Genomic DNA, 163,656 nt, shown 5'->3' with positions numbered 1-163,656 from the left:
CGGGGCCTGGCCCACAACCCGTTTCCGGGCGTCGGCGCTGCCCCTCACCTGCCTGCCGGCATCCTCTCCCCGTATAGAGACGGGGAGAGGGGCGCTAGTATCGCCGATTTCGCCAATCGTCATTGTTTCAAGAAGGGTGCCGGAGTTGGGGACAGCCCCCTTCTCCCCGTCCCTATACGGGGAGAAGGTGCCGGCAGGCGGATGAGGGGCGGCGCCGACCTTCGCGGTAGGCTCTATGCACCGCACGTTAGCGGATTGCGCTCACTGCGCCGGCACCTTGTCGAGGAAGCCGGTAACGCTCTTCAGCCGACCGTTCTCGATGACGCCGACATCGGTGCCCTCGATGACGGAGTCCGTGCCTTCGGGTCCAAGGTTCCAGGAAAAGCGGATCTTGTCGGCGAAGCCGTCCGGCGTGCCCTTCAGCGAGAAACGGAAGCCGGCAAAACGATGCTGCACCCCGTCGATCAGGGCCGCGACGCCTTCATGGCCGTCGCCCTGCATGATCGGATCGCGATAGCTGACGTCCTCGGTGAGGGTCGCCTTGAGCAATTCGGCGCGGCGGCCGGCGTCGCTTTCGTTCCAGGCGGTGATGTAGCCCTCGGCGATCTTGTTGAGGTCGGTCATGGTCTGTCTCCTTTGTTTGACGGTTTTGACCCGAGCCTTTTCGACCACCCCAGGACCGAAACCAATTACGCCTGAGGTAATCAGGGCGAACTATTCGAGAGAGGACAGGAATCATGAGCAGCGGATTTTTCGGCGACATCCAGAAGATCAAATATGAAGGACCGGATTCGACCAATCCGCTGGCCTACCGGTTCTACAACCCGGACGAAATGGTGGCCGGCAAGCGGCTGGAAGACCATCTGCGCTTCGCCGTCGCTTACTGGCATTCCTTCGCCTGGCCCGGCGGCGATCCGTTCGGCGGCCAGACCTTCGACCGCCCCTGGTTCCCCAAGGCCGGCGGGATCGACACGATGGAACTGGCGAAACTGAAAGCGGATGTCGCCTTCGAGATGTTCTCGCTGCTCGGCACCCCCTATTTCTGTTTCCACGACGCCGACGTGCGGCCGGAGGGCAAGGATTTTTCCGAGAGTGCCGCACGGCTCGATGAAATCGCTGACTATTTCGCTATCAAGATGAAGCAGACCGGCGTCAAGCTGCTCTGGGGCACGGCGAACCTCTTCTCGCATCGCCGTTTCATGTCCGGCGCCGCCACCAATCCCGATCCGGATGTCTTTGCCTACGCGGCGGCGACGGTGAAAAGCTGCATCGACGTCACCAAGCGGCTGAAGGGCGAGAATTATGTCCTGTGGGGCGGCCGCGAAGGCTATGAGACGCTGCTCAACACCGACCTTGCCCGCGAGCAGGAGCAGGCCGGCCGCTTCCTCAACCTCGTCGTCGAGTACAAGCACAAAATTGGCTTCAAGGGCACCATCCTGATCGAGCCGAAGCCGCAGGAGCCGACAAAACATCAGTATGATTACGACGTCGCGACCGTCTATGGCTTCCTCAAGCGCTTCGGCCTCGAGAAGGAGGTCAAGGTGAACATCGAGCAGGGCCATGCCATCCTCGCCGGCCATTCCTTCGAGCACGAACTGGCGCTGGCCAACGCGCTCGGCATCTTCGGTTCGATCGACATGAACCGCAACGACTACCAGTCGGGCTGGGACACCGACCAGTTCCCCAACAACGTGCCGGAGATGGCGCTTGCCTATTACCAGGTTCTGCAAGGCGGCGGCTTCAAGACCGGCGGCACCAATTTCGACGCCAAGCTGCGTCGCCAGTCGCTCGATCCGCAGGACCTGCTGATCGCTCATATCGGCGGCATGGACGCCTGCGCGCGCGGCCTCAAGGCGGCGGCGCGGATGGTCGAGGACAAGGCATTGTCGGGACCGCTGGCCGAACGCTACGCCGGCTGGAACAGCGCCGAGGCCAAGGCGATGCTGTCGGGCAAGCGTACGCTGGAAGAGATCGCCGAACGTGTGGTGAAGAAGAAGATCGAGCCGCAGCCGCGCTCCGGCCGCCAGGAGCTGCTGGAGAACATCGTCAACCGCTACGTCTGAGACGTTTGCCGGCCAGCAATCCAGGCCGGCAACCGGTCCGTTCGAAAAGTTGGCGCGCGGAACCTTCTGCGCGCCATGTCGAAATCAGGGACAATCTTTTGCCCCGCACCGCCCCTTAATCGCCCCGCTCCTGCCTTCAAATGGTCGTCACGAATCTCGTATAAGAGTGGCTCGTGGCGGGAAGGAAAGGAGGCGAAACGATATGCAGCACGAACGTGAAATCGACGCCCTACTCTCACCTGGCGAGGCTGGTTCGATCATCGATCGGCTGATGGCGCTGCCGCATTCGAAAGACAGCGCCCGCAAGACAAATGAATGGGATCGCGCGGTCGCCGCGCGGCTCGAAACGGCACTGGCCAAGAGCATGCGCTCGCGCATCGTCGGCGATGGCCGCGACGCCGCCTGATTCTTCCGTGATTTCAGTGGTCTGATTCTTCCGCGGTTTGACGAATGGAGACGCTTTCTCCATCCTGCATCGATGATACGCGCGGTGCTCCTGGATCTTCTGGGTGTCGTCTACGATGGCGACACCCAGATCGCGGGCGCCGTGGCCGCCGTCGAACACCTGCGCAAGGCTGGCCTGCCGCTTCGCTTCGTCAGCAACACGACACGTTCGCCGCGCGACAGAATCCTCGCACAGCTTGCCGCTCTGGGCGTCCGCGTGAAGGACGAGGAACTGCTGACGCCGGCGCGTGCCGCGGTCGAATGGTTGCGCAGGCACGGCCGCCAGCCTCATCTGCTCGTCCATCCAGACCTCAAGGCCGAGTTTTCAGGCCTGGACGGCGGCAATGGCCGCGCTGTCGTCGTCGGTGACGCCGGCGATGCCTTCGACCATGCAAGCCTCAACCGGGTGTTTCGCGAACTCGTTGCCGGTGCCGATTTTCTCGCGCTTGCCACCAATCGCACCTTCAAGGATGCCGACGGCCTGCTCAGCCTCGACGCCGGGGCCTTCGTCGCGGCCCTCGAATTCGCCAGCGGGCGAAGTCCCGTCGTGCTCGGCAAACCGTCGCCCGATTTCTTCCTCTCGGCGCTTGCCGGCTTGAATTGCCCGGCCGCCGATGCGGTCATGGTTGGCGACGATGCGGAGAGTGACGTCGCCGGCGCCCTGCGCGCGGGGCTTGGCGCGGCGCTGCTCGTGCGAACGGGCAAGTACCGCCCTGGCGACGAAACGCGCTTCGACCCGGCGCCCACGGCGCTGGTCGACGACCTCGCCGCCGCGACAGACTGGATACTCAGCCGCGCCGCAGCCTGACCGGCGCTTCACCGAAAGCCCTGGAAAACGCCCTGGAAAATGCGGCTGCGGACGAAAAGCCGGTCCGCCCGGCAATGTCCGCCATCGCGATCCGCGTGTCGACCACCAGCCGTCGTGCGGCACCCAGGCGCAGCCTGAGATAGTAAGCGCCCGGCGTCTCGCCGATCGACTTGCGAAAGATGCTTTCCAGTGTCCGTGCGGTCACGCCGGCGCGCTTGGCGACCGCCTCTATGGTCAGCGGCTGGTCGACATGCGCTTCCATCAGCCGGATGGCTTGCGCCAGACGGGGATCGTAGCCGTCGAGCCGGCCGAGCGAGACCAGCGGTTGCGCATCCGTGGCGGCGCGCGCCTGGTCGTAGATGAAGACGCTGGCGACATCGAGCGCCACGGCCATGCCGAGACGCGTGCGAATGAGATGCAGCATCAGATCGAAGGTCGGCGAGGCGCCGCCCGAGGTGAAGACCGGTCCGTCGATGACATAGCGGTCCGGACGGACATCGACGCCGGGGAAAGCCGATGAAAAATCTTCCATGTCCTCCCAATGGGTGGTGGCGCTTCGCCCTTCCAGCAGGCCGGCACGCGCCACCAGCCATGTGCCGGCCTCGACACCGCCGCAGGCGCGCGCCGTCCGTGCCGCGCGGCGCAAGCCTGCGAGCAGCGCCGATGTCGCGTAGTTCTGGGTGCCGAAACCAGCCACGACGACAAGAACGTCGGTTGATTCGTTTGCGTCGAAGCGGCCGCTGACCGCCACCGGCAGGCCGCAAGTGGTGACCGGAGCCTCGCCGGTCACCGAGACCAGCTTGAAGTCGAACAATGTCTCGCCTGAGATGCGGTTTGCGGCGCGCAGCGGATCGACAGCCGACGCCACGCACATGATGGACGAGCCGGAAAACACCAGCAGCGTCACCTTGAGCGGCGAGCGTTCGGCACGAAAGATATCGGTTTTTTCGCTTTTGATCATGGAAGCTTCGTAAAACGCAAAACAGTTTCCGGCAAGTCGGTCATTGTTGCGGTCTGTTTCTATGGGAGGAGAAATTCCATGCCGCTCGCGATGAACCGTGAGGTCTTCATTACCTGTGCCGTGACCGGGTCCGGCGGTTCGCAGGATCGCAGCCCGCATGTGCCGCGTTCGCCCAAGCAGATCGCCGATTCGGCGATCGACGCGGCCAAGGCGGGTGCTGCCATCGTCCATTGCCATGTCCGCGATCCCGAAACCGGCAAGCCCAGGCGCGATGTGCATCTCTATCGTGAGGTCACCGAGCGCATCCGCGAGGCCAATGTCGACGTGGTGCTGAACCTCACCGCCGGAATGGGCGGCGACATGGTGTTCGGCTCGCCGGAAGCGCCGCTGCCGCTCAACGAAAAGGGTACCGACATGGGCGGCGCCACCAACCGCATGGAACATGTGCGCCAGTGCCTGCCTGAGATCTGCACGCTCGACTGCGGCACCATGAATTTCGCCGAGGCCGACTATGTCATGACCAACACGCCCGGCATGCTGCGCGCCATGGGCGGCATGATGACGGCACTCGGCGTCAAGCCCGAGATCGAGGCCTTCGACACCGGCCATCTCTGGTTCGCCAAGCAGCTGGTGGAGGAAAGGGTGCTGAACCCCGACGCGCTGGTGCAGCTCTGCATGGGCGTGCCGTGGGGCGCGCCCGACGACCTCAACACCTTCATGGCCATGGTCAACAACGTGCCGTCGACCTGGACCTGGTCGGCCTTTTCCATCGGCCGCAACCAGATGGCTTATGCCGCCGCCGCCGTGCTGGCCGGCGGCAACGTCCGCGTCGGGCTGGAGGACAATCTGTGGCTCGACAAGGGCGTGCTGGCGACCAACGCGCAGCTGGTCGAGCGCGCCGCCAGCATCGTCACCAATCTCGGCGCCACGATCCTCGGGCCCGAGGAAGTGCGCAAGAAGCTCAACCTTACCAAGCGGGCGCCGATCGCGGCGTGAGCCAGAGCCTGATCCCGAAAAGCCGTAGCCGGCTTTCGGAAAGATCATGCGCTCAACCCGGGAGACGCAGATGACGACCGTTAAATTCACCGCGATGAAGGATGGCGACAGGGACGACTACGAGTTCCTGACCGCGCATGAAATCGACTATGCGGCCAAGACCGGCGAGCGATTGCTCGACGCGCTGGTGCAACTCGACGAGGGCCTTTCGGGCTACAAGATCACCAGGCTCGGCCATTCGCTGCAGGCGGCGACACGCGCCTGGCGCGACGGCGCCGATACCGACTGGATCGCCTGTGCATTGCTGCACGACATCGGCGACATCTACGCGCCCTACAACCATGACGAATATGCCGCGTCGATCCTGAAACCTTTCGTGCGCGAGCAATGCACCTGGGTGGTGGAAAAGCACGGCGATTTCCAGCGGCTCTATTACGCCCATCACCTTGGCGGCAATCGCCATGCCCGCGACCGCTTCGCCGGCCATGCCTATTTCGACGATTGCGACCAGTTCTGCGAGCGCTGGGACCAGTCGAGCTTCGATCCCGACTACGAGACATTGCCGATCGACTTCTTTCGGCCCTTCGTGCTCGAAGTCTTCACCCGAAGGGCCTACGACCCCCAGGTGACACGCGCCGGCGAGCGCGTGCCGCTCATCGATCCCCAAATAGCCAATAAGAGAACCGGAGCCTCCCTATGAGCATCATCAACAAGGCAGCCGCCATCGGTGGCGGTGTCATCGGCGCCGGCTGGGTCGCGCGCCTGCTGCTCAACGGCATCGACGTGGCGATCTTCGATCCCGATCCCGAGGCGTCGCGCAAGGTCAGCGAAGTGATGAAGGGCGCGCGCCGCGCCTATAAGCAGATGGTGCCCGGTGGCCTGCCGAAAGAAGGCAAGCTGACCTTCGCCAAGACCATCGCCGAGGCGGTGGCAGACGCCGATTTCATCCAGGAAAGCGTCCCGGAACGGCTCGACCTCAAGCACAAGGTGCTGGCCGAGATCGACACCCATGCGCCGGCCAACGCCATTGTCGGCTCCTCCACCTCCGGCATCAAGCCGACGGACATGCAGGTGGCGATGAAGAAGCATCCGGAACGGCTGGTCGTCGGCCACCCGTTCAACCCGGTCTACCTCCTGCCGCTGGTCGAGATCGTCGGCGGCGATCAGACTTTTCCCGAAGCGATCGAGGTCGCCAAGGAGATCTATGCCTCGATCGGCATGAAGCCTGTCGTCATCCGCAAGGAGATCGAAGCATTTGTCGGCGACCGCCTGCTTGAAGCCGCCTGGCGCGAGGCACTGTGGCTAATCAAGGACGGCATCTGCACCGTCGAGGAACTCGACGACATCATGCGCTACGGCTTCGGCCTGCGCTGGGCGCAGATGGGCATGTTTCAGGTCTACCGTGTCGCCGGTGGCGAAGCCGGCATGCGCCACTTCATGGCCCAGTTCGGACCCTGCCTGAAATGGCCATGGACCAAGCTGATGGACGTGCCGGAGTTCAACGACGAGCTGGTGGATCTGATCGCCACCCAGTCGGACGACCAGGCGCATGGCCTGTCGATCCGCGAGCTGGAAAAGATCCGCGACGACAATCTGGTCGCCATCATGGATGCGCTGTCGAAGCAGAACAAGGGCAAGGGCTGGGGCGCCGGCGCCTTGCACAAGGACTATACGACGCAGCTGGCCAAGCTGGCGGCGAAGAAGCCGACCGCTTCAAAGGCGGCCGAGAAGGCCAAGGCCTCCAAGCCGGTGAAGAAGGCGGATAAGCCGAAGAACAAGAGGAAGGGCTGAGGCCATGGATTTCGGTCTTTCGGAAGAGCAGAAGCTCATCGTCGAGACGACGCGCGCCTTCGTCGAGAACGAGCTCTACCCGCATGAGCGTGAGGTGGAGCGCACCGGCGTGCTGCGCCGCGAGCTCATCGAGGAGTTGAAGGCCAAGGCGATCGAGGCCGGGCTCTATGCCGCCAACATGCCGGCCGATGTCGGCGGCGCGGGGCTCGATACGGTGACCTGGCTGCTCTACGAGAAAGAGCTCGGCCGCGCCAATTACGCGCTGCACTGGACCTGCGTGGCGCGCCCCTCCAACATCCTGCTCGCCGGCACCCCCGAACAGCGCGAAAAATATCTCTTCCCCTGCATCCGTGGCGAGAAATGGGACTGTCTGGCGATGACCGAGCCGGGCGCCGGCTCGGACTTGCGCGGCATGAAGGCGACTGCGGTGCAGGATGGCGACGACTGGGTGCTGAACGGCACCAAGCACTTTATCTCCCACGCCGATCTTGCCGATTTCGCTATCGTCTTCATGGCCTCGGGCGAAGAGGACTCACCGCGCGGCAAGCGCAAGAAGATCACCGCCTTCTTCGTCGACAAGGGCACCAAGGGATTCACGGTGCGCGACGGCTACCGCAACGTCTCGCATCGCGGCTACACCAACGCAATCCTTGAATTCGACGATTGCCGGCTGCCGGCGAGCCAGGTGCTGGGAGAGGTGCATAAAGGCTTCGACGTCGCCAACTCCTGGCTTGGCGCCACGCGTTTGCAGGTCGGTGCCACCTGTCTTGGCCGCGCCGAGCGGGCGCTTGGCCATGCGGTCGAGTACGCCGCGCAGCGCCAGCAGTTCGGCCAGCAGATCGGCAAGTTCCAGGGCGTCTCGTTCAAGCTCGCCGACATGGCGACTGAACTGAAGGCCGCCGACCTTATGGTGTTCGAGGCCGGCTGGAAGTACGATCAAGGCACTGTCACCGATCAGGACATGGCCATGGCCAAGCTTAAGGCTACAGAGATGCTGGCCTATGTCGCCGACGAGGCGATCCAGATCCATGGTGGCATGGGGCTGATGGACGATTTGCCGCTGGAGCGCATCTGGCGCGATGCCCGCGTCGAGCGCATCTGGGAAGGCACGTCGGAGATTCAGCGACATATTATTTCGCGGGCGCTGCTGCGTCCGTTCGGGGCTTAGAGCATGATCGCCCAAAGCCGGGATTCGGTTTTGCAGGACAAACGTGATCGTTTGTCCTGGGATCGCGCTCAAATGAAAAGATGACCATGCATAAACTCGAACGTCTCCTGCGCCCGAAATCGATCGCCGTGTTCGGCGGCGTGCAGGCCGCCGCCGTCGTGGCGCAATCGATCAAGATGGGTTTTGCCGGCGAAATCTGGCCGGTGCACCCGACCAAGGATGAGGTCGCCGGTCGCAAGGCATATCGTTCGGTGGCGGACCTGCCCGGCGCGCCGGATGCCGCCTTTGTCGGCGTCAACCGGCACCTGACCATCGAGGTGGTCAAGGCACTGGCCGAGCGCGGCGCTGGCGGCGCCGTCTGCTTTGCCGCCGGCTTCCTCGAAACCGAGGCCTATGACGAGGACGGCGAGCGGCTGCAGGCCGAACTGGTCGCGGCAGCAGGCCATATGCCGATCATCGGCCCGAATTGCTACGGCCTGATCAATTATGCCGACGGCGCACTGCTGTGGCCCGACCAGCATGGCGGCATCAGGCTGGCCGAGGGCGGCAAAGGCGTCGCCATCATCACACAATCGTCCAACATCGCCATCAACATGACGATGCAGAAGCGCGGCCTGCCCATCGCCTTCCTGATGACAGCCGGCAACCAGGCGCAGACAGGCCTGTCGGAAATGGCGCTCGGCCTGATCGAGGACGAGCGCGTCACCTCGCTCGGCCTGCACATCGAGGCTTTCGATTCGGTGGCCGGCTTCGAGAAGCTGGCCGCCCGGGCGCGGGAATTGAAAAAACCGATCATCGCCATGAAGGTCGGCCGCTCCGAGCAGGCGCGGCAGGCGACGGTGTCGCACACGGCTTCGCTTGCCGGCTCGGATGCGGCATCCGGCGCCTTCCTGAGGCGACTGGGCATCGCCCGCGTCGATTCCATCCCCGCCTTCATCGAGGCGCTGAAGCTGCTGCACATCACCGGTCCGCTGCCCGGCTATCGTCTGTCGTCGATGAGCTGTTCGGGCGGCGAGGCGTCGGTCATGGCCGACAGCGCCGAAGGGCGCTGGGTCAACTTTCCGGTTCTGACGGAGCAGCACCGGGCCCATGTCAAATCAACGCTCGGGCCGTTGGTCGCGGTCGCCAATCCGTTGGACTATCACACCTTCATCTGGAACAACGAGCCGGCGATGACCGCCACCTTCACCGCCATGGTGTCGGGCGGTTTCGACTTGAACATGCTGGTGCTCGATTTCCCGCGCCCCGACCGCTGCTCGGTCACGGACTGGTGGGCGACGCTGCGTGCCTTCGAATCGGCGCTGAAGACCAACAAGGCACACGGTGCGATCGTTTCATCGCTGCCGGAGAACCTGCCCGAGGAATACACCGCCGAGCTGATGGCGCGCGGCATGGTGCCGCTGTTCGGCATTTCCGAAGCCATGGATGCCGCCCAGGCGGCGGCCTTCATTGGCTGGGCCTGGCGCGAGCCGCAGGCGCAGCCGGTCGATACATCGGCCGCAGGCGCTTCGGAGGGCGAGCATGTCACGCCGGACGAGGCTGTGGCGAAGGCGCGGCTGATCAAGGCCGGGCTTCCAGTGCCCAAGGGCGAGCGCGCCGGTAATGCGGTCGAGGCGGTGATCTCGTCGATGGCGCTTGGTTTCCCCGTGGCGCTGAAGGCGCTGGGCGTCACCCACAAATCCGAGGTCGGCGCCGTCAGGCTCAACCTTAAGGATGCCGAATCCGTCAGCACGGCGGCGCATGACCTGCTGCCGCTCGGCACCGGGCTTTATGTCGAGCGCATGGTGCGCGACGGTGTTGCCGAACTGATCGTCGGTTTCACCCGCGATCCGATGTTCGGCGCGGTGATGACGCTGGGCACCGGTGGCGTGCTGGTCGAATTGCTGCGCGACAGCGTCACGCTGATGCTGCCCGCGACCCGCGACGACATCGAGGCGGCATTGCGCGGCCTGAAGCTCTATCCGCTGCTCGAAGGCTATCGCGGCCGGCCGAAAGCCGACGTCGCGGCTGCCATCGATGCCATCGCGGGCATCGCCGACTTCGTGCAGAAGAATGCCGGCGAGATCGAGGAACTCGATATCAACCCGCTGATCGTCTGCGTCGAGGGCAAGGGCGCCTGGATCGCCGACGCGCTGCTGGTACTGGGAGAGAACAGGAATGTCTGACGTCATTTCAACCCGCCGCGAAGGCTCGATCCTCGAGGTCACGCTTGACCGGCCCAAGGCCAACGCCATCGACCTGAAGACCTCGCGGCTGATGGGCGAGACCTTCAAGGCGTTCCGCGACGATGCCGGCTTGCGCGTCGCCATCGTCAAGACCGCCGGCGACAAGTTCTTCAGCGCCGGCTGGGACTTGAAGGCGGCTGCCGGCGGCGATGCGGTCGACGGCGATTATGGCGTCGGCGGCTTTGCCGGGCTGCAGGAATTGCGCGGCCTCAACAAGCCGGTCATCGCCTGCGTCAACGGCATGGCGGTCGGCGGCGGCTTCGAACTGGCGCTGTCCTGCGACCTCATCTATGCCTCCGACCACTCCTCCTTCGCGCTGCCAGAAATCCGCGCCGGCACGCTGGCCGACGCGGCGACGATCAAGCTGCCGAAGCGCATCCCCTATCATGTCGCCATGGACCTGCTGCTCACCGGTCGCTGGATGGACGTCGCCGAGGCGCATCGCTGGGGCCTGGTCAACGAGGTCCTCCCCAAGGAGAAGCTCGAGGATCGCGTCTGGGAAATCGCCCGGCTGCTGGCCAGCGGCCCGCCGCTGGTCTTCGCCGCGATCAAGGAGACCGCGCGGGTGGCCGAAGCGCTTACCTTCCAGGACGCCATGAACCGGGTGACGCGCCGGCAATTGGCGACGGTCGATGCGCTTTATGGTTCCGAAGACAATATGGAAGGTTTCCGCGCTTTTGCCGAGAAGCGGGAGCCGGTGTGGAAGGGAAAGTGACTCGGAGATGATGGCATTCCGTCCCACCCCCCTCTGGCCTGCCGGGCATCTCCCCCGCAAAGGGGGAGATCGGATGCCATCTCAGCTTTCGCCAATCTTCGACGTTCAAAAGAATGCGCCGCCAGCGGAACTGGCAATCTCCCCCCTTGCGGGGGAGATGTCCGGCAGGACAGAGGGGGGTGCCTGGGCTCAGCTTTGGCAATCCGCCCCATGACCGATTACAAAGCCCTCATCGACGCCGAGACCTGGGCCTTCATCGAGCGGACCAATTCCTACTATCCGCCCGATACGATCGACTACACGATCGCGCAGCAGCGCGAGATCTATGATCGCATGTGCCGGGAATTCTTTGCCGGCTATCCAGAGGGCGTCACGGCCGAAACATCGGCCATTGCGACGCCCGAGCACAAGATCCCGATCCGTATCTATCGCAATGGAGTGCCTGACAAGGCAGCGACGGTGCTCTACATCCATGGCGGCGGCTTCATCCTCGGCGGCCTGGACAGCCATGACGATGTCTGCGCCGAGCTTTGCGCCCGCACCGGCTACGAGGTTGTCTCCGTCGATTACCGGCTGGCGCCGGAGCACCTGCATCCGGCTGCCTTCGACGACGCCATGAGTGCCTTCGAATGGGCTGCCGCCACCTACGACAGCCCTATCCTGCTTTGCGGCGACAGCGCCGGCGGCAATCTCTGCGCCGCGGTCAGCCATGCCACGCGCGGCCACGCGAAAAGGCCGATCGGCCAGGTACTGATCTATCCCGGGCTCGGCGGCGACCGCTCGAACGGTTCCTATGTCACGCACGCCGAGGCGCCGATGCTGACCATGCGCGATCTCGAATTTTACAAGCATATCCGTACCGGCGGCGCGGACCAGACCGGCGACATAACGCTATCGCCGCTCGCCGACGCCGATTTCGCCAACCTGCCGCCGTCAGTGCTGATTACCGCCGAGTGCGATCCGCTCTCGTCGGACGGCGAGGCCTATCGCGACCGGGTCGTCGCGGCGGGCGGACGGGCCGTCTGGATCGAGGAAAAGGGTCTGGTGCACGGCTATCTCAGGGCCCGGCACACGGTGGGGCGCGCCCGCGCCAGCTTCACGCGCATTGTCGACGCGGCAGCTGCGCTTGGGAGGGGCGCCTGGCCCTGGTAAGCGATTTTCTTCAGCCGCGGCATTGTCCGGCAAATTTCGCGACCCATTCGCACGCCACGTAATGCAGGCGCAATGCCGGACGGGCAGATCCACCCCCATGGGTGGCCAACGGCAAGGAAACAGCAGCTATCATGACCAGGTTCGGAAGCGCCTTGGCGCTCCTTCTTTGCGCCGCGACGCTCAGCGCATGTGTCGCCACGGACGATTATCGCGACCGCCCCTGGCGCGACCACCATTGGCGCGATCGCGACCACAGACCCGACAGGCCTTGGAGACCGTATAGACCATGGCGCCCCGACAGGCCCGATCGCCCGGACCGACCCGACAGGCCAGACTGGCCAAACAGGCCCGAGCGTCCGGACAGACCGGATCGGCCCGACAGGCCGGATCGTCCGGATCGGCCCGATTGCGTCGGCGGGCCGGCAATCGATTGTGCGCCGCGGCCTGACATCCAGCCCGGCGAGCCGGATTGCCGTGGCGGCCCGGCGACGGCGCCGTCATCCGATTGTATCGAGCCGCGCCGACCGCGCCGGAATCCCTGATCGAGTGCCGGCAGGGCATATGCGCCAGGCTGCACTGGCCCGGCCTACGCCACCGAACGCCCCGCCGCCCGGCCGGCGCTGCGGCCGGAAAAGATGCAGCCGCCGAGGAACGTGCCTTCGAGCGCCGCATAGCCATGCATGCCGCCGCCGCCGAAGCCGGCGGCCTCGCCCACGGCATAAAGTCCCGCAACTGGCTGGGCGTCGGCGCCAAGCACCCGGCTGTCGAGATCGGTCTGCAGGCCGCCCAGCGTCTTGCGGGTCAGGATATTGAGACGCACCGCGATCAACGGGCCATTCGCGGGGTCGAGCATCTTGTGCGGCTTGGCGGTGCGGATCAGCCGGTCGCCGAGATAGGCGCGTGCGCCCCGCAGCGCGGTGACCTGCATGTCCTTGGAGAACGGGTTGTCGAGCTGACGGTCGCGGGCGCGGATCTCGCGCTCGACTTGCGCAACGTCCAGCAGCGGCTCGCCGCCGGTAAGCGCATTCATGCGCGCCACCAGCTTGGGCAATTCGGCCTCGACGATGAAATCCTCGCCCTTCTCCATGAAGGCTTTCACCGGACCGGGAATGCCCGATGTGGCGCGGCCAAGCACCTGACGCCAACTTTTTCCGGTCAGGTCCGGGTTCTGTTCGGAACCCGACAGCGCGAATTCCTTCTGGATGATCTTCCTGGTCAGGATGAACCAGGAGTAGTCGAAGCCGGTGCCCATGATATGGCTGAGCGTGCCCAGCGTGTCGAAGCCGGGATAGAGCGGCACGGGCAGGCGCTTGCCGCGCGCATCAAGCCAGAGCGAGGACGGGCCGGGCAGGATGCGGATCGCATGATCGGTCCAGATCGGCGCCCAGTTTTTTATACCTTCGACATAGTGCCACATGCGGTCGCGGTTGATGATCGAGCCGCCGGCCTGTTCCGTGATCGCCAGCATGCGGCCATCGACATGGTCTGGCACGCCGGTGATCATGCGCTTCGGCGCCATGCCGAGGCGCTTGGGCCAGTTTTCCCGCACCAGCTGATGGTTGCCACCGATGCCGCCCGAAGCGACGATGACCGCTTGCGCGTGAAGCTCGAAATCGCCTGATATGTCGCGCGAACTCTTGTGACCGCGCTCGACACTGCTCGGATCGAGGATGTCGCCGCGCACACCGGTGACGGCAGCACCCGTGCGTGTCAGTTCGTTGACCCGGTGACGGAACTTGAAGCTGACCAGCCCGCTTTTCTGCGCCTCGCCCACGCGCTGCACGAAGGGTTCGAGCACGCCGGGGCCGGTGCCCCAGGTGATGTGAAAGCGCGGCACCGAATTGCCGTGGCCGATGGCGTTGCCGCCGCCGCGCTCAGCCCAGCCAACCACGGGAAAAAACTTCAGGCCGCGCTCAATCAGCCAGGAGCGCTTTTCGCCGGCGGCGAAGTCGACATAGGCCTCCGCCCATTTGCGCGGCCAGAAATCTTCAGGCCGGTCGAAAGCGGCGGTGCCCATCCAGTCCTCGAGCGCCAGGTCAAAGGAATCACGGATGCGCATGCGCCGCTGTTCGGGTGAATCGACCAGGAAAAGCCCGCCGAAAGACCAGAATGCCTGGCCGCCAAGCGACTGCTCCGGCTCCTGGTCGACGATGATGACTTTCTTGCCGGCCTCGGCAAGCTCGGCGGCGGCAACCAGCCCGGCAAGGCCGGCGCCGACAATGATCACGTCCGCGTCGTCAGCCATTTTCCCTCCCGGAACTAGCCGGCTAACGCAATTCCAGGAAAAGTGTAAGCGGTTTTCCGTCCGGAATTGCGTCAAACAAAGAGTCAGACGGCCTCCCAGCCGTCCTTGCCGCCGGCGCGGAAGATGGCGTCGATGACTTTCTGGTTGAGCACGGATTCTTCCAGCGTGAAGACGCGTTCCTCGCCGCCAAGTGCTGCGCGCGCGAAGGTCTCGACCTCCAGCCTGTACTGCTGCGTGCCGGGGAAGCGGAACACCTGTGCCTCGGTGTGGTTCTGGTTGTGCAGCTCGACGCGGTGATGGTCGTAGAGGCCGGCATTGAAGGGCGAGAACACCTCGATGAAACCCTTTTCGCCGTGAAACACCATCACCTGGCGTGCCGCCATCTGCGTCGACAGGTAGAAGGACAGCTCGAAGTCACCGAAATCGGCGCGGATCGAGGAATAGATGTCGGTGCCGAATTTCTTGTCGCGCTCGATCGTCGCCTGCACGCGCAGCGGCTCCTTGCCGGTCGAAAAGCGCGTCGATACGGTCGGATAGACGCCGATATCGGGCAGCGCGCCGCCGCCGAGGTCGAGCTGGTTGCGCATGTTGTTGGGGTCGATATTGTAATAGGAAAACGCGCCCTGAACGTGGCGCAGCCGGCCGATGGCACCGCCGGCGATGAGATCGCGCACCTTGATCCATTGCGGATGATAGATGACCATGAAGGCCTCGCAGACCAGCACCTTCTTCTGGTCGCGCAGTTTGATCAGCGGCAGGATGTCCTTGGCGTCGAGTGCCAGCGGCTTTTCGACCAGCACATGCTTGCCGGCTTCGATGGCCTTGGCCGTCCATTCGACATGCTGCGATGTCGGCAGCGGGATGTAGACGCCGTCGACCTCATTGGAGGCGAGCAGTTCCTCGTAAGAGCCAAACGCATGCCGCGCGCCGAAACGCTCGCCCAATGCCTTTGCCTTCGACAGGTCGCGACTGGCAATCGCCGACAGCACGCCATTCTCCGCCTCGACGATTGCCGGCAACAACTGCTCGCGGCCGATCTTGGCCGTCGACAACACACCCCATCGGAACATCGCGCTTCTCCATGTCGGTTACATCGATGGAGGTGTGCCCCAATTCCGGAGAAAAGCCAATCGCAGACGCGGGTCACAAAGCGCCTTCGTCATCCTCGAGCTTGACCGGGGATCCATTCCGTGACCTATGACGTAAAGTGCGACGGTGCAGAATTCCGTAACCGTTGCAAGGCCTTAGCGTCACGGAATGGATCCTGGGGTCTGCGCCGCGTCGCTTCGCTCCTTGCTTCGCCCTAGGATGACGAACCCGAGCAGGCGCGGCTTAGAACTAGCCCCTCTTGCCCGTCAGCGTCATGTTGAAATCCACGACGTTGGAGTAGAGCGGCGTGCCGACATCCATGCCATAGCGCGACCTCAGCACCTTGCCGGTGACATGGAATTTTATCGTGCCGGCCTTCAACCCATCGAGTTCGGCGGTGAACTTTTCCGGAAACGTCTTGCCGCGCGCCGTCAGCCTGCCGGTGACAAGGGCTGATGTGTCGCCGGTGCGGATAACGCTGGTCGAGTGGAACTGGATCTCCGGGCTGTTGGCCGCATCGAACACCGCGTCGGAGCGCAGGAAGGCATCGATGCGGCCCTGGCCGGTGCCGACGCTTTCCGGATAGATGGTGAGGTCGACCTTCGAGCGCCCGACGTCACCATTGTCGATGCGGATCGTGCCTTTGAAGCGGGCGAAGGCGCCATCGAAGCCGCCGCCACCGGCCTTGCCTATGGTGAAGCGGATGCTGGAGCGTGCCGGACTGATCGTGTAGCTGCCCGCAGCGTCGCTCAGCGCCACCGCGGCAGTGGCGGGCACGGCTAGGCATGCGGCAAAAGCCGCGAATCCAAGGATGCGCGCATGCATGGGATTGTTCCTTTCCTGGAGGTAACGCGTTTCGCGTCCTCACCCCCACAAACGCGCGAACCGCCCGCACTATTCCCTGCCTGACGAAGGTGTGATCATGCGAGCGAGCACGCTGTCGCGCAGCAGGAAGTGGTGGCGCAGGGCGGCGGCGGCATGCAGCGCCACCAGCGCGATGCCGGCATAGGCGAGATACCAGTGCGTTGCCGCCCAGAAGCTCTCCGCGGCGTCGGACTCCGCCAAAGGCAGGTCGGGCATCACGAACAGGTTGAACGGCATGGTCGGGATTTCCAGCGTCGAGACCGAAACCAGCGCCCAGCCTGACAGGGGCAAAGCGGTCTGGAAGGCATAGAGCGCCAGATGCGCGAGCGGCGCCGTGCGCCGCTCCAGGGCGCCGACCGAAGGCGGCAAGTGCGGTGCCGCATTGCCGAGCCGCCAGCCGATACGCAGGATGACGAGGCCCAGCAGCAGGAAGCCCAGGGATTTGTGCAACTGGATGAGTTCGAAGGCCGTTCGCTGGCTCTGGATCCTCACCATCATGAAGCCGAGCACGAACTGGCCGATAAACATGATCCCGATCAGCCAGTGGAGGATGATCATGGCCCAGCCATACCGGGTCGCGCTGTTGGTGATTGAAAACTGCATGGGACAGGAACGAATAGCAGGGTGCGTTTCTTCCAGCACGCCCTTCACTCTCCCCACAAGGGGGAGGGTGGTCACCACGGCACCACCTCAATCTCCGGCCACATCTCCCGCGCCCGTTTGCCCTTAGCCTCATGCGTTCGCTGGTTGTCCATCACCTTGTTCGGTGTGATGCGGAACGAGAAGATGTCGTCGAGACCGAATGGCGCCACAAGATCGAGCTGCCCATCGGCGTCAAAGCGCACGCCCACTGCATGCGTCTTTGAGGCGAAATAACTGACCGATTCACTGGAGCTCAGGTAGCGCGGGCAAGGCCGTCCGAATTTTTGTGGATACCACAGATGCACCCGCGCCTGATTGCGCACCTCCACCGGCAGCGCCAGCCCTTCGAAATGCTTGGCTGCCCGGCGAATGACCGCGTCCTCGGCCCCGTAGGATAGGTCGCTGTCCTCGAAATAGAACAGGTCGACATCCCTGATGCCGTAGCCGGACGGCATGCCGGTCAGATGGTTCCAGACGCTGTTGTAGAGCGCCCCTGAAACCACCAGCCAGTCCGGCAGCGCAAGCGTGCGCACCCGCTCCAGCGTTTCGGCCAGCAGCGGATCAGCCGCTACGATGGCGAAAAAAGCCGCGCGTTGTTTCTCGAACGAGAGCCCGGAATAGCGGAGATGGTCCATCGCTCTTTGGAGGGCGATTCGACGTGCAACTGCAACCCGTCAACTCATTTGTTCGTTGGGCTCTGACCAGAAGATAGGTTCTTCGACCGAAGGCCACTCTTCGCCATAAGCGAAGCCTTCGATCGCATCGAGCATTCCTGTAACCTCATCGAAGAACAGAACCATGCCGCAAGGAAGTCGGTCGGGTCCGACATGCGCTACTCTGGCTGAACTGAACACTCGACCATCAAAACGCAATTCCTCGGCAACCGACGAAGGAATGATCGTGGTCATGAATCCCACAGGATTGCGGCTGCGCTCCTTAACTTTCAACACGCTCACCAAGTCAGGAGAAATGCGCGCGGAACGGCAAAACTCCTGAACAAAAAATATTTCGAGTGGGGTCACGTGAATATAGCTCAGCCTCGCAGCACGCCGCCCGTCTGCTTGCCGACATTCTCGACGATACGCTTGGCCAAGGCCTCGAAATCCTCGTCGGTCAGCGTCTTTTCGACCGGCTGGATCGACACTTCGATGGCGATCGACTTCTTGCCCTCGCCGAGCGACGCGCCCTCGAAGATATCGAAAACCGAAACGGCCGTGATCAGCTTCTTGTCGGCGGCAAGGGCCGCGCGCACCAGCGTGCCGGCCTCGACTCCTCTGTCGACGACGAAGGCGAAGTCGCGCTTCACCGTTTGGAAGGCGGAAAGCTCGAGCTTCGGCTTGGTTTTCGTCGGCTTGGCCTTCGGCTCGGGCACGGCGTCGACGAACACTTCGAAGCCGCAGAGCGGCCCGGAGACATCGAGCCCTTCCATTGTCTTGGGATGGAACTCGCCGAATGTGCCGAGTACGGTCTTCGGGCCGAGCTTGATCGTGCCGGAACGGCCAGGATGATACCAGGCCGGACCGCCGGGCTCGATCTGCAGCCGCTCGACCGGCGCGCCGCAGGCCTCCAATGCCGCGATCGCATCGGCCTTGGCGTCGAACACGCCGACCGGGCCGGAATTGCCGGCCCAGTTGCGGCCCGAGCCGTCGAGCTTGGCGGTGCCGCGCCGCACGCCGGCGGCCACGCGCCGCTGCTGGTCGGCGCCGTCGCCCTCATAGGTGCCCGACACTTCGAACAACGCCACGTCGCCGATGCCCCTGTCGGCATTGCGCTGCGCGGCCGTGATCAGCCCCGGCAGCAGCGATGGCCGCATGTCCGACATATCGGCGGCGATCGGATTCGCGAGCTTCAGCGCCGCCTGGCCGCCACCGAACAGCTCGGCATGCTTGGCCGGAATGAACGACCAGGTGACGGCTTCCATCATGCCGCGCACGGCAAGCGCCCGCTTGGCCGTGCGGGTGCGGATCTGCAGTGTGGTCAGGATCTTTGCGTTGACCGCGTCATGCGCGCCGAGCGGCTGCGGCGCGATGTTGTCGACGCCGTGGATGCGCATCACTTCCTCGACAAGGTCGGCCTTGCCGTCGACATCCGGCCGCCAGGACGGCACTTTGACCTTGACGACGTCGCCCGAGCCCTGCGGCTGGAAACCAAGGCGGGTCAGGATGTCGAGGCTTTCCGCCTTCGGCACCTCGATGCCCGTCAGCCGCTTCACTTCCGACAGCGGGAACGACACGATCTTCGGCTTGCGCCCGGCATAGCCGGCCACTTCCATTTCGGTAGGCGTGCCGCCGCAGAAATCGAGCACCAGTCTGGTCGCGAGCTCGATGCCGGGCACCATGAATTCGGGATCGACGCCGCGCTCGAAGCGGTAGCGGGCGTCTGAGATGATGCCGAGCGTGCGGCCGGTGCGGGCGGTGGCGATCGGGTCCCAGAGCGCGGACTCGACCAGCACGTCGGTGGTGTTCTCGTCGCAGCCGGAATGCTCGCCGCCCATGATGCCGGCGATCGATTCGACGCCATTGTCGTCAGCGATCACGCACATCTCCGGCGTGAGCGTGTATTCGCGGCCGTCTAGCGCCAGCAGCTTTTCGCCGTCCTTCGCCCGGCGCACAACGAGATTTCCAGCAACCTTCGCCGCGTCGAACACATGCAGCGGCCGGCCGCGGTCGAAAGTGACATAGTTGGTGATATCGACCAGCGCGCTGATGGGCCTGAGGCCAATGGCGATCAGGCGCTGCTGCAGCCATTTCGGCGACGGGCCGTTCTTGACGCCCCTTACCATCGTCAGCGCGAAGCCGGGGCAGAGTTCCGGCGCCTCGATCGTCACCTTCACCGGGCACAGGCCCTCGCCGACATGTGGCATGATCGCGCCACCCACGAGCCGTCCGAGCCCGCTCGCGGCGAGATCGCGCGCGATGCCGTAGACGCTGGTGGCGTCCGGCCGGTTCGGCGTCAGATTGATCTCGATGACCGGATCGTCGAGATGCGCATAGGCGGCGAAGCTGGTGCCGACCGGCGCATCCCCGGGGAGGTCGATGATGCCGTTGTGCTCGTCGGACAGTTCCAGTTCGCGCTCGGAACACATCATGCCGTGGCTTTCGACGCCCCTGATCTTGCCGACGGTCAGCGTCACGTCGATGCCGGGCACATAGGTGCCGGGCGCGGCAAAGGCGCCGATCAGGCCCGCCCTCGCGTTGGGTGCGCCACAGACCACTTGCACAGGGGCCTTGCCATCCCCCGTATCGACGGTCAGCACCCGCAGCCGGTCGGCGTCGGGATGCTGCACCGCCGTCAGCACCTTGGCGATGACGAACGGCTTCAGGCTGGACTTGTCGTCGACATGCTCGACTTCGAGGCCGATCGACGTCAGCCGCTCGACGATCTCGTTGAGCGAGGCGTCGGTCTCGAGGTGATCCTTGAGCCAGGAGAGAGTGAATTTCATTGTACTGTTCCGTAAGCTTTGGCAGCAGGGATTTCTTGGCTCGTCACGGGCTCAGGCCCCCGAACAGCGTCGGCATGTCGAGCGGACGGAAGCCGTAATGCGACAGCCAGCGCACGTCGGCGTCGAAGAAGGCGCGCAGGTCCGGCATGCCGTATTTCAGCATGGCGATGCGGTCGATGCCCATGCCCCAGGCAAAGCCCTGGTATTCGTCCGGATCGAGCCCGCCGGCCTTGAGCACGTTGGGGTGCACCATGCCGCAGCCGAGGATCTCCATCCAGTCGGAGCCTTCGCCGAAGCGCACTTCGCCGGGCCGCGAGCGGTCGCACTGGATGTCGACCTCGAGGCTCGGTTCGGTGAACGGGAAGAAGGACGGCCGGAAGCGCATCTTCACGCTCGGCACCTCGAAGAAGGCCTTGCAGAACTCTTCCAGCACCCACTTCATGTTGGCGACGTTGGCCGACTTGTCGATCACCAGGCCCTCGACCTGGTGGAACATCGGCGAGTGGGTGGCGTCGGAATCCTGGCGATAGGTCTTGCCCGGAATGACGATGCGGATCGGTGGCTTCTGCCGCTCCATGGTGCGGATCTGCACGGGTGAGGTGTGCGTGCGCAAAAGCTTGCGCTCGCCCTTCTCGTCCGGCTGGAAGAAGAAGGTGTCGTGCATCTCGCGCGCCGGATGGCCTTCGGGGAAATTCAGCGCGGTGAAATTGTAGTAGTCGGTCTCGATATCGGGACCTTCGGCGATGGCGAAGCCGAGATCGCCGAAGATCGCCGCGATCTCGTCGATCACCTGGCTGATCGGATGGATGCGGCCGCGCTCGGCCGGCGACTGCCGCACCGGCAGCGTCACGTCGACCTTTTCGGCGGCGAGGCGGGCGGCGATCGTTACATCCCTGAGTTCGGCCTTGCGAGCCGTCAGCGCCTCCGTGATGCGGTTCTTCAGGCCATTGATTGCTGGACCCTTCACCTGCCGTTCCTCGGCGCTCATCGCGCCGAGTGTCTTCAGCATTTCGGAGACCGAGCCCTTCTTGCCGAGGGCCGAGACACGCACGGCCTCGATCGCCGGCTCGTCGGCAGCCGAGGCGATGTCGGCCATCAAGGAAGCTTCAAGGGTTTCAAGATTTCCAGCGGTGGCGTTCACGGCGAAATTCTTTCTATTCGGTGGCAGGCCTTAGCGTGCGTTACGATTTTGGTTACGCGGGTGCCATTTTGGTTACATCAGGGGCCAAAAAAGAACCCGCGCCAGCCGTGCCAGCGCGGGTTCCCCAAAATCAGTACTAAGAATGCTTGGGAAGCGCTGGTCTTAAGCGACAGCGCTTTCAAAAGCGTTCGGCGTGGTGTTCTTCAGATATTCGAGCGCCACCTTGGCCTTGGCGACCAGGGCTGCGAACGCCTGCGGTTCATGGATGGCCATGTCCGACAGGATCTTGCGATCGATCTCGATGCCGGCCTTGTTGAGGCCGTCGATGAAGCGGCCATAGGTCAAGCCGTGCTCATGCGTCGCCGCGTTGATGCGCTGGATCCACAGCGCGCGGAACGAGCGCTTGCGGTTCTTGCGGTCGCGGTAGGCGTACTGCAGCGACTTTTCCACCGCCTGCTTGGCGATGCGGATGGTGTTCTTGCGGCGGCCGTAGAAGCCCTTGGCGGCTTTCAGGACCTTCTTGTGCTTGGCGTGCGAGGTGACGCCTCTCTTTACGCGTGCCATGTCATGATCTCCTTAAACGCTGTCCAGACCGAATGCCTTAGAGGCCGTTCGGCAGAAAATTCTTGATGACCTTCTTGCCATCCGGTTCAGCCAGAACCATCGTGCCGCGGGCATTTCGAATGAACTTGTTGGAACGCTTGATCATGCCGTGACGCTTGCCGGCCGCAGCCGACAGGACTTTACCCGTACCTGTGATCTTGAACCGCTTCTTGGCGGCCGACTTGGTCTTCATCTTGGGCATTTTGCTACTCCGTTTCTATGAGGTCCCTGTCGTGCCTCCGGCACTCCACGCCTCTTGTTTTGTTCGCTTCGGGCCGACCAAAGCCCGAAAAGCAAATGAAACCGCCACGGCATGCCCTGCCGGGCGGTTTTCTTGAACGGCGGTCCTATACGTCAAAGAAGGCCCGTGCGCAACACCCGACACATTCACTCGCCAAAGCCATCGCTTCAGTTTCTCTTCCGAGTGTTGGCGCTGCCCCTCATTGCCCTGCCGGGCATTTCTCCCCGTATAGTGACGGGGAGAAAGGGCTGGCCACACCCCTTGGCGCTATTCCTGACAACGCCGGCGATTGGCGAAACCATCGATGAGAGCCCCCTCTCCCCGTCACTATACGGGGGAGAGGATGCCGGCAGGCAGGTGAGGGGCAGCGCCGACATCGGTGACAGTAGTCCCGGGTCGTGACAATTCTGCTCGCTGACCGCGACAGAGACCGAACTGCCCTACAGATCAGGGAAGCGTGAACCACACCGGCAGCATGCCCGACTGCTGGGCACCGTCGATCAGTTCGAAGGCCGGCAGTGCGACCAGGAACACCAGCCCATCCAGCAGCGTGGTGAGCAGCAGACGCGGCTTGAAGCTGCCTGTTTCGCCTTCCTGGTAGAGCGAAAGCTTCGGGAAGAAGCGCGGCACCCTCTCCAGATAGGCCTGGTACGGTGCGCCGAGCGCCTCCTTCAGAAACTTCTCCTCGCGCAGGATGACGATATGGAAGGCACCCGCGCACAGAACCGCGAACAGGATGACGCCGGAGAACGAGCCGATCTGCGCACCGACACCGGCCGCAGCCACGGTCGAGAACACATAGAGCGGATTGCGGGTGATCGAATAGGGCCCGCCCGTGACCACCTCGGAAGATTTGCGTCCGCCTATATACAGCGTCGCCCAGAGGCGACCGACGATGCCGAGGAAAATCAGGAGCACGCCGAACATTTCGATCGATTCATGCACCGGCGTGTCGGGCGGGAAGGTCGACTGACCAAACAGCAGCGCCAGAAACAGCACCACCACCAGCACGGCAAGCACCAGCCTGCGCATCTGCTGGTAGTTGCCCAGCCCGTATTTCGGTTCATTGTCCAAGGGAGGTATCCGATCGTCGAGGAGCCTATCGCCTGCCGCCCAAAAAATGAACTCGGTTTTGGGAGAACGACAGGCATAAAAACAAAGCCGGCGATCGCGGCTGTGGCCAAGAAACAGGCGTCCCGCCGATCGTCGGGACGCCTGTAGCACAATTCAGGCGAATTGGGAGCGCGACGGCCACGCCTAACCTTAACGTGATCTGAGCCGGGTTCCGCAAAGTGTTGCATGGTGCGGTGAGGACCTGCGACAACCAAAGAAACCTGAGCAGACGACGCCCGGCGAAGCGAACGGAGTCTGCTTAGCGCGGCGCCAGCACCATCATCATCTGGCGGCCTTCGAGCTTCGGTTCCGCCTCGACCTTGGCGATGGTCGCGACTTCCTCGCGCACCTTGTTCAGAAGCTGCATGCCGAGTTCCATGTGCGCCATCTCGCGGCCGCGGAAGCGCAGCGTCAGCTTGACCTTGTCGCCTTCCTCGAAGAAGCGGCGAACCGCCTTCATCTTGGTCTCGTAATCATGGCTGTCGATGTTCGGGCGCATCTTGATCTCCTTGATCTCGATGACCTTCTGATTCTTGCGGGCCTCGGCAGCCTTCTTCTGGTTGGCGTATTTCAACTTGCCGAGATCGAGAATCTTTACGACGGGCGGCTGTGCGTTGGGCGATATTTCGACGAGATCGAGCCCTGCCTCTTCGGCGAGCAGCAATGCGTCGTTGATGGAAACGTCGCCACGGTTCTGGCCTTCGGCGTCGATAAGCTGGACCCGGGGAACCCGGATGTCACGGTTGGAGCGCGGGCCATCCTTGGTGGGCGCCGCTGCTTTGAAAGGTCTGCGAATGGTCGTGGTCTCCTTGGCCGTTTCGTTCAGGGTTCGTACAAAACTGTATGTGGACGCGCCAATGTGGGAAGCGCGCGGGCGGAGTCAATAGCACAGCGTTCTCAGGAAATCACCTGATCAAGAGCCTGTACCAAGCAAAGAAGCATCGCGAGCACTTTCCGCCTCGCCTCTGGCTGTGCCAAAAGACCGGAGCCCAGACACCGGGCCAGTCAACCAGGACCGATCGATAGCCCATGACCGCCACCGCCCCCACTTTTCTGGACGTCGATGGATCGCGCATCGCGGTCCGCCATACATCCGGCGCCACACCGGGCATCGTCTGGCTCGGCGGCTATAAGTCCGACATGCTGGGCACGAAGGCCGAGATGCTGGCCGACTGGACGGCGAGGGAAGGCCGCGCGTTCTTGCGCCATGACTATTCGGGCCATGGCGAATCCGGCGGCGCCTTTGTCGACGGCACGATTTCGAAATGGCTGTCGCAAAGCCTTGCCGTGTTCCGGCATTTCACCAAGGGCAACCAGATTCTGGTCGGCTCGTCGATCGGCGCCTGGATCGCGCTGCGCATGGTGCAGGAACTGCGCAAGGCCGGCGACACAAATGTCGTCGGCCTGGTGCTCTTGGCGCCGGCGCCGGATTTTACCAGTGAGCTGGTCGAGCCGGTGCTGACCAAGGCGCAGAAACGCGACCTCGCCGAAAAAGGTTTTTTCGCCGAGCCGTCGGACTATTCCACGGAGGCCTACATCTACACCAGGGCCCTGATCGAGGACGGGCGCGACAACCGGGTTATGACCGGGCCGATCGACACGCATTGCCCGGTCCATATCCTGCAGGGCCTTGCCGATCCCGACGTGCCGTCGAGCCATGCGTTGAGACTGGTCGGGCTGCTGCCGGCCGACGATGTCACGCTGTCGCTCATTCCCGACGGCGACCACCGCCTGTCGCGGCCGCAGGACCTCGACATGCTGGTCCGGGCGGTGGGTGACATAGCCAGACGAGGCAAATGACGATGCGCCTTTCCATCCCGGTCTCCGCCTTCGTCGCGGCAATCGTCGGCTTCGGCGGCACACTGGCCATCGTCATTGCCGCCGCCAAGGCGGTCGGCGCGACGCAGGTTCAGACGGCGAGCTGGGTGACGACCATTTGCCTCGCCATGGCGATCGAAAGCCTGTGGCTGTCGTGGCGCACGAAAATGCCTGTGATCACCGCATGGTCGACGCCAGGCCTGGCGCTGATGGCGGCATCGAGCGGCTTTTCGATCGGCGAGGCCGTCGCCGCCTTCATCGTCACCGGCATCCTGTTGATCGCCACCGGCCTGTTCCGGCCGTTGACGCAGCTGATCTCCAGGATACCGCCCTCGGTCGCTTCCGGAATGCTGGCTGGCATCGTCGTCACCTTCGCCCTCAACGCGGTCAAGACTGTTCCTGCCGATCCGTGGCTGATCCTGCCGTTGATCGCGGCCTTTTTTATCATCCGCCTGTTCAACCCGGCGCTATCGGTATTGGCGGTGCTGATCGGCGGCGGGCTCGCTGCTTTTCTCACTGGCCGTGTCGGCGGCCTGCCCACCCCCGAATTGTCGACGCTGACGCTGATCGCGCCTGATTTCACCGTCAAGGCGATGATAGGTCTGGCACTGCCGCTCTACCTTGTCACCATGGCCTCGCAGAACCTGTCGGGTCTCGCTGTGCTGCGCGCCGCCGGCTACCATCCCGAGCCCGGACCGCTGATCGGCGTCACCGGGTTGCTTTCGCTGCTATCGGCGCCGTTCGGCGGTTCGACCAGCAATCTGGCCGCGATCTCGGCGGCGATCTGCACCGGGCCGGATGTTCATCCCGACCCCGCTGAGCGCTGGAAGACCGGCCCGTTCTACGCGCTTGCCTATCTCATCTTCGCGATCTTCGGCGCGTCGCTGGTGGCGATCTTCGCCGTCCTGCCGCAAAGCCTGATCGTGTTGGTGGCGGGACTTGCGCTGATGGCCTCGCTTGCCAACGCGCTGGCGATCGCGCTCAAGGATGAGAGCGAGCGCATGGCCGCCACCGTCACCTTTGCCGTCACCGCTTCCGGGCTGACATTGTTTGGCGTCGGTGCTGCTTTCTGGGGGCTGATCGCGGGGCTGGCCGTGCTTTTCCTCGACATTCTCAAAAAGCGACAATCATTTCAGAAGCTTGTCCGGTTTTAGCGGACATTATCTTGAATCGCCGTTTTTGCCTTCCCATTTCGATTCCACGCAGCCGGTCCTGGCTGTCTCCAACCGAAGGAATGGGAGAAAATGAACACATCTGCATTGATCCGCCCGGCCTGGACGCCGGCAACCATCGCGTTGATGGTGATCGGCTTCATGGTGTTCTGGCCGCTCGGCTTAGCCATGCTCGCCTACATCATCTGGGGCGACCGGCTTGAAGGCTTCAAGCGTGACGTCAACCGCGCGACCGACGGTATCTTCGCCGGTTGCCGCCGCGGCTCCGACAAGGCCGCGCGCTGGGGCAATGGCTCCGCCCGCACCGGCAATGTCGCCTTCGACGACTGGCGCGAAAAGGAGCTTGAGCGCCTCGCCGAGGAACGCCGCAAACTCGACGACATGCTGACCGAGTTCGACGATTATGCCCGCGAATTGCGTCGTGCCAAGGATCAGGACGAGTTCGATCGCTTCATGGCGAACCGCAACAAGTCGACTGCTCCGACCAAGGCCGACCCGAGCGCCGGAACGTCGACCGCCAAGCGTGGCAGGGGCTCGAACCTGCTCGACGACTGAAGCCGCGCGACAGGCTGAGGTATGATGACGGCGTCGCGCAAGCGGCGCCGTTTCTTTTTTGTTCTATTCGTTTTTCCCGAATCGCGTATCGTCCCGCCATGACCCTCGGATTCTTTCGCAATCTGACAAAGCCTAAGCCCACGCCCGTCGTCGAGCGTGAATATTGCGTCGCCGGCCGCACATTGCCGCTCAAGATCGTCGAGAGTGCCAGGGCGCGGCGTCTGACGCTGCGCATCGATTCCGGTGGCCAGGGCCTGCGCATCACCGTGCCGCCTGGCCTGCGCCGTGGCGAGGTGGAGCGGTTCCTCGATCGCCATCAGGACTGGCTGGAGCAGCGGCTGGCCAAGGTGCCGACGCGGCCTCAGGTACGGCCCGGCATCAAGCTCCCAGTTCGGGGCGTGCCACACCGCATCGTCCATGAACCGTCAAAGCGCGGCACCGTCACCGTGTCGCGCGACGAGCGCGGCCCGCTGCTGATCGTGCATGGCGAGCGTGTGCACCTGCCGCGCCGCATCGCCGATTTCCTGAAGCGCGAGGCCAAGAAAGATATCGAGAAGCTGGTGGTCAGGCACACCGAGGCGCTTGGCAAGCGCGCCAAGGCGATCCGCTATAAGGATACGTCAAGCCGCTGGGGTTCCTGCACCTCGGAAGGCAATCTGTCTTTCTCCTGGCGTATCATGATGGCACCGCCACCGGTCATAAACTACCTCGTCGCGCATGAGGTGGCGCATCTGAAAGAGATGAACCACGGCCCGAAATTCTGGAAACTGTGCGAAAAACTTTGCCCCGACACTGACCGTTGCAAGGATTGGCTGAAGCGCAACGGCGGAGCCCTGCAGGCGATCGTGTTCGAGTAGGCGAGGCCAAGGCGACATCCGATCTCCACCTTCGGGGAAGATGGCCGGCAGGCCAGAAGGGGGTGCTGTCCCGTCAGCCTTGTTCGCGTGTTTACTCTATTCTGGCACCTCAATCATCATTCGCCGCATTGAGTTCCTCCGGCCTCAGCCCCTCATTCCCATGATGCGGCCAGGGCAAAAAGTTCCGATCGAAGGCGTCGCTGCCGAAATACTCCAGAGCGCGATGTGCTTCGGCGCCGTTGAAGGCGGCCTTGTCCATGAGATGTGCGATGACGTCACGCGCCTGTGCGATCTTCTGCTTCAGTTCGGCAACGGTTGGGTCGGTTGTATCGGTCATGGTCGTTCTCCCGCCCGGCATGCTGTTCATCAACGTGCCCTCCATCAATAGGTAGCGCCTTTGGCCTTGCCGGCAAACAGCATGCTTTTTCTCGACTCTTATCGCTTTTCGTGCCAATTCCCGCGCCATGGCGCTCGACATCAAGATCTGCGGTTTGAAGACCGACCAGGCTATGGCCGCGGCCCTGGCCGGCGGCGCCAGCCATGTCGGTTTTATTTTCTTCGCTAAAAGCCCTCGCTATGTCGAGCCGGCTGAGGCCGGTCGCCTGCGCGAAGCGGCGCGCGGCAAGGCTTTGGCGGTCGCCGTCACGGTCGATGCCAGCGACGCCTTCCTGGACGAGATCGTCACGGCGATGCAGCCCGATATGCTGCAGTTGCACGGCTCGGAAACACCCGGACGGGTGGCCGAACTGAAGGCCCGCCATGGCCTGCCCGTGATGAAGGCGCTGCCGCTCAGCGAGGCTGCCGACCTCGACCGGATCAAGCCGCTCATCGGCGTTGCCGACCGCTTCCTGTTCGACGCCAAGCCGCCTAGGGGCTCCGAGCTGCCGGGCGGCAATGGTGTGGCCTTCGACTGGCGCATTCTCGCCGGCCTTGACGCCGGCGTCGATTACATGCTTTCCGGTGGGCTTAACGCCGCCAATATCGGCGATGCCCTTCGGCTTGCAAACCCGCCCGGAATAGACATTTCCTCGGGCGTGGAAAGCGCGCCGGGTGTCAAGGATCCGGGGCTGATCGAACAGTTTTTCCGGGCCGTCCGGGCAGCACGCGACGACCGCGCCGCCTGACCGGCTCAAACCAGAGCATGTTCCGGAAAAGTGGAACCGGTTTTCCGACAAGGACATGCTCAACAAGTCAAGAAGCCAGGAGATCGGCGATGAACAAGCCGGCGACACCCAATTCCTTCCGCACCGGACCCGACGAGCAGGGCATGTTCGGCATTTTCGGCGGCCGTTTCGTCGCCGAAACGCTGATGCCTCTGATCCTCGATCTGGAAAAGAACTGGAACGAGGTCAGGAACGATCCGGATTTCAGGGCTGAGCTGACCGATCTTTCGACCCACTATGCCGGGCGGCCGTCGAAGCTTTATTTCGCTGAGGGGCTGACGAAACATCTTCGTGAGGTTTCCTCGGCGAAGGGGCTCGGGGGCGGCGCCAAAGTCTATTTCAAGCGTGAGGACCTGAACCACACCGGCTCGCACAAGATCAACAACTGCCTCGGCCAGATCCTGCTCGCCAAGCGCATGGGCAAGAAGCGCATCATCGCCGAGACCGGTGCCGGCCAGCATGGCGTGGCGTCCGCCACCGTCGCGGCCCGCTTCGGCTTTCCCTGCGTGGTCTATATGGGCGCTACCGACGTCGCCCGCCAAAGCCCCAATGTCTTCCGCATGAAGCTGCTTGGCGCCGAAGTGCGGCCGGTCACCGCTGGCCACGGCACGCTGAAGGACGCCATGAACGAAGCCCTGCGCGACTGGGTGACCAATGTCGAGGACACCTATTACCTGATCGGCACCGCGGCGGGCCCGCATCCCTATCCGGAGCTGGTGCGCGACTTCCAGTCGGTGATCGGTTCGGAAGCGCGCGCGCAAATCCTCGAACAGGAAGGCCGGCTGCCGGACACCATCATAGCCGCTGTCGGCGGTGGCTCCAACGCCATCGGCCTGTTCCACCCCTTCCTAGATGACAAGGATGTGCGCATCATCGGCATCGAGGCCGGCGGGCGCGGTCTCGACGGCATCGAGCATTGCGCCTCGATGAATGCCGGCTCGCCCGGCGTGCTGCACGGCAACCGCACCTATCTCCTGCAGAATGCCGACGGCCAGATCATGGACGGCCATTCGATCTCGGCCGGTCTCGATTATCCCGGTGTCGGCCCTGAGCATTCCTGGCTGCGCGACTCCGGCCGCGTCGAATATGTGCCGATCCTCGATGACGAGGCGCTGGAAGCCTTCAAGTTGACCACGCGCGTCGAAGGCATCATTCCGGCGCTGGAATCCGCGCACGCCATCGCGCATGCGGTGAAGATCGTTCCCGCCATGGACAAGGACCAGATCGTCATCGTCAACCTTTCGGGCCGTGGCGACAAGGACGTGCACACGGTGGCCTCGATGCTGGGCATGGAGATCTGATCATGACGACCCGCATCGACCGCCGCATGGCGAAGCTGAAGACCGAAGGCCGCCCGGCGCTCGTCACCTATTTCATGGGCGGCGACCCGGACTACGACACCTCGCTGTCGATCATGAAGGCGCTGCCCGCGGCCGGCTCCGACATTATCGAGCTCGGCATGCCTTTTTCCGATCCGATGGCCGACGGCCCGGCGATCCAGGCGGCGGGCCTGCGCGCGCTGAAAGGCGGCCAGACGCTGGTCAAGACGCTGAAGATGGCGGCGGAGTTCCGCGCAGGCGACAATGAAACGCCGATCCTGCTGATGGGTTACTACAACCCGATCTACATTTACGGCGTCGACCGTTTCCTGAAAGACGCGCTGGCCAGCGGCATCGACGGACTGATCGTCGTCGACCTGCCTCCCGAGATGGACGAGGAGCTTTGCATTCCGGCGCTGAAGGCGGGCATCAACTTCATCCGCCTGGCGACGCCGACCACCGACGACAAGCGGCTGCCCAAGGTGCTGCAGAACACGTCCGGCTTCGTCTACTATGTGTCCATGACCGGCATCACCGGCTCGGCGCTGGCCGACACCGGCAAGGTGGCGTCAGCGGTGAAGCGCATCAAGAGCCATACCGACCTGCCGGTTTGCGTCGGCTTCGGCGTCAAGACCGCCGAGCAGGCGCGCGTGATCGGCGCCAATGCCGATGGCGTCGTCGTCGGCACCGCGATCGTCAGTGCGGTGGCCAATGTGCTGGGGCCGAAGGGTGAAAAAACCGCCGATCCGGCCGAGGCCGTCGCCACGCTGGTCAGCGGCCTTGCACAAGGCGTGCGTTCGGCCCGCCTTGCTGCCGCCGAATAGTTCTCCTACCTCTGGTTTTGTGCATGCCGATATCCCAAAGGGCGGCATGCATTAACAACTCTTCGTCAGGACAGGAGCCGAAGCGATGAACTGGATCACCAATTACGTTCGCCCGAAGATCAATTCGATGCTTGGCCGGCGCACCGACATGCCCGAGAATCTCTGGATCAAGGATCCCGAGACCGGCGAGATGGTGTTCCACAAGGATCTGGAATCCAACCAGTTCGTAATTCCGTCCTCCGGCCATCATATGAAGATCTCGGCCAAGGAGCGGCTGAAATACTTCCTCGACGACGGCAAGTACGAGCAGCTCGAGAACCCGAAGGTCGTGCAGGATCCGCTGAAGTTCCGCGACGAGAAGCGCTACACCGACCGGCTTAAGGACGCCAAGGCCAAGACCGGCCTGGAAGATGCGATCGTCAACGCGCTCGGCACCATCGACGGCCTGCCGGTGGTGGTGACGGTGCAGGATTTCGCCTTCATGGGCGGCTCGCTCGGCATGGCGGCGGGCGATGCCATCGTGCACGCTTTCGAGGTCGCCCTGCAGCGCAGGCGGCCGCTGATCCTGTTCGCTGCTTCGGGCGGCGCCCGTATGCAGGAAGGCATCCTGTCGCTGATGCAATTGCCGCGCACAACGGTCGGCGTCGACCGGCTGAAGGAAGCCGGCCTGCCCTATATCGTCGTGCTGACCAATCCGACCACCGGCGGCGTCACCGCCTCCTACGCCATGCTGGGCGATGTGCACATCGCCGAGCCCGGCGCGCTGATCGGCTTTGCCGGGCCGCGCGTCATCGAACAGACCATCCGTGAAAAACTGCCGGACGGCTTCCAGCGCTCCGAATATCTGATGGAGCACGGCATGGTCGACATGGTGGTGTCGCGGCTTGAGCTGCGCGAGACGATCGCCCGCCTGCTCAAGATGCTGCTCAAGATGCCGGAGGCGGAAAAGCCGCTGGAACCGGAAATCTTGCCGCCAGCCGTGGTTGCCGGCGAATCCAGGCCGCAGGCCTGACGCGACACCAGCCGCCGCGAACAACGATTGCGCCGTGTCCATGGCGCGCTGTAGCCTTTTGATTGCCGTGGTCATTGCGGGAGCGATTCTGGCTCTCGGGCCATGCGCAGGGATTCTGACATGACGACGCTCGCCGCCGACCGCGAAATCGAAGCCCTGATGGCGCTTCACCCGAAAGGCTTCGACCTTTCGCTCGACCGCATCACACGGCTTTTGGAGCGGCTGGGCAATCCGCAGGACTTGCTGCCGCCGGTCATCCATATCGCCGGCACCAACGGCAAGGGTTCGTGCGCGGCCTTCTCGCGGGCGCTTCTGGAAGCGTCCGGACGCCTTGTGCACGTGCACACGTCGCCGCATCTAGTCAGTTGGCACGAGCGCTATCGGCTTGCCGCCGAAGGCGGTGGCAGGCTGGTCGACGATGATGTCTTCGCCGAGGCCATTGCCCGCGTCGCCAAGGCCAATGAAGGCCAGAAAATCACCGTCTTCGAAATCCTCACCGCCGTCACCTTCATCCTGTTTTCGGAGCATCCCGCCGAAGCCGCCATCATCGAGGTCGGTCTCGGCGGCCGCTTCGATGCCACCAATGTCATCGGCAGGCCGGCCGTGTCGGTGATCATGCCGGTGTCTATGGACCACGAGGCCTATCTCGGCGACCGTGTCGAACTGATCGCGGCTGAAAAGGCCGGCATCATGAAACGCGGCTGCCCCGTGGTGATCGGTGCGCAGGAAAGCGAAACGGCGCTGCAGGTGTTGATCGAAACCGCCGAGCGGCTGGAATGCCCGACCTTCGTCTACGGCCAGGATTTCCTGGCCTTCGAGGAAAACGGCCGCATGGTCTACCAGGACGAGGACGGACTGATGGACCTGCCGCCGCCGCGGCTGCCAGGTCGTCACCAGTTCGCCAATGCGGCCGCGGCGATCGCCGCGGTCAAGGCCGCCGGCTTCGAGATCGGCCACCGCGCCGCCGAGAAGGCGATGACCAATGTAGCCTGGCCCGGCCGCATGCAGAAACTTGTGCAGGGTCGCCTGACCGAGCTAGCGCCCAAGGGCGCCGACATCTGGCTCGACGGCGGCCACAATCCGGGCGCCGGCGTGGTCGTCGCCGAAGCCTTGGCCGAGCAGGAAGAAAAGAACCCGCGCTCGCTCTTCCTCATCTCGGGCATGATCAACACCAAGGACCAGAGCGGCTATTTCCGCGCCTTCAAAGGCCTGGTCCGGCATGTCTACACCGTGCCGGTGAGCATGAGCGACGCCGGCGTGCCGAACGACGAACTGGCGATCCGCGCCACGGAAGCCGGGTTGTCGGCAGAGCCGGTCAGTTCCGTCGCCAGCGCGCTGATGCTGCTGCGCGACACCTGGGACGGCCCGCCGCCGCGCATCCTGATCGGCGGCTCGCTTTACCTCGCCGGTGCGGTGCTGGCCGAAAACGGCACGCCGCCGACCTGAGGTGGCGCCTCTCACGGTTCGGCACGCTTGGCGGCAGGCCGCTCAGAAATCCCACGGTGAGATCAAATCAAGGCTCGTGGCACCGAAGTCGTTGAGATTGCGCGTTGCCAACCGACCACCGTTTACGCGCGCGATTGCTGCAATCATTCCGTCGGGAGCCGACATGCCGCGGCCTTTCCTCCTGGCCGTTTCCATGATCTCGCCATAAGCCAAGGCAGCCTCCTCGGTCAGTCCAAAAATGCGATCCGCAAATCGATGGCGCCATTGAGAAAGGCCATGCTCCAACCGATCGGCACGCTCATCAGGTCGTATTTTTTGGATGCCGAACGCGATTTCGGCAATCGTCACCGTGGGAAGGGCCAGTTCCGCATCATGGCGGACAAGCCAAGCCAGTACGGCTTCGTCTGGTGCCTCCGAAATCACGTCAATATCGAGGAAAACCAAAGCTCGGGCCCTGTATGAACCTGGCGGCCTTCGCGGATGACTTCCTCCAGATCAATGTCGGCGCCGCTGCTTGCAGTCAGACGAGCATAGAAGGCGGACGCGGGTTCTCGGCCCGCTTCCCGTATCTCGTAGGATTCAAGCGCGCGTTCGACCACATCGGCTATCGAGCGGTTCTCCCGGCGAGCAAGGCGATGAGCCAGATCGCGTGCTTTTGCACTGCGCACTGACAGTTGTGGTTCAGCCATTTCAAACTCCCGTTTGAAAGATATATACACCAATCCGTCGAGACGCCGGTTACTTCAGCTCGATCTCGATAAAGGCGTATTCGCCCTCATTGGCGTTGATGACGTCGTGCTCGACACCCTCCTTGCGGAAATAGGGCGCGCCCTTCTTCATCTCGGCGAAGGATTCGCCGTCCTTGGTCAATAGTTTCACCTTGCCGTCCATCAGCGGCACGACGACATAGTCGTGGCCATGGCGGTGCCAACCGGTATTGTCGCCCGGCTGGAAGCGGTATTCGGTGACGATGACGCGCTCATTGTCGATGAAGACGGTGGCCTTGGCGGATCCGGTCATTTTTCTCTCCCTGCTTCTGCTTACAACAGAAGACATGGAAAGCCCTTGTGTGAGGGCCAGAGCAGTTCACCGATGACGCCAACAAAAAGCCCGGCGCGAGGCCGGGCTTATCAATCCGATTTTTAGGAAACTCAGGCGAGATTGCCGTTGATCCAGTGCGACAGCGCGGTCTTGGGCGCGGCACCGACCTTCATGTCAGCCACTTCGCCGCCCTTGAAGATCATCAGTGTCGGGATCGAGCGCACGCCGAATTGCGCGGCAAGCTCGGGATTCTCGTCAATGTTCAGCTTGGCGACCTTCACTTTCGCCCCGAGTTCAGTGGCGATGTCTTCGAGCGCCGGCGCGATCATCTTGCACGGGCCGCACCATTCCGCCCAGAAATCGACCACGACCGGCTCCTTGGCGTTGAGCACATCGGCCTGGAAATTGTTCTTGTCGACCTTGACGGTGGCACCCATGCGGAAAAATCCTTTCGAGAGTTCTTTGTCGCACCCAAATGTGGTGGTTGTCGCGCCCTTCTTCAAGCAGGTCTTGTGTCACGCTCCCGTGAGTCGGGCAAGGGCGTCATCCATGGCCCGGGCCGGCAGTTCGATCAGCCTTGGCGCCTCGGTAAACAGCAGAGCCGCCTTGACCTCCCGCCCGGGATAAAGCGGCTGCAGCAGGGCGCGATAGAGCGCAAGCTGCAGCACATAGGCCGGCGGGACTTCGGCGAGAGAGGCGGGTGCGGGCCGGTTGGTCTTGTAGTCGACGATCGAGACCGTGTCCGCGGTGACCGCCAAACGGTCGATCTTGCCCGAAATGGAGCGCTTTTTCCCCCTTACCTCCAGGCTGCCCATGATTGCGACCTCGGCACGGGAGGATGGCGCGAACAACTGGCCGAGGCGAGGGTCGGCAAGTATGGCAATGACCGATGCCAAGGCTTTTTGCTGCTCTGACGGCGGCCAGCCTGCCCCGACGCGCGCCAGGTAGCGCTCGGCCGCGCCCTCACGTGCATCCTCGGCCATGCCAGGCAACATCTGGAGCAGCTTGTGCAGCGTGAGCCCGCGCAGCACGGCAAAGCCGGGCTCCGCATCGGCGTCCAGCACCGGTGAAGCCTTGTCGACCACCGCCTCCTTGCCTTCATCGATCAGCGCCGACGCGCCGGATGGCGACAGCGGGCGCGGCAGGTCCTCGAAGGGCGGCAAGGGCCGGAACAAGGTCGCCGGCGACGGGCCGAAAGCATCGGCCTGCCGCGCCTGCTCACCGGAGCTCGGCGCGACCGGTGGCAGATTGGTGACATGAAAACGATGCACCGGCTCGCCGGTGGCGGTATGCGCGCGCTGTTCGCTCTCGGGCGCGCCGATCAGCGCGCGGCTGACGATCGAATGCCAGGTGCCGGCATTCGGTGCCCGCTTGCCGTGATAGCCACAGACGATCAGCCGGTCCTCGGCGCGGGTCATGCCGACATAGAGCAGCCGGCGATACTCGTCGTCGGCGAGTTCCCTTGCTCGCGCCGCAGCCGTTTTCGAAAAGCCGTTGGCGACATCGCTGGCCGAACGCCAGAGATAACCCTTGCCGTTCCAGTGCATGCCGGAGCCGTCGAAAGGCATCAGGCGTGGCAAATGCTGGTCGCTGAACGGGGCGGAGCCGCCATCGACCAGGAACACAACGGGTGCTTCCAGACCCTTGGCGGCGTGCACGGTCATGACGCGGACCTCGTCGCGGGTCTGGTCCATCTCACGCTTGATCTCGGGGCCGGCATTTTCCAGCGTCGACAGGAAGGCTTCCAGCCCAGGCAGGCCGGTCCGCTCCTCGGCAAGGCAGAAACTCAGGAATTCATCGAGAATATCGCCGGCTTCCGGCCCGAGCCGGGCGATCATCTTCCGGCGCACGCCATCGCGTGCCAGCAGGCCGGCATAGAACTCGAACACCGGCTTGAAGGCGGCTTCGCTGGCCCAGCCATCGAGTTGGGCGACGACCGCTGCCAAGGGCTCGCTTTGTTCGGCTTGCTGGCGCAGCGACGCCGCCAGCGACAGGCCGGGCGGCCTCTTCGCGGCGAGCGTGAAAAGCGCCTCCTCCGGCAGGTCGAAGATCGGACTGCGCAGGATTGCGGCCAGCGACAAATCGTCCTGCGGCTGGATCAGGAGATGGCCGAGCGCGATCAGGTCCTTGACCGCGATATGTCCGGGCAGGCTCAGCCGGTCGGCGCCAGCAACCGGAATGTCGCGGCGTTTGAGCGCTCGCGTCAGTGCGTGGACGAAACTGTCGCGCTTGCGCACCAGCACCAGCACGTCGCCCGGCCGCAGCCGCTTGCCGCGGCCTTCGATGATCTCGCCGCTGCCGATCCAGCCGGCAATGGTGGCCGCGACATTCTCGGCAACGCGTACCGCCGGCGCATGGGCATGGTCGATGGCCTGCGTCCAGTCGTCGGGCTCGTCGACGATATCGGCGCCGATCGACGGCCACACCTCGACATAGCCCGGCGCATCGGTGCGGATGGCCTTGTGGTTCAGCGGATCGGGATCGTGGCTGATGCCGCGCCGAACGACAGGATCGGCAAAGACGCGGTCGACGGCGGCCAGCACGTCATCGGTCGAACGGAACGACCAGGTCAGCTTGAGGTCGGCGAACGACGCCTCCGCATCGCGCACGCGGCCGGCGAACAACAACCGGCTATCGGCGAAGGAGTCGGGCGCCGCCCCCTGGAAGGAATAGATCGACTGTTTCTCGTCGCCGACGGCAAAGACCGTGCGGTGGATTCTGTCGCGTGCGCCGAAGCCGGCAAAGAATTCCTCGGCCAGCCGCTTCACCACCTCCCACTGATCCGGACTGGTGTCCTGCGCCTCGTCGAGCAGGATGTGGTCGATGCCCTGATCGAGCTTGTACTGCACCCAGGGGCCTGCATCGGGCCGTGCCAACAGGTTGACCGTCCGGGTGATCAGGTCGTTGAAGTCGAGAAAGCCGCGCCCACGCTTCAGCACTTCATAGCGGGCGATCAGCCAATCGGCGATGGTGAGTGCCGCGCGCGTGCCTTCCAGCATCCGGAACAGCGCCAGCCGGTCGACGGTTTCGATAATGGCGCCCGATGCCGAGCGATAGCGCTCGGCCAGGTCCGGCAATCGGTCGGTCAGCGCTTTCTTGAAGGCATTTGCCGGATCGTAGGGGGCGCCATCGGTCTTGAGGAAGGCTCTGGCAAGCAATTGCAGCCTGCGAACGGGATCGCCCTCCGCGAAGGCTTGGCGTGCATAGGGAAGGATGTTGTTCAGCACCGATCGGGCGTCGGTGGATTCGGCGGCCTGGACAAAGCCGGCAAAATAGTCGGGCAGGAAGCCCGGCAGCGGCCACACCGAGGCCGCTATGCCCTCGGCGGTCTGGCCGGGGCGGAAATGGAATTCATCGAACAAGGGCTGGAAGCCGTCAAGCCCGACCGCATCGAGGAAAAGCCGCAGCCCGTCCCGCTTGCGCACGATCTCGCCGAGCAGGGCATCTAGGCCGGCTTCACCGCCACGTTCCAGCACGGTGGCGAAGGCGTTGGCCAGGTCCCTGTCGCCGGCGGCCGAAATCATCTCGCGGCGCGCGGTGGCGAAGAGCGATGCCTCCATCTGGCTGTCGAGCATTTCGAAATGGGCCGGGATGTTGGCTTCCAGTGGAAACTGGTGGAGCACGGATTCGCAGAAAGCGTGGATGGTCTGGATCTTCAGTCCGCCGGGCGTCTCCAGCGCTTCGGCGAACAGGCGGCGCGCGCGGCGCATGGTGTCGCGGTCGGGCCGGCGCCCCTCCAGCGCCTCGATCTTCACGGCCAGTTCGGCGTCGCCGAGCGCCGTCCAGTCCGACAGCGTGGAAAAGACCCGGTTCGACATGTTGGCGGCGGCTGCGCGCGTATAGGTCAGGCACAGGATCTTCGACGGGTCGGTGCCGTTGAGCAGCAGCCGTATGACGCGCTGGGCCAGAACATGGGTCTTGCCCGAGCCGGCATTGGCCGACACCCAGGCGGAATTACCGGGATCGGCGGCGCGGGATTGGCTTGAAGCGGTGTCGCTCGGGACGGGATAGGCCTTCTTCATGCCTCCCCTCCCTCGTCACCGGCATCGCCGCCGGCCGACCATTCGAGCACGCGGGCGAGATGGTCGTAGTCGCCATCCGTCTCGCCTTCGCGAAACGGCAGCGCGCGCGATAGATAGCCGGTCTCCGGCTTGGCATAATGGATCAGCAGCTTCTCCAGCCGCGCCCAGGCCTCTTCGGCGAGATCGGTCGCGGTCCGCGGCTGGCGGTTGTGCTCGAGGATGGACTCCTCGAACACCTCGCCATTCGGCTTCAGCCGCACGAAGGCCAGCTGCGAGGGCTCGCGCGCGCCCAAATCCTTGAAGGCGCCGCGCTTGAGCAGTGCGCCCTCCAGCGCCAGTTGCGGGGCCAGCAGCGTGTGCGCCTGCGCCTTGGATGGTGAGGAGCCGGTCTTGTAATCCAGTATGTCGGCCATGCCGCCGGCCAGCAGATCGACACGGTCGGCGTAGCCGGACAGCGTCACGCCGGACTGGCCGACGACGGTCTTGCCGGCTCGCTCCTCGGCATGACGCCGGACCACCGCATCGGCGCGCGTGCGCTCCCACTCGATGATGTTGGCGGCGAGCTTCTCGAAGCGCGGCCACCACACCGCCTCGACATCGGCTGGAAGCGCTGCCTCGGCAAAGCACGCGCGGCCGGCGGCGATGAGGCTGGCGAGCGCGTCGGACGCGCGCGGATCGGCCACGCGCGACGAGAAGAGATGCAGGATGGCGTGGAACAGTGTGCCGCGCTCGGCCGCACCGGGATCGCGGATGAGCGGATCGAGCGGCATCAGGCCGAGGATCCGCCTTGCATAGACGGCGTAAGGATCGCGGCGCAGGGTTTCGATCTCGGTGACCGAGAAATGGCTTGGGCGCACCGGCAGCGGCGGCTTCGGCTGTGGTCGCGGCGCGAAATCCAGCTTCGGGCCGGTATCGAGCGCGCGCGCCCAGGCGAGCAATTCGTCGCCACGCCGGCGCAGTGCTGCTGCGTGCTCGTTGCCGATGAAGGTCAGCAGCCGCTGCAGCCAGCGCGATGGCACGGCGGGCGCGTCGCCGGCGCGGGCCGAGCGCGCCAGCACCACTTTCTTAGCGCCCATGGCCATCTGGAAATCATGCGCGGCGAGGCCGATGCGCCGTTCCGGCGGTTCGAGATCGATGCCGGTTTTCATCAGCCGCGACATGAAGCGGTCGCTCTCGGGTTTGCGGGGCCAAACGCCTTCGTTGAGGCCGCCGATGACCATCGTGTCGATATCCTGCAGCCGCGCCTCCAGCGCGCCCCAGATGGCGATGTTCCTGTCGGTACCCTGCGCCGGCTTGACCGTCTCGGGCGCGATCAGCGCGTCCATGACATCGGGCCATTCGCTGGCGGCAAAGGCCAGCGATGCCGACGCCGACACAAGCCCGCGCAGCAGTTCAGCGAGCTTGTCGCCGGCATCGCCGGCGTAGAGGTCACCAAGGCCGCCATCGGCGGTGCGGCCGAGATTTTCCAGAGTCTCGACGCTCGCCCGGACCAGCGCGGCAAGATCGGCATCCGGCTGACCACGAAACACCGAAAGCGGTGCCAGCGCTTCTGCCAGCCGTGCGAGGAGGGTTCGCGCATTCTCGATGGAGCGGACGGTGAGACGGGCAAACCAGAAGGGCGGGCGGCTATCATCGCCGAGTCCCGTGAGGCGGGCCTCGAACAGCTCCGGCAGCGAGGCAATGTCGGGGCGGCCGGTGCCGCCGCGCAGTGCCACCAGTTCGACCAGTTCCGCCGCATGCCGCACATTGGCGCGTTCGAGCCCGAGGCCGAGCAGCGGGTGCTTGAGCAGCGACAGCAGGCCGACCGGGTCGCCAGGCCGGAACACTGCCTCGAGCATCAGCCGGAGCAGGCTGGCCGCGGGCGTGTTGGCAAGCGGGGTGCCGCCGGAATCGTCGGCGACGACGCCGAAGCGTTTGAGCTCGACCGAGACGCGCCGCGCCAGCGCACGGTCGCCGGTGACGAGAGCCGCCCTTTGGCCCGGTACCTCGACCGCCTGCTTGAGCGCGACGGCGATGGCGATAGCTTCGTCGCGTTCGCTGGCCGCTTCGAGCAGCGTCACGTCGGCAAAGGCGCCGGCAATATCGGCTGCCGAAAACCCGTTGCGGGTCTCGGCCCACAATTCGGTGGTCTCGGCCGGCCGCAGTGCCTCGCCGACGAGGGCGGCGCGAAGCGCAAGCTGCGGCTCGGCCGTGCCGATCTCCTCGACATCCGAGCGCAGCACGCCGATCTTGCCGATCAGCCTGGCCAGGCCATATTGCGGATGGCCAAGCACGGCCGGGCGCGCGCCAGGGGCGACAAGCGCCTGGAAGGACGCTTCGTCCAGCGTCCGGTCGAGCCCGGGCAGCACGATGGCGCCGCCCGGCAAGCCAGCAATCGCGGCAAGCAATTCGGCCGTGGCAGGTATCGAGCCGGTGGACCCAGCGGCGATGACCGGCCCGACCGGCGGATTGCGCCGCAGCCGCGCCGCCTCGGTGCGGATCAGCGCGCTGCGGTGCGCGGCCGGATTGGAGCGGTCGCTCTCTCTAAGAAACCTCGGCCAGGCATCGGTGACGATGCCGAGAAATTCGAGCGTCACCTGCCACCATCCGGCAAGGTTGCCGGTCACCAGGTCGGCGAGCTTGCTCCAGTCGGTGCCTTCCGTCTCGATCTCGTCCATCAATGCAGCGAGATCGCGCGCCAGCCAGATCGCATCGGCGGTCGAGGCCGGGATGACGATTTCCTCGGCGAAGAGGGCGGCGACGTGAGCGGGCAGCCTGCGTTTCCATGCCCGCACCAGCGGCGTCAGCAGCAACAGGCGCTCGGTCGCGGCGATCGGTGGCGCAAGATCGATTGCCGCCGACGGCTCGGCGTCGAACGCGGCCTCGTCCTCGTCGAACTCGCCGAGCGGACGAATGACCGGCAGGATCGCCGAACCGCCACCGCCGCGTGCTTTCAAGCTGTCGACGAAGACCCCACGCAGAGCCCGCGCGGCGCGGCGCGTCGGCACATAGATGGTGACATCGGCCAAGGCGAGCGGATCGCCATCGAAACGGAACCCCGGAACCAGCCGGCCGGCAAGCAGCGCCTCGGCCAGCGTCGGCAGAAACGGCGCTCCAGGGGGGATCGAGAAAACGCGGCTTGGGCCGCTCATTGCGGCTCGGTTAGCGCGCTGGCGACCGCTGCTTCGGCAAGCGGGATGGCATCGGGTATGCCGACGGTGATCCAATGGCCCTGCATCGGCATGCCGTACAGGCGGTCGGCGGCAATGGCCTTGTCGAAATAGGCGTTGAGCGAATGCGGTTCGGTCGGCGCGTCCTTGAACAGGCGCGGATGGATGATCGCGGCGCCGGCATAGATCAGGCCTGCCGGATCGCCTTTTGAACGCCGCAACGCACCGTCCGGCGCCACCAGGAAATCGGTGCTGCCACAATGTCCTGTCGCCTGATGGAGGTCCGCCAGCATCAGCAGAATATCCATTTTCGCCGCGTCCCATGCAAGGGCGAGGCGGCCGAGATTGAGCGGGCCGTGGTCGATCCAGAATGTGTCGGCGTTGAGGAGGTAGAAGGGTTCTCCACCCAACTCTGGCAGCGCCTTGACGATGCCGCCGGCGGAATCGAGCAGCCGTTCGCTCTCGTCGGAAATGATGATCCGCGGCGCGCGGCGCGCGGCGACATGGGCGACGATCTGTTCGGGAAAATAATGGACGTTGACCACGGCCTTGACGACGCCGGCGGCGGCCAGGCTGTCGAGGCCCCAGTCAAGCAGCGTCTTGCCGGCGATCGTGACCAGCGGCTTGGGGATCGTGTCGGTGATCGGCCGCATGCGCTTGCCGAGCCCGGCGGCAAGTACGATGGCGGTGTCCGGTCTTGCTGTCACAGCGTTCGTTCCTCAAGCAGCCCATGCGTGTCGTAGAAATCCCGCAGGCTGGCGAGCGCGGGATGCGACAGCGCCCTGCGCAGATAGTCGCGGATGCGCGGCAGGTGCCTGAGATAATAGGGTTTGCCGTCCCGCTTTTCGAGGCGCACGAAAATGCCGAGGATCTTGGAATTGCGCTGCGCGGCCATGATTGCATAGGCCTCCAGGAAACTCTCTTCGTCGAAGACACCCGCTGCACGGCGCGCTGCCACATAGGCATCGAGCGTCTGCTTCTCGATCTCCGGCGAAATGGTGACGCGGGCGTCCATGGCGAGCGAGGCGACGTCATAGGCCGAAGGTCCGATCAACGCGTCCTGGAAATCGACGATGCCCAGCCGGTCATGGCCGGAGCGGTGGCCGCGCCAGATGATGTTGGGCGAATGGAAGTCGCGCAGCATCAGCGTGTATTCGCTGCCCTGCAACCGGTCGAAAAGCGCGTTCCATTCCCTGGTGTAACCCGTCCGCAGGTCGTCGCTGGCCGGGCCGCCCGATATCGCCGGCACATACCAGTCGACCAGCAGGTCGGCTTCGATCATCATGGCGTCACGGTCGAACGGCGGCACGTCGTGGAAGCGGTTCGGTGCCGCTTCAAGACGCCGCGGCCAGCTCTTGCCATGCATCATGGCCAGCAGTTCGGCCGCCGCTGCGTAGCGCGCGGCAACAGGCTCGCCCTCCTTGCCGAGAAAACCTTGCGTACCGAGATGTTCGAGCAGGAGGAAGCCCTGGTCCAGGTCCTCTGCAAGGATTTCGGGGACACTGACACCGCCGGCTTTCAAGGCGCGGTCGATGGCGACGAAAGCGGAGACCGACTGGGCGGTGTGGGCAATCACCGCATAGGGTTTGCCGTCACGCACCGGCGGGCCGAGCACCAGCCGTGGCGAATTCATCAGCACCTGTTCCCGACCGGCAAGTGTCACGATCTCATAGGAGCGGGCCGAGGCATCGCCGATGAAATGGCGGCGGTGGGCTTCGCCCCAGCCGGCGCTTTCCAGGAAACCGCGCATGGCCAGCGATCGCGCCGCGCGGTCGAAAGCCGCCCCTTGCCCCGACAGACGCGCCAGGCGGCCTTCGCCATGCTGGACGAGTTCGATCAGGACGGTCGTTTTCGGCAGTTCGCCTTCGGCCCGTTCCGGCCATTCGAGAAGGGCGGCACCTTGCGTCAGGGCTTCCTCGAAACCGAGTTCGTCGAGCTCGCGCGCCGACGACAGGCGGTAGAGGTCGAAATGATGGACCGGAATGCGCGTGTCGTAGCTCTGCACCAGCGTAAAGGTCGGGCTCGGCACGTCGAGGCCGGCATCGTCCGCCAACGTCCGGATCAGCGCCCGCGCCAGCGTTGACTTGCCGGCGCCGAGATCGCCCTTGAGCGCCAGCACGTCGCCCACGCGCAGTGCCAGCGCCAGATCCTCGCCCAGCCGCGCCGTCTGTATCTCGTCGGCGAGCAGACGCTCGAGCACCGGTTCCGTCATCGAACGCGCTACTCGGCCGCGGCGCGCATGCCCGGCATGTCGGGGAAGGTGCAGATGACGGTCGTGCCCTTGTCCTTGCCGGTTTCGATGCGGACGCCGCCGCCGTGCAATTCTACGAAGCTCTTGACGATCGACAGGCCGAGGCCCGCGCCGCGCCGACGTCCGCCATTGGCGCGCGGTTCGAAGCGGCGAAACACCGAATCGAGCACATCCGGCGGCATGCCGGGGCCATCGTCATGAACCGAGAATTCCACCCCGTCCGCAAGCTGGCGGCAGGCGAGCCGGATGGTGCTGGCCTCCGGGGCGTAATTGGCGGCGTTGCTGAGCAAATTATAGAGGATCTGCCGGATGCGGGTTTCGTCGCCGTGGAACGTCTTCGGCGCCTCGGCGGCATTGACCTCGAGACGGATCGAATGCTCCTGCAACCGATCGGCGATCAGTTCGGCGGCAGCCGCGATGGTGCGGTCGACATGAACCTCGGAGATGTCGAGCTGCATGATGCCGGCATCGACGGTCGCGAGATCGAGTATGTCGTTGACGATGGTCAGCAGCACCGAGGAGGACGAGCCGACATGCTCGACATATTCGCGCTGTTTCTGGTTGAGCGGGCCGGTCGTCGGCAAGGACAGAAGTTCGGTGAAGCCGATGATGTTGGTCAGCGGCGAACGCAATTCGTAGGACACGTGCTGGACGAAGTCGTTCTTGAGCTGGTCCGATTTTTCCAGGGCCTCGTTCTTGTCCTTCAGCGCGCGTTCGACATGGACGCTGTCGGTGACGTCGACGAAGGTCATCATCACCTGGCCGTTGGGCAAGGGGATCACGGCGTAACGCAGCACGGTGCCGTTGTTGAGCTCGGTCTGGCCATGGCGGTCGCGGCGCTCGTCGTCGAACCCGGTGATGGCGGCGACGAAACCGGGCCAGGGGCTGTCCGCCGTCTGCCGGTCGCAAAGGTCGCGTATGGTCGAGACGTGCACATTGGGCTTGGCGGCGTCCGCCCCAAGTCCCCACAGCGCGGCGAAGGCCGGGTTCGATAGCCGCAGCCTGCCATCCGGGCCGAACACGGCAACGCCCTCGGCGAGGTTGTCCAGCGTTTCGCCCTGGACCCGCACCGCGGTGCGGTAGCGGCTCTCCAGGTCCATCTTCTCGGTCAGGTTCTCGAACACCCAGGTGACGCCGCCCTTGGGCTGCGGATTGGCGACGACGCGGATGGTCTTGCCGTCGGGCAGATGCCACCAGTGCTCCTGCGATTCCACCGCGCGGTAGGCGCCGAGCAGGCCTTCCTTCCAGCGGCGCCATTCGGGCTGTTCGGCGATCTTGCCCTCGCTGCGCAGCCGGTCGAGCAGCAGCGCATTGTCTGGCGCGCTATGCAGGAAGCCGCTGTCGAGCCCCCACAGTTTCTGGAACGCCTGATTGAAGAAGCGCAGCTTCTCGTCGGTGTCGAAGATGGCGACCGCGGTGTTGAGCTGGTCGAGCGTGTCGGCGTGGCTGCGCACCGTGCGCTCATATTCGCCGCGAATGGTCTCAATGGCGCTGGTGTCGCAGGCAAGGCCGGCCGAGCCGTCGGCGCCGGCGAAGTCGGTCACCGCGAACACGCGGCGGTCGCCCTCGATCACCGTCGAAAGCGACTGCTCGAAAACCGGGTGCGATTTGTGCTGCGCGGCGATTGTCTCACGTGCCTGGCCGCCGAGGAACTCCTTGGCATCACGGACGGCGGCTTCCGCGCTCTCGGCTTCGACGGCGTCGGCATAGGCCCGGTTGACCCATTTCAGCCGCCCGTGCTCGTCGCGCAGCCATGCCGGCATCTTCAGCGCCTCGAGCAGACCGATCAGCGTGTCATGATCGGCGGCCAGCCGCTGGTTGTCGATCTTCAGCCGGGCCTGGCTTCGCTGTGTCTCGGAAAGCGAGACAAACCGCACCAGTATGTGCGCCGCGCTCTTGCGGCCATGCACTTCGAGCGGAGCGCCGGCTTGGGATTCGATGATGAGGTCGAAGGGCCTCGCCTTTTCGCGCAAGCCCGCGACGGCATGCTCGAGCGCCGCCGCCGAGCGCGGCATCAACCAGCGGCCGAAGGCCAGGAAAGCCGCCCGCTCCTCAGGCGCGCCGCTTTCGACCGGCAAGGTGCCGATGAGTTCGGGCTTCTTGTTCTCGGCAGCCCAGACGACCACACGCTGGTCGCGCAGATTGAGCAACGCTTCCGAACGGCGCAGCGCCGCGTTGACGTCGGCGATGCGGCTTCTCAGTTCGACATTTTCCGCCGAGGTGCGGGCCCGTTCGCGGATGAGAACGATGGCCGACAGAAAGGCCGCGCCCGTCACGCCGACGAACACGGCAAGCTGCATCACCTCGATCGTGCTGATTGATAGACCGGCTGCCGGTACGCCAGCGCCCTGGGCACGTGCCACCGCGCCAAGCAAGGGACTGGCAAGCGTGGAGCCGGCAAGCAACAGTCCAGCGCGGCCACGCCATGAAAGACGCCCGCGCCGTGTTGGGGAGCCTGTGGTCCCCGAATCGTCATGGCCGCCGGAAACGGCCCGTCCCGCTCCGTGCGGGTATTGCCCCGGCATGTCTTGGTCCTCTCCGCCGCCTGAATGCAAGACCGCCCTGAAACGCGCCTCTCTGATCCCCTCTCGGGCCGGAAGCGTCGCGAATCACCTGACAATAAACCCTCGCCGAATCGCCGTGAAGGCTGGTCGCGCGCAAAAATAAAGCCGGGCGAAAAGTCAATCGCTCGGCCTCAATATCTGGTAGGAAATTTAGCTTTGGTTAATAGCGGTAGTGTTCCGGCTTGAACGGACCCTGCGGCGTAACGCCGATATAGGCGGCCTGCTCACCCGACAGCTCGGTCAGGCGGGCGCCGAGCTTATCGAGATGCAGGCGGGCGACCTTTTCGTCGAGATGCTTGGGCAGGACATAGACCTGGTTCTGGTACTGCTCGCCCTTGGTGAACAGCTCGATCTGGGCCAGCACCTGGTTGGTGAAGGAAGCCGACATGACGAAGCTTGGATGGCCGGTCGCGTTGCCGAGATTGAGCAGGCGGCCTTCCGACAAGAGGATCATCCGCTTGCCGTCCGGGAAGGTGATCATGTCGACCTGCGGCTTGACGTTGGTCCATTTCAAATTGCGCAGCGACGCCACCTGGATCTCGTTGTCGAAGTGACCGATGTTGCCGACGATCACCATGTCCTTCATCGACCGCATATGGTCGAGGGTGACGACATCCTTGTTGCCGGTGGTGGTGATGACGATGTCGGCTGTCGGAGCCGCGTCTTCCAGCGTGACCACTTCAAAGCCGTCCATCGCCGCCTGCAGGGCGCAGATCGGGTCGACCTCGGTGACCTTGACGCGGGCGCCGGCGCCCTTGAGCGAGGCCGACGAACCCTTGCCGACGTCGCCATAGCCGCAGACGACCGCGACCTTGCCGGCCATCATCGTGTCGGTGCCGCGGCGGATGCCGTCGACCAGCGATTCCTTGCAGCCGTACTTGTTGTCGAACTTCGACTTGGTGACCGAGTCGTTGACGTTGATGGCCGGGAAGGGCAGCAGGCCCTTCTTCTGCAGCTGATACAGCCGGTTGACGCCGGTCGTCGTCTCTTCGGTGACGCCACGGATCGCTTCCCTCTGCTTGGTGAAGAAGCCGGGCGAGGCCTTCAGGCGCTTCTTGACCTGGGCGTAGAAATATTCCTCTTCCTCGCTCTGCGGATTGGACAGCACGTCCTCCCCGGCTTCGGCGCGGGCGCCGATCAGGATGTACATGGTGGCGTCGCCGCCATCATCGAGGATCATGTTGGAGAGGCCGCCATCGGCCCACTGGAAGATCCGGTCGGTGTAGTCCCAGTACTGTTCGAGGCTCTCGCCCTTGACGGCGAAGACCGGAATGCCGGCCTCGGCGATAGCTGCCGCGGCGTGATCCTGGGTCGAGAAGATGTTGCAGGAAGCCCAGCGGATATCGGCGCCGAGCGCCTTCAGCGTTTCGATCAGAACCGCGGTCTGGATGGTCATGTGCAGGGAGCCGGTGATGCGCGCACCCTTGAGCGGCTGCTTGGCGCCGAATTCCTCGCGGCAGGCCATCAGGCCCGGCATTTCGGTTTCGGCGATATCGAGTTCCTTGCGGCCCCAGCCGGCAAGCGAGATGTCGGCGACCACATAATCCTTGCTACCCGTCATGGCAGTACTCCGATGCGAATTGTTATGCTTGCGAATTGGTTGCGGATGCGCCCGCGCTGGCAGGCGCATCGAAGGGCGCGAATTGCCGGCCTGACTAGCAGATCGGCATCCAGACGACAATGGGATATAAAGAAATCTTTATCCCTGCATGTCTCTCGGACATGCCTTGGCGGTGCACGGGATCAGCATTCCTCGCCGAAGCGGGAGGCAACGAGTTGTTCCAATGCGTCCATGACCTCGAGCGCCTCCGGCCCACTGGCGGTGACGCGGATCGACAATCCAGGGCTTGCGGCCAGCATCATCAGACCCATGATCGAGGTGCCGCCGACCTTGACGCCGTCTTTCTCGACATGGACGGATGCGTTGAAGCCGCTGGCGAGCTGGACGAATTTCGCGGAGGCACGTGCGTGCAGGCCGCGCTGGTTGACGATCGGAAAATCGCGGACGATCTGGTCCTTTTCCGATGAAACCATGCTCATTTGCTGCTCAGGAGTTGGCTGGCGACGTTGATGTATTTGCGGCCCGCGGCCTGCGCCTCGTCGAGCGCGGCGGCCATGTTGTCGCCCTTGCGGATCGAGGACAGCTTGATCAGCATCGGCAGGTTCATGCCGGCGATCACCTCGGTGCGGCCGGACTCCATCACCGAGATCGCGAGGTTCGATGGCGTGCCGCCGAACATGTCGGTCAGCACGATGACGCCGGCGCCGGTATCGACCCGGGCCACGGCGTCGACGATGTCGCGGCGACGCTGTTCCATATCGTCGTCGGCACCGATCGCCACGGTTTCGAAATTGTCTTGTGGCCCGACGACATGTTCGACGGCATGTCGGAACTCGGTGGCCAGTTGACCGTGCGTTACAAGCACGAGTCCGATCATTCTTTGGTGGCTCCCGTCATCGCCGCTTCACAGGCGCATTTTATGCTCGCCAGCCATTCCGGGCGGCGGGAGCGCTATCTTGTCGACGCGCGGCCCGTTGACAAGCCCCAAATTGCGACGGCCCATGCCATTTTGACGCATTGCAGCAAAAAAACCCGGACGGATCATAAAAAAGGCGAGATCGACAACCGCGCCATCACGGCAGGCAGGGCCGCTGCGACATTGCGCTCGGCGACATCGATCCGCGGCACCGCGCAGCCGGCGATGTTGGTGCTGGCGTCCACCTGGAAACGCGCGATTTCATCAGCCGGCAGCAGGCGCAGGTGCAGGTCGACGACGCAGGCCGGTTCGAACGTCAGGGGCCGCGGACCCAGCCGCGGCACCTCGGCCAGGCCTGCTATGGTCGCGGGCGCGCGGCACACCAGCCGCCCCGCATGCGCCGCGACGAAAAGCTGATCGTCGCTGACCAGCCGCGAAAACATTCCGCGCTGCCGGCAATGGTCGATGAGCGCCAGCGCCAGCGTCGTTTTGCCCGAACCGGAAGCGCCGCCGATGAGCACGCCACGCTCGCCGATCAGGACCGCCGTTGCGTGGATGTTTTCAGGTTTCACGAATTGAATCTTCGGTCGGCGTCACGCTTCGGCCGGCAGCGTCACGACGAAGCGCGCGCCCTTGATCTCGCCCGGCTTGGTGCCGGGGATGTTCTCGGCGGTCAGCGTGCCGCCATGGGCCTCGACGATCTGCCTCGAGATGGACAGACCAAGGCCCGAATTCTGGCCGAACGCCTCGCCGGCCGGCCGGTCGGTGTAAAAGCGCTCGAAGATGCGGTCGATGTTGTCGGCGCGAATGCCGGGCCCGTTGTCGTCGACGGTCAGGATATTGAACTTGCCGGCGCGCGCCAGCGACAGGATGATATGGCCGTGGTCCTCGGGAACGAAGGAGCGCGCATTCTCGATCAGGTTGGTGATGACCTGGCCGATGCGCAGGTCGTGGCCGACGACGAAATAGCCTTTGACGCCCTGCGGCAGCTTGGCGATCCTGAGCTCGATCTCGACAACCTTCTTGTTGCGGGTGGCCTCACGCGACACGGCGACGAGGTCGGTGACGAATTTTTTCAGGTCCACGGTTCCGGCGTCTTCGCGCGCGAGTTCGGCGTCGAGGCGGGAAGCGTCGGAAATGTCGGTGATGAGGCGATCCAGCCGTTTGACGTCATGCTGTATGATCTCCATCAGCCGCGCGCGTGAAGTATCGTTTTTCGCCAAGGGCAATGTTTCCACCGCACTGCGCAGCGAGGTCAGCGGGTTCTTCAGCTCATGTGAAACATCGGCGGCGAAGCTTTCGATCGCCTCGATACGCGCATAGAGCGCGTTGGTCATGTCGCGCACCGCGACCGAAAGGTTGCCGATCTCGTCCTGTCGGTCGGAAAAGTCCGGGATCTCCTCACGGCTCTTCACGCCGCGCCGCACCCGCACCGCCGCCGCCGACAGCCGCCTCAGCGGGTTGGCGATGGTCGAGGCCAGAAGCATCGACAGGATGGCGGTGACCAGCGCCGCGATGCCGAACACGCGCAGGATCGCCTTGCGTTCGGCGGCGACGATCTTGTCGATGTCGCCGCCCTCGGTCGACAGCATCAGCACGCCGAGTACGGCGCGGAAGCGCTGGATCGGAACGGCCACCGACACGATCTGCTCGCCCTGTTCGCTGACACGCACGATGGTCGAGGGGCTGCCGGTCAGCGCCTTGATCACTTCCGGGTAGGCGGCGCCATTGCCGCCCGGCTGCTCGTGGTAAACGGGCAGATCGGTGTTGCGGAAGAAGTCGAAGATGAATTTCTGGATGCGCTCGACAAGGTCGGGCTCTTCCTCGTCGACCGGCGGCAGGTCGTAGCGCAGGATCTGGCCGCGCGAATAGAGGTGGCGCGAATCCAGCAGCAGGTTGGCATCACGGTCATAGATGCGGGCGCGTGTGCGGGTCGGCGAGATCAACCGGCGCAGCACCGGGGCGACGCGTTCCGGATTGATCGGAAAGTCCAGATTGTCGAGCTGGTCGGAGCCCGGCCCCAGGCTTTCGCCCGCCTGCAGCTCAAGCAGTTTTTCCGGATCGATGCTGATCGAGTCGGTCTCGACTGTCGCCGATGCGGCGATCGCGCCGGCAATGATCTCACCCTGAGTCATCAGGCTTTCGACGCGGGCGTCGATCAGCCCGTCGCGGAAGGTGTTGAGATAGAGGATGCCGGTAACAAGGACGGCGAGACCGGCGAGGTTGAGGAAGAGGATGCGCCGCGTCAGGCTGGAAAAGATGTGATGGCCGAGGAAGCGGCGCATCGGCACCGTGATCCTCGAAACGAAGGACGGCATGATACGCGACGGCCGCCTGGTGGCGCCCGCCGGTCTGCTTCGTTGTGCTTCAACTGCCATCGAATAGCAGTTCCCTGCTTAATTAGTGAGTAGGCAGTAGGCAGTAGGGAATAGAAAAATGGCTGGCTGACCGGCTATGGATGAGTGGCCGCTAGCACCATTCAAAACTGACTACCGACTATTCCCTACTGCCTACTCACTACTGCCTATTCATGCCTCGCGGAACCGGTATCCGACTCCATAAAGGGTCTCGATCATTTCGAAGTCGTCGTCGACGGCCTTGAACTTCTTGCGCAGCCGCTTGATGTGGCTGTCGATGGTGCGGTCGTCGACATAGACCTGTTCATCATAAGCCGAATCCATCAGCGCATCACGGCTTTTTACCACACCGGGACGCTGCGCCAGTGAATGCAGGATCAGGAATTCGGTGACGGTGAGGGTCACCGGCTCGCCCTTCCAGGTGCAGGTGTGGCGCTCCTGGTCCATGACGAGTTGGCCGCGCTCGAGCGAGCGAGCTTGCTGGCTGGGCGCCTTGGCCGCAGCCTCGCGGGCACTGGCGCGGCGCAGCACGGCGCGCACCCGCTCGACCAGCAGGCGCTGCGAGAACGGTTTGCGGATGAAGTCGTCGGCGCCCATCTTGAGGCCGAACAACTCATCGATCTCGTCGTCCTTGGAGGTCAGGAAGATCACCGGCAGGTCGGATTTCTGGCGCATCCGGCGCAGAAGCTCCATGCCGTCCATGCGCGGCATCTTGATATCGAGGATGGCAAGATTCGGCGGCCGAGCCGCCAGGCCTTCCAGCGCGGACGCACCATCCGTATAGGTCTCGACGCGATACCCCTCGGATTCGAGGGCGATCGACACCGACGTCAGAATGTTGCGGTCGTCATCGACAAGCGCGATTGTTGCCATTTCAAGCGGCTCCCTCATGAGCTGTCCCTTCTTTCGCAGAGAAGGGGCTTTTGCAGGACAAATTAGGTACAAAATGTGGCATAGGCCTTGTCCGCTGTCACGGGCGGCGTCCGGCGGCCACAATCCTACCTCGACATGGATTGGACGAACGAACACGGCCAATCCTTTGGGCAACCACGAAACTTTTTGCACATATAAACGATTTAAACAACTTTCAAATTTTTTAAATCGATTAATGATTTGATATCATTTGGCTTTTCTGGTTTTGCCATCTTTGCCCGGACAGCGGGCATGCTGGAATACGTCAGCAAAGACGCGGCAAATCGGAGAAGGGTCACCAATGTCGGAAGTCGGCAAACGCAATCCTGCCTGTGCGATCGATCGTATCGGTCTCAAAACCTCCGGCGTGGTGCGCTACAATTTCGGCGCGGCCGCTCTTTATGAGGAATCGATCAGGCGCAACGAGGCCCGGCTGACCGCCCATGGCGCGCTGGTCGCCGAAACCGGACAGCACACCGGCCGCTCGCCCAAGGACAAGTTCGTCGTCCGTGACGACGCCACCGAACCGCATGTCTGGTGGGACAACAACAAGGCGCTTTCGCCGTCTCAGTTCGAGACGCTGCTCGCCGATTTCCGCGCCCATGCCGCGGACAAGGACCTCTACGTGCAGGACCTGGTCGGCGGCGCCGATACGGAGCTGAAGCTGCCCACCCGCGTGATCACCGAATTCGCCTGGCACTCGCTGTTCATCCGCAATCTGCTCATACGCCCGGATAACGCCGAACTCGAGCAGTTCGTAGCCGAGATGACGATCATCGACCTGCCGTCCTTCCGCGCCGACCCTGCTCGCCATGGCAGCCGCACCGAAACTGTGATCGCGGTCGATCTCACCCGCAAGATCGTGCTGATCGGCGGCACGTCCTATGCCGGCGAGATGAAGAAGTCGGTGTTCACCATGCTCAACTACCTGTTGCCGGAAAAGGGCGTGATGCCGATGCACTGCTCGGCCAATGAGGGCCCCGCCGGCGACGCCGCGATCTTCTTTGGCCTGTCGGGCACCGGAAAGACGACGCTGTCGGCCGATCCGTCGCGCACGCTGATCGGCGACGACGAGCATGGCTGGGGTCCGCACGGCATCTTCAATTTCGAAGGCGGCTGCTACGCCAAGACGATCAAGCTGTCGGCGGAAGCCGAGCCGGAGATCTTCGCCACCACGCAGCGCTTTGGCACGGTGCTGGAAAATGTCGTGCTCGACGCCGATGCCGTGCCGGACTTCAACGACGGCCGGCTCACCGAAAACACCCGTTGCGCCTACCCGCTCGACTTCATCCCCAACGCCTCGAAGACCGGGCGCGCCAGTCATCCCAGGAACATCATCATGCTGACCGCTGACGCTTTCGGCGTCATGCCACCGATCGCGCGCCTGACCCCGGCGCAGGCGATGTACCATTTCCTCTCCGGCTATACGGCCAAGGTCGCAGGCACCGAAAAGGGCGTAACCGAACCCGAGGCGACGTTCTCGACCTGTTTCGGCGCACCGTTCATGCCGCGCCATCCATCGGAATACGGCAATCTGCTGCGCGAGCTGATCGCCCGCCATGGCGCTGATTGCTGGCTGGTCAACACCGGCTGGACCGGCGGCGCCTACGGCACCGGCAAGCGCATGCCGATTAAGGCGACGCGCGCTCTGCTTGCCGCGGCACTCGACGGCTCGCTGAAGACAGGCGTGTTCCGCACCGACGCCAATTTCGGCTTCGAGGTGCCGGTGGCGGTGCCCGGCGTCGACAGCGCCATCCTCGATCCGATGATTCTGGACCCCCGGGCGACCTGGGCCGACAAGGCTGCCTATGACCGGCAGGCGGCAAAGCTGGTCGGCATGTTCGCCGTCAATTTCGAGAAATTCGAACCGCATGTCGATGCAACCATCATGGGGGCAGCGCCCCGCATGCAGGAAGCGGCGGAGTAACCGCCCGAATCGCTGAGCATCATTGTCGCTCGGCACCATTGAAGGCCCGGTTTCGATCGGGCCTTTTCTTTTTCGGTCCGCCGCGCCATGACTGCGGCATGCCGACCGACGACCACATCATCATATCAGGCGAAGCGGTGATCCATCCGGGCGACCTGCACGAGGATTTCATCCGCTCGTCCGGCCCCGGCGGCCAGAACGTCAACAAGGTGGCGACGGCGGTACAGCTGCGCTTCGACGCGGCCAACGCCGCCGGCCTGTCGGAGCGGGTACGCGCGCGGACAATCAAGCTTGCCGGCCAGCGCGCCACCAAGGACGGCGTCATCGTCATCGAGGCCGGGCGCTTCCGAACCCAGGAGCAGAACCGGGCGGATGCAAGGGCAAGGCTCACGGCGCTGGTCGCCAAGGCGGCGGAACCGCCGCCGCCGCCACGCAAGAAGACGCGGCCCTCGAAAGGCGCGGTCGAGCGGCGGCTGAAGAGCAAGGCCGGACGCGGCACGATCAAGAAGCTGCGCGGCCGGGTGGAGAACGATTAGGCACCACACCAAGGTAGCGTCGTTTCGAAGCGGTGAAATCGAAGGCGCCTGGCTGTTGGTTGCCGTGCCGATGCCTCTTCCGCTTATCCCCTGCAAGTGTCTATCCCCGCGCCTGCATTCGAATTGTTGCCGAAATACCCGCAGCCCGTCACGTGACGCTTTCGGGTCGCCGTTCGCGTTTGATAGTGGCATGTTGTGGCGATCCACCACCGCCATGCGAGGCAACCCATGCTCGTTCTGCCCAAGGGCGTCCGCCACATGCCGGCCTATCTGCCGCGCACCGCCCAGGAGGCGCTGGTCGAGGATGTCAGACGCATCGTCCAGCAGGCGCCGTTGTTCGTGCCGGCCATGCCGCGCACCGGCAAGGAAATGAGCGTGCGCATGACCAATTGCGGCCCGCTCGGCTGGGTCACCGACAAGGAACGCGGCTACCGCTACCAGCCGACGCATCCGGTGACCGGACAGCCGTGGCCGCCGATCCCCGAAGGTCTGCTTGGTCTCTGGCGGCAGGTATCGGGTTATCCCAATCCGCCGGAGGCTTGTCTGGTGAATTTCTATGCACCGGACGCCAACATGGGCCTGCATCAGGACCGCGACGAGGCTGATTTCTCAGCACCCGTCGTCTCCGTCTCGCTGGGTGACGACTGCCTGTTCAGGGTCGGCCAGACGACGCGCGACGGCGCCACCAAATCGTTCAGGCTGAAGAGCGGCGACGTCGTCGTGCTTGGCGGCGAGGGCCGCCTCGCCTTCCACGGCGTCGACCGCATCTATCCTTCAACCTCGGCTCTGCTCAAAAACGGCGGCAGGATCAATCTGACGCTGCGCCGGGTGACGAAGCCGGAAGGGGGCGCCGCCCATATATAAGCCGATCTTAACCCCCGGGCATTATTCGGGCATTATTAAGGCAGCCAAGGTCGTGGATGCACGGAATATGATCGCAATGGCACCGGTCAATCAGACTGCCCCCAACCGGTCCGATGCCCGTTTCGCGGCACTTGTGTTGTGCGCCGGGATACTGATCGGGCTGCGCTATCATGTGGGATTGTGGACGTCAGACGAGCGTGGCCTGTCCGTGGTCAGCCACGGGATGCCCTATTGGGACTTTACAAACCTGTGGGCGGGTGGACGCATGGCGCTTGATGGGCATGTCGCGTTGCTGTTCGACATGGACAGCTATCGCGCAAGTCTGCGGCAGTTGTTTTCGCCCGACCTTCCAAATCAGGAGTGGAGCTATCCGCCCAGCATCCTGATTTTCGGCGCGCCGCTTGCTCTGCTGCCGATCTTTTCAGCCTACTTCGTCTGGACGTTCGGCACCCTCTTTTGCCTCTGGCTGGCCGTACGGCCGCTGAAACTTGGCGCGCTTGCCGAAGTGGCCCTCCTTGTCTGTCCGGCCGTGCTGATCAATGCGGCCTTCGGCCAAAACGGCGCCTTGACGACGGCCTTGCTCGTTGGCGGATTGGCGGCGGCGCCGAAGCGGCCGATCCTGGCCGGGCTGCTGTTCGGGTTGCTGACGGTCAAGCCGCATCTTGGCCTTCTGGTCCCGTTCTGTCTGTTGGCCAGCGGCAGTTGGCGCGCCATCGGTGCTGCCGTACTGTCATCGGCGGCGCTGTTCCTGTTCACCGGAGCCTCGCTCGGATTCGATGTCTGGCGACTGTTCTGGACCGAAACCCGCCCCTTGATGACGGCGATACTGGAAGCGCCTTATCCGCAGCCCTATCAGTCCAATGCGGCAACCATGTTCTTCCTGGCTCGTGCATCTGGTTTGGGACTGGCCGCGGCTTATGCTTTGCAAGCCATTGCCACGGTTGCGGCGATCGCAGCAGCCATCTGGGTCTGGTTGCCGTGGCGGCAGGTCGAGCATCGCGAACGGGTCGTGCTCACCGCCGTGCTGGCGACGCTGGCGACGCCTTACGGCTACAGCTACGACACGATCGGTCTGGCCGTTGCCGTCGCCTATATATTCGCGACGCGCAACACCATGCCCAGGATTTTTCTGGCGCTGATCTGGCTCTATCCGGGCATCGCCCATCTGATAAACAATGCCGGGCTTGGCATCGGCGTGATGGTGCCGTTGTCACTGTCGGCATGGATGCTTGCCAACATCGTTGCCCGCGAGCACAGAGCCCCGGTTGCGGCTACCGACATGCCGTCGCCGGAAGCTTGATTGTGTCTATTGGCGCGCTTTGATGTCGGCGCGGATGAGCACGGTCACCGATCCGTTCTGAAGCAGCGCGCGGTAACCCTCCAGCGCCTTGGCGATCGTGACATTGTCCCTCAAGGGCGTTGGCGCACGCGGCTCTGCCGTTCCGTCGTCTACCACGATGTCCGGTCGCTTGGCAGCAAGTTCGCGGGCAATCGCCAGAATATATTCCTGACGCAGGGTCTCCAGATCCAACCGCTGGGCAGGATCCTGCGCCAACTGGATAAGGATCCCGGCATCATTGACCATCCAGGCGGAAGGATTGCGTGCCACGACACGGGCGCCGACCATCCGGGCGAGCGGGTTGCCAGCCTGCAGCTGCGAACCGATTGACATGAAAGTTGGATGATCAGTGACGCGGCTGACGGCGACCGCCGCTGCGTCAAGATCACTGCGTGGCTGGGCAAACGCCAGACTTTGTTGCGCCACGATCAACTTGACGATCGAAAACAAGCCAAGCAAGGCGCCAGTCTTGGCTAGTGCAGGCAGGCTTTGCAGCGGTTTCAACCGGATAGACTGAAGCATCAGTGCCAGGACGCCGAATGTCAGGAACGGCAGCGCCTGATAGGTCCACCCTTTGCCCATGATGACGAAGGCGGGGACGTAGGCCGCTCCGGCCAGAAGCAGTATTTTCGCATCGCGATGGAGACGACCGGGATAGACCATGACCAGCGTTGCCGCCGCCATGGCCGCGAACATCGTGACAGGCCATAGCATCAGCATGCCGAGCACCGGCATGCGCAACGGCAGATAGACCTGGCGCAGCAAGGGCAGCACTTCTGTAAAGAAGGGCTGCATGAAAACGGCGAGCGCAATCAGGTAGACGACGGTCAAAGTGCCGCCGACCATATTTTCCGTCGTCAAAAGCGGGTGGAGTGAGCGTCGCTGCAGCGCAATGACCATGGCCGGCACAGCCAGCGAGAGCACACTGTAGGGTGGTTTGATCATGACGAAGATACCGGCGCCCACACCGGCTCCGAACCGCTCGGCGACGCTGCCTGCACGAAAATCCGCCGCGCGGTCGCGCGCCGAAAGCAATGCCAGCCAGGGCAGCAAGGCAATGACGGCAATCTGCTCGCGTTGGCCGAAATCCGGCGGGAACAGGAACAGCACGACAAACACCGCCGCTGGAATGATCCAGACGCATTGTTTCAGCGGTTTTTCGCCCCCCCGCACTAGAACGCGCGCGGAACAGTAGACAGAAGTTATCGCGAACGCGGCTAGGCCCACGCTCACCCAAATCTCCGCTGCAAGCCCGGTCAGCCGTTCCATGACAAGGAAGGGCAAATAAAGCCAGGTTGAAAAAGGTGGGTTGCCCTCGGCGATATCGGCATAAAGCCGCTCGTCGCCCAGGACGCGCTCGCCAACCGTCAGCAGCCACGATACGTCGACATTGCTCGGCACGACGACGAGTGACACGGCGATCGTATAGGCAACGACCAACAGCGTCGCGGCAACCGGCGCGCCGAGACGAAACACGGCCCGGCGAGGCTTCAAGTCTGCCGGCTTGACGGGAGCAACAAGCGGCGAGTCCATGCCAACAGCCTTCATCACCAGAACAGTTGGTCTCTAGCAGATCAGCAGTTAAAGGCGTTCTAACCGGTCGGCTGAGCACAGCCTGCCCGCCAGCCAGGAAGAAAAAGAGGAGGATTAGGGTTTCCGGAAGCCGGAATGAACGGCCCGTATCAGCCTCTGGCCCATCCCCGATGCCAGACGCGGCTCAAGACAGGGGCGAAAACGTCGCCGAGATCAGCTGGAAAGGCAGCGCGCCATAGGCCGCGACGGTCGCCTCATCACCCCATTGGCGGAACTGCGGGAGGGGCGCGCCTCCAGCGTCAAGGCATCCCTCTTGCCGTCAAGCGTCACCTTGCCGCGAAAATGCAGCACCCGTTCCCGGCCGGACCGGCTGATGGCCATGGCGCGCAGGCGGGCGACATGGTGGTCATCGGCATTGATCTCCATCTCGATGCGGCGCCGGACCGGTGGCACGCTGATCCTGACCGTGATGGCCAGCATCATGTTCCCCGTCGTGCGCGGACAAGGTATGAATTCCGAGAACACCGGCAGCGCCGCCTTTTCGGCCGGCTCACCGCGGGCTGCCCTGCCGCGCCAGGCCTTGGCTGGCGGCTCCTGCCGCAGCCGGCCGTGCTTGCGCCGCAGCCGCAACTGCTTGGCAAGGCCGCGCGACAGCCAGACCAGCCGGCCGAAATCGGTCCGCGGCTTGGCCTGCAGCATCGCCGACCAGCGCGAAAGGCCGGTGCGGTCGGCCATCTGCAGCACGCGCGCCAGCACGCTGTCCGGCACTGCGACGCCTGTTTCAAGCGCGAGGTAGGAGAGCGCCACCGCCGCGGCAACGGCAAGCCCACGCCTGGCGACGACATCGAGGAGCACGTCCCAGGCGACATCGCCGCCGCGAATGGCCACCACGCAGTCGACCAGCCAGTCGCTGTGCGTATGGGCGTCGAGCCCGCCATGCGCGATGGCAAGCGCGATGCGGTCGGCAGCCGAGGGCACCAGCACGCCGATGTCGCTGAACGCGGCCACGACAGCCCGTTGCCATATGGCCAGATCGTCTTCTTGGCTTTGCTGCGAACCATCATAGCCAAGCTGGTGCAGGTCGATGTCGCCCAGATTGCCCTTGAAGAAGTTCATGGAGCGCAGCGACGCCAGCCTCGTCCTCAGATATTGCGGGCTGACACCGGTAGCGATCTGCCAGTCGCCGTCGCGCAGCACGTCGAAGGCCGTTTGCATGTCGTGGGGCCGCACCAGTATGTCGATGTCGTGCGCCACACGGCCGCGTTGCGCCGAGGCGTTCAAGGCAGTCCGGCTGGCGCCCTTGATCAGCATCACCCGGCATCCGGCATCCACCATCGCCTTCAGCGCCGGCTCGGCTTCCCGCATGGCCATGCGGGATTTGGTCCACAGCATCTTCTGCAGGCCGACGAGCCGCGGATAGGCGGCGTGGCCGGCCAGCTTCCTGCCGAACCTGTCGGAGATCGCGGCCAGCAGCCGGTGCTCGCGGAAGGAGACGAGATCGATATCGTTCTCGTCCAGCCAGCGCGCGGCGCAAGCAGCAGCGGCATCCTCGTCGGGAAGCAGCGCTGCCTTGAGCAATTGGTCGAGCCCGCCGGTCGGCCACGACCAGCCATAATCAGGGAAGCGTCGGTCGATACCGCGGATATTCGCCATCAGCCCGGACCGGCCTTGTTGAGGGCCCGCCGCAGCATGGCGAGCCGCGCCACTTCCAGATAGCCGCGGTCGCGGGCCGCGTCGCGCCCATAGGACAGGCTGCCCGGTCTGATGCGGCGCAGCGCCAGCACCTCGTCCATCATATCGAGGGCAAAGCCGGCCTCGCGTGCCCGGGCGATCCAGTCGATCATTTCGCCACGGCCGCCAGGCGGGTCGATGACCGGCCCGACGGTCTCGGCGACCTCGCGTCGGATCAGCATGGTCGAGCGCGACCAGCCAGGCACGGCGGCTGCTTCGGGCGCGTCGGGCAGGTCGTTGCGGAAGTTCCGCAAATGGCAGAAGACACCCGATGTCGCGGGAGAGCTCTCGAGATACGCGAGCTGTCTTTCGATCTTGCTCGGCAGCCACAGATCGTCGGCATCGAGGGACGCGACGAATGGCGTCGTCAGCGCCGCCATGCCTCGGGTCGTGGCGCTGCCGGGCCCGGCATTCTCCTGCCGCAGCAGGCGCACCGGCGTGCCGAGCGCATCGATCACGCCGGCAAGATCATCGGTCGAACCATCGTCGACGACGACGACCAGTTCCGGGCGAACCGTCTGGGCGGCGACGGAGCGCAGCGTCTCGGCAATCGTGCCGCTCGCGTTGAATGCCGGAATGACGACGCCGTATCCGCCCATCACATCAAATGCCAGTCAGCGAGATCCTTGAGTTCGAAGATACCTTCGATTCGACGCAGGGTCGGATCTGCCTTGCGGCGGTTCATCGACTTATAGATGGCGCGCATGAATTCACGGGACTGGACGTCGGTCTGTCGGGTCATGTTGCCGGGATGGCGTCTGTAGTAGAGGGCCACGGTCTCCGGCATGACATATCTTGGTCCGCTTTCAAACGTGCGCAGCAGGTAGTCGGTATCCTCTGCCTGATTGAACGCTTCGTCGAAGACACCGATACGCTCGACAAGCCGGCGCGTGAAGATCGCCGCCGACAGGTGGATGCCGCGAACCGTGATGCTGCGGCTGTCGTCGGTGGGCTCGAGGCTCTCGTCGTCGATCTTGTCGACCAGCATCATCCTTGAATAGGTGAGATCCAGATCAGGGTCCTTGCGGAAGAATTCGACATCGGCGGCAAAGCGTCCGACCGGCGAAATATCATCCGAATCGAGAAAAGAGACCAGTTCGGTCTCTTGGCCGAGCAGCCTCAGTCCGGTGTTACGCGTCCGGGTCACACCCATGTTGGGTTGTTGAAACAGACGAATGCATGGGCTTTCTCCCATTATCGAGCGCACCGCTTCTGCCGATCCGTCCGTCGAGCCATCATCGATGACGATGATGTCGAGATCGCCGCTCGCCCGGCATCTGCGCTATGCCGGACGGCGCCAATGCAATCATGGCGTCCCTGCGCGACACCGGCATGATCGAACTTGCTCCGCCACCGCTGATATGTGGCACCACCAGCGCGACGATGTCCAGCTTCGAGGGTACCGGACGGGGCGCGATGTCGCCAATGTGAAACGTGTGCTTGCCCTGCCAGTTGAGGGGACTTTCCGCCCTCAGCCGCTGCTTCAGCCCCAGCCGCGCGAACCCTGCTGGATCCTGCTTCAGCGTTGAAAACAGCGGCCGCGCGGTCACGCCGCCGGCGGGGTCGATCAGCACATAATCATCGCCGACGCTGTCGAGCCCGTTTATGAGGCCGGCAGCGACGGTGCCGGATTTGCCGGCGCCGCCCGCGCCGGCCAAAAGCACGCCCTTGCCGTCGGCACCGAGCGTGCCGGCATGGGTCAGCCGCATGCCGCGCGCCGCGTATTCCCAATGCAGGAATGCCCGTAGCGGCGCCCCCGGCTCCCAGGGCGGAAAGGCGTCGGCAGACGCCATCAATTGCACGCCAATGCGGTGTTGCGGGCCGTAGACCTGCCAGAAGTCCAGATCGTGAAAATAGTGGCCGCGCAGCCCCGCCTCGGCGAGCCGCTCGGCAAAACCATATTCGGTGAAATGCGCGTCGCCCCATTGTGCCGGCTCAGGAATGCCGGCGATGCCGGGATGAACGACAAAGATGCGACATGCCGACGGTTCCGTCCGGTCGTCATCGGCGGCCTCCACGAAGGCGTGGCCAAGGGCATCCGCAAGCACACCGGGGCCGATATGCGCGGTCAGCTCCAGCCGGGGCAGGCGGACCTTCTTCGTGGCTGGATGGTGCGCGGCCGCGTCTTCGGCGGCGGCGATGAGATACCGGGCGTAATCCGGCAGGGTTTCGAGCGTCACGCGCGGCATCCAGCGCCTCTGTCAGCATGCAAGCGGCCAGGATGCAAACGGCTCGTCAGGATGCCTGCTTGACAACAGGCCAGCCGAGAGGTTCCTCGACCTCGTGGATGGGATCCACGATGATCAGGTCGGCAAGGTCGTCGTGGACGCTCACATTGAGCGGCTCGCTCGTGGCGGCAAGCCCGGCGAGCAACTCGTCCGGCAGTGGCTGCGTCGCTGCTTCCAAAGGCACCAGCAATCCCAGTTCGAGCAAGTGCGATATGAAGTCGTCAAGTTCAGCCGGGCCTATTGTCGAGCCGCCAGCGGCCAGCCCGATCAGGGCCTGGGCGTCGACCCCTGACGAGAGCGCCTGCCAGACCCTGCTGCCGGAATCGGAGAAGCCGAAATACTTGCCATTCGCAAGGTTGAGCACCACGGCCTCGCCATCGAAGGATTCGAAGACGATATCCCGGCTCGCAACCGCATAAGCACTGGAATCACGCATCGTTGTTGCCCCGCTCCGCAATTCCACCTGCCGGCAGGATTGCTTCGACCTACAACGGCTGTAAACGCTCGGTTTATTCTTGGCAAGGCAATCAGGGCCGGCAAGGCACCCACTATTTCCCGGATCGGTTGAGGCCTTGAACCGATTACGCCTCGATTTCCAACGCCGACAGCGGCTTGGAGCAACAGGCCAGGATGAAGCCGTCATCGATCTCATGATCGAGGATGCCGCCATTGTGGCTCATCTCGACATCGCCGGAGACTTTCTTGACCTTGCAGGTTCCACACAGGCCGAATTCGCAGGCCGCGGGTATCCGCACGCCCGAGGCGCGCGCCGTCTGCAGCACGGTCTGGCCGGCGACACATTCGGCATCGACGTCCGAAAGCGCGAAGCGGATCGCTGTCGCGGCGTCGACGGGAACAGGGGCGCCGTCCTGTGCGGGCGACGCGAACGGCGCCGGGATTTCCTCCACCACCGGCGCGGCGAAGCTCTCCTGGTGGTATTTCGTCATGTCGAAGCCGGCGGCTTCCAGCATGCCGCGCACGGCCCGCATGAAAGGGTCGGGACCGCAGCAGAATATCTCGCGTTCGCGGAAATCGGGCGCCAGCAGCGGCAGCCTTATGGCATCGATACGGCCCATATGGCCGTACCAGCCCTCACGGCTTGAGCGCTCCTCGATCATGAAGCCGAGCGACAGGCCGGGCATATGGCCGCCGAGCAGTTCGAGTTCCTTGCGGAAGATGATCTCTTCGGGGCGCCGCGCGCAGTTGACGAAGCCGACATCGGTCCATGGCGCGCAGTCGTTCAGCCAGCGCAGCATCGACATCATCGGCGTCACGCCCGAGCCGGCCGAGATGAACAGATATTTTGCCGCCGGATGGCTGTGCAGCGAGAAATCGCCGGCCGGCCCATAGGCCTTGACGTGCGATCCGGGCCTCAGATTGTCGAACATCCAGCGCGTACCGATGCTGCCGGCTTGCGCCTTCACCGTCACGGCGATCGAGAACGGCCTCGATGGCGACGATGACAATGTATAGGTGCGCATCAGCGGCCCGTCGGCTGTCGGCAGTTCCAGCGTCACGAACTGGCCCGGCTTGTAGCGGAACCAGGTCTGGTTGTCGGAGCGGAAGGTGAAGGTCTTGACGTCGGGAGACTCGTCGCTGACGCCGGTCACTTCCAGCACCTGGAGCCTGTCGTTCCATGGCGCCATCTGGTCGAGATGGCGGTAAAGGCCAAGATCAGTCATCGCGTTCATCCCTTGGCCTCTCAGGCGACACTGCGGAGCGCTGGTCGACCATCCTCGGCGAGGCGCGGACCAATGAAGCGCGCATACCAGTCGACGAACTGGATCACGCCGCCCTCATGCAGCTCCGAATACGGGCCTGGTTCGTAGGCCGGCGACAGAATGCCGAAGGCGTTTTCCTCGACGATACGGCGATCCTGATCGTTGGTCTCGGTCCACACATGGATGAGTTCGGCGAGATCGTAATCGACGCCCTCGACCGCATCCTTATGTACCAGCCATTTCGTCGTCACCGCGGTTTCCGTGGCACTGATCGGCAGCACGCGGAAGGTGACGGCATGGTCGATCAGGATATGGTTCCAGGTCGTCGGATAGTGATAGTGCATCAGGGTGCCGATGCGGTCGGCCGAGACGCTATCGGAGAGGTTCTTCTTCACCGCCCGCTTGCCGTTCATCGTGTAGCTGACCGCATCGCGCAGCAGCGGCGCGCGGGTGGCGCGATATTGCCCGGCCGGGTCGATACGGAACTTGCTCGCCAGGCCCGCCGCCTCGCATTTCGCCCAGTGCGCCAGCATTTCCGGATCGCTGTCGGCGCCCTGTACACCGGTCACGGTCGGCGCCTCCGGGAAGGTCTTGCAAAGCTCCGGATGGTTGCCGGCGCAATGGTAGCACTCGCGGTTGTTTTCCCAGACCAGCTTCCAGTTGCCCTTCTCGATGATGGTGCTCTCGAAGGCGATCCTTGCTTCGCTCAGCCGGTGCGGCTTGAGATAGGGTTCGATCATCGCCCGCATCGGTGCGAAGTCGGCGGGCTCCTTGGCCAGGCAGATGAAGATGTAGCCGGCCACGCTCTCGCAGGCGACCGGCTTCAGGCCGAACTGGCTTTTGTCGAAGCCGTCGGCCATCTGGCGGGCGAACAGCAGGCGGCCGTCGAGCTCGTAGGTCCACTGGTGATAGGGGCAGACCAGTTTGGCGGCCAAGCCCTTGTCGGTGTTGCAGACGCGGCTGCCGCGATGGCGGCAGGAGTTGTGGAAGGCATTGATCTTGCCCTGCTGGTCGCGCACCAGCACGACCGGATAGTCGCCGATCTGCACGGTGATGAAGCTTCCCGGCTTCGGCAATTCGCAATCATGGCCGATGAACAGCCAGTCGCGATACCAGATCAGCTCCATGTCGAGCTTGAAGTAGTCCGGGTCGGTGTAGAAGGGCTGTTCCAGCGAAAAGCCCTCTCTGCGGCTGTTCAAGAGCCTCAGCATATCGATGCGCACATCCATGTCCTGTCCTCGCATTCAAGGACTGAACCGGAGGGGAAGAGAGGAAGGATGGGACGCAGGCCGGTAAAAGCGCCGGACATGCACTATCCGCCCCTTGACCGCCCGCCGCGATCAGTCGAGTTCAAATATCTCGGGCTGGTTTCCGGGCTCTGGAGTGTCCTTGCGGACTGTCGCGACACCTTCCCAGGCTTTCGCCCAGTGGTCTCCCGTTGCGACTTGAACTCCACCACCGTTGCGGGGGCAGCGCCGGACTTTGACCGGCTTCCCAATTCTCCGCCCCGTCGTCACGAAGCGGCACCTGAGATGACATGATCTAACCACGACAGCGCTTGCGACATCGGCATGAAAGCGACATCGCATCCATGTGGCGCGACACGCATGCGCAACGAGCTGGTCGCGAACAGCGACAGCGAGAATCATGGCGGTGACGGCGCGCCGGGCGCCGGGAGTCGGCCCCGATTGGGAGCAAAAAAGGGTTACGGTTTCGAAAAGTGACTATTAGCAGATTCTAAAATCGAACCGAACGGTTCGTTTCTGTTGACTGTGCGTGCAGGACGGTGTGAACGCTGAGCCTCCGATACAGTCGGTGATGGCGGCGCCGATTTTAATTAACACTTTGATATTGCATGGAAAAAAATCTTATGTGGGGGATCTTGGTACAATTTCAAGTGGTGGATTCATGGTCCACGTTGAACATCTTCGTGATTGGAAACGGCTAGCTGGCTCTCCCACATCGGGGTCGTCCGAACGACGCGATTTAATCCCAAGACACGCCGCTAGACGGACGGAAAAATACTGGAGTACCAAAAAATGAAAAAGATTGTCCTCACTGCCGCCGCCTTTCTGGCCATTTCCGGCAGCGCCTTCGCTGGTAGCGACAACTATGGTTCGAAGGCCCCCGCGGCCACCGCTGTCGACAGCTCCTACACCGCTTCGGTCAAGAAGTCGGAACCGGCTGCCCAGACGCCCATCCACGGTTCTGACCGCAACCTGTTCGGTAACAACTAACAGTCGATCTCCAGCAGGCGGCGGGTTTTGACTCGCCGTCCTGGCGACACTCGAAGAATTCAGGAGACTTGAAATGAAGAAGATCGCTCTTGCTGCCGTCGCCATTCTGGCCATTTCCGGCAGCGCTTTCGCCGGCAGTGACAATTATGGCTCGAATGGCGCCAGCCAGCCGGCCGCCACGTCCACCGACACCTCATATACCGCTTCGATCAAGAAGTCCGAACCGGCGGCTCAGACGCCCACGCACGGTGCTGACCGCAACCTGTTCGGCAACAACTAACTTTCCGACATCAGGCGGCGGCAAGCCCGCCGCCTGAGTTGGAATATACCGGAGTACCCGAAATGAAAAAGATTGTTCTTACCGCCGCCGCTCTTCTGATTGCCGCCGGCAGCGCCTATGCGGCCAACGACAATGTCGGCGGCACCGACATCAACAAGCAGACGACGACCGCCAACGTAGACGCTTCGCATACCGGCTCGATCCGCAACGAAGAGTCGCCTGTCTACAAACTGCTCAATTCGTCGGGTGACGTCCAGAAGTCCACCCCACAGGGCAGCGACCGGAACCTCTTCGGCCGTTAATAGCTGATGTGGAATACAAAAAGAGCCGCAGACCGATGCCCGCGGCTCTTTTTCATCACCAGAACCTGTTTCAGGCCGCCTTTGCCTCTATCTCGTGAAGCGCGAAGGAGCGGCCGTCCGCGTCGAAGATATGAAGGTCGCCGGCATCGGCGGTCAGCCGCAGCGTCGAGCCGCGCTTGACCTCGACATTGCCAGGCAGCTTGGTCACCAGCGGCAGGTCGGCCCTGCCGATGTCGACATAGACCAGCTGGACCTCGCCGAGCTGTTCGACATAATCGACTGTCCCCTCGAACAGATAGTCCGTGCCGCTGGCGATCGCGAGATCTTCCGGCCGTACGCCGAAGCTTACCGCCGCTCCCTTCGCAGATGCCGGCGTTGCGATCGGCACTGTCGCCTTGCGGCCGCCGACATGGCTGATGACGGTCGGGCTGCCGGTCCTGTCGACGGTCGCCGGCAGGATGTTCATGGCCGGCGAGCCGATGAACTGGGCGACGAACAGATTGCCGGGCCTCTTGTAGAGTTCCATCGGCGTTCCGACCTGCTCGATATGGCCCTCCTTCAGCACCACGATACGGTCGGCCAGCGTCATCGCCTCGACCTGGTCGTGGGTGACGTAGATCATGGTCGTCTTGGGCATCGATTCCTTGAGCTTGGCGATCTCGATACGCGTGGCGACACGCAGCGCCGCGTCAAGGTTCGACAGCGGCTCGTCGAACAGGAACACTTTCGGATTGCGCACGATGGCGCGGCCGATGGCGACGCGCTGACGCTGACCGCCCGACATCGCCTTGGGCAGACGGTCGAGATATTTGGTCAGCTGCAGGATTTCCGCAGCCTGGCGCACGCGCTTGTCGATCTCGGCCTTGCTTTCCTTGCCGATCTTCATCGAGAACGCCATGTTGTCGTAGACGGTCATGTGCGGATAGAGCGCGTAGGACTGGAACACCATGGCGATGCCCCGCTTCGACGGCGGCACGTCGTTCACCACCTCGCCGTCGATCTTGAGCTCACCCGAGGTGATCTCCTCCAGCCCGGCGATGGAACGCAGCAAGGTCGACTTGCCGCAGCCCGACGGGCCGACGAAGACGATGAATTCGCCCGATTTTATGTCGAGGTCGATGCCGTGGAGAATGTTGAGATTGCCGTAGGACTTCTTCACCTGTCTCAGCGTGACATCGGCCATGATTTTCTCCCAGTGATTTGAAATTCAGTCTGTGCGCCCGAACCAGGCGCCGTAGCCGCCGAGGCGGATGGTGCCTGTGTCCGCCTTCCCGGAAAATCCGTGTCCCGGCAAAGGTTGCAGCGATCCGCCGCCAAGGTCAACCTCGGCCGGCTTGGCGCTCAGATTGAAGACACAGACGATCTGCTCATTGCCGGCCCGGCGCGTGAAGGCGATGGTGTCGCCCTGGCTTTCGATGAAATTGATATCGCCCTTGGCCAGCGCCGGATGGGCACGACGGAAGGCGAGAAAGCGCCGGTAGTGCTCGAGCAGTGACGTGTCGTCGCCCTGCTGCACATTGACCGCCTGCGACAGATGCTTGGCCGGCACCGGCAGCCAGGGCTTTGCCTGGGAGAATCCGCCGTTCTTGGCGCTGCCGTCCCACACCATGGGCGTGCGGCAGCCGTCGCGACCCTTGAATTCCGGCCAGAAGCGGATGCCATAGGGATCCTGCAGATCCTCGAAGCGCAGATCGGCCTCGCCGAGCCCCAGCTCTTCGCCCTGGTAGATGCAGACCGAGCCGCGCAGCGACATCAGCAATGCCGAAATGACCTTGAGATAGGCGATCGGGTCAGCCTCATTGGCGGCCCAGCGCGAGGCCGGGCGCATCACGTCATGGTTGGAAAACGCCCAGCACGACCAGCCGTCGCTGGCGACCTTGCCGAAGGCTTCCAGTACCGAGCGGACCTTGGCGGCGCTGATCTTTTCAGGCGCCAGGAAGTCGAAGGAATAGCACATGTGCACGCGCTTGCCGCCAGCGGTGTAGGCCGCGACCACTTCCAGCCCGCGCTGCGAATCGCCGACTTCGCCGACAGCGGCGGTTGCCGGATATTCGTCGAGCAAGGCGCGGAAGCGCTCGAGGAAACCGAGGTTTTCCGGACGGCTCTTGTCGTAGATATGGTCCTGGTAATTGTAGGGATTGACCGCCGGCGCGGTCTGGTCGTTTCGCTCCTCGGGCGGCAGCGGCGGATTGTTCTCCAGCCCCTGGCTGTGGAAATAGAAATTGATGGTGTCGAGACGGAAGCCGTCGACGCCGCGCTCCAGCCAGAAGCGGGTGACGTCGAGCAGCGCGTCCTGGACCTCATGGTTGTGGAAGTTGAGATCCGGCTGCTCGGCGAGGAAGTTGTGCAGGTAGTATTGCTGGCGGCTGGTGTCCCACTGCCAGGCCGATCCGCCGAAGATCGACAGCCAGTTGTTGGGTGGCGTGCCGTCGGGTCTGGCGTCCGCCCAGACATACCAGTCCGCCTTGGAGTTGGTGCGGCTCGACCGGCTCTCCTTGAACCACGGGTGGATGTCGGCGGTGTGCGACAGCACCTCGTCGATCATCACCTTGAGCCCCAGCCGGTGCGCTTCCGCAACCAGCGCATCGAAATCGGCAAGCGTGCCGAACATCGGGTCGACGTCGCAATAGTCCGACACGTCGTAGCCGAAATCCTTCATCGGCGATTTGAAGAAGGGCGAAATCCATATGGCGTCCGCGCCAAGCGCGGCGATGTAGGGAAGGCGCCGCACTATGCCTTTCAGGTCGCCGATGCCGTCGCCGTCGGAGTCCTGATAGGAGCGCGGATAGATCTGGTAGATGACCGCGCCACGCCACCAGTCACGGTCGATGGCGGGATCTGGTCTCGAAGTCGCCTTCAAAGCCGATTGCATTGTCTCAACCTCCTTTCACCGAGCCGGCCAGCAGCCCGCGGACGAAATAGCGCTGCAAGGAGAAGAAGACGATCAGCGGCACGATGATGGTGATGAAGGCTGATGTCGTCAGGATCTCCCAATTGCCGCCGCGTGAGCCGAGCAGCGCATTGAGCTTGGCCGTCAGCACGATCTGGTCGGGCGCCGTACCGAGGAAAACCATCGCCACCAAGAGATCGTTCCATACCCACAGGAATTGGAAGATGGCGAACGAGGCAAGCACCGGGAAAGACAGCGGCAGCACGATCTTGACGAAGATCTCGAAGTCGCTGGCGCCGTCGATGCGCGCCGATTCCATGATCTCACGCGGCAGGCCGGCAATGTAGCTGCGCAACAGGTAGATGGCGAAGGGCAGGCCGAAGCCGGTGTGCGCCAGCCAGATGCCGAGATAGGTCTTAGACGGTACGCCGAAGAAAGTGCCGACGCCGTTGTAGAGCCTGAGCAGTGGAATGAGCGACATCTGCAGGGGGACTACTAGCAGGCCAATGATGACCGCGATCAAAAGCGCGCGGCCGGGAAAGCGCATCCACGCCAGCGCATAGGCCGCGAAAGCCGCGATCAGGATCGGGATAACCGTCGCCGGGATGGTGACCGTCAGCGAGTTCATGAAGGAGCGGCCGATGCCTTCCGAGAACAGCACGGTCTGATAGTTGTCGGTGGTGAATTTCGGTGGCGCCGAGGAGGCGAAATAGATGCGCTGGCCGCGATCGCCTTCGAACGCCTTGGGCGAGGCAAGCACGAAACTGCCGTCGGCGTTGACCTGCAGGGTCACGCCGTCGCCGAGGTCCGCTGGCGTGCCGGCCGGATACTGTGTCGGCGCGGCGGCCTTGACACCGAAGGCGCTGATCGCGCGCTTGGCGCCATCGCCGAAGATGTTGCCTTCGATGACGTATTTGCCGTCCTTCTGGGTCTGCGTCGAGGCGGCCGGCAATCGTCCGGCCTCGGTCTGGCTCGAACTGGCAAAGGAATTCCACCAGCCCGAAGCGACGATCTGATCCTTGTCGCGCAGCGACGAGACGAGGATGCCGAGCGTGGGGATGGTCCAGATCACGACGAAGACCAGCACCGCGATGTGGACGCCGAAACGGCCGACAAAGGGCTTTCCGGTGGTGACGGCCATCTCAGTGCCCTCCCGTCTCTTTGTTGGCCTGACGGATGTTCCAGATCATGATCGGAATGACCGCGATCATGATGATGATGGCGATCGTGGCACCGCGGCCGAAATCGCCGCCGCCGCGGAACATCCAGTCGAACATCAGATTGGCCAGCACCTGGCTGTTCCATTGGCCGTTGGTCATGGTCAGCACGATGTCGAACACTTTCAGCACCAGGATGGTGATTGTGGTCCACACCACCGCGATGGTGCCCCAGATCTGCGGCACCATGATCTTCCAGAAGATCTGGAACGGGTTGGCGCCGTCGATGACCGCGGCCTCCAGCGTTTCTTCCGGAATGCCGCGCAGCGCCGAGGACAGGATAACCATGGCGAAGCCGGTCTGGATCCAGATCAGGATGATCATCAGGAAGAAATTGTTCCAGAAGGGCAGCGATATCCACACCTGTGGCTGGCCGCCGAAATGCTGGATGACGGCGTTAAGCAGGCCGATCTGGATTTGGCCTTCACCACGATATTCGTAGATGAACTTCCAGATCACGCTGGCGCCGACGAAGGAGATGGCCAGCGGCAGGAAGATCAGGCTCTTGGCAATCGTGCCCCACCAGATCTTGTCGGTCAGCACGGCGATGATCAGGCCAAGGAAGGTGCAGGCCGCCGGCACCACCGCCAGCCACAGGATGTTGTTCAGGATCGAGTTTCGCAGATCCTGATCGCGCAACGCCCATTCATAGTTGGCGAGCCCTACGAAACTGGTGCCGCCACGGTCGAAGACGGAGAGCCACAGCGTCGCGATCACCGGATAGATCAGGTAGATGGTCAGGATGATCAGAGCCGGGCCGACGAACAGCCAGGGCCGCACCAACCCCTGCCGGCGCAGATTGTTGACGGCAGCCGTGCCGGAGACCCCGCGCGAGGGGAAGATCAGGTCGAGCAGTTTGTTGGCGCCCCAGAAATAGGCGACACAGCCGCCGACGCCGACGATGATGACAAATATGGCCGAGAAGATCTGAGTCGCCATGGGTCCCTCTCCCTGCGCATGATCGGCCAGGCAGTGCTGGCGACCGGATGCACCGACTTTCAGTTGTTCGGAACAATCGAAACGCTAAGGCATCCGGTGTGCGGCGCCGGTCGGACCCGGGCCGTAGCCCGGATCCAGCAGGAGGATGTGGAAGGCTCAGGTCGCGTCGGAGCGGCCTACTTGATTGCGTCCCAGCTCTTCTGGACATCGGTGGCGACGTCCTGCGCGGACTTGCCCCCGACCAGGTCGATCATGCCGGTCCAGAAGGAGCCCGCGCCGATCTTGCCGGGCATGAGGTCGGAGCCGTCGAACCGCACCGTCGTCGCTCCGATCAGGATCTCGCCCTGTTTCTTAAGCGCCTCGCTGCCATAGGCGTCCTTGTTGGCCGCCTTGAAGGGGGTGACGAAGCTCTTCTGCGCCATCCACAATTCATGCGCGAGCGGCATCTGCAGGAACTTGATGAATTCGCGCGATGCCTTGGAATCCTTGGTGATCATCACCAGCGTTCCGGCCACTTCCAGCGGCGTGCCGAGTTCCGGCTTTGAGGCGAAAGGCGGATAGTAGAAGAAGTCCGCGTCCTGGCCGAGCTTTACGCCCTCCGGGAAGAAGGAGGGGATGAACGACGCCTGATGGTGCATGTAGCACTTCGGCGGTACGGTAAAGAGGCCCTTCGGGCTGTCACGGAAGTCGGTCGCGGCCACCGCCTTGGCACCGCCATCCACCATCTTGTCGTCGGTGGCGATCTTGCCGAAAATGTCGATGGCGCTGACCACAGCCGGATCGTTGAACGGGATCTCGTTCTTCACCCATTTGTCGTAGACTTCCGGCGGCTGCGTGCGCAGCATGATGTCCTCGACCCAGTCGGTCGCCGGCCAGCCGGTGGCGCCGCCGGAGCCAAGCCCGATGCACCAGGGCTTGCCGCCATCGGCGATGATCTTCTTTTCGAGGTCGGCGAGTTCCTCCTGCGTCTTAGGCACCTTGTAGCCGGCTTCCTGGAAATTGTCGGGCGAGTACCAGACCAGCCCCTTCACGTCGATCTTGTAGGGAAAGGCGTAGAAGCCGGACTTGCCGTCCTTGCCTGTGTAGGTGCCGAGCTTGGCCCAGGAGTCACCCGCGGCGTAATTCTCCTTGATCCAGGCGGCCACGTCGTCGCCCAGCGGGGTGAGCACGCCCTTGGAAGCGAGGTCCTGGATGAGGCCCGGCTGCGGCAGGACGGCGATGTTGGGCGGGCTGCCGGCCTGGGTGTCGATGACGATCTGCTGCTCATAGTTCTCGGACGAGGAATATTTGACCTCCGCGCCGGTGGCCTCCGAGAAATAATCGAGTACCGAACGGACAAGCGTCTCGTCCTCGCCACGCCATGGTCCGAAGATCGACAGGGTCTCACCCTTGAGATCGACTTTCTTGAGGCCTTCGTAATTCGCCCAGTGAAAACGCGGATCCTCGCCTGGCTTGAACTTCAGTTCGGCCTGCGCGGGCGCGTTAAGGGCAAGCGTGGCAAACGCTACACCCAGCAAAAGCATTTTCTTCATCGGTATTCCCTCCCAGTGGGTCACATACACCGGACGGAACCTCCATTCCGCCCGCCGACGCCGCAGGACTGTGACTCAGTCGCAAGGGAACCGCAACCTTTCGAAGAGTCTTCCAAAGCGCTTTGGCTATTTCAATCTCGCCATTGAATCGAACGGAAGTCAAGAGGGTCAGCAGGCTAATCGATTTAATTTCGCGCGTTCAGAAGACGAAAAGTGCGCCGCAGCATAGTTTTTTGGCGCTGCAGCAGCAACTTTTTGTTTCAAATTCACTCCTCGCGCGCTTATGGTCACCATCTCACGGCGGCGCCCTTGCGGCGCTTGGGTCGATTCAATTAAAAGCGCTTTGAGGCAAGGAGGCCTCTTGTGAACCTCAAGCAGCTCGCGCATATGCTGGCGCTCTCGCAGACCACGGTAAGCCGTGCGCTGAACGGCTATCCAGAGGTCAACGAGGAGACGCGCAGGCGCGTCATGGACGCGGCCAAGCGGCATGGCTATCGCCCGAATCCGAGCGCGCGTCGGCTGGCGACGGGCAAGTCGGGCATGATCGGCTACGTCTTGCCGACAGGTGCGGCCGTCGACATCGATCCGCACTTCGTCGAATTTCTCTCGGGCCTCGGCGATTATGCCCGCGCGCACGAACTCGACCTCGTATTGTCGCCGGCCGATGCCGACGACCAGGAGACGACCTACCGGCGTATCGTCGCCAACCGGCAGGTCGACGCCGTCTACATTTCCTCGCCATGGCCGGCCGACCGGCGCGTGGCGCTGGTCAACACGCTCGGCATTCCGTTCATCGTCCATGGCCGCAGCGAAGACTCCGGTTTCGACTATCCCTATCTCGACATCGACAATGAGGGCGCCTTCCACGAGGCGGCGCGCCTGCTTATCCAGCTCGGTCACCGGCGGTTGGCGCTGATCAATGGCGACGACCGCGAGACCTTCGCCATCCACCGCGAGCGCGGCGTGCGCCGCGCGCTCGCCGCGAGCGGGTTGACCCTGGGCGACCGCCATGTCTGTTCCGTCGTCATGACCGAGGAGAATGGCTATCGCGCCACCAGGCGCCTGCTCGAACAGGATGGCGCGCCCACCGCGATCGCCTGCTCCAGCCTGATCATGGCGCTGGGCGTCGTGCGTGCGGTGCGCGACCTCGGCCTGACCATCCCTGGCGACTTGTCGCTCATCGCTCATGACGACGTCTTTCCCTGGCTGAGGCCCGAAAATTTTTCCGTTCCGCTGTCGACGACGCGCTCCTCCATCCGTCTCGCCGGCGCGCGCGTCGCCGAGCGGCTGGCGGCGCGGATCTCGGGGCTGGAAGAAGGCGCGCGTGGCGAGGTCTGGCCGGTCGACCTGGTGGTCAGGGGATCGGTCGCCGGGGCGCCAGTCTAGACGGTTTTAGGTTAACGTTCATTCCTTAGCCGCCTCAGCTGCCTTGATGTCCAGCAGCCCGTAGCCGAAGTCGTTGTCGCGCCCCTTGGGGCCGAGATCTTTCGCCGTTGCTGCCAGCGCCTTCTCGATATCGTCGGCCGAGCGGTCAGGCGCGGCATGGATCAGGTTGGCGATGGCGCCGGTCACGATTGCCGCCGCGAAAGAGGTGCCGGTGACGACATCAGAACCGGCGCCGCTCGGCGCCACCATCTCGACGCCCGGCGCCGAGATGAAGACGTAGGCGCCGCGATTGGCCTGCGGCATCAGCGCGTCCCTGGCGTCGGTGGCGGTCACGGCGATGACGCCGTCGAAGGCCGCCGGATAGCCATAGGGCGCTTTCGGTCCATTATTGCCGGCGGCTGCGACCAGAACCATGCCGAGCGCCCGCGCATTGCCGCAGGCGGTGCCGAGCAGGTCGTTCTTCGGGCCGACGAAGCTCATATTGATGATGCTGACATTCTGCTCGGCAGCCCAGTCCAGGGCGGCCAGGATGACGTCCATGGTCGATTTGCCACCCTCGAAGGCGCGGGCATGATAGATCCTGGCGCCCGGCGCCATGCCCTCCAGCGCGCCGACACCGGCGATCAGCCCGTCGACCGAGGTGCCATGGTCGCGCTTTGCGATCGGCACATCGGGCATGGCATCGAATTGCGCGGCGATGACACCGGCCAGCGCCGGATTGGTGTCGTCGATGCCGGTATCGATGACCGCGACACGGACGTTCTCGCCGCTGGCCTGTTTGGAATCGAGCGCGATGCGGTCGAAGGCATAGTTGACGATGCCGGCCGCCTGCTGCAGCGAGTAGATGTGGTTGGGTTCGCGCCGCTGCGTGCGGCCGTCGGCGGCAAGCTGTGCCAGCACCACTCCGACGGGGCGGCCGTCGGGAATGCCGAAGCGCACCAGAGTGGCGCCGAGCAGGCGCGACTGGCGCTGCGAACGCACTTCAAGCCCGAAGGAGGCGGCAATCTGCTGCACTGCGGCGCCATCGCCATCGACCGTCACCAACACTTCGTCGGGCACGAATTCGCCGGCCACGGCGCGCGGCGGCTGAACGGCGATGAGGTCGGTCGGCGACACGATCGGGCCGCTCGGCGGCGGACCGGCCTGGTTGTTGGCAGGCGGCATCGCCGGTTCCGGCCGTGGTGCCGGCCCAGGCGCCAGCGCAGGCGCCGGGTTGGGAAACAGATCGACGATCAGGGCGGGAAGAAAGACCGCCTGACCAGGACCCGCGCCGCCGGCATTGTTCTTGGCGCCATTGCCATCCTTGGCGCAATCGGCGCCGGCCGCGTTGGCCCCGTTGCGACAGTCGATTTTCGTGCCGTCGGGATTGGTACCGTTGGTCTGCGCCGAGGCAGGCACGGCGGCGATTGTCATCGCCGCCGCCAGAGCAATTCCAGCAAAAGTGCGTAGCGGTTTTCCGTCCGGAATTGCGTAAAGGAAAGCAGACGGAGCGGGTTTACGTTTCGGTGAAACCGTGAACCGCTCCAGGATCGCCGCAAATCGAATGACCGCCTTAGCCGCCATCAGCCGGTTTCCTTCCCTCGATCACAGTCTCGATGAAAGGCTGGGCGGCAATAAGGCCGAGCTCCTTGCTGTAGTCGGCCGTGTTGGCTGCGGGAATGGCGAGCCGGAACACGCCGTCGGCGGTCGGCCCGCCGATGATCCTCAGCCCATTGCCACCGAGGAAACTGGAAACGTCGGACATTTTCGCATCCGGCTTGAACTTGACCAGCGCGAACGGCATCTTCGCCAGATCGTCCTCGGCGCCGGCAATCTCGAAATCCTTGCCCTTGCCGCCCGGCTGCACCAGCGACTGCACCACGATCAGCGCCAGCAGGACCGCTGCCGCCGCCCAGGCGACGCCGACGGGTACCGCCATGAAGCGGCCCCAGGCTTGCGCCAGCCAGGACGAGCCGGTCGGCATCCGCGCCGGTCCTGCCTCTGCGTCGAGCGCCTTGGCGAAGCGGCTGAGCGCGTCGGCGGGTGGGCGGATCGCTTCATTGGCGGCTGATGTACCCGAGAATTCGGCCTCGGCCTCGCCAAGGGCCGCCATCGCTGCGGGGTCGCTGGCCAGCCATTCCTCGACGGCTTCCAGTTCCGCGCCTTCCAGAGAGCCGTTCAGATAGAATGGCAGCAGCGCTTCCATTTCGTCGCGGCGCGACATCTTTTCAGCGGCGCTCATGGCCACCCCCTGTCGTAACCGGCGGCCTTGAGGGCCTCGCCGAGTTTCTTGCGGGCGTAGAACATCCGGGTCTTGACGGTCGCCACCGGGATGCCGAGCACCTCGCCGATCTCGGTCACCGACTGTCCGTGATAATAGGCGAGGTCGATCACCGTGCGGTGTTCTTCGGGCAAGGCGTCGATGAAACGCCGCAAGGCGGCGGCCTTGTCTTCCTTCATGGTGACGACTTCCGGCGTGTCGGCGCTGTCGGGCACTGCGGCTGCGGCCTCGTCGTCGATCCAGTCTTCCTTCTTCTTGCGCAGCAGCGACAGCGCCTTGAACCGAGCGATGCCGAGCAGCCACGTCGAGACTTCGGAACGTCCCTCGAAACCCGGCGCCTGGCGCCACAATTCAAGGAACACCTCGTTCGCGATATCGTCAGCCATCATTTCCGATCCCGTCTGGCGCGCCACGAAGCGGTAGACCCGCGCGTGATGACGCATGAACAGGAGCCGCACGGCGGCCCGGTCGCCCTTCGCGACCCGGTCGACAAGCGCGCGATCGGTCTCCGTCGCCGCCGTCATGGCCGGTCGAGCCGCCTGGCTCCTGCCTGCTCTGTCGCTGAACGGCCCAAAAAGGTTCATCCTCCGCCAAGGAATTCGCGGAGGCTAACCGAAGAGCGGGGAGGTTGCCAGAGTATCCCTTCTCCCCGTTCCACGGGGAGAAGGTGCCGGCAGGCGGATGAGGGGCAGCACGAGCGTTGGAGTGATCATATTCGACGTCTAGGCTGCCCTCACCCCGTATAGGGACGGGGAGAGGGGCGCCAACCTCACGGTTGCCCACTCACCCCAAAAACGGTTTCGCCTTCATCGTTGCAGGTATCGCCACACCCAGCCGGCTCAACACCGTCGGCGCCAGCTGCAACTGGTCGAGCAGTACATCTGCCTCCGGCCCTTTGCCCGCGCCGAAATAATACAGCGCGAAATCCTGCATCTCGTCATCACGGCCGCCATGATGGCCGCGATCCGTTTGACCGTGATCGGCGGTAACCATGACCTCGTAGCCGGCCGCGATCCAGCCCGGCAGGAAGGCCGCCAGCATGCCGTCCATGGCATAGCAGGCATGGTCCATCTCGTGGCAGTCATGGCCGAAACGGTGGCCCATCGAGTCCAGCGTGCAGGTGTGCAGGATGCCATAGTCGATGCCGTGGCGTTTGGTCAGCATGGTCAGCGTCGCGAACAGGTCGACGTCGCTCGGCGTCATCTGGTTGCGGGCGTTGTAGCCGGTCATTGTGTGGAAGCGGCCATGCGTGATCGGCCCGCCGGGCTCGTCATATTCCATGTCCTCGACAAGATCGAACGGATAGGACCGGAAGAATTCCGACCAGTAGGAGTGGGTGACCGCGCCGGTCTTGCCTCCGGCCTTGCTGACTTCGCAGAAGATGTCCGGCTGCTCGACCCGGAACCGGTTCTCGTTGGACAGGATACCGTGCACCTGCGGCGACACCCCGGTGTGGATAGAAGCGTAGCAACAGGCGGAGGTCGACGGCAGCACGGAACGCATTTTCCACACTTGCGCCTCGCCGGACTGCACCCAGCCTTCGAGATTGCCCATCAGCCGGCGCCAGTTCCGGTACGGCACGCCGTCGAGGACGATCAGCAAGAGTTTGGATTTGAGCGCCACGGGCTCCTCCATGCAATTGTCCGCGGAAAAGAGCGCGCCGCGTGTCGTTTGAACACGCGGCGCTGTTCAGTCTCAGGGAGATATCAGGCGTTCAGCCAGCACTCGCCAAGCGCATAGCCATCCATCATTTCGCCAATCGGGTTTTTCACCCAGCCGCTGATCTTGCTGGTCGCGGCCGCGTCGATGAACTGGTTGAAGAAGGGCACGATCAGGCCGCCTTCATCGCGCATCATCACCGCCATGTCGTGATAGATCGCCTTGCGCTTGTCCTGGTCGAGTTCGCCGCGCGCCGCAAACAGCATCTTGTCGAATTCCGGCCGCTTGAAGCGCGTGTCGTTCCAGTCGGCGGTCGACACATAGCCGGTGGAATACATCTGGTCCTGCGTCGGGCGTCCGCCCCAGTAGGAAAGCGAGAAGGGCTGCTTGTTCCAGACTTCCGACCAGTAGCCGTCGCCGGGCTCGCGCTTGATCTCGATCTTGATGCCCGCCTTGGCGCAGGACTGCTGGTAGAGCTGGGCGGCATCGACGGCGCCGGGGAAGGCGACGTCCGAGGTCCGCAGCAGGATGGAGCCGCTGTGGCCCGACTTCTTGTAGGCTGCCGCGGCCTTCTCCGGGTCGAACTTGCGCTGTTCGATGGCGGTAAACAGCGGATAGGCCTCGTTGATCGGGAAGTCGTTGCCGACCGAGCCGTAGCCGCGCAGGATCTTCTCCAGCATTTCGTCGCGGTCGATGGCGAGCTTCAGCGCCATCCTCAGATCATTGTTGTCGAACGGTGCCGTGTCGCAAAACATGTTGAACGGGTAGTAGCCCCGGCCCGACACGTTCTCGATGCTGACGCCGGGGATGCGCTTGACCAGGTCGACGACTTTCGGCTCGATACGGTTGATCATGTGGACCTGGCCGCCCTGCAGCGCCGCCAGCCTGGCCGTGGCGTCGTTGATGACGACGATCTCGATCTGGTCGGCATGGCCCGCCTTGTCGCCGCGCCAGTAATTGGCGAAGCGCTCGCCGCCATGGCGCACGCCTGGTTGGTTGACCGTGACCTTGTAAGGACCGGCGCTGATGCCGGCGTTGGGATTGTCCTTGCCGCCATTCGGCTGGATGACGAGGTGATAGTCGGCCATCAGATAGGGGAAATCGGCGTCGGCGTCGCCGAGCGTGACGATGACTTCCTTGCCGCTGGCCTTGATGCCCTTGATGTTCTTGAGGACGCCGAGCGCGCCCGACTTCGACTTCTCGTCGGCATGGCGCTCGAGCGTGGCGGCGACGTCTTCGGCGGCAACGGTCTTGCCATTATGGAATTCGATGCCGTCGCGCACCTTGATCGTCCAGGTCTTGGCGTCCTTGGACGCGCCGATCTCCTCGGCGATCAGGTGAGTCAGGCTGTTGTCCGGCATCAGCCGAACCAGATATTCGCCCCACTGCTTGCAAAAACTGTAGGTGACCTGGCTGAGGTTCAGCGCCGGATCGAGGCTGTTGGTCGATTCGCCGCCCTGCAGGCCGGCCTTGAGGATGCCGCCCTTGACCGGCGTCTGTGCGAAGGCTTTCCCGGCCAGCGTCGTTGCCAGCGCGGCCGATACGCCCAGTGCCGCGGTGCGGCCAAGGAAATCGCGACGCGATATCCGGCCCCGGCCGGCGAGTTCAGCGAGATGGTCGAGTTCAGTCTTCATGTCCTACCCCTTCTTGAAAAAATAACGTCACACAGGCGACGCCCGTCCGAAGGACGGTGGCGTTCTTGTGTTGCATGCGGATGACGGCCGCCCCTGATTCGGCCGATCGCTAATTCCCCGCACTTTCCATGCGCCGCCCCTTGATCGCCTTTTCCAACCAGCCGATCTCCATTTCCGGAACCGACGACAGCAAAAGGTCGGTGTAGGCGTCGAATGGCGGCGTCAGCACCTTGCTCTTCGAGCCGTATCGCACCACCTCGCCGCGATACATGACCGCGATCGAATCGGCGATCGACTTCACCGTCGCCAGATCGTGGGTGATGAACAGATAGGCGACCTTTTCGTGCTGCTGCAGGTTCAAGAGCAGCTTGAGGATGCCGTGTGCCACCAGCGGGTCGAGTGCGGACGTTACCTCGTCGCAGATGATCAGCTTGGGCTTGGCGGCCAGTGAGCGGGCGATGCAGACGCGCTGCTTCTGGCCGCCGGAAAGCTCGGCGGGATAGCGGTCGACAAAGCCTTTGCCCATCTCGATCTCGTCGAGCAGCTCGGCTACACGCCTGTCGCGCTCCCTGCCGCGCATGCCGAAATAGAATTCGAGCGGCCGCCCGATGATGGTGCCGACGGTCTGGCGCGGGTTCATCGCCACGTCGGCCATCTGGTAGATCATCTGCAGCTGGCGCAGATCCTCCTTCGGCCGGTCGGCAAGCCGGTTGGCCAGCGGGCGCCCATCGAAGGTGACCGTGCCTTGTTCTGGCGGCAAGAGGCCGGTGATGGCACGCGCCAGCGTCGACTTGCCGGAGCCGGATTCGCCGACCACGGCCAGCGTCTGGCCGGGATAGATATCGACCGAGACGTTCTTCAACACCTTGACGTGGCCGCCGCCATAGGCGGCGGTGACGTTCTTGACCGACAGGAACGGCGTGGCGCCGGGGTTCTGCTCGGCATGTTCGATCTCATGCACCGAGACCAGGGCGTTGGTGTATTCCTGGCGCGGTTCCTTGATGATCTGGCGGGTGCCGCCCCATTCGACGAGCCGGCCATGGCGAAGCACCATGATCTCGTCGGAGACCTGGGCGACCACGGCAAGGTCGTGGGTGATGTAGAGCGCCGCCACATGGGTGTCGCGGATGGCATCCTTGATCGCCGACAGCACGTCGATCTGCGTCGTCACGTCGAGCGCCGTCGTCGGTTCGTCGAAGACGATCAGGTCCGGCTCCGAGCACAGCGCCATCGCCGTCATCACACGTTGCAGCTGGCCGCCCGAGACCTGGTGCGGAAAACGTTCGCCGATGGTTTCCGGATTGGGCAGGCTGAGCTTCCTGAACAGCGCGACAGCCCGCTTCTCGGCCTCGGCGCGTGTCGCCGTGCCGTGCAGCAGCGTGGCTTCCACCACCTGGTCCATCAGCCTGTGCGCCGGATTGAAAGCCGCCGCCGCCGATTGCGCGACATAGCAGACCTCGCGGCCGCGCAGCTTGCGGAAACCCTCCTTGCCGCCTTTCAGGATGTCGCGGCCGTTGAGAATGACTTCGCCGCCGGTGATGCGCACGCCGCCACGGCCATAACCCATCGACGACAGGCCGATGGTCGATTTGCCAGCACCGGACTCGCCGATCAGGCCGAGCACCTTGCCCTTCTCGAGCGTCAGCGAGACATCATGCACCAGCACGATGTTCCTTGGCGCCTCGCCGGGCGGGTATACCATCGCCTCGATGCGCAGGTTGCGGATATCGAGCAGCACGCCGGGTTTCGCTTTGCTGTCTGCCATCACCCGCGTCCTCCTTTCAGGCTTGTCGTGCGGTTGAGGATCCAGTCGGCCACAAGATTGACCGAGATGGCAAGGGCTGCGATCGCGGCCGCGGGAATGAGCGCGGCGGCTATGCCGAAGACGATGCCGTCCTTGTTCTCCTTGACCATGCCGCCCCAGTCGGCGTCAGGCGGTTGCACGCCAAGGCCGAGGAAGGACAGCGTCGACAGGAACAGCACCGCGTAGATGAAGCGCAAGCCGAGTTCGGAGACCAGCGGCGACAGCGCGTTGGGCAGGATTTCGCGGAAGATGATCCAGGCGCTGCCTTCGCCGCGCAGCTTCGCTGCCTCGACGTAATCCATGACGTTGATGTCTACGGCGACCGCGCGCGACAGGCGATAGACGCGGGTCGAGTCGAGAATGCCCATGACCAGGATCAGCGTCACCAGGTTCGTTGGCAGAACAGAGAGCACGACCAGGCCCATGATCAGCGTCGGGATCGACATCAAGAGGTCGACGAGGCGCGACAGGATGGTATCGAACCAGCCGCCGAACACCGCCGCCGAGAAGCCCAGTATGGCACCGAGCGAGAACGACAGCGCGGTGGCGAGAACGGCGATGAACAAGGTGATGCGGGCACCGTAGATCATGCGGGACAACAGGTCGCGACCGAGGTTGTCGGTGCCCAGCCAATGCACAGCCGACATCGGTTCCCAGACATCACCGACGATCTCGGCATTGTCGTGCGGCGAAATCCACGGTGCGAAGATCGCCGCCAGCACGAACAGGGCGGTCAGCAATAGGCCGATCAGCGCCGGGATGGGGATGCGTTTTATATCGAGCATGCCCGCCCCTCACTTCGGATGTCTGAGACGCGGATTGGCGACGATCGCCGCAATGTCCGCGATGATGTTGAGGCTGATATAGACGGCGGCGAAGATCAGGCCGACCGCCTGCACCACGGGCACGTCGCGCTTGGTGACGTGATCGACCAGATACTGCCCCATGCCGGGATAGACGAAGATCACCTCGACCACGACGACGCCGACAATGAGATAGGCGAGGTTGAGCATGACGACATTGATGATCGGCGCGATCGCGTTCGGGAAAGCGTGCTTGCGGATGACGGCGAAGGCCGAAAGCCCCTTGAGTTCCGCTGTTTCGACATAGGCCGACTGCATGACGTTGAGGATCGCCGCGCGGGTCATGCGCATCATGTGGGCAAGCACCACTAGCGTCAGTGCTGTCGCAGGCAGCGCGATCGCCTGCATCCGCTCGCCAAAGGGCATGCCGTCATAGACGGTCGAGATGGCGGGGAAGACCTGCCATTTCACGGCGAAGAAATAGACCAGGAGATAACCGACGAAGAATTCCGGGAAGGAGGTCGAGGCGAGCGCCAGCCCGGAGATCAGCTTGTCGACCCAGCCATTTCGGTAGCGCACCGCGATCAGACCCAGGATGATCGCCAGCGGCACAGCCACGATCGCCGCCCAGAAGGCCAGGAACAGCGTGTTCCACAGCCGGTCCTTGATCGAGGTGGCAATGTCCTGCCCGCTCGACATGGCCGTGCCGAGGTCGCCTATGAGCACGCCGCCAAGCCAGCGGAAATACCTGATATAGGCCGGGTCGTTGAGCCCGAGCTGCTCGCGCAGATTGGCGAGCGACTCCGGCGTCGCCGACTGTCCGAGTATGGCTTGCGCGACGTCGCCGGGCAGGATCTGAGTGCCGGCGAAAATCAGGACCGATATGGCCAACAGAAGGATGATGCCCAGCGCGATGCGCTGGGCAATTAGTTTCACAACGGGCGATGACATCTCCGCAAAGCCGGACTCAGGCCTGCAGCCAGCACTTCGCCAAGGCGTAGCCGTTCATCAGTTCCTGGTGCGGATCGTCCACCCAGCCATCGACCTTGGCACCGGTGGCGTCGATGAACTGGTTGAACATCGGCAGGATGAGGCCGCCTTCGTCGCGCACCATGACAGCCATGTCGTGGTACATCTGCTTGCGCTTGGCCTCGTCCAGCTCGGCGCGTGCGGCGAGAACCATCTTGTCAAAGTCCGGGCGCATGAAACGCGTGTCGTTCCAGTCGGCGGTCGACAGATAGGCGGTCGAGTACATCTGGTCCTGGGTCGAGCGGCCGCCCCAATAGGAGGCGCAGAACGGCTGCTTGTTCCAGACTTCGTTCCAGTAACCGTCCCCGGGCTCGCGCTTGAGCTCGATCTTGATGCCGGCCTTGGCCGCGCTCTGCTGGAAAAGCTGGGACGCATCGACGGCGCCGGGGAAGGCAACGTCCGAGGTCCTCAGCAACACCGTGCCGTCGTGACCGGACTTCTTGTAGTGGAACTTGGCCTTGTCGGGATCGTACTTGCGCTGCTCGATTTCGGTGAACAGCGGATAGGACGCGTTGATCGGGAAGTCGTTGCCGAGCGAGCCATAGCCGCGCAGCACCTTGGTCAGCATCTCCTCGCGGTCGATGGCGAGCTTGAGCGCCATGCGCAGGTCGTTGTTGTCGAACGGTGCCGTGTTGCAATGCATGATGAACACGTAATGGCCCGGACCGGCATGGTTGCGGATGGTCACGCCCGGCACGCGCTTGATCAGGTCGACGATCTTCGGCTCGACGCGGTTGATCATGTTGACCTGGCCGCCCTGCAGGGCCGCCGTGCGCGCCGTCGCGTCGTTGATGACGATGACCTCGATCTGGTCGGCATGGCCCATCTTGTCGCCCTGCCAGTAGTTGGCGAAGCGCTCGCCGCCATGGCGCACACCAGGTTCGTTGGTCTTGACCACGTATGGACCGGCCGAGATGCCGGCATCCGGCTTGTCCTTGCCGCCATTGGGCTGGACGATCAGGTGATAGTCGCTGAGCAGGTAGGGGAGGTCGGCGTTGGCTTCCTTGAGCGTCAGCACCACTTCCTTGCCATTGGCCTTGATGGTCTGGATGCCCTTCATGTAGCCGAGCGCGCCGGATTTCGACTTTTCGTCTGAATGGCGCTCGAGCGTGGCGGCGACATCCTCGGCGGTCACGGTCTTGCCGTTGTGGAACTCGACGCCGTCGCGGATCTTCAGCGTCCAGGTCTTGGCGTCCTTGGACGAGCCGATCTCCTCGGCGATGCGGTTCTCTAGCTTGCCGTCCGGCGACAGCTCGACGATCATTTCGCCCCAGCACTTGCCGAAGGCGAACGGCACCTGCGTCATCATCAGCGCGGGATCGAGGCTGTTGGTGGATTCACCGCCGACCAGGCCAGCCTTCAGCGTACCGCCCTTGACCGGACCCGCGGCGCGCGCCGCGCTTGACAGCAGCGCGTTGGCGAAGGGGGCGGCGATGCCGAGGGCCGCGGCCCGGCCGAGAAAATCACGACGGCTCAGTTTGCCCGACGCAACATGCCGGCTAAGGAATTCCAGTTCGTTTGACATTTTGAGTTCCTCACTCTGTTGGTTCGACTCTGCGGTCGATTTTCTTGCTTCTTGTGAGGGGAATAATGACTGCAAGGGAAAGCAGTAAGCAAGACCGAATGCGACATGCCGTGGCGTAAATCGCACGTCGCATTTGGACCAATGAAATCGGCGCTCAAAGAAGCGCGCGTGGGACCTTTTCCTCGAAATTACGTTGGAACACGAGAGTTTCGCCCTCATAGGCCTCGATTCTGGCGCTGACGATGAAATTCTCAGCGTCTGATCGCATCTCGGCCAAGGTTTCGGTCCGCACCGACCATCCATTTCGCGACAGGGTCTGTGTCCAGTGCGTCTTGCCCGAGGCTGACAAAGGATTGTCAGGATGGATTGTCCAGGTCTCGCGGACGATGCTGCCATTGGCCAGGCCATGGTCGAGATCACGGACTTCGCCGAAGTCGTCCGTTATCGAAAGCATGACAATTCCGGTCTTTTCGTCGCGATCGACATGGCGTTCGGATCTGGCAGGCCGAACCGTCTCGGTCGCCCAGGGTGTTGCGCCTTCCGGCTCGGCGAATGTTGCTTCGTCGCCCGCCGCCAGCGGGCGCAGCGGCAGGGATAGCGCGGCGGCCGACAAGGTCAATTGCACCGGCTCCGGCGACGGCCAGATGGCGGGCCAATAGGCGTTCGACACCGCGATGCGCAGGCGGTGGCCGGCCGGCACCCGGTAGGCGCACTGGTCGAGCACCACGCGCGCCGACGCGGTTTCGCCCGGCACCAGCGCTTCGGGGAATTCGTGCGAGTTGCGGTGCGTCAGATTGAGCACGCCATAGGAGATCAGTTCGGAAGCGCCGTCGGGATGCACATCGCACAGCCGGATCGCGATATTGGCCTGCGGTCGGTCGGAAGCGAGCGTGACCCGAACTTCCGGCGCACCGACGATGTCGATGGCCTCACTGAGTTCCGGCTGGTCGAAACACACCGACAGCGCATCGTCGGGGCGCTGGTCGCCCGGCAGTTCCGGGCCGAAAGTGAACGGAAAATACTCGCCGCCGGCGAGCCCGCAGCTTTGCGGCGAGGCGACGATGGCTGGCCTGCCGCCAACGGGGATCAGCTCGATCGAATGCGCTTTGATGGCGGGCGACGGCCATTGCTTCTCCGCCACCCAGCGGCCTGGCCGTTCCGGGTGCCAGCGTGCCGGGCGCACGCTGTCCATCACATAGGCACGGTAGGCGGGGTCGTTCTCGACGCCGGTCTCGGTGCCCTTCAGCCAATGGTCCCACCAGCGCAGCGCTTCCTGCAGGAAGCCGATGGCCGGCTTTGGCCCGGCATAATGCGGATATTTGTGGATCCAGGGGCCGACGATGCCCTTGACCGGCGCTTCGATGTTGGTGACGAGATGCGAGATCGTGTTGCGATAGCCGTCATGCCAACCGCCGATCGACAGCACGGCCGCCTTGACCGCCGAGAAATCCTCGCAGATCGAACCGCGTTTCCAGTAGGCGTCGCGGTGCGGGTGGCTGAGCCACAGCGGCAGCAGGAAAGGCTGGTTCTCCAGCCGGCTGAGCCACAAATCGCGCCAGCGGTTGCCACCGGCAATCAGCGGATCCGGCGGCCGCGACGAATAGGAAAGCATCGTCGAGGCCCAGCCGAAATTTTCCAGCAGCAGGCAGCCGCCCTTGTAATGGATGTCGTCGGCATAACGGTCGACGGTCGAGCACAGGCTGATCACCGCCTTCAGCGCAGGTGGCTGCTTGGCGGCCACCTGCAGGCAGTTGAAGCCGCCCCAGGAGATGCCCATCATGCCGACATTGCCGTTGCACCAGGGCTGTGCCGCCGCCCAGGCGATGACATCGCAGGCGTCCTGCAATTCCTGCTCGGAATATTCGTCGTCCATCAGCCCTTCGGAATCGCCATTGCCGCGCATGTCGACGCGGATCGAGGCATAGCCGTGACCGGCGAAGTAAGGATGGGTCAGCTGATCGCGAAAGATCGTGCCGTCGCGCTTGCGGTAGGGCAGGTGCTCGAGGATTGCCGGCACCGGATCGTCGCCGGCATCTTCCGGCATCCACACACGCGCCGACAGCCGGCAGCCATCCGGCATGACGATGCCCATATCGGGAAATTCGATGACCTTGCGGGGAAACTCGGTGACGGTTTTCATGGCGCGCATAACGCCCGGTCGCGCCGCAACTTTCAATCGCGATTCGCGACTGGAGCAGCGAATTATGCGACCTGTGCCGCTACCGCAATTCATCCAGCAGTTCGGGGTGCCTTTCAAGCAGGGTCATCAGTTGAATGGTCGGGCCACTCGGCTCGATCAAACCGCGTTCATATTTGTCGAAGGCGTTCTCGCCAACCTTGAACAGAGATCCCGCCTCGCGCTGCGACAGTTTGAGTTTCGTGCGGACACGACGGATGGTTGCAGGGGCGGGGACACCGTCGATCTTTTCCTTGAGAACACGCAGAGCCGCGTCGACAGCGATCATGTCGTCTCCGACATGCACGCCTTCGCCACCCGATGCCGGATAGTAACCTGGCAGGTCAACGATCATGCTTTCGCCCTTATAGGTCACGGTGAATGGACGCACTCCGCGCATCAACGTTTCTCCGGTTTCGGGAGAGATCATCGTATTCGTTTCACTGCTTTCTCTCGTCGCCATGGTCATTTCTCCTTGAACGACATGATCATGAATTCGGTCACGACATCTGCCTGGAATTTCACGTAGAGGATCAGGTCGCGTGACGGGACATGATAGACATCCTGCCAGACCCGATGATCCGCGAAGGTAGTCATCGACTTTACGAACATCTTTCGCGTCATGCTGCCGATCACCTCGACCACGCCCGCGCGATCGAAACCGAGGCCAATAGCATCACGCAGCGCTGATGTTGTAATTGCCAGCGTATCGATAGACCCAAATGTCGTCTTGATCGCATCAAGATCATAAGCAGGCCTGCGCTTCTCCATGGCGCAATATGCCCCCATAAAGGGGGCAATTCAAGAGACGATCATCAATGAAATTCCGCAACCATCAATTCAGCGGGATGTCGTTCTCGGCCTTGCTTGCCTGATAGGCGCCCGACAACTCGTCGTAGCGCGCCGAGATTTTCCCGATGCGCGTCTCCAGCCGGAGGCGTTCGGCCTCGGGCAACGCCCGCACCAGCCTGCGTATGGAAAAGCTCTTCCAGTAGGCGTTCTCGGCATTGTAGCCGCCCGGATCGAGGGTGAAGACCTCTTTCAGGATCTTCAGGTCATGCGGGATGGCGAAACTGTCGCGCGAATCCTCGTGACTGAACAGGTAGTAGAAATTGTCGAAGCCGGTCCAGGTGATCGCCGACAGGCAGAGCGAGCAGGGCTCGTGCGTGGCGAGGAAAATAGCCTCCTTGGTGTCGACGCGCTCGGCCCTGGGCATCTCGTAAAAGCGCTTCAGGCAATGCACCTCGCCGTGCCAGAGCGGGTTTTCGATCTCGTTGTTGGTTTCGGCCAGCACCAGCGAGTGGTCGGTCTTCCGCAGGATCGCCGCGCCGAACAGCTTGTTGCCATGCGCGACGCCCTCTTCCGTCTTCGGCACGATGTCGTGCTCGATGACGTCGAGCAGGCGGTCGATCAGCGAAATCTCGGTCATGACTGGGTCTCGTCGGGAAGATGGATCTCATAGGCGTGCGAGAAATGGAATTCCTCGAGGTTTGAGCCGTCGCCGCCGCGGTCGACGATCAGGAAATCCTGAGGCTCGCCGATCGGCGTCAGCACGCCATGCCAGAGATTGCGGGAATAGTTGATGCCTTGTCCGGGCGCGGTGATGAAGGCGTGCGGCTCGCCTGGGCCTTCCTTGCCGTCATGGCAGACGACCACGAGGAACGGGCGCGGCGACAGCGGAATGAACGCCTGGCTGCCGAAGGGGTGGCGCTCGACCATGGTCAGCTTCAGCGGCATCTCGTAAGGCGTGCCACGCACCATCGAGATCAGCACGCTGGCGTTCGGCCCTGTCGCTTCGGCGGTCGCCAGAGCATGGTAGCGCTCGGCCTTACCGCCATTGATCGGATAGTGGTTGTCGCCGCCCATGTCGATGACGTCGCCGAACCCGGCAAAGGCCTCTCGGGTCAACGGCCGGGCCGTGATGCGGGTCACCGCGCGCGACCGCCGATATCAGCCCCGCCGAGCTTGGCGTGCCGGTTGACGTCCTTATAGAGCAGATAGCGGAATTTGCCGGGGCCGCCGGCGTAGCAAGCCTGCGGGCAGAAAGCGCGCAGCCACATATAGTCGCCGGCCTCGACCTCGACCCAGTCCTGGTTGAGGCGATAGACGGCCTTGCCTTCGAGCACATAAAGGCCGTGCTCCATGACATGCGTCTCGGCAAACGGGATGACGGCGCCGGGCTCGAGTGTGACGATGGTCATGTGCATGTCATGGCGCAGATCGGCGGGGTCGACGAAGCGCGTCGTTGCCCAGCGGCCCTCGGTGCCGGGCATCGGCGTCGGCGCGATCTCCTGCTCGTTGGCGAAGAAGGCTTCCGGCGTGTCGAGACCGTCGACCACCTCGTAAGCCTTGCGAATCCAGTGGAAACGAGCGGCAGCCTTGGCCTCGTTGCGAACCGTCCAGCCGCTGGCTGGCGGCAGGAAGGCAAAGCCGCCGGGCCTTAAGCTATGCTTCTTGCCGGCGAGCACAACCGTCAGTTCGCCCTCGACCACGAACAGGGCGCCCTCGGCGGCGGCATCGGGCTCGGGCTTGTCGCTGCCGCCGCCGGGCGCGACCTCGACAATGTATTGCGAAAACGTCTCGGCAAAACCGGACAGCGGGCGCGACAATATCCAGACGCGGGTCTTGTCCCAGAATGGCAAGGCGCTGGTGACGATGTCCTGCATCACGCCTTTGGGAATGACGGCATAGGCCTCGGTGAAGACGGCGCGGCCCGTCAAAAGCTCGGTCTGGCCGGAATGGCCGCCATGCGGTGCGTAGTAGGTGCGCTCGGGCATCCTGATCGTATCCATGGGTTCAAACCTATTGCGGTAGCATGTCCCTGAGGCGGAGCAGCGCGATGCGCTCGACCTGTTTGCAGGCGGTCTCGAATTCCACGCTGCGGCTGTTGCCGATGCGCGCCTCGAATTCCGCCAGGATTTCCTCCTTGGTCTTGCCCTTCACCGCGATGATGAAGGGGAAGCCGAAGGTGGTGACGTAGGCGGCGTTGAGCTTGGAGAACAGCTCGCGTTCCTTGTCGGTCAGCGCGTCGAGGCCGGCCGACGCCTGCTCCCGGGTCGATTCCGCCGTCAGCCGCTTGGCCTTGGCCAGCTTGCCGGCAAGGTCGGGATGGGCGTTGAGCACGCCGAGCCGCTCGGTTTCACTTGCGGCACGGAAGACACGGCAGAGCGCATTGTGCAGGCCGCCTGATGTATCGTGCGCCGGGCCGAGCTCCAGTTCGTAGGCCCGCTCCGCGATCCAGGGCGAATGCTCGAACACGCCGCCAAAGGCGTGCACGAACGTTTCGAACTCCATCTTCGATGGTCTGAGTGCTGCCGGCCTGTAGGGATGGTTCTCTTGCCAATGGTGGGCGATATCGATGCGCCGCGCCAGCCAGACCTTGTCGTGCGATTTCACATAGTCGACGAAACGCTTCAGCGCCGCCACCCGGCCCGGCCGCCCGACGAGGCGGCAGTGCAGGCCGATATTCATCATGCGCGGCCGCCCGGCCTTGCCCTCGGCATAGAGCGTGTCGAAACTGTCCTTCAGATAAGCGTAGAACTGGTCGCCTGAATTGAAGCCCTGCGGCGTGGCGAAGCGCATGTCGTTGGCGTCGAGTGTATAGGGGATGATGAGCTGCGTGCCGCCCTCATGCTCGAACCAGTAGGGCAGCTCGTCGTCATAGGTGTCCGACACATAGTCGAAGCCGCCTTCTTCAGCCACCAGGCGCACTGTGTTTACCGAAGTGCGGCCCGTATACCAGCCGGTCGGGCGCTGGCCGGTCACCTCGTAGTGCAGTTTGATCGCCGCTTCGAGGTCGCGGCGCTCGTCTTCGCCACTGTGGTCGCGGTAGTCGATCCATCTCAGCCCATGCGAGGCGATCTCCCAGCCGGCTTCCTGCATGGCCGTAACCTGGTCCGGCGAGCGCGCCAGCGCGGTGGCGACGCCATAGCAGGTCACGGGGACCTCGGCCTCGCTAAACAGCCGCAGCAGCCGCCAGAAGCCGGCGCGGGCGCCATATTCGTAGATCGATTCCATGTTCCAGTGGCGCTGGCCGAGCCACGCCGCGGCGCCGACGATCTCCGATAGGAAGGCTTCCGAGGCCTTATCCCCATGCAGAACGCAGTTCTCGCCGCCCTCTTCGTAGTTGACGACGAACTGCACGGCGACATGGGCACCGCCAGGCCATTTCGGATCCGGCGGATTGGCTCCATAGCCGCGCATGTCCCTGGTGTAACGCATCGTCCCTCCCGCCGGGCATGGCCCGAAGTGTGATCAGGATATCGAAAGGGTGCTTCTCGCATTCCCCCGAAAATTTTTGAAAGTGTTTTTGTCGCACTCCGCTCGACCGGGACTTATGCATCGCCTTTAATTGGCGCACAATTCGTCAGTAATACTCGATTGTACCGGGCCATTCGTGTGTACCGAAAAATGGGAGGCGGCCAATGGCAGAAACGTCGAAAGCCGATGGCGGTCGTCTGACAACGCACGTCCTGGACACCGCCACCGGCAAGCCGGCGGCGGGATTGTCGATTTCGCTCTACCGTCTCGACGGCGACGCGCGGGCACATCTGAAGACAGTTACCACCAATGCCGACGGCCGCTGCGACGCGCCGCTGCTCGCAGGCAGTGAATTCCGCGCCGGTGAATACGAGCTGGTGTTCGCGGCAGGCGATTATCTGCGCGGCCAGGGCACGAAACTGCCGAAGCCGGCCTTCCTCGATAGCGTGCCGATCCGCTTCGGCATGGCGGAGGCGGTGCATTATCATGTACCATTGCTGATCTCGCCCTACGGCTATTCGACCTACAGGGGGAGTTGAGGCATGGCCAAGGTCAGTATCCGCAACGAGATCCGCTTCATCCTCAACGGCAGGGACGTCGTGCTGTCGTCCGTGGCGCCTGACGCGACATTGCTCGATTGGCTTCGGCTTGACCGCTCGCTGCGCGGCACCAAGGAAGGTTGCGCGGAGGGCGATTGCGGTGCCTGCACCGTGCTGGTCGGCAAGCTTTCGGCCGACGGCCTGGTCTATGAAAGCGTCAATGCCTGCATCCGCTTTCTTGGCTCGCTCGACGGCACCCATGTCGTCACCGTCGAGCATCTGCGCGGGGAACCTGGCCAGTTGCATCCCGTCCAGCAGGCGATGGTCGATTTCCACGGCTCGCAATGCGGCTTCTGCACCCCGGGTTTCGTCATGTCGCTCTATGGGCTGTGGATGAAGTCGCCGGACCCATCGGATGCGGCGATCGAAAAGGCTTTGCAAGGAAACCTCTGCCGCTGCACCGGCTACGAGGCGATCATGCGCGCCGCGCACGCCATCTCCAGCTATGGCAAGGCGGCCAAGGATCCGCTGGCGGCGGAGCGCGAGATGATCACGGCGAGACTTGAGGCCATGCATGATGGCGCCCGTGTCGAGATCGGCGCTGGCAAGGCGCGGCTGGTGGTGCCGGCCGATGTCGATGATTTCGCTGCGATGCTGGACAAGGAACCCGGCGCCACCATCGTCGCCGGCTCAACCGACGTCGGCCTATGGGTGACCAAGCACATGCGCGACATCTCGCCGGTGATCTTCATCGGCGATCTCGACGGGCTTTGCACCATTTCGGAAGATGACGGCATCATATCGATCGGCGCCGGCGTCACCTACACCGAAGCCTTCTCGACGCTGTCGAAACGCATCCCGGCGCTCGGGCCGCTGTTTGACCGCATCGGCGGCGAACAGGTGCGCAACATGGGCACCATCGGCGGCAACATCGCCAACGGCTCGCCGATCGGCGACACACCGCCGCCTTTCATCGCGCTTGGCGCGCGGCTGACACTGCGCAAGGGCGACAAGCGGCGCACGATCCCGCTGGAGACCTTCTTCATCGCCTATGGCAGGCAGGACCGGCAGGCCGGTGAATTCGTCGAGGCCGTGCACGTTCCTGTGCCGGCCAAGGACACGAAATTCGCCGTCTATAAAATCACGAAGCGCCGCGACGAGGACATCACGGCGGCACTCGGCGCCTTTTTCCTGACACTGGCCAAGGACGGCACGGTCGCGGATGTGCGCATCGCCTATGGCGGCATGGCGGCAACGCCGAAGCGTGCCTCGGCCGTCGAACAGGCATTGCTGGGCAAGCCGTGGACGGAAGACACGGTCGAGGCGGCAATGGCCGAATACGCCAGGGATTTCACGCCGCTGACCGATATGCGGGCAAGCGCCGAATACCGGGCTCTGGCGGCTCGTAATCTTCTCTTGCGGTTCTTTGCCGAGACCAGCGGCACAAGCGAGCCGATTCAGGTTTCAAGATACGAGGCGGCGTGAGATGACGACGATGATGCCGAATGCCTCATTCCTTCCCACCCCCCTCTGTCCTGCCGGACATCTCTCCGGCAGGCCAGAGGGGGGTGTGACAGAACACCACTTCACCGAGGCGGCATGATGAACAAGCACGCTGCCCCCAACCTCAAGGCCGAAAAGATCACCGGCGGCGTCGCCACCGACCAGCGCCACGATTCCGCGCACAAACATGTCAGCGGAACAGCCATCTATATCGACGACATGCCGGAACCGGCCGGCACGCTGCATGTCGGCCTCGGCCTGTCCAAGGTGGCGCACGGCATCCTCAGGAGTGTCGACCTGTCGGCGGTGCGGACCGCCGCTGGCGTCGTCGACGTCCTGACCTATGCCGACGTGCCCGGCGAGAATGACGTCTCGCCCAGCAACATGCATGACGATCCGGTGCTTGCGGAAGGCAAGGTGCAGTTCTTCGGCCAGCCGATCTTCGCCGTGATTGGCGAGACGCGCGAGGCCGCGCGCCGCGCGGCGCGCCTGGCCAGGATCGAGTATGAAGAACTGCCCGCCGTGATCGGCATCTGGGATCTCGATCCGGTCAACGACAAGCAGGTGACCACGCCGCTGGTCTTGCGCCGCGGCGATGCGGCCACGGCGATCGCGGCAGCGCCCCGCCGCATCAAGAACCGAATGTGGCTTGGCGGCCAGGATCACTTCTATCTCGAAGGCCAGGTGTCGCTGGCAATCCCCGGCGAGGATGACGAGGTGATCGTCTATTGCTCTACCCAGGGGCCGAGCGAGACGCAGCATCTGGTCGCCCACACGCTCGGCGTGCCGAGCCACGCTGTGACTGTGGAAGTCCGCCGCATGGGGGGCGGCTTCGGCGGCAAGGAAACGCAGGCCAACCAGTGCGCGGCGATTGCCGCGATCGCCGCCAAGAAGCTGAAGCGCGCGGTCAAGATCCGCCTCGACCGTGACGAGGACATGACCGCTACTGGCAAACGGCACGATTTCGTCATCGACTATGAGGTCGGCTTCGACGACGAGGGCAATATTCTCGGCGTCGACTTCACCTATGCCTTGCGCTGCGGCTTCTCGGCCGACCTGTCCGGGCCGGTCGGCGATCGTGCGCTGTTCCACTGCGACAACGCCTATTTCTATCCGAACGTGCTGGCCAAATCGGCGCCGCTCTACACCAACACCGTCTCCAACACCGCCTTTCGCGGTTTCGGCGGCCCGCAAGGCATGGTCGGCGCCGAGCGGGTCATCGACGAGGTGGCTTTCGCTGTCGGCAAGGATCCGCTCGAGATCCGCAAGCTGAATTTCTACGACCCGATGGAGGCGATCGGCAGCCGCAACGTCACGCCCTATCACCAGAAGGTCGAGGATTGCATCATCCAGCGCATCGTCGCCGAACTCGAGGAAAGTGCCGGTTACGCGCGGCGCCGGCGCGAAATTTCGGCCTTCAACGCCAACAGCCGTTTCATCAAGCGCGGCCTGGCGCTGACGCCGGTGAAGTTCGGCATCTCCTTCACCAAGACAGAATCCAACCAGGCCGGCGCGCTGGTCCATGTCTACGCCGACGGTTCGGTGCACATGAACCATGGCGGCACCGAAATGGGCCAGGGCCTGCACCTCAAGGTGGCGCAGGTCGTTGCGGAAGAATTCCAGATCGACCTCGACCGGGTGAAGATCACCGCCACCACCACCGCCAAGGTGCCGAACACCGCGCCGACGGCGGCGTCCTCGGGCGCCGACCTCAACGGTATGGCGGCGCAGAACGCCGCCCGGCAGATTCGCCAGCGTCTGACCGACTTTGCCGCGGAAAAATACCAGGTTCCGGTCGACCAGGTGGTGTTCCTGCCCAATCGCGTTCGCATTGGCAACCAGGAGATCAGCTTCAACGATCTGGTCAAGCAGGCCTATATTGCGCGTGTTCAGCTTTCGGCCGCAGGGTTCTACAAGACGCCGAAAATCCATTGGGACCGTAGCAAGGGCCAGGGCCACGCCTTCTATTACTACGCCTATGGCGCGGCCTGCGCGGAAGTGTCGGTCGACACGCTGACTGGCGAATATGTCGTCGAGCGCGCCGACATCCTGCACGATTGCGGCCGTTCGTTGAACCGGGCCATCGACATCGGCCAGGTCGAAGGCGGGTTCATCCAAGGCATGGGCTGGCTGACGACGGAGGAATTGTGGTGGGATGACAAGGGCCGGCTGCGCACGCACGCGCCGTCGACCTACAAGATCCCGCTGGCGTCGGATCGCCCGAAGATTTTCAACGTGGCGCTGACCGACTGGTCGCAAGCCTATGAGCCGACCATCCATCGCTCCAAGGCGGTGGGCGAGCCGCCGCTGCCGCATGGCATGGCGGTCCTGCACGCGCTGTCCGACGCGGTTGCCAGCGTCGCTGACCATAAGATCTGCCCGCGTCTCGATGCGCCGGCAACGCCGGAGCGCGTGCTGATGGCGATCGAGCGGCTGAAGAACGAGGTCAAGACCGGCGAGTGAAGGCCCGGCAAACGTGCAATCCCAGCCGAAAACCCTATATTCCCTGTATTCCCTGTGCGGGAACGTGAGCCATGAACTCGAAAGTGCAAAGCCTGAAAGCCTTTCTCGGCGGCGCCGGCCGGCTTGCCCTGGTCGAGGTAGCCGGGACAAAAGGCTCGACGCCACGCGAGAAGGGCGCTTTCATGCTCGTCTCGCAAACGGCGATCTTTGGCACCATCGGCGGCGGCCAGCTTGAATATATGGCCATCGACAGGGCCAGGCAGATGCTCATCTCCCCCCTCGAGGGGGAGATGGCCGCGAAGCGGCCAGAGGGGGTCCTCGCAGGAGGCACCACCGCTACGTCGAGCACTGCTGCAACGACCCCCTCTGTCGGCTTCGCCGACATCTCCCCCTCAAGGGGGGAGAGAGGCCGCGCCGCGACGACCCCACCCGGCGGCTTCGCCGCCACCCTCCCCTCGAGGGGGAGGGGAACCCGCATCGAAGTCGACGAAGTCCGCGCTACGCTGGATGTGCCGCTGGGGCCGGAGATCGGCCAATGCTGCGGCGGGCGCGTGGAGGTGCTGATCCGGCTGGTCGATGCCGCACTCGCCGCCGAATTGGTGGCGGCCGCCGAAGCCGAGGAGGCGCATCTGCCGCATGTCTATATCTTCGGTGGCGGCCATGTCGGCCAGGCGCTGGCGTCGACGGTAGCGCTTCTTCCCGTACACGGCGTCGTCATCGAGACACGCGCCGAGGCGCTGGAAGGCATGCCGGAAACCGTGGAAACTCGGCTGACCCCGATGCCCGAGGCCGAGGTGCGCAACGCCCCGGCCGGCACCGCCTTCGCCATCCTCACCCATGACCATGCGCTCGATTTCCTGATCGTCGCCGAAGCGCTGAAACGCGACGACGCGGCCTATGTCGGCATGATCGGCTCGAAGACCAAGAAAGCCACATTCAGGAACTGGTTCCTGAAGTCGGCGGATGGCGCGGAGGCCGAATTCGCTCGCCTCGTCTCGCCGATCGGCGGCGATGCCGTCAAGGACAAGCGCCCGCCGGTCATCGCCGCACTCACCGCCGCCGAGATCATGACGGCGCTGGTCGTGCACGGGGCGGCCTTAAGTGCCGACCGTCCCCATGACAAGGTGATGGCGAGCTAAGCTTGCGCCGCGACTAAACCGGCTGTTTCAAGCCCAGATGCTGGCGCAGCGTGCGGCCCTCATAGTCCCCGCGAAACAGGCCGCGCCGCTGCAGCTCCGGCACGACGAGCGCGGCAAAGACATCGAGTTCGCCGGGGAAGTAAGACGGCATCACGTTGAAGCCGTCGGCCGCACCGCCTTCGAACCGCGCCTGCAATTCGTCGGCCACCTGCGCCGCCGTGCCGACGATACGCCAATGGCCGCGCGCGCCGGCGAAGTGACGGGCAAGCTGACGGATGGAGAGGCCGTCGCGGCGCGATTGCTCGACGACCAGGGCCTGCCGGCTTTTCATCCCCTCGCTTTCCGGCAGTTCGGGCAGCGGCCCGTCGATCGGATAGCGCCACAGATCGGAGATGCTGAGATAGCTGGACAGCAGCGCCACGCCGACGTCGTCGGGGATCAGCTCCTGCAATTCCTCATGTTTCTCGCGAGCTTCGGCCTCGGTTTCTGCCACCACGGGTGCTACGCCCGGCATGATCTTGATGTCGTCCGGCTCACGCCCATAGGCCGCCATGCGCCCCTTGAGGTCGTCATAAAAGGCCTTGGCTTCCTCGAAGGTCTGTGCCGCCGTGAACACGACGTCGGCGGTGCGGGCGGCAAGGTCGCGGCCGACATCCGAGGCGCCGGCCTGGACCATCACTGGCGCGCCCTGGGGCGAACGCGGCAGGTCGAGCGGATCGCGCACCGAAAAGCTCTGGCCATCGTGGTCGGAAGCCTTGCCTTGCCATAGCCTGGTGACCACTTCGGCGAACTCACGCGCCCGTTCATAGCGGTCGGCATGCGGCTTGAGGCCCGTCGAGCCGAAATTGGCGGCTTCGATTGGGCTGGCTGAGGTGACCAGGTTCCAGCCGGCCCGGCCGCCGCTCAGATGGTCGAGCGAAAGGAAGGTTCGCGCCAGGCCGTAGGGCTCGTTGTAGCTCGTCGATGCCGTCGAAACGAGACCGATGCGGCTGGTCTGGACGGCGAGCGCCGAAAGCAGGCTGATCGGCTCGAAGCCGATCGAACGGGACGTCTGGCTGGCGATGTTGACATTGGCCTCGCGCAGGCCGGCGGCATCCTCGCAGAAGATCATGTCGAACTTGGCCGCCTCGGCCGTGCGCGCCAATTGGATGTAATGGTCGATGTCGACGCCGGCCGTCACATGCGCCTTGGGGTGGCGCCAGGCGGCGATGTGATGGCCTGTCGCCCACAGAAAGGCGCCGAGCTTCATCTGGCGGGACGCGGTCATTGGTTACCTCCGCCGGCAAGTCCAAGATGCGAGCGCAAGGTTGTCCCACGATAGCCCCCTCGAACGAGGCCGCGCCGCCGCAACTTCGGCACGACACGATCGACGAGATCGTCGAGCGCCGGACCCCGCGCCGGCATCAGGATGTTGAACCCGTCGCAACTCCTTGACCGGAACCGTTCCTCCAGCCTGTCGGCGATGGTGTCAGGTCCATCACCGGCGGCGAGCGAGACATTCATCAGCACCCGCACGGCGTCCGGATCGCGCCCGGCCGCCATGACGCGGCGCTTCAGATCGTCAAAGCGTGCCTTCGCGCCTTCTGCCGGCCCGTCGTCCAGCAGAATGAGATCGGCGGTGCGGGCGGCGATATCCATGGCGGGCTCCGAAAGGCCGGACAGCACCAGCACCGGCATGTCCTGCGGCGAGCGCGCGACGTTCAGGGGTCCGCGCACCGAGAAGAACTCACCTTTGTGGTCGAGCAGATGCATTTTTTCGGGATCATGGAAGCGGCCGCCGCTCTTGTCGAACAGCAGCGCGTCCCCATCCCAACCCTGCCACAGGCCCTGCACGATGCAGATGAATTCCTCCGCACGGCGTCGAAAATCCTCGTCCGAAAATTCTTCGGGCTTGCTGAAGTTGGCGGCCTCGCGCGGGTTTTGTGTCAGCGATGCGTTCCAGCCGACACGGCCGTGGCTGACGATGTCGAGCGACGCGAAACGGCGCGCCAGATTGTAGGGCTGGTGGGCAACGGTCGAGGCCCTGGCGACCAGGCCGATCCTGCTGGTTGCAGTTGCCAGCGCCGCCAAGAGTGTCGTCGCCTCGAATGGGCTAATGGAAAGGGCGCTGCCAGGTCCGGAATCGGCAACGATAATCATGTCCAGGCCGACCTCTTCCGCCTTGCGGGCAAGGCCGGCAACAAGGCCGAAGTCCGCCGTTGGCATGGATGTAAGATCGAGGGAGATGGCGAGATGCATTGTCGTGGTGTTGGCCATCGGCTGCTCGTACCTCATCCAAGGGGCGGATTGCCCGGGTCAAACCGCGCAATGGACGAAGCTAAGTTCGTCCTCTGGCAAGGCAAGCTCTTCGGGTGGGCCAGTGGGCGGTCACTTGCCGGCCAGCTCTATTTCCCGGCGAGAATATCCTTGATCAGCCGCTGGCAGCGCTCCGCCATGAAGTCGAGCAGCAGCCGCACCTTCGGGTCTTGCAGTTTCTTGTGCGGATAGACGGCGGCGAATTGCACCGGCGTCGGCGGCGTGTTGGCGAGGATCACCTTCAGTCGCCGGTCGCGGATGAACGGTTCGACCTCGAAGCGCGGCTTGTTGATGATGCCGCGCCCGGACAATGCCCAGCCGGTCAGCACGTCGCCATCGTCGGTGTCGTAAGGCCCGTGCACCTCGAATTTCTGTGGCCCGGTCGGGGTCTGCAAGGTCCAGACATATTCGCGCGCGCCGGAATAGCGCAGCATCAGGCAGTCATGCTTGCGGCCGATCAGTTCCTGCGGCTCCGCCGGTTCGCCGCGCGCATCCAGATATTTGGGCGCGGCCACCAGCACGCGTTCGCAGTCCATGATGCCGCGCATCCGAAGGCTGGAATCTTCGATGATGCCCAACCGGAAGGCGACGTCGATGCCTTCCTTCATGATATCGACATTGTGGTCGGAGAGCCTGAGCCGCACCTCGATATCTGGATATTTGTCGTGGAAATCGGGAATGCCCGAAGCCACCAGCCGGCGCCCGAGGCCGAGCGGCGCCGTCACCTTGATGGTGCCGCGCGGCTGGCCGGAGAGCGCCGAGACGGCCGCCTCAGCTTCGGTGATCGCCTCCAGCACCTGCTTGGCGCCGGCATAAAACACCGTGCCGTGCTCGGTCGGCATCAACTGTCGTGTGGTGCGGTTGAACAGCCGCACGCCAAGATGCTTCTCCAATTCCTTGATGCGGTTGGAGGCGACCGCCGGCGAAATGCGCATGTCGCGCCCCGCCGCCGACAGATTGCCGAGTTCGACGACGCGGACGAAGACGGCGATGTTGTCGAGATAGGCCATGCGGTTCCGTGGCTTTCATGCGGCTGCGTATAGCCAACCTAGTATTTTCCATTTTTTTTTGAAAGTCATCGCACACCTCGCCTCTTTTCGTTTGCGCGCCACACCGTAAAGTCACCCAATCGGCAGGGACGACTTCAATGATGGATTTCGCGATTTTCTGGGACTGGCTGAGCTTCGCCGTGCGCTGGCTGCATGTCATCACCGCCATCGCCTGGATCGGCTCGTCATTCTATTTCGTCGCGCTCGATCTCGGGTTGCGCCAGCGTCCGGGCATGCCTGTCGGCGCCTTCGGCGAGGAATGGCAGGTGCATGGCGGCGGCTTTTACCACATCCAGAAATATCTGGTGGCGCCGGCCGAGATGCCGGAGCACCTGACCTGGTTCAAATGGGAATCCTACGCCACCTGGCTGTCCGGCTTCGCCATGCTTTGCGTGGTCTACTATGCCGGCGCGGACCTGTTCCTGATCGATCCCAATGTGCTGCCCATGTCGGTGCCTACAGGCATCCTGCTGTCGGTGGCAACGATCGGCGTCGGCTGGGTGGTCTATGATCTCCTGTGCCGCTCGCCGCTCGGCAAAAGCGACACCGGCCTGATGCTGGTTCTCTACTGCGTGCTGGTTTTCATCGCCTGGGGGCTGACGCACCTGTTCACCGGCCGCGCCGCTTTCCTGCATCTGGGCGCCATCACCGCGACGATCATGTCGGCCAACGTCTTCATCGTCATTATCCCCAACCAGAAGATCGTCGTCGCCGACCTCATCGCCGGCCGCAAGCCGGACCCCAAATATGGCAAGATCGCCAAGCAGCGCTCGCTTCACAACAACTACCTGACACTGCCTGTGCTGTTCCTGATGCTGTCGAACCATTATCCCCTGGCGTTCGGCACTCAATTCAACTGGGTCATCGCCTCGCTGGTGTTCATCATCGGCGTCTTGATCCGGCACTATTTCAACACCGTGCACAAGCGTGCCGGCAACCCGCACTGGACATGGCTCGGCGCCCTTGTCCTGTTCATGATCATCATCTGGCTGTCGACCGCGCCAAAGGTGCTGACCGGCGAACCGAAGGCTGCCGCCTCGGCGGAAGTCTATATCGCCTCCGCGCATTTCCCGGCCGTGCGCGACACCGTGCTCGGCCGTTGCTCGATGTGCCACGCGGCCGAACCTGTCTATGAAGGTATCTACCATGCGCCCAAGGGGGTAATGCTGGACACCGATGCCAACATCGCCAATCACGCCCGCGAGATCTATCTGCAGGCCGGCCGCAGCCACGCCATGCCGCCCGCCAATGTCAGCCAGATATCGGACAAGGAACGGGCGCTGCTGGTGGCCTGGTTCGAAGGCGCGGGGAAATAGGCATGAGCTCGACTCTTCTGCGCGGCCGCACGCTGTCCTTCGTGCGCTGGCCCGAAGCCATCGACGATCATTCCGCCTGGCGCTACGAGGAGGATGGCGGCCTGCTGATCCGCGACGGCAGGATCGTCGCTACCGGCGCCTATGCCGATGTCGAGAAACAAGCCGGTGAGGGGACAAACAAGATCGATCACCGGCCGCATCTGCTGCTGCCAGGCTTCATCGATACGCACGTGCATTTCCCGCAGATGCAGATCATCGCTTCCTACGGCGCCGAATTGCTCGATTGGCTGAACACCTACACCTTCCCGGAAGAGACGAAATTCGCCAACGCGCAGCATGGCCGCCGCATCGCGCGGCTGTTCCTTGACGAGACGGTGCGCCACGGCACGACTACGGTGGTCGCCTACTGCTCGGTGCACAAGGCCTCCGCCGAGGCCTTCTTCGCCGAGTCCCATGCGCGCGGCATGCTCAACATCGCCGGCAAGGTGATGATGGACCGCAACGCCCCCGAGGGCGTGCTCGATACGCCGCAATCAGGCTATGACGACAGCAAGGCGCTGATCGCGGAATGGCACGGCAAGGGCCGCCAGCACTATGCCATCACCCCGCGCTTCGCCATCACCTCCTCGCCGGAGCAGATGGAGATGGCCGGCGCACTCTGCCGCGAGCATCCCGGCCTGCACATGCAGACGCATCTGTCGGAAAATCATGCCGAGATCGCGTTCACGCAACAACTGTACCCCTGGTCGCGCGACTACACCGACGTCTACGAACACTATGGATTGCTGGGCAAAAAGAGCCTGTTCGGCCACTGCATCCATCTCGGGGAACGTGAGGCCGATGCGCTTTCCGACAGCGGTTCGGTGGCGGTGTTCTGTCCGACCTCGAACCTGTTCCTCGGCTCCGGCCTGTTCGACTATCAGCGCTATCGCCATCGCGAGAAACCGTTGCGGATCGCGGCGGCCACCGATGTCGGCGGCGGCACCAACTATTCCATGCTGCGCACCATGGACGAAGGCTACAAGGTGATCGCGCTGAACGGCGAGAAGCTGAACCCGTTCCAGTCCTTCTGGCAGATCACGCGAGGCAATGCCGAGGCGCTGTCGATGGTGGAAAAGATCGGCACGCTGGGTGAAGGCACCGATGCCGACATCGTCGTGCTGGATGCCAGGGCAACACCCGCGATGCGGCTCAGGATGGAAACGGTCGAGACGCTGGCGCAGGAATTGTTTCTGCTGCAGACGCTGGGTGACGACCGCACGGTGCGCGAGGTCTATGTCGCGGGGCGGCCCGCCAAGAGTGACATAGCGAATTAGAGCGGTACGGTGCGTTCCTTGCTTGACCCGGCGGCAGCCATCGGTCAAAGCGTGCGGCGAAGTTGACAGGGGAACGACATGGCCGTTGCTGACGACATCGCTCTGATCAAGAGACAGGAAGAAACCCTTGTCTTTGCCGCCTTCGATGAAGCCGTTGCCTTCACGATCGGCTCGGTCATCCGGGACCGCGCAATCGCCGAAAACCTGCCCATCATCGTCGACATCAGGCTGTGGGACCGGCCGCTCTTCTACGCGGCAATGCCCGGGTCCAACGCCTCCAATCCCGACTGGGCGCGGCGCAAGATCAATGTCGTCAAGCGGTTCCTGCGAAGCACCTACCGCATGGTGCTGGAACAGCAGCGCCCGGACCGCACCTTCAAGGTCGGCGAGGGGCTGGACATCTCGGACTACGTGCTGGCAGGCGGCGGCTTTCCGGTCACCGTCAAGGGCGCTGGCGTCATCGGCGTGATCGCCGTGTCCGGACTGCCGGAGCGCGAGGATCATGGCGTGGTGGTCGACACGCTGTGCGAATATTTGAAGATAAATCAAAGCAAACTGGCATTGCCGCCGGAATCAAATTCGTGACATCGGCGCCGCCCCTCATCCGCCTGCCGGCACCTTCTCCCCGTATAGGGACGGGGAGAAGGGCGCTGATCGCGACGCCAGCGACCCCCTCTCCCCGTTCTTCACGGGGAGAGGGTAAGGGTGAGGGGCAGCGCCAACTTTTCAAAAGTTCGCAAACCGCACATGGCGGCCAGATATGACCGTGCTCGACCCCAAACCCTTCCTCATCTCGATCTTCAACGCCGCCGTCGCAGCCGCCGATCCGGAGCGGACCATCAGGGATCATTTGCCGGAGAAGCCCAAGGGCCGCACCATCGTCATCGGCGCCGGAAAGGGCTCGGCGCAGATGGCGGCTGCTTTCGAGAAGGTCTGGGACGGGCCGATCGAAGGGCTGGTCGTCACCCGCTACGGCTATGGCGCCAAATGCGAGCGCATCGAGATCATCGAGGCGGCGCATCCCGTGCCGGATGCCGCTGGCCTCGAAGCCTCCCGGCGCTTGCTCGCAAAAGTCCACGGCCTCACGGCGGACGATCTGGTCGTGGCGCTGATTTCCGGCGGCGGCTCGGCACTGCTGCCGTCTCCGGCCGAGGGCTTGACACTGGCCGATGAGATCGCCGTCAACGAGGCGCTGCTCGCTTCCGGGGCGCCGATCGCGGCGATGAACACCATCCGCAAGCATCTCTCCACCATCAAGGGTGGCCGGCTGGCCGCAGCCGCCTGGCCGGCCAAGGTGGTGTCGCTGGTTGTCTCCGACATTCCCGGTGACAATCCAGCACTTGTCGCATCGGGGCCGACCGTGCCGGACATCGGCAGCCGCGAAGACGCGCTGGCATCGATCTCTGCCTACGGCATGAACCTGCCGGAGGCGGTGATCGCGCACATCAAGTCGCCGGCGGCCGACGCGCCAAATCCCGATGATCAGCGCTTTTCGCGCAATGAGGTGCATCTGATCGCTTCGGCCGGCGTCTCGCTGGAAGCCGCGGCGGCGGAAGCCAGGTGCCAGGGCGTCGAGGCCTTCATCCTCTCCGATGCCATCGAGGGCGAAGCGCGTGAGGTCGGCGGTGTTCATGCGGCCATCGCGCGCGAAGTGGCGACGCGCGACCGGCCGTTTCGAAAGCCGGTACTGATCCTGTCGGGCGGCGAAACCACCGTGACATTGCGGGCAAAGGGCAAGGGCGGCCGCAACTCGGAATTCCTGCTCGCCTTCGCCCTCGGCATCAACGGCGTGGCAGGCATTCATGCGCTGGCCGCCGACACGGACGGCATCGATGGCTCGGAAAATAATGCCGGCGCTTTCGCCGACGGCTCGACCGTATCACGCATGCGCGCGGCCGGCGTCGACGCCAAGGCGATGCTGGCCGGAAACAATGCCTGGACGGCCTTCAACGCCGTCGGCGATCTTTTCGCGCCCGGCCCAACCGGCACGAACGTCAATGATTTGAGGGCGATCCTCGTCCGGTAGCGTGCGTCGCACTGAAACAAGCGTGAGCGCTGCCCCTCATCCGCCTGCCGGTGTCCAGCCGATAGATGGGTAACACTTTGAACCGGATACATAGGTAACAGTTTTCTCCCTCATGATGAGTTCGCCGCAGCGCCAAGCGGTCGGGGTGGCGCGGCGCTGCGGCGAACCAGTTTCATGGTCTTTTCGTCGATGAGGCCGAGCGGATGGGCATAGAAGCGCATCGCCCATTCGCCATTCTCAGTCTCCTCGATGGCGATCGGCTCGCCGGCCAAGGTGACCGAGACATAGATTTCGGCACCCCGCCATTTGACGGCGCCGTTCTGGCGCACACCGCGCACCGCCGCTTCGGCCGGATAGTTGGGCTCGGCGGTCGTCTTCGGCATCGGACGGGTCGAGGGGCGGTAATGCTGTGCCGGGGTGTCCATGGCCAATGCTTCGTGCGGGCGTTCCTCATTATAGCTGTGCCGGAAGGCCTCGAAGGCCTGGGCTTGTGCCTGCCTGTCGGCCTCCGGTGCGTTGGCCATCGGCAGCATGGTCAGATGGAAACGCTCATGGCGCCCGTTCTGCTGCGGCTTGCCTGGCTGGATGCGCTCCAGGGCGATGCCAAGCTTGATGAAGCGCACCGCAAGCGGCGTCAGTCCGGTGACGCCAGCCGACGCAAATGGAGAGCCGTTGTCGCTTCTGAACCGATCCGACAGGCCGTTCTCCTCAAACAGCCGCTCAAACACCGGCCAGGCCTCCTCTTCGGCTGTCGAGCCCGTCGCCGCCAGCGCCAACAGGTAACGGCTCAAGCCATCCATCACCGTCAAGGGCTCGCAACGCCACCCGTCTCGGGTCCGGAACCAGCCTTTGTGGTCTCCCGTCCACACCGCATTTGGCTGCGCAGGCTCCGGCCATGGGCCGTTGCCCGCCGCCTTCCAGCGCCTGCGTCGCCGCCCGACAAGACCATGCCGCTTCAGGATCTCGCCGGCCGTCGAAGCCGCCGGCCAGCCGCAGCTTGGTTCGGCTCGCTCGAGCCTGGCCAGAATCTTCTTCGGCCCCCATAGCGGATGCGCCTCCTTCGCCGCCACGATCCGCTCCACCAGCTCCGATGCCGTCGCCCGGCCGTGTTTGAGCGGGGCTCGCGGCAAATCATGCAAGCCTTCCGGCCCAAGCTCCCGGTAGCGTCCAAGCCACTTGTAGCTGGTCTTGCGAGAGATATCGAAGGCCGCACAAAGCTGCGTCATCGTCTCCTCGCCACTAAGGCACTCCCCAACAAATCGAAGCCGCTCATCCATGAGCCCAATCTCTCGCCAAACCATCGCCGGTCCTCCCGGCGGACAAGAAAACTGTCACCCATGCAATCGGTCTATTCTGTTACCTATCTATCCGGTTCGGACAGCAGCGTCTTTCTCCCCGTCCCTATACGGGGAGAAATGCCCGACAGGGCAATGAGGTGCGGCGCCGACCATCATCAGGCAGCCATCAGCTTCTTCACCTGCTTCATATCCTTCAGAAACCGTTCGCGCTCGGCTTCCTTGTCGGCTGGCTCATGGATGCGCAGGATGAAGGAAGGGTGGATGGTGATGAAGACGCGCAAGCCATCTTCTCGCTCGATCACCTGGCCGCGCATCTTGGTCACCGGGATCGCCTTGCCCAGCAGCGACAATGCCGCCGTGGCACCGAGCGCCACGGCGAGGTTTGGCTTGATGAGCGCGAACTCCCTGTCGAGCCACCAGCGGCAGGCCTGGACTTCGCCGGCATTGGGCTTTGAGTGGATGCGCCGCTTGCCGCGCGGTTCGAACTTGAAGTGCTTGACCGCGTTGGTGACATAGACCTTCAGGCGGTCGACGCCCGCGTCGTCCAGGATGGCGTCGAACACCTTGCCGGCGGGGCCTACGAAAGGCTTGCCGGTGAGGTCCTCCTGGTCGCCGGGCTGTTCGCCGACGAACACCACTTTGGCGTTGTCGGGCCCTTCGCCGAACACGGTCTGTGTCGCATCGCGCCACAAGGGACAGCGGCGACAACTCTTCGCGACTTCGCCCAACTCGGAGATGGTGCTCGCACCATCGTCCTCAGACTCTTCGGCCGGCTGGCGTTTTGGCCAATGCTTCGCCTGCACCTTGGCGTGATGCGGCGCGGGCGTTGTCGGCATCCTGGCGATCATGGCTATAGCGGCCTTGTCCGCTCCTGCGATTAGATCTGGAATGAGCGAAGCCTCTGGAAGGTTCCGCCAATATTTTTCGGCATCTCCTTCTGCATTGCCTTCACCGTCAGCCGCGCCGGATTGAAGATGTTCTCGAATAGGTGCGCCACAGCGCCTCGATATCATCCTGTGCCGGCGCGCACCCTTGGCGGCGCCCGGCCCGATCGCCAGCTTTTCACGGATGGTGAGAGCACAATCCGTTCACGATCTAATTCGTCGCTACGCTACCTCTTTTGAGGCAGGCGGCGAAAAAGTGATCGCCGCCCATCGTCAGGTCGTCACACCTCGTGCAGGTAGAGATGATAATCCAGCTCGCTGACCGTGCGCGCCACGCGCAGGTACTCCGACTGCTTGATCGCCACGAAGGTGCGGTGCAGGTCTTCGCCAAGCGCCCCTTTCAGGAAGCTGGACGCCTTGGCGGCTTCAATGGCGGCTCGCCAGTCGGCCGGCATGCTCGTGCGCGTCACCTCCGCTTCATAGCCATTGCCGGTGGTCTCAGGGCCGGGGTCGAGCGCTTCGTCGAGACCCTTGATGATGCCGGCCAGCACCGTCGCTGCGATCAGATAGGGATTGGCGTCGACGCCCGACGGGCGATGCTCGATGCGCCGGTTCCTGGCGTCGCCCGCTGGCACGCGTAGCGCCACCGAGCGGTTGTTGACGCCCCAGGTGGGCGCCACCGGCGCATAGGATTGCGAGACGAAGCGGCGCCAGGAATTGGCGTGCGGCGCGAACACCAGCATCGATTCCGCCATGGTCTGGATCAGGCCTCCGAGACCGCGCAGCAGCGGCAACGACCAGGTTTCGCCGGGGCTTTCCGAAAAGACGTTCTTGCCGTCCTTGTCCTGCAGCGAGACATGGAAATGCATGCCGGAGCCTGCATATTTCTCGATCGGCTTGGCCATGAAGCAGGCGGTGACGCCATGCCGGCGCGCCTGGGCCCGCACCAGCCGCTTCAGCATGACAAGGTCGTCGGCGGCCCGCATCACATCCTTGCGGTAGTTCAGCGTCAACTCGTACTGGCCTGGCGCATACTCGGAGATCACCGTCTCGGCGGGGATGCCTTGCGCCTTGGCGGCGGCATAGATGTCGGAGAACAGCGGCTCCATGCCGTGCAGATGGTCGACCGAATAGACCTCCGTCTTGCCCGAAACGCGGCCGTCCAGCACCGCGCGTGCCGGCTGGACTTTCCCGTCGGCGTCGCGCTCATTGGCGAGAAGAAAAAATTCCAGCTCAAAGGCACCGGCGGGATAGAGCCCCTTCGAGGCCAATATGTCGACCTGCCGGGCCAGCGCCAGGCGCGGGTCCGACGACATTGGCTGGCCGTCGAGATGATACATCGCCATCAGCACCTGGCCGCGCGGTGGGCTGGTGCCATGGAGCGGCACCAGCGTGCCGGGAATCGGCCATGCCCTGAGATCGCCGTCGCCGGTCGTCCAGATCAGCCCGGTCTCGTGCACATCCTCGCCGGTGATGTCCAGCCCAAGGATCGAGATCGGCATGTGCCGGCCGCCCTCGAAGATGCTTTTCAGCTCGTGCCGGCGCACGATCTTGCCGCGGCCGACGCCATTGGCGTCGGTCAGCACGATGTCGAAGGCCTCGATCTCGGGGTGGGCGTCGAGAAAGGCTTGCGCCTCGGTGGGCGAGGAGCCCGAAGGTGAAATCATGATGGCACTCGGGTTTGGCTGGGCCGCTTGTCTCATGCCGCAAGCTTTGCCGCAACCGCGCTGAAGGCGGCGATCAGCCGGTCCACCTGCGCGGCGCGGGTTGCCGGCGAGATCAGCATCATGTTGTGGAACGGCGCGATCAGCACGCCGCGATTGACCAGCGCCACATGGATGGCGGCCTCCAGTTCCGGCGCATGCGCGGTCTCCGCCTCGGCGCCGTTGCGCAACGGCCCGGGGGCGCAGATGAACTCGACGCGGGCGCCGATACGGGCGACATGCCATGGCAGATTGTAGCGGTCGATCACCCCGGTCAGTCCGGCATCGAGCCGCCGCGCCAGATGATCCATGCGGTCATAATTCTCCTGCGTCATCACCTCTTCGAGCGTGGCGCGCATCGTGGCGAACTGCAGCGGATTGGCCGACAGCGTCGTGCCCATCCCGGAATAGCCGGGCTCCTTCGTCCTGTTGTAATCGGCATAGCGCGAGGCGACCTCGTCGCTCATGCCCCACACGCTTGCCGGCACACCGCCGGCGATCGGTTTGCCCAGCACGAAGAAGTCCGGTTCCAGTCCGTATTTCCCGGTGTAGCCACCGGGGCCGGTCGAGATCGTGTGCGTCTCGTCAATCAGGAGCAGCGTGCCGGCTGCGTGGGTCAGTTTGCGCAGCGCGTCATGAAAGCCCGGATCGGCCAGCACCATGCAGGAATTGGTCAGCACCGGCTCGGCGATGACGCAGGCCACATCCTTGTCCTTGAGCGCGGCTTCAAGCGCGGCGACGTCGTTGAACTCGATGACCTTGGCCGTGCGGGTCAGGTCGCGGAACTCGCCCGCCAGCCCGGGCCGGTTGACCGGCTTGCCGTCGATCAGCCGCACCATCGTCTCGTCGACCGAGCCGTGATAGCAGCCGTTGAAGACCAGGACCTTCTCCCGCCCGGTGACGGCGCGGGCAACGCGCAGCGCGAAGCGGTTGGCGTCGGTCGCGGTGGTCGCGATCTGCCAGAATGGCAGGCCGAAACGCTGCTGCAGCAGCGGCCCGATGGCGAGCGCGTCCTCGGAAGGCAGCATATAGGTCAGGCCACGACCGGCCTGACGGCGGATGGCGCGCGCCACCGGCGGCGGCGAATGGCCGAACATCGAACCGGTGTCGCCAAGGCAGAAATCGTCAAGTCTGTTGCCGTCTATGTCGGTGATCGTAGCGCCCCTGGCACTGTCGACCAGGATCGGAAACGGCGTCGGCCAGTCGTTCATCCAGTGCATCGGCACGCCACCGAAGAAGCCCGGCAGGCCGTTGCCGGCCTTGGCGTGCGATTTCGGCCGGGCCTTGCGGAAGGCCTCGGCCTCGCTGTCGCGCAGTTCGGCGATGCGGTCACGGCCGATGCCACCGATGGATGTCTTCGAACTGTCGCTGCTGTGCATGAAACCCCCTCTGATAGGTTCCTCTTAGCCAATCAACCTCCGCGGCCGCAATTGGCCGCGCGTCTGTTCTGCATTGGCTCAGCAGTAGGGCAGTAGGGCAGTAGGGCAGTAGGGCAGTAGGGCAGTAGGGCAGTAGGGCAGTAGGGCAGTAGGGCAGTAGGGAGGCAGTTTCCCGGCCAGGCCCTATTGCCTTATTCCCTCAGGCCGTGATGTCGATGACGCCGCAGTCGCCGGCCGCGCTGCCGAAGGCGACGCGGCGTTCTTCCTTGTCCCACATCATCGAGGTGATGGCGCCCTTGCCCGGCCGCCGCAGCAGCACTTCCTTGGCGTCGGCGAAGCGCACCGCCATGACCATGCCGTCATCGTAGCCGATAGCCGCGACGTCCTGACTCGGGTGGCAGGCCACACAAGTCACCATGGCGTTGCCGCGCGTGCCGAGCTCCAGCGGCGCCTTGCCCATCGGCCCGTCCTTACCGGAAAACGGCCAGACGATCGCCGCCGGCGCACCGGAACTCGCCAGCCATTTGCCCTTCACGCTCCATGAAAGGCTTTTGACCTTGCCGGGATAGCCGCTCATGCGCATGTGCTTGCCGTCGGCCAGCTTCCAGCCATGCAAGGCGTTTTCCTGCATGGTCGTAACCAGAAAGGCGCCGTCGGGCGAGAAGGTGATGCCGGTATGGGCGCCGGCCCATTCAAGCTCGACCGGCTTGCCCTCGGCGGCTGGGAAATGCAGCGTCGCACCATTGTAGCGGGCGACACCGAAGCGCATGCCTTTGGGCGAGAACGCCAGCCCCTCGACGGAACGCGGATGGGCGAACTCCCTGGTCTTGCCGTCGGCAAAGCGCACGAAGGCGGTCTTGCCCGAGGCATAGGCGATGGTGCCTTGCGGCCCGGCGGCGACGCTGGTGATCCACTTCTTGCCGGCGCTCGCCAATTCGGTCACTTCGCCGCCGGTCTTCACGGCGAACGCCTTGCCGTCCTCGCCGCCGGTAATCAGCCGGTCATTGGCCGCGTCATGGAAGGCGCTGAGCAATCCGTCATTGGTCTGGACGGTCTGGTGGCCGTTGTCGAGCCGATGAATGGCGCCATCGGCCAGCGCAAAATGCGGCACATCGCCGAGAAAGAGGGCGGCGACGCAATGGCCTTCGAGATCAAGCGGGGCGACGGTTGGCATGATTATCTTTGTTCAGCGGGATGAGATTACAGAGGCGGCTTACTCGACGTTTGCGGTTCGGGCAACCAGGAGGCTCGCCAAGGGGTCATCAAAGCAATCCCTTGGCGCGCAGGCCGGACGCGAACGTTGCCAAGGGCATCACCAAGGTCAATTCCCGCCCTTGCACGCGCTCGGCTCCATAGCTGGCGTACCACCTCGCGGCCCGCTCGTTCTTGGCATCAATGATGAGCAGGATGCCGCCACCCTCGCCGGCGAGCCGCAGGCAGCGCAACGCGGCGGCGGCAAGCAGTTGACCTCCAAGCCCATGACCGGCAACGGTGCGGTCGGTTGCAAGCCGGGCAAGCTTGAAACCGGAAACCTCATGTCGCGCAAGGCCCTTCGTCATTGTTTCGGGCACGGTTTCATGAGCCACGGCAGACGGCGCGATGGTATAGAAACCGAGGATACGCTCCGAAGCTGTGTCATCGATCGCACAGAAAGTCTTGGCTGCATTCTGATCGTGGCTCTGTCGCGCGAACCTTCGCAGGAAGTCGTTCATTTGCCTGTCGCCGCAATCGAAAGACGGCCGATCGTGTCCTTTCGCGATCGGCTCCTCGTGCCAAGGCGGAAGCGTCACAGTGTATCCGGCAAAGTGGCGATCGCGGCCCGGAGCTTGGCGTTGGGTTTTGGCGGGTGTTCCAACAGGTTAAGGATGCGCGTGAAATCGCGGCCGGATACCGTCGTCACCTCGGCGGCTTCGATTACGGCTTGCGCTTCGGGCACGATCTTGTCGAGGATGAAATCGGTCATGTCCTTGTGCGACAGTGCCGCGGCACGGGCGATCATCGCCTTTTGCGCTGGAGGAATGCGGATTTGGAAGCGCTCGCTTTTGTTGTCGGCTGATCTAGGCATAGATATTTTCCCAGTGTCGATGTACACATACTATGTGTACATCGTGAGATATTCAACCCGCTAAGGCGCCGTGAGGCCAGGTCTACGCCTGGCAGGCGTCAAAGCTCTTCTTCAGCCGCTCGGCATCGAGCTCGCGGCCGATGAACACCAGCCGGCTCTCATGCTTTTCGCCGTCCTTCCAGGCGCGCTGGTGGTCGCCCTCGATGATCATGTGCACGCCCTGGATGACGTAACGCTCATCATCCCCCTTGAGCGCGATGATGCCTTTCAGACGCAGGATGTTCGGACCCTCCATCTGGGTGATCTTCTCGATCCAGGGGAAGAACTTCTTCGGATCCATCTCGCCGCCGCGCAGCGACACCGACTTCACCGTCACGTCATGGATGTCGGAGGGGTGTGCGTGGTCATGGTGATGATCGTGATCGTGCCCATCATGATCATGATCATGGTGATCGTGGTCGTGATGATCATGGTCATGATGATCGTGATCGTCATGCGCCTCGAGGAAATGCGGATCATTCTCCAGCGCCCTGGAAAGGTCGAAGGCGCCGCGGTCGAGAACCTCCGACAGGGCAACGCCGGCGCGCGTCGTGCGGTGGATCCTCGCCGCCGGATTGATGGCGCGGATCGTCGCCTCGACCTTGGCGAGTTCTTCGGGGGTGACAAGGTCGGTCTTGTTGAGCACGACGACGTCGGCAAAGGCGATCTGGTCCTCGGCTTCCTTGGAATCCTTGAGCCTGAGCGGCAGATGCTTGGCGTCGACCAGCGCCACCACCGCGTCCAGCTTGGTCTTGGAGCGCACGTCATCATCCATGAAGAAGGTCTGCGCCACCGGCACCGGATCGGCGAGGCCAGTGGTCTCGACCACGATGGCGTCGAAGCGGCCAGGCCGGCGCATCAGGCCTTCGACGACGCGGATCAGGTCGCCGCGCACCGTGCAGCAGACGCAGCCATTGTTCATCTCGTAGATTTCTTCGTCCGACTCCACGATGAGGTCGTTGTCGATGCCGATCTCGCCAAATTCATTGACAATGACCGCGTAACGCTTGCCGTGGTTTTCCGATAGGATGCGATTGAGCAGCGTCGTCTTGCCGGCGCCGAGATAGCCGGTGAGAACGGTTACGGGAATCTGCGTCTGTGCGTCGCTCATGGCTTGCCTCGAAGTGACTGGGCCCTGGAAATCCAGGCCGAATAAAGGGATTGTCGGTTCCATATAGGATGTGTGCCGGGCTTTTGCACGGGGCAAACCAATGGGCCAAAGCGGCCGGCCGGGATTGTCCTGTGGTGATGGCGGCGGAAAGTGTCGCCGCTTCTGCGGCTGGACGGCAAAGAGGGCATCTTGGCAGGAGTCGCCGATCGTCGCGGCGGCCGCCGTCCTCGTCCTCGTCCTCGTCGCGGTGGATCCGAGGCTCCGGAAACTCGTTTGTCATCTAACTGAAATAAACATCTGGCATTAGCCACGGCGGACACCGCAATGCTTGCCGGCAAAGCTGTTTGGGGCGCCGGAATCTTTTTCGATCGTCGATTGCCAACCGGCCGGCTGCGTCTATGCTATGCGCACCGGTACGGCCGAAGAGGGATGACCATGGCCAAGGCGGACAAGACTGCAACAATGAGCCGGCTGCATTCGGCGGCAAGGCTGGCAAGAACGGCACTTGCGGCGCGGCTTTTGGCGCATGGCTTCTATGCCGGCCAGGATCAGATCATGCTGGCGCTCGACCGCGAGGACGGCCAGACGCCGGGCAACCTCGCCGGTCGCCTCGGCGTGCGCCCGCCCACCATCACCAAGACCATCAACCGGCTGCAGGCCCAGGGCTTTCTGGAAAAGCGCGCCTCCGAGTCCGATGCCCGCCAGGCGCATATCTTCCTCACCGATACCGGCCGCGAAACCATTCGCGCCATCGAGAAGTCGGTGAAGAAGACCGAAAAGCAGGCGCTGAAGGGCCTCGACAAGAAGGACCAGAAGTCGCTGTTCAAGCTGCTTGCCCGCATAGAGGCCAATCTCTCCAACGCGGAATTGGTCTTGATCGACGACGACGCCGAGTCGGACGACTGATCGCCTGATTGCAACGGTCAGGCAGCTGCCGGGCCTTCCCGGATCAGCGACGACCAGCGTCCCGGCGTCATGCCGAACGCCTTTTTGAAGTGCCTGTTGAGGTGGCTCTGGTCGGTGAAGCCCGCTTCGACCGCGATCTGCGCCAGCGGTTCACCGGCGGCGATCATCCGCCGCGCGCGCTGGAGCCGGCGCATCACCAGGAAACGATGCGGGCTGGTCGAGAAGGCGGTGCGGAAATGCCTCGATAGGGCATAGCGGTCGAGCCCGGTGACAGCTTCCAGTTCGCCGGAGGTCACGGGGCGAGTGGCGTTCTCCCTGAGATAGTCGCGCGCCAGCGCTGCAGCCCGCCACGCCGTTCTGGCCATCGGCTTAGCCGGCTGGCCGGCATGGCGCGACAGGCTGTGCATCAGCTGTGCAAGGAAATCGTCAACGAACAACTCGTCGAGTTCCTGCTGCAACGGCCCCAGCGCCGAAAGCAGCGTCGCGCAGAAGGCATCGTCCCTCACCACTGCATCCCTGACGAAGGGCAGGGATAGCCCGCCAAGGCAATCAAGCATCAGCGACGGTTCCAGATAGAGCATCCTGTAGCGCAACCCGTCCTCGGTGCCGGCACCGCCATCATGCAATTCGTCGGGATGCAGCACGATGATCTGGCCGGGCAGGCTTAGCCGCGTCACACCGCGATAGCGAAAGGTCTGCACACCCTGCAGCGTCACCCCGATAGCGTAAGTGTCGTGACGGTGCAGATCGAAGGCGCTGCCGTGAAACCGTGCCTCGATCCGCTCCATGCCGGCAGGGTCGGGAGCGGAGATGATGCAGTTTTCGGCCGCGCCGGCGCACAAACGTCCAAGACCCTCGAAGGCCTGGCGGTCTAGTTCGAACGACATCGTCTCCTTCAGCCTCGCAATCGGGGCCTAATTCTCGAATGGTCCATTTTCTCATGTTCGATACGAAGTTTGCAATCGTCCTGCGGGAAGACTTGCCTGTCTGGCAAAAACTCAACGTCACCGCCTTCCTGACCAGCGGCGTCGTCGCGCAGTTTCCAGACATTATCGGCGAGCCTTATCGCGACCGCGCCGGCAATCTCTACAATCCTCTGTCGATCCAGCCGGTCATCGTGCTGTCGGCCGATCAGGCGACGCTCGCCACGATCCACCGGCGTGCGCTGGAGCGCGGCGTGACCACCTCGCTCTATGTCGAGGAGATGTTCTCGACCGGCTTCGACGCTGCCAACCGCGCCGTCTTCTCCGAATTCGCGCCCGAGGACGCCAAGGTGGTGGGCATCGCATTGCGCGCCGAGAAGAAGATCGCCGACAAGATCACCAAGGGCGCCCGCATGCACGCATAGAGTAAAACTCAATCGGCGCCCGCCGCAGCACGATCAGCGGCCAAACCCTTGCCGCTCTCGAAACAATAGACTTGCAGTTCCTTTTGCAAAGCCCAGTTTGTTGTAGAAGGGGATGAGGGCGTCGGGGCAGTAAAGTTCGAAACTGCGCACTTCGGTCAATGTTTTGTGACCGATGATCCGATTGATGATTGCCTGCCCAAGCTGCTGTCCGCGAAAATCAGAATGCACGATCACATCGAAAATCATCGCCTTGAACGTGTAGTCCGTCAGCACGCGGGCGAATCCAATCAACTGGTCACCATCCGAACAAACGCCGACTGCTAAATCGGAATGCTCAACCATCCTGATGACATCTTCAAACTGTCGTCCGTTCGTCCACCATTCCCTGCTGTAGAGGTCATATAATTGACGCTGACGCTCGCCCTGGAACGTCTCAATCCATCGATCCGGCACATCTTCCTCCCGCTCCCTGGATCGGCCTACCAAACAGGAATGGATTCGAATTGAAAAGACTGTCGGGTGAAGTTGGATCGTCGACGTGATGTAGGACGAAGGCTGAGCCTGCTGAGCTGTCTTGTTATGCCAGCCGCTTTTGGCTTGCCGGCAGGCGACAATTCCCGCAAAAGGTGGGGTTCCAGCCCAGCTTTTCCCCCGGCCTGCAAGTGAGTGCTCCCCAAAGATATGTCGAAAGCGCGACGCCGCCGGTGGCGATCCTGTGCATGCTTGCGACCTACGTCTTCTTCACCTTCCTCGACACAAGCAGCAAATATCTCGTCCTCGCCGGCGTTTCCGCGCTGATCGTTGCCTGGGTGCGCTTTGCCGTGCATGTCGTGCTTGTCGGCGCGCTGCTGCGCGGCTGGCGCGAGCCGGTGCGGTTTCGCCCGGTCAACCTGCCGGCGCATGTGCTGCGCGGTGTCTTCCTGTTCGGCTCGACCATGTGCAACATCCTGGCCCTGCGCTCCCTGCAACTGGCCGAGACGACGTCGATTTATTTCTTCGGACCGATGGTAATCACCGCACTTGCCGGTCCGCTGCTCGGCGAATGGGCCGGCTGGCGGCGCTGGCTGGCCATCCTGACTGCCTTCGCCGGGGTTCTGATCATCACGAGGCCGGGTGTCGGCGTTTTCGGCATCGGGCATCTCTTCGCGCTGGGCTCGATGCTGTCCAACAGCTTCTATGTCATCATGACGCGCCGCATGTCGGCCACCGAAACGCCGGAAAGCCTGATCCTGTTCTCGGCACTGGCGCCGGCCGTGCTGCTTTTGCCCATGCTGCCGTTTTCATTCTCGCTGCCGCATGATGGCTGGCACTGGTTCGTGCTGCTCATGCTCGGCGTTTTCGGCGGTGTCGGGCACTGGCTGCTGGTGCAGGCCTATCGGTTGGCGACGACCACGGCGCTGGCGCCTTATCCCTATTCGCAGATGGTGTGGATGATCCTCTCCGGCTGGATCGTCTTCAAGCAGTTCCCCGATCGCTGGACACTGGTCGGCGCCGCCATCATCGTCGCCAGCGGCCTCTACATCGTCCACCGCGAGCACCGGCTCCGGCTGCAGAGCCGAGCGGTCTCCGATGTCGAAGCCGAAGCGCTGGCAAAAAAACTTTGATTTGCCCCCAATCGATGGCATAAGGCCGCCTTTAAACTGTTTAATGCATGTTGCCCAAAGGTGGGAACCGGTTCCGGGACAACCACATGCATAGGGACTGAAGCCGGTCGGGGAGCACAGGTCACTGGCACAGAAGATCAAGCTTTCGACGATCGCGGATGCGCTCGGCGTGTCCACCGCCACGGTGTCATTGGCACTGCGCGACAGCCCGCTGGTTGCCGGCAGCACGCGCGATCGCATCAAGGAACATGCGCGCGCCATCGGCTATATCTACAACCGCCGCGCCGCCAGCCTTCGCACCTCGCGCTCGGGCATTGTCGGCGTCGTCGTCCACGACATCATGAACCCGTTCTTCGCCGAAATCCTGCGCTCGATCGAAAGCGAGCTCGACCGCAGCCGGCAGACCTTCATCCTGTCCAACCACTACGACCAGCTCGAGAAGCAACGCACCTTCATCGACACGCTGCTGCAGCTCGGCGCCGACGGCGTCATCATGTCGCCGGCCATCGGCACGCCAGCTTCCGATATCCTGATGGCCGAGGAGAACGGTCTGCCGGCGGTGCTGATCGCCCGCACGGTCGAGGGAGCCGACGTGCCGGTGTTTCGCGGCGACGATGCCTACGGCACCGGCCTTGCCACCAACCATTTGATCTCGCTCGGCCACAAGCGCATCGCCATGATCGGCGGCACCGACCAGACCTCGACCGGCCGCGACCGCTACCAGGGCTATGTCAACGCCATGGAGGCGGCAGGGCTCGAAGTCAGGCCGTCCTGGCGCATCGCTGGGCCGCGTACCAAGCAGGCCGGCTTCGAAGCCGCCGGGCAATTCCTGGCGCTGAAGGACAAGCCGACCGCCGCCTGCTGCTGGAACGACCTCGTCGCTATCGGCCTGATGAACGGCATTGCGCGTGCCGGCCTCGTGCCGGGCATCGACATCTCCGTCACCGGTTATGACGATCTCGAAGAGGCGGCGATCGCCACGCCGGCACTGACCACCGTCTGGAACGGCCAGCGCGAGGTCGGCCGCCGCGCCGCCAGCGCGCTGCTCGACAAGCTCAACGGGCAGATGGTGCGGCCCTCGCAGGAATTGATCAAGCCGGAGCTGCATGTGCGCCAGTCGACCGGCAAGCCGGTGGAGCGTGCATGACCATGGCCGAACAGCTCAATACCGTTGCCATTCTGGTGCCAGCCGGCTTCAGCGACCATGCCGCCGAGCGCATCGACCGCACGTTCAGGCGCGTCGGCATAGATCGCACCGATCCGGCGCTGGTCACCGAGGAGATGCGCCGCACGGTGCGTGGCATAGCCTCCTTTGCAGGCATCGACGCGGCGATGATGGACGCATTGCCCAATCTCGAAATCATCGCCTCCTTCGGTGTCGGCTACGATTCGGTCGATGTCGGCCATGCGGCGGCGAAGGACATCATGGTCACCAACACGCCCGACGTCCTCACCGAAGAAGTCGCGGACACCGCGATCGGCCTGCTCATCAACACGATCCGCGACCTGCCGCGCGCCGAGACATGGCTGCGCGACGGTAGCTGGGTGCGCAAGGGCAACTATCCGCTGAGCCGGCTTACCTTGCGTGGTCGCAGCGTTGGTATTTTCGGCATGGGCCGTATCGGGCAAGCCATTGCCCGGCGGCTGGAAGCGTTCGGCCTGCCGGTCGCCTATCACAACCGGCGTCGTGTCGAAGGTCTTGCCTACCAGTACCATCCGACACTGAAGGGGCTCGCCAAGGCGGTCGACACGCTGATCTCGGTGGCGCCCGGCAGTGCCTCGACACAGAAGGCCGTCAACGCCGAAATCCTGTCGGCGCTCGGCGTCAATGGTGTCTTCGTCAACATCGGCCGCGGCAGCACGGTCGACGAGACGGCCCTTGCGGCAGCTCTTGCCAACGGCACCATCGCCGCCGCCGGGCTCGATGTCTTCGCCGACGAACCAAATGTGCCCAAGGCGTTGCTTGATGCGCCGAATACCTCGCTGTTACCGCATGTCGGTTCCGCCTCGGAGCATACGCGCCGCGCCATGGCGGATCTGTGCGTCGACAATCTGGTGTCCTGGTTCAGCGAGCGCCGGCCGCTGACACCGGTGCCAGAGACCGTGCATGTGAAGGCTCGCAACTGAGCGGCAAAGCCGCCGCATTTATTAACGCCGGCTTAACTCTTTGAAATCATTCTGAATCCAGAAGTTCGCATGGTGAAGAAAGAATGAAAGTGTTTTCCGCACTGATTGCCGTCGCCGCGCTGTTTGGCGGCATTCAGCTGTTTCACGCCGGCAATGGGGCAAGCGTCGCCGAAGAGGCTTCGGCGCCCGGCAACACATATAGGCTGGTCGCCAATGGCGACGAAGGGGCCTGCGCGGTCACGCGCGGTGCCCCGGTCTCGGGTGGCCTGTCGCTGTTGACGGTGGCGCCCAATTGCCGGCGGCTCCTGCCAGGCATCGAACAGGCAAAATTCTGGCGCGAAGGACAGGACGGAGCGGTCGCCTTCAGCGCGAACGGCATCGATCCGATCGTGACCTTCGCCGTGGCTGATGGCGAAGGCTATGAATCCTACGCCCCGACCGCACCTTTGCTGTCGCTGGTGGGCGATCGGAAGATTGAAGACTGATTATTCCGCAGCGGCTCGTGCAGCGGCTTTTGCGGTGGCGTGCAGGCGCACCGCATCGCCGAAGGCACGGAAGATCTTGACCGAGATGCTGTCCGATTTGACCCAATATTCCGGGTGCCACTGGACACCGACCGCGAAGGCGCGGGCATCCCTGACCGAAACAGCCTCGACCGTGCCGTCGGCGGCTACGGCTTCGAGCTGCAGTTTCGGGCCGAGCCGGTCGACGGCCTGGCGGTGCACCGAATTGACCATGATGTCGCCCTCGCCGAACACGCCGGCCAGGCAGCTTCCGGCCTTGATCGTCACCTTCTGGCGGATGCCGAAGCGCTCGTCCTGATTGTCGCTCACCGGTGCGCGGTGGTCGAGCGAACCCTCGCGCTCCTGGATTTCGGTCGCCAGCGTCCCGCCCAGCGCCACGTTCATCTCCTGGATGCCGCGGCAGATGGCAAGCAGCGGCACGCCGCGCTCGATCGCCCGGCGAATCAGTGGCAACGTGGTGGCGTCCCGTGCCGGATCGTAGGGGCCATTGGCTTCGCTGTCGTCACCGCCATAGAGCGAGGGGTGCACATTGGATTTCGAGCCGGTCAGCATGACGCCGTCGACCGATGACAGGAGTTCGTCGAAGTCGAGCCTGTCGCCGAACGACGGCACCAGCACGGGAAACACACCCGCACCCGCGATTGCCGCCTCCAGGTATTGCTGCGGGGCGGCATGCCAGGTGTAGTTGTCGAACTGGCGGACGTCGGTCGATATGGCGACGAGCGGCTGATGCATTTTGGGTCTGTTTTCCATCTGGCAAGGAATGTCCTGCCCTCAAAATAGGCGATCCCCTGGCTTTTTTCCATGCCAAGTTTCAGCGTGTCGGATAGGCCAGCAGACAGCCCGTTAGACTATAGTGGCAAGGTCGCGCGCCTGCGCTGTCAAATCCCTCCGCTATGCTGGACTCGACTTCTTGCCCGTGTATTGTCTCGTTCCGGCCGATCCGGATACGAAGCTTATCCTCGGCATCGGTCTGTTGATCCAAAAGGGAGGACTTCATGGATCGTCGTTCGTTCATTCGCAAGGCCGGCGTGACCGGTGTCGGCGCCGCTGCGGCGGCGGTAACTCTGGCGGCACCGGCTATAGCCCAGTCCAATCCCAAGGTGACGTGGCGGCTGGCGTCGTCCTTCCCGAAGTCGCTCGACACCATCTATGGCGGCGCCGAAGTGTTTTCCAAGATGCTGTCTGAAGCCACCGATGGCAATTTTCAGATCCAGGTCTTCGCCGCCGGCGAACTCGTACCCGGCTTGCAGGCCGCCGACGCCACCACGGCCGGCACGGTCGAGGCCTGCCACACGGTGGCATATTACTATTGGGGCAAGGACCCGACCTGGGCGCTCGGCGCGGCGGTCCCCTTCTCGCTCAACGCGCGCGGCATGAACGCCTGGCACTACCATGGCGGCGGCATCGACCTGTTCAACGAATTTCTCGCCACGCAAGGCCTGTTCGGCCTGCCGGGCGGCAACACCGGCGTGCAGATGGGCGGCTGGTTCCGCAAGGAGATCAACACCGTCGCCGACCTGTCCGGCCTCAAGATGCGCATTGGCGGCTTTGCCGGCAAGGTGGTGCAGAAACTCGGCGTCGTGCCGCAGCAGATCGCCGGCGGCGATATCTACCCGGCGCTGGAAAAAGGCACCATCGACGCCGCCGAATGGGTCGGTCCCTATGACGACGAGAAGCTCGGTTTCTACAAGGTCGCGCCCTATTACTATTATCCCGGCTGGTGGGAAGGCGGCCCGACCGTCCACCTGATGTTCAACAAGGCGAAATATGAAGAGCTTTCGCCGGCTTACAAATCGCTTCTGCGCACGGCGGCACAAGCCGCCGATGCCGAGATGCTGCAGAAATACGATTATGTGAATCCGCCGGCGGTGAAGCGGCTGGTGGCTGGCGGCGCGAAGCTGCGTCCGTTCAGTCAGGACATCATGTCCGCCTGTTTCGAGAAGGCGAACGAGGTCTATGCCGAGATGGAGGCCACCAACGCGCCGTTCAAGAAGATCTGGGAATCGATCAAGGGCTTCCGCAAGGAGCACTATCTCTGGGCGCAGGTGGCGGAATACAATTACGACACCTTCATGATGGTGCAGCAACGCAACGGCAAGCTGTAGGTCGCGACCAGCCCCTTCTCCCCGTCACCATACGGGGAGAAGGTCCCGGCAGGGGGATGAGGGGGGCGCGACGTAGGGCCAAAAGGCGAATTCCTACGTGCAGCGCCTCACCCTCGACCGGGCACCACCAGCACCTTGACCTCACCCGGCGCGGGCGGGTTGGCGATCACCGTCGCGGCCTCCTCGAGCGGTACTTGCCTGGAGATCAGCTGGTCGATCTCGATCGCGCCGGACGCGATAAGCTCGGCGGCACGGCGGTGCGTATGGGGATTGAGGAACGAGCCCACCACCTTCAGTTCCCGGAACAGGAGGTCGAAGGGCTCGAATTGCGCCTTCATGCCTTGCGGCGTCACACCGACGATGACGACCGTACCGCCGGCCCTTGCCAGTTGCATCGACTGCTCGACGGTTTCGCGCACGCCCGCGCACTCGAACACCACGTCGGCACCGCCTGGCATCAGCCCCGTCGGCCCGGCAATGGCATCGATGACATCGGCGGCGGTGGGATCGACCGTCGCCGTGGCGCCGAGCCTCTCGGCAAGCGCGCGCCGCGAGGCCTGCCTTGTCGACAGGATGATCGTCGTGGCGCCTGCCAGCCGCGCCAGTTGCACGGTGAGCAGGCCGATCACGCCGCCGCCGAGCACGACCACCGAGCCACCCGGCTTGATCTCGGCAAGGTCGACGCCATGCAGGCAGCAGCCAAGCGGCTCGCAGAACGCGCCATGTGTCGGCGGCAAACCGGCGGGCAGGACAAAGGCCTGTTTCTGCGGCAGCACGACATAGTCGGCGAAACCGCCGTCGCGGTGGATGCCGATGGCGTTGAGATTGCGGCAGAGATTGACCCGGCCGGCATGGCAATGCGGACATCGACCGCAGGCTATATTGGGATCGCCGGTGACGCGGTCGCCGATCGCAAAACCGGACACGGCGTCGCCGACCGCCTCGATGATGCCCGAAAATTCATGGCCGGGCGTTACCGGCGGCCTGCAGGGAAATTCGCCGTGGAAAAGATGCCGGTCGGTGCCGCAGACGCCGCAGGCTTCGATCCGCACCAGGAGGTCATCCGGTCCAGGGGCGGGCTTGGCGACATCACGCAGTGAAATGCTGCCCACAGCTTCCAGCCGCACCGCTTTCATGACGCCATCCCCATCAGTTGAAGCTCGGCGGTTGCGAAAGGTCCGGCGCCGGTGTCGCCGGTTTGGCCGGCGGCGCATCGCCGAAACTTGGTGGCTGCGACAGGTCGGGCGTGCCGGGCGCGGCCGGCGCGCCACCGCCATTGGCAGGCGCCTCACCGCCCGCCGGTGCGCCGAGTGGCGACAGACCGGGCACTTCGGGCACCTTGTAGTCGATGGTGCCGGGATCGATGGTGATGCCCTTGTAGTGCATCACCATCTGCGGGAAGGTGATGGTCAGCGCGATCATGATCACCTGGATGCAGACGAAGGGCGCCGCGCCCCAATAGATCTGGCCGGTGGTGACCGGCGCGATCTGCTTGCCGGTGAGGCGATCGAGATAGGGCACCCGCGCGGCCACCGAGCGCAGGTAGAACAGCGCGAAGCCGAACGGCGGATGCATGAAGCTGGTCTGCATGTTGACGCCCAGAAGCACGCCGAACCAGATCAGGTCGATGCCGAGCTTGTCGGCTGCCGGCGCCAGAAGCGGCACGATGATGAAGGCGAGCTCGAAGAAATCGAGGAAGAAGGCGAGCACGAAGACCAGTATGTTGACGCCGATCAGGAAGCCGGTTTCGCCGCCCGGCAGCGAGGTCAGCAGATGTTCGACCCAGATGTGGCCATTGACGCCGTAGAAGGTCAGCGAGAACACCCGCGCGCCGATCAGGATGAACAGCACGAAGGATGACAGCCGGGTCGTCGAAGCCAGCGCCTGCTTGACGACGTCGAGTGACAGGCGGCCCTTGACCGCAGCCATTGCGAGCGCGCCGACCGCCCCCATGGCGCCGCCCTCTGTCGGCGTGGCGATGCCGAGGAAGATGGTGCCGAGCACCAGGAAGATCAGCGCCAGCGGCGGGATGAGCACGATGATCACTTGCTGCGCCAGTCGCGACATCATGTTGATCTTGAGCCGCTGGTCGACGATCGCCACGAGATAGATCACGATCACGCCGACGCTGGCACCGAGGATGTCGGCATTTCCGCCATGGGTCGGCTCGAGATAGCGGTAGGCCGCGTAGGAAATCGCCCCTGCAGCCACCAGTGCCGCCAGCAGCGACAGCACGCCATGGCCGAGCGTGCGGGCCTCGAGCGGAAGCGCCGGCATCGAATTCGGCCGGACGATCGACATGATCAGTATGTAGAGCATGTAGAGGCCGGTGAGCACGAGGCCGGGGATCAGCGCGCCCGCATACATGTCGCCCACCGAGCGGCCGAGCTGGTCGGCGAGCACGATCAGCACCAGCGATGGCGGGATGATCTGGGCCAGCGTGCCGGAAGCCGCGATGACGCCCGACGCCAGCCGGCGGTCATAGCCATAGCGCAGCATGATCGGCAGCGAAATCAGCCCCATGGCGATGACGGAGGCCGCCACCACGCCGGTCGTGGCGGCGAGCAGCGCGCCGACGAAGATGACCGCGTAGGCGAGGCCGCCGCGGATCGGGCCGAACAGCTGGCCGATCGTATCGAGCAGGTCTTCCGCCATGCCCGATCGTTCCAGCACGATGCCCATGAAGGTGAAGAAGGGAATGGCCAGCAGCGTGTCGTTCGACATCACCCGACTGCCGTAGAAATTGTCCGGCAGCGCATGCAGCAACGGCCAGGCGAGGTTGATCGAGCCGCCCGAATAGGGCGAGACCAGCACGCCGATGAAAAAGAACAGGAGGCCGTTGGCGGCGAGCGAGAAAGCGACGGGATAGCCGACCAAGAGGAAGATGATCAGCGAGGCGAACATGATCGGCGCCATGTTCTGGGCGATGAACTCGATCACGAGCGCACCTCGCCAAGCGCCTTGGTCTCTTCCACGAGCGCCTTGGCTTCGAGTTCCGCCTGTTCATGCGCCGATATGAATGGATTGGGATCATCCATGTCGCCGCGCATGATGGCGATCTTCTTGATGATCTCGGAAACACCCTGCAGCGCCAGCAGGAAGAAACCCACCAGCAGGATGGCCTTGGCCGGCCAGATGATCAGGCCGCCGGCGTTGGTCGACATTTCGCCGCTGTGGAACGACAGCGACACGTAGGGCACGAAATAGAACACCATCAGCGTCACGAACGGCATTAGGAAGACGACGTGGCCGAACAGATCGATCCAGTGCTGCGCGCGGCGCGGGAACAGGCCGTAGACGATGTCGATGCGGATATGTTCGTTCTGCTTGAGTGTATAGCCGGCGGCCAGCATGAACGCCGCGCCGAACAGGTACCATTGCAACTCCAGCCATGCGTTCGACGAGATGTCGAAGACCTTGCGGATGGCGGCGTTGGCGGCGCTCACCAGGATTGCCAGCAGGATCAGCCAGGACACCGATTTGCCGATGAATTCGTTGAGGCGGTCGATGCCCCGCGACAGAGCGAGCGGTCCTTCCATGCAGTCCCTCCCTTGTACCGGCGGCGTGTCGGCTTCCCCTTTTGCCGTCACGCCCCGTGGCCTAACGGTATGCCGTGCGTGGCCAGACGGGTCAACAAGCATAGGAGCCGCAAAGCGGCGCCGGACGAGAGGCAAGCCCGGATGACGGCGATCTGCCGCCGCGTCATGCAACCAAAGTCTGATGGGCTCAGACGACCTTGCCAGCGTCTCGGCCGGCGCCGATCAGGATCAGCATGGCCACCAGGAACAGATACATCCACGCATCGCGCCATTCGACCGGGAAATAGCCGGCCCACAGTGATTCGGCCATGCCGAAGGCGGCTGCGCCGACAGCGGCGCGCGGCGGCGAAAGATAGCCGCCGACCGCCGTCACGAAGAGGATTTTCAGGCCGTAGACGAGGCCGGAGCCGAAGCCGACATTGCCGTAGTAGAGACTGGCCATGACACCGGCCAGCGCGGCGCAGAAACAGCCAAACAGGACGGCACGCCGGAACACGCCGCGTACGTCGATGCCGCACATGGCGGCGGCCCTCGGGTCGTCGGAAACGGCGCGCCAGGAGCGGCCGAAGTTGGAGCGCGCAAACGCCCAGGTGGCCAGCGCGACCGTCGCCAGGACCACCGCGCAGTCGAGCACCTGGACCAGCGTCAGCGTCGCCTTGAAGCCGGAGCCTTCGGCGAAGACGATGGGCTGGGCCAGCAACGGCGGCAGCCACAGATCATGCGTGTCGGCGGCGATACGGCTCGCTTCCGACAGGACGAGCAGGATGCCGAGCGTGGTCACCACGATGGCATTGGGCGAGCGGTCGGCCAGCGGTTCGAAGACGCTCCGCGACAGCACATGGCTGATGAGCGCGGCATAGAGAAATGCGGCGAGGATGCCGAGCAGCACCGACGCCAATACCGTCAGCCACAGCACCTGGTAGCCGAAGGCGACGGTCAGGATCATCGTCTGGCCACAGAAAGCAAACAGCGCGCCGTAGGCGAGGTTGGTGCGGTGCAGGATGCCGTTGGTCAGCACATAGCCGAAGGCCAGCAGCGCATAGAGGGCGCCCGAATGCAGCCCGTTCAGCACCTGCTGGAAGAAATAGAGCATGCAAGACCCTCAAAGCATGTCGCCCAAAAGTGCGAAGCGGTTTTGGGACAACGACATGCTTAACAGCAACAGGCGCATGTCGCCCAAAAGTGCGAAGCGGCTTTGGGACAACGACATGCTCAAGCCAAAGGCGACGATACCATCGCACCAGAGGTTTGCATCGGCGAATCTAACTTGTCAAATGCGATTTATCGGTTAGATTTTGAGGATGACTGTTGCCTGGACCCCGCACCGCTTCACCGGCGGCCTGCTCGCGCTCGACACCGCGAACACCGTCGTGCTGCGCGGCGATCCGCGGCGCACCTTCGATCGCTTCGAAGATCCGGTTGAAATCGCCCGGTTCGCCGACGCGGCCAGCGGCTTTCGCGCCACCGAGCTTGGCGACAGGCGGCTGGCGGTGTCCTCGCCGGTGGCAATCGCGCCCGTCGTGCTGTCGATCCGCGAGGCGACCGACCGGCTGTTTCGCGGCGCGGTGTCGAAGGGCGCGGTCGCCACGGCCGACCTGCCCGAATTCCTGCGGGCCTGCGCCGAGGGACTGGCCGGCAGCCACACGGAGATCGGTGCGCCGGGAAGGCCCTTCGGGAATCCCGCGACGCCGATCGCCTTCGAGGCGGCGCTGGCGGTTTCAGCGCTTTCGCTGCTGCGTGACGATACGATCGCGAGGCTCAGGATTTGCCCCAACTGCACCTGGCTGTTTGTCGACAGAAGCCGCAATTCCAGCCGCCTCTGGTGCGACATGGCGGTGTGCGGCAACCGGCAGAAGGCAAGTCGTCACTATCGCCGTCGCCGCATGGCGGCCAATGAGGTCAAGGATGCCTAGAGGATTTTCGCGTGCGATCGTAGCCGGCGCAATGCTGATTGCCGCCGTTGCGCTCGGCGCCTGTCGCGATACCGGCGGCGAGGGTAAGCTGTTCGAGGTTTCCGGCAAGATATTCGTCTTCAACTACCGTCTCGCCAGGGCCACCTATGTGGTGACGCTGCGGCCCCTGCAGCCGATGGGCGAGGGCCAGGTGGCGGTTGCCAGCTTCCAGAATCCTGCCGGCGGCGCGCCTTTCGTGGTTGAGCAGAAGGTCTGGCCGAAGCTCGACAAGGTCAGCCTGGAGAGCCCGGCGCTGACCTGTATCGTCAAGAACAAGCCCTATGCCATCGCCATCACCATCAAGGGTTCCGACGGGACGGTCCTGCAGAAGATCGACACCACGCTGATGTCGACGGAAGACCAGTTGATCCTGCCCGACCGGCCGCTGGTCATCGACCAGCTCTATACGGCCAATCCCGACCTTGCCGGTCATCCCGACGGCAAACTGCCGGGTGAGCCGAAGCCGGATTGCTCGAAAGCCGGCTGATATCCTCTGACGACATCGATTTCCGCCGGAATTTTCGTGCGCCGTGGCCATGCCGGCGGGCGGTTTCGTGCGCGGTCCAGCGCCTGGCGGACCGTTTGTTGCGCGTTGCCTGGCCTCTTCGATTTTGTTTGACCTGCCTTGCAAGGGAAGAAAGGATGCGTCATCCGATCCCGACGTTGGCTGCTGCCCCGCGCGGCCTTCGCAGAGGAAATGCCTGATGACACTGCATGATGTCGCGCTCGACGACAAGTTCGACCTCGGGAAGGAGCGCATCTTCCTGTCCGGCGCGCAGGCGGTCATCCGCATGCTCCTGATGCAGCGTGAGCGCGACCGTCGCGCTGGTCTCAACACCGCCGGCTTCGTTTCCGGCTATCGCGGCTCGCCGCTCGGCGGCCTCGACATGCAGCTGTGGAAGGCGAAGAAGCAACTCGCCGGGGCCGATATCGTCTTCCAGCCCGGCCTCAACGAGGAGCTTGCCGCCACCGCCTGCTGGGGCTCCCAGCAGACGGAATTGCTGGGCGAGGGCACCCATGACGGCGTCTTCTCCGTCTGGTACGGCAAGGGTCCGGGCGTCGATCGTTCAGGCGACGTGTTCCGCCACGCCAATCTCGCCGGTTCGTCGAAGCATGGCGGCGTGCTCGCGCTCATGGGCGACGACCATATGGCAGAATCCTCGACCAATGCGCATGCCACCGAATTCCTTTTCGTCGACGCCATGGTGCCGATCCTCAATCCGGCCGGCGTCCAGGAGATCATCGATTACGGCCTCTATGGCTTTGCCATGTCGCGTTTCGCCGGCACCTGGGCGGCGATCAAATGCGTCAAGGACAACATCGAATCGACGGCCTCGGTCGATGCCTCGCTCGAGCGGTTGAACATCGTCGTGCCGGAGTTCGACATGCCGCAGGGCGGCCTCAACATCCGCCACGAAATCGACATGCTCGGCCAGGAGGAACGGCTGCACGAATACAAGCGCGCAGCCGCCTCCGCCTTCATCCATGCCAACGGGTTGAACCGCATCGTCTATTCGGGCGGCCGCAACCCGAAGCTCGGCATCATCACGCTGGGCAAGAGCTATCTCGATGTCCGCCAGGCGCTGGAGGATATCGGTATCGACGAGGCGGCCGCCAACCGCATCGGCGTGCGGTTGTTCAAGGTCGGCTGCCCCTGGCCGCTCGACCTGCATCATATCGCGGAGTTTGCACGCGGCCTCGACACCATCATCGTCGTCGAGGAGAAGCGCTCGCTGATCGAGGTGCAACTGCGCGAAGGCCTCTACGGCACCGCCTCGCAGCCGGTTATCGTCGGCAAGAAAGACGAGCGCGGCGACTGGCTGTTCCCGGCCAAGGGCGCGCTCGACCCCAACGAGATTGCGATTGCCCTTGGCGAGAGGATCGTCAAAACCATCGGTCCGTCCGAGGAGATCTCGGCGCGGGTGGCGAAGCTGCGCCAGTTCCAGGCGATGCTGGCGGACGCCAGCGATATCGGTTCGCGCACGCCTTTCTTCTGTTCGGGCTGTCCGCACAATTCCTCGACCAAGGTGCCGGACGGCTCGATCGCCGCCGCCGGCATCGGCTGCCATTTCATGGCGCTGTGGATGGACCGCAACACCCTCGGCTTCACGGCCATGGGCGGCGAGGGCGCGCAATGGGTCGGTCAGGCGCCGTTCTCCAAGCGCGACCACATCTTCCAGAACCTCGGCGACGGCACCTACAACCATTCCGGTACGCTGGCGATCCGCTTTGCGCTGTCGAGCGAAGCCAACATCACCTACAAGATCCTCTATAACGACGCTGTCGCCATGACCGGCGGCCAGCCGCATGAGGGCGGCCTGACGGTGGACATGATCGCCAGGCAGGTGCGGGCCGAAGGCGTCGACCGCATCGCCATCGTCACCGACGAGCCCGACAAATATGCCGGCAAGGCCGAATTCCCGGCTGGTGCCACCATTCACCACCGCGACGACCTCGATCTCGTCCAGCGCGAGCTGCGCGACGTCAAGGGCGTATCGATCCTGCTCTACGACCAGACCTGTGCCGCCGAAAAACGCCGCCGCCGCAAGCGCGGCACCTTTCCTGATCCCGACAAGCGCGTCTTCATCAACGAACTGGTCTGTGAAGGCTGCGGCGATTGCGGGGTGCAGTCGAACTGCGTCTCCATCCAGCCGGTCGAGACCGAATTCGGCCGCAAGCGCAAGATCGACCAGTCGAGCTGCAACAAGGATTTCTCCTGCGTCAACGGCTTCTGCCCGTCCTTCGTCACCGTGCACGGCGCCAAGATCCGCAAGGCCGAAGGCTTGGCCGGCAAGACCGATCCGCTCGACGGCGTGCCCATGCCCACCGAATTCCCGCTGGGCGGGGAGGGCTGGGCGGCGATCATCGACGGTGTCGGGGGCACCGGCGTCGTCACCGTGGGTGCCGTGCTCGGCATGGCGGCCCATATCGAGGACAAGGGCTGCGGCATGATCGACATGGCCGGCCTCGCCCAGAAGGGCGGCTCGGTGTTCACCCACGTCCGCATCGCCCGCACGCCGGAAGACATCCATGCCATCCGCGTCTCCGCGGGCAAGGCCGATCTCGTGCTTGGCTGCGACCTCGTCGTGTCGGGCGCCAAGAAAGTGCTGACGGCTGTCCGCGAGGGACATACGATCTTCCTCGCCAACACCGCCGAGATCATGCCTGGCGAGTTTGCCCGGTCGGCCGATTTCTCCTTGCCGGTCGAACGGCTGAAGAAGGCGATCCGTGCCGCCGCCGGCGACGAGAAGGCGCATTTCTTCGACGCCACCGGCACCGCCACCACCCTGTTCGGCAATTCGCTCGGCGCCAACATGTTCATGCTTGGCTTTGCCTTCCAGCATGGAGGCCTGCCGTTGTCGGCGGAAGCCATTGAAAAAGCTATCGAATTGAATGGCGAAGCGGTGGCGATGAACATCGCCGCCTTCCGCTGGGGCCGCCGCGCCGCACACGAGCCGGATTTTGTGCGCGGTCTCATCACCAAGCCCGGCAAGGTGACGCAGGCAGCTGCGATTGCCGAGACGCTGGACGAGATCATTGCCCGCCGTGTCACCTTCCTGACTGCGTATCAGAACGCCGCCTACGGCAAGCGTTATGCCGACAGGATTTCCGCACTGCGGGCGGCGGAGACGAAGGCCATGCCGGGTTCGACCGTTGTGACCGCGGCGGCCGCAAAAAGCCTGTTCAAGCTGATGGCGATCAAGGACGAATACGAGGTGGCGCGGCTCTATACCGACGGCACCTTCGCCGCCGAGCTTGGAAAGCAGTTCCAGAGCTACGAGAAACTCGAATTCCATCTTGCGCCACCGATCATGGGACGTCGCGGCAATGACGGCAAACCGAGGAAATCGAGCTTCGGCCCGTGGATGATGAAGGGTTTTCGCCTGCTTGCGGCGATGAAGGGGCTGCGCGGCACCGCCTTCGACCCGTTCGGGTACACCGGCGAACGGCGCATGGAACGGCAATTGCTGGCGCAGTATGAGGCCGACCTGGAATTGGTCGCCAAGTCGCTGGCGCCGGGCAAGGCCGAGGCGGCGATCGGCCTTGTTTCGGTCCCCGCGCTTATCCGAGGCTACGGCCATGTCCGGCAAGCCAGTGCCGAAAAGGCCGCGGGCGAGCGTCAAAGGCTGCTCGAACGCTTGGCGACGGCGCCGGCACGGCCCGAGCTTCAGGCCGCCGAATGATCCAAAAAGCGCCTAAAATCAGGCGTTTCAGCCCAGGCTAAAGGTTTTTTAATGGGACTATGCCAAGGCTGGGGCTCATTGGGCGCCAGTAATGGGCAAAACAAAAACCGATAACATCCCAGTGGATGTCTATATCCAGTTTGTGCGCTCGTTGTTCGACAACGCGCATATGCTGGTCATCGGCGCGCTTTGCCACGCTGTAATCAGCCTCATGGTCTACTGGCGCAACGGCCAGCCTATTTTCCTGGCTCTGGCCGGGGCGCTGCTCGGCATCGGCGTCTGGCGCTACTTCAGCCTGCGGCGGTTCCATCGCTCGGGCGGCGAGATGCGCGACGCGGCCGAAGCAACGAAGTGGGAGCGCGAATACATCCTGAAGGGCAGCCTTCAAGGGTCGTTGCTGGGGTTGTTTTGCTTCATTTCCATCTATGTCTACTCGGACTCCTATGCCGAGATCGGGGCGCTGTCGGTAACGCTGGCCTCCCTGGTGACCGTGGTCGGCCGAAACTACGGCTCGCCTCGCATGGTCATGATCTTCGCGGTCACCTTCGTCGGGCCGATCGCCGCGGCGCTCATTCTCCGGTTCGACATCCCCCACGTCGTGCTTGGCCTGCTGATCATCCCCTTCATGTTCATCATCAAGGGCAGCGCCGACCACGTCCGCAACGTGTTGTTTTCGGCCGTCGTCGGACACAAGCAGGCGCGGCAGATCGCGCAGCGCTTCAACCGCGCCCTCAACACCATGTCGCATGGCCTGGTCATGCTCGGGCCCGACGGCAAGGTGGTCGTCGGCAACGCCGAGGCCGCCCGTCTGATGTCGCTCAAATCGCCGGACCAATTGCTGGGACGGTCGATTCATTCACTGCTGCTGCGCGGCGTTGCCGGCGGCATGCTGGCGCCGAAGGACTGCCGCTATGTCGAGGCGCAGCTGACGCGTGCCCTGCGCGAGGGCCGCGACCGCAAGGTGCTGGTTTCCTTTTCCAATGGTCAGCACTTCGAGTTCTCTGCCCGCGAAGGCAACCAGGAATTGGGCGTCATCACCTTTGAAGACGTCACGGCGCGTGTCGAGGCGGAGGACAAGATCCGTTTCATGGCGCGCTACGACAACCTCACCGGCCTGCCAAACCGCGCCTATTTCCACGAGCTGGTCGGTGAATCGATGGCCTCCGGCGAACGTGATCGCCTGTGCGGCCTGGCCGTGGTCGACCTTGACGATTTCAAGAGCGTCAACGACACCCTCGGCCATCCCGTCGGCGATGGCCTGATCTATGCCGTCGCCGAGCGGCTCGCGGCCATCGCCGGGCGCGGCATCACCGTCAGCCGTTTCGGCGGTGACGAATTCATGATGTTCTTCGATCGTATCGAGGACGAAAGCCACCTGGCCAGCCTGCTCGACCAGATTTTCGCCGACCTGCAGGGCGAGGTCGACGTTGCGGGCCATGGGTTGCGGATCCAGGCCAGCGCCGGCGCGGTGCTGTCCAAAGTCGAAGAAACCGATGTCGATGCCATGATCGTCAAGGCGGACTTGGCGCTTTACAAGGCCAAGGAGCTCGGCAAGAACGGCTGGCGGCTGTTCGAGGCCGCCATGGATGCCGCATTCCGCAACCGTCAGCTGATGAAGGCGGATTTGCGCACCGCCGTGGAAAGCAAGGGCCTGCGGGTCGTCTATCAGCCGATCGTGGCGATGAACACCATGCGCATCGCCAGCTGCGAGGCGCTGTGCCGCTGGGACCATCCCGATCTTGGGCCGATTTCGCCCGGCGTCTTCATTCCGCTGGCCGAGGAGATGGGCATCATCTCCGAGATCAGCACCTTCGTACTCCAGGCGGCCTGCGCCGAATGCGCCAAATGGCCCGACCAGACCAGCGTCTCGGTCAACCTTTCCGCCAGGGATTTCCGCAACGGCGACGTCATCCGCAAGGTCCGCGATGCGCTTGACGCTTCCGGGCTCGCCGCCGGCCGGCTCGAAATCGAAGTCACCGAAACCGCCCTGCTCGACGACAAGTCCCAGACGCGGCAATATATCGAGGAACTGAAACACCTCGGCGTGCGCATCGCCCTCGACGATTTCGGCACCGGCTATTCAAGCCTGAGCTACCTCCACAAGCTGCCCCTCGACAAGATCAAGATCGACCGCTCGTTCGTGATGGACGTCACCCAGAATCCACGCTCGCTCGAGCTGTTGAAGGGCGTCGTCAACCTGACCCGTATCCTGGGCCTCACGGTCACCATCGAAGGCGTGGAGACGTTCGAGCAGCTCAAGATCCTGCTGCATTCGGTGAAGCCGGATCTTGTTCAGGGCTTCCTGTTCGGCGCGGCGCTCAGCGCGTCGGGCATCGAAACCATGTCCAATGCGACCTGGCCCTTTGCCGCGGAATTGCAGCCGGCTGCAAAGCGCGCCGCCACCTGAAATCCAGCCATCGAGCTCAGCTTCTCCCCGTAGGTGCAATTTACCATTTGTTAACGTTAATTTAGGGTAAACGAAAACGCTCGGAATTTTGCTTCTGGTTTCCACTGTGCTTCGCTATTGTCGTTGTGCGGCAGTGCGAGGACAAAATGGAAAACAAGTTGTTGGGTACACCCGTTGCGGCGGCTACGGGCAGGGACAAGAATCGCCCCTCGGTGTTCTCAGACCACATCATGGATGTTCTGGAGCATGTGGAGTATCGCCTTTGCGATGGTGCCGAGGATCTTGAGGCGATCTACAGGCTTCGCTACAACTCCTACATTCACGCCGGCATGGTGAAGCCGGATGCCTCCCGCATGGTGAAAGACGACTTCGACGACCTGCCCAATTCCTATCGCTTTGGCGTTTTCTTCGATGGCGCGCTCGTCAGCACCATCAGAATCCACTACGCCAGCGCAAGATATCCTGTCTCGCCCAGCACCGATGTTTTTGGCGACGTGCTGGCGCGGCGCCTGGCGGCTGGCGAGACTTTCGTCGACCCGAGCCGGTTCGCCGCCGATCTTGAGTGGTCCAGCAGTCTGCGCGTGCTGCCGTATGTCACCCTCAGGCTGGCGGTGGTTGCCTGCAGCCATTTCAAGCCGACCTATTGCCTGACGGCGATCAAGGAAGAGCATTCCGCCTTCTATCATCGCATCTTCCGGTCGGAGCAAGCGGTGCCTCCGCGAAATTATCCCGGACTTACCGTGCCCGTGCATCTGTTCCAGTCGAAATGCTCCGAGAACATGCAGGCGACGCTGGATCGCTTTCCATTCTTCAACTCCACGGCATTCGAGCAACGCATGCTGTTCCAACGTCCCAAGAGAGGCGAATTGGCGCCGCTGACCATCTTGCCCACCGCCAAGTATTTCGAAGCAGCCTGATGCGGTCTTCGGGCCGCTTGCCTCCCCCATCTCGCCGGCCCGGACCAGGCCGCTTTTTGGGCAGTATGGATCGCGATGGAGCTTTCCAGGCCTGATAGCGTTGTAGGTGGCGGCACCACCGCAAGTTGGGGGCCATCGCCTCAGGAAAGGACCAGGACATGCATATTTCCCAGCTCGCGCTTACGCCGCTTATCTCGCTGATCGCCGGCGTGCTGATCCTCATCATGCCACGGCTGTTGAACTACATCGTCGCGCTCTACCTGATCGTCGTTGGATTGCTCGGGCTTTTCCCGCACCTTGCCAGCTGAAGCAAGCTGTCAGCCGGCGAAGAAGCGCCGGGCTGCGCCGACGATCGCCTCTGGTGCGTCTTCCTGCATGAGATGGCCGGAGCCTGGAACAAGCGTCAACGTGCAATCCGGCAGCATGGCCGCGAGCTTCGCGCCGCTATCCGGTGATATCCAGCGGTCTTCCTCTCCCCACAGCAAGCTCACCGGGCAGCGGAACTTCTGGTAAAGCGGTTCGACCTCGTCGGTGAAGCGCTGGTCCATCTGCGCGATCTGACGATAGAAGGCCGGCTGGCCAGTCGGGCCTCTCCACGGTGCGATGTAGGGTTCCAGGTCAAGGTCCGGCAAAGGCCTGGCCGCGGCGCCCGAAACATACGCTTTCAGGATCGCCACCTGTATGTAGTCCGGCACTCCGGCGAAGGCGGCCTCATGCTGCCGGACATGCTGGACAAAGGGCGAGCCCCAGGGCCGCACCGCCACCGGGTCGATCAGCAGCAGTCTGTCATAGTCGCGGCCGTCGATCAGATGCGCGCGCAACGCCGTGGCGCCGCCGAAATCATGGGCGATGATTTTGGGCCGGTCGAGCCTCCAGAAGTCCAGCATCGCCGTCAGCGCTTTGTTCTGGATGCCCAGCGAAACATCCTGGCCTTCCCGTTTCTCGGATCGCCCATATCCGGGAAGATCGTAGAAATACAGCGTATGGCCGCGCGCCAGTTCGGGTGCGATGCGATGCCAGACATGCGAGGAGAACGGCGTACCGTGCACGAGCACGATCGGAGGACCAGAGCCGGCTGTCCCCCACGCGATGGTCGCGCCGTTCCAGTCAAATGTCTGTCTGGGCGTGATCATGGCGCTTCAACCTGGGGGTGTTCATCCGGCGACGATAATCCCTCGCGACGCCGTCAGAAACCGCCAAATTCTCACAGCTGGTTCAACGGGATTCACACATGATGCTGATGACCGGTGACGGCAGAGCGCCCAGGCAACGGATCGGCCGGCGATCTTCAACTTTCCCTTGAGGCAGTTATCGGCCCCAATGCGGCAATAGCGCCATTGCTCTCCGCCCGGCTTTTCGCTATGTGCCTGAAAGATGTCTTCGAAGGGGTATTCCTATGGCTGATCACACGCCGACCGGTCCTGTAGAGCTGGGCGCGAAGATGGACTATGCCGAGCATGACCGCACCTATGCGGGCTTTCTCATGCTGGCCAAATACGGATCGCTTTTCTGCCTTGGCCTTCTCATCGCGATGGCTTTCGGCTTCTTCGCGGGCGGCTTCTTCTCGGCGACCATCCTGTTCATCCTGATCATGGCCGTCGGCGCCTTCATTCTGCGGTAGACTTTCCAAAACCCTCTTGCCTTAACGTCGCCGGACGCGCCGGCCGACAGCTTGCGCAGACAGGTTCCAGCCGAAAGGATCATGCGGTGGGACAGACGGTTTTCATCCCTCGTGAGCTCGATGCGAACGAGCCGCGTGTCGCGGCCTCGCCCGATACGGTGAAACGGCTTGCGGGGCTGGGCTTCGATGTGGTTGTCGAAACCGGCGCCGGTACCAGGTCGCGCATCCCCGACGAAGAGTTTGCCAAGGCAGGGGCTGCCATCGGCAAGGCCGAGGATGTCGTCAGGGCCGATGTCGTGCTGAAGGTTCGCCGGCCGACGGATGCCGAGCTGAAGAGCTACAAATCCGGCGCCGCCGTCATCGCCATCATGGATCCCTACGGCAATGATGCCGCTGTCGCCGCCCTGGCCAAGGCCGGCGTCACAGCCTTCTCGATGGAGTTCATGCCGCGCATCACCCGGGCGCAATCGATGGACGTTTTGTCCTCGCAGGCCAATCTTGCCGGCTACCAGGCGGTGATCGACGGCGCCTCGGAATATGATCGTGCCTTGCCGATGATGATGACGGCGGCAGGCACGGTGCCGGCGGCCAAAGTCTTCATCATGGGTGTCGGCGTCGCCGGCCTGCAGGCGATCGCCACGGCGCGCCGCCTGGGTGCGGTCGTCACCGCCACCGATGTGCGCCCCGCCGCCAAGGAACAGGTCGCCTCGCTCGGCGCAAAATTCCTGGCCGTCGAGGATGACGAGTTCAAGGCCGCCGAAACCGCCGGCGGCTATGCCAAGGAAATGTCCAAGGAATACCAGGCCAAGCAGGCCGCGCTCACCGCCGAGCACATCGCCAAGCAGGACATCGTCATCACCACGGCGCTCATCCCCGGCCGGCCGGCGCCCAAGCTGGTGTCGGCGGCGATGGTCGCCTCGATGAAGCCGGGCTCGGTGCTCGTCGATCTCGCCGTCGAGCGCGGCGGCAATGTCGAGGGCGCCGAAGCCGGCAAGGTGGTGACCACGGCCAATGGGGTCAAGATCGTTGGACACCTCAATGTGCCCGGCCGCGTCGCCGCCTCCGCCTCGCTGCTTTATGCCAGGAACCTGTTCGCCTTTCTCGAGACGCTGGTCGACAAGACGAGCAAGACGCTCGCCATCAGGCGCGACGATGAACTGGTCAAGGCAACGATGCTGACCGATGGCGGCAAGGTCGTCCATGCGGCCTTCGCCAAGGCCGACCAGCAGCCTTATGTCGAGCCGGCCGCGATCCCCGCCACAACCATGGTCGCCGACGCTTCGGCATCGCCGAAAAAGTCCGCACCCAGGAAAACCGCCGCATCCAAGTCGCCCGCGTCCAAGTCGCCCAAGTCGAAAGGCACAGCGTGATGGATCAGACCCTGCAGAAAGCCCTCGACCAGCTCGACCAGGCAAGCGCCGCCGTCCGGCTGGCGGTGCAGAACCTGGCAAACGCTCCAGGCGGCGCCGATGCGGCGGGCAATGCCGCGCATGCGCTCTCCGGCGGCGCGATCGATCCCTTCGTCTTCCGCTTCGCCATCTTCGTGCTGGCGATCTTCGTCGGCTACTACGTCGTCTGGTCGGTGACGCCGGCGCTGCACACGCCGCTGATGGCCGTCACCAACGCCATCTCGTCGGTCATTGTCGTCGGCGCGCTGCTCGCTGTCGGCATCGCCGCTTCCGGCGTTGCCGCCGGTTTCGGCTTCGTCGCGCTGATGCTGGTCTCGGTCAACATCTTCGGCGGCTTCCTCGTCACCCAGCGCATGCTGGCCATGTACAAGAAGAAGGACAAGTGACGTGACCGTCAATCTCGCTTCCTTCCTCTATCTGGTCTCGGGCATCCTGTTCATTCTGGCGCTGCGCGGCCTGTCGCACCCGACCACCAGCCGCCAGGGCAATCTCTACGGCATGATCGGCATGGGCATCGCCCTCGCCACCACGCTGGCGCTGGCAACCCCTTCCGCCGGCCGCTTCGGCCTCATCGTGCTCGGCCTCGCCATTGGCGGCGGTGTCGGCGCCGTTACCGCGCGCCGCATCGCCATGACCTCGATGCCGCAGTTGGTCGCTGCCTTCCACTCGCTCGTCGGCCTCGCCGCCGTCATGGTGGCGGCCGCGGCGATCTATGCACCGGAAAGCTTTGGCATCGGCACGGCAGGCGACATCCATGCCCAGGCGCTGGTCGAGATGAGCCTGGGTGTGGCTATCGGCGCCATCACCTTCACGGGCTCGGTCATCGCCTTCCTCAAGCTCGATGGCCGCATGTCCGGCAAGCCGATCATGATCGGCGGCCGCCATTTCATCAACGCCGCACTCGGCATAGCGCTGGTCGTGCTGATCGTGCTTCTGGTCACCACGGAATCGAAGCTGGTCTTCTGGCTGATCGTCGCCGCCTCGCTGGTACTGGGCGTGCTGCTGATCATCCCGATCGGCGGCGCCGACATGCCCGTCGTCGTGTCGATGCTGAATTCTTACTCGGGCTGGGCCGCTGCGGCGCTCGGCTTTACGCTGGGCAATCTGGCGCTGATCATCACCGGCGCGCTGGTCGGTTCGTCCGGCGCGATCCTGTCCTACATCATGTGCAAGGGCATGAACCGGTCCTTCATCTCGGTCATCCTCGGCGGCTTCGGCGGCGAAACGGCGGCGGCAGCTGACGACGGCATCGAGCGCACGGTCAAGCAGGGCTCGGCCGACGACGCCGCCTACCTGATGATGAACGCCCAGAAGGTGATCATCGTGCCCGGCTATGGCATGGCGGTCGCGCAGGCGCAGCACGCGCTGCGTGAAATGGCCGACAAGCTCAAGGCCAATGGCGTCGACGTCAAATACGCCATCCACCCGGTCGCCGGCCGCATGCCCGGCCATATGAACGTGCTGCTCGCCGAGGCCAACGTGCCTTACGACGAGGTGTTCGAGTTGGAGGATATCAACTCCGAATTCGCGCAGGCCGACGTCGCCTATGTCATCGGCGCCAACGACGTCACCAATCCGTCCGCGCGCGACGACAAGTCGTCGCCGATCTACGGCATGCCCATCCTCGACGTTGACAAGGCGCGCACCTGCCTGTTCGTCAAGCGGTCGCTCGGCTCCGGCTATGCCGGCATCGACAACACGCTGTTCTACAAGGACGGCACCATGATGCTGCTCGGCGACGCCAAGAAGATGACCGAGGAAATCGTCAAGGCCATGGATCACTGATCTCAGGCGACCGGCGAAAGGCACAAAGCATAGGTACGGAAAGCCCGGCTCGACGCCGGGCTTCCTCTTGTCTTGGGTTGAGAACGGACGCTCAGCGGCTGGTCAGGAAAACCGCTTCCTCCTCGTCGCGCTGCCTGCCGCCCAAAGCCGCCGCAGCGCTGGCGATGAAGGCGCCGACAACCAGCGACAACGCTCCCAGCAGCGCGAAGGTGGCACTTGCCTTCCTGGCGGTGTCCGCCGCCTGCTTGGCCTTGACCTTAGCGTCCTGGGCCTTCGCCAGGATCGCATCGACCCTTGCCTTGGCGTCGGCCTCGGACAGGCCGGTGCGGGCCGCGACCAGCTGCGACAGATAGGTCTTGTCGTCGGCCGAAATTTCGCCCGCCGCGGCGCTGGCGATCAGGATGCGCGACGCCTGCGATGCGGCGGCCGCGTCGTTCTGTGGATTGGCGGCGGCGAGCTTGCTCGGATCGGCCGGGCGGAACAGCGAATCCACGAAATAGGAGGTCGCATTGTCGGCGGATGCCGAGCCGGCATTGCCGGCGGCTCCGGCCGATGCACCCATCGCAGCACCCGATACCACCGTTGACGCTGCCTGCACGCCCGAGCCCAGCATCGATGTCAGCGCCGAGCCAAGCACCCCGACGACGAGCAGCGTTGCCAGTGCCCAGGCCAGGAATCCATGTGCGGTGTCACGAAAGAACACCTCGTCCGTGTGGATATCGACCCATTTGGTGCGCATCCGTCCCGCGAGATAGCCGCCGACGCCCGATGACAGCCATTGCACCACAACCAGCCAGACCGCGGTCGAGACCGCGAAAGTGGTGATCGAGGCGCCTGAGCCAGACCAGGGCGAAACCATGGTCAGCCCTAGCCCGGAGCCGAGCAGCATCAATATGAAGCTCAACGTCGACGCCGCGAAAGCCCCGGCGATGATCGGACCCCAGCTGATCGCCGAGGCGGAGGATTCGGTCGAAACGGGAACATCGACAGCCGACAGGGTGGACTGCATGACGGCCTCCTATCGCGCGAACAGCATGATGAGGATGATGATCGGGATAGGAACCCCAAGCAACCAGAGCAGAATGCCGCGACCCATGAATGCCTCCTGAGAAATCGTGATCGATGGTGTCACAATGTCCCGGATGGTCTTCCGTTCCAGTGGCTTATGAAATGTTTGGTTGGCGTCCGAAAGAAGATCGGCGCACCTGGTGCGCCGGTCTTAAAAGACAAGGATAGATCCTAGATATCCAGATTGGCCACCGACAGCGCGTTGTCCTGGATGAATTCACGTCTAGGCTCGACTTCATCGCCCATCAGCCGGGAGAACAGGCTGTCGGCGTCCGTCGCGTCGTTGACCTTGACCTGCAGCAGCGAGCGAACGTTCGGGTCGAGCGTGGTCTCCCAGAGCTGCTCGGCGTTCATCTCGCCGAGACCCTTGTAGCGCTGCATGGTCAGTCCCTTGCGGCCTGTCGCAAAGACGGCGTTGAGCAGCGCCAGCGGTCCCGAAACGGTTTCGGCGACATCCTTGCGGCGCAGCACCGGCGGCGTCCCATAGACTTCGCTGAGACGCTGCGCGTAGCGGTCGAGCTGGCGGGCGTCGGCCGAATTGATCAGCGCCATGTCGAGATGGGCGTATTCCTTGACGCTGCGCACCGTGCGTTCGAACACATAGCCGCCGCTGCCCTCATTGGAGGTCGACATGCGGCCGGTCCAGCCGCGCTCCGTGTCCTCGGCGATGATGTCGAGACGTTGTGCGATCCGCTCCGCCATGGCGTTGGCGCGGGCAAGGTCATTGAAGATTTCGGGGTTGAGCCCGCCGGCGATCGCCGCCTGCTCGACGACGTTGCGGTTGTAGCGCGTGTGCAGGCCGTTGATGAGCTGGCGCACTGCCAGCGCGTCGTCGACGGCACCATGCAGATCCTGCCCGATCCGCACCTCGCCCGAGCCGAGCGTAAGCGAGGCCTCCTCCAAGCCTGAATCGATCAGGAATTCCTCGAAGGCGCTCTCATTCTTGATGTATTGCGAGCTCTTGCCGCGCGTCACCTTGTAGAGCGGCGGCTGGGCGATGTAGAGATGGCCGCGCTCGATCAGCTCCGGCATCTGCCGGAAGAAGAAGGTGAGCAGCAAGGTCCTGATATGGGCGCCGTCGACGTCGGCGTCGGTCATCAGGATGATCTTGTGATAGCGCAGCTTGTCGGCGTTGAACTCGTCCTTGCCGATCGAGGTGCCGAGCGCGGTGATCAGCGTGCCGATCATGTCGGAGCTCAGCATCCGATCGAAGCGCGCGCGCTCGACGTTGAGGATCTTGCCGCGCAGGGGCAGGATGGCCTGGTTCTGGCGCGAGCGGCCGCCCTTGGCCGAGCCGCCCGCCGAGTCACCCTCGACGATGAAGATTTCCGATTTTGCCGGGTCGCGCTCCTGGCAGTCGGCCAGCTTGCCGGGCAGGGAGGTGACGCCCAGCGAGGTCTTGCGGGTGATGTCGCGGGCCTTGCGCGCGGCTTCGCGCGCCGCCGCGGCCTGGATCACCTTCTCGACCACCACCTTGCCCTCGGTCGGATGCTCCTCCAGCCAGGTGCCCAGCGCCTCGTTGACCAGTCCTTCGACCACCGGGCGGACTTCCGAGGAAACCAGCTTGTCCTTGGTCTGCGAGGAGAATTTCGGATCGGGAACCTTGACCGACAGCACGGCCGTCAAGCCTTCGCGGCAATCGTCGCCGGTCAACGAGACCTTTTCCTTCTTGGTCAGGCCCGAGGATTCGCCATAACCGGTGATCTGACGGGTCAGCGCGCCACGGAAGCCGGCGAGATGGGTGCCGCCGTCGCGCTGCGGGATGTTGTTGGTGAAGGCCAGCACGTTCTCGTGGTAGCTGTCGTTCCACCACATCGCCACTTCGACGGTGATGCCGTCGCGCTCGGCCCGGATGGCGATCGGCTTCTCGATCAGCGGCTTCTTGACCCGGTCGAGATATTTGACGAACTCTTCGAGGCCACCATCATAGTGCAGTTCATGGCGCACGACGTCGGCATGGCGGGCATCGGTCAGAACGATGCGCACGCCCGAATTGAGGAAGGCGAGCTCACGCAGCCGATGCTCCAGCGTGCCAAAGTCGAACTCGACCATGGTGAAGGTCTCGGCCGACGGAAAGAACGTGATCTCGCTGCCGCTGCGGCCCTCATTGGTGCCTGGGCGCTTGTCCTGCTCGTAGCTGCCGGTCGCCTTCAGTGGCGCGTCGGCGTTGCCATGCGTGAAGCTCATCTCGTAGATCTGGCCGTTGCGGCGGATCTTGAGCTTCAGCCAGGCCGACAGCGCGTTGACCACCGAGACGCCGACGCCGTGCAGGCCGCCCGACACCTTGTAGGAGTTCTGGTCGAATTTGCCGCCGGCATGCAGCTGCGTCATGATTACTTCGGCCGCCGAAATGCCCTCGCTGGGATGGATATCGGTGGGAATGCCGCGGCCATTGTCGATGACGGTGACCGAACCATCCGGATTGAGCGTCACCGAAACGAGGTCGGCATGGCCGGCCAGCGCCTCGTCGATGGCGTTGTCCACCACCTCATAGACCATGTGGTGCAGGCCCGAACCGTCGTCCGTGTCGCCAATATACATGCCGGGACGTTTGCGAACGGCGTCCAAGCCCTTCAAAACCTTGATGGAATCGGCGCCGTATTCGGCTTCAGCGCCGTTGGCGTTCTCAGTTTGATCGCTCATGAAAACCTGTTGTCTAGAGGCCGCTAGCGCAACGCGAAAAATCGCCCCCGAATCGCGCGTCTGATATAGCCTAGATATAGGCGCTAAAGGCGGTTTTTCCAAGGTTTGCGGGCATTTCCCCGGGGATGAGCCGGCTGTGCTGGGCCGGCTCCCGCTGGGCTCTATTTCGCCTTGGCCACACGGTCGCCGAGAAACGTGATCATGAACTTCCAGCGCGGCGCCAGCCGCCCGGCCCGGCCGAGCTCCAGCGTCAGGTCAGCCGGCGCGCATCGGTTGCAACGCCTCGCTCCAGCGCAGCAGCTCGTCCAGCATCGTCCTGGCGCCGCCAGCCACCTGTTCACTGGCGTTGAAGGCGCCGTTCTCATCAAGCAATTTCTGGTACATCGGCAGCGCGACGCCTTCCGGGATCGGCATGATGCCCACCGAGGTCAGCAGCGGCTTCAGGGCCTGCGCCGCGCGCAGACCGCCGGAGACGCCGCCATAGCTGAAAATGGCGGCAGGCTTGTATTTCCATTCACGCGCCAGGTAGTCGATCGCGTTGACGATCGCGGGTGCCGCGAAATAATTGTATTCCGGCGCCACGAAGACAAAGGCGTCGGCGGCGTCGATCGCCTTCGACCAGGCCTTGGTGTGGTCGTTCTGGTAGTTGCCAAGCCTCGGATGATGCGGCTCATCCAGCACCGGCAGCTTGAACGCGGCAATGTCGGTCAGTACTGGCGCGAATTTCCCGTGCTCGCGCGCGAATCTCTCCAGCCACTCGGCAAAAACCGGGCCGGCACGACCGGGTCTCGTGCTGCCGATGACGATGTTCAACTGGTGCTTCAAGGCGGGCTCCTTAGTTTGGCGGTATTGGTGGCTGTCCCTACGGCACAGCATTCCGGCGGACAAGGTAGGACCTTTGGCGGAATGGTCACGATCGGATGAACGGACTGTCTGCCTTCGCGTCTCCTGCTGCCGCGGTTCGGTCTGCCGTTCAGTCACATGGACGCCCGGATTGCCAGTCACTACATTAACGGCGATAGCGGAGCCTTTCATGGACACTCAGCCCGCCCCCTTCGTTCCTCCCGCGCCAAAGCCGCGCACGTCGCCGCCTTCGACGCTGGAGTTGATCCGCATCGTCTACCGCAATCCGCTCGAACTGTGGGGCGAGCCGACCTACAACGAACCGTGGATTTCGGTGAACGGCGTCGGCGGGCCGCTGGTCATTGCCAACGATCCCGGTCTCATCCGCCACGTGCTGGTCGACAATGCCAAGAACTACAGGATGGCCACGGTGCGCCAGAAGATCCTGCGGCCGATCCTGCGTGATGGCCTGCTGACCGCCGAGGGCGAGGTCTGGAGGCGGTCACGCAAGGCGATGGCGCCCGTGTTCACGCCACGCCACATCTTCGGCTTCGCTCAGCCGATGCTCAAGCGTACGCTGGAGTTCGTCACGCGCTACGAAGCGGGCGGCACGTCCGATATCGCCCATGACATGACGCTGCTCACCTATGACATCCTGGCCGAGACGCTGTTCTCAGGCGAGATATCAGGAGAGCCGGGCAGTTTTGCCAATGAGATCGACCGCCTGTTCGAGACCATGGGACGCGTCGACCCCCTCGACCTGCTGCGCGCGCCCGACTGGCTGCCTCGGCTGACCCGCATCCGCGGCCGCAAGACCATGGCCTATTTCCGCAAGATCGTCACCGACACGGTCAAGATGCGCGAAGAGAAGGTCAGGCGCGATCCCGATGCCGCGCCGCAGGATTTCCTGACTCTGCTGCTCAAGGCCGAGGGCCCGGAGGGGCTGACGCGCTCGGAAGTCGAGGACAACATCATCACCTTCATCGGTGCCGGCCATGAGACGACCGCGCGCGCTCTTGGCTGGACGCTTTATTGCCTTGCCCAATCGCCTTGGGAGCGCGACCGGGTCGAGCAGGAGATCGACCAGGTGCTGGCGCGCGAATCCGATCCGACGAAGTGGCTCGACGCCATGCCGTTGACACGCGCCGCCTTCGACGAGGCACTCAGGCTCTATCCGCCGGCGCCCTCCATCAACCGCGAGCCGATCGTGCCGGAGATGTGGAACGATCTTTACATCCCCAAATATGCGGCCGTGCTGGTCATGCCCTGGGTCGTCCATCGTCACAGGAAGCTGTGGGACCGGCCCGATGCCTTCCTGCCCGAGCGCTTCCACCCGGGAAACCGTGAAAAGATCGATCGCTTCCAGTATCTGCCGTTTGGCGCGGGGCCGCGCGTCTGTATCGGCGCCAGTTTCGCCATGCAGGAGGCGATCATCGCGCTCGCCATCCTTTTGTCACGCTTCCGCTTCGATGCCACGGCTGAGACCAAGCCCTGGCCGGTGCAGAAGCTGACGACGCAACCGCAAGGCGGCTTGCCCATGCAGGTCACAGCTCGCCATCATTGAGAGGCCGTCATTGAGAGGTAGGACCTCTCAGGAAATTATACGGCGGGCCTGCGTTGCTGGAACTGGCCGGCGGCGCGGAAGCGCCAGAGATAGCTCGGCAGGATCGTCGCGATCGATTGCGGCTGGATGCCAAGTCCCGCCAATGTCCGATTGGCCTTGGCCGCGGTTTCCGAAACGACGTTGTGCTCGCGCAACTGCATCACCTGGTCCTTGGTCAGCAGCGGGTTGGGCAAGAGCCCGAGGATCGAAGCCTGGATGTTGGCCACCCACCACGGCACCGGCACCAGCAGGCGCCTGCGCTCGATCACGCTGAGCAGCTCCTGCATGCACTCCTTGAAGGTGAGCACATTGGGGCCGCCAAGCTCGTAGATATGGCCGCCATCGACCTTGCCGTCGACCGAGCGCGCCACCGCTTCGGCGACGTCGCCGACATAGACCGGCTGGAACTTGGTCCGGCCACCGCCGATCAGCGGCAGCACCGGCGAATAGCGCGCCATGCCGGCGAAGCGGTTGAAGAAACTGTCTTCCGGCCCGAAATTGATCGACGGCCGGAAGATCACGGCGTCGTTGATTGTCTCCAGCACGGCCTTCTCGCCAAGTGCCTTGGTGCGCGCGTAGTTCGATTCGGAGTTCGCATCGGCCCCAAGCGCCGAAATATGGGTGAACCCGGCGCCAACGGAGCGCGCGGCCTCGGCAATGGCGCGGGCGCCGAACTCATGCACGGCGGAGAATTTCTGCCGGCCGCTTTCATGCAGGATGGCGACGAGATTAACGACATGGTCGGCACCTTGCACGGCGCGGTCGACCGACCAGCGCACGCGCACATTGGCCTGCACCGGCTGGATCTGGCCGACATTGCCGAGCGGCTGCAGGTGGCCGGCAAGATCTGGCCGCCGGCAGGCGACCCGGATACGATAGCCGCGCTTGGCCAGCGCCCGCACGACATGGCGGCCGACAAAGCCTGACCCGCCGAAGACGACGACGAGCTTTGGGGTCTGCAGGATTTCTGTCATGGTGGGCTCCGGCGCATTTTTCCAGATGGCTTGGCTGAAGCCGTTTCATAGTCCGTTTTGCGCCAAAGGCAAAGGGCGACGCGTCGTCGCTGTCCCCCTTGTTTTTCGAGCAGTTCCAGGAACGCAGAAAACCCCGCCGAAGCGGGGTTTTCCGGGTGACGTCCGCGCCGAAAACAGGGTCCAACGAGGCGGCCTGACCTGAGACGGCATCAAGACGGCGTGAAGCAAGCACGCCCGCCCCAGCCCTGGACACATTCGACCTGAAGGCACCGGCCGGGCAAACCCGACCCGGACAGGCATGTGTCGCCGCGACAGTCGGAAAGGTTCAGCGGTGCGGAAAAAACCGCACACCATCGGCAGTTGGCTTTCTGGTTCAATGACTACGACACGGTCACGCCAGCCGCCGCGCGTCCGAGCGCCTGCGGGGCTGGCCAAAGCTTCTCGGGAAAGCCCGGCGCATGCGCCCGACATCGCCGAAGCCGCTTTCCTCCGCGATGAGATCGGGTGGCGCGTGGCTGGTCTCTGGCTCGATACGGCGCGCGCACGGCCGACTTTGTCGCCATGCAGTTCGAATATCCTTGGACGGCCAGGCGAAGGCACCGTCGCAAAGGCACAGCACCGGTCCGGGCATTCGTTCGCTGGAATTCAGGCCGAATAGCGCTCGGCGAATTCGGAAATGCGCTGCACCACCGCCTTGGGCGCGGTGATGCCGCGTGCCTGTGCCTTCTCGGCCGCCTCGGCCCGGGCCCGCCCCGGCACATGCACGCCGTAGCGGCGGCGAAGACGGTCGAGTTGGCCCTTCATCCGCTGTTCGAAATCCGGATCGAGCAGCTTCGGCTCGACGGCAAGCACGAACAGGCCGGTTCCGGGACTGTCCGGGCCGCCGCTGAACCATGGCGCGTCGAGCGACCAGTTGGCCCCCGACAGGCCGGCCGCCAGCACTTCGACCATCAGCGCGATGTTGGCGCCGCGCTGGCCGCCGAAGGCCAGCATGGCGCCCTTCATGGCGGCCGCCGGATCGGTGGTCGGGTTGCCGCTGGCGTCCAGCGCCCAGCCTTCAGGGATTTTCTTGCCGTCTTCGGCCGCCTTGCGGATGTTGACGAAGGCGGTGGCGCTCGACGACTGGTCGATGACCAGCGGCGCGCCATCGGCGGCGGGCGCGGCAAACGACATCGGATTGGTGCAATAGACTGGTTTGACCGAGCCGGAACCAGCAAGCACGGCCGGGCCGTTGGTGGCCGCGAACGATACCAGTCCCTGTGCGGCCAGCCGGCCGGTGAAGTAGCCGAGCGCGCCGCATGTATAGGCGTTCTTCTGCGAAAAGATGGCGACACCGAACAGTCGTGCCGCCTTGGCAAGATCGTCGATCGTGCGGTCGAAGCCCGTATGCGCCAATCCGCCACGCGCGTCGGACAGATAAACGGCCAGCGCCGGCCTGGTGATGACCGGATCGGCATTGCCGTCGATGCGGCCGGCCTCGAGCGCTTCGAGATAGTCGATGAAATGCGTCAGGCCGACGTTGGCAAGTCCTTCCGCCTCGGCAGCGACGATGGACGCCGCGAGCGATTGCGCGGCTTCTTCGTTGGCGCCGGCGCCGAGCGCCGCCATCCGGCACAATCCTGTTGCCTGGTCGAGACTGAGTTGCATCGTCGTTGCCTCTGGTGAGTGGTGCTTAGGGATAGTCAGTAGCCGGTAGTCGGTAGCGGAGCCAGCTACTCACTACCGACCACCCCCTAACACCTATCCGATCTTGTTCGGAATCCGCGCCTCGATCTTGCCGAAGGTGAAGACGAGAATGCCGGTGATCGTCATGTAGATCAACGCCAGGAGAAGCAAGGGTTCATAGGTGAGATACGTGTCCTGCCGCACCTTCGACGAGACGGCGAATATGTCGATCACGCTGATGGTCGCAACCAGCGGCGTCGACTTCAACTGCAGCACGGTTTCGCCGGTCAGCGTCGGCAGCGCCCGGTAGAAGGCCTGTGGCAGCCAGATGCGCCGGAAGATCTTCCAGCGGCTCATGCCGAACGCGCGGGCGGCTTCCAGCTGGCCCTTGGGCACCCCGGCAAAGGCACCGCGCATCACTTCGCCCTCATAACCGGCGAAGGATAGGGTCAACGCCAGCACGCCATACGGCCATGCCTGCCTGAGATAAGGCCACATCCAGGACTCGCGAATCCACGGATATTGCGGAAACAGCGAGCCTAATCCGTAGTAGAGCAGCCACAATTGCAGAAGCAGCGGCGTGCCACGAATGATGGTGCAGAAGACCTTGGCGGGTGCCGAGAACCAGAACGAACCGGCGGCCTGTGCCAGCCCGACCGGTACGGCGATCAGAAAGCCGAGCGCGCAGGTAAGGGCCAGGATCCACAGCGAGCGCCAGATGCCGAGTAAGCCCATTTCATAATATTGCGGCAACCAGTCCCAGCGCATGAAGAAGACAGCCGACAGCACCAGCCCCAGCGCGACCAGGATCAGCACGATGCGATGCGGCTGCAGCCACAGCGATGTGCGCGCCACCATATTGATGACGGTCGCTTCGCTGGCCATCAGCGCGCGTCCTTGACCGAAGGCATGCCACGCCTCGACCAGGCCTCGAGGCGGCCTAGCATCAGGTTCGAGAACAGCGATACCGCCAGATAGAGCACACCCGCCGCGAGATAGAATATCAGATAAGCCTTGGTCACGCCCGCCGCCTGCCGCGTCGCCAGTGTCAGCTCGAAGAAGCCGACGACGGCCAGCAGGGCGGTATCCTTGGTGGCGATCAGCCACAGATTGGCAAGGCCGGGTATGGCGAAAGGCAGCATCGCCGGCAATGTGATGCGCCGCAGCAGAAGACCGGGGGACATGCCATAGGCGCGCGCGGCTTCGATCTGACCCTGCGGAATGGCGAGGATGGCGCCGCGCATCACCTCGGTCGAATAGGCGCCCTGGACGAAGCCGAGCACGGCGATGCCGGCCACCAGTCCGCTGATGTCTATCCGCTGATAGCCCATCGCCGTCAGCACCTGGTTTATCAGGTCGGTGCCGGCGTAGTAGAGCAGCAGGATCAGCACCAGTTCGGGCACGGCGCGCACGATGGTCGTATAGACGGCCAGCAGATCGCGCACCACCGGGCCGCCGTAGAGCTTGCCATAGGCGCCACAGATGCCGATCAAAAGTCCAACGCAAGTGGCCCCGACGGCGATCTCGAGCGAATGCAGCAGCCCGAGCATGAGGGTCCCGCCCCAGCCGACGGGCGCGGGCGAGAGGAGTTCGATGATACCGGCCGCCGAGGCCGAAAGAAACGCGTCGATCAGCTTCGCCCCCGGAGTGCTGGCTCTATCCGCCGGCGCCAGCGGCCGGCGGCATGCATGCGTGGGAAAGGTAGGGCGGAGGGCATGGCTCTTCGGTCATGCCCTCCGCTCGTGCGAGGGTCTTTAGTTCGACTGTGGCGAGCCGCCGTAAATGTCGAAATTGAAGTATTTCTTCGAGATTTCGTCATACTTGCCGTTGCTGCGGATGGCCTTGATGCCGGCGTTGATCTTTTCCTTCAGGTCGGTGTCTTCCTTGCGCACGCCCGCGCCGACGCCTGGTCCGAGCACTTCATCGTCCGGAGCCACCATGCCCTTCAGGTCGCAGCAGGCCTTGCCCTGGTCGGATTTGAGGAATTCGCCGAGCGCAATGGAATCGGCCTGCACCGCGTCGAGGCGGCCCGCGGCAAGGTCATTGTTGGCTTCGTCCTGGGTCTGGTATTCCTTGATCTCGGAAGCCGTGCCGCCGAAGTGCTTCTTGGCGTAGACGGCGTGCACGGTCGACACCTGGACGCCGAGCACCTTGCCCTTGAGGTCGTCCGGCGTGGCGCCGAATTTCTGGTCTTTCGGTCCGATGATCGCCGTCGGCGTGTTGTAATACTTGTCCGAGAAGTCGATGGTCTTCTTGCGTTCGCCGGTGATCGACATCGACGAGACGATGAGGTCGATCTTCTTGGTCGTCAGCGCCGGGATGATACCGTCCCAGGCGACAGGCGTGATGACGCAGTCGAGCTTTTCCTCGGCGCATACGGCGTCGATGAAGTCGATCTCCCAGCCCACCCATTTGCCCGAGGCATCAGGCGAGGTGAAGGGCGGATAGGGCTCCGCGGCGACGCCGATCTTGACCGGATCGGCCTTGGCCACGCCCATGGCGGCGACGCCGAGCAGCAGCGCAGCGGCGAATGTCTTCAGAACAGTCTTCATTTTTACAACTCCCAGTTTGTTGTTGGTTCCCGGTTTTCTTCCGTCCCGGCTTTCCTAGCCGATGTTGCGGATGAACTGCTTGAGCCTTTCGGATTTCGGCGCGCCGAAGATCTGCTCCGGCGGGCCTTCTTCCTCGACCAGCCCGTTGTAGAGGTAGACGACGTGGGTCGCGACCTCGCGGGCGAACTTCATCTCGTGGGTGACCAGCACCATGGTGCGGCCTTCGCGCGCCAGGTCGCCGATAACCTTCAGCACCTCGCCGACCAGTTCCGGGTCGAGCGCCGAGGTCGGCTCGTCGAACAGCATGACGCGCGGATTGATGGCCAGAGCGCGGGCGATCGCGGCGCGCTGCTGCTGGCCGCCCGACAAATAGGCCGGATAGACGTCGCGCTTTTCGGCGAGCCCGACGCGCGCCAGCAGTTTTTCGGCCTGTGAGATCGCTTCGTCTCGCTTGACCCCCAGCACATGCACCGGAACCTCGATGACGTTCTCGATCAGCGTCATGTGGCTCCACAGATTGAAGTTCTGGAACACCATGCCGAGCTTGGAGCGGATGCGCTCGATCTGCTTGCGGTCGGCCGGAACGGTGTGGCCGTGGCTGTCCGCCTTCAGCTTGATCTCCTCGCCATTGACGCGAATGATGCCGCTGGTCGGGTTTTCCAGGCAGTTGATGCAGCGCAGCAGCGTCGATTTGCCGGAGCCGGAACCGCCGATGATGGCGATCACCTCGCCATCGCGTGCCGACAGCGACACGCCCTTCAGCACATGCAGTTCACCGAACTTCTTGTGCAGGTTCTCGACATGGATAGCTTCAGCGGCGCCATTAAGCACCTCGCCGGATGAGATTGCGGCAACTCTCACCGCGCTCACCGGGTGACCTTCATCTGGTCGACGGCAATTTGTCGAACGTCTACCCGGCTAATCAACATACGCTGTACTGCCCCGCTCTAGACCTCAGCATGGACCCAACAGCGCGAGCCCGTCAATCCCGCTCATTACGGCACTTGCGAGCTTGTTGTGCAAGTGTATAAATAGCGCTCCATGAAATTTTCTTCATTTTTTTCAGCTAAAAGGGCTTCGATGAACGCTTTCGGATCACAGTCCATGGCGGCGCCGCTGCGACGCGTTCTGATGCGGTCGGCGGCCAACGCCATGCGCAACGCCGACGGGGCTGCCTGGCACTATGGCCCGGGATTCAATCCGGCGAAAGCGGCATTGCAGCACGCCGTCCTTGCTGAACTGGTGGCGACTTCCGGCGCTGAAATCGAATGGATCGAGGACAAGGCCGATGGCCTTTCGGATTCGGTGTTCACGCACGACCCATCGCTGATGACCGACCGCGGCGCGCTTATTCTGTCCATGGGCAAGCCCTTGCGCGCCAGCGAGCCCTCGCTGCATGAGGAAACCTACGGAAGACTGGGCATTCCGATCCTCGGCCGCGTCGAGGCTCCCGGCCAGGTCGAAGGCGGTGATTGTGTATGGGTGGATGCTCGCACGCTGGCGATCGGGCGCGGTGTCCGCTCCAACCAGGAAGGCATCCAGCAGGTTTCCAACCTGCTGACGCCGCTGGGCATTTCAGTCTACGGCTTTGACCTGCCGCTGTGGCAAGGGGAAGAGGCGTGCCTGCATCTGATGTCGGTGATCAGCCCGCTGGCCGACGACCTCGCACTGGTCTATTCACCGCTTTTGCCGGCCACCTTCTATCAAATGCTGAAGGCGCGCGGCATCCGGCTGGTCGAGGGTGATGCCGGAGAGTTTGGCGCCTCCAACGGCCTCAGCCTGAACGTGCTGCCGACCAGCCCGCACAAGGTCATTGCCGTTGCAGGCTTTCCCAAGACCAAAGCCGCCATGGAGGCTGCCGGCTGCACCGTAGAAATCTTCGAGGCGGATGCACTCTGCATCGCCTGCGAAGGCGGGCCAACATGCCTGACGCGGCCGATCTTGCGCCAATGAATACGCCGTCCCGCCGCAAGTTCCGTCGCGAGGGCGAGGAGCGACGGCGGCAGGATTTGATCGAAGCGACCCTGAATAGCGTGGCGGAACACGGCTTGGAGGGCGCCACCTTGCGCACCATCGCATTGCGCGCCGGCGTCACCGCCGGGCTGATCCGGCACTATTTCCCCAGTAAGGAAGAATTGCTGCAGGAAGCCTATGCAGCGCTGATGGGCCGCATGACCGAGCAGGCGAAAGCGGCGTTGGTCATGGAAGATGCCTCGCCGCGCAAACGCCTTGCGGCTTTCGTCACAGCCAACCTCAATGCGCCAATCATCGATGCGCGGGTGTTTTCGCTCTGGGCAACCTTCATCGGCCGCGCCGGTTCGGACCCGAGCCTGGCTCGCGCCCACCGCGAAGGTTACCTTGGCTTTCGCAACGAGGTGGAAGCCGTCGTGGCCGAGGTGCTCGCCGCCGAACAGCGCGAGCCGGACGCAAGCCAGCTGCGCCATCACGCCATTGCGATTAACGCGATCATCGACGGGCTCTGGGTGGAAGGCTGCCTGGCTGGCGAAATGTTCTCGCCTGGCGAATTGGCGACGATTGGCATCAAATCTATCGAGGCCGAGCTCGGCCTCGCGCCGGAAAGGGGAGAAAACCAATGACCACACTCGGCGAAGCCCTCATCACGCTGCTTGAAGCCCATGGCGTCGACACGGTCTTCGGCATTCCAGGCGTCCACACGGTCGAGCTCTACCGTGGGCTGGCGCGCTCGAAAATCCGCCATGTCACGCCGCGCCACGAACAGGGCGCCGGCTTCATGGCCGACGGCTATGCCCGCGCCAGCGGCAGGCCGGGTGTCGCCTTCGTCATCACCGGCCCGGGCTTGACCAACACCCTTACCGCCATGGGCCAGGCGCGCGCCGATTCGGTGCCGATGCTGGTCATCTCGGGTGTCAACGCCATGCCGACGCTGGGCAAGGGGCTTGGCTTCCTGCACGAACTGCCAGATCAGCGTGGCATGATGGAGAAGGTGGCGCTTTTGTCGCAGCGCATCACCGAGGCCAGCGAATTGCCGGGCGCGCTGGCCCAGGCCTTCGCCCTGTTTTCATCGTCGCGACCGGGCCCGGTGCATATCGAGATCCCGACCGATGTCATGGTCAAGCCGGTGGACGACATCGCGGCACTGCTGAGCAATGCGGCGCCGCCTGCTCCGGACGGCGAGGCAATTGCCAGCGCTGCCAAACTCATCGCCGCCGCGCGCCGCCCGCTGATCCTGGCCGGCGGCGGCGCCAAGCGGGCCGAGGCGGCGCTGCAACGCCTGGCCGAAAGACTCGGCGCGCCGGTGGTCGAGACCACGAATGCGCGTGGCCTGCTGCACCGCCACCCGCTCTGCGTGCCGGCAAGTCCCAGCCTGAAGGCGGTTCGTGCACTGATGGCCGAGGCCGATCTGGTGATTGCCGCCGGCACGGAGTTCGGCCCGACCGACTATGACGGCTATGGCGATGGCGGCTTTGTGCTGCCTTCCAATCTGATCCGCATCGACATCGGCGCCGACCAGCTCGCGCGGCGTCCGGTGACGGTCGCCATCCAGGCCGATTGTGCCGAGGCGATCGAGGCCCTGCTCACCGCGATCGGCGCAGATCATACCGCCGCGCCGGACGGCGAGGGGCGCGCAGCCGAGGCACGGAAGGGGGCTTTTGCCGAGCTGAGCCCCGCCTATGTGGCGCAGGTGCATGCCGTGGAAATGATCCGTGACGCCTTGCCGGGCGCGATCGTCGTCGGCGATTCGACGCAGCCGATCTATGCCGCCAACCTCTACTACGATCACGACCGGCCGGGCGGCTGGTTCAACGCCGCCACCGGCTTCGGCGCGCTTGGTTATGGCCCACCGGCGGCCATCGGTGCAGCCCTTGCCATGCCCGATGCACCAATTGTCTGCCTGACTGGCGACGGCGGGTTCCAGTTCACGCTGCCCGAACTTGGTGCGGCGCTCGACGCCCAGGCGCCGGTCATCTTCGTGGTCTGGAACAACAGAGGCTATCGCGAGATCGAGACCTCGATGCTCGATGTCGGCGTGGAACCCGTCGGCGTGTCGCCGGCGCCGCCGGATTTCTGCAAGCTGGCCGAGGCCTATGGCATCGGTGCCGAACGGCTGGGAAATATCGACGCCTTGCCGCAGGCGCTGAAGCACGCCCGGGCAACGGGACTGCCGCGCGTCATCGAAATCTCGGTCGACTGAGTGTCGGCTGCGTCAGCGTAGAAACAGAGAGCTGGAGCGGGTCAGCGATTCTAACAAATGCTGAACCGCTCTAAAGGCGTGTCTCAACCATCGGCCGGCCATGTCATTTTTCAAGGAACAGGCGTCCTTTCGCGATCCGCTGACATTTCCTCATCTCGCACCATTGCGTTGGGCGGCATCCTCGCCTGAGCTGCCTTGGCCCGTGAGGAAGACCGCGGCGAAGCTTTGCATGACGCTCGCGCGAAAGAAGAAGCGGCGCGCCCGGCGCGTGGCGGTCGATCATTCGCATTGGTGCTCCGCCAGCACGCCGACCGGCGGCCTCGGTCCGATCTGGCAATACTGGGCGCAAGGCGCCGACCAGGCCCCGCCACTGGTCAAGGCATGCCTGCGCTCGGTCGCGCGCCACAAGGGTTCGCGCGACCTTGTCGTGCTCGACGACAAGACCGTGGAGGGCCATATCGATTTGCCCGGCCATGTCTGGGACAAGCGGCGGCGCGGGCTGATGAACAGCCAGCATTTCTCCAATTTCATTCGCCTGAGCCTGCTCTCCCGGCGCGGAGGAACATGGCTCGATGCCACCATCCTGCTCCGGCAGCCGGTGCCGCCCGAAATCGAGCGCGAGGATTTCTACATTCTGCGCGAGACCAATCGCCATCCGCGGCTTGTGGAAACCTGGTTCATTCATGCCCGCAAGGGGCACCCGCTGGTCGAGACGGTGCTGCACGGCCTCGCCGACTACTGGAAGAAGTACGACGCCCTGCACGACTACTTCATGTTCCCCTACCACTTCGAAGCCTCGCTCCTGCTGCACCGCCCGTTGCGGCGCGACTTCCTGCGCATGCCGCAGGTTGGCGCGGACCGGCCGCACGAATTGCAGTGGCGGCTCTTCGAACCGTTCGAGGAGGCCACCCATCACTCCCTTTTTGATGGTTTCTGGCTGCACAAGCTCACGCATCACGAGCAGCGCCCAACCGTCGGTGAGCATCTGCTGTGGGACGCGATCGTTTCGGGCTGGCCGGCGTCCTGACGCATGCAAAGACGCAACGGCTGCCATGTCGAGATATCAGTTGAGTGATCGCCCGAAAGGGGCGACGCTTCGCGTCGGCGCGGCAAAACAAGCGATATAATCATAAAAAGACAGGAGCGGTTCTAGGATGACGGAAACACTTGAAGGCAGGCATATCGTTGTAACCGGTGGAACCGGCGCGCTCGGTGGCGCGGTGGTTGGCAGGCTGCTGGAACAGGGCGTGATCTGCCACGTGCCGAACGCGCATGCAGCGGCGCCTTCGCACTTCCCCTTCACCACGCACGACAACGTCAAGCTGGCGCACAATGTCGATCTTTCGGACTCCGCCAAGGTCGAGGCGTTCTACAGCCAGGTTCCGGGCCTCTGGGCTTCGATCCACCTGGCGGGCGGCTTTGCCATGGCGCCAGTGGAAAAGATCGAATCGGCATCCTTTGCCGAGATGATGGACACCAATGCCCGCACCACCTTCCTGTGCAGCCGCGCCGCGGTGCGTTCGATGCTGGCATCAGGCACTGCCGGACGCATCGTCAATGTCGCCGCGCGGGCGGCATTGGAGCCTCGCCGGGGCGCGGGCATGGTCGCCTACGCGGCCAGCAAGGCGGCGGTCGCGGCGATGACGGTGGCGATGGCGGAGGAACTCAAGCACAAGGGCATCTTGGTCAACGCCGTGGCGCCCTCGACGCTCGACACACCGGCAAACCGTGCCGACATGCCGGATGCCGATTTCACCAAATGGGTCAGCCTCGAAGCGGCCGCCGAAGCCATCGCCTACCTCGCCTCTCCGGCCAACCAGGCGATGAGCGGAACGTTGGTGCCGCTCTACGGCCGGGCGTAGCTCCCCCTCGCCGAACCGGTTTTTGCCAAAGAAAAACCCCGCCGGAGCGCTCCGGCGGGGTTCTTGTCATTCTGGACTAAGCGAAGGACTTCGCTTGCGAAGGACTTAGTTGCCCTGCTTCTTCAGCGCGGCACCCAGGATATCGCCCAGCGAAGCGCCGGAGTCGGTCGAGCCATACTGGGCGACCGCTTCCTTTTCCTCGGCGATTTCCAGCGCCTTGATCGAGACCTGCAGCTTGCGGGTCTTCTTGTCGAAGGCGATGACACGGGCATCGACCTTCTGGCCGACGGTGAAGCGCTCGGGGCGCTGCTCGTCGCGGTCGCGGCTGAGGTCCGAGCGCTTGATGAAGGTCTCGATGCCGCTGTCGACCAGCCGCACTTCCAGGCCGCCATCCTTGACGCCGATGACTTCGCAGGTGACGACGGCGTTCTTGCGCAGTTCGCCCGAAGTCGCCGCTTCCCCGACCGTGTCGCGGGCCAGCTGCTTGATGCCGAGCGAGATGCGCTCCTTGTCGATGTCGACGTCGAGCACCTGCGCCTTGACCATGTCGCCGCGATTGTACTCTTCGATAACCTGCTCGCCCGGACGGGTCCAGTCGAGGTCGGAGAGGTGCACCATGCCGTCCACGTCGCCTTCCAGGCCGATGAACAGGCCGAACTCGGTCTTGTTCTTGACCTCGCCCTCGACCTGGCTGCCGACCGGATGGTTGCGCGCGAAGGCTTCCCACGGATTCTCGAGCGTCTGCTTGAGGCCGAGCGAGATGCGGCGTTTGGCCGGATCGACCTCGAGCACCACCACGTCGACTTCCTGGGTCGTCGACAGGATCTTGCCGGGATGCACGTTCTTCTTGGTCCACGACATTTCCGAAACGTGGATAAGGCCCTCGATGCCCGGCTCCAGCTCGACGAACGCGCCGTAGTCGGTGATGTTGGTGACGGTGCCCTTGATCTTCTTGCCGATCGGGAACTTGGTGCCGATCTCGGACCACGGATCGCTCTCGAGCTGCTTCATGCCGAGCGAGATGCGGTGGGTTTCCTGGTTGATGCGGATGATCTGCACCTTGACCGTCTGACCGATGTTGAGGATTTCGGTCGGATGGTTGACGCGGCGCCATGCCATGTCGGTGACATGCAGCAGGCCGTCGATGCCGCCGAGGTCGACGAACGCACCGTAATCGGTGATGTTCTTGACGACGCCTTCGACAACCTGGCCTTCTTCGAGGTTCTGCACGATTTCCGAACGCTGTTCGGCGCGGCTTTCCTCGAGCACGGTGCGGCGCGACACCACGATGTTGCCGCGGCGGCGATCCATCTTGAGGATCTCGAAGGGCTGCGGGTTGTGCATCAGCGGGGAGACGTCGCGGATCGGGCGGATATCGACCTGGCTGCGCGGCAGGAAGGCCACGGCACCGTCGAGGTCGACGGTGAAGCCGCCCTTGACCTGGTTGAAGATGACGCCTTCGACGCGCTCGCCCTTGGTGAACTTCTCTTCGAGACGGACCCAGCTCTCTTCGCGGCGGGCCTTCTCACGCGAGAGCATCGCTTCGCCAAGCGCGTTCTCGATGCGCTCGACATAGACTTCGACGGTGTCTCCGACCTTGAGGGTGGTGTCCTTGCCCTTGACGCCGAATTCCTTCAGCGGCACGCGGCCTTCGACCTTGAGGCCGACGTCGATGATGGCCATGTCCTTTTCGATCGCGGTGATCGTGCCCTTGACGACCTGACCTTCGCCGGAGTGGCCGGTGGTGAATGATTCTTCGAGCAGGCTCGCGAAATCGTCGCGAGTGGGATTTGCAGCTGACATTGTTTCTCCTGGGTGCCCCGCATCTCGAGCGGGACGGGCGCCGTGGGTTAGCATTGCGTTGGCCTGCCGGCGTTCCGGGCTCAAAAGCCCTGGGCCGCTTTCAAGCGGCAATTCCGGCGCATGAAGAATGCTGGCAGGCTGGTTCGTGCCCGATATGGGTATTTTCTTCGCTTCCGGCAACGGAAACGCGGGAGAAAACCCGGATCAGGCCTTGTCTCTCTTGGCCAGCACGTCGTCTATAACAGCCATGGCCGCGAGAAACGCGGCTTCTATAGCCATTTCGCTGGTATCAAGCAAGTGCGCGTCGGCTGCCGGCTTCAATGGCGAGTCGGCGCGGCCCATGTCGCGCTCGTCACGGCGTTGGATGTCGGCGAGGATCTCGGCGAAATTGGCCGTGCCGCCGATGCTTTCGATCTCGGCCAGCCGGCGCTGTGCCCGCACCTCGGCACTCGCCGTCACATAGAGTTTGATGTCGGCGTCGGGGCACACCACGGTGCCGATGTCGCGGCCGTCAAGCACCGCGCCCGGCGGGGTCTTGGCGAATTCGCGCTGCTTTTCAACCAGGATGCGCCGCACGGTCGGGAAAACCGCGACCTTCGAGGCCGCCTCGCCGACCGCATGCGCCGACAGCACCGCACGGTCGAGCTTTGCCAGATCGACCTGGCGCGCCGCGGTCTCTGCCGCCGAGACATTGTCGAGCGGCAGGCCCACCTGAAGCAAGGCATGGGCGACCGCGCGATAGGTTAGGCCGGTGTCGAGCAGGTTCAGCCGGTAGTGGTCGGCCAGCCGCCGGGCGAGGGTGCCCTTGCCGGCGCCGGCTGGTCCGTCGATGGCGATGGTGAACGGCTTCATACAGACCTTTTGGCAAACCCGATGCGAGGCGCAATTGTCGTTAGCGGTATGCGCGAACTTTTGTCGATCCGCAAACTACGACTGCGCAGATTGGGCGCTCTCTTTTCGGCGCCGGCGTTCTTTCAAAAATGTGAGGAAAAGAACGCCGGTGACAATGGTGAAAATAGCAGGGCGAGCGAATCGCTTTCGGGTCTCGGACCATCGTTGTCTAAGCCGAGCAATCCCGCGACCAGGACGATGACGCCCGAAAAGAAAAACAGCCCTGTCAGCCGCGCTCCGTTGACGAGGTGGATGTCGCTTACGGATCGCCACGCTTTGAGGAGAATTGCCTTGACATCAGACATGCCGGGAAATTCGACCGGCACCGAAGAGATGGAGGAGAACCGTTTCACCTGAGCAATCGCTCTGAAGCGGGCGATACTCAATGCCGTGTTGCCCATCACGTAAATTATTGCCACGAGCAAGAGCCAATGTGTAGCGAGGCATCCGCCCCACCAAAGAAGGAAGAGGCCTCCAAGTGGGATTGTAGTCAGGATCGCAGTCCAATACTCTCGATAAAATCGTCTTTTTACGAAATCATACTGCTCGGGAGTAATCTTGTAGGCTTCGGCTCCTCTACGAAAGGAAACGATCACGAACCCATCATCTGTTTTATTTCCGCTTCGCATCAGGGCTCATCCAAGTCTCGAGCGGGGCTTGAGTTTGCTCTAAAAAGAGAGAATACCAAACCCAATATGTGCCCGAAAAAATACACGCTAAGGATCGCATAGCCACCCATCGCCAGAAATATGGCATTCGATGGTGTGTTGGCTTCGAAGGGTTGAAGCATCCATCCGAAATGCAGGCCATATGCGCAGCCGATGGCTCCGCACGAAGAAGCCATGCTTGGTAGCGTGAGCGCGATCCAAAGCGCCGTGATCACACCAAGGCGCACCCATGAATAGGTGCGTTCTTTGATCATCTTGGCAACTGATATCGCCTTCGCGATGGTTAAAACTACGCCCGCTACTATCGCAAGTAAAATCGAGACCAGAATATTCATGGCGCTCCCCAATACTCGTTTGAGACTGAAGGGTCAGCCCTTAAAGAACGATTGAGTCGATCTCGAAATTTGATGCAATCTGAGGGTTAGGAAATCTCCGCGCCCAGCCCCTTCATCAGCCCCATGAACTCCGGAAAGCTCGTTGCAATCATATTGGCATCGTCGATGGTGACAGGCTTGTCCGTCGCCAATCCCATCACCAGAAAACTCATGGCGATGCGGTGGTCGAGATGGGTCTGCACGGTCGTATCCCTACCGTTCGGATGGCCGCCCAGCCCCTTGCCGCCCGGTCTGCCGCGCACGGCAAGCGAAGCCTCGCCCTCGGTGCATTCGACGCCGTTGAGCTTCAGGCCGTTGGCGACGGCCGAGAGCCGGTCGGACTCCTTCACCCGCAATTCTTCCAGTCCCTGCATCAGCGTCTCGCCCTCGGCGAAGCTCGCGGCAACCGCAAGCACCGGATACTCGTCGATCATCGACGGTGCCCGCTCGGGCGGCACGGTGACGCCCTTCAGCTCCGAGTAACGCACGCGCAGGTCGGCGACATCCTCGCCGCCCGCATTGCGCGGGTTGAGGATATCGATCTGGCCACCCATTTCCTGCAGCGTCAGAAGCAGTCCGGTGCGGGTCGGGTTCATCAGCACGTTTTCGATCACGATGTCGGAACCCGGTACGATGAGCGCCGCCACCAGCGGAAAGCCAGCCGAGGACGGGTCGCCTGGCACGGCGATCGTCTGGCCGGTCAGCTTGCCCTGGCCTTCGATGAAGAGGTGGCGCACACCGCGTTCGTCGGTCTCGACCGACAGGTTGGCGCCAAATCCCTTCAGCATCTTTTCAGTATGGTCGCGCGTCATCACCGGTTCGATGACGGTGGTGATGCCCGGCGTGTTGAGGCCGGCGAGCAGCACCGCCGACTTCACCTGCGCCGAGGCCATCGGCACGCGGTAGGTGATCGGGGCTGCATGCTTCGGCCCGTGCAGCGTGATCGGCATGCGGTCGCCCGGTGTCGCCTTCAGCACCTGCACGCCCATCTGGCGCAACGGCTCCAGCACGCGGCCCATCGGCCGGCTCGACAGCGAGGCGTCGCCGATGAAGGTCGTTTCCATGTCGTAGGTGCCGACGAGGCCCATGGTCAGCCGCGAGCCGGTGCCGGCATTGCCGAAATCGAGCGGCCCTTCCGGCTGCAGCAGCGCGCCGTTGCCCGTGCCGCGGATCACCCATTCGGTGCCGCGCTTTTCTATGTGCGCGCCCATCGCCTTCATGGCCGCGCCGGTGCGCATCACGTCCTCGCCTTCCAGCAGGCCTGTGATGCGGGTTTCGCCGGAGGCGAGGCCCCCGAACATGAAGGAACGGTGCGAGATCGACTTGTCGCCCGGCACACGCGCGGTGCCGGAAAGAGCGGATGATTTGCGGGCGGTGGCCGGCTTGGCAGCGACGGCGTGAGACATGGAATTTCCCTGGACGGAATGCCGGCATGCCGGCGCTTTTCATTTGTTGCGGCGATCTCGTATCACGGCGGGGTGGAATGGTCATCCCCATGGGCGTCACTTGGCGCGAGGCCTTTCAAT

149 protein-coding genes, 1 pseudogene and 1 riboswitch are annotated in these 163,656 nt (G+C 63.6%); of the genes and pseudogenes, 58 read left to right on the top strand and 92 right to left on the bottom strand.

Annotated elements, in window-relative coordinates; genetic code table 11:
- Positions 1-261: 261 nt before the first annotated feature.
- Positions 262-624 carry a nuclear transport factor 2 family protein gene (locus FJ930_RS09090; protein WP_141836914.1) on the bottom strand — a complete coding sequence of 121 codons (363 nt, stop codon included), beginning with the start codon at positions 622-624 and terminating at the stop codon, positions 262-264.
- A gap of 113 nt (positions 625-737) precedes the next feature.
- On the opposite strand from FJ930_RS09090, the gene xylA reads away from it, so the two are divergent.
- From xylA to FJ930_RS09075, 3 genes are all read left to right on the top strand, one after another.
- Entirely contained in the window at positions 738-2,063 is a 1,326-nt protein-coding gene (gene xylA / locus FJ930_RS09085) for a xylose isomerase (RefSeq protein WP_141836912.1), read from the top strand.
- A gap of 202 nt (positions 2,064-2,265) precedes the next feature.
- Entirely contained in the window at positions 2,266-2,469 is a 204-nt protein-coding gene (locus FJ930_RS09080; RefSeq protein ID WP_140766855.1) for a hypothetical protein, read from the top strand.
- Positions 2,470-2,541: 72 nt separating this feature from the next.
- The gene (locus tag FJ930_RS09075; protein WP_141836910.1) at positions 2,542-3,315 is read left to right on the top strand and encodes a TIGR01458 family HAD-type hydrolase; all 774 of its coding nucleotides are present in this window, start codon (positions 2,542-2,544) and stop codon (positions 3,313-3,315) included.
- Here FJ930_RS09075 and FJ930_RS09070 read toward each other — a convergent pair.
- Positions 3,296-4,276: a GlxA family transcriptional regulator gene (locus tag FJ930_RS09070; protein WP_141836909.1), complete on the bottom strand. Its 981-nt coding sequence runs from the start codon at positions 4,274-4,276 to the stop codon at positions 3,296-3,298. The genes FJ930_RS09075 and FJ930_RS09070 overlap by 20 nt on opposite strands.
- A 78-nt stretch (positions 4,277-4,354) precedes the next feature.
- On the opposite strand from FJ930_RS09070, the gene FJ930_RS09065 reads away from it, so the two are divergent.
- From FJ930_RS09065 to FJ930_RS09030, 7 genes are all read left to right on the top strand, one after another.
- Positions 4,355-5,272, top strand: a complete 918-nt coding sequence (locus FJ930_RS09065; protein ID WP_140744283.1) for a 3-keto-5-aminohexanoate cleavage protein — start codon at positions 4,355-4,357, stop codon at positions 5,270-5,272.
- Between the two features lie 70 nt (positions 5,273-5,342).
- Positions 5,343-5,972 (top strand): HD domain-containing protein, encoded by a 630-nt coding sequence (locus tag FJ930_RS09060; protein WP_141836908.1) that lies wholly within the window; start codon positions 5,343-5,345, stop codon positions 5,970-5,972.
- Positions 5,969-7,063, top strand: coding sequence for a carnitine 3-dehydrogenase (locus FJ930_RS09055; RefSeq protein WP_141836907.1), 1,095 nt, complete (start codon positions 5,969-5,971; stop codon positions 7,061-7,063). The genes FJ930_RS09060 and FJ930_RS09055 overlap by 4 nt, the downstream gene beginning before the upstream one ends.
- Positions 7,064-7,067: 4 nt before the next feature.
- Positions 7,068-8,231 (top strand): acyl-CoA dehydrogenase, encoded by a 1,164-nt coding sequence (locus tag FJ930_RS09050; protein ID WP_140491110.1) that lies wholly within the window; start codon positions 7,068-7,070, stop codon positions 8,229-8,231.
- An 86-nt stretch (positions 8,232-8,317) separates the two neighbouring features.
- Positions 8,318-10,396 carry an acetate--CoA ligase family protein gene (locus FJ930_RS09045; protein WP_141836906.1) on the top strand — a complete coding sequence of 693 codons (2,079 nt, stop codon included), beginning with the start codon at positions 8,318-8,320 and terminating at the stop codon, positions 10,394-10,396.
- Positions 10,389-11,171, top strand: coding sequence for a carnitinyl-CoA dehydratase (locus FJ930_RS09040; RefSeq protein ID WP_141836905.1), 783 nt, complete (start codon positions 10,389-10,391; stop codon positions 11,169-11,171). The genes FJ930_RS09045 and FJ930_RS09040 overlap by 8 nt, the downstream gene beginning before the upstream one ends.
- A 210-nt stretch (positions 11,172-11,381) precedes the next feature.
- On the top strand, positions 11,382-12,323 hold the full coding sequence (locus FJ930_RS09030; protein ID WP_141836904.1) for an alpha/beta hydrolase: 942 nt from the start codon (positions 11,382-11,384) through the stop codon (positions 12,321-12,323).
- Between the two features lie 586 nt (positions 12,324-12,909).
- On the opposite strand, the gene FJ930_RS09020 is transcribed toward FJ930_RS09030, so the two are convergent.
- The 12 genes from FJ930_RS09020 to infC all read right to left on the bottom strand — a co-directional run bounded on the left by FJ930_RS09020 (position 12,910) and on the right by infC (position 24,499).
- Complete coding sequence (locus tag FJ930_RS09020) at positions 12,910-14,568, bottom strand: FAD-binding dehydrogenase (protein ID WP_141836902.1); 1,659 nt, start codon at positions 14,566-14,568, stop codon at positions 12,910-12,912.
- An 83-nt stretch (positions 14,569-14,651) separates the two neighbouring features.
- Complete coding sequence (locus FJ930_RS09015) at positions 14,652-15,638, bottom strand: Gfo/Idh/MocA family oxidoreductase (RefSeq protein ID WP_140744292.1); 987 nt, start codon at positions 15,636-15,638, stop codon at positions 14,652-14,654.
- 268 nt (positions 15,639-15,906) lie between these two features.
- Positions 15,907-16,482: a YceI family protein gene (locus FJ930_RS09010; protein ID WP_141836900.1), complete on the bottom strand. Its 576-nt coding sequence runs from the start codon at positions 16,480-16,482 to the stop codon at positions 15,907-15,909.
- Positions 16,483-16,551: 69 nt separating this feature from the next.
- Positions 16,552-17,124 carry a cytochrome b gene (locus FJ930_RS09005; protein WP_141836898.1) on the bottom strand — a complete coding sequence of 191 codons (573 nt, stop codon included), beginning with the start codon at positions 17,122-17,124 and terminating at the stop codon, positions 16,552-16,554.
- Positions 17,125-17,195: 71 nt separating this feature from the next.
- Positions 17,196-17,798, bottom strand: a complete 603-nt coding sequence (locus FJ930_RS09000) for a nucleotidyltransferase family protein (protein ID WP_141836896.1) — start codon at positions 17,796-17,798, stop codon at positions 17,196-17,198.
- A 39-nt stretch (positions 17,799-17,837) separates the two neighbouring features.
- Positions 17,838-18,185 (bottom strand): hypothetical protein, encoded by a 348-nt coding sequence (locus FJ930_RS08995; RefSeq protein WP_141836894.1) that lies wholly within the window; start codon positions 18,183-18,185, stop codon positions 17,838-17,840.
- Positions 18,186-18,196: 11 nt separating this feature from the next.
- The gene (gene pheT / locus FJ930_RS08990) at positions 18,197-20,605 is read right to left on the bottom strand and encodes a phenylalanine--tRNA ligase subunit beta (RefSeq protein ID WP_141836892.1); all 2,409 of its coding nucleotides are present in this window, start codon (positions 20,603-20,605) and stop codon (positions 18,197-18,199) included.
- A 43-nt stretch (positions 20,606-20,648) separates the two neighbouring features.
- On the bottom strand, positions 20,649-21,701 hold the full coding sequence (pheS, locus tag FJ930_RS08985) for a phenylalanine--tRNA ligase subunit alpha (protein ID WP_246676843.1): 1,053 nt from the start codon (positions 21,699-21,701) through the stop codon (positions 20,649-20,651).
- Positions 21,702-21,908: 207 nt separating this feature from the next.
- On the bottom strand, positions 21,909-22,310 hold the full coding sequence (rplT, locus tag FJ930_RS08980; RefSeq protein ID WP_006201247.1) for a 50S ribosomal protein L20: 402 nt from the start codon (positions 22,308-22,310) through the stop codon (positions 21,909-21,911).
- A 37-nt stretch (positions 22,311-22,347) separates the two neighbouring features.
- The gene (rpmI, locus tag FJ930_RS08975; protein ID WP_006201248.1) at positions 22,348-22,551 is read right to left on the bottom strand and encodes a 50S ribosomal protein L35; all 204 of its coding nucleotides are present in this window, start codon (positions 22,549-22,551) and stop codon (positions 22,348-22,350) included.
- A gap of 486 nt (positions 22,552-23,037) precedes the next feature.
- Positions 23,038-23,664, bottom strand: a complete 627-nt coding sequence (locus tag FJ930_RS08965) for an isoprenylcysteine carboxylmethyltransferase family protein (protein WP_141836888.1) — start codon at positions 23,662-23,664, stop codon at positions 23,038-23,040.
- 298 nt (positions 23,665-23,962) lie between these two features.
- Positions 23,963-24,499, bottom strand: coding sequence for a translation initiation factor IF-3 (gene infC, locus FJ930_RS08960; protein WP_140491142.1), 537 nt, complete (start codon positions 24,497-24,499; stop codon positions 23,963-23,965).
- A 233-nt stretch (positions 24,500-24,732) separates the two neighbouring features.
- Between infC and FJ930_RS08955 the strand changes: the two genes are divergently transcribed.
- From FJ930_RS08955 to FJ930_RS08940, 4 genes are all read left to right on the top strand, one after another.
- Positions 24,733-25,503 (top strand): alpha/beta hydrolase, encoded by a 771-nt coding sequence (locus tag FJ930_RS08955; protein ID WP_141836886.1) that lies wholly within the window; start codon positions 24,733-24,735, stop codon positions 25,501-25,503.
- 2 nt (positions 25,504-25,505) lie between these two features.
- Positions 25,506-26,675, top strand: coding sequence for a benzoate/H(+) symporter BenE family transporter (locus tag FJ930_RS08950; RefSeq protein WP_141836924.1), 1,170 nt, complete (start codon positions 25,506-25,508; stop codon positions 26,673-26,675).
- Between the two features lie 90 nt (positions 26,676-26,765).
- A complete protein-coding gene (locus FJ930_RS08945; RefSeq protein WP_141836884.1) occupies positions 26,766-27,248 on the top strand; it encodes a DUF2852 domain-containing protein in 483 nt (160 codons plus the stop codon).
- A gap of 98 nt (positions 27,249-27,346) precedes the next feature.
- Positions 27,347-28,105, top strand: a complete 759-nt coding sequence (locus tag FJ930_RS08940) for a M48 family metallopeptidase (protein ID WP_141836882.1) — start codon at positions 27,347-27,349, stop codon at positions 28,103-28,105.
- 109 nt (positions 28,106-28,214) lie between these two features.
- Here the strand turns inward: FJ930_RS08940 and FJ930_RS30330 are convergent, their stop codons facing one another.
- Positions 28,215-28,583 carry a hypothetical protein gene (locus tag FJ930_RS30330; RefSeq protein WP_246676842.1) on the bottom strand — a complete coding sequence of 123 codons (369 nt, stop codon included), beginning with the start codon at positions 28,581-28,583 and terminating at the stop codon, positions 28,215-28,217.
- Between FJ930_RS30330 and FJ930_RS08930 the strand changes: the two genes are divergently transcribed.
- The 5 genes from FJ930_RS08930 (at position 28,570) to FJ930_RS08910 (ending at position 33,869) form a co-directional block, all read left to right on the top strand.
- Entirely contained in the window at positions 28,570-29,229 is a 660-nt protein-coding gene (locus FJ930_RS08930) for a phosphoribosylanthranilate isomerase (protein WP_141836880.1), read from the top strand. The two genes, FJ930_RS30330 and FJ930_RS08930, sit on opposite strands and share 14 nt — an antisense overlap.
- An 89-nt stretch (positions 29,230-29,318) precedes the next feature.
- Positions 29,319-30,569 carry a tryptophan synthase subunit beta gene (gene trpB, locus FJ930_RS08925; RefSeq protein ID WP_141836878.1) on the top strand — a complete coding sequence of 417 codons (1,251 nt, stop codon included), beginning with the start codon at positions 29,319-29,321 and terminating at the stop codon, positions 30,567-30,569.
- Between the two features lie 2 nt (positions 30,570-30,571).
- Positions 30,572-31,411, top strand: a complete 840-nt coding sequence (gene trpA, locus FJ930_RS08920) for a tryptophan synthase subunit alpha (protein WP_141836876.1) — start codon at positions 30,572-30,574, stop codon at positions 31,409-31,411.
- 85 nt (positions 31,412-31,496) lie between these two features.
- The gene (gene accD, locus FJ930_RS08915) at positions 31,497-32,423 is read left to right on the top strand and encodes an acetyl-CoA carboxylase, carboxyltransferase subunit beta (protein ID WP_140744307.1); all 927 of its coding nucleotides are present in this window, start codon (positions 31,497-31,499) and stop codon (positions 32,421-32,423) included.
- A 120-nt stretch (positions 32,424-32,543) separates the two neighbouring features.
- Positions 32,544-33,869: a folylpolyglutamate synthase/dihydrofolate synthase family protein gene (locus FJ930_RS08910; RefSeq protein WP_141836873.1), complete on the top strand. Its 1,326-nt coding sequence runs from the start codon at positions 32,544-32,546 to the stop codon at positions 33,867-33,869.
- 42 nt (positions 33,870-33,911) lie between these two features.
- On the opposite strand, the gene FJ930_RS08905 is transcribed toward FJ930_RS08910, so the two are convergent.
- The 15 genes from FJ930_RS08905 to FJ930_RS08830 form a co-directional block, all read right to left on the bottom strand.
- Positions 33,912-34,313 (bottom strand): PIN domain-containing protein, encoded by a 402-nt coding sequence (locus FJ930_RS08905; RefSeq protein ID WP_141836871.1) that lies wholly within the window; start codon positions 34,311-34,313, stop codon positions 33,912-33,914.
- Positions 34,289-34,558 (bottom strand): type II toxin-antitoxin system VapB family antitoxin, encoded by a 270-nt coding sequence (locus tag FJ930_RS08900; RefSeq protein WP_141836869.1) that lies wholly within the window; start codon positions 34,556-34,558, stop codon positions 34,289-34,291. The genes FJ930_RS08905 and FJ930_RS08900 overlap by 25 nt, the downstream gene beginning before the upstream one ends.
- Before the next feature lie 49 nt (positions 34,559-34,607).
- Positions 34,608-34,889: a cupin domain-containing protein gene (locus tag FJ930_RS08895; RefSeq protein ID WP_140606681.1), complete on the bottom strand. Its 282-nt coding sequence runs from the start codon at positions 34,887-34,889 to the stop codon at positions 34,608-34,610.
- 131 nt (positions 34,890-35,020) lie between these two features.
- On the bottom strand, positions 35,021-35,347 hold the full coding sequence (gene trxA / locus FJ930_RS08890; RefSeq protein WP_140744311.1) for a thioredoxin: 327 nt from the start codon (positions 35,345-35,347) through the stop codon (positions 35,021-35,023).
- Positions 35,348-35,425: 78 nt separating this feature from the next.
- Positions 35,426-38,932 carry a double-strand break repair helicase AddA gene (gene addA / locus FJ930_RS08885; RefSeq protein ID WP_141836867.1) on the bottom strand — a complete coding sequence of 1,169 codons (3,507 nt, stop codon included), beginning with the start codon at positions 38,930-38,932 and terminating at the stop codon, positions 35,426-35,428.
- Entirely contained in the window at positions 38,929-42,063 is a 3,135-nt protein-coding gene (addB, locus tag FJ930_RS08880; RefSeq protein ID WP_141836865.1) for a double-strand break repair protein AddB, read from the bottom strand. Before addB ends, addA begins: the two co-directional genes overlap by 4 nt.
- On the bottom strand, positions 42,060-42,788 hold the full coding sequence (locus FJ930_RS08875; RefSeq protein WP_141836862.1) for a nucleotidyltransferase family protein: 729 nt from the start codon (positions 42,786-42,788) through the stop codon (positions 42,060-42,062). Before FJ930_RS08875 ends, addB begins: the two co-directional genes overlap by 4 nt.
- Positions 42,785-44,293, bottom strand: coding sequence for a tRNA (adenosine(37)-N6)-threonylcarbamoyltransferase complex ATPase subunit type 1 TsaE (tsaE, locus tag FJ930_RS08870; RefSeq protein ID WP_141836860.1), 1,509 nt, complete (start codon positions 44,291-44,293; stop codon positions 42,785-42,787). Before tsaE ends, FJ930_RS08875 begins: the two co-directional genes overlap by 4 nt.
- A gap of 8 nt (positions 44,294-44,301) precedes the next feature.
- Positions 44,302-46,857, bottom strand: a complete 2,556-nt coding sequence (locus FJ930_RS08865; protein ID WP_141836858.1) for a PAS domain-containing sensor histidine kinase — start codon at positions 46,855-46,857, stop codon at positions 44,302-44,304.
- Positions 46,858-47,056: 199 nt separating this feature from the next.
- The gene (gene ahcY / locus FJ930_RS08860; protein ID WP_141836856.1) at positions 47,057-48,457 is read right to left on the bottom strand and encodes an adenosylhomocysteinase; all 1,401 of its coding nucleotides are present in this window, start codon (positions 48,455-48,457) and stop codon (positions 47,057-47,059) included.
- 182 nt (positions 48,458-48,639) lie between these two features.
- A complete protein-coding gene (locus tag FJ930_RS08855) occupies positions 48,640-48,936 on the bottom strand; it encodes an HPr family phosphocarrier protein (protein ID WP_141836854.1) in 297 nt (98 codons plus the stop codon).
- Positions 48,933-49,334, bottom strand: coding sequence for a PTS sugar transporter subunit IIA (locus tag FJ930_RS08850; protein WP_010912939.1), 402 nt, complete (start codon positions 49,332-49,334; stop codon positions 48,933-48,935). Before FJ930_RS08850 ends, FJ930_RS08855 begins: the two co-directional genes overlap by 4 nt.
- Before the next feature lie 164 nt (positions 49,335-49,498).
- A complete protein-coding gene (locus tag FJ930_RS08840; protein WP_181763320.1) occupies positions 49,499-49,945 on the bottom strand; it encodes an HPr kinase/phosphorylase in 447 nt (148 codons plus the stop codon).
- 21 nt (positions 49,946-49,966) lie between these two features.
- Entirely contained in the window at positions 49,967-51,751 is a 1,785-nt protein-coding gene (locus FJ930_RS08835; RefSeq protein ID WP_141836850.1) for a sensor histidine kinase, read from the bottom strand.
- A 150-nt stretch (positions 51,752-51,901) separates the two neighbouring features.
- On the bottom strand, positions 51,902-52,603 hold the full coding sequence (locus FJ930_RS08830) for a response regulator transcription factor (protein ID WP_010912942.1): 702 nt from the start codon (positions 52,601-52,603) through the stop codon (positions 51,902-51,904).
- A 340-nt stretch (positions 52,604-52,943) separates the two neighbouring features.
- Between FJ930_RS08830 and FJ930_RS08825 the strand changes: the two genes are divergently transcribed.
- The 4 genes from FJ930_RS08825 to FJ930_RS08810 all read left to right on the top strand — a co-directional run bounded on the left by FJ930_RS08825 (position 52,944) and on the right by FJ930_RS08810 (position 57,269).
- A complete protein-coding gene (locus FJ930_RS08825; protein ID WP_141836848.1) occupies positions 52,944-54,569 on the top strand; it encodes a phosphoenolpyruvate carboxykinase in 1,626 nt (541 codons plus the stop codon).
- A 98-nt stretch (positions 54,570-54,667) separates the two neighbouring features.
- On the top strand, positions 54,668-55,105 hold the full coding sequence (arfB, locus tag FJ930_RS08820; RefSeq protein WP_141836846.1) for an alternative ribosome rescue aminoacyl-tRNA hydrolase ArfB: 438 nt from the start codon (positions 54,668-54,670) through the stop codon (positions 55,103-55,105).
- A 228-nt stretch (positions 55,106-55,333) separates the two neighbouring features.
- The gene (locus FJ930_RS08815; protein ID WP_141836844.1) at positions 55,334-55,969 is read left to right on the top strand and encodes an alpha-ketoglutarate-dependent dioxygenase AlkB; all 636 of its coding nucleotides are present in this window, start codon (positions 55,334-55,336) and stop codon (positions 55,967-55,969) included.
- Between the two features lie 76 nt (positions 55,970-56,045).
- Entirely contained in the window at positions 56,046-57,269 is a 1,224-nt protein-coding gene (locus tag FJ930_RS08810; protein ID WP_141836842.1) for a glycosyltransferase family 87 protein, read from the top strand.
- A 6-nt stretch (positions 57,270-57,275) separates the two neighbouring features.
- On the opposite strand, the gene FJ930_RS08805 is transcribed toward FJ930_RS08810, so the two are convergent.
- The 8 genes and pseudogenes from FJ930_RS08805 to FJ930_RS08770 form a co-directional block, all read right to left on the bottom strand.
- Positions 57,276-58,709 (bottom strand): hypothetical protein, encoded by a 1,434-nt coding sequence (locus tag FJ930_RS08805; protein WP_141836840.1) that lies wholly within the window; start codon positions 58,707-58,709, stop codon positions 57,276-57,278.
- A 345-nt stretch (positions 58,710-59,054) separates the two neighbouring features.
- Positions 59,055-60,494, bottom strand: a complete 1,440-nt coding sequence (locus FJ930_RS08800) for a nucleotidyltransferase family protein (protein WP_246676841.1) — start codon at positions 60,492-60,494, stop codon at positions 59,055-59,057.
- Positions 60,494-61,171 carry a glycosyltransferase family A protein gene (locus FJ930_RS08795; RefSeq protein WP_141836922.1) on the bottom strand — a complete coding sequence of 226 codons (678 nt, stop codon included), beginning with the start codon at positions 61,169-61,171 and terminating at the stop codon, positions 60,494-60,496. The genes FJ930_RS08800 and FJ930_RS08795 overlap by 1 nt, the downstream gene beginning before the upstream one ends.
- A pseudogene (locus tag FJ930_RS08790) lies at positions 61,171-61,833 on the bottom strand (glycosyltransferase); the annotation flags it as partial. The gene FJ930_RS08795 and the pseudogene FJ930_RS08790, both read right to left, overlap by 1 nt.
- Positions 61,808-62,761: a serine kinase gene (locus FJ930_RS08785; RefSeq protein ID WP_246676840.1), complete on the bottom strand. Its 954-nt coding sequence runs from the start codon at positions 62,759-62,761 to the stop codon at positions 61,808-61,810. The gene FJ930_RS08785 and the pseudogene FJ930_RS08790, both read right to left, overlap by 26 nt.
- Before the next feature lie 46 nt (positions 62,762-62,807).
- Positions 62,808-63,236, bottom strand: coding sequence for a PqqD family peptide modification chaperone (locus FJ930_RS08780; RefSeq protein ID WP_141836835.1), 429 nt, complete (start codon positions 63,234-63,236; stop codon positions 62,808-62,810).
- A 145-nt stretch (positions 63,237-63,381) separates the two neighbouring features.
- Positions 63,382-64,482: a hybrid-cluster NAD(P)-dependent oxidoreductase gene (locus FJ930_RS08775; protein ID WP_141836833.1), complete on the bottom strand. Its 1,101-nt coding sequence runs from the start codon at positions 64,480-64,482 to the stop codon at positions 63,382-63,384.
- Between the two features lie 20 nt (positions 64,483-64,502).
- On the bottom strand, positions 64,503-65,750 hold the full coding sequence (locus FJ930_RS08770; RefSeq protein ID WP_140744329.1) for an aromatic ring-hydroxylating dioxygenase subunit alpha: 1,248 nt from the start codon (positions 65,748-65,750) through the stop codon (positions 64,503-64,505).
- 115 nt (positions 65,751-65,865) lie between these two features.
- Positions 65,866-66,067, bottom strand: a riboswitch (cobalamin riboswitch).
- A gap of 493 nt (positions 66,068-66,560) precedes the next feature.
- Here FJ930_RS08770 and FJ930_RS08765 point away from each other — a divergent pair.
- From FJ930_RS08765 to FJ930_RS08755, 3 genes are all read left to right on the top strand, one after another.
- Entirely contained in the window at positions 66,561-66,758 is a 198-nt protein-coding gene (locus FJ930_RS08765; RefSeq protein ID WP_140744330.1) for a DUF680 domain-containing protein, read from the top strand.
- Between the two features lie 73 nt (positions 66,759-66,831).
- The gene (locus tag FJ930_RS08760; RefSeq protein ID WP_140744331.1) at positions 66,832-67,038 is read left to right on the top strand and encodes a DUF680 domain-containing protein; all 207 of its coding nucleotides are present in this window, start codon (positions 66,832-66,834) and stop codon (positions 67,036-67,038) included.
- Between the two features lie 62 nt (positions 67,039-67,100).
- Complete coding sequence (locus FJ930_RS08755; RefSeq protein WP_141836831.1) at positions 67,101-67,340, top strand: DUF680 domain-containing protein; 240 nt, start codon at positions 67,101-67,103, stop codon at positions 67,338-67,340.
- A 70-nt stretch (positions 67,341-67,410) separates the two neighbouring features.
- Here the strand turns inward: FJ930_RS08755 and ugpC are convergent, their stop codons facing one another.
- From ugpC to FJ930_RS08730, 5 genes are all read right to left on the bottom strand, one after another.
- Positions 67,411-68,523 carry a sn-glycerol-3-phosphate ABC transporter ATP-binding protein UgpC gene (gene ugpC, locus FJ930_RS08750; RefSeq protein WP_141836829.1) on the bottom strand — a complete coding sequence of 371 codons (1,113 nt, stop codon included), beginning with the start codon at positions 68,521-68,523 and terminating at the stop codon, positions 67,411-67,413.
- 24 nt (positions 68,524-68,547) lie between these two features.
- Positions 68,548-70,212: an alpha-glucosidase family protein gene (locus FJ930_RS08745; protein ID WP_141836827.1), complete on the bottom strand. Its 1,665-nt coding sequence runs from the start codon at positions 70,210-70,212 to the stop codon at positions 68,548-68,550.
- A 4-nt stretch (positions 70,213-70,216) separates the two neighbouring features.
- The gene (locus FJ930_RS08740; protein WP_141836825.1) at positions 70,217-71,371 is read right to left on the bottom strand and encodes a carbohydrate ABC transporter permease; all 1,155 of its coding nucleotides are present in this window, start codon (positions 71,369-71,371) and stop codon (positions 70,217-70,219) included.
- Between the two features lies 1 nt (position 71,372).
- Positions 71,373-72,386, bottom strand: coding sequence for a sugar ABC transporter permease (locus tag FJ930_RS08735; RefSeq protein ID WP_141836823.1), 1,014 nt, complete (start codon positions 72,384-72,386; stop codon positions 71,373-71,375).
- 176 nt (positions 72,387-72,562) lie between these two features.
- Positions 72,563-73,918 carry an ABC transporter substrate-binding protein gene (locus tag FJ930_RS08730; protein ID WP_141836821.1) on the bottom strand — a complete coding sequence of 452 codons (1,356 nt, stop codon included), beginning with the start codon at positions 73,916-73,918 and terminating at the stop codon, positions 72,563-72,565.
- 363 nt (positions 73,919-74,281) lie between these two features.
- Between FJ930_RS08730 and FJ930_RS08725 the strand changes: the two genes are divergently transcribed.
- On the top strand, positions 74,282-75,304 hold the full coding sequence (locus FJ930_RS08725; RefSeq protein WP_141836819.1) for a substrate-binding domain-containing protein: 1,023 nt from the start codon (positions 74,282-74,284) through the stop codon (positions 75,302-75,304).
- Positions 75,305-75,322: 18 nt separating this feature from the next.
- Here the strand turns inward: FJ930_RS08725 and FJ930_RS08720 are convergent, their stop codons facing one another.
- From FJ930_RS08720 to puuE, 16 genes are all read right to left on the bottom strand, one after another.
- Positions 75,323-76,717: a S8 family serine peptidase gene (locus tag FJ930_RS08720; protein ID WP_141836817.1), complete on the bottom strand. Its 1,395-nt coding sequence runs from the start codon at positions 76,715-76,717 to the stop codon at positions 75,323-75,325.
- 139 nt (positions 76,718-76,856) lie between these two features.
- Positions 76,857-77,525 carry an anti-sigma factor gene (locus tag FJ930_RS08715; protein ID WP_141836815.1) on the bottom strand — a complete coding sequence of 223 codons (669 nt, stop codon included), beginning with the start codon at positions 77,523-77,525 and terminating at the stop codon, positions 76,857-76,859.
- Positions 77,522-78,088: a sigma-70 family RNA polymerase sigma factor gene (locus FJ930_RS08710; protein ID WP_095201022.1), complete on the bottom strand. Its 567-nt coding sequence runs from the start codon at positions 78,086-78,088 to the stop codon at positions 77,522-77,524. Before FJ930_RS08710 ends, FJ930_RS08715 begins: the two co-directional genes overlap by 4 nt.
- A 259-nt stretch (positions 78,089-78,347) precedes the next feature.
- The gene (locus tag FJ930_RS08705) at positions 78,348-79,187 is read right to left on the bottom strand and encodes an alkaline phosphatase family protein (protein ID WP_141836812.1); all 840 of its coding nucleotides are present in this window, start codon (positions 79,185-79,187) and stop codon (positions 78,348-78,350) included.
- Positions 79,188-79,270: 83 nt separating this feature from the next.
- Positions 79,271-80,857: an ABC transporter substrate-binding protein gene (locus FJ930_RS08700; RefSeq protein WP_141836810.1), complete on the bottom strand. Its 1,587-nt coding sequence runs from the start codon at positions 80,855-80,857 to the stop codon at positions 79,271-79,273.
- Between the two features lie 109 nt (positions 80,858-80,966).
- Complete coding sequence (locus FJ930_RS08695; RefSeq protein WP_141836808.1) at positions 80,967-82,622, bottom strand: ABC transporter ATP-binding protein; 1,656 nt, start codon at positions 82,620-82,622, stop codon at positions 80,967-80,969.
- Positions 82,622-83,446, bottom strand: a complete 825-nt coding sequence (locus FJ930_RS08690) for an ABC transporter permease (protein ID WP_140744343.1) — start codon at positions 83,444-83,446, stop codon at positions 82,622-82,624. The genes FJ930_RS08695 and FJ930_RS08690 overlap by 1 nt, the downstream gene beginning before the upstream one ends.
- Positions 83,447-83,455: 9 nt before the next feature.
- Entirely contained in the window at positions 83,456-84,415 is a 960-nt protein-coding gene (locus FJ930_RS08685; protein ID WP_140744344.1) for an ABC transporter permease, read from the bottom strand.
- 16 nt (positions 84,416-84,431) lie between these two features.
- Positions 84,432-86,018: an ABC transporter substrate-binding protein gene (locus FJ930_RS08680; protein ID WP_140744345.1), complete on the bottom strand. Its 1,587-nt coding sequence runs from the start codon at positions 86,016-86,018 to the stop codon at positions 84,432-84,434.
- A gap of 154 nt (positions 86,019-86,172) precedes the next feature.
- Positions 86,173-88,158: a CocE/NonD family hydrolase gene (locus tag FJ930_RS08675; protein ID WP_141836806.1), complete on the bottom strand. Its 1,986-nt coding sequence runs from the start codon at positions 88,156-88,158 to the stop codon at positions 86,173-86,175.
- Positions 88,159-88,237: 79 nt separating this feature from the next.
- The gene (locus FJ930_RS08670; protein ID WP_140744347.1) at positions 88,238-88,657 is read right to left on the bottom strand and encodes a type II toxin-antitoxin system MqsA family antitoxin; all 420 of its coding nucleotides are present in this window, start codon (positions 88,655-88,657) and stop codon (positions 88,238-88,240) included.
- A gap of 2 nt (positions 88,658-88,659) precedes the next feature.
- Complete coding sequence (locus tag FJ930_RS08665; RefSeq protein WP_140744348.1) at positions 88,660-88,965, bottom strand: type II toxin-antitoxin system MqsR family toxin; 306 nt, start codon at positions 88,963-88,965, stop codon at positions 88,660-88,662.
- Positions 88,966-89,029: 64 nt separating this feature from the next.
- Positions 89,030-89,623, bottom strand: a complete 594-nt coding sequence (locus FJ930_RS08660; RefSeq protein WP_141836804.1) for a nucleoside deaminase — start codon at positions 89,621-89,623, stop codon at positions 89,030-89,032.
- Positions 89,620-90,126 carry an ureidoglycolate lyase gene (locus FJ930_RS08655; RefSeq protein ID WP_141836802.1) on the bottom strand — a complete coding sequence of 169 codons (507 nt, stop codon included), beginning with the start codon at positions 90,124-90,126 and terminating at the stop codon, positions 89,620-89,622. Before FJ930_RS08655 ends, FJ930_RS08660 begins: the two co-directional genes overlap by 4 nt.
- Positions 90,123-90,986 carry a bifunctional allantoicase/(S)-ureidoglycine aminohydrolase gene (locus FJ930_RS08650; RefSeq protein WP_141836800.1) on the bottom strand — a complete coding sequence of 288 codons (864 nt, stop codon included), beginning with the start codon at positions 90,984-90,986 and terminating at the stop codon, positions 90,123-90,125. Before FJ930_RS08650 ends, FJ930_RS08655 begins: the two co-directional genes overlap by 4 nt.
- A gap of 10 nt (positions 90,987-90,996) precedes the next feature.
- Positions 90,997-92,415 carry an allantoinase PuuE gene (gene puuE / locus FJ930_RS08645; RefSeq protein WP_141836798.1) on the bottom strand — a complete coding sequence of 473 codons (1,419 nt, stop codon included), beginning with the start codon at positions 92,413-92,415 and terminating at the stop codon, positions 90,997-90,999.
- Positions 92,416-92,618: 203 nt separating this feature from the next.
- Between puuE and uraH the strand changes: the two genes are divergently transcribed.
- The 4 genes from uraH to xdhC all read left to right on the top strand — a co-directional run bounded on the left by uraH (position 92,619) and on the right by xdhC (position 98,098).
- Positions 92,619-92,993, top strand: a complete 375-nt coding sequence (uraH, locus tag FJ930_RS08640) for a hydroxyisourate hydrolase (RefSeq protein ID WP_141836796.1) — start codon at positions 92,619-92,621, stop codon at positions 92,991-92,993.
- Positions 92,994-92,996: 3 nt separating this feature from the next.
- Positions 92,997-94,478, top strand: a complete 1,482-nt coding sequence (gene xdhA / locus FJ930_RS08635) for a xanthine dehydrogenase small subunit (protein ID WP_141836794.1) — start codon at positions 92,997-92,999, stop codon at positions 94,476-94,478.
- Positions 94,479-94,595: 117 nt separating this feature from the next.
- Entirely contained in the window at positions 94,596-96,959 is a 2,364-nt protein-coding gene (xdhB, locus tag FJ930_RS08630) for a xanthine dehydrogenase molybdopterin binding subunit (protein ID WP_141836920.1), read from the top strand.
- 71 nt (positions 96,960-97,030) lie between these two features.
- Positions 97,031-98,098, top strand: coding sequence for a xanthine dehydrogenase accessory protein XdhC (xdhC, locus tag FJ930_RS08625; protein ID WP_141836792.1), 1,068 nt, complete (start codon positions 97,031-97,033; stop codon positions 98,096-98,098).
- A gap of 13 nt (positions 98,099-98,111) precedes the next feature.
- Here xdhC and FJ930_RS08620 read toward each other — a convergent pair whose 3' ends face one another.
- The 3 genes from FJ930_RS08620 to FJ930_RS08610 all read right to left on the bottom strand — a co-directional run bounded on the left by FJ930_RS08620 (position 98,112) and on the right by FJ930_RS08610 (position 101,403).
- Positions 98,112-99,365, bottom strand: coding sequence for an LLM class flavin-dependent oxidoreductase (locus FJ930_RS08620; RefSeq protein ID WP_141836791.1), 1,254 nt, complete (start codon positions 99,363-99,365; stop codon positions 98,112-98,114).
- Positions 99,362-100,354, bottom strand: a complete 993-nt coding sequence (locus FJ930_RS08615; RefSeq protein WP_141836789.1) for an LLM class flavin-dependent oxidoreductase — start codon at positions 100,352-100,354, stop codon at positions 99,362-99,364. Before FJ930_RS08615 ends, FJ930_RS08620 begins: the two co-directional genes overlap by 4 nt.
- A 128-nt stretch (positions 100,355-100,482) precedes the next feature.
- Positions 100,483-101,403 carry a LysR family transcriptional regulator gene (locus FJ930_RS08610; RefSeq protein WP_141836787.1) on the bottom strand — a complete coding sequence of 307 codons (921 nt, stop codon included), beginning with the start codon at positions 101,401-101,403 and terminating at the stop codon, positions 100,483-100,485.
- Between the two features lie 137 nt (positions 101,404-101,540).
- Between FJ930_RS08610 and FJ930_RS08605 the strand changes: the two genes are divergently transcribed.
- The 4 genes from FJ930_RS08605 to FJ930_RS08590 all read left to right on the top strand — a co-directional run bounded on the left by FJ930_RS08605 (position 101,541) and on the right by FJ930_RS08590 (position 106,100).
- A complete protein-coding gene (locus tag FJ930_RS08605; RefSeq protein ID WP_141836785.1) occupies positions 101,541-102,758 on the top strand; it encodes a urate hydroxylase PuuD in 1,218 nt (405 codons plus the stop codon).
- Positions 102,759-102,760: 2 nt separating this feature from the next.
- On the top strand, positions 102,761-104,074 hold the full coding sequence (gene guaD / locus FJ930_RS08600; RefSeq protein WP_141836783.1) for a guanine deaminase: 1,314 nt from the start codon (positions 102,761-102,763) through the stop codon (positions 104,072-104,074).
- A gap of 78 nt (positions 104,075-104,152) precedes the next feature.
- Positions 104,153-104,659 carry a heme-degrading domain-containing protein gene (locus FJ930_RS08595; RefSeq protein WP_141836781.1) on the top strand — a complete coding sequence of 169 codons (507 nt, stop codon included), beginning with the start codon at positions 104,153-104,155 and terminating at the stop codon, positions 104,657-104,659.
- A gap of 175 nt (positions 104,660-104,834) precedes the next feature.
- Entirely contained in the window at positions 104,835-106,100 is a 1,266-nt protein-coding gene (locus FJ930_RS08590; RefSeq protein WP_141836779.1) for a glycerate kinase, read from the top strand.
- A gap of 110 nt (positions 106,101-106,210) precedes the next feature.
- On the opposite strand, the gene FJ930_RS08585 is transcribed toward FJ930_RS08590, so the two are convergent.
- From FJ930_RS08585 to FJ930_RS08550, 8 genes are all read right to left on the bottom strand, one after another.
- Complete coding sequence (locus FJ930_RS08585; protein WP_141836777.1) at positions 106,211-107,401, bottom strand: integrase core domain-containing protein; 1,191 nt, start codon at positions 107,399-107,401, stop codon at positions 106,211-106,213.
- Positions 107,402-107,553: 152 nt separating this feature from the next.
- The gene (locus tag FJ930_RS08580; RefSeq protein WP_281408898.1) at positions 107,554-108,411 is read right to left on the bottom strand and encodes a UdgX family uracil-DNA binding protein; all 858 of its coding nucleotides are present in this window, start codon (positions 108,409-108,411) and stop codon (positions 107,554-107,556) included.
- Between the two features lie 152 nt (positions 108,412-108,563).
- Entirely contained in the window at positions 108,564-109,949 is a 1,386-nt protein-coding gene (locus FJ930_RS08575) for a glutamine synthetase family protein (protein WP_181763318.1), read from the bottom strand.
- 32 nt (positions 109,950-109,981) lie between these two features.
- Positions 109,982-111,364, bottom strand: a complete 1,383-nt coding sequence (locus FJ930_RS08570; RefSeq protein ID WP_141836771.1) for an aspartate aminotransferase family protein — start codon at positions 111,362-111,364, stop codon at positions 109,982-109,984.
- Between the two features lie 199 nt (positions 111,365-111,563).
- On the bottom strand, positions 111,564-112,538 hold the full coding sequence (locus FJ930_RS08565) for a WD40 repeat domain-containing protein (protein WP_140744367.1): 975 nt from the start codon (positions 112,536-112,538) through the stop codon (positions 111,564-111,566).
- 88 nt (positions 112,539-112,626) lie between these two features.
- The gene (locus tag FJ930_RS08560) at positions 112,627-113,154 is read right to left on the bottom strand and encodes a GNAT family N-acetyltransferase (protein ID WP_140744368.1); all 528 of its coding nucleotides are present in this window, start codon (positions 113,152-113,154) and stop codon (positions 112,627-112,629) included.
- Positions 113,151-113,429, bottom strand: coding sequence for a DUF1778 domain-containing protein (locus FJ930_RS08555; RefSeq protein WP_140606738.1), 279 nt, complete (start codon positions 113,427-113,429; stop codon positions 113,151-113,153). Before FJ930_RS08555 ends, FJ930_RS08560 begins: the two co-directional genes overlap by 4 nt.
- An 82-nt stretch (positions 113,430-113,511) precedes the next feature.
- Positions 113,512-114,579 carry a GTP-binding protein gene (locus tag FJ930_RS08550; RefSeq protein ID WP_141836769.1) on the bottom strand — a complete coding sequence of 356 codons (1,068 nt, stop codon included), beginning with the start codon at positions 114,577-114,579 and terminating at the stop codon, positions 113,512-113,514.
- Between the two features lie 435 nt (positions 114,580-115,014).
- Here FJ930_RS08550 and FJ930_RS08545 point away from each other — a divergent pair, with 435 nt between their 5' ends.
- Positions 115,015-115,485, top strand: coding sequence for a MarR family winged helix-turn-helix transcriptional regulator (locus FJ930_RS08545; RefSeq protein ID WP_140744370.1), 471 nt, complete (start codon positions 115,015-115,017; stop codon positions 115,483-115,485).
- Between the two features lie 17 nt (positions 115,486-115,502).
- Here the strand turns inward: FJ930_RS08545 and FJ930_RS08540 are convergent, their stop codons facing one another.
- Positions 115,503-116,372: an AraC family transcriptional regulator gene (locus FJ930_RS08540; RefSeq protein WP_141836767.1), complete on the bottom strand. Its 870-nt coding sequence runs from the start codon at positions 116,370-116,372 to the stop codon at positions 115,503-115,505.
- Between the two features lie 53 nt (positions 116,373-116,425).
- On the opposite strand from FJ930_RS08540, the gene FJ930_RS08535 reads away from it, so the two are divergent.
- Positions 116,426-116,833, top strand: coding sequence for a DUF2000 family protein (locus FJ930_RS08535; RefSeq protein ID WP_140744391.1), 408 nt, complete (start codon positions 116,426-116,428; stop codon positions 116,831-116,833).
- Between the two features lie 33 nt (positions 116,834-116,866).
- Here the strand turns inward: FJ930_RS08535 and FJ930_RS08530 are convergent, their stop codons facing one another.
- Positions 116,867-117,286, bottom strand: a complete 420-nt coding sequence (locus FJ930_RS08530) for a GNAT family N-acetyltransferase (protein WP_141836766.1) — start codon at positions 117,284-117,286, stop codon at positions 116,867-116,869.
- Between the two features lie 266 nt (positions 117,287-117,552).
- Between FJ930_RS08530 and FJ930_RS08525 the strand changes: the two genes are divergently transcribed.
- From FJ930_RS08525 to FJ930_RS08510, 4 genes are all read left to right on the top strand, one after another.
- On the top strand, positions 117,553-118,437 hold the full coding sequence (locus FJ930_RS08525) for a DMT family transporter (RefSeq protein WP_181763317.1): 885 nt from the start codon (positions 117,553-117,555) through the stop codon (positions 118,435-118,437).
- Between the two features lie 124 nt (positions 118,438-118,561).
- Complete coding sequence (locus FJ930_RS08520) at positions 118,562-119,584, top strand: LacI family DNA-binding transcriptional regulator (RefSeq protein ID WP_140744373.1); 1,023 nt, start codon at positions 118,562-118,564, stop codon at positions 119,582-119,584.
- Positions 119,581-120,564: a 2-hydroxyacid dehydrogenase gene (locus FJ930_RS08515; protein ID WP_141836762.1), complete on the top strand. Its 984-nt coding sequence runs from the start codon at positions 119,581-119,583 to the stop codon at positions 120,562-120,564. Before FJ930_RS08520 ends, FJ930_RS08515 begins: the two co-directional genes overlap by 4 nt.
- Before the next feature lie 83 nt (positions 120,565-120,647).
- Complete coding sequence (locus FJ930_RS08510; RefSeq protein WP_141836760.1) at positions 120,648-121,049, top strand: hypothetical protein; 402 nt, start codon at positions 120,648-120,650, stop codon at positions 121,047-121,049.
- Here FJ930_RS08510 and FJ930_RS08505 read toward each other — a convergent pair whose 3' ends face one another.
- Positions 121,050-121,823: a gamma-glutamyl-gamma-aminobutyrate hydrolase family protein gene (locus FJ930_RS08505; protein ID WP_141836758.1), complete on the bottom strand. Its 774-nt coding sequence runs from the start codon at positions 121,821-121,823 to the stop codon at positions 121,050-121,052.
- Positions 121,824-122,086: 263 nt separating this feature from the next.
- Between FJ930_RS08505 and FJ930_RS08500 the strand changes: the two genes are divergently transcribed.
- The gene (locus FJ930_RS08500) at positions 122,087-123,196 is read left to right on the top strand and encodes a TRAP transporter substrate-binding protein (protein ID WP_141836756.1); all 1,110 of its coding nucleotides are present in this window, start codon (positions 122,087-122,089) and stop codon (positions 123,194-123,196) included.
- Between the two features lie 107 nt (positions 123,197-123,303).
- On the opposite strand, the gene FJ930_RS08495 is transcribed toward FJ930_RS08500, so the two are convergent.
- From FJ930_RS08495 to FJ930_RS08480, 4 genes are all read right to left on the bottom strand, one after another.
- A complete protein-coding gene (locus FJ930_RS08495) occupies positions 123,304-124,332 on the bottom strand; it encodes a zinc-dependent alcohol dehydrogenase family protein (RefSeq protein ID WP_141836754.1) in 1,029 nt (342 codons plus the stop codon).
- Positions 124,333-124,345: 13 nt separating this feature from the next.
- A complete protein-coding gene (locus tag FJ930_RS08490; protein WP_181176413.1) occupies positions 124,346-126,136 on the bottom strand; it encodes a TRAP transporter large permease subunit in 1,791 nt (596 codons plus the stop codon).
- Positions 126,133-126,735, bottom strand: coding sequence for a TRAP transporter small permease subunit (locus tag FJ930_RS08485; RefSeq protein WP_141836752.1), 603 nt, complete (start codon positions 126,733-126,735; stop codon positions 126,133-126,135). The genes FJ930_RS08490 and FJ930_RS08485 overlap by 4 nt, the downstream gene beginning before the upstream one ends.
- 187 nt (positions 126,736-126,922) lie before the next feature.
- A complete protein-coding gene (locus FJ930_RS08480) occupies positions 126,923-127,828 on the bottom strand; it encodes a branched-chain amino acid ABC transporter permease (RefSeq protein ID WP_140744380.1) in 906 nt (301 codons plus the stop codon).
- Between the two features lie 208 nt (positions 127,829-128,036).
- On the opposite strand from FJ930_RS08480, the gene FJ930_RS08475 reads away from it, so the two are divergent.
- The 6 genes from FJ930_RS08475 (at position 128,037) to FJ930_RS08450 (ending at position 136,503) form a co-directional block, all read left to right on the top strand.
- A complete protein-coding gene (locus tag FJ930_RS08475; protein ID WP_141836750.1) occupies positions 128,037-128,648 on the top strand; it encodes a CGNR zinc finger domain-containing protein in 612 nt (203 codons plus the stop codon).
- On the top strand, positions 128,641-129,174 hold the full coding sequence (locus tag FJ930_RS08470) for a hypothetical protein (RefSeq protein ID WP_141836748.1): 534 nt from the start codon (positions 128,641-128,643) through the stop codon (positions 129,172-129,174). Before FJ930_RS08475 ends, FJ930_RS08470 begins: the two co-directional genes overlap by 8 nt.
- Positions 129,175-129,391: 217 nt before the next feature.
- Positions 129,392-132,871 (top strand): indolepyruvate ferredoxin oxidoreductase family protein, encoded by a 3,480-nt coding sequence (locus FJ930_RS08465; protein ID WP_141836746.1) that lies wholly within the window; start codon positions 129,392-129,394, stop codon positions 132,869-132,871.
- Positions 132,872-132,962: 91 nt separating this feature from the next.
- Positions 132,963-135,278 carry an EAL domain-containing protein gene (locus FJ930_RS08460; RefSeq protein WP_141836745.1) on the top strand — a complete coding sequence of 772 codons (2,316 nt, stop codon included), beginning with the start codon at positions 132,963-132,965 and terminating at the stop codon, positions 135,276-135,278.
- Positions 135,279-135,424: 146 nt separating this feature from the next.
- Positions 135,425-136,195: a hypothetical protein gene (locus FJ930_RS08455; RefSeq protein ID WP_141836744.1), complete on the top strand. Its 771-nt coding sequence runs from the start codon at positions 135,425-135,427 to the stop codon at positions 136,193-136,195.
- A gap of 158 nt (positions 136,196-136,353) precedes the next feature.
- Complete coding sequence (locus tag FJ930_RS08450; RefSeq protein WP_140606758.1) at positions 136,354-136,503, top strand: DUF3096 domain-containing protein; 150 nt, start codon at positions 136,354-136,356, stop codon at positions 136,501-136,503.
- A gap of 9 nt (positions 136,504-136,512) precedes the next feature.
- Here FJ930_RS08450 and FJ930_RS08445 read toward each other — a convergent pair whose 3' ends face one another.
- Positions 136,513-137,328, bottom strand: coding sequence for an alpha/beta hydrolase (locus FJ930_RS08445; protein WP_141836743.1), 816 nt, complete (start codon positions 137,326-137,328; stop codon positions 136,513-136,515).
- A gap of 263 nt (positions 137,329-137,591) precedes the next feature.
- Here FJ930_RS08445 and FJ930_RS08440 point away from each other — a divergent pair, with 263 nt between their 5' ends.
- The 4 genes from FJ930_RS08440 (at position 137,592) to FJ930_RS08425 (ending at position 141,010) form a co-directional block, all read left to right on the top strand.
- Positions 137,592-137,816 (top strand): aa3-type cytochrome c oxidase subunit IV, encoded by a 225-nt coding sequence (locus FJ930_RS08440; RefSeq protein ID WP_140606760.1) that lies wholly within the window; start codon positions 137,592-137,594, stop codon positions 137,814-137,816.
- 86 nt (positions 137,817-137,902) lie between these two features.
- Positions 137,903-139,186, top strand: a complete 1,284-nt coding sequence (locus FJ930_RS08435; RefSeq protein WP_141836742.1) for a Re/Si-specific NAD(P)(+) transhydrogenase subunit alpha — start codon at positions 137,903-137,905, stop codon at positions 139,184-139,186.
- Positions 139,183-139,611 (top strand): proton-translocating transhydrogenase family protein, encoded by a 429-nt coding sequence (locus tag FJ930_RS08430; RefSeq protein WP_171026131.1) that lies wholly within the window; start codon positions 139,183-139,185, stop codon positions 139,609-139,611. Before FJ930_RS08435 ends, FJ930_RS08430 begins: the two co-directional genes overlap by 4 nt.
- A 1-nt stretch (position 139,612) precedes the next feature.
- Positions 139,613-141,010, top strand: a complete 1,398-nt coding sequence (locus FJ930_RS08425; protein ID WP_141836740.1) for an NAD(P)(+) transhydrogenase (Re/Si-specific) subunit beta — start codon at positions 139,613-139,615, stop codon at positions 141,008-141,010.
- A gap of 91 nt (positions 141,011-141,101) precedes the next feature.
- On the opposite strand, the gene FJ930_RS08420 is transcribed toward FJ930_RS08425, so the two are convergent.
- From FJ930_RS08420 to FJ930_RS08410, 3 genes are all read right to left on the bottom strand, one after another.
- A complete protein-coding gene (locus tag FJ930_RS08420) occupies positions 141,102-142,019 on the bottom strand; it encodes a hypothetical protein (protein ID WP_141836738.1) in 918 nt (305 codons plus the stop codon).
- Positions 142,020-142,249: 230 nt separating this feature from the next.
- Positions 142,250-144,721, bottom strand: a complete 2,472-nt coding sequence (gene gyrB, locus FJ930_RS08415; RefSeq protein WP_141836736.1) for a DNA topoisomerase (ATP-hydrolyzing) subunit B — start codon at positions 144,719-144,721, stop codon at positions 142,250-142,252.
- Between the two features lie 255 nt (positions 144,722-144,976).
- Positions 144,977-145,546 (bottom strand): NADPH-dependent FMN reductase, encoded by a 570-nt coding sequence (locus FJ930_RS08410; RefSeq protein ID WP_141836734.1) that lies wholly within the window; start codon positions 145,544-145,546, stop codon positions 144,977-144,979.
- Between the two features lie 208 nt (positions 145,547-145,754).
- Between FJ930_RS08410 and FJ930_RS08405 the strand changes: the two genes are divergently transcribed.
- Positions 145,755-147,128 (top strand): cytochrome P450, encoded by a 1,374-nt coding sequence (locus FJ930_RS08405; protein WP_141836732.1) that lies wholly within the window; start codon positions 145,755-145,757, stop codon positions 147,126-147,128.
- A gap of 35 nt (positions 147,129-147,163) precedes the next feature.
- On the opposite strand, the gene FJ930_RS08400 is transcribed toward FJ930_RS08405, so the two are convergent.
- The 6 genes from FJ930_RS08400 to FJ930_RS08375 form a co-directional block, all read right to left on the bottom strand.
- Positions 147,164-148,141 (bottom strand): complex I NDUFA9 subunit family protein, encoded by a 978-nt coding sequence (locus FJ930_RS08400; RefSeq protein ID WP_141836730.1) that lies wholly within the window; start codon positions 148,139-148,141, stop codon positions 147,164-147,166.
- 645 nt (positions 148,142-148,786) lie between these two features.
- Positions 148,787-149,788, bottom strand: coding sequence for an Ldh family oxidoreductase (locus FJ930_RS08395; protein ID WP_141836729.1), 1,002 nt, complete (start codon positions 149,786-149,788; stop codon positions 148,787-148,789).
- A gap of 93 nt (positions 149,789-149,881) precedes the next feature.
- A complete protein-coding gene (locus tag FJ930_RS08390; protein WP_141836728.1) occupies positions 149,882-150,691 on the bottom strand; it encodes an ABC transporter permease in 810 nt (269 codons plus the stop codon).
- The gene (locus FJ930_RS08385) at positions 150,691-151,356 is read right to left on the bottom strand and encodes an ABC transporter permease (RefSeq protein WP_140606851.1); all 666 of its coding nucleotides are present in this window, start codon (positions 151,354-151,356) and stop codon (positions 150,691-150,693) included. The genes FJ930_RS08390 and FJ930_RS08385 overlap by 1 nt, the downstream gene beginning before the upstream one ends.
- Before the next feature lie 204 nt (positions 151,357-151,560).
- Positions 151,561-152,358, bottom strand: a complete 798-nt coding sequence (locus tag FJ930_RS08380; protein ID WP_141836726.1) for a transporter substrate-binding domain-containing protein — start codon at positions 152,356-152,358, stop codon at positions 151,561-151,563.
- Between the two features lie 54 nt (positions 152,359-152,412).
- Positions 152,413-153,228: an ABC transporter ATP-binding protein gene (locus FJ930_RS08375; RefSeq protein ID WP_141836724.1), complete on the bottom strand. Its 816-nt coding sequence runs from the start codon at positions 153,226-153,228 to the stop codon at positions 152,413-152,415.
- Between the two features lie 210 nt (positions 153,229-153,438).
- Here FJ930_RS08375 and FJ930_RS08370 point away from each other — a divergent pair, with 210 nt between their 5' ends.
- The 5 genes from FJ930_RS08370 to FJ930_RS08350 all read left to right on the top strand — a co-directional run bounded on the left by FJ930_RS08370 (position 153,439) and on the right by FJ930_RS08350 (position 158,394).
- Entirely contained in the window at positions 153,439-154,311 is an 873-nt protein-coding gene (locus FJ930_RS08370; protein ID WP_141836722.1) for a dimethylarginine dimethylaminohydrolase family protein, read from the top strand.
- On the top strand, positions 154,308-154,955 hold the full coding sequence (locus FJ930_RS08365) for a TetR family transcriptional regulator C-terminal domain-containing protein (protein ID WP_181763316.1): 648 nt from the start codon (positions 154,308-154,310) through the stop codon (positions 154,953-154,955). Before FJ930_RS08370 ends, FJ930_RS08365 begins: the two co-directional genes overlap by 4 nt.
- Complete coding sequence (locus FJ930_RS08360; protein WP_141836718.1) at positions 154,952-156,532, top strand: 5-guanidino-2-oxopentanoate decarboxylase; 1,581 nt, start codon at positions 154,952-154,954, stop codon at positions 156,530-156,532. The genes FJ930_RS08365 and FJ930_RS08360 overlap by 4 nt, the downstream gene beginning before the upstream one ends.
- Before the next feature lie 229 nt (positions 156,533-156,761).
- Complete coding sequence (locus tag FJ930_RS08355) at positions 156,762-157,559, top strand: capsular polysaccharide synthesis protein (RefSeq protein WP_181763315.1); 798 nt, start codon at positions 156,762-156,764, stop codon at positions 157,557-157,559.
- 127 nt (positions 157,560-157,686) lie between these two features.
- Complete coding sequence (locus FJ930_RS08350) at positions 157,687-158,394, top strand: SDR family NAD(P)-dependent oxidoreductase (protein ID WP_141836714.1); 708 nt, start codon at positions 157,687-157,689, stop codon at positions 158,392-158,394.
- Positions 158,395-158,499: 105 nt separating this feature from the next.
- Here FJ930_RS08350 and rpsA read toward each other — a convergent pair whose 3' ends face one another.
- The 5 genes from rpsA to aroA all read right to left on the bottom strand — a co-directional run bounded on the left by rpsA (position 158,500) and on the right by aroA (position 163,536).
- Positions 158,500-160,197: a 30S ribosomal protein S1 gene (rpsA, locus tag FJ930_RS08345; RefSeq protein ID WP_140606777.1), complete on the bottom strand. Its 1,698-nt coding sequence runs from the start codon at positions 160,195-160,197 to the stop codon at positions 158,500-158,502.
- Between the two features lie 204 nt (positions 160,198-160,401).
- Positions 160,402-161,049: a (d)CMP kinase gene (cmk, locus tag FJ930_RS08340; RefSeq protein ID WP_140745128.1), complete on the bottom strand. Its 648-nt coding sequence runs from the start codon at positions 161,047-161,049 to the stop codon at positions 160,402-160,404.
- 122 nt (positions 161,050-161,171) lie between these two features.
- On the bottom strand, positions 161,172-161,717 hold the full coding sequence (locus tag FJ930_RS08335; protein WP_141836712.1) for a hypothetical protein: 546 nt from the start codon (positions 161,715-161,717) through the stop codon (positions 161,172-161,174).
- Positions 161,717-162,091 (bottom strand): hypothetical protein, encoded by a 375-nt coding sequence (locus tag FJ930_RS08330; RefSeq protein WP_140745131.1) that lies wholly within the window; start codon positions 162,089-162,091, stop codon positions 161,717-161,719. Before FJ930_RS08330 ends, FJ930_RS08335 begins: the two co-directional genes overlap by 1 nt.
- Before the next feature lie 86 nt (positions 162,092-162,177).
- The gene (gene aroA, locus FJ930_RS08325; RefSeq protein WP_141836710.1) at positions 162,178-163,536 is read right to left on the bottom strand and encodes a 3-phosphoshikimate 1-carboxyvinyltransferase; all 1,359 of its coding nucleotides are present in this window, start codon (positions 163,534-163,536) and stop codon (positions 162,178-162,180) included.
- Positions 163,537-163,656: the final 120 nt, after the last annotated feature.

Origin of the sequence: Mesorhizobium sp. B2-4-15, assembly GCF_006658505.1 — a bacterium.
GTDB lineage: Bacteria > Pseudomonadota > Alphaproteobacteria > Rhizobiales > Rhizobiaceae > Mesorhizobium.
This window is presented reverse-complemented; position numbering and strand designations above follow the sequence as displayed.

What these genes read in the sequence shown, in the direction of transcription:
- FJ930_RS09090 (WP_141836914.1), bottom strand. Translation starts at nt 624, where the DNA reads ATGACCGACCTCAACAAGATCGCCGAGGGCTACATCACCGCCTGGAAC.
- xylA (WP_141836912.1), top strand. Translation starts at nt 738, where the DNA reads ATGAGCAGCGGATTTTTCGGCGACATCCAGAAGATCAAATATGAAGGA.
- FJ930_RS09080 (WP_140766855.1), top strand. Translation starts at nt 2,266, where the DNA reads ATGCAGCACGAACGTGAAATCGACGCCCTACTCTCACCTGGCGAGGCT.
- FJ930_RS09075 (WP_141836910.1), top strand. Translation starts at nt 2,542, where the DNA reads ATGATACGCGCGGTGCTCCTGGATCTTCTGGGTGTCGTCTACGATGGC.
- FJ930_RS09070 (WP_141836909.1), bottom strand. Translation starts at nt 4,276, where the DNA reads ATGATCAAAAGCGAAAAAACCGATATCTTTCGTGCCGAACGCTCGCCG.
- FJ930_RS09065 (WP_140744283.1), top strand. Translation starts at nt 4,355, where the DNA reads ATGCCGCTCGCGATGAACCGTGAGGTCTTCATTACCTGTGCCGTGACC.
- FJ930_RS09060 (WP_141836908.1), top strand. Translation starts at nt 5,343, where the DNA reads ATGACGACCGTTAAATTCACCGCGATGAAGGATGGCGACAGGGACGAC.
- FJ930_RS09055 (WP_141836907.1), top strand. Translation starts at nt 5,969, where the DNA reads ATGAGCATCATCAACAAGGCAGCCGCCATCGGTGGCGGTGTCATCGGC.
- FJ930_RS09050 (WP_140491110.1), top strand. Translation starts at nt 7,068, where the DNA reads ATGGATTTCGGTCTTTCGGAAGAGCAGAAGCTCATCGTCGAGACGACG.
- FJ930_RS09045 (WP_141836906.1), top strand. Translation starts at nt 8,318, where the DNA reads ATGCATAAACTCGAACGTCTCCTGCGCCCGAAATCGATCGCCGTGTTC.
- FJ930_RS09040 (WP_141836905.1), top strand. Translation starts at nt 10,389, where the DNA reads ATGTCTGACGTCATTTCAACCCGCCGCGAAGGCTCGATCCTCGAGGTC.
- FJ930_RS09030 (WP_141836904.1), top strand. Translation starts at nt 11,382, where the DNA reads ATGACCGATTACAAAGCCCTCATCGACGCCGAGACCTGGGCCTTCATC.
- FJ930_RS09020 (WP_141836902.1), bottom strand. Translation starts at nt 14,568, where the DNA reads ATGGCTGACGACGCGGACGTGATCATTGTCGGCGCCGGCCTTGCCGGG.
- FJ930_RS09015 (WP_140744292.1), bottom strand. Translation starts at nt 15,638, where the DNA reads ATGTTCCGATGGGGTGTGTTGTCGACGGCCAAGATCGGCCGCGAGCAG.
- FJ930_RS09010 (WP_141836900.1), bottom strand. Translation starts at nt 16,482, where the DNA reads ATGCATGCGCGCATCCTTGGATTCGCGGCTTTTGCCGCATGCCTAGCC.
- FJ930_RS09005 (WP_141836898.1), bottom strand. Translation starts at nt 17,124, where the DNA reads ATGCAGTTTTCAATCACCAACAGCGCGACCCGGTATGGCTGGGCCATG.
- FJ930_RS09000 (WP_141836896.1), bottom strand. Translation starts at nt 17,798, where the DNA reads ATGGACCATCTCCGCTATTCCGGGCTCTCGTTCGAGAAACAACGCGCG.
- pheT (WP_141836892.1), bottom strand. Translation starts at nt 20,605, where the DNA reads ATGAAATTCACTCTCTCCTGGCTCAAGGATCACCTCGAGACCGACGCC.
- pheS (WP_246676843.1), bottom strand. Translation starts at nt 21,701, where the DNA reads ATGGCCGACATCGCCTCGGCTGCCGACGAGCCGGCGATCGAGGCCGTG.
- rplT (WP_006201247.1), bottom strand. Translation starts at nt 22,310, where the DNA reads ATGGCACGCGTAAAGAGAGGCGTCACCTCGCACGCCAAGCACAAGAAG.
- rpmI (WP_006201248.1), bottom strand. Translation starts at nt 22,551, where the DNA reads ATGCCCAAGATGAAGACCAAGTCGGCCGCCAAGAAGCGGTTCAAGATC.
- FJ930_RS08955 (WP_141836886.1), top strand. Translation starts at nt 24,733, where the DNA reads ATGACCGCCACCGCCCCCACTTTTCTGGACGTCGATGGATCGCGCATC.
- FJ930_RS08950 (WP_141836924.1), top strand. Translation starts at nt 25,506, where the DNA reads ATGCGCCTTTCCATCCCGGTCTCCGCCTTCGTCGCGGCAATCGTCGGC.
- FJ930_RS08945 (WP_141836884.1), top strand. Translation starts at nt 26,766, where the DNA reads ATGAACACATCTGCATTGATCCGCCCGGCCTGGACGCCGGCAACCATC.
- FJ930_RS08940 (WP_141836882.1), top strand. Translation starts at nt 27,347, where the DNA reads ATGACCCTCGGATTCTTTCGCAATCTGACAAAGCCTAAGCCCACGCCC.
- FJ930_RS08930 (WP_141836880.1), top strand. Translation starts at nt 28,570, where the DNA reads ATGGCGCTCGACATCAAGATCTGCGGTTTGAAGACCGACCAGGCTATG.
- FJ930_RS30330 (WP_246676842.1), bottom strand. Translation starts at nt 28,583, where the DNA reads ATGTCGAGCGCCATGGCGCGGGAATTGGCACGAAAAGCGATAAGAGTC.
- trpB (WP_141836878.1), top strand. Translation starts at nt 29,319, where the DNA reads ATGAACAAGCCGGCGACACCCAATTCCTTCCGCACCGGACCCGACGAG.
- trpA (WP_141836876.1), top strand. Translation starts at nt 30,572, where the DNA reads ATGACGACCCGCATCGACCGCCGCATGGCGAAGCTGAAGACCGAAGGC.
- accD (WP_140744307.1), top strand. Translation starts at nt 31,497, where the DNA reads ATGAACTGGATCACCAATTACGTTCGCCCGAAGATCAATTCGATGCTT.
- FJ930_RS08910 (WP_141836873.1), top strand. Translation starts at nt 32,544, where the DNA reads ATGACGACGCTCGCCGCCGACCGCGAAATCGAAGCCCTGATGGCGCTT.
- FJ930_RS08900 (WP_141836869.1), bottom strand. Translation starts at nt 34,558, where the DNA reads ATGGCTGAACCACAACTGTCAGTGCGCAGTGCAAAAGCACGCGATCTG.
- FJ930_RS08895 (WP_140606681.1), bottom strand. Translation starts at nt 34,889, where the DNA reads ATGACCGGATCCGCCAAGGCCACCGTCTTCATCGACAATGAGCGCGTC.
- trxA (WP_140744311.1), bottom strand. Translation starts at nt 35,347, where the DNA reads ATGGGTGCCACCGTCAAGGTCGACAAGAACAATTTCCAGGCCGATGTG.
- addA (WP_141836867.1), bottom strand. Translation starts at nt 38,932, where the DNA reads ATGAAGAAGGCCTATCCCGTCCCGAGCGACACCGCTTCAAGCCAATCC.
- addB (WP_141836865.1), bottom strand. Translation starts at nt 42,063, where the DNA reads ATGAGCGGCCCAAGCCGCGTTTTCTCGATCCCCCCTGGAGCGCCGTTT.
- tsaE (WP_141836860.1), bottom strand. Translation starts at nt 44,293, where the DNA reads ATGACGGAACCGGTGCTCGAGCGTCTGCTCGCCGACGAGATACAGACG.
- FJ930_RS08865 (WP_141836858.1), bottom strand. Translation starts at nt 46,857, where the DNA reads ATGCCGGGGCAATACCCGCACGGAGCGGGACGGGCCGTTTCCGGCGGC.
- ahcY (WP_141836856.1), bottom strand. Translation starts at nt 48,457, where the DNA reads ATGACGGGTAGCAAGGATTATGTGGTCGCCGACATCTCGCTTGCCGGC.
- FJ930_RS08855 (WP_141836854.1), bottom strand. Translation starts at nt 48,936, where the DNA reads ATGAGCATGGTTTCATCGGAAAAGGACCAGATCGTCCGCGATTTTCCG.
- FJ930_RS08850 (WP_010912939.1), bottom strand. Translation starts at nt 49,334, where the DNA reads ATGATCGGACTCGTGCTTGTAACGCACGGTCAACTGGCCACCGAGTTC.
- FJ930_RS08835 (WP_141836850.1), bottom strand. Translation starts at nt 51,751, where the DNA reads ATGGCAGTTGAAGCACAACGAAGCAGACCGGCGGGCGCCACCAGGCGG.
- FJ930_RS08830 (WP_010912942.1), bottom strand. Translation starts at nt 52,603, where the DNA reads ATGGCAACAATCGCGCTTGTCGATGACGACCGCAACATTCTGACGTCG.
- FJ930_RS08825 (WP_141836848.1), top strand. Translation starts at nt 52,944, where the DNA reads ATGTCGGAAGTCGGCAAACGCAATCCTGCCTGTGCGATCGATCGTATC.
- arfB (WP_141836846.1), top strand. Translation starts at nt 54,668, where the DNA reads ATGCCGACCGACGACCACATCATCATATCAGGCGAAGCGGTGATCCAT.
- FJ930_RS08815 (WP_141836844.1), top strand. Translation starts at nt 55,334, where the DNA reads ATGCTCGTTCTGCCCAAGGGCGTCCGCCACATGCCGGCCTATCTGCCG.
- FJ930_RS08810 (WP_141836842.1), top strand. Translation starts at nt 56,046, where the DNA reads ATGGCACCGGTCAATCAGACTGCCCCCAACCGGTCCGATGCCCGTTTC.
- FJ930_RS08800 (WP_246676841.1), bottom strand. Translation starts at nt 60,494, where the DNA reads ATGGCGAATATCCGCGGTATCGACCGACGCTTCCCTGATTATGGCTGG.
- FJ930_RS08795 (WP_141836922.1), bottom strand. Translation starts at nt 61,171, where the DNA reads ATGGGCGGATACGGCGTCGTCATTCCGGCATTCAACGCGAGCGGCACG.
- FJ930_RS08785 (WP_246676840.1), bottom strand. Translation starts at nt 62,761, where the DNA reads ATGCCGCGCGTGACGCTCGAAACCCTGCCGGATTACGCCCGGTATCTC.
- FJ930_RS08780 (WP_141836835.1), bottom strand. Translation starts at nt 63,236, where the DNA reads ATGCGTGATTCCAGTGCTTATGCGGTTGCGAGCCGGGATATCGTCTTC.
- FJ930_RS08775 (WP_141836833.1), bottom strand. Translation starts at nt 64,482, where the DNA reads ATGACTGATCTTGGCCTTTACCGCCATCTCGACCAGATGGCGCCATGG.
- FJ930_RS08770 (WP_140744329.1), bottom strand. Translation starts at nt 65,750, where the DNA reads ATGGATGTGCGCATCGATATGCTGAGGCTCTTGAACAGCCGCAGAGAG.
- FJ930_RS08765 (WP_140744330.1), top strand. Translation starts at nt 66,561, where the DNA reads ATGAAAAAGATTGTCCTCACTGCCGCCGCCTTTCTGGCCATTTCCGGC.
- FJ930_RS08760 (WP_140744331.1), top strand. Translation starts at nt 66,832, where the DNA reads ATGAAGAAGATCGCTCTTGCTGCCGTCGCCATTCTGGCCATTTCCGGC.
- FJ930_RS08755 (WP_141836831.1), top strand. Translation starts at nt 67,101, where the DNA reads ATGAAAAAGATTGTTCTTACCGCCGCCGCTCTTCTGATTGCCGCCGGC.
- ugpC (WP_141836829.1), bottom strand. Translation starts at nt 68,523, where the DNA reads ATGGCCGATGTCACGCTGAGACAGGTGAAGAAGTCCTACGGCAATCTC.
- FJ930_RS08745 (WP_141836827.1), bottom strand. Translation starts at nt 70,212, where the DNA reads ATGCAATCGGCTTTGAAGGCGACTTCGAGACCAGATCCCGCCATCGAC.
- FJ930_RS08740 (WP_141836825.1), bottom strand. Translation starts at nt 71,371, where the DNA reads ATGGCCGTCACCACCGGAAAGCCCTTTGTCGGCCGTTTCGGCGTCCAC.
- FJ930_RS08735 (WP_141836823.1), bottom strand. Translation starts at nt 72,386, where the DNA reads ATGGCGACTCAGATCTTCTCGGCCATATTTGTCATCATCGTCGGCGTC.
- FJ930_RS08730 (WP_141836821.1), bottom strand. Translation starts at nt 73,918, where the DNA reads ATGAAGAAAATGCTTTTGCTGGGTGTAGCGTTTGCCACGCTTGCCCTT.
- FJ930_RS08720 (WP_141836817.1), bottom strand. Translation starts at nt 76,717, where the DNA reads ATGACAATCGCCGCCGTGCCTGCCTCGGCGCAGACCAACGGTACCAAT.
- FJ930_RS08715 (WP_141836815.1), bottom strand. Translation starts at nt 77,525, where the DNA reads ATGAGCGCCGCTGAAAAGATGTCGCGCCGCGACGAAATGGAAGCGCTG.
- FJ930_RS08710 (WP_095201022.1), bottom strand. Translation starts at nt 78,088, where the DNA reads ATGACGGCGGCGACGGAGACCGATCGCGCGCTTGTCGACCGGGTCGCG.
- FJ930_RS08700 (WP_141836810.1), bottom strand. Translation starts at nt 80,857, where the DNA reads ATGAAGACTGAACTCGACCATCTCGCTGAACTCGCCGGCCGGGGCCGG.
- FJ930_RS08695 (WP_141836808.1), bottom strand. Translation starts at nt 82,622, where the DNA reads ATGGCAGACAGCAAAGCGAAACCCGGCGTGCTGCTCGATATCCGCAAC.
- FJ930_RS08690 (WP_140744343.1), bottom strand. Translation starts at nt 83,446, where the DNA reads ATGCTCGATATAAAACGCATCCCCATCCCGGCGCTGATCGGCCTATTG.
- FJ930_RS08685 (WP_140744344.1), bottom strand. Translation starts at nt 84,415, where the DNA reads ATGTCATCGCCCGTTGTGAAACTAATTGCCCAGCGCATCGCGCTGGGC.
- FJ930_RS08680 (WP_140744345.1), bottom strand. Translation starts at nt 86,018, where the DNA reads ATGTCAAACGAACTGGAATTCCTTAGCCGGCATGTTGCGTCGGGCAAA.
- FJ930_RS08675 (WP_141836806.1), bottom strand. Translation starts at nt 88,158, where the DNA reads ATGAAAACCGTCACCGAGTTTCCCCGCAAGGTCATCGAATTTCCCGAT.
- FJ930_RS08670 (WP_140744347.1), bottom strand. Translation starts at nt 88,657, where the DNA reads ATGGCGACGAGAGAAAGCAGTGAAACGAATACGATGATCTCTCCCGAA.
- FJ930_RS08665 (WP_140744348.1), bottom strand. Translation starts at nt 88,965, where the DNA reads ATGGAGAAGCGCAGGCCTGCTTATGATCTTGATGCGATCAAGACGACA.
- FJ930_RS08660 (WP_141836804.1), bottom strand. Translation starts at nt 89,623, where the DNA reads ATGACCGAGATTTCGCTGATCGACCGCCTGCTCGACGTCATCGAGCAC.
- FJ930_RS08650 (WP_141836800.1), bottom strand. Translation starts at nt 90,986, where the DNA reads ATGGATACGATCAGGATGCCCGAGCGCACCTACTACGCACCGCATGGC.
- puuE (WP_141836798.1), bottom strand. Translation starts at nt 92,415, where the DNA reads ATGCGTTACACCAGGGACATGCGCGGCTATGGAGCCAATCCGCCGGAT.
- uraH (WP_141836796.1), top strand. Translation starts at nt 92,619, where the DNA reads ATGGCAGAAACGTCGAAAGCCGATGGCGGTCGTCTGACAACGCACGTC.
- xdhA (WP_141836794.1), top strand. Translation starts at nt 92,997, where the DNA reads ATGGCCAAGGTCAGTATCCGCAACGAGATCCGCTTCATCCTCAACGGC.
- xdhB (WP_141836920.1), top strand. Translation starts at nt 94,596, where the DNA reads ATGAACAAGCACGCTGCCCCCAACCTCAAGGCCGAAAAGATCACCGGC.
- xdhC (WP_141836792.1), top strand. Translation starts at nt 97,031, where the DNA reads ATGAACTCGAAAGTGCAAAGCCTGAAAGCCTTTCTCGGCGGCGCCGGC.
- FJ930_RS08620 (WP_141836791.1), bottom strand. Translation starts at nt 99,365, where the DNA reads ATGACCGCGTCCCGCCAGATGAAGCTCGGCGCCTTTCTGTGGGCGACA.
- FJ930_RS08615 (WP_141836789.1), bottom strand. Translation starts at nt 100,354, where the DNA reads ATGGCCAACACCACGACAATGCATCTCGCCATCTCCCTCGATCTTACA.
- FJ930_RS08610 (WP_141836787.1), bottom strand. Translation starts at nt 101,403, where the DNA reads ATGGCCTATCTCGACAACATCGCCGTCTTCGTCCGCGTCGTCGAACTC.
- FJ930_RS08605 (WP_141836785.1), top strand. Translation starts at nt 101,541, where the DNA reads ATGATGGATTTCGCGATTTTCTGGGACTGGCTGAGCTTCGCCGTGCGC.
- guaD (WP_141836783.1), top strand. Translation starts at nt 102,761, where the DNA reads ATGAGCTCGACTCTTCTGCGCGGCCGCACGCTGTCCTTCGTGCGCTGG.
- FJ930_RS08595 (WP_141836781.1), top strand. Translation starts at nt 104,153, where the DNA reads ATGGCCGTTGCTGACGACATCGCTCTGATCAAGAGACAGGAAGAAACC.
- FJ930_RS08590 (WP_141836779.1), top strand. Translation starts at nt 104,835, where the DNA reads ATGACCGTGCTCGACCCCAAACCCTTCCTCATCTCGATCTTCAACGCC.
- FJ930_RS08585 (WP_141836777.1), bottom strand. Translation starts at nt 107,401, where the DNA reads ATGGTTTGGCGAGAGATTGGGCTCATGGATGAGCGGCTTCGATTTGTT.
- FJ930_RS08580 (WP_281408898.1), bottom strand. Translation starts at nt 108,411, where the DNA reads ATGATATCGAGGCGCTGTGGCGCACCTATTCGAGAACATCTTCAATCC.
- FJ930_RS08575 (WP_181763318.1), bottom strand. Translation starts at nt 109,949, where the DNA reads ATGATTTCACCTTCGGGCTCCTCGCCCACCGAGGCGCAAGCCTTTCTC.
- FJ930_RS08570 (WP_141836771.1), bottom strand. Translation starts at nt 111,364, where the DNA reads ATGCACAGCAGCGACAGTTCGAAGACATCCATCGGTGGCATCGGCCGT.
- FJ930_RS08565 (WP_140744367.1), bottom strand. Translation starts at nt 112,538, where the DNA reads ATGCCAACCGTCGCCCCGCTTGATCTCGAAGGCCATTGCGTCGCCGCC.
- FJ930_RS08555 (WP_140606738.1), bottom strand. Translation starts at nt 113,429, where the DNA reads ATGCCTAGATCAGCCGACAACAAAAGCGAGCGCTTCCAAATCCGCATT.
- FJ930_RS08550 (WP_141836769.1), bottom strand. Translation starts at nt 114,579, where the DNA reads ATGAGCGACGCACAGACGCAGATTCCCGTAACCGTTCTCACCGGCTAT.
- FJ930_RS08545 (WP_140744370.1), top strand. Translation starts at nt 115,015, where the DNA reads ATGGCCAAGGCGGACAAGACTGCAACAATGAGCCGGCTGCATTCGGCG.
- FJ930_RS08540 (WP_141836767.1), bottom strand. Translation starts at nt 116,372, where the DNA reads ATGTCGTTCGAACTAGACCGCCAGGCCTTCGAGGGTCTTGGACGTTTG.
- FJ930_RS08535 (WP_140744391.1), top strand. Translation starts at nt 116,426, where the DNA reads ATGTTCGATACGAAGTTTGCAATCGTCCTGCGGGAAGACTTGCCTGTC.
- FJ930_RS08525 (WP_181763317.1), top strand. Translation starts at nt 117,553, where the DNA reads ATGCTTGCGACCTACGTCTTCTTCACCTTCCTCGACACAAGCAGCAAA.
- FJ930_RS08515 (WP_141836762.1), top strand. Translation starts at nt 119,581, where the DNA reads ATGACCATGGCCGAACAGCTCAATACCGTTGCCATTCTGGTGCCAGCC.
- FJ930_RS08510 (WP_141836760.1), top strand. Translation starts at nt 120,648, where the DNA reads ATGAAAGTGTTTTCCGCACTGATTGCCGTCGCCGCGCTGTTTGGCGGC.
- FJ930_RS08505 (WP_141836758.1), bottom strand. Translation starts at nt 121,823, where the DNA reads ATGCATCAGCCGCTCGTCGCCATATCGACCGACGTCCGCCAGTTCGAC.
- FJ930_RS08500 (WP_141836756.1), top strand. Translation starts at nt 122,087, where the DNA reads ATGGATCGTCGTTCGTTCATTCGCAAGGCCGGCGTGACCGGTGTCGGC.
- FJ930_RS08495 (WP_141836754.1), bottom strand. Translation starts at nt 124,332, where the DNA reads ATGAAAGCGGTGCGGCTGGAAGCTGTGGGCAGCATTTCACTGCGTGAT.
- FJ930_RS08485 (WP_141836752.1), bottom strand. Translation starts at nt 126,735, where the DNA reads ATGGAAGGACCGCTCGCTCTGTCGCGGGGCATCGACCGCCTCAACGAA.
- FJ930_RS08480 (WP_140744380.1), bottom strand. Translation starts at nt 127,828, where the DNA reads ATGCTCTATTTCTTCCAGCAGGTGCTGAACGGGCTGCATTCGGGCGCC.
- FJ930_RS08475 (WP_141836750.1), top strand. Translation starts at nt 128,037, where the DNA reads ATGACTGTTGCCTGGACCCCGCACCGCTTCACCGGCGGCCTGCTCGCG.
- FJ930_RS08470 (WP_141836748.1), top strand. Translation starts at nt 128,641, where the DNA reads ATGCCTAGAGGATTTTCGCGTGCGATCGTAGCCGGCGCAATGCTGATT.
- FJ930_RS08465 (WP_141836746.1), top strand. Translation starts at nt 129,392, where the DNA reads ATGACACTGCATGATGTCGCGCTCGACGACAAGTTCGACCTCGGGAAG.
- FJ930_RS08460 (WP_141836745.1), top strand. Translation starts at nt 132,963, where the DNA reads ATGGGCAAAACAAAAACCGATAACATCCCAGTGGATGTCTATATCCAG.
- FJ930_RS08455 (WP_141836744.1), top strand. Translation starts at nt 135,425, where the DNA reads ATGGAAAACAAGTTGTTGGGTACACCCGTTGCGGCGGCTACGGGCAGG.
- FJ930_RS08450 (WP_140606758.1), top strand. Translation starts at nt 136,354, where the DNA reads ATGCATATTTCCCAGCTCGCGCTTACGCCGCTTATCTCGCTGATCGCC.
- FJ930_RS08445 (WP_141836743.1), bottom strand. Translation starts at nt 137,328, where the DNA reads ATGATCACGCCCAGACAGACATTTGACTGGAACGGCGCGACCATCGCG.
- FJ930_RS08440 (WP_140606760.1), top strand. Translation starts at nt 137,592, where the DNA reads ATGGCTGATCACACGCCGACCGGTCCTGTAGAGCTGGGCGCGAAGATG.
- FJ930_RS08420 (WP_141836738.1), bottom strand. Translation starts at nt 142,019, where the DNA reads ATGCAGTCCACCCTGTCGGCTGTCGATGTTCCCGTTTCGACCGAATCC.
- gyrB (WP_141836736.1), bottom strand. Translation starts at nt 144,721, where the DNA reads ATGAGCGATCAAACTGAGAACGCCAACGGCGCTGAAGCCGAATACGGC.
- FJ930_RS08405 (WP_141836732.1), top strand. Translation starts at nt 145,755, where the DNA reads ATGGACACTCAGCCCGCCCCCTTCGTTCCTCCCGCGCCAAAGCCGCGC.
- FJ930_RS08400 (WP_141836730.1), bottom strand. Translation starts at nt 148,141, where the DNA reads ATGACAGAAATCCTGCAGACCCCAAAGCTCGTCGTCGTCTTCGGCGGG.
- FJ930_RS08395 (WP_141836729.1), bottom strand. Translation starts at nt 149,788, where the DNA reads ATGCAACTCAGTCTCGACCAGGCAACAGGATTGTGCCGGATGGCGGCG.
- FJ930_RS08390 (WP_141836728.1), bottom strand. Translation starts at nt 150,691, where the DNA reads ATGGCCAGCGAAGCGACCGTCATCAATATGGTGGCGCGCACATCGCTG.
- FJ930_RS08385 (WP_140606851.1), bottom strand. Translation starts at nt 151,356, where the DNA reads ATGCTCGGGCTGCTGCATTCGCTCGAGATCGCCGTCGGGGCCACTTGC.
- FJ930_RS08380 (WP_141836726.1), bottom strand. Translation starts at nt 152,358, where the DNA reads ATGAAGACTGTTCTGAAGACATTCGCCGCTGCGCTGCTGCTCGGCGTC.
- FJ930_RS08370 (WP_141836722.1), top strand. Translation starts at nt 153,439, where the DNA reads ATGAACGCTTTCGGATCACAGTCCATGGCGGCGCCGCTGCGACGCGTT.
- FJ930_RS08365 (WP_181763316.1), top strand. Translation starts at nt 154,308, where the DNA reads ATGAATACGCCGTCCCGCCGCAAGTTCCGTCGCGAGGGCGAGGAGCGA.
- FJ930_RS08360 (WP_141836718.1), top strand. Translation starts at nt 154,952, where the DNA reads ATGACCACACTCGGCGAAGCCCTCATCACGCTGCTTGAAGCCCATGGC.
- FJ930_RS08355 (WP_181763315.1), top strand. Translation starts at nt 156,762, where the DNA reads ATGACGCTCGCGCGAAAGAAGAAGCGGCGCGCCCGGCGCGTGGCGGTC.
- FJ930_RS08350 (WP_141836714.1), top strand. Translation starts at nt 157,687, where the DNA reads ATGACGGAAACACTTGAAGGCAGGCATATCGTTGTAACCGGTGGAACC.
- rpsA (WP_140606777.1), bottom strand. Translation starts at nt 160,197, where the DNA reads ATGTCAGCTGCAAATCCCACTCGCGACGATTTCGCGAGCCTGCTCGAA.
- cmk (WP_140745128.1), bottom strand. Translation starts at nt 161,049, where the DNA reads ATGAAGCCGTTCACCATCGCCATCGACGGACCAGCCGGCGCCGGCAAG.
- FJ930_RS08335 (WP_141836712.1), bottom strand. Translation starts at nt 161,717, where the DNA reads ATGCGAAGCGGAAATAAAACAGATGATGGGTTCGTGATCGTTTCCTTT.
- FJ930_RS08330 (WP_140745131.1), bottom strand. Translation starts at nt 162,091, where the DNA reads ATGAATATTCTGGTCTCGATTTTACTTGCGATAGTAGCGGGCGTAGTT.
- aroA (WP_141836710.1), bottom strand. Translation starts at nt 163,536, where the DNA reads ATGTCTCACGCCGTCGCTGCCAAGCCGGCCACCGCCCGCAAATCATCC.